195 protein-coding genes, 2 tRNA genes and 1 riboswitch (2 of these 198 running past the window's edge) are annotated in these 230,686 nt (G+C 67.5%); of the genes, 74 read left to right on the forward strand and 123 right to left on the reverse strand.

Annotated features, from left to right (window positions below):
• A protein-coding gene (bioD, locus tag AC6CH2_RS15445; protein WP_498269979.1) for a dethiobiotin synthase crosses the window boundary here: on the reverse strand, positions 1-657 show its 5' portion. The gene continues 27 nt to the left of window position 1, outside the view; only the first 657 of its 684 coding nucleotides appear in the window; it begins with the start codon at positions 655-657; the stop codon falls past the left edge of the window.
• Between the two features lie 124 nt (positions 658-781).
• On the opposite strand from bioD, the gene AC6CH2_RS15450 reads away from it, so the two are divergent.
• The 3 genes from AC6CH2_RS15450 (at position 782) to btuB (ending at position 4,012) form a co-directional block, all read left to right on the forward strand.
• Entirely contained in the window at positions 782-1,264 is a 483-nt protein-coding gene (locus AC6CH2_RS15450; RefSeq protein WP_498269980.1) for a GAF domain-containing protein, read from the forward strand.
• Positions 1,261-1,698, forward strand: a complete 438-nt coding sequence (locus AC6CH2_RS15455) for a TfoX/Sxy family protein (protein ID WP_498269981.1) — start codon at positions 1,261-1,263, stop codon at positions 1,696-1,698. Before AC6CH2_RS15450 ends, AC6CH2_RS15455 begins: the two co-directional genes overlap by 4 nt.
• Before the next feature lie 69 nt (positions 1,699-1,767).
• Positions 1,768-2,011, forward strand: a riboswitch (cobalamin riboswitch).
• Positions 2,012-2,131: 120 nt separating this feature from the next.
• Entirely contained in the window at positions 2,132-4,012 is a 1,881-nt protein-coding gene (gene btuB, locus AC6CH2_RS15460; protein ID WP_498269982.1) for a TonB-dependent vitamin B12 receptor, read from the forward strand.
• Positions 4,013-4,102: 90 nt separating this feature from the next.
• Here btuB and AC6CH2_RS15465 read toward each other — a convergent pair whose 3' ends face one another.
• From AC6CH2_RS15465 to AC6CH2_RS15500, 8 genes are all read right to left on the reverse strand, one after another.
• Positions 4,103-5,068, reverse strand: coding sequence for a hypothetical protein (locus AC6CH2_RS15465; RefSeq protein ID WP_498269983.1), 966 nt, complete (start codon positions 5,066-5,068; stop codon positions 4,103-4,105).
• Between the two features lies 1 nt (position 5,069).
• Positions 5,070-8,201: a hypothetical protein gene (locus AC6CH2_RS15470; protein ID WP_498269984.1), complete on the reverse strand. Its 3,132-nt coding sequence runs from the start codon at positions 8,199-8,201 to the stop codon at positions 5,070-5,072.
• A gap of 260 nt (positions 8,202-8,461) precedes the next feature.
• Positions 8,462-10,741 carry a hypothetical protein gene (locus tag AC6CH2_RS15475; RefSeq protein WP_498269985.1) on the reverse strand — a complete coding sequence of 760 codons (2,280 nt, stop codon included), beginning with the start codon at positions 10,739-10,741 and terminating at the stop codon, positions 8,462-8,464.
• A gap of 94 nt (positions 10,742-10,835) precedes the next feature.
• A complete protein-coding gene (locus AC6CH2_RS15480; protein WP_498269986.1) occupies positions 10,836-12,992 on the reverse strand; it encodes a hypothetical protein in 2,157 nt (718 codons plus the stop codon).
• A 458-nt stretch (positions 12,993-13,450) separates the two neighbouring features.
• On the reverse strand, positions 13,451-14,134 hold the full coding sequence (locus tag AC6CH2_RS15485) for a hypothetical protein (RefSeq protein ID WP_498269987.1): 684 nt from the start codon (positions 14,132-14,134) through the stop codon (positions 13,451-13,453).
• Entirely contained in the window at positions 14,131-15,915 is a 1,785-nt protein-coding gene (locus AC6CH2_RS15490) for a hypothetical protein (RefSeq protein WP_498269988.1), read from the reverse strand. The genes AC6CH2_RS15485 and AC6CH2_RS15490 overlap by 4 nt, the downstream gene beginning before the upstream one ends.
• A 33-nt stretch (positions 15,916-15,948) precedes the next feature.
• Positions 15,949-18,387 carry a hypothetical protein gene (locus tag AC6CH2_RS15495; RefSeq protein ID WP_498269989.1) on the reverse strand — a complete coding sequence of 813 codons (2,439 nt, stop codon included), beginning with the start codon at positions 18,385-18,387 and terminating at the stop codon, positions 15,949-15,951.
• Positions 18,388-18,803: 416 nt separating this feature from the next.
• The gene (locus tag AC6CH2_RS15500; protein ID WP_498269990.1) at positions 18,804-20,003 is read right to left on the reverse strand and encodes a S1 family peptidase; all 1,200 of its coding nucleotides are present in this window, start codon (positions 20,001-20,003) and stop codon (positions 18,804-18,806) included.
• A gap of 711 nt (positions 20,004-20,714) precedes the next feature.
• Here AC6CH2_RS15500 and AC6CH2_RS15505 point away from each other — a divergent pair.
• The gene (locus tag AC6CH2_RS15505) at positions 20,715-22,025 is read left to right on the forward strand and encodes an iron-containing redox enzyme family protein (RefSeq protein WP_498269991.1); all 1,311 of its coding nucleotides are present in this window, start codon (positions 20,715-20,717) and stop codon (positions 22,023-22,025) included.
• A gap of 141 nt (positions 22,026-22,166) precedes the next feature.
• On the opposite strand, the gene AC6CH2_RS15510 is transcribed toward AC6CH2_RS15505, so the two are convergent.
• On the reverse strand, positions 22,167-23,561 hold the full coding sequence (locus AC6CH2_RS15510) for an aspartate aminotransferase family protein (protein ID WP_498269992.1): 1,395 nt from the start codon (positions 23,559-23,561) through the stop codon (positions 22,167-22,169).
• Between the two features lie 249 nt (positions 23,562-23,810).
• Positions 23,811-25,643, reverse strand: a complete 1,833-nt coding sequence (gene glmS / locus AC6CH2_RS15515; RefSeq protein ID WP_498269993.1) for a glutamine--fructose-6-phosphate transaminase (isomerizing) — start codon at positions 25,641-25,643, stop codon at positions 23,811-23,813.
• 188 nt (positions 25,644-25,831) lie between these two features.
• Between glmS and AC6CH2_RS15520 the strand changes: the two genes are divergently transcribed.
• From AC6CH2_RS15520 to AC6CH2_RS15560, 9 genes are all read left to right on the forward strand, one after another.
• A complete protein-coding gene (locus AC6CH2_RS15520) occupies positions 25,832-27,115 on the forward strand; it encodes an efflux RND transporter periplasmic adaptor subunit (protein ID WP_498269994.1) in 1,284 nt (427 codons plus the stop codon).
• Positions 27,116-27,117: 2 nt separating this feature from the next.
• Positions 27,118-27,339 carry a hypothetical protein gene (locus tag AC6CH2_RS15525; RefSeq protein ID WP_498269995.1) on the forward strand — a complete coding sequence of 74 codons (222 nt, stop codon included), beginning with the start codon at positions 27,118-27,120 and terminating at the stop codon, positions 27,337-27,339.
• A 25-nt stretch (positions 27,340-27,364) separates the two neighbouring features.
• The gene (locus tag AC6CH2_RS15530; RefSeq protein ID WP_498269996.1) at positions 27,365-28,099 is read left to right on the forward strand and encodes an ABC transporter ATP-binding protein; all 735 of its coding nucleotides are present in this window, start codon (positions 27,365-27,367) and stop codon (positions 28,097-28,099) included.
• A 9-nt stretch (positions 28,100-28,108) separates the two neighbouring features.
• Positions 28,109-29,437, forward strand: coding sequence for an ABC transporter permease (locus tag AC6CH2_RS15535; protein ID WP_498269997.1), 1,329 nt, complete (start codon positions 28,109-28,111; stop codon positions 29,435-29,437).
• 23 nt (positions 29,438-29,460) lie between these two features.
• Entirely contained in the window at positions 29,461-30,687 is a 1,227-nt protein-coding gene (locus AC6CH2_RS15540) for an ABC transporter permease (RefSeq protein WP_498269998.1), read from the forward strand.
• Positions 30,688-30,831: 144 nt separating this feature from the next.
• Positions 30,832-32,709, forward strand: a complete 1,878-nt coding sequence (locus tag AC6CH2_RS15545; RefSeq protein WP_498269999.1) for a DUF885 domain-containing protein — start codon at positions 30,832-30,834, stop codon at positions 32,707-32,709.
• 266 nt (positions 32,710-32,975) lie between these two features.
• Positions 32,976-34,331: a sigma-54-dependent transcriptional regulator gene (locus tag AC6CH2_RS15550; protein ID WP_498270000.1), complete on the forward strand. Its 1,356-nt coding sequence runs from the start codon at positions 32,976-32,978 to the stop codon at positions 34,329-34,331.
• Between the two features lie 9 nt (positions 34,332-34,340).
• Positions 34,341-35,648: a sensor histidine kinase gene (locus AC6CH2_RS15555; RefSeq protein ID WP_498270001.1), complete on the forward strand. Its 1,308-nt coding sequence runs from the start codon at positions 34,341-34,343 to the stop codon at positions 35,646-35,648.
• 481 nt (positions 35,649-36,129) lie between these two features.
• A complete protein-coding gene (locus AC6CH2_RS15560) occupies positions 36,130-36,891 on the forward strand; it encodes a glycoside hydrolase family 18 protein (RefSeq protein WP_498270002.1) in 762 nt (253 codons plus the stop codon).
• Positions 36,892-37,028: 137 nt separating this feature from the next.
• Here the strand turns inward: AC6CH2_RS15560 and glmU are convergent, their stop codons facing one another.
• Positions 37,029-38,393 (reverse strand): bifunctional UDP-N-acetylglucosamine diphosphorylase/glucosamine-1-phosphate N-acetyltransferase GlmU, encoded by a 1,365-nt coding sequence (gene glmU / locus AC6CH2_RS15565; protein ID WP_498270176.1) that lies wholly within the window; start codon positions 38,391-38,393, stop codon positions 37,029-37,031.
• Positions 38,394-38,480: 87 nt separating this feature from the next.
• Here glmU and AC6CH2_RS15570 point away from each other — a divergent pair, with 87 nt between their 5' ends.
• Complete coding sequence (locus AC6CH2_RS15570) at positions 38,481-40,082, forward strand: hypothetical protein (RefSeq protein WP_498270003.1); 1,602 nt, start codon at positions 38,481-38,483, stop codon at positions 40,080-40,082.
• On the opposite strand, the gene AC6CH2_RS15575 is transcribed toward AC6CH2_RS15570, so the two are convergent.
• Complete coding sequence (locus AC6CH2_RS15575; protein ID WP_498270004.1) at positions 40,048-40,971, reverse strand: glycosyltransferase; 924 nt, start codon at positions 40,969-40,971, stop codon at positions 40,048-40,050. The two genes, AC6CH2_RS15570 and AC6CH2_RS15575, sit on opposite strands and share 35 nt — an antisense overlap.
• 176 nt (positions 40,972-41,147) lie before the next feature.
• On the opposite strand from AC6CH2_RS15575, the gene AC6CH2_RS15580 reads away from it, so the two are divergent.
• Positions 41,148-41,531, forward strand: a complete 384-nt coding sequence (locus AC6CH2_RS15580) for a GtrA family protein (protein ID WP_435396148.1) — start codon at positions 41,148-41,150, stop codon at positions 41,529-41,531.
• 188 nt (positions 41,532-41,719) lie between these two features.
• Here the strand turns inward: AC6CH2_RS15580 and AC6CH2_RS15585 are convergent, their stop codons facing one another.
• The 9 genes from AC6CH2_RS15585 to AC6CH2_RS15625 all read right to left on the reverse strand — a co-directional run bounded on the left by AC6CH2_RS15585 (position 41,720) and on the right by AC6CH2_RS15625 (position 49,155).
• The gene (locus AC6CH2_RS15585) at positions 41,720-42,145 is read right to left on the reverse strand and encodes a F0F1 ATP synthase subunit epsilon (protein ID WP_435396149.1); all 426 of its coding nucleotides are present in this window, start codon (positions 42,143-42,145) and stop codon (positions 41,720-41,722) included.
• 131 nt (positions 42,146-42,276) lie between these two features.
• Positions 42,277-43,707, reverse strand: coding sequence for a F0F1 ATP synthase subunit beta (atpD, locus tag AC6CH2_RS15590; protein ID WP_031371123.1), 1,431 nt, complete (start codon positions 43,705-43,707; stop codon positions 42,277-42,279).
• A 68-nt stretch (positions 43,708-43,775) separates the two neighbouring features.
• Positions 43,776-44,639 carry a F0F1 ATP synthase subunit gamma gene (gene atpG / locus AC6CH2_RS15595; protein ID WP_435396151.1) on the reverse strand — a complete coding sequence of 288 codons (864 nt, stop codon included), beginning with the start codon at positions 44,637-44,639 and terminating at the stop codon, positions 43,776-43,778.
• Between the two features lie 147 nt (positions 44,640-44,786).
• Entirely contained in the window at positions 44,787-46,337 is a 1,551-nt protein-coding gene (gene atpA / locus AC6CH2_RS15600) for a F0F1 ATP synthase subunit alpha (protein WP_435396152.1), read from the reverse strand.
• Between the two features lie 139 nt (positions 46,338-46,476).
• Positions 46,477-47,004, reverse strand: a complete 528-nt coding sequence (locus AC6CH2_RS15605) for a F0F1 ATP synthase subunit delta (protein ID WP_498270005.1) — start codon at positions 47,002-47,004, stop codon at positions 46,477-46,479.
• Between the two features lie 17 nt (positions 47,005-47,021).
• Entirely contained in the window at positions 47,022-47,492 is a 471-nt protein-coding gene (locus AC6CH2_RS15610) for a F0F1 ATP synthase subunit B (protein ID WP_057919212.1), read from the reverse strand.
• Between the two features lie 89 nt (positions 47,493-47,581).
• On the reverse strand, positions 47,582-47,863 hold the full coding sequence (gene atpE, locus AC6CH2_RS15615) for a F0F1 ATP synthase subunit C (protein ID WP_031371118.1): 282 nt from the start codon (positions 47,861-47,863) through the stop codon (positions 47,582-47,584).
• 76 nt (positions 47,864-47,939) lie between these two features.
• The gene (atpB, locus tag AC6CH2_RS15620; RefSeq protein WP_498270006.1) at positions 47,940-48,776 is read right to left on the reverse strand and encodes a F0F1 ATP synthase subunit A; all 837 of its coding nucleotides are present in this window, start codon (positions 48,774-48,776) and stop codon (positions 47,940-47,942) included.
• 10 nt (positions 48,777-48,786) lie between these two features.
• The gene (locus AC6CH2_RS15625) at positions 48,787-49,155 is read right to left on the reverse strand and encodes a hypothetical protein (RefSeq protein WP_031371116.1); all 369 of its coding nucleotides are present in this window, start codon (positions 49,153-49,155) and stop codon (positions 48,787-48,789) included.
• Positions 49,156-49,476: 321 nt separating this feature from the next.
• Here AC6CH2_RS15625 and AC6CH2_RS15630 point away from each other — a divergent pair, with 321 nt between their 5' ends.
• Entirely contained in the window at positions 49,477-49,683 is a 207-nt protein-coding gene (locus AC6CH2_RS15630; RefSeq protein ID WP_435396156.1) for a DUF2061 domain-containing protein, read from the forward strand.
• A 292-nt stretch (positions 49,684-49,975) separates the two neighbouring features.
• Positions 49,976-50,782 (forward strand): hypothetical protein, encoded by an 807-nt coding sequence (locus AC6CH2_RS15635; RefSeq protein ID WP_498270007.1) that lies wholly within the window; start codon positions 49,976-49,978, stop codon positions 50,780-50,782.
• A 167-nt stretch (positions 50,783-50,949) separates the two neighbouring features.
• On the opposite strand, the gene lpdA is transcribed toward AC6CH2_RS15635, so the two are convergent.
• From lpdA to AC6CH2_RS15660, 5 genes are all read right to left on the reverse strand, one after another.
• Positions 50,950-52,776 (reverse strand): dihydrolipoyl dehydrogenase, encoded by a 1,827-nt coding sequence (gene lpdA / locus AC6CH2_RS15640; protein WP_498270008.1) that lies wholly within the window; start codon positions 52,774-52,776, stop codon positions 50,950-50,952.
• Between the two features lie 109 nt (positions 52,777-52,885).
• A complete protein-coding gene (locus AC6CH2_RS15645; RefSeq protein WP_498270009.1) occupies positions 52,886-53,569 on the reverse strand; it encodes a hypothetical protein in 684 nt (227 codons plus the stop codon).
• A 178-nt stretch (positions 53,570-53,747) separates the two neighbouring features.
• Positions 53,748-55,181, reverse strand: a complete 1,434-nt coding sequence (locus AC6CH2_RS15650) for a dihydrolipoyllysine-residue acetyltransferase (protein ID WP_498270010.1) — start codon at positions 55,179-55,181, stop codon at positions 53,748-53,750.
• Positions 55,182-55,405: 224 nt separating this feature from the next.
• The gene (locus AC6CH2_RS15655; protein ID WP_498270011.1) at positions 55,406-56,185 is read right to left on the reverse strand and encodes a DUF2884 family protein; all 780 of its coding nucleotides are present in this window, start codon (positions 56,183-56,185) and stop codon (positions 55,406-55,408) included.
• A gap of 217 nt (positions 56,186-56,402) precedes the next feature.
• Positions 56,403-56,642 (reverse strand): hypothetical protein, encoded by a 240-nt coding sequence (locus AC6CH2_RS15660; protein ID WP_498270012.1) that lies wholly within the window; start codon positions 56,640-56,642, stop codon positions 56,403-56,405.
• Between the two features lie 178 nt (positions 56,643-56,820).
• Between AC6CH2_RS15660 and AC6CH2_RS15665 the strand changes: the two genes are divergently transcribed.
• Positions 56,821-57,450, forward strand: coding sequence for an OmpW/AlkL family protein (locus AC6CH2_RS15665; RefSeq protein WP_498270013.1), 630 nt, complete (start codon positions 56,821-56,823; stop codon positions 57,448-57,450).
• 143 nt (positions 57,451-57,593) lie between these two features.
• On the opposite strand, the gene AC6CH2_RS15670 is transcribed toward AC6CH2_RS15665, so the two are convergent.
• The 4 genes from AC6CH2_RS15670 to AC6CH2_RS15685 all read right to left on the reverse strand — a co-directional run bounded on the left by AC6CH2_RS15670 (position 57,594) and on the right by AC6CH2_RS15685 (position 61,579).
• Positions 57,594-58,394: a VOC family protein gene (locus AC6CH2_RS15670; RefSeq protein WP_498270014.1), complete on the reverse strand. Its 801-nt coding sequence runs from the start codon at positions 58,392-58,394 to the stop codon at positions 57,594-57,596.
• 136 nt (positions 58,395-58,530) lie between these two features.
• Positions 58,531-59,415 carry a DMT family transporter gene (locus AC6CH2_RS15675; protein ID WP_498270015.1) on the reverse strand — a complete coding sequence of 295 codons (885 nt, stop codon included), beginning with the start codon at positions 59,413-59,415 and terminating at the stop codon, positions 58,531-58,533.
• Positions 59,416-59,660: 245 nt separating this feature from the next.
• Positions 59,661-60,182, reverse strand: a complete 522-nt coding sequence (locus AC6CH2_RS15680) for a CcdC protein domain-containing protein (RefSeq protein ID WP_498270016.1) — start codon at positions 60,180-60,182, stop codon at positions 59,661-59,663.
• Between the two features lie 341 nt (positions 60,183-60,523).
• Positions 60,524-61,579: an NAD(P)-dependent alcohol dehydrogenase gene (locus tag AC6CH2_RS15685; protein WP_498270017.1), complete on the reverse strand. Its 1,056-nt coding sequence runs from the start codon at positions 61,577-61,579 to the stop codon at positions 60,524-60,526.
• 133 nt (positions 61,580-61,712) lie between these two features.
• Here AC6CH2_RS15685 and AC6CH2_RS15690 point away from each other — a divergent pair, with 133 nt between their 5' ends.
• Positions 61,713-62,195 carry a YajQ family cyclic di-GMP-binding protein gene (locus AC6CH2_RS15690; RefSeq protein WP_435396628.1) on the forward strand — a complete coding sequence of 161 codons (483 nt, stop codon included), beginning with the start codon at positions 61,713-61,715 and terminating at the stop codon, positions 62,193-62,195.
• A 1-nt stretch (position 62,196) separates the two neighbouring features.
• Complete coding sequence (locus AC6CH2_RS15695; RefSeq protein WP_498270018.1) at positions 62,197-62,751, forward strand: DUF1415 domain-containing protein; 555 nt, start codon at positions 62,197-62,199, stop codon at positions 62,749-62,751.
• A gap of 254 nt (positions 62,752-63,005) precedes the next feature.
• On the opposite strand, the gene AC6CH2_RS15700 is transcribed toward AC6CH2_RS15695, so the two are convergent.
• The 3 genes from AC6CH2_RS15700 to AC6CH2_RS15710 are packed head-to-tail and all read right to left on the reverse strand — an operon-like array spanning position 63,006 to position 65,477.
• Positions 63,006-63,707: an HAD family hydrolase gene (locus AC6CH2_RS15700; protein ID WP_498270019.1), complete on the reverse strand. Its 702-nt coding sequence runs from the start codon at positions 63,705-63,707 to the stop codon at positions 63,006-63,008.
• Positions 63,700-64,401, reverse strand: coding sequence for a pseudouridine synthase (locus tag AC6CH2_RS15705; protein ID WP_498270020.1), 702 nt, complete (start codon positions 64,399-64,401; stop codon positions 63,700-63,702). The genes AC6CH2_RS15700 and AC6CH2_RS15705 overlap by 8 nt, the downstream gene beginning before the upstream one ends.
• Positions 64,398-65,477, reverse strand: a complete 1,080-nt coding sequence (locus AC6CH2_RS15710; protein ID WP_498270021.1) for a class I SAM-dependent methyltransferase — start codon at positions 65,475-65,477, stop codon at positions 64,398-64,400. Before AC6CH2_RS15710 ends, AC6CH2_RS15705 begins: the two co-directional genes overlap by 4 nt.
• An 89-nt stretch (positions 65,478-65,566) precedes the next feature.
• Here AC6CH2_RS15710 and AC6CH2_RS15715 point away from each other — a divergent pair, with 89 nt between their 5' ends.
• Positions 65,567-66,343: a TspO-related membrane protein gene (locus AC6CH2_RS15715; protein ID WP_498270022.1), complete on the forward strand. Its 777-nt coding sequence runs from the start codon at positions 65,567-65,569 to the stop codon at positions 66,341-66,343.
• Positions 66,344-66,453: 110 nt separating this feature from the next.
• Positions 66,454-66,711 carry a hypothetical protein gene (locus AC6CH2_RS15720; protein WP_435396634.1) on the forward strand — a complete coding sequence of 86 codons (258 nt, stop codon included), beginning with the start codon at positions 66,454-66,456 and terminating at the stop codon, positions 66,709-66,711.
• 140 nt (positions 66,712-66,851) lie between these two features.
• On the opposite strand, the gene AC6CH2_RS15725 is transcribed toward AC6CH2_RS15720, so the two are convergent.
• Together AC6CH2_RS15725 and AC6CH2_RS15730 are read right to left on the reverse strand one after the other, a co-directional pair.
• On the reverse strand, positions 66,852-69,356 hold the full coding sequence (locus tag AC6CH2_RS15725; RefSeq protein ID WP_498270023.1) for an ABC transporter permease: 2,505 nt from the start codon (positions 69,354-69,356) through the stop codon (positions 66,852-66,854).
• 5 nt (positions 69,357-69,361) lie between these two features.
• Positions 69,362-70,129: an ABC transporter ATP-binding protein gene (locus tag AC6CH2_RS15730; protein WP_498270024.1), complete on the reverse strand. Its 768-nt coding sequence runs from the start codon at positions 70,127-70,129 to the stop codon at positions 69,362-69,364.
• A gap of 48 nt (positions 70,130-70,177) precedes the next feature.
• Between AC6CH2_RS15730 and AC6CH2_RS15735 the strand changes: the two genes are divergently transcribed.
• Positions 70,178-71,020: an arylesterase gene (locus AC6CH2_RS15735; RefSeq protein ID WP_498270025.1), complete on the forward strand. Its 843-nt coding sequence runs from the start codon at positions 70,178-70,180 to the stop codon at positions 71,018-71,020.
• 28 nt (positions 71,021-71,048) lie between these two features.
• Here the strand turns inward: AC6CH2_RS15735 and AC6CH2_RS15740 are convergent, their stop codons facing one another.
• From AC6CH2_RS15740 to AC6CH2_RS15770, 7 genes are all read right to left on the reverse strand, one after another.
• A complete protein-coding gene (locus tag AC6CH2_RS15740) occupies positions 71,049-71,822 on the reverse strand; it encodes a Crp/Fnr family transcriptional regulator (RefSeq protein ID WP_435397255.1) in 774 nt (257 codons plus the stop codon).
• 267 nt (positions 71,823-72,089) lie between these two features.
• Positions 72,090-72,425 carry a RebB family R body protein gene (locus AC6CH2_RS15745; protein ID WP_435397254.1) on the reverse strand — a complete coding sequence of 112 codons (336 nt, stop codon included), beginning with the start codon at positions 72,423-72,425 and terminating at the stop codon, positions 72,090-72,092.
• A gap of 134 nt (positions 72,426-72,559) precedes the next feature.
• Complete coding sequence (locus tag AC6CH2_RS15750) at positions 72,560-72,883, reverse strand: RebB family R body protein (RefSeq protein WP_031371092.1); 324 nt, start codon at positions 72,881-72,883, stop codon at positions 72,560-72,562.
• 125 nt (positions 72,884-73,008) lie between these two features.
• The gene (locus AC6CH2_RS15755; protein WP_498270026.1) at positions 73,009-73,704 is read right to left on the reverse strand and encodes a hypothetical protein; all 696 of its coding nucleotides are present in this window, start codon (positions 73,702-73,704) and stop codon (positions 73,009-73,011) included.
• Entirely contained in the window at positions 73,704-74,075 is a 372-nt protein-coding gene (locus tag AC6CH2_RS15760) for a hypothetical protein (protein WP_498270027.1), read from the reverse strand. The genes AC6CH2_RS15755 and AC6CH2_RS15760 overlap by 1 nt, the downstream gene beginning before the upstream one ends.
• 48 nt (positions 74,076-74,123) lie before the next feature.
• On the reverse strand, positions 74,124-76,382 hold the full coding sequence (locus AC6CH2_RS15765; RefSeq protein WP_498270028.1) for a hypothetical protein: 2,259 nt from the start codon (positions 76,380-76,382) through the stop codon (positions 74,124-74,126).
• 82 nt (positions 76,383-76,464) lie between these two features.
• Entirely contained in the window at positions 76,465-76,914 is a 450-nt protein-coding gene (locus AC6CH2_RS15770; RefSeq protein ID WP_498270029.1) for a hypothetical protein, read from the reverse strand.
• On the opposite strand from AC6CH2_RS15770, the gene AC6CH2_RS15775 reads away from it, so the two are divergent.
• Positions 76,862-77,608, forward strand: coding sequence for a hypothetical protein (locus AC6CH2_RS15775; protein ID WP_498270030.1), 747 nt, complete (start codon positions 76,862-76,864; stop codon positions 77,606-77,608). The two genes, AC6CH2_RS15770 and AC6CH2_RS15775, sit on opposite strands and share 53 nt — an antisense overlap.
• Before the next feature lie 135 nt (positions 77,609-77,743).
• Here the strand turns inward: AC6CH2_RS15775 and AC6CH2_RS15780 are convergent, their stop codons facing one another.
• The 4 genes from AC6CH2_RS15780 to AC6CH2_RS15795 all read right to left on the reverse strand — a co-directional run bounded on the left by AC6CH2_RS15780 (position 77,744) and on the right by AC6CH2_RS15795 (position 80,292).
• A complete protein-coding gene (locus AC6CH2_RS15780) occupies positions 77,744-77,980 on the reverse strand; it encodes a RebB family R body protein (protein WP_031371088.1) in 237 nt (78 codons plus the stop codon).
• 181 nt (positions 77,981-78,161) lie between these two features.
• A complete protein-coding gene (locus tag AC6CH2_RS15785) occupies positions 78,162-78,719 on the reverse strand; it encodes an RNA polymerase sigma factor (RefSeq protein ID WP_498270031.1) in 558 nt (185 codons plus the stop codon).
• Positions 78,720-79,222: 503 nt separating this feature from the next.
• Positions 79,223-79,714 (reverse strand): hypothetical protein, encoded by a 492-nt coding sequence (locus tag AC6CH2_RS15790; protein ID WP_498270032.1) that lies wholly within the window; start codon positions 79,712-79,714, stop codon positions 79,223-79,225.
• The gene (locus AC6CH2_RS15795; RefSeq protein ID WP_498270033.1) at positions 79,711-80,292 is read right to left on the reverse strand and encodes an RNA polymerase sigma factor; all 582 of its coding nucleotides are present in this window, start codon (positions 80,290-80,292) and stop codon (positions 79,711-79,713) included. Before AC6CH2_RS15795 ends, AC6CH2_RS15790 begins: the two co-directional genes overlap by 4 nt.
• 200 nt (positions 80,293-80,492) lie before the next feature.
• On the opposite strand from AC6CH2_RS15795, the gene AC6CH2_RS15800 reads away from it, so the two are divergent.
• Together AC6CH2_RS15800 and AC6CH2_RS15805 are read left to right on the forward strand one after the other, a co-directional pair.
• Positions 80,493-80,819 carry a hypothetical protein gene (locus tag AC6CH2_RS15800; RefSeq protein ID WP_435395245.1) on the forward strand — a complete coding sequence of 109 codons (327 nt, stop codon included), beginning with the start codon at positions 80,493-80,495 and terminating at the stop codon, positions 80,817-80,819.
• Positions 80,820-80,917: 98 nt separating this feature from the next.
• A complete protein-coding gene (locus AC6CH2_RS15805; RefSeq protein WP_498270034.1) occupies positions 80,918-81,946 on the forward strand; it encodes a polysaccharide deacetylase family protein in 1,029 nt (342 codons plus the stop codon).
• Positions 81,947-82,037: 91 nt separating this feature from the next.
• Here the strand turns inward: AC6CH2_RS15805 and AC6CH2_RS15810 are convergent, their stop codons facing one another.
• Positions 82,038-82,472 carry an Lrp/AsnC family transcriptional regulator gene (locus tag AC6CH2_RS15810; protein ID WP_498270035.1) on the reverse strand — a complete coding sequence of 145 codons (435 nt, stop codon included), beginning with the start codon at positions 82,470-82,472 and terminating at the stop codon, positions 82,038-82,040.
• A gap of 123 nt (positions 82,473-82,595) precedes the next feature.
• Between AC6CH2_RS15810 and AC6CH2_RS15815 the strand changes: the two genes are divergently transcribed.
• From AC6CH2_RS15815 to AC6CH2_RS15850, 8 genes are all read left to right on the forward strand, one after another.
• Positions 82,596-82,976 (forward strand): antibiotic biosynthesis monooxygenase family protein, encoded by a 381-nt coding sequence (locus AC6CH2_RS15815; protein WP_498270036.1) that lies wholly within the window; start codon positions 82,596-82,598, stop codon positions 82,974-82,976.
• A complete protein-coding gene (locus AC6CH2_RS15820) occupies positions 82,973-83,539 on the forward strand; it encodes a cysteine hydrolase family protein (protein WP_498270037.1) in 567 nt (188 codons plus the stop codon). The genes AC6CH2_RS15815 and AC6CH2_RS15820 overlap by 4 nt, the downstream gene beginning before the upstream one ends.
• Positions 83,540-84,315: 776 nt before the next feature.
• Positions 84,316-84,385: transfer RNA gene (locus AC6CH2_RS15825), tRNA-Thr, on the forward strand.
• A 2-nt stretch (positions 84,386-84,387) separates the two neighbouring features.
• A tRNA-Arg gene (locus tag AC6CH2_RS15830) sits at positions 84,388-84,461 on the forward strand.
• A 367-nt stretch (positions 84,462-84,828) separates the two neighbouring features.
• Positions 84,829-85,959: a slipin family protein gene (locus AC6CH2_RS15835; protein WP_498270038.1), complete on the forward strand. Its 1,131-nt coding sequence runs from the start codon at positions 84,829-84,831 to the stop codon at positions 85,957-85,959.
• A 131-nt stretch (positions 85,960-86,090) separates the two neighbouring features.
• Positions 86,091-86,960 (forward strand): hypothetical protein, encoded by an 870-nt coding sequence (locus tag AC6CH2_RS15840; RefSeq protein ID WP_498270039.1) that lies wholly within the window; start codon positions 86,091-86,093, stop codon positions 86,958-86,960.
• Position 86,961: 1 nt separating this feature from the next.
• Positions 86,962-88,182, forward strand: coding sequence for an RtcB family protein (locus AC6CH2_RS15845; protein ID WP_498270040.1), 1,221 nt, complete (start codon positions 86,962-86,964; stop codon positions 88,180-88,182).
• Between the two features lie 296 nt (positions 88,183-88,478).
• Positions 88,479-88,760 carry a hypothetical protein gene (locus AC6CH2_RS15850; RefSeq protein WP_498270041.1) on the forward strand — a complete coding sequence of 94 codons (282 nt, stop codon included), beginning with the start codon at positions 88,479-88,481 and terminating at the stop codon, positions 88,758-88,760.
• 270 nt (positions 88,761-89,030) lie between these two features.
• Here AC6CH2_RS15850 and AC6CH2_RS15855 read toward each other — a convergent pair whose 3' ends face one another.
• Positions 89,031-89,936, reverse strand: coding sequence for a DMT family transporter (locus tag AC6CH2_RS15855; RefSeq protein ID WP_498270042.1), 906 nt, complete (start codon positions 89,934-89,936; stop codon positions 89,031-89,033).
• Between the two features lie 166 nt (positions 89,937-90,102).
• On the opposite strand from AC6CH2_RS15855, the gene AC6CH2_RS15860 reads away from it, so the two are divergent.
• Positions 90,103-91,524 (forward strand): aminotransferase-like domain-containing protein, encoded by a 1,422-nt coding sequence (locus AC6CH2_RS15860; protein ID WP_498270043.1) that lies wholly within the window; start codon positions 90,103-90,105, stop codon positions 91,522-91,524.
• 206 nt (positions 91,525-91,730) lie between these two features.
• Here the strand turns inward: AC6CH2_RS15860 and AC6CH2_RS15865 are convergent, their stop codons facing one another.
• The 9 genes from AC6CH2_RS15865 to AC6CH2_RS15905 all read right to left on the reverse strand — a co-directional run bounded on the left by AC6CH2_RS15865 (position 91,731) and on the right by AC6CH2_RS15905 (position 111,870).
• On the reverse strand, positions 91,731-92,345 hold the full coding sequence (locus tag AC6CH2_RS15865; RefSeq protein ID WP_498270044.1) for a TetR/AcrR family transcriptional regulator: 615 nt from the start codon (positions 92,343-92,345) through the stop codon (positions 91,731-91,733).
• Positions 92,342-93,799, reverse strand: coding sequence for an efflux transporter outer membrane subunit (locus AC6CH2_RS15870; protein ID WP_498270045.1), 1,458 nt, complete (start codon positions 93,797-93,799; stop codon positions 92,342-92,344). The genes AC6CH2_RS15865 and AC6CH2_RS15870 overlap by 4 nt, the downstream gene beginning before the upstream one ends.
• Positions 93,792-97,007, reverse strand: a complete 3,216-nt coding sequence (locus AC6CH2_RS15875) for an efflux RND transporter permease subunit (RefSeq protein ID WP_498270046.1) — start codon at positions 97,005-97,007, stop codon at positions 93,792-93,794. The genes AC6CH2_RS15870 and AC6CH2_RS15875 overlap by 8 nt, the downstream gene beginning before the upstream one ends.
• 12 nt (positions 97,008-97,019) lie before the next feature.
• The gene (locus AC6CH2_RS15880; RefSeq protein WP_498270047.1) at positions 97,020-98,195 is read right to left on the reverse strand and encodes an efflux RND transporter periplasmic adaptor subunit; all 1,176 of its coding nucleotides are present in this window, start codon (positions 98,193-98,195) and stop codon (positions 97,020-97,022) included.
• Positions 98,196-98,487: 292 nt separating this feature from the next.
• A complete protein-coding gene (locus AC6CH2_RS15885) occupies positions 98,488-98,958 on the reverse strand; it encodes a hypothetical protein (protein WP_498270048.1) in 471 nt (156 codons plus the stop codon).
• Entirely contained in the window at positions 98,955-103,499 is a 4,545-nt protein-coding gene (locus AC6CH2_RS15890) for an RHS repeat-associated core domain-containing protein (protein ID WP_498270049.1), read from the reverse strand. The genes AC6CH2_RS15885 and AC6CH2_RS15890 overlap by 4 nt, the downstream gene beginning before the upstream one ends.
• Before the next feature lie 762 nt (positions 103,500-104,261).
• Complete coding sequence (locus AC6CH2_RS15895) at positions 104,262-104,945, reverse strand: DsbA family oxidoreductase (RefSeq protein ID WP_498270050.1); 684 nt, start codon at positions 104,943-104,945, stop codon at positions 104,262-104,264.
• A gap of 107 nt (positions 104,946-105,052) precedes the next feature.
• Positions 105,053-110,620: an AAA domain-containing protein gene (locus AC6CH2_RS15900; RefSeq protein WP_498270051.1), complete on the reverse strand. Its 5,568-nt coding sequence runs from the start codon at positions 110,618-110,620 to the stop codon at positions 105,053-105,055.
• Complete coding sequence (locus AC6CH2_RS15905) at positions 110,617-111,870, reverse strand: M48 family metalloprotease (RefSeq protein WP_498270052.1); 1,254 nt, start codon at positions 111,868-111,870, stop codon at positions 110,617-110,619. The genes AC6CH2_RS15900 and AC6CH2_RS15905 overlap by 4 nt, the downstream gene beginning before the upstream one ends.
• Before the next feature lie 331 nt (positions 111,871-112,201).
• Here AC6CH2_RS15905 and AC6CH2_RS15910 point away from each other — a divergent pair, with 331 nt between their 5' ends.
• From AC6CH2_RS15910 to AC6CH2_RS15935, 6 genes are all read left to right on the forward strand, one after another.
• Positions 112,202-113,527, forward strand: a complete 1,326-nt coding sequence (locus AC6CH2_RS15910; RefSeq protein ID WP_498270053.1) for an MFS transporter — start codon at positions 112,202-112,204, stop codon at positions 113,525-113,527.
• A gap of 172 nt (positions 113,528-113,699) precedes the next feature.
• Positions 113,700-114,185 carry a pyridoxamine 5'-phosphate oxidase family protein gene (locus tag AC6CH2_RS15915; RefSeq protein WP_498270054.1) on the forward strand — a complete coding sequence of 162 codons (486 nt, stop codon included), beginning with the start codon at positions 113,700-113,702 and terminating at the stop codon, positions 114,183-114,185.
• Between the two features lie 25 nt (positions 114,186-114,210).
• Positions 114,211-114,528: a hypothetical protein gene (locus AC6CH2_RS15920; protein ID WP_498270055.1), complete on the forward strand. Its 318-nt coding sequence runs from the start codon at positions 114,211-114,213 to the stop codon at positions 114,526-114,528.
• A 449-nt stretch (positions 114,529-114,977) separates the two neighbouring features.
• The gene (locus tag AC6CH2_RS15925; protein ID WP_498270056.1) at positions 114,978-116,600 is read left to right on the forward strand and encodes an N-acetylmuramoyl-L-alanine amidase; all 1,623 of its coding nucleotides are present in this window, start codon (positions 114,978-114,980) and stop codon (positions 116,598-116,600) included.
• Positions 116,601-116,770: 170 nt separating this feature from the next.
• Entirely contained in the window at positions 116,771-118,096 is a 1,326-nt protein-coding gene (locus AC6CH2_RS15930) for a condensation domain-containing protein (RefSeq protein WP_498270057.1), read from the forward strand.
• Positions 118,093-119,106, forward strand: a complete 1,014-nt coding sequence (locus AC6CH2_RS15935) for a glycosyltransferase (protein ID WP_498270058.1) — start codon at positions 118,093-118,095, stop codon at positions 119,104-119,106. Before AC6CH2_RS15930 ends, AC6CH2_RS15935 begins: the two co-directional genes overlap by 4 nt.
• A gap of 121 nt (positions 119,107-119,227) precedes the next feature.
• Here the strand turns inward: AC6CH2_RS15935 and AC6CH2_RS15940 are convergent, their stop codons facing one another.
• From AC6CH2_RS15940 to AC6CH2_RS15970, 7 genes are all read right to left on the reverse strand, one after another.
• A complete protein-coding gene (locus AC6CH2_RS15940) occupies positions 119,228-119,779 on the reverse strand; it encodes a DUF6630 family protein (RefSeq protein ID WP_498270059.1) in 552 nt (183 codons plus the stop codon).
• A 248-nt stretch (positions 119,780-120,027) separates the two neighbouring features.
• Positions 120,028-120,237, reverse strand: a complete 210-nt coding sequence (locus AC6CH2_RS15945; protein WP_031371060.1) for a cold-shock protein — start codon at positions 120,235-120,237, stop codon at positions 120,028-120,030.
• Positions 120,238-120,757: 520 nt separating this feature from the next.
• The gene (locus tag AC6CH2_RS15950) at positions 120,758-121,678 is read right to left on the reverse strand and encodes a HEAT repeat domain-containing protein (protein ID WP_498270060.1); all 921 of its coding nucleotides are present in this window, start codon (positions 121,676-121,678) and stop codon (positions 120,758-120,760) included.
• 153 nt (positions 121,679-121,831) lie between these two features.
• Complete coding sequence (locus AC6CH2_RS15955) at positions 121,832-122,620, reverse strand: M23 family metallopeptidase (RefSeq protein ID WP_498270061.1); 789 nt, start codon at positions 122,618-122,620, stop codon at positions 121,832-121,834.
• Between the two features lie 62 nt (positions 122,621-122,682).
• Entirely contained in the window at positions 122,683-124,845 is a 2,163-nt protein-coding gene (locus tag AC6CH2_RS15960) for a SpoIID/LytB domain-containing protein (RefSeq protein ID WP_498270062.1), read from the reverse strand.
• A 186-nt stretch (positions 124,846-125,031) separates the two neighbouring features.
• The gene (locus AC6CH2_RS15965; protein ID WP_498270063.1) at positions 125,032-126,936 is read right to left on the reverse strand and encodes an N-acetylmuramoyl-L-alanine amidase; all 1,905 of its coding nucleotides are present in this window, start codon (positions 126,934-126,936) and stop codon (positions 125,032-125,034) included.
• Positions 126,937-127,304: 368 nt separating this feature from the next.
• Positions 127,305-128,480, reverse strand: coding sequence for a lactonase family protein (locus tag AC6CH2_RS15970; protein WP_498270064.1), 1,176 nt, complete (start codon positions 128,478-128,480; stop codon positions 127,305-127,307).
• Between the two features lie 344 nt (positions 128,481-128,824).
• On the opposite strand from AC6CH2_RS15970, the gene AC6CH2_RS15975 reads away from it, so the two are divergent.
• Positions 128,825-129,079 carry a DUF3297 family protein gene (locus tag AC6CH2_RS15975; RefSeq protein WP_435394872.1) on the forward strand — a complete coding sequence of 85 codons (255 nt, stop codon included), beginning with the start codon at positions 128,825-128,827 and terminating at the stop codon, positions 129,077-129,079.
• Between the two features lie 175 nt (positions 129,080-129,254).
• On the forward strand, positions 129,255-129,737 hold the full coding sequence (locus AC6CH2_RS15980; protein WP_498270065.1) for a DUF2165 family protein: 483 nt from the start codon (positions 129,255-129,257) through the stop codon (positions 129,735-129,737).
• A 16-nt stretch (positions 129,738-129,753) separates the two neighbouring features.
• Here AC6CH2_RS15980 and AC6CH2_RS15985 read toward each other — a convergent pair whose 3' ends face one another.
• The 6 genes from AC6CH2_RS15985 to tsaA form a co-directional block, all read right to left on the reverse strand.
• Positions 129,754-130,239: a tetratricopeptide repeat protein gene (locus tag AC6CH2_RS15985; RefSeq protein ID WP_435394874.1), complete on the reverse strand. Its 486-nt coding sequence runs from the start codon at positions 130,237-130,239 to the stop codon at positions 129,754-129,756.
• A 355-nt stretch (positions 130,240-130,594) separates the two neighbouring features.
• Positions 130,595-131,977, reverse strand: coding sequence for an amino acid permease (locus AC6CH2_RS15990; protein ID WP_498270066.1), 1,383 nt, complete (start codon positions 131,975-131,977; stop codon positions 130,595-130,597).
• A 397-nt stretch (positions 131,978-132,374) separates the two neighbouring features.
• Positions 132,375-133,136, reverse strand: a complete 762-nt coding sequence (locus tag AC6CH2_RS15995) for an ABC transporter permease (RefSeq protein ID WP_435394876.1) — start codon at positions 133,134-133,136, stop codon at positions 132,375-132,377.
• Positions 133,133-134,134 (reverse strand): ABC transporter ATP-binding protein, encoded by a 1,002-nt coding sequence (locus AC6CH2_RS16000; protein ID WP_498270067.1) that lies wholly within the window; start codon positions 134,132-134,134, stop codon positions 133,133-133,135. The genes AC6CH2_RS15995 and AC6CH2_RS16000 overlap by 4 nt, the downstream gene beginning before the upstream one ends.
• Positions 134,135-134,260: 126 nt before the next feature.
• A complete protein-coding gene (locus tag AC6CH2_RS16005; protein WP_498270068.1) occupies positions 134,261-134,773 on the reverse strand; it encodes an SRPBCC domain-containing protein in 513 nt (170 codons plus the stop codon).
• Between the two features lie 162 nt (positions 134,774-134,935).
• On the reverse strand, positions 134,936-135,472 hold the full coding sequence (gene tsaA / locus AC6CH2_RS16010; RefSeq protein ID WP_498270069.1) for a tRNA (N6-threonylcarbamoyladenosine(37)-N6)-methyltransferase TrmO: 537 nt from the start codon (positions 135,470-135,472) through the stop codon (positions 134,936-134,938).
• A 325-nt stretch (positions 135,473-135,797) separates the two neighbouring features.
• On the opposite strand from tsaA, the gene AC6CH2_RS16015 reads away from it, so the two are divergent.
• From AC6CH2_RS16015 to AC6CH2_RS16025, 3 genes are all read left to right on the forward strand, one after another.
• Positions 135,798-136,172, forward strand: coding sequence for a YciI family protein (locus AC6CH2_RS16015; protein WP_498270070.1), 375 nt, complete (start codon positions 135,798-135,800; stop codon positions 136,170-136,172).
• 468 nt (positions 136,173-136,640) lie between these two features.
• Positions 136,641-136,997, forward strand: coding sequence for an excalibur calcium-binding domain-containing protein (locus tag AC6CH2_RS16020; protein WP_498270071.1), 357 nt, complete (start codon positions 136,641-136,643; stop codon positions 136,995-136,997).
• A 140-nt stretch (positions 136,998-137,137) separates the two neighbouring features.
• On the forward strand, positions 137,138-137,698 hold the full coding sequence (locus AC6CH2_RS16025; protein ID WP_498270072.1) for a DUF3016 domain-containing protein: 561 nt from the start codon (positions 137,138-137,140) through the stop codon (positions 137,696-137,698).
• 285 nt (positions 137,699-137,983) lie between these two features.
• Here AC6CH2_RS16025 and AC6CH2_RS16030 read toward each other — a convergent pair whose 3' ends face one another.
• The 12 genes from AC6CH2_RS16030 to AC6CH2_RS16085 form a co-directional block, all read right to left on the reverse strand.
• Entirely contained in the window at positions 137,984-138,409 is a 426-nt protein-coding gene (locus tag AC6CH2_RS16030; RefSeq protein WP_435394883.1) for a VOC family protein, read from the reverse strand.
• Between the two features lie 894 nt (positions 138,410-139,303).
• Positions 139,304-139,735, reverse strand: a complete 432-nt coding sequence (locus AC6CH2_RS16035) for a PepSY domain-containing protein (RefSeq protein WP_498270073.1) — start codon at positions 139,733-139,735, stop codon at positions 139,304-139,306.
• 255 nt (positions 139,736-139,990) lie between these two features.
• Positions 139,991-140,722, reverse strand: a complete 732-nt coding sequence (locus AC6CH2_RS16040) for a class I SAM-dependent methyltransferase (RefSeq protein ID WP_498270074.1) — start codon at positions 140,720-140,722, stop codon at positions 139,991-139,993.
• A gap of 154 nt (positions 140,723-140,876) precedes the next feature.
• The gene (locus AC6CH2_RS16045; RefSeq protein WP_498270075.1) at positions 140,877-141,710 is read right to left on the reverse strand and encodes an arylamine N-acetyltransferase family protein; all 834 of its coding nucleotides are present in this window, start codon (positions 141,708-141,710) and stop codon (positions 140,877-140,879) included.
• A gap of 214 nt (positions 141,711-141,924) precedes the next feature.
• Positions 141,925-142,530, reverse strand: a complete 606-nt coding sequence (locus tag AC6CH2_RS16050) for a glutathione S-transferase family protein (RefSeq protein ID WP_498270076.1) — start codon at positions 142,528-142,530, stop codon at positions 141,925-141,927.
• A 263-nt stretch (positions 142,531-142,793) separates the two neighbouring features.
• Positions 142,794-143,366 (reverse strand): relaxation protein, encoded by a 573-nt coding sequence (locus tag AC6CH2_RS16055; protein ID WP_435394888.1) that lies wholly within the window; start codon positions 143,364-143,366, stop codon positions 142,794-142,796.
• 89 nt (positions 143,367-143,455) lie between these two features.
• Positions 143,456-144,757 (reverse strand): Tle-like phospholipase domain-containing protein, encoded by a 1,302-nt coding sequence (locus tag AC6CH2_RS16060; protein ID WP_498270077.1) that lies wholly within the window; start codon positions 144,755-144,757, stop codon positions 143,456-143,458.
• Complete coding sequence (locus AC6CH2_RS16065; protein WP_498270078.1) at positions 144,754-145,335, reverse strand: hypothetical protein; 582 nt, start codon at positions 145,333-145,335, stop codon at positions 144,754-144,756. Before AC6CH2_RS16065 ends, AC6CH2_RS16060 begins: the two co-directional genes overlap by 4 nt.
• 274 nt (positions 145,336-145,609) lie before the next feature.
• The gene (locus AC6CH2_RS16070) at positions 145,610-146,239 is read right to left on the reverse strand and encodes a hypothetical protein (RefSeq protein ID WP_498270079.1); all 630 of its coding nucleotides are present in this window, start codon (positions 146,237-146,239) and stop codon (positions 145,610-145,612) included.
• A gap of 207 nt (positions 146,240-146,446) precedes the next feature.
• Positions 146,447-146,719: a hypothetical protein gene (locus AC6CH2_RS16075; RefSeq protein WP_498270080.1), complete on the reverse strand. Its 273-nt coding sequence runs from the start codon at positions 146,717-146,719 to the stop codon at positions 146,447-146,449.
• A gap of 73 nt (positions 146,720-146,792) precedes the next feature.
• Entirely contained in the window at positions 146,793-147,332 is a 540-nt protein-coding gene (locus AC6CH2_RS16080; RefSeq protein WP_498270081.1) for a DUF2058 domain-containing protein, read from the reverse strand.
• Positions 147,333-147,440: 108 nt separating this feature from the next.
• Positions 147,441-147,950, reverse strand: coding sequence for a DUF1697 domain-containing protein (locus AC6CH2_RS16085; RefSeq protein ID WP_498270082.1), 510 nt, complete (start codon positions 147,948-147,950; stop codon positions 147,441-147,443).
• 388 nt (positions 147,951-148,338) lie between these two features.
• Here AC6CH2_RS16085 and AC6CH2_RS16090 point away from each other — a divergent pair, with 388 nt between their 5' ends.
• On the forward strand, positions 148,339-150,057 hold the full coding sequence (locus tag AC6CH2_RS16090; protein ID WP_498270083.1) for a M91 family zinc metallopeptidase: 1,719 nt from the start codon (positions 148,339-148,341) through the stop codon (positions 150,055-150,057).
• Between the two features lie 206 nt (positions 150,058-150,263).
• Positions 150,264-150,833, forward strand: coding sequence for a hypothetical protein (locus tag AC6CH2_RS16095; RefSeq protein ID WP_498270084.1), 570 nt, complete (start codon positions 150,264-150,266; stop codon positions 150,831-150,833).
• 79 nt (positions 150,834-150,912) lie between these two features.
• On the opposite strand, the gene AC6CH2_RS16100 is transcribed toward AC6CH2_RS16095, so the two are convergent.
• The 4 genes from AC6CH2_RS16100 to AC6CH2_RS16115 all read right to left on the reverse strand — a co-directional run bounded on the left by AC6CH2_RS16100 (position 150,913) and on the right by AC6CH2_RS16115 (position 154,785).
• Positions 150,913-151,560, reverse strand: a complete 648-nt coding sequence (locus AC6CH2_RS16100; RefSeq protein ID WP_498270085.1) for a hypothetical protein — start codon at positions 151,558-151,560, stop codon at positions 150,913-150,915.
• A 128-nt stretch (positions 151,561-151,688) separates the two neighbouring features.
• Positions 151,689-153,494: an XVIPCD domain-containing protein gene (locus AC6CH2_RS16105; RefSeq protein WP_498270086.1), complete on the reverse strand. Its 1,806-nt coding sequence runs from the start codon at positions 153,492-153,494 to the stop codon at positions 151,689-151,691.
• A 3-nt stretch (positions 153,495-153,497) separates the two neighbouring features.
• Positions 153,498-154,010, reverse strand: a complete 513-nt coding sequence (locus AC6CH2_RS16110; protein WP_498270087.1) for a hypothetical protein — start codon at positions 154,008-154,010, stop codon at positions 153,498-153,500.
• 148 nt (positions 154,011-154,158) lie between these two features.
• Positions 154,159-154,785, reverse strand: coding sequence for a hypothetical protein (locus AC6CH2_RS16115; protein WP_498270088.1), 627 nt, complete (start codon positions 154,783-154,785; stop codon positions 154,159-154,161).
• Between the two features lie 518 nt (positions 154,786-155,303).
• On the opposite strand from AC6CH2_RS16115, the gene AC6CH2_RS16120 reads away from it, so the two are divergent.
• Positions 155,304-156,200 carry a nuclease-related domain-containing protein gene (locus AC6CH2_RS16120; RefSeq protein WP_498270089.1) on the forward strand — a complete coding sequence of 299 codons (897 nt, stop codon included), beginning with the start codon at positions 155,304-155,306 and terminating at the stop codon, positions 156,198-156,200.
• A gap of 87 nt (positions 156,201-156,287) precedes the next feature.
• Here AC6CH2_RS16120 and AC6CH2_RS16125 read toward each other — a convergent pair whose 3' ends face one another.
• On the reverse strand, positions 156,288-157,451 hold the full coding sequence (locus AC6CH2_RS16125; RefSeq protein WP_498270090.1) for an XVIPCD domain-containing protein: 1,164 nt from the start codon (positions 157,449-157,451) through the stop codon (positions 156,288-156,290).
• Between the two features lie 64 nt (positions 157,452-157,515).
• Between AC6CH2_RS16125 and AC6CH2_RS16130 the strand changes: the two genes are divergently transcribed.
• Positions 157,516-158,052, forward strand: coding sequence for a hypothetical protein (locus AC6CH2_RS16130; RefSeq protein WP_498270091.1), 537 nt, complete (start codon positions 157,516-157,518; stop codon positions 158,050-158,052).
• Positions 158,053-158,349: 297 nt separating this feature from the next.
• Here AC6CH2_RS16130 and AC6CH2_RS16135 read toward each other — a convergent pair whose 3' ends face one another.
• Complete coding sequence (locus AC6CH2_RS16135; RefSeq protein ID WP_498270092.1) at positions 158,350-158,733, reverse strand: hypothetical protein; 384 nt, start codon at positions 158,731-158,733, stop codon at positions 158,350-158,352.
• A 428-nt stretch (positions 158,734-159,161) separates the two neighbouring features.
• On the opposite strand from AC6CH2_RS16135, the gene AC6CH2_RS16140 reads away from it, so the two are divergent.
• Together AC6CH2_RS16140 and AC6CH2_RS16145 are read left to right on the forward strand one after the other, a co-directional pair.
• Positions 159,162-159,521 (forward strand): helix-turn-helix domain-containing protein, encoded by a 360-nt coding sequence (locus AC6CH2_RS16140; RefSeq protein WP_057971619.1) that lies wholly within the window; start codon positions 159,162-159,164, stop codon positions 159,519-159,521.
• A 44-nt stretch (positions 159,522-159,565) separates the two neighbouring features.
• Positions 159,566-160,507: an HNH endonuclease gene (locus AC6CH2_RS16145; protein ID WP_498270093.1), complete on the forward strand. Its 942-nt coding sequence runs from the start codon at positions 159,566-159,568 to the stop codon at positions 160,505-160,507.
• Positions 160,508-160,518: 11 nt separating this feature from the next.
• Here AC6CH2_RS16145 and AC6CH2_RS16150 read toward each other — a convergent pair whose 3' ends face one another.
• The 13 genes from AC6CH2_RS16150 to AC6CH2_RS16210 form a co-directional block, all read right to left on the reverse strand.
• Positions 160,519-160,815 (reverse strand): hypothetical protein, encoded by a 297-nt coding sequence (locus tag AC6CH2_RS16150; protein ID WP_498270094.1) that lies wholly within the window; start codon positions 160,813-160,815, stop codon positions 160,519-160,521.
• A gap of 102 nt (positions 160,816-160,917) precedes the next feature.
• Positions 160,918-161,163 carry a helix-turn-helix domain-containing protein gene (locus tag AC6CH2_RS16155; RefSeq protein ID WP_498270095.1) on the reverse strand — a complete coding sequence of 82 codons (246 nt, stop codon included), beginning with the start codon at positions 161,161-161,163 and terminating at the stop codon, positions 160,918-160,920.
• Between the two features lie 152 nt (positions 161,164-161,315).
• Positions 161,316-161,738, reverse strand: coding sequence for a holo-ACP synthase (acpS, locus tag AC6CH2_RS16160; RefSeq protein ID WP_498270096.1), 423 nt, complete (start codon positions 161,736-161,738; stop codon positions 161,316-161,318).
• Between the two features lie 15 nt (positions 161,739-161,753).
• Entirely contained in the window at positions 161,754-162,647 is an 894-nt protein-coding gene (locus AC6CH2_RS16165) for a nucleoside triphosphate pyrophosphohydrolase family protein (protein ID WP_498270097.1), read from the reverse strand.
• Positions 162,648-162,681: 34 nt separating this feature from the next.
• Positions 162,682-163,701, reverse strand: a complete 1,020-nt coding sequence (locus AC6CH2_RS16170) for a nucleotide kinase domain-containing protein (RefSeq protein WP_498270098.1) — start codon at positions 163,699-163,701, stop codon at positions 162,682-162,684.
• A 43-nt stretch (positions 163,702-163,744) separates the two neighbouring features.
• The gene (locus tag AC6CH2_RS16175) at positions 163,745-164,542 is read right to left on the reverse strand and encodes a thymidylate synthase family protein (RefSeq protein WP_498270099.1); all 798 of its coding nucleotides are present in this window, start codon (positions 164,540-164,542) and stop codon (positions 163,745-163,747) included.
• Positions 164,529-165,428, reverse strand: coding sequence for an ImmA/IrrE family metallo-endopeptidase (locus tag AC6CH2_RS16180; protein WP_498270100.1), 900 nt, complete (start codon positions 165,426-165,428; stop codon positions 164,529-164,531). The genes AC6CH2_RS16175 and AC6CH2_RS16180 overlap by 14 nt, the downstream gene beginning before the upstream one ends.
• Positions 165,425-165,796, reverse strand: coding sequence for a helix-turn-helix domain-containing protein (locus AC6CH2_RS16185; RefSeq protein ID WP_498270101.1), 372 nt, complete (start codon positions 165,794-165,796; stop codon positions 165,425-165,427). Before AC6CH2_RS16185 ends, AC6CH2_RS16180 begins: the two co-directional genes overlap by 4 nt.
• Complete coding sequence (locus AC6CH2_RS16190) at positions 165,793-166,104, reverse strand: hypothetical protein (protein WP_498270102.1); 312 nt, start codon at positions 166,102-166,104, stop codon at positions 165,793-165,795. The genes AC6CH2_RS16185 and AC6CH2_RS16190 overlap by 4 nt, the downstream gene beginning before the upstream one ends.
• Before the next feature lie 138 nt (positions 166,105-166,242).
• Positions 166,243-168,948: a pyruvate dehydrogenase (acetyl-transferring), homodimeric type gene (aceE, locus tag AC6CH2_RS16195; RefSeq protein ID WP_498270103.1), complete on the reverse strand. Its 2,706-nt coding sequence runs from the start codon at positions 168,946-168,948 to the stop codon at positions 166,243-166,245.
• 1,097 nt (positions 168,949-170,045) lie between these two features.
• Complete coding sequence (locus AC6CH2_RS16200) at positions 170,046-170,594, reverse strand: REP-associated tyrosine transposase (RefSeq protein ID WP_498270104.1); 549 nt, start codon at positions 170,592-170,594, stop codon at positions 170,046-170,048.
• A 124-nt stretch (positions 170,595-170,718) separates the two neighbouring features.
• Positions 170,719-171,063, reverse strand: a complete 345-nt coding sequence (locus AC6CH2_RS16205) for a DMT family transporter (protein WP_498270105.1) — start codon at positions 171,061-171,063, stop codon at positions 170,719-170,721.
• On the reverse strand, positions 171,060-171,674 hold the full coding sequence (locus tag AC6CH2_RS16210) for a glutathione binding-like protein (RefSeq protein ID WP_498270106.1): 615 nt from the start codon (positions 171,672-171,674) through the stop codon (positions 171,060-171,062). The genes AC6CH2_RS16205 and AC6CH2_RS16210 overlap by 4 nt, the downstream gene beginning before the upstream one ends.
• Positions 171,675-171,757: 83 nt before the next feature.
• On the opposite strand from AC6CH2_RS16210, the gene AC6CH2_RS16215 reads away from it, so the two are divergent.
• Complete coding sequence (locus AC6CH2_RS16215; protein WP_498270107.1) at positions 171,758-172,651, forward strand: LysR family transcriptional regulator; 894 nt, start codon at positions 171,758-171,760, stop codon at positions 172,649-172,651.
• 675 nt (positions 172,652-173,326) lie between these two features.
• Here AC6CH2_RS16215 and AC6CH2_RS16220 read toward each other — a convergent pair.
• The 3 genes from AC6CH2_RS16220 to rsgA form a co-directional block, all read right to left on the reverse strand.
• Positions 173,327-175,639: an NADP-dependent malic enzyme gene (locus tag AC6CH2_RS16220; RefSeq protein ID WP_498270108.1), complete on the reverse strand. Its 2,313-nt coding sequence runs from the start codon at positions 175,637-175,639 to the stop codon at positions 173,327-173,329.
• A 479-nt stretch (positions 175,640-176,118) separates the two neighbouring features.
• The gene (locus AC6CH2_RS16225; RefSeq protein ID WP_498270109.1) at positions 176,119-177,393 is read right to left on the reverse strand and encodes a flavohemoglobin expression-modulating QEGLA motif protein; all 1,275 of its coding nucleotides are present in this window, start codon (positions 177,391-177,393) and stop codon (positions 176,119-176,121) included.
• Between the two features lie 111 nt (positions 177,394-177,504).
• Positions 177,505-178,641 (reverse strand): ribosome small subunit-dependent GTPase A, encoded by a 1,137-nt coding sequence (rsgA, locus tag AC6CH2_RS16230; protein ID WP_498270110.1) that lies wholly within the window; start codon positions 178,639-178,641, stop codon positions 177,505-177,507.
• Between the two features lie 248 nt (positions 178,642-178,889).
• On the opposite strand from rsgA, the gene AC6CH2_RS16235 reads away from it, so the two are divergent.
• The 3 genes from AC6CH2_RS16235 (at position 178,890) to AC6CH2_RS16245 (ending at position 181,645) form a co-directional block, all read left to right on the forward strand.
• On the forward strand, positions 178,890-180,149 hold the full coding sequence (locus tag AC6CH2_RS16235; protein ID WP_498270111.1) for a pyridoxal phosphate-dependent aminotransferase: 1,260 nt from the start codon (positions 178,890-178,892) through the stop codon (positions 180,147-180,149).
• A gap of 7 nt (positions 180,150-180,156) precedes the next feature.
• Positions 180,157-180,777, forward strand: coding sequence for an SGNH/GDSL hydrolase family protein (locus AC6CH2_RS16240; RefSeq protein ID WP_498270112.1), 621 nt, complete (start codon positions 180,157-180,159; stop codon positions 180,775-180,777).
• 193 nt (positions 180,778-180,970) lie between these two features.
• On the forward strand, positions 180,971-181,645 hold the full coding sequence (locus tag AC6CH2_RS16245) for a methyltransferase domain-containing protein (protein ID WP_498270177.1): 675 nt from the start codon (positions 180,971-180,973) through the stop codon (positions 181,643-181,645).
• A 152-nt stretch (positions 181,646-181,797) separates the two neighbouring features.
• Here AC6CH2_RS16245 and AC6CH2_RS16250 read toward each other — a convergent pair whose 3' ends face one another.
• Positions 181,798-182,583: a polysaccharide deacetylase family protein gene (locus AC6CH2_RS16250; RefSeq protein ID WP_498270113.1), complete on the reverse strand. Its 786-nt coding sequence runs from the start codon at positions 182,581-182,583 to the stop codon at positions 181,798-181,800.
• Positions 182,584-182,711: 128 nt separating this feature from the next.
• Between AC6CH2_RS16250 and grxD the strand changes: the two genes are divergently transcribed.
• Positions 182,712-183,638 carry a Grx4 family monothiol glutaredoxin gene (gene grxD, locus AC6CH2_RS16255; RefSeq protein WP_498270114.1) on the forward strand — a complete coding sequence of 309 codons (927 nt, stop codon included), beginning with the start codon at positions 182,712-182,714 and terminating at the stop codon, positions 183,636-183,638.
• Between the two features lie 1,012 nt (positions 183,639-184,650).
• Entirely contained in the window at positions 184,651-185,100 is a 450-nt protein-coding gene (locus tag AC6CH2_RS16260; RefSeq protein ID WP_435395536.1) for an NIPSNAP family protein, read from the forward strand.
• A gap of 480 nt (positions 185,101-185,580) precedes the next feature.
• Here AC6CH2_RS16260 and AC6CH2_RS16265 read toward each other — a convergent pair whose 3' ends face one another.
• From AC6CH2_RS16265 to AC6CH2_RS16275, 3 genes are all read right to left on the reverse strand, one after another.
• Positions 185,581-186,138 carry a DUF924 family protein gene (locus tag AC6CH2_RS16265; protein WP_498270115.1) on the reverse strand — a complete coding sequence of 186 codons (558 nt, stop codon included), beginning with the start codon at positions 186,136-186,138 and terminating at the stop codon, positions 185,581-185,583.
• A gap of 226 nt (positions 186,139-186,364) precedes the next feature.
• Complete coding sequence (locus AC6CH2_RS16270) at positions 186,365-186,934, reverse strand: lysozyme inhibitor LprI family protein (protein WP_435395538.1); 570 nt, start codon at positions 186,932-186,934, stop codon at positions 186,365-186,367.
• A 288-nt stretch (positions 186,935-187,222) separates the two neighbouring features.
• On the reverse strand, positions 187,223-187,999 hold the full coding sequence (locus AC6CH2_RS16275; RefSeq protein ID WP_435395539.1) for an AMP nucleosidase: 777 nt from the start codon (positions 187,997-187,999) through the stop codon (positions 187,223-187,225).
• Between the two features lie 131 nt (positions 188,000-188,130).
• Here AC6CH2_RS16275 and AC6CH2_RS16280 point away from each other — a divergent pair, with 131 nt between their 5' ends.
• The 6 genes from AC6CH2_RS16280 (at position 188,131) to AC6CH2_RS16305 (ending at position 197,060) form a co-directional block, all read left to right on the forward strand.
• Entirely contained in the window at positions 188,131-189,582 is a 1,452-nt protein-coding gene (locus AC6CH2_RS16280) for an amidohydrolase (RefSeq protein ID WP_498270116.1), read from the forward strand.
• Between the two features lie 20 nt (positions 189,583-189,602).
• Positions 189,603-190,925, forward strand: a complete 1,323-nt coding sequence (locus AC6CH2_RS16285) for an amidohydrolase family protein (RefSeq protein ID WP_498270117.1) — start codon at positions 189,603-189,605, stop codon at positions 190,923-190,925.
• Between the two features lie 223 nt (positions 190,926-191,148).
• Positions 191,149-191,553, forward strand: a complete 405-nt coding sequence (locus AC6CH2_RS16290) for a DUF1761 domain-containing protein (RefSeq protein ID WP_498270118.1) — start codon at positions 191,149-191,151, stop codon at positions 191,551-191,553.
• Between the two features lie 11 nt (positions 191,554-191,564).
• Entirely contained in the window at positions 191,565-192,191 is a 627-nt protein-coding gene (locus AC6CH2_RS16295) for a 2-hydroxychromene-2-carboxylate isomerase (RefSeq protein ID WP_498270119.1), read from the forward strand.
• A 99-nt stretch (positions 192,192-192,290) separates the two neighbouring features.
• A complete protein-coding gene (locus AC6CH2_RS16300) occupies positions 192,291-193,235 on the forward strand; it encodes a DegV family protein (protein ID WP_498270120.1) in 945 nt (314 codons plus the stop codon).
• Positions 193,236-193,595: 360 nt separating this feature from the next.
• Positions 193,596-197,060, forward strand: a complete 3,465-nt coding sequence (locus AC6CH2_RS16305) for an amidohydrolase family protein (protein ID WP_498270121.1) — start codon at positions 193,596-193,598, stop codon at positions 197,058-197,060.
• A gap of 81 nt (positions 197,061-197,141) precedes the next feature.
• Here the strand turns inward: AC6CH2_RS16305 and AC6CH2_RS16310 are convergent, their stop codons facing one another.
• Entirely contained in the window at positions 197,142-198,059 is a 918-nt protein-coding gene (locus AC6CH2_RS16310; protein WP_498270122.1) for a class I SAM-dependent methyltransferase, read from the reverse strand.
• 5 nt (positions 198,060-198,064) lie between these two features.
• Positions 198,065-199,498, reverse strand: a complete 1,434-nt coding sequence (locus AC6CH2_RS16315; RefSeq protein WP_498270123.1) for an FAD-binding oxidoreductase — start codon at positions 199,496-199,498, stop codon at positions 198,065-198,067.
• A 121-nt stretch (positions 199,499-199,619) separates the two neighbouring features.
• Here AC6CH2_RS16315 and AC6CH2_RS16320 point away from each other — a divergent pair, with 121 nt between their 5' ends.
• Both AC6CH2_RS16320 and AC6CH2_RS16325 read left to right on the forward strand, forming a co-directional pair.
• Positions 199,620-200,420, forward strand: a complete 801-nt coding sequence (locus AC6CH2_RS16320) for a helix-turn-helix domain-containing protein (RefSeq protein WP_498270124.1) — start codon at positions 199,620-199,622, stop codon at positions 200,418-200,420.
• 91 nt (positions 200,421-200,511) lie between these two features.
• Positions 200,512-200,856 (forward strand): hypothetical protein, encoded by a 345-nt coding sequence (locus AC6CH2_RS16325; protein ID WP_498270125.1) that lies wholly within the window; start codon positions 200,512-200,514, stop codon positions 200,854-200,856.
• Between the two features lie 63 nt (positions 200,857-200,919).
• On the opposite strand, the gene fghA is transcribed toward AC6CH2_RS16325, so the two are convergent.
• The 6 genes from fghA to AC6CH2_RS16355 form a co-directional block, all read right to left on the reverse strand.
• Positions 200,920-201,750, reverse strand: a complete 831-nt coding sequence (fghA, locus tag AC6CH2_RS16330) for an S-formylglutathione hydrolase (RefSeq protein WP_498270126.1) — start codon at positions 201,748-201,750, stop codon at positions 200,920-200,922.
• Positions 201,751-201,867: 117 nt separating this feature from the next.
• Complete coding sequence (locus AC6CH2_RS16335) at positions 201,868-202,977, reverse strand: S-(hydroxymethyl)glutathione dehydrogenase/class III alcohol dehydrogenase (RefSeq protein ID WP_498270127.1); 1,110 nt, start codon at positions 202,975-202,977, stop codon at positions 201,868-201,870.
• A gap of 85 nt (positions 202,978-203,062) precedes the next feature.
• On the reverse strand, positions 203,063-203,338 hold the full coding sequence (gene frmR, locus AC6CH2_RS16340; RefSeq protein ID WP_498270128.1) for a formaldehyde-responsive transcriptional repressor FrmR: 276 nt from the start codon (positions 203,336-203,338) through the stop codon (positions 203,063-203,065).
• A 1,638-nt stretch (positions 203,339-204,976) separates the two neighbouring features.
• Positions 204,977-207,724, reverse strand: a complete 2,748-nt coding sequence (ppc, locus tag AC6CH2_RS16345; RefSeq protein WP_498270129.1) for a phosphoenolpyruvate carboxylase — start codon at positions 207,722-207,724, stop codon at positions 204,977-204,979.
• A gap of 284 nt (positions 207,725-208,008) precedes the next feature.
• Positions 208,009-208,764, reverse strand: coding sequence for a tetratricopeptide repeat protein (locus tag AC6CH2_RS16350; RefSeq protein WP_498270130.1), 756 nt, complete (start codon positions 208,762-208,764; stop codon positions 208,009-208,011).
• Between the two features lie 28 nt (positions 208,765-208,792).
• The gene (locus tag AC6CH2_RS16355) at positions 208,793-209,797 is read right to left on the reverse strand and encodes a LysR family transcriptional regulator (RefSeq protein ID WP_498270131.1); all 1,005 of its coding nucleotides are present in this window, start codon (positions 209,795-209,797) and stop codon (positions 208,793-208,795) included.
• A 66-nt stretch (positions 209,798-209,863) separates the two neighbouring features.
• Here AC6CH2_RS16355 and AC6CH2_RS16360 point away from each other — a divergent pair, with 66 nt between their 5' ends.
• The gene (locus tag AC6CH2_RS16360) at positions 209,864-210,790 is read left to right on the forward strand and encodes a DMT family transporter (protein WP_498270132.1); all 927 of its coding nucleotides are present in this window, start codon (positions 209,864-209,866) and stop codon (positions 210,788-210,790) included.
• A gap of 1,274 nt (positions 210,791-212,064) precedes the next feature.
• On the opposite strand, the gene AC6CH2_RS16365 is transcribed toward AC6CH2_RS16360, so the two are convergent.
• Positions 212,065-213,444 (reverse strand): glutamate--cysteine ligase, encoded by a 1,380-nt coding sequence (locus AC6CH2_RS16365; protein WP_498270133.1) that lies wholly within the window; start codon positions 213,442-213,444, stop codon positions 212,065-212,067.
• 254 nt (positions 213,445-213,698) lie between these two features.
• Between AC6CH2_RS16365 and AC6CH2_RS16370 the strand changes: the two genes are divergently transcribed.
• The 4 genes from AC6CH2_RS16370 to AC6CH2_RS16385 all read left to right on the forward strand — a co-directional run bounded on the left by AC6CH2_RS16370 (position 213,699) and on the right by AC6CH2_RS16385 (position 218,178).
• Positions 213,699-215,360 (forward strand): peptide ABC transporter substrate-binding protein, encoded by a 1,662-nt coding sequence (locus AC6CH2_RS16370; protein ID WP_498270134.1) that lies wholly within the window; start codon positions 213,699-213,701, stop codon positions 215,358-215,360.
• Entirely contained in the window at positions 215,357-216,085 is a 729-nt protein-coding gene (locus tag AC6CH2_RS16375) for a VIT1/CCC1 transporter family protein (RefSeq protein WP_498270135.1), read from the forward strand. Before AC6CH2_RS16370 ends, AC6CH2_RS16375 begins: the two co-directional genes overlap by 4 nt.
• Entirely contained in the window at positions 216,085-217,026 is a 942-nt protein-coding gene (locus tag AC6CH2_RS16380) for an ABC transporter permease subunit (RefSeq protein WP_498270136.1), read from the forward strand. Before AC6CH2_RS16375 ends, AC6CH2_RS16380 begins: the two co-directional genes overlap by 1 nt.
• A 120-nt stretch (positions 217,027-217,146) precedes the next feature.
• Entirely contained in the window at positions 217,147-218,178 is a 1,032-nt protein-coding gene (locus AC6CH2_RS16385; protein ID WP_498270137.1) for a LacI family DNA-binding transcriptional regulator, read from the forward strand.
• Positions 218,179-218,757: 579 nt separating this feature from the next.
• Here the strand turns inward: AC6CH2_RS16385 and AC6CH2_RS16390 are convergent.
• From AC6CH2_RS16390 to AC6CH2_RS16400, 3 genes are all read right to left on the reverse strand, one after another.
• Positions 218,758-220,443: an alpha-amylase family glycosyl hydrolase gene (locus tag AC6CH2_RS16390; RefSeq protein WP_498270138.1), complete on the reverse strand. Its 1,686-nt coding sequence runs from the start codon at positions 220,441-220,443 to the stop codon at positions 218,758-218,760.
• On the reverse strand, positions 220,440-221,948 hold the full coding sequence (locus AC6CH2_RS16395; RefSeq protein ID WP_498270139.1) for an MFS transporter: 1,509 nt from the start codon (positions 221,946-221,948) through the stop codon (positions 220,440-220,442). The genes AC6CH2_RS16390 and AC6CH2_RS16395 overlap by 4 nt, the downstream gene beginning before the upstream one ends.
• Before the next feature lie 318 nt (positions 221,949-222,266).
• Complete coding sequence (locus AC6CH2_RS16400) at positions 222,267-225,074, reverse strand: TonB-dependent receptor (RefSeq protein ID WP_498270140.1); 2,808 nt, start codon at positions 225,072-225,074, stop codon at positions 222,267-222,269.
• Positions 225,075-225,360: 286 nt separating this feature from the next.
• Between AC6CH2_RS16400 and AC6CH2_RS16405 the strand changes: the two genes are divergently transcribed.
• Positions 225,361-227,013, forward strand: a complete 1,653-nt coding sequence (locus tag AC6CH2_RS16405) for an alpha-glucosidase (RefSeq protein WP_498270141.1) — start codon at positions 225,361-225,363, stop codon at positions 227,011-227,013.
• Positions 227,014-227,086: 73 nt separating this feature from the next.
• Positions 227,087-227,986 (forward strand): putative signal transducing protein, encoded by a 900-nt coding sequence (locus AC6CH2_RS16410; protein WP_498270142.1) that lies wholly within the window; start codon positions 227,087-227,089, stop codon positions 227,984-227,986.
• A gap of 45 nt (positions 227,987-228,031) precedes the next feature.
• Here the strand turns inward: AC6CH2_RS16410 and AC6CH2_RS16415 are convergent, their stop codons facing one another.
• A complete protein-coding gene (locus AC6CH2_RS16415; RefSeq protein ID WP_498270143.1) occupies positions 228,032-228,922 on the reverse strand; it encodes a hypothetical protein in 891 nt (296 codons plus the stop codon).
• A gap of 138 nt (positions 228,923-229,060) precedes the next feature.
• Positions 229,061-229,711, reverse strand: a complete 651-nt coding sequence (yihA, locus tag AC6CH2_RS16420) for a ribosome biogenesis GTP-binding protein YihA/YsxC (protein WP_498270144.1) — start codon at positions 229,709-229,711, stop codon at positions 229,061-229,063.
• Positions 229,712-229,890: 179 nt separating this feature from the next.
• On the opposite strand from yihA, the gene AC6CH2_RS16425 reads away from it, so the two are divergent.
• On the forward strand, positions 229,891-230,686 hold the 5' portion of the coding sequence (locus tag AC6CH2_RS16425; RefSeq protein ID WP_498270145.1) for a c-type cytochrome. It continues 89 nt past the right edge of the window; only the first 796 of its 885 coding nucleotides appear in the window; its start codon is at positions 229,891-229,893; the stop codon falls past the right edge of the window.

Consider the following 230,686-nt stretch of genomic DNA (forward strand, 5'->3'; position numbering starts at 1 on the left):
CAGGGCCTGCGGATCGGGAGAGGCGACATACGGCAGGCGCCCCCAGCACGGCACCGGCAAACGCCGGCACAGGATCTCGAAGTTCTCGTCGGCGCACGCCATCCGCGGGTCGATGTCGTTGGCGATCCAGCCGACCAGGCGCGCGCCGTCGGCCTGGATCGCGCGCGCGCTCAGCCGCGCGTGGTTGATCGCCCCCAGGCGCAGGCCGACCACCAGCACCACCGGCAGGTCCAGCGCGCGCACCAGATCGATCTGGTCGAGCGTGGCGCTGACCGGCGCGGCCCAACCGCCGACGCCTTCGACCACCACCGTGTCCGATTGCGCCGACAAGCGCGTATGCGCGGCGAGGATGGCCGCCAGCGCGATCTCGACGCCGGCCTGCGCGGCGGCGAGTTCCGGCGCCAGCGGCTGCGGCAGGGCGTAGGGATTGACGTCGTCGTAAGGCGGCATCGGCGCGCTGGCCGCCTGCAGCAGCAGGGCGTCCTCGTTGCGCCAGCCTTCCGGCGTGCGTTCGCAACCGCTCGCCACCGGCTTCATGCCGACCGCGCGCAGGCCGCGCGCGCGCAAGGCGTGCAGCAGGCTCGCGCTGGCCACCGACTTGCCGATGCCGGTGTCGGTGCCGGTGACGAATACGCCGCGAGCGAACCGCGCGGGCACGGTTGCGTCCGTTGGTCGGGAGGCGGCCTGCACCGGGGGCTGGGTGTGACTCATCTCGCGCTTTTTCCTGGGGCCTGGAGTCCGCCATGGTAGTGGCGGCGGACGCCGCTGTTACACTCCGATGATGTTCACAACCTCCGCACTTTCGGGCGACAAGCCCGAGCAATACGCGCAGCTGGTCGCCCAGGCGCGCGGCCTGCTCGACGGCGAACGCGACCGCATCGCCAACGCCGCCAATCTGTCGGCGCTGGTCAGCCATGCCCTGCCGGACCTCAACTGGGTCGGCTTCTATTTCTACGACGGCGAAGAACTCGTGGTCGGCCCGTTCCAGGGCCTGCCGGCCTGCGTGCGCATTCCGCTCGACAAGGGCGTGTGCGGCGCGGCCGCCTCGAGCCGCCAGACCCAGCGCGTCGCCGACGTGCACGCCTTCCCCGGCCACATCGCCTGCGATGCGGCCTCGCGTTCGGAAGTGGTGGTGCCGCTGGTGCATGGCGATGCCCTGATCGGCGTGTTCGATCTCGACAGCCCGGTTCCGGACCGTTTCGATGCCGACGACCAGGCCGGCCTGGAAGCGCTGGCGCGCGTGTACGTGGAGGCGCTGGCATGACCGCGGCCAAGATGCGCAACATCGGTCCCAAGAGCGCGGCCTGGCTGCGCCAGGTGGGCCTGCGCACCCACGAGGACATCTCGGCGATCGGCACGGTCGAGGCCTTCATGCGGGTCAAGCGCGCCGGCTTCAAGCCGACCCTCAACCTGTTGTACGCGATCGAAGGCGCGTTGCTCGACTGCCATTGGCAGGAGATCAGCGATGCGCGCCGGCAGGAGCTGATCCAGGCCGCCGAAGCGGCGACCGCGCTGCTGCCGCCGCCGCGCAACAAGCCGGCCGCCGCGCCGGTGCACACCACGATGCATGTCGAAGAACGCCACGACCCGTTCGAAGGCGGCGCCCGCCTCGGCGATGGCGACGACCGCGACAGCCGGGACAACGAAGGCGACGACGACCGCCCCGGCGGCCGCGACGAAGACGACGGGCGCGACTGAACCCGTCGCCGCCGCTCGCGGGCGCCCCGCCCGCCCCGGCGTTTTGGCTCCGGGCGCCGGCTTCGCGTAGACTGCGCACCGCTTCGAGGTGACCCGTCGGCTGGCTTGATCGACGGGTTGAAACGGGAAGCCGGTGACGCGCCCTCTCCTGCGGGAGGATCGGCGCCAGTCCGGCACTGCCCCCGCAACGGTAAGCAAGACAGATCGCGGCCACCGCCACTGTGCTCGGCACGGGAAGGCGCCGCCATCGGGAGTCCGGCCCTGCGCCGCTCCGCTTGCGAGTCCGGAGACCGGCCTCGAGGCGCCACAGGTTGCGATGCGGAGGGCGTCGCGGCGGCTGCTATCCGGCTGTCTCCACGGCCCGCTGCCTCCTCGCAACCGCCTTCCGCCGTCGTCGTCGCGCGCCCCTGGCGCGCGCGCTGGAGCTGTCCCCATGTCCGCCCGCACCCCCCATGTCCTGTACGCCACGCGCGCACTGAAGCTGTCCTTCGCCATCGCCGCTGCGCTCTCGCTGTCCCCCGCCGCGCTCGCCGCTCCGGCCGGCGCAGCCACCGACCTCGACGAAGTGATCGTCACCGCCAACCGCACCGCGGTCAGCGTCAACGACGCCTTGACCCCGGTCGAAGTGCTCGACCGCGAGACCATCGAACGCAGCCAGGCGCGCGACCTCAACGACCTGCTGCGCGGCCGCGCCGGCATCACCCTGTCCAACCAGGGCGGCGCCGGCAAGCTCACCACCCTGTTCCTGCGCGGCAGCGAGTCCGACCACGTGCTCGTGCTGGTCGACGGCATCCGCGTCGGCTCGCCGACCTCGGGCCTGACCGCGCTGCAGGACTTGCCGCTGGAATTGATCGACCGGATCGAAATCGTACGCGGCCCGCGCTCGAGCCTGTACGGCGCCGACGCCATCGGCGGCGTGATCCAGGTGTTCACCCGCCGCGAGAAGCAGGGCTTCGCGCCGCGCGTGCGCTTCGGCGGCGGCAGCAACGACAGCCTCGAATTCGGCACCGGCTTCGGCGGCCGCAGCGACCGCGGCTGGTTCGGCGCCGACTACAGTTTCCGCAAGACCCAGGGCATCAATGCCTGCCGCGGCGCCGGCTTCCCGGTGTTCGCCGGCTGCTTCACCGACGAGCCCGACCGCGACGGCTACGAAAGCCACGCCCTGTCCTTGCGCGGCGGCCTCGAGTTCAACGAGCGCTGGAGCCTGGAAGGCCAGGCGCTGCGCGCCGAGGGCGAGAACGATTACGACGGCAGCTTCGTCAACCGCTCCGAGACCGTGCAGCAGGTGATCGGCGGCAAGCTGCAGTGGCGCCCGTCGGAAACGGTCCACCTGCAGTTGCTGGCCGGCCGCAACCTCGACAGCTCGGATAATTTCCTCGGCGAGGTGCCGATGGGGTTCTTCAAGACCGACCGCGACAGCGCCAGCCTGCAAGTCGATTTCAATCTCTTCGACGGCCACGTGCTGACCGCCGGTTTCGATTGGCTGCGCGACCGCGTCGACAGCGACACCGTGTACGACGAAAGCGAGCGCGACAACAAGGCCGGCTTCGTCCAGTACCAGGGCCGCTTCGGCGCGCAGTCGTTCGAGGCCAGCCTGCGCCGCGACGACAACGAGCAGTTCGGCGGCCACACGACCGGCGGCGCGGCCTGGGGCCTGAGCTTCGCCGAGCGCTGGCGCGTCACCGTCGGCTACGGCACCGCGTTCAAGGCGCCGACCTTCAACGAGCTGTATTACCCGTTCTTCGGCAACGCGGGCCTGCGTCCGGAAGAGTCCAAGACCTGGGAACTCGGCCTGGCCTACCGCGGCGAGCGTTTCAACGCCCGCATCGACGGCTTCGACACCCGCGCCGACGACCTGATCACCTACGACTCGTCGATCAACCTGCCCAACAACATCGACCGCGCGCGCATGCGCGGCGCCGAACTCGGCATCGACACCGCCTTCGCCCAGTGGACCCTGGCGGCGAGCGCGAGCTTCCTCGACACCGAGAACCGGGTCGGCTTCTACCGGGGCAACGACCTGCCGCGCCGCGCCAGGCACAGCGCGCGCATCGACCTGGATCGCAGCTTCGGCAAGTTCCGTCTCGGCGCGACCGCGGTCGGTTCGGGCTCGCGCTACGACGACGTGGCCAACAGCACCCGCCTGGGCGGCTACGGCACCCTCGACCTGCGCGCGGAGTACGCGATCACCCCGGCCCTGAGCCTGCAGGCGCGCGTGGCCAACGTGTTCGACCGCGAGTACGAAACCTCGTCGTACTTCAACCAGCCCGGCCGCGAGTGGTTCCTGACCCTGCGCTACGCACCGGTCGACTGATCGCCCGACCGGTCTTCGGACCGGCCAGCGTCGATGCGAAGCCCGGCCTCGCCGGGCTTTGCTTTTCTGGGCAACAACAACGGCGCGGGTTCAGGTCGGCCGCAGCCCGCATTGCACCCAACTGCGGCCGGCGATGTCGGCGACCACGCCGATCATGCCGTGGCGCCAGCGCCCGTCGTCCGGCCCCGAGGCCAGAGCTTCGTAAAGCCGCGCCGGCACGCCGTCGGCGAGGCTGCGCAACCTCGCCGCGACCTCGTCGTCGTGGTGGAACAAGCTCTTGGCCACGACGAAGCAACTCAACGCGCGCGGCCGGCCGTCCGCCGACAGGGCGATGCTGATGCCGACATGACGCGGCAAGGCGCCATGGCCCGCCACCGTTTCGAGCGTCTCCATCAACGGCCCCGCATCGCCGAGCACCGCGCGCGCCATCGCCGCGAGCGCCGGCCGGTCCAGCTCATGGCCGAGCGCATAGAACTCGACGCTGCCGTCGGGGTTCACCCCGCTCATTCGCCAGGTCAGCAGGTTCGAGCGCAGCAGGAAATAGCGGTCCCGCCAGATCGCCGGCAACCGCCCGGCATGCAAATCGACATACAGCTTGGTGGCGCGCTCCTCGCCATGGCGCGCCGAGGCCCAGGCGCCGAACACCAACGGATCGTCGCGCTGAAGTTCCAGCCACGGCGCGAGCTCGTCCCGCCAATCCAAGGCCCGCGCGGCCAGCAGCAGCCGCTCGCGGTCGGCCACTTCCGGCGCGGCGACCTCGGCGGTCCAGCGCACCGTCGCCTCGCGCGAACTCCAGGAAAACTCGACCGGCATGCCGGTATTGGTCAGGCGGCTGAAACTGCCGGCCACTTCCGGCCAGACCGAACCGCCGAGCGGCGCGAGCACGCCGCCCAGCAGGTCCGCGGCGGCGGCGGCCTGCGCCGGCAGCACCGCGCCGAGCCGCCGCAAGGTGGCGGCGACCGGGCCGGCGATGTCGGCGCCGAGGCGGTGCCGCATCGGCGCGAGCCAGCTCATGCCGGCATCGTCGCGCATGTCGATGACGGTATCGCCGCGCATGTCACTGCACCGCCACCAGCTCTTCGGTGTCGGCGATCCACGCGCGCTGGTCGAACTGTCCCTGCATGCCGACGAAGGTGAAACGCCGGCGGAAGTTGCGCAGGTCCTTGTTCTTCAGGGCGATGCGCAGCTTGACCGGATCGGTCTGGCCGCCGGCCATCTCGATGCGTTCGTTGCGCTTGTAGGCGCCGTCCTCGTACTTCACGTCGATGTAGACGCGCTTGACCATGGCCGGGTCGAACACCGGGATGAACTCGAGCTGCAGGGCGTCTTCGAAACTGTCGTGGACGATCAACTGCGGCACGTCGAGCTCGACCGGCGGCGTCGCCGGGTCCGGATTGGCCACGCCCTTGCGCCGCTGCACCAGCTGATACGTCACGCCGCGATGGGCCGGGCCGGGCTTGGCGCCGCGCAGGCGCCAGGTCTTGGGGCCGGACTCCTTGGTCAACTTCAAGGTGGTCTTCGGCTCGGGTTGCGAATAGCCGCGCGCCTGGAGCCTGACCTCGATCGAGTCGACCACGTCCCAGTCGATGTCGCCCGGGATCGCTTCGATGCGGCGGAACTCGACGTGCTCGTACGGGTTCACGAACATGGTCCGGTCTTCGGTCGAGGCGGCCGGGATCGTGTACGAGGTGCGGTCGGCGGCCCAGTCGGACTGCGGGTCGAAGTGATACTGGTACGAAGCGTCGTAGTCGATGTCGCGGGTGGCGTTCATGAACACCTCGAAGCGCTTGGTCCCGGTGTCGCCCGGCGTGAACACGAAATCGGCGTGCTTGTGGTCGCGCGGCTTGCTCTTGTCGCCGTAGTCCAGCGCCACCTGCGCGGACATCAGGTCGATCGGCTCGAACGCGATCGGCATGCTGGCCTCCACCGCGAACTGGCGGAAGAACGGGTCGTCGAGATCGATTTCCTTGAAGTACCTCGACTTGTCGCTGAGGTCGCCGAGCATCAGCCCGAAGAAGCCCTGCGGCGCATAGGTGCGGCGCGTGGCCTCGGCGCGGTTGTAGCGCAGGGTCAGCTTCTTGCGTTCTTCCTGGCGCACGAACTTGAGCTTGAACGACAGGCTCATCGCGGTCGGCGGTGTCGGTACCGTCGGCTGCGGCTGCGGCTGCGGCTGAGGTTGAGGTTGAGGTTGGGGTTGGGGTTGCGGCTGAGGTTGGGGCTGCGGCTGCGGCGCGACCGAAGCCGGACGACGCAGGCGCCCGCGCCAGCGGCTCGGCGTAGTGCCGGCGACACGGCCGATGACATGGACGACGCGATTGTCCGGGTCGCCGCCCATCGCCGAATGCGAACCCGGACGTCCGCTGGCCGGGCTGTCGCCATGTGCGTTGGCCGGAGTGATGGTGAAATTGCCGCCGGCGCGGCGCACCACCGCCGCGGCGACGTCCAGCCGCCGCTGCGACAGCGCCTGGTTATGCGCATTGCGCTGGGTTTCGTTAGCGCCGCTGACGTGCTCGTGGCTGGCGTACGCTTCCAGACGCACGTTGCGCGGCGCGGGCAGGCTGCGCACCCAGGCTTCCAGGCGCGCGGCGCCACGCTCGGGCCCGCTCCAGTTGCCGTCCCCCTCGATACGCAAGGTGCCGGACGCATCTCGGTAGCGCGGATCGGTCGTCGTGTTTTCGACATAGGCGCGATAGTGCTGCGACGGCGGATTGAGCCGCCAGCCGGCCGCGGCCGGCTTGTCGAAGTCGAAGAACAGGCCGAAGGTCTGCTCCTGCGTCGCCGCCGGCCATTCGACTTCGATGAGTTTGTTGGAGTCGGGATTGACGGTGACGGTGATGCGTCCTTGCGCATCCGGCGTCACCACTTGGTTCTCGACCTTCACCACCGCACCGGCGCCGGTCACGGTGATGGTCTCGGCCAGACCGTTCGCGGCCGGCGTGTGAGTGACCGACTGCCCCGCAGGCAAGGGCGTGGGCTCCTGCAGTTCGACCACGAGCGCGGCCGGCTGGATCTGCGGCGCGCTCGGCGCGGTGCCGCCGCCGGGGCCGGTGCCGCTGGTGCCGTTGAAGCCGCCGCCCGGCGCGTTGCCGCCGCCCGTACCTCCACCGCTACCGCCGGTGCCGCCACCGGTTCCGCCGGTACCTCCTGTACCGCCGCCAGTGCCTCCACCCGTGCCGCCGGTGCCACCACCGGTTCCGCCCGTACCACCGGTACCTCCTCCGCCGGTGCCCCCGCCCGTGCCGCCGGCGCCACCACCGGTTCCGCCGGTACCTCCCGTACCGCCGCCGGTGCCGCCAGTACCGCCGGTTCCACCGGTACCGCCACCGGTGCCCGTACCGGGCCCGGCGCGCGCCGCATCGGTCGCGAGCTGCCCCGGGGTCAGGGTCGGCTCGAACCACTTGCTCAGCAGATCGTCCTTGAAGAAGTCCAGCGCCCACTTTTCCTGGTCGCGGCGGTCTTCGGCGTCGGTGAATGCCTCGACCTGAATGTCGATCACGCCGTTCTGCACCAGCGACTCGAACGCAGCGTCGATGCCGGCCTTGAACCAGGCGTACTGGCCTTCGAGGCTGGCGCTGAAGTGGTTGAAGATGCGCTCGAAGTCGGCGGTGATGGTGACCCGCAAGGCCGGTCGCATCGCCAGGTACTTGAGATCGTAGATCACCCCGATCGGGGTCATGCCTTCGCTGAGCGCCTGCTCGAGTATCGTCGCGCCCTCGGCCGACAGGCTGAGGCTGAAGGCGGCGCGGTTGGCCGCGTCCATCGACGGCACCGAGGCGCCGAGGATATGTTCGACCGCATTGAAGGTCCCGGGCGCCGCGGGCTGCGCCGAGGTGCCGCCGCCTCCCTGCACGTTCAAGGCGATGCACTGCACCGAACCTTCCTCGAAGGTCGCAGTGGTCAGGCGCACCGGGGGCGACACGCCGGGCTCGGAATTGAGCCGGCTCATGATCTTGGATTCCATCTGCTGCGACAGCTGCAGGGTGGTCACGAACATCGCGAAACCGCCGCCCTTGTCGGCCGCGGCGGCGTCGGCGACGCGGTACTTGAGGAAACTGAATTCCTTGCGCTTGTCCGCCGCGCGCACGGCCAGCTGCGGCGGACCCGGCAGGACCCAGAACTGGTTCTTGTCGGCGTGGTCGCGGAACACGGTGATGCCGTCGACGGTGATCGGCTTTTCGAGGCTGAGCATGACGAACTCCAGAATGCGAGAGTTCCTCGCGGCGGCGTGCGCGCGGCGGAACGATCCTTGTACGTGCGGACCGCGCCGCCACGGGACGAAACCCGCGGCGGTGCGGCGACCTGGCGCGTTCGCTGCGCGCCGCAGCCCGGAACCGCGGAATCGCGGCCGACCCGTGCGCACCGCAGAGCGGACATGCGCACGGGTCGACCCCTGCGACCTGCGGCCACCGGATCCCCGCCTCCGCGGGGGCGGACAACCACCGGCGAACCTCAAGGCATCTTCAGCACCAGGTCGGTCGCATCGGTCGCGGTCCAGTTGGTGCTCTTGTTGGTGCCGTTCTCGAGCAGGTAACTGGCCTTGTACTCGTAGCGCATGCGCGCCGGGTCGAGGTAGTCGTACTCGAACTCGCCGGTGGCCTGGGCGCTGTCGAACTCGAAGTCCTCGGCGAACGACAGGCCGCCGGCGAAGTCCTCGAAGCGCAGCGAAACCTTGGTGCGGCGCATCTTGCGCTTGGCGAAATCGAGCGGCGGCTTGACCGTGACGATGCGCCGGCCCTTCATGCCCGACTTCAGCATCACCCGGTTGCCGTTGGTCACCGACTCGGGGATCTCCTCGATGTCGCGGCCGTCCTTGTAGAGGATGCTGACGCTGTAGAACACGCCCTTGACCTCGGGGTTGCGCAGGTCAACGGCGAAGGTCTGCGCCGAGCTGCCTTCCTGGAACGACATCTGCATTTCCTGCTGCAGGTTGTTGGCGCGGTCGACGTAGCGCAGGTCGACGAACGCCTCCTGCACCTCGTTCCAGTTGAAGTTCGGCACCACCTGCACGACCCGCCGGGTCGGGAACGGGTTGCGCACCGTAACCTGCGGTTCGTCCAGGGTGGTCCAGTCGCGCACCACGTCGCCGCCGCTGATCGCGTGGAATACGGTGCGCACCTCGTAGTTGACCTTGGCCGGGTCGAGCATGAACATCTTCCAACTGCCGCCCGGGGCATCCTTGGTCAGGCGCACCATGTCGTTCTGGTTGATCTTGTTGGCCGGGTCGCGATAGCGCAGGAACACCTCGACCGAGCTGTAGCGCTCCCACGGGAAGTTCTCGGCCAGCACCGGCACGGTATTGATCGTGTACAGATCGCGCGGAATGATCTCGATGTTCTCGACGTCGTAGATCTGCGGCTTGGACTTGAGCTTGGTCGGCCGCTCGGCCGCGTCCACGCCCTTGAAGCTGACCTCGTACTCGACCTGCACCTCGCGCTTCATCGTCCCGCGGTCGAGCTGGCTCAGCCATTCGAAATTCGCCTCGCCGGCATTCGCGCCCAACAGCGCGTTCATCGGCTTGTCGCCGTAGCGCACGCGCACGTTGATGCTGCCGATGTCGTCGGCGGCCAGGTCGGCGCGCGAGATCACCTTGACCCGGCGCTTCTTGAAGAAGTCGTTGTCCAGGCTGATCTGCTTGACCAGGCGCTCGCGCGGCACGCTGCCTTCGCGGATGGTCTTGAACAAGGCCGCCAGATGGCCCTGCGGGTAGATCGAACGCTTGATCGCCACGCGCTCGGAGAAGTTGACGTTGAGCTTCTTCTTGTCGACGCGCTTGTAGTCCATGCGCTTGTAGCTGAAGCTCGGCATCAGCGCGCCGATCGGCCCGCCCGCGGCCTGGGCCGAGGACTGCGCGGCGAACTTGCCGATCGCGTCCAGGCCGCGCTCGAAGTCGGACTTCTTTTCCGGCGTCCACGGCGGCAGGCTGACCTGGAAGAAGGCGTCGGTGATCATGTTGCGCACCTGCGCCAGGGCGGCGTCGCGGCGGTCGATGATGCCGCGGGTGTCGTCGCCCTCGGCGACGAAGGTGTCGGCCTCCAGCACGATCGCGCGGTTGTCGACCAGTTCGTCCACCGCCTTGCCGATCTCGGTCGAGAAGAACATGTTGCCGCCGGAGAAGCTTTCGTCCATGTGCTTCTGGACGCGCTCCCAGTCGACCTTGAGGCTGATGTTGTAGGCCGGGCGCAGGCCGAGGAAGTCCAGCGAATAGATCACCGCCACCGGCAGGATCTCGCCTTCCAGGCATTGCTCCATCACCGTATAGCCGTCCTGGTCCAGGCGCACCGAAAACGCCGCCTGGTTCGAGCCGTACAGCGCCGGCTTGGCCGACTGGTCGATCTTGAGCACGAACTGCGGTCCGGCGCCGGGCGTGGGCGCGACATCGCCGCTGGCCTTGCCGAGCATCAGCAGCTTCACCGAGCCGTCTTCCAGCGGCACCGGCGCGATGCGCGGCTTGTTGCGCAGGTTTTCGCTGTTGGCGATCTCGCGCGCGAGATCGTCGAGCTGCTTTTGGCTGGCGCCGATGTTGCAGTCGAAGTTAAGGAACCCGCCGGTGCCCGCGTCGCCGCGGAAACCGATCAGGAGGAACTGCGGCACGTCCATGCCGAGGCTGTTGTCGCGCACCGTGGTCAGGTGCGGCGTGGTCGGCATGTAATACCACTGCTCGGGATCGGCATGGTCCGGGAAGACCGAGATGCCGTTGATCTCGCGAGTGCGGCTGTCGAGGAGAAGCATGATCGGACTCCTTCCGAGTCAAGCGTGATGGAACGTTCGGATGAGGCGCCCGCCCGTCGCCGGGCCCGGCCGGCGAGCGGCCGGGCCCGTGCGGTCAGGCGGCCGGCAGCTCGAGGAAGACCGTCAGGTCGGTCTTGGTCTCCGGGCCCACCACCTTGCGCTTGCCGTCGGTGAGGAAATAGGTGACGGTGGCCTTGTACTCGGGCGCGTCGCCGTCGTTGAGCGGCAGCTTCCAGCTCTTCTCCTCGTCGCCCGGCTTGAAGCGCAGGTCGATGCGCTTGGGGCCGTGCGACAAGGCCACGCTGACCATCTTCAGCTCGTCCCAGTTGAGCAGGTCCGGCACCACCGCCACTTCCAGCGCCTCGAGCTTCTTGCCGACCAGGATGGTCGAACGCGTGGCGACCTTCTCGGTCTCTTCCTTGCTGGTGCCGTCGGCGAACAGGGTCGTGACCGAGTACTTGACCTCGCCGAGGGTTTCGTCGACGACCGGGAAGGTCCAGTCGAACGAGGTCATCTCGCTGGACAGGGTGACGATGCTCTTCTGCGAGTACTTGTTGGCGGTGTCGGTGTAACTGGCGTCGACCGTGATCGAGGCGATCTCGGAGGTCAGGTCGCCGGCGGCGCGGAAGCTGACGGTCTTCGAGGCCGAGAACGGGTCGTCGACATACAGCTCCTTGGCCTGCTGCTTCGCCGTCTTCTTGACCTGGCGGCCGTCGGCGAGCGTATACAGGAACTCCAGGTCGATGTCGTTGGTGCGCGGCGAGCCGATGATCTTGCGCAGCTGGAAGGTCGGCGTGTCCTTGGTCATGTTGAACTTGGCTTCGACCGGCTGCTTGCCGCCCTTGTAACGCACCGTGACCTGGGTGCGCGGCACCTGGGCGAAGTCGATGTCGCCGGGGCCGATGTCGAGCGCCAGCACGCCCAGGTCGTCGACGTTGATGGTCAGGTTGGTATCGTCGGTCTTGATCTCTTCCGATACCTGCTTGAACGTCGCGCCCTTGTAGTTGACCGTCACCTGGTAGGTGAAATCGCGCTTGCCCTCGTGCACGAAGGCCTCGAACTTGGCCACGTCGTCGGGCTTGGTGAAGACGAACTCCTGGACCTTCTTGTTCGGGCCGTAGGGGTAGCGGATCTTGACCTCGACGCTGTGGATCGGCAGGTTGGCGAAATCGGCGTTGACCCGCATCACCACCTGCACGGTCTTGAGGAACTCGTCCAGGTTGATCTTGGAGTAGTAGTCCTCCCACTTCAGCGGCTTGTTCTTGTCGTCCTTGAGCGAGGTGATCGTCGGCAACATGCCTTGCGGGTTGCGGTTGACGATGACCGCCTTGGCCTCGCTCCACTCCACCCGCACGTTGGCGATCTGGGTCTTGCTGATGCTGCGGCGGATGTTCTCGATGTCCTGGCCTTCCTGCAGCTCCTTGACGTTCGGGTCGACCTCGGCGATTTCCTTGAGCAGGTTGCGCTGCACCGCGGCTTCGAGCTGCTTGTTGATGATCGCGCGGATGTCGGCCTCGAGCTTGGCGTTGTCCTCGGGGCTGAGGTTCGGCGCCTGCACGAACTCGAAGTGGCTCTTGGTGATGTCGTTCTTCCAGCGGCTCGAATTGACCGATTCGCTGTAGCTGTCGGCGCCCCAGAACTTGTCCTCGGTCTTGACCTCCTGGACGAAGCGGTAGAACTCCGAGGCGTTCCAGGTGCCCCAGGCCTTCATTTCCGGCAGGCGCATGTAGCAGTTCATCTTGTAGACGACCTGCACCGCCGAAGCCGAGCCGGTGCTCAGGGTTTCCTTGAAGATCGCCGTGCCCAGTTCGCTCAGCTCGACCATGAACGAGGCCACGTTCTTGCCATAGATCGACGGCTTGCCGGCGCCGCGGATCTTCTCGACCAGGGCGCCGCCCTCGGTCAGCAGCAGCTCGACGGTACCGTCGGTCCAGGTCACCGGCGCGATCGCCACCTTCGGCGGCGTCTTGCCCTTGTACTTCTCGGCGAGCTTCTTCTGCAGGTCGGCGGCGATCTTGGCCTGAACGTCGGCGGGGACCGACAGCTCGGTGTCGAAGGCGATGAAGCCGCCGAATTTCTTGCCGCCGTCCTCGCGGATCTGGCCGTACTCGACGAAGCGCAGCGCAAGTCCGCCGCTGGCCATCTTCGCGAAGTTCGGCGTGTTCGGCATGATGTAGTAGGTGAAGTCGTTGGCGTCGTCGCCATAGACCACGTGGTCGTGAAGCGTATCTACGTTGTCGATCTTAAGCATGGACCTGCTCCTTATCCGATGTCTGAATTGCGCGCGTTCCTGTTGCGCGCCTGCCTGTTCCGCGACTGTCTTGCGTGCTTCATCCGTGCGTTGCCGCCAACGTGCTTCGCGACGCAACGTAGTTCGGTACGAATGATTCAAACGCCTTCGACGCTTCGCACCGGACAACGGTCACAGTTTTATTTCCAGCTGTTTTTCAGTCGATTTCGAGCGCGCACGCCCCCATCGATGCGCGCTTGCGGACGCGAACCGGTGTATCGAAGGCGAAGGGCATCGACGCGATTGGTCGTCGCGCGCGGCTCTCGTCGTTTGTCCCAAGCGGCATCGCCGCCGACGCAATGCGCGTCTTTCAGCGGACCCGAACCGCACCGCGAACGGCGCGATTGAGCGCGTTCGCGGCCGCGGGCCGATCCCAACCCGGGCCGGCCGCCGCGCACGACGGCGACCGGCCCGCAAACCTAGCTGCGCGGCAGGCCCCAGTCGGCGGCGTCGGCCGTGTACTGCTGCGCATCGCCGGCCTCGCCGGCGTCTTCGCTTTCGACCCGGCTTTGCCGATATCGGCCGGCGCTGATCGCTTCGTCTCTCTGGTCCGAGCGCAGCGACAGATCGACCTCGGCCGATTCGCTCTGGTAGCTCGAGGCACTGCGCCGCATCGGCGCCGCATCGGCGACGGTGTAGCGCACCGCCATCCAGCCGTGTTCGCCTTGCAAGGCCTTGCGCACCTTCGCCGCCTGCTCGCCGTCGAGCATGAGGTTGAACGCGGCGTGGTACGGCGGCACGCCCGAGGACTCGCTGTAGGCCAGCGCGACGTACGCGCCATGGCCGTCGCCGAGCAGCAGGCTGGCGCCCTCGACCGTCACCGGCGCCTGGCGCAGCGTCACCCGCTCCAGCGGCAATTGCGCCCGCGCGGCCAGTTCGACCCGGATCGCATCCAAGGTCGCCGCCGGCACGCCCCAGGCGCTGGTCAGCGCCAGCATCACCACACTGCCGGCGCTCATCAGGGTGAACTGCGGCCGCCCGTCGGGCCCGCTGGCCAAGCCCGGCGAACGCGCCCGGTAATGCCAGCTCGCCGCTTCGTCGGCCGGCGCCACCCACACGCCGAGAATGTCTTCGTACTGATAGCTGCTGTCGCCGGCACTCATGTGCGTTCTCCGATCGTCGTCCTTGGGGCGTCGCTGCTGTGCAAGCGCAGCGGCGTGTCGGGTTGCAGCACCTCGGACCAGGGCGCTTGCGCCGACCAGCGCCAGCGATAGCCGGAACGGAACGGCGACAGCGACAGCCAGGTCCACTGCGCCTGCGGCGCGCTGCGGGTGAATCTCACCTGCCTGCGTCGCGCAGGCTGGTCGACGGCGTCTTCGGGGGCGATCTCGATCACCCGCTGCGGCGCGCCGTCGTCGAATTCGCAATGCAGGGCCAGCTCGCGCGAGCCGCTGCCCTCGAAGCTGAAGGCGTCCAGGCGCAGCGGCTCGGCCTCGACCGGCGCCATCGCCCGCAGGGTGCCGTCGCTGCGCGCGCGCGCAACGGCGCGGATGGTCGCCTGCTCGACGTCGGCCGGAATGGCGAAGGCGAAGCTGGCCGAGGCGCGGTCCAGGTTGGCGCGCGCCGACCACGGCTTGCCCTTGCGCAGGCCCTGGCACTCGACCTCGATGTCGGCCTGCTCGACGAACACCGGCTCGGCTTCGACCGGCACGAACCGCAGGCCGAAATCGTCCGCCGCGACCAACAGATGCTCGCGCGTCGAATGGCGCAGCGGGCCCTTGATGGTTTCGGCGCGTCCGTCCGACAGCATCAACGCCGTGGCCTGCCAGGCGTAGTTGAGTTCTTCCTTAGGCGACAGGCGCAGGTCCAGGGTGGTCGGGCGATCCGCGGCGGCGAGCCGGGCCGAGGCCTTGATCGTGAACATGCGCGCCGGCGGCTTGGCCGGCACCTGCACGTCGACCTGGGCCTGGACGATGCCGATGCGCCGCTCCGGCAGGTTCGGCCGCACCGTGAGCGCGCGCCAACCACTGCTCAGGCTGCGCACATCGTGACGGCGCACCACCGTGTCGTGCAGGCTCGCCGCCGGCATGGAGCGCAGCGGGCCGAGCGGGTCGGCCTCGACCGCGAACAAGCGCGGCGCGAGCACCGGTTCGGACAGGTTCCACCGCACTGAACCGCTGGTCATCGCCGCGGCGTCGAAGACCGCGCGCACGCCGGTGGCGGCGTCGGCCGGCGACGGCAGCAACGTGGCGTAACGGGTCACAATCCGGTCGATCAGCGCATCGGCGAGCGGCTCCTTGAGCAGATCGCCGGAGCTCGCGGCCAGACCCAGGCCCATGCTCTGCGGCGCTTCGATCAATCGGCGGCGCAGCAGGTCCAGATCCACGCTGGCAGCGCCGCCGCCGAGGCCCCTGATCGCCGCCAACAACGCGGCCGGATCGAAATCCAGTGTCAGCGGCAGGCGATCGGCCACGCCGCGCACGCGCAGCCAGGCCTGGCCGTTGACCGCGAGCAGGCCGCGCTGCAGGGCGGCGACGAACAGATCGGTCGCGGCACTGTCCAGTCGCACCGCCAGCCCCATCGAGCCGAGACTGGCGCTGTCGAGCGGCAATAGCTCGCCGAGCGAGGGCGGCAGATCCAGCGCTTCGACCGCGCTCAGGCGCAGCCAGCCGCCTTCGTTCGGCAGCGCCGACAAGACCAGGTGCTGGCCGGCGTCGAACGCGGCGCCGCGCGCCTGCTCCAGGCCGAAGTCGGCGGCGAAGGCGATCGACAGGATCGAGAAGCGCTCCAGCCCGGCTTGGCCGCGGTCCTGCTGGAAGATGTCGAGCCGCAGCGGCGGCTCGCCGCCGGCGCCCTGCGCGGCGAGCGCCACCGGCGGCAACTGGAACGCGCCGGGGCGTTCGTAGGCGGCGAACGCGATGCGTTCGCCGACCTGCATCGGCATGCGCCAATCGGGGCGACCGGAGAGCGACATCGCTCAAGCCCCCGCGATCAGCACGGCGGGTTCGTCGGTGCGGCACCACGGCGTGCTCGGCAGGCGCTGGCCCGACTTGTACACCACCGTCTGCCGGTATTCGTAGAAGCCTTCGCTGTCGCGGCGCAACAGGATGTCCATCAGCGGCACCGGCACGTCGACGTCGACGGCGAGGTTGGCCGCGTCTAGCACGGCGCGTTTGTTGCCGCGGAACTCGACGATGATGCTGGCGATCTCGCCCGCGGCCTGGCCGGCGTTGAGCAGGATTTCCGGCGTGGTCATCAAGCGCACCGGGCGCACCGTCTCCTGGTCGATGGTCTCGTCCAGGGTGTATTTCATGATCGCCTCGCCGTCGGGAATGCTGCGCACCGAGGCGGTGTTGAAGATCGCATCGGCCGGCGCGCTGCCGCTGAGCGCGGCGGTCGGCTGGACCACGAAATCGATGCCCTGCTCGGGTGCGATCTCGACCGGCTGGCTCAGGTCCAGACCCTCGATGCGGCCTTCGACCAGGCCTTCGCCGCGGGTGATCCAGGTCGGCAGGCGGGCGATGCGCAGCTTGCTCTCGGTGGCGTTGAGCAGGCGCACCGCCACCGCGCCGGTGTTCGGATCGGGGGTTTCGATCGACTGAAACAGTTCGCCTTCCATGTCGGCGAAGTTGAGCTTGACCGGCACCATCACGTTTTCGTTGATGCCGGTCGACACCACCACGCTGCCTTGCAGCAGGTTGGAGTTCGACAACGACATCAGCACCGCGAAGATTTCCTGGAAGTCGTCGAAGGCGAAACGCTCGTTGACGGTGAAACCGTTGTCCCAGTCGATCGTCGCCGGCACCGTCTCGGAGCGGATCGCGCCATCGCGCATCAGCGCCAGTTGCAGGGTCGAGCTGGCGCGCAGCAGGCGCAGATCGAACTCGCGCTGCGGGTTGTCGGCGCTGGCCGGCACCTTGCTCGCCAGTTCGCGGCGCGCGGCGAGCAGGCGCTCGCCGTCGGTGACCGGACGCACCTCGCAGGTCAGGTCGACCTTGGCGTCTTCGGCGTCGGTGCCCTGGTCGATCCGGAACGCCAGCGACGGCGCATGCGGCGCCTCGCTGCGGCGCGCGAGCTTGAACGCATCGGGCAGGTAATAGATCCGCGAAGGATCGCTCATGTCCTGGAAGTAAGCGTGGCTGCGGCCGCCGCTAGCCGGATAGCGCAGCGAATGCACCACCCAGCGCGGCGCCGCCGGCCCGGGCTGGGCACCGGACGGGTACAGATAGGGATGCAGCACCGGATCGAAGAACAGCGCGATCGCCCAGTCCTGCGATTGGTTGGACACCTCGTAGCGCGGTTCCGGCGCTGGCTGCGGTTCGGGCTGGGGTTCGGGCCGCGGCTCCGGCTCGGGCTGGACGATGATCGGCTCGCCGTCGAAACCGCGGCGCTTGATGTGCATGCGCATGCCCGGCATCGCCGCGCCGCGCGCGATCAGCGCCGGATGCATCATCGCCGGCCTGGCAGACTTGGCCGTCGGCGCCGGCGCCACCCGCAGGCTCGCCGCCGGCATGCGCGACAGGGCCGCCGCCGACACGCTGGCCTGCGGCGCGCGCGACAGCAGCATCTGGCCCTTGATCATCATCAGCTGGCGTTTCGGCGCATCCGGCGCCGGGCTGGGCGGCAGCGGCACCGCCACGGTGTAGCCGCGCGAGACCAGCAACCGCGCCTGCGACTCGCTCGACATGAAGGCGCGCAACAAGGCGTCGCGTTCGGCCAGGCTCAGGCGCAACATGGCCACGCAGCCGCCGCGCGGGTCGTCGATCAACTCGCCGACCGGCAAGCGTTGCTCGATCGCGGTGCCGGCGGCGCGGTAGCTGATCACCGCGCTGCGCGCGATCGGCAACATCTGCGCGCTGCGCGCGGCATCGGCGATCTCGACAGCGGGATAGGTTTCCACCGCCACGCTGACCGCCCACAGGCCGTCCTGGGCCTGTGCGACCTTGATCTCGTAGCGGCCGCCCTCGTTGCGCACCCGATAACGCGGCAGCCAGTAACGCTGCTGCGGGTTGTGCGGGTCCTCGAACAGGCAGCGGTCGTCGGGCGCGGCGCTCGGGCTGATCGGATGCGGCGATTGCGAGCGCACGAAACCGGCGTCGGCCTTGATCGGAAACAGCCCCGGGCGCAGATCGTTCAAGCGCGGCCGCACCGTGCGGCCCTCGAGCTGGGCGATGATCGCCGGTTGCGCACGCAACAGTGCCGGGTTGATCCGCATCGCCGGCATCACCGCGGGGCGTGCGACGACTTCGGCGGCTACCGTGGGCGCCACGACCGCGGGCGCGACGACAGCAGGCGCTGCCACCGCAGGCGCGGCGATCGGCGCGGCGATCTTGATCGGCCTGGCGGGAGCGACCGCGACAGCCGGGCGCACCCCGGCGACGATTTGGTTGAGGTTGAGCAGACGGCCCGGCGGCATGCGGTTCTCCTTGAAGTCAGCGTCGGGACGCTGTCCGGCGAGCGGTCCTGCCTCGCCGGGTCCTGGGTATCGGTTGAGTGCGCCCATGGCGCCCATCACCTGCAATACAACGCGGCGTCTGCGCGGCGCAGGACGTTGCATGGATGAAACGGATTCGCCGTCTCGCGCATCCGGCGAGGCGACCGGCGAGGAGAGACCACGGCCCCATCGGGCCGCGATCCGGATGCGGGCGAAAAAAACGGGAACGCCAGGCGCTTCCGTTTTTTGGCGACGCGACGACCTGCGATGACGTCGCAGCGCAGAACCGCGCTGCGGGCAACCGCGAGCGCTCATTAGACCGCCACCGGTCGGCCGGCGACGCGGCTGATCGAGGACGCTGCCGCGCGCGGCATGCGGCGGCGGATCGCGAATACCGCTTACAGCGTGACCAGGCTGAGCCCGTACTGCTCGAGGATCGGATTCACCGGCTGGAACCAGGTCGCCGCCAGGAACTGGCCGCAATTGTGCTCCGCGCCGGGAAGGATGTTGGCGGCGGAGGTCACTCCCTGCGCGTGCTCGTACACGTCGATCCAGCCGCCGCCGGAATCTCCGAAGCCGGCGCAGGCATTGGTCTGGGTGAGGCCATAGACGATGCCGCCGCCCGCGCTGCCCACGACGTTCACGCTGACGTTCTTGGCGATGACGAGGCCGCAGTGATAGCCGGTCTTCCACCCTGAGCGACAGACGATCGCGTTGTAGTGGGCCTCGTTACTGCCCCGCACGTAAAAATACGCGCCGGCGTAAATGCTCACCCACGGCAGCACGTCGTGCTGAGCGCCGAGGGCCACCCAGGCCCGGTCGGCCACCGGAAATTCGGACGCCGCGATGTAGCCGGCAGGCGCGCCGTCGAGCCAGATCGATTCGCCCACCGTCCCGCAATGGCCGGCGGTGACGAAGCCCTTGGTCGCGCCTTGCCGTACCGAGAAACCGACCGAGCACGACGGCGCGCCGTTCTTCTGGTAAGCGCGACCTGTATAGACCGACGCAGTCGCTTGCGGCGCGCCCTCCATGGCGGTGAAGCGCAGCAGACCGCTGGGGGCGCCGCTGACGGCGGCGAAGTCGATCGCACGCTCCATCCGATCCGGCGCGACGCTGATCAGCACCGAGTTGCTGGCCGGGTCGACATGCCAGGCGTGCACACCGTCGAGCGGCCGGCTGATGCCGGGCACTCGCGCCTGCGCGCTGCGGTCCAGTCGCGCTTTCGCCGCTTCCAGCTCGGCCAGGCTGTAACGCACCGGGCGCACTTGCGCGCCCTCAAGCATGAGCCGGGAGCGCGGATCGGACGTCGCGACGACCAATCGCACTTCATCCTTGTCCCCGCGTTCGATCCAGGTGCCCGCGTAATGCGCGCCGAGGCGCCGCTGCGCCAGCGCCGCCGTCGCCGGCGCCCGGTCCTGCAGTTGCAGCCAGCGGGCGGCCTGGATCGCGGACAAGCCCAGATCGCGCTTGGCGGCGCTGAGCATCTCCGCATTGGCCTTCATCTCCGAAGCGCCCGCGCTGAACGCCGCGCAGCAAAGCAAGGTCGACACCACAACGCCGGCACCGGTCCGGTCCAGCCAGTCTCGAACGATCGACATACCATCTCCTTTGGTTTGAGAACATCCAGCCGCGCGCTCTGCCGCGGTCGCGGTCCGTCGCGAATGTCGTCGGACGAGTGCATTCGACGGACGCGCCCAGCTAACCGCATCCGCGCGGGCGATGCAGTTGCGCGAGTCACAGCGGCATCCGCCACCGCATCACAAACCGGCAAGCGCCGGCTACGCAGCACCGGCTGTAGAAGCAAACCCCGCATCGCGCTGCGCGCGCTCGTCCGAAGGCTCCGCGTGGCGCAACGATCGCATCTTCGCTGCGACAGGCGCGGCCCGGCCGGGCCGAAACGCTGCGTCGAACGCTCCCCTGTTCAGCTCACCCGATCGAGGACCGCGTCGCCAGTCGCGGCGGCTGCGACGAGCCGACGTTTCGATAAACGACGAGCCCGGTGCGTGCGAATTTCGCACCGCAGCGGTTCAACCGACGCTGCGTTCTCGCCGAACGCTCCCGGCGTCGCAGAACGTGCTGCGATGCCTTGATAACGTGACTTGCCGCGCATCCGCTCCGGCCCATCGTGTGACCTTCATCGCGATCACGAACGGCCTTTTGTCGCAGGCGAAGGCTATCGAAGCAAAACGGGTGCACGGCGGCCCCACGCCGCAGGCACCCGATCGAGCGGGCCACGGCGAGCACGGGGATCGGCCGCGGCCCGGGCAATCCAAGTCATCCACTGTTGCCATTACAGGACGGACCAAAAGATGAAGACTGTTTCGCCACCACAGCCGTGTTCCACCAAAGTCGTCGACATCGATCAATTCTGGAAACTCGCCGACGATCTGCAGGATACGACCGTCGAACAAGCCAAGGACATGTTCTCCTTCGTCGAAACCGCCAGCCCGGATCGCCTGTTCTCGCTGCTGGTGCAGTACCGCTACTTCACCGTCTACTACATCGCCGACATCGCGCTGCTGATCGCCAGATTGCAGCCCGGCCGCATGCGCAGTTTCCTCGCCGACATTCTCCTCGACGAACTGGGCGAAGGCGACCACACCCAAGCGCATCCGGAGTTGTACGACGAGTTCCTGAGCAGCCTCGGGATCGCCCACCCGCCGCTCGACGGCATGGCGCTGGCCGGCAACATCGCATTGTTGGACCAGGCCCGTTCCAACCTGATGGACCCCGGCTACAGCACGGCCTACGGCATCGGCTTGCGCGGCATGGGCGGCGAGTGCGTCTGCCAGATCTATCTCGCCCGGCTGTACGAGCATTTGCTGCGCAACCCCTACATCCAACAGCGCAAGGACACGATCGCCTGGAAGTTCTGGGAACTGCATGTCGGCGAGCACGACATCGCCCATCGCGAGAACCTGCGCAAGCTCATCAGCGACGAGATCGCGTCCATGGACAGCGGCAGCGTCGAAGCGCTGCAGGACGGTTTCTGCGACAGCATGACCGCCTGGACCGCGTTCTGGCAGAACATCCAGGACGCTGCGACGATGCCTGAAGGCCACGACGCCGCCGAACGCGCCGCGGTCGGCGAAATCGTCCTGAAGCCGGCCGGCGACCACGGCGGCGGGGCCATCCGTCAGTTCCATCTGGCCATCGGCGTGCACGACCTGGAACAAGCCCGCCAGTTCTATTGCGACGTGCTCGGCGCGAAACAGGGCCGGTCGACCAGGAACTTGATCGACCTAGACTTCTACGGTCATCACTTGGTCATCCACCAGACACCCGGCGGCAGCGAGGGCGCCGACACCTCCTTCGGGTCCGCGTTCTACGGCGAGACCGTGCGGGTGCCGCACTTCGGAGTGAACCTCGACTGGAAGGATTGGAGCTCGCTGGCCGACCGCATCAAGTCGCGGGGGCATGCGTTCATCGATCCGCCGCACGTACGCATGCGCGACCTGCCCGGCGAACACGCGACCATGTTCCTGAGCGACCCGAGCGGCAACTCGCTCGAGTTCAAGGCCTTCCGCAACCATGACGAAGTGTTCTCGGTGATCTTCTCCAACAGCACCCGCGACATCTTCGGCCTCGATGCGCTGGTGGAGAAAGCCGCCACCGCCTGATGCGGCGTGGAAGGAAGCCCGGTATCCGCGGGCTTCCTTCTTCTGCGGCAGGACGTCTCTGGTTCGTGCGCTGCACGGAGCGCGGATGGAGCTCGGCCAAAGACTCGCCTATTACTCGGCCAGCGCTCGGCCGACGCCCGGCTACTGGGCCAGATAACGGTCGGCCACGTTCAAGGCTTCGTCGACGATGTCCAACCCCGTAAGCAGATCGGCTTCGCTGATGTTGAGCGGCGGCGCGATGTGGACTCGGTTGAAATGGACGAACGGCCACAGCCCCCGGTCCTTGCACGCCGCCGCGAACTCGGCCATGGGCCGGTTGTCGGCGCCGGTCGCGTTGTACGGAACCAGCGGTTCGCGGCTGGCCGGATCGCGCACCAGTTCCAAGGCCCAGAACATGCCGAGGCCGCGCACCTCGCCGATCGACGGATGCCGGCTCTTGAGCTGTTCCAGCGCGGGCCGCACCAGCTCCTCGCCGAGGCGGCGAACGCGCTCGATGAGGCCTTCCTCCCGGTACACGTTGAGGCAGGCGACGGCGGCCGCACAGGCCAGGGGATGGCCCGAATAGGTCAGGCCTCCCGGGAATACGCGGTGAGCGAAGGTCTGGGCGATGCGCTCGCTGATGATCACCCCGCCCAGCGGGACATAACCGCAGTTGACGCCCTTGGCGAAGGTGATCAGGTCCGGCACCACGCCCCAGCGATCGATCGCGAACCACTCGCCGCAGCGCCCGAATCCCACCATGACCTCGTCGGCCACCATGACGATGCCGTGCCGGTCGCACAGTTCGCGCACGCCGCGCAGGTAGCCGTCCGGCGGAACCAGGACGCCGTTGCCGCCGACCACCGACTCCAGTACGACCGCCGCCACGGTGTGCGGGCCCTCGACCATGAGCACGTCGGCCAGGTGCGCCAGCGCCCGCTCGCATTCCTGCGCCTCGGAATCGGAATGGAAGGCCGAGCGATACGCATACGGCCCCCAGAACTTGACCGTCCCGGGCATGCCGGGTTCGGCGCCCCATCGGCGCGGATCGCCGGTCAGCGATATCGCCCCGGCGGTCGCGCCGTGATAGCTGCGATACGCCGACAGGACCTTGACGCGACCGGTGTGATGCCGGGCGATGCGTACCGCGTTCTCCACCGCTTCGGCGCCGCCGCTGGTGAAGAACACCTTGTTCAGATCGCCGGGCGCCGCTTGCGCGATCAGCCGCGCCGCTTCGGCCGTGGCTTCGTTCGCGTGATAGGGCGCGAGCGTGCACAGGCGCTCGGCCTGCGCCTGGATCGCGGCGACCAGCTTGGGGTGCTGATGGCCGAGATTGACGTTGACCAACTGGCTGGAGAAATCCAGCCAGGTGCGGCCGCTCTCGTCCCAGAAGCGGGAACCGCTGCCGCCGGCGACGACCACCGGGTCCAGCGAGGCTTGCGCCGACCACGAATGCACGACATGGGCGCGGTCGTTCCGGTAGGCCGCAGATGTTCCAGCGGCAGACGTCGCCGCGGCAGCCGCCGTCTGTTCGGTCTGGGTCTCGGTATCGGTCATCCTGGTATCGGCTCCGATGAAGCGGGGACAGGGCCCGGCGAGGTTCGCATCGCCCGGCGACGACTATCGTGCGCCGGCGCACGGCTCGACCGGTGCAGCGCGGTGCGTCGCTACTTCAACAGTTTCCCGCCGCCTGGGAAAGCCTCCTCCGGTTGCCCGTGATACCGGGATGGGGATGCCGCCACGGGCCCGGACCGCAACGCGGCGCAGCGCCCGGGCGGCCCCGGGCGCTGCGCCGTGACGATGCGCTTACTCGACCGTGACCGCCTTGGCCAGGTTGCGCGGCTTGTCGACGTCGGTGCCGCGCGCGAGCGCGGCGTGGTAGGCGAGCAACTGCACCGGAATCGCGTGCACCACCGGCGACAGCACGCCGACGTGGCGCGGGGTGCGGATCACGTGCACCGCCTCGGACTCGCCGAAGTGGCTGTCGAGGTCGGCGAACACGAACATCTCGCCGCCACGCGCGCGCACTTCCTGGATGTTGGACTTCACCTTCTCCAGCAGGCTGTCCTTGGGTGCGATCACCACCACCGGCATGTCGGCGTCGACCAGGGCCAGCGGGCCGTGCTTGAGCTCGCCGGCCGGGTAAGCTTCGGCGTGGATGTAGGAGATTTCCTTGAGCTTGAGCGCGCCTTCCAGGGCGATCGGGTAATGCACGCCGCGGCCGAGGAACAGCGCGTGCTGCTTCGGCGCGAAGCGGTCGGCCCAGGCGGTGATCTGCGGTTCCAGGTTGAGCGCGTGCTGGATGCTGCCCGGCAGGTGGCGCAGCGCATCGATGAACTCGGCTTCCTGCTCGGCCGAGAGCCTGCCGTGCTGCTTGGCCAGGGTCGCGGTGAGGATGAACAGGGCCACCAACTGGGTGGTGAAGGCCTTGGTCGAGGCCACGCCGATCTCGGCGCCGGCGCGGGTGTAGTACACCAGCTGGCTCGCCCGCGGGATCGCGCTTTCCGGCACGTTGCAGATCGACAGGGTCTTGTCGTGGCCGAGCGATTTGGCGTACTTCAACGCTTCCATCGTGTCGAGGGTTTCGCCGGACTGCGAAATCGTCACGATGAGTTGCTTGGGATTGGCGACCGCGGCGCGGTAGCGGTATTCGCTGGCGATCTCGACCTGGCACGGCAGCCCGGCGATGGCTTCGATCCAGTAGCGCGCGGTCATGCCGGCGTAATAGCTGGTGCCGCAGGCGAGAATCTGCACGCCCTCGACGCCGGCGAACACCGATTCGGCCTGGGCGCCGAACAACTCCGGCGAGAACTTGCCGTCGTCCATCACCGCCTCGATGGTGTCGGCGATGGCGCGCGGCTGTTCGTGGATTTCCTTCTGCATGAAGTGGCGGTACGGGCCGAGTTCCAGCGAGGCCAGCGACACGTCGGAAACGTGCACCTCGCGCTCGATCGCCGCGCCGTTGCCGTCGAACACGCGCACCTGGGCGCGGGTGATGTCGGCGGTGTCGCCTTCTTCGAGGAAGATCACCCGGCGCGTGGCCTGCAGGATCGCCGAGACGTCGCTGGCGACGAAGTTCTCGCCCTCGCCCAGGCCGATCAGCAGCGGGCAGCCCATGCGCGCGGCGATCATGCGGTCGGGTTCGCGCTTGCTGACCACGGCGATGGCATAGGCGCCGACCAGCTCGCGCACCGCCGCCTGCACCGCCGCCAACAAGTCGCCCCCCTGCGACTGGTGGAAGTGGATCAGATGGGCGATGACTTCGGTATCGGTCTGCGACTCGAAGCTGTAGCCGGCCGCGCGCAAACGCTCGCGCTGCTCGTCGTGGTTTTCGATGATGCCGTTATGGACCACGGCCAGTTCGCCGAAGCTGATGTGCGGATGCGCATTGGCTTCGGTGACGCCGCCGTGGGTCGCCCAACGGGTGTGACCGATGCCCACCGAGGCGTTGAAGCCTTCGGCCTGGGCGGCCGCTTCCATTTCGCCGACGCGACCGGTCCGGCGCACGCGGCGCAGGTCGGCGCCGTCGAACACGGCGATGCCGGCCGAGTCATAGCCACGGTATTCCAGTCGCTTCAAGCCATCGATCAAAACCGGTACCACGTCACGATCTGCGATCGCACCTACGATTCCGCACATGCTGGGGCAACTCCTTGGGGGATGTCCGCATTCTATCCGCGCCCCGTGGCGGACACGTCCGGCGGACGCACTGTCCGTCCGGCCGGACACCCGGACGGCGGTGTCCGCCTTTTAAAAATCAAAGACTTGCAGTTGGCACGCGTTGTGCTTGGGTTATGGATAAACCGCCAAGCCCGAGTCCCACCGAAATGAGCATCCGCGACACTTCTGCGCAGGACCACCGCGTCGCCACCGCCACCGTGCAGGGCCGGCATCGCCGCCGCTGGCTGCTCGGCGCCGGCGCTGGCGTGCTCGCGCTGGGCGCGGGTGCGTGGCTGCTGTCGGGCTGGAGCGCGGGCGGCCGCTCGGTCGACGCCACGCGCCTGCGCATCGCCGAGGTCGAGCGCGGCGAACTGGTCCGCGACATCGCCGCCGACGGCCGGGTGATCGCCGCCAACAGCCCGATCCTGTATGCGATCGCCGGCGGTTCGGTCGACCTCAAGGTCGTCGCCGGCGATGTGGTCCGCAAGGGCCAGGTGCTGGCCGAGATCGACAGCCCGGAGCTGCGCAGCAAGCTCGCCCAGGAACAGGCCACCCTGGCCAGCCTGGAAGCCGAGGCCAGCCGCGCCGAACTCGACGCCGAGCTGGCGCGTTCGACCGCGCGCAAGGAACTCGACCAGGCCCGGATCGCCCGCGTCGCCGCCTTGCGCGACCTGGAGCGCTACCAGCGCGCCTTCGAAGGCGGCGCGGTCGCCAAGGTCGACGTGGCCAAGGCCCAGGACGATCTGAAGAAGTCCGACATCGGCCTGAGCCACGCCCAGGGCGACCTCGGCCGCCAGGGCCGCAGCGCCGCCCTGGACACCCGCAACAAGCGGCTGCTCGCCGATCGCCAGCGCGCGATCGTGGTCGAGGCGCAGCGCCAGGTCGAAGCCCTGACCCTGCGCGCGCCGTTCGACGGCCAGGTCGGCCAGGTCCAGGTCGCCCAGCGCGCCAACGTCGCGATCAACGACCCGGTGTTGAGCGTGGTCGACCTGAGCGTGTTCGAGGTCGAGATCAAGGTGCCGGAAAGTTTCGCCCGCGACCTGGCGATCGGCATTCCGGCCCAGGTCACCAGCGGCAACGGCCAGCCGTTCGCGGCGCAGATCTCCGCGGTCTCGCCCGAGGTCGTCGGCGGCGAGGTGGTCAGCCGCCTGCGCTTCACCGGCAAGCAGCCGCCGGGACTGCGCCAGAGCCAGCGCCTGAGCGCGCGCATCGTCCTGGACACCCGCCGCGACGCCCTGATGGTCGAGCGCGGCCCGTTCCTGGAGCAGGCCGGCGGCAACAGCGCCTATGTCGTCGCCAACGGCGTCGCCACCCGCCGTCCCATCCGCACCGGCGTGAGCAGCCTCAACGCCGTGGAAATCCTCGAAGGTCTGCAACCGGGCGAGCGTGTCGTCGTCTCCGGCAGCGACCAGTTCGAAAACGCCGAAACCGTCCGCATCAGTGGAGAATGATCATGCATACCCAACACCAAGCCGCCGACTTCCCGTTCGCCCCGCTGTGGAGCTCGCAGGAGCTGACCGACGCGGTGCCGCTGCGCCTGCATCAGCTGATCGATTTCGATCAGGCCCGCGATGCCGGCGACGCGCGCAGCGCCAACCAAGCCGCACCGCGCCGCCCGGCGCGCATGCATCGTTACCTGGCCGCGTGCGCGCTGCCGATGTTCGCGATCCGCTGAAGCCCAACGCCAAAGGAAACACGTCATGCTCGACATGCGCCAGGTCACCAAGGTCTACCGCACCGAACTCGTCGAAACCCACGCCCTGCGCTCGCTGGACCTGCACGTGCGCGACGGCGAATTCGTCGCGGTGACCGGCCCCTCGGGCTCGGGCAAGACCACCTTCCTCAACATCGCCGGCCTGCTGGAGACCTTCAGCGGCGGCGAGTACCTGCTCGACGGCGAGGACGTGCGCGGCCTGTCCGACGATGCGCGTTCGCGCCTGCGCAACCAGAAGATCGGTTTCATCTTCCAGAGCTTCAACCTGATTCCCGATCTCAACCTGTTCGACAACTGCGACGTGCCGCTGCGCTATCGGCGCATGCCGGCCGCCGAGCGCCGGCAGCGCATCGAGCAGGCGCTGACCCAGGTCGGCCTGGGCTCGCGCATGAAGCACTACCCGGCCGAGTTGTCCGGCGGCCAGCAACAGCGCGCGGCGATCGCCCGCGCCCTGGCCGGCTCGCCGCGCCTGCTGCTCGCCGACGAACCCACCGGCAACCTCGACTCGCAGATGGCGCGCGGGGTGATGGAACTGCTGGAAGAGATCAACGGCCAGGGCACCACCATCATCATGGTCACCCACGACCCCGAGCTCGCCGCGCGCGCGCAACGCAACGTCCACATCGTCGACGGCATGGCCACCGACCTGAAGGCCGAGCCGGCGCTGATCCGCGCCCCGATGCCGACGGCCTCCGTCGATGCCGACGCCACCCTCGCCTGAGACGTCGCCATGACCGGAAACAGCCAGTTCGGCTATTACCTCCAGCTCGCCTTGCGCAGCTTCAAGCGCAACCGGGTGCTGACCGCGCTGATGGTGGTCGCCATCGCGCTCGGCATCGGCGCGGCGATGACCACCCTGACCGTGTTCTACGTGCTCTCCGGCGATCCGCTGCCGGGCCGCAGCGAGCACTTGTTCCGCCCGCGCATCGAGCCGCGCCCGATGTCCGGCTACACGCCCGGCGCCGAGCCGCACGAGGAGATGACCCGCCTCGACGCCGAGACGCTGTTGCGCGAGAAGCGCGGCGACCGCCAGGCGCTGATGAGCGCGGGCGATGTCGCCATCGAGCCGCGCCGCGACGGCCTGCCGCCGTTCCGCCAGAACTCGCGCTACACCTCGGCCGACTTCTTCCCGATGTTCGCCGTGCCGTTCGAGTACGGCGGGCCGTGGAGCGGCGAGGACGACGCGCGCCGCGCCCGCGTCGCGGTGATCGGCGCCGAGCTCAACCGCAAACTGTTCGGCGGCGGCAACAGCGTCGGCAAGTCTCTGTGGGCCGACCAGACCGAGCTGCGCATCGTCGGGGTGATCCGCGACTGGAACCCGCAGCCGAAGTTCTACGACCTGGCCGACCGCAACGGCTTCGGCGAGCCCGAGACCCTGTTCCTGCCGTTCTCGACCAGCCGCGATCTGCGCATGAGCTCGCAGGGCAACATCGATTGCTGGGGCGACAACAACGTGGACGCCGAGGGCAACCGCAGCATCAACGCCAAGTGCGCCTGGGTGAACTACTGGGTCGAGCTGGGCACGCCGGAAAAGGTCGCGGCCTATCGCCAGTATCTGCAGAACTACGTCGCTCAGCAACGCAGCGCCGGACGCTTCGAGCGCCCCACCGCGCCGGCGCTCGACGGCCTCATGCAGTGGCTGGACTTCAAGCGCGTGGTGCCGGCCGACGTGCGCCTGCAGACCTGGCTCGCGCTCGGCTTCCTGCTGGTCTGCCTGCTCAATACGGTCGGTTTGCTGCTGGCCAAGTTCCTGCGCCGCTCCAGCGAAATCGGCGTGCGCCGCGCGCTCGGCGCGACCCGCAAGGCGATCTTCGCCCAATGCCTGGTCGAAGCCGGCAGCGTCGGCCTGGCCGGCGGCCTGCTCGGCCTGGTGCTGGCGCAGGTGGGCCTGTGGGCGGTGCGCCAGCAACCGGTCAGCTATGCCGCCCTGGCCCGCCTCGACCCGACCATGTTGCTCGCCACGTTTCTCCTGGCCATCGCCGCCAGCGTGCTCGCCGGCCTGCTGCCGGCCTGGCGCGCCTGCCAGGTGACGCCGGCCATCCAGCTCAAGAGTCAGTGATCCATCTTCCGCCGAGGCTCGTCATGGATATCCGCCCCATCCTGTCCACCCTGCGCCGGCACAAGACCGCCGCCGCGCTGATCGTGTTCGAAGTCGCCCTGACCTGCGCGATCATCTGCAACGCGGTGTTCCTGATCGAAAACCGCATCGCCCGCATGCAGCGTCCGAGCGGCATGATCGAGAACGAGCTGATCCGTTTCTCGATCGGCGGCATCAACGAGAAGGGCGATGCCGACGCCTTGACCCAGTCGGACTTGGCCGTGTTGCGCTCGCTGCCCGGAGTCAAGGCCGCCACGGTGACCAACCAGGTGCGTTACGGCCAGTCGTCGTGGAACTCGGGCCTGGAACTCAAGCCAGACCAGCCCTTGCCGACGACCAACGCCACCACCTATCTCGGCGACGAGCAATTCATCAAGACGATGGGACTCAAGCTGGTCGCCGGCCGCGACTTCAGCGCCGATGAGGTATTCAGCTACCGCAAGATCCGCGAGCCCGGCTTGGACTACCCGATCCCCTCGGCGATCATCACCCGTTCGCTGGCGCAGATGCTGTATCCCGGCCAGGACCCGATCGGCAAGGTGTTCTACGGTTGGGGCGAGGCGCCGACCCAGGTCGTCGGCGTGGTCGAGCACCTGCTGCGCCCGAACGAACACTTCGGCGCGTCCAGCGCCGATTACTCGGTGATCTTCCCGATCCAGATGGACTACAACAGCGCCATCTACCTGATCCGCACCGATCCGGCGCGGCGCCAGGAAGTGCTCGCCAGCGCCGCCGCCGCGCTGAGCAAGAACGGCCCCTTGCGCATCCTCGACGAGGACAACGACACCATCGAGAACATGAGCGACAAGTTCCACCAGACCGATCGTTCGATGGTCTGGCTGCTCGCGTCGGTCTGCGTCGCCCTGCTGATCGTGACCGCGCTCGGCATCGTCGGCCTGGCCAGCTTCTGGGTGCAGCAGCGGACCAAGCAGATCGGCGTGCGCCGCGCGCTCGGCGCCACCCGCGGCCAGATCCTGCGCTATTTCCAGACCGAGAATTTCCTGCTGACCAGCATCGGCATCGGTCTGGGCATGGCCCTGGCGTTCGCGATCAACCTGGCGCTGATGCGCTATTACGAACTGCCGCGCCTGCCCGGGCTCTACTTGCCGCTCGGCGCGCTGTGCCTGTGGCTGCTCGGGCAACTCGCGGTGTACGGCCCGGCCCGGCGCGCGGCGCTGGTGCCGCCGGCGCTGGCGACGCGATCGGCCTGAGCGCAAGCGTCCCAAGGCCTCCACCGCCGCATTCACTCGTTGCACCCGCTACCCAATCGACGCGATCCCAAGCCCGTCCGCACGCCGGTCGGGAGCGGGGTCCCGCGCCCCGCCTCATCGCCGCACGCCACCACGGAGCCCCGCATGACTCTCGCCTCCCCGCACCGTCCCACCCGCAGCGCTTTGCGCATCGCCGCGTTGTCGGCCGCGCTCGCCGGCGCGCTCTGCCTGCCCGCCGCACACGCCGCCGCCGCGGACACCGGCATACGCGCCGCCGCGCCGGCCTCGGCCCAGGCGGACGACGTCGCCGCACGCACGCGCCAGTTCAACGCCCTGATCGATGAGCACTGGGAAGGGCTGATGCGCGAGCTACCGGAGCAGGCCAGCTTCTTCGGCGACTACCGCTACAACGCCGCCTGGAGCGATTTCTCCCTGGCCGGCGCGCAGCGCCGCAACCAGGCGACCCGCGCCCTGCTCAAGCGGCTGCAGGCCGTCGACACCCGCGGCTTCGCCGACAGCGACCTGCTCAATCACCGCCTGCTGGTGCGCTGGCTCGAGAACGACATCGAGGGCTACGAGCTCAAGACCCACCAGATGCCGCTCGACCAGTTCAACGGTACCCATCTGTTCCTGACCATCGTGGTCAAGGCCTTCCCGTTCAACGACACCCGGCAGTACGACGATTACCTGGCCCGCCTGCGCGCGATTCCGCGCATTCTCGACCAGGTCACCGAGGTCGCCCGCGCGGGCGCCAAAAACGGCCTGATGCAGCCGCGTTATCTGCTCGACAAGGTCGCCGCGCAGTGCAACGGCATCGCCGACGTCGCCGGCGAGGACAGCGTGTTCGCCGCGGCGCTGAAGAAATTCCCCGACAGCGTGCCGGCGGCCGAACGCGAACGGCTGCGCAAGCAGATCCTCGAAGTCGTCGACCAGCAGGTGCACCCGGCCTATCGCCGCCTCGGCGAGTTCGTGGCCAAGGAATACGCGCCGCAGGGCCGCGAGCAGTACGGCATCTGGTCGGTGCCGAACGGCGAGGCCCTGTACCGGTATGCGATCGAGCAGTTCACCTCGTCGTCGATGACGCCCGAGGCGATCCATCGCCTCGGCCTGAGCGAGGTCGAGCGCATCGAACGCGCGCAGACCGAAATCGCCCGGCGCCTGGGCTACGCCGACCTCAAGAGCGCGCGCAAGGCGATGGCGGCCGACCCCGCCCGCCATGCCAAGTCGCGCGAACAGATCCTCGAGCTGTACCGCGAGTACATCGCAGCGATGGAGAAACGCCTCCCCGATCTGTTCGGCACCCTGCCGACCACCGCGGTGCAGGTGCAGGCGGTGGAAACCTGGCGCGAGAAGGAGGCCTCGTCCGCGCAGTACATGGCGGGCACGCCCGACGGCAAGCGCCCCGGCCTGATCACGGTCAACACCGGCGAGCCCGACAAACGCCTGCTGACCACGGTCGAGGCCATCGCCTACCACGAAGGCGTGCCCGGCCATCATCTGCAGTTGTCGGTCGCGCGCGGCCTGCCGGCCTTGCCGAAGTTCCGCACCCTGACCGGCCAGCTCGCCTACATCGAAGGCTGGGGCCTGTACTCGGAAGACCTCGGCAAGGAAGTCGGTTTCTATCAGGACCCGTACAGCGATTTCGGCCGGCTCTCGCAGGAACTGATCCGCGCCAACCGGCTCGTCCTCGACACCGGCGTACATCACGAACGCTGGAGCCGCGAACAGATGGTGCAATGGATGCGCGACCACTCCGACATGGAGGAGCCGAACATCCAGGCCGAGGCCGACCGCTACATCGCCTGGCCGGGACAGGCCCTGGCCTACAAGATGGGCCAGTTGAAGATCCGCGAACTGCGTGCCCGCGCGGAATCGCAACTCGGCCCGCGCTTCGACATCCGCGACTTCCACGACCAGATTCTCGGCGGCGGCGCCCTGCCGCTGCGCGAACTGGAAACGCGGATCGATCGCTGGATCGCCTCGGTGCCGGCGGACGCACCGCCGGCCAAGGTCGCGAAGTAGACCTCCACGAAGCAAGTCCCGCCCGACGAACCTGGTCCGGGCCGGATACGGCCAGGTTCCGCTCCTCTCGCAGCTCGTGCGAGAGGAGCCAGGCCGGCCCGCGGCCCGCACTGCCGCTTCGCGCAGGCCGGTGGCAAAGGCGCTGCGCCGCACGCCTCGCACGATGCCCGGCCGGGCCGGCCTGCAGCGCCGGGCCCGCGCCGTATACTGCGGCGATTACGAGCCGCCGCGATGCGGCGCCCGCTCCCGAACCACACGGATTCCTGATGCGCACGGTCCTGGTCATCGACGACAACCCGGCGGTCGGCACCGCGCTCGACCTGCTGTTCGGCCTGCGCGAAATCCGCGTGGTCACCGCGCAGTCGCCGGACGAAGGCTTGGAGCTGCTGGCCCGCGACGACATCGGCCTGGTCCTGCAGGACATGAACTTCAGCGCCGACACTACCTCCGGCGAGGAAGGCGTGGCGCTGTTCCGCGCGATCCGCGCGCGCCATCCCGACCTGCCGATCATCCTGCTGACCGCGTGGACGCATCTGGACATCGCCGTCGACCTGGCCAAGGCCGGCGCCGCCGATTACCTGGCCAAGCCCTGGGACGACCAGAAACTGCTCGCCAGCGTCGAGAACCTGCTCGAACTCGGCGCCAGCGCCCGCGAAATCTCGCGCCTGCACGAGCAGCGACGCAAGCTGCAGCGCGACCTGGAAGCGCGCTACGACCTGCGCGGCCTGGTGTTCGGCTCCGAGCCGCTGGCGCGGGTGATCGAACTGGCCGGACAGGTCGCGCGCGCCGACGTGCCGGTGCTCATCACCGGACCCAACGGCGCCGGCAAGGAAAAGATCGCCGAGATCATCCAGGCCAATTCCTCGGTCAAGTCCGGCCCGTTCGTGACCCTGAACTGCGGCGCGTTGCCGACCGAGCTGATCGAAGCGGAACTGTTCGGCGCCGATGCCGGCGCCTACACCGGCGCCAACAAGATGCGCGAGGGCAAATTCGAGGCCGCCGACGGCGGCACCTTGTTCCTCGACGAGATCGGCAACCTGCCGCTGGCCGGGCAGATGAAGTTGCTGCGCGTGCTCGAGACCGGCCGCTTCGAGCGGCTGGGCTCGAATCGCGAGCGCCAGGTCAAGGTGCGGGTGATCAGCGCCACCAACGCCGACCTGCCGACGATGATCCGCGACGGCCGCTTCCGCGAAGACCTGTACTACCGCCTCAACACCATCCAGATCGATATTCCGCCGCTGGCCGAGCGCCGCGACGACGTGCTGCCGTTGGCGCGGCATTTCCTGCGCGACAACGCGCTCGCCAACGGCAAGCGCCTGAGCGAGGAAGCCGAGCGCGCGCTGTACGCGCACGCCTGGCCCGGCAACGTGCGCGAGCTGCGCAACACCCTGCAGCGCGCCGCCCTGCTCGCGCGCGGCGACAGCATCGGCCCGGCCGACCTCGGCCTGCCGGTCGCGCCGTCGCCGAGCGTCGGCAACGGCGGCGAAGAGCCCGACCGCGCCGCCATCGAGGCCGCGCTCGAACGCGCCGGCGGCGTGCTCGCGCAGGCCGCCGGCGAGCTGGGCTTGTCGCGGCAGGCCTTGTACCGCCGCCTCGAACGGCTCGGCATCAAGCGCGACTGAGGCCCGACCATGCGCCGCCTTCCCCTGAGTCTGGTGTTCAGCGTCATCGCCCTGGCCTACCTGACGGGCGGCGCCGCGCTGACCTTGTGGCTGTCGGACTACTTCGCCGAGCGCTGGCTCGCCCTCGCCGTGGTGGTCGCGGTGCTGGCGCCGCTGCTGATCTATCACGTCCGGCGCGCGTTCGCGCCGATGAACTCGCTGTTCCGCGCCCTGGCCGGCTCGGTCGCGAGCTATCGCGATGGCGATTACTCGATCAGCTTCCATTGGACCGGCGGCGGCGATCTCGGCGAACTGGTCGCCAGCCACAACCGGCTAGGCGACGCCTTGCGCGAACAACGCCTGAGCCTGGTGCAGCGCGAGCTGCTGCTCGACACCATGATCCAGAACACGCCGGTGGCGATGATGCTGGTCGACCCGACCCGGCGCATCGTTCACGGCAACCTCGCCGCGCGCAAGATGCTCGGCGAAGGCCGGCGCCTGGAGGGCCAGAGCTTCGCCGAGCTGCTCGCGCGCGCGCCGACGCCGATGCAGGACGCCTTCGAGCGCGGCGGCGACGGCATGTTCTCGGTCGGCGACATCGAGAACGAAGAGATCTACCACCTTTCGCGGCGCATCTTCCGTCTCAACGGCCGCGCCCACGAGCTGGTGCTGCTGCGCCAGCTGACCGCCGAGCTGCGCCGCCAGGAAGTGCAGACCTGGAAGAAGGTGATCCGGGTAATCAGCCACGAACTCAACAATTCGCTGGCGCCGATCGCCTCGCTCGCCCACTCCGGCGCCGAGCTGTTGCGCCGCGGCCAGTACGAACGCCTGCCGACCGCGCTGACCACGATCGAGGAACGCGCGCGCCATCTCGAAGGTTTCATCCGCGACTACGCGCGCTTCGCCAAGCTGCCTTCGCCGCGGCTGCAACCGATCGAGTGGTCGCGCTTCGTCGAGCAACTGCGCAGCCAGGTCGATTTCGTCTACGACGGCGTACAAGGCGAGGCGATCGCGCGCGTCGACGCCGCCCAGCTCGAGCAGAGCCTGATCAACCTGCTCAAGAACGCCCACGAATCCGGCTCCAAGCCCGAAGACGTACGGCTGCAGTTGCGCCGCGTACAGGACGCCTGGCGCATCGACGTGCTCGACCGCGGCAGCGGCATGAACGACGCGGTGTTGTCCAACGCCTTGTTGCCGTTCTATTCGACCAAGCGCAACGGCACCGGCCTGGGGCTCGCGCTCGCACGCGAGATCGCCGAAGCCCATGGCGGCCGCATCGCCCTGCTCAATCGCGAAGGCGGCGGACTGTGCGTGTCGATGGTGCTGCCGGATGCCTGAGCCGCACGGCTCGAGCGCCGATAGGTAAGCGCGTGGCGACGGAACCCGTACCCATCGAAGAGGCGTGATGGAGTTCCTCGCGGCATCGACGACGCTGTCGCAACACCCCAGGCGTGACCGCCTCAACATAATGCGCCGGCCGGGCGTCCAGACATCCCCGTCGAGCGCATCGCTGCGCAAGTCCGCCGGCCGGGAGAAGCGCGCGCGAGCTTTCGCTCAGCGTTCGCGTTCGGGCCATGCATGAGATCGATGTAGGGGTGTAACCCCCGCTTTCGTTTCTAGACAGGTCGCCCCCGAAACACGAACGCCGGACGACGTGCGCATCGCAAAAAAAGCCGCAGGATTTCCAAACAACCGAACAGGAGATTCGCCCATGTTTCGCAAATCTACGCTTCTGGCTGCCGGTCTCATCGCATTTCTCGCAAGTTTCGCTGCTTGCGCACGCAACGTCGTATTCCTGAATAATCCCTCGCCTCAGGACGTGAAGGACATCGCTCACTACCGGGTCAAGAGCACCGGCCAGCCTTTCTTTTCCGATCTCGTGCTGTTCGCCGCCAACATCAACGGCAGCACGCCCAACACGCCGGTGCTGCACTACAACACGGAGATGAGCGCGATCCTCAAGGACAACATCGACGCCGTCCGCCAATTGCAGAACGCCGGGATCAAGGTCCAGATCTCCTACCTAGGCAACCATCAGAACGCGGGCTGGTCGTGCAACATGACCTCCAGGACCGCGACCCGGCTCGGCAACGCGATGGTGGCCGAGGTGGTGAAGTACGGCCTCGACGGCATCAACGTCGACGACGAATACTCCACCTGCTCGGGCAGCGCGAGCTCGTTCTACGCGGTGCTCAAGGCGATCCGCAGCAATCCCTATTTCTCCGGCAAGACCCTGAGCAAGGCACTGTGGTCCGACTCGCAGTACTTCCGCTCGCCCAACAACGCCGCCAGCCAACTGACCGAAGGTTATGAGATGACCTATGCCGGCAGCGTCGGCTATCTGACCCCTTACGTCGGCTACGGCATGAGCAAGTCCAGCCTGTTCCTCGGCATCTCGCCGGAATTCAGCTCGGCCTCGCAAGCGCGCACGATCGCCCAGAACGTCGCCGGCGGCGGCTACCAGGGCGTGATGATCTGGGCGCCGAACGCGTTCCTCGACCGGACCGCCGCGGCGCAGTACTACACCGAGATCGCCAGGGGGCAGAGCGGCGCCACCGAAGCGGTGGAGTACGTTCCCTGATCGAAGTCGCAGCGGCGTGGCAGGGCGCTGAAGTCTCTGGTTTCATTCAGCAGCTCTGTGCAGCTTCTGCAGCCGCTTTCGTGCAGCAGGCGGCATCGCGGCGTCCCACAGGGCGCGCCGCGATGCACCGCGACCGCTTACTTCTTCTTGGCCGGCCGCTTCCAGCCTTCCACCGTCGACTGGCGCGCGCGCGCCACGGTCAGCTCTCCCGGCGGCGCCAGGCGAGTGATCACCGATCCTGCCGCGATCGTCGCGTCCTTGCCGATGGTGACCGGCGCGACCAGCGAGGAGTTGGAACCGATGAAGGCGCCGTCCTCGATCGTGGTCGTCGATTTGTTGACCCCGTCGTAGTTGCAGGTGATGGTGCCGGCGCCGACGTTGACCCCCGCGCCGATCACCGCATCGCCAAGATAGGTCAGGTGATTGGCCTTGCTGCCGACGCCGAGGCTGAGGTTCTTGGTTTCGACGAAGTTGCCGACGTGGGCGCCGTCGGCGAGCACGGTACCCGGGCGCAGACGCGCATACGGACCGATCTGCGCCGCGCCTTCCACGACCACGCCGTCGAGGTCGCAATGCGCGCGCACCAGAGTGCCGGCGCCGAGCCTGACGTCCTTGAGCCGGCAGAACGGCCCGATGCGCACGCCGTCGCCGAGTTCGACCTTGCCTTCCAGGATCACGTCGATGTCGATCTCGACGTCCTGGCCGACCTGCACTTCGCCGCGCAGATCGAAGCGCGAGGGATCGGCCAGGCGCGCGCCCTGCAGGCAGACCGCGCGCGCCGCGCGCCACTGGTAGGCGCGTTCGAGCTGGGCGAGCTGCCAGGCATCGTTGGCGCCCTCGACCTCGATCGGCTCGGCGACGTGGACCATCTCGGCCGGGGTGTATTCCGCGGCCGCGGCGGCGAACACGTCGGTGAGGTAGTACTCGCCCTGCGCGTTGTCGTTGCCGAGGCGGTCAAGCCAGCGCCGCAGCGGCTCGCCGTCGGCGACCAGGATGCCGGTGTTGACGGTGCGGATCTCGCGCAGTTCCTCGTCGGCGTCCTTGTGCTCGACGATGCGGCCGACCCGGCCTTCGGGATCGCGGACGATGCGGCCATAGCCGGTCGGGTCGTCCAGGTCGGCGACCAGCACCGCGATGCGGCCCGGCGCGTCGAGCAGACGCTGCAGGGTCTCGGGGGTGATCAGGGCGACGTCGCCGTACAGCACCAGCACCCGCGCATCCTGCGGCACGCCCGGCATCGCCTGCTGCACCGCGTGACCGGTGCCGAGGCGCTGCTGCTGCTCGGCCCAGTGCAGGTCGTCCTGGCCTTCGAAGGCCGCACGCACCTGTTCGCCGCCATGGCCGTAGACCACGTGGATGCCGGCCGGGCGCAGCGCCCGGGCGGTCTCGATCACGTGGGCCAGCATCGGCCGGCCGGCGATCTTCTGCAGCACTTTCGCGGTGGCCGACTTCATCCGCTTGCCCTCGCCCGCGGCGAGGATGACGATATGCAATTGATTCATCGAATCGTGAGCCATGGATTTCGGGTTCCTCGACGCGCACTCCGCGTCCGGGCGGAATCTTAGCAACTGCCTTGACGAGGATTCTGCATGCCCGCTGAGCGCGTTTCCTGGCGACCGACTGCGGTGGTCGCCCTGTTCTTCACCTTGCTCGCGGCGCTGGTCCAACGCCAGGACGCAAACTGGGACCTGCGTAACTATCATTTGTACACGCCGCTGGCCTGGCTCGACGGACGCCTGGACTACGACATCGCCGCGGCGCAGATGCAGACCTGGCACAACCCGATCGCCGACCTGCCGTTCGCCCTGCTGGTGCAGGCCGGCGCGAGCGGCTGGCTGGTCACCCTGTGGCTGGCCCTGCCGAGCTTCATCGCTTTGTGGTTCGGCCTGCGACTGCTCGATGCGCTGATGCCGGCGCAGCGCAGCCGGCTGCGCACCTGGATGGCCGGCCTGGTCGCAATCACCGGCGCGGCGGTGTATCCCGGCACCGCGGCGACCTTCAACGACCACATTGTCGGCGCCTTCGTGCTGGCGGCCCTGTGGTGGGCGGTCGATTCGTTCCGCCGCCGCGGCGCCTGGGCGACCTGGCTGCCGGTCGGCCTGCTCGCCGGCACCGCCGCCGGCCTCAAGCTCACCGCGGTCATGTACTGCCTGGGTTTCATCGCCATGGCGCTGTGCGCCGGACCGCTGAAGCAGCTGCCGGTGCGCCTGATCGCCCTGGCGATCGGCGGCGCGGTCGGCGCGGCCTTGAGCTGGGGCCCATGGGGCTGGTACCTGTGGGAACACCACGGCAATCCGCTGTTCCCCTATTTCAATCACTGGTTCCACTCGCCCGATGCGCTGTTCAGCGAGCGCCGCGACCTGCGCTTCCTGCCCACGACCGCGCTCGATGCGCTCAACGTGCCGCTGCGCCTGCTGCGCAAAAGCAACGATTTCTCCGAAGCCTCGCTGGCCGACGCGCGCGTGTTGCTCGGCCTGTGCGCGCTCGCCGCCTGGTGGTGGCTGCGGCGCAAGCGCGAGGTCGCAGCAGTCGGCGAATCGACCATCGCGGAGAACGCCTCCGACCCGCGCGGCCTGGCCGCGCCGTACGGGCCGCTGCTGGCCTTCGTCCTGGTCGCTTATGCGTTCTGGCTGCACGTCTACAGCATCTACCGCTATTTGTATCCGCTCGAACTGCTGTTCTCGGTGTTGATCGTCGGCGTGATCTCGGTCGCATTCGCGCGGCGCGGGTCGCGCACCGCGCTCGTGGTCGGCGCATTGCTGGCGATCGCGCCGACCAAGCATCCGGGCTGGGGGCGCGATCCGTTCCGCAGCCCGATGATCTCGGTGCAATTCCCCGCGCTGCCAGCCGACAGCCTGGTGGTGACCAGCACCGAGACGCCGATCGGCCATGCCGTCGCGTTCCTGCCGCGCGGCGTCGCGGCGCTGGCGATACGCAACAACTTCATGGACCCGCAGCAATGCACGCGGCTGCAGGCGCGGGTGGAAAGCCGGATCGCCGGCCACAAGGGACCGCTATGGTTGCTGCGCCCGGTCGCGGTCGACGCGGTCGCGGCCGAGCGCATGAGTCTGTACGGACTGCGCGTCGATGGCGCCTGCATGCGGGTCGCCGACAGCCTGGCCGAGATCGAACTGTGCCCGCTCGCGCGGACCGCGTTCACTCCGATCTGTAGCGCACCACCTGGTCGGTGATCAGGCGCAGGATCTCGTTCGAACGCCGGTTGACGGTGTCGAGGATCAACCCGGTCGCGAGCAGGATGAAGGCGGTCAGGGCCAGGGCCGCGGCGAGCACCGCGGTCGAGGGATGGGTGACCGCGCCGCTGAGGGTGAATTCGTGGACCACGAAGGCGCCGAAGCCCAGGCTCGCCAAACCCGCGGCCAGGGCGGCGACGCCGAAGAACAGCAGCGGCCGCAGGTCCTTGAACAGGAATCCGATCGTGCGCAACACGCGGAAACCGTCGCGGAAGGTGTTGAGCTTGGACTCGCTGCCTTCCGGGCGCACGCCATAGGGCACGGTGCGTTCGCTGAGCACGAAGGCGTGGGCCATCGCGAACACGGTCATCTCGGTTTCGATCTCGAAACCGCGCGACAGCACCGGCATCGATTTGACGAAACGGCGCGAGAACGCGCGATAACCCGACAGCACGTCGCGCACCGGCTGCCCGAACAAACGGCCGATGCTCCAGCGCACCAGGCGATTGCCGAAGCCGTGGAAGCGCCGGAACGAACCGCTGTCGTGGCTTTCCAGGCGGGTGCCGACGACCATGTCGGCGCGGCCCTCGAGGATGTCCTCGATCAGCATCGCGGCGTGATCGGCCGGATAGGTGTCGTCGCCGTCGACCATCAGATAGACATCGGCCTCGACCTCGCGGAACATCGCCCGCACCACGTTGCCCTTGCCCTTGGCCGGCACGCGATGGACCCGGGCGCCGGCGGCGCGCGCGATCGCCGCGGTGTCGTCGGTGCTGGCGTTGTCGAACACCCAGACCTCGGCCTCGGGCAGGACGCGACGGAAGTCGGCGACGACCTTGGCCACCGTGCGGGCTTCGTTGTAGCAGGGGATCAGTACTGCGCTGCGCAAACCGCCGCTCCCGTCGTGCCGGCTGGTGATGGGCGCGATGGTACAGGGTCGTCTGGCTAGAATGCGCGCATGACCGCCGCCCCGACCGCTCCTGCCAGGCTCGCATCCGCCGAGTTCGCGCTTGCCGACTTCGCGCTCTCGGAGCCCGGCCGCGTCGGCGCGACCGGGGCCGGCGCATGAGCCTGACCCGGCAGGGCCGCAATTACCTGATCTTCGGTGCGCTGCAGTACCTGATCGACTGGGGCGTGATGGTCGGCCTGAGCCACCTCGGCATGCCGGTCGAGGCCGCCAATCTCGCCGGCCGCATCAGCGGCGCGCTGATCGGCTTCTGGCTCAATGGCCGCTTCACTTTCGCCAGCGAAGACACCCGGGTCGGCCGACGCCAGTTCGGGCGCTTCGTCATGCTCTGGATCGGCACCACCATCGTCAGCACCTGGGCGGTCAGCACCGTCGACAGCCACGCCGGCCTGCAATGGACCTGGCTGGCCAAGCCGGTGATCGAAGTCGTCCTGGGCGGGGTCGGCTTCCTGGTCTCGCGCCACTGGGTGTATCGCCGCTGAGGCGACGGCGCACCGCCACTCTTCTACGGTCGTCCCGCAAAGACGGGCTTCGCCTTATTACGGCGGAGCCGACCATCCAGCGCTCCATCGCGACAGCAGCCGAAGTCTCGTCCCGAAACGAAAAACGCCGGCGCAAGGCCGGCGTCTTCGTAGCGGCGATGACCCGCCGCGATGTCGCGCAGCGCGACTCAGTGCTTGATGTTCTTGCGCAGACGCTCCAGCGCCTGCAGCTGCGCCATCGCTTCGGCGAGCTTGGCCTGCGCTTCGGCGACGTCCATCTGCGGGCCGCGGTTGGCGAGCATGCGCTCGGCTTCTTCCTTGGCGGCGCGCACGGCGGCCTCGTCGATGTCCTGGGCGCGGATCGCGGTGTCGGCCAGCACGGTCACGACCTGCGGCTGCACTTCCAGGATGCCGCCGGAGACGGCGAAATCCAGCTGTTCGCCGCTCGGCAGGGTCACCACGACCTTGCCCGGCTTCAGCCGCGTGATCAGCGGCGCGTGGCGCGGTGCGATGCCGAGTTCGCCGATCTCGCCGGTGGCGACGAGCAGCGTCGCCTCGCCGTGGAAGATCTCTTCCTCGGCGCTGACGATGTCGCAACGGAACGTAGTGGCCATAGTCTTTCTCGCTTCGCTCGATGGGATTCGATATTCGGGATTCGGGATTGGCAAAACCCGGCCAATCGCCTCGTACCGCCTTACGAATCCTTAATCTCTAATCCCTAATCCCGAGACGCCCGGAGGGCGTCTTAGCCCACGCCCATCTTCTTGGCCTTCTCGACCGCTTCCTCGATGCCGCCGACCATGTAGAACGCCTGCTCCGGCAGGTGGTCGTACTCGCCTTCGACGATGCCCTTGAAGCCGCGGATCGTGTCCTTCAGCGACACGTACTTGCCCGGCGCGCCGGTGAACACTTCGGCGACGTGGAACGGCTGCGAGAAGAAACGCTCGATCTTGCGCGCGCGCGACACGGCCTGCTTGTCTTCTTCCGACAGCTCGTCCATGCCGAGGATCGCGATGATGTCCTTGAGCTCCTTGTACTTCTGCAAGGTGGCCTGGACGCGACGCGCGGTGTCGTAGTGCTCGGCGCCGATCACGTTCGGGTCGAGCTGACGCGAGGTGGAGTCGAGCGGGTCGACCGCCGGGTAGATACCCAGCGACGCGATGTTACGGCTCAACACGACGGTGGCGTCGAGGTGGGCGAAGGTGGTGGCCGGCGACGGGTCGGTCAGGTCGTCCGCAGGCACGTACACGGCCTGGATCGAGGTGATCGAACCGGTCTTGGTCGAGGTGATGCGTTCCTGCAGGACGCCCATTTCCTCGGCCAGGGTCGGCTGGTAACCCACCGCCGACGGCATGCGGCCGAGCAGCGCCGACACTTCGGTACCGGCCAGCGTGTAGCGGTAGATGTTGTCGACGAAGAACAGGACGTCGCGGCCCTTGCCGTTCTCGTCCTTCTCGTCGCGGAAGTACTCGGCCATGGTCAGGCCGGTCAGGGCGACGCGCAGACGGTTGCCCGGCGGCTCGTTCATCTGGCCGTACACCATCGCGACCTTCGAGTCCTTCAGGCTCTCGAGCTGGATGACGCCGGCTTCGGCCATCTCGTGGTAGAAGTCGTTGCCTTCGCGGGTACGCTCGCCGACGCCTGCGAACACCGACAGGCCCGAGTGCTCGGTGGCGATGTTGTTGATCAGCTCAAGCATGTTGACCGTCTTGCCCACGCCGGCGCCGCCGAACAGGCCGACCTTGCCGCCCTTGGCGAACGGGCACATCAGGTCGATGACCTTGATGCCGGTTTCCAGCAGCTCGTTGCCCGAGGACTGGTCGGCGTAATCGGGAGCCGCGCGGTGGATTTCCCAATGCTCGGTCGCTTCGACCGGGCCGGCTTCGTCGATCGGCTCGCCGAGCACGTTCATGATGCGGCCGAGGGTGCCCACGCCGACCGGCACCGAGACGCCCTTGCCGGTGTTGATGGCGATCAGGTTGCGCTTGAGGCCGTCGGTGGAACCGAGCGCGATCGCGCGCACGATGCCGTCGCCGAGCTGCTGCTGCACTTCGAGGGTGATGGCGGTGTTCTCGACCTTCAACGCGTCGTACACGCGCGGCACCGACTCGCGTGCGAACTCGACGTCGACGACCGCACCGATGATCTGAACGATCTTGCCCTGGCTGCTGCTCATCTTTGATTCCTCAGTAACTTTCAAATGCTGCTCGTGGTCGCTGGCCTAGGCCGCGCCCACCGGATGGTTTAGACCGCCGCGGCGCCGCCGACGATTTCGGAGATTTCCTGGGTGATCGCGGCCTGGCGGGCCTTGTTGTAGACCAGGTTCAGGGTGCCGATCAGCTTGCTGGCGTTGTCGCTCGCCGACTTCATCGCGACCATGCGCGCGGCATGCTCGGAAGCTACGTTCTCCAGCACCGCCTGGTACACCAGCGACTCGATGTAGCGGGTCAGCACGTGATCGAGCACGGTCTGCGCATCGGGTTCGTAGATGTAGTCCCAGTCGTGCTTGGCGACCTGCGTTTCCGGCTCCGGCAGCGGCAGCAGCTGATCGAACGCCGCGCGCTGGGTCATCGTGTTGACGAAGTCGTTGTAGCTCAGGAACACGCGGTCGAGGTTGCCGGCGCTATAGGCATCGAGCATGACCTTGATCACGCCGACCAGCTGCTCCAGGTGCGGCTTGTCGCCCAGGTGGGTGACCGAGGCCAGCATGTTGACCTTGATGCGGCGGAAGAATACCGACGCCTTCTGGCCGATGGTGACCACGTCGACCTCGACGCCCTGCTCCTGCCACTTGCGGATTTCGCCGAGCAGCTTGCGGAACAGATTGTTGTTGAGGCCGCCGGCCAGACCGCGGTCGGACGACACGATCACATAGCCGACGCGCTTGGGATCCTTGCGCTCGACCATGTACGGATGCTGGTAATCGGTATTGGCCTGGGCCAGGTGACCGATCACCTGCTTGATCACGCGCGCATACGGGCGCGAGGTCTTCATCCGATCCTGCGCCTTGCGGATCTTGGAAGCCGAGACCATTTCGAGCGCGCGCGTCACCTTGCGGGTGTTCTGCACGCTCTTGATCTTGGTTTTGATTTCGCGTCCGCCTGCCATCTTTTTATCCGGGACTTGGGACTCGGGACTCGGGACTCGAAGGAGGCCCTGCCAGAATCGTTACTGCTAGCCCGGGACACTGGATCCGGCACCGCGGAACCCGCTTTCGCGAGTCCCGGGTTCCGAGCCCCGAGTCCCGGCTCCTGGTTACCAGCTACCGGTACGCTTGAACTCTTCGATGCCCTTCTTGAAGGCGCCTTCGATCTCGTCGTTCCAATCGCCGCTGTCGTTGATCTTCTTGACCAGCTCGCCGGCTGTGTTGGTGAAGTGCGCGTGCAGCGCCTCTTCGAACGCGCCGATCTTGGCCACCGGCACGTCGTCCATGTGGCCCTTGTCGACCGCGTAGATCGACAGCGACTGCAGGGCGATCGACATCGGCGCGTACTGCTTCTGCTTCATCAGCTCGGTGACGCGCTGACCGCGCTCGAGCTGCTTGCGGGTGGCCTCGTCGAGGTCGGAAGCGAACTGCGCGAACGCAGCCAGCTCGCGGTACTGGGCCAGGGCGATACGAATGCCGCCGGACAGCTTCTTGACGATCTTGGTCTGGGCGGCGCCGCCGACGCGCGACACCGAGATACCGGCGTTCACGGCCGGGCGGATGCCGGCGTTGAACAGATCGGTTTCCAGGAAGATCTGGCCGTCGGTGATCGAGATCACGTTGGTCGGAACGAACGCCGAGACGTCGCCGGCCTGGGTTTCGATGATCGGCAGCGCGGTCAGCGAACCGGTCTTGCCCTTCACTTCGCCGTTGGTGAACTTCTCGACGTAGTCGGAAGACACGCGCGCGGCGCGCTCGAGCAGGCGGCTGTGCAGGTAGAACACGTCGCCCGGGTAGGCTTCGCGGCCCGGCGGACGCTTCAGCAGCAGCGAGATCTGGCGGTAGGCGACGGCCTGCTTGGACAGATCGTCGTACACGATCAGCGCGTCTTCGCCGCGGTCGAGGAAGTACTCGCCCATGGTGCAGCCCGAGTAGGCGCTGATGTACTGCATCGCGGCCGATTCGGACGCGGTCGCGGCGACCACGATGGTGTGGGCGAGCGCGCCGTTCTCTTCGAGCTTGCGCACGACGTTGGCGACCGAGCTGGCCTTCTGGCCGATCGCGACGTACACGCACTTAATGCCGGTGCCCTTCTGGTTGATGATCGCGTCGATCGCCAGGGCGGTCTTGCCGGTCTGGCGGTCGCCGATGATCAGCTCGCGCTGGCCGCGGCCGATCGGGATCATCGCGTCGACGGTCTTGTAGCCGGTCTGCACCGGCTGGTCGACCGACTTGCGCCAGATCACGCCCGGGGCCACGCGCTCTACCGGAGCGGTCATGGTCGCGGCGATCGGGCCCTTGCCGTCGATCGGCTCGCCGAGGGCGTTGACCACGCGGCCGAGCAGTTCGCGGCCGACCGGCACTTCCAGGATGCGTGCGGTGGTCTTGGCGATGTCGCCTTCGCGCAGGTGTTCGTAGTCGCCCAGCACCACGGCGCCGACCGAGTCGCGCTCCAGGTTCAACGCCAGGGCGAAGGTGTTGTTCGGCAGTTCGATCATTTCGCCCTGCATCACGTCGGCCAGGCCGTGGATGCGCACGATGCCGTCGGACACCGAGGTGACCGTGCCTTCATTGCGCGCTTCGGCGGCCAGCTTGACCTTCTCGATGCGGGTCTTGATCAGTTCGCTGATTTCGGACGGGTTGAGCTGGGTGCTTGCCATTGTCGTTTCCTTGGTCCTGCATCGCGATGGGGCGACGCGCGGGTGCTTTCTTTTGGTTCGGGATCTGGGATCGGTGATTTGGGATTCGCCGGAGCCTTGGCCGCTACGAATCCCGCATCCCTAATCCCGAATCGCTGCTTTAACCGGCCAGCGCCGTCTGCAGGCGCGCGAGCTTGCCCTTGAGCGAGCCGTCGATCACGACATCGCCGGCGTCGATCACCGCGCCGCCGATCAGCGACGCGTCGACGGCCGTCTCGACTTCGACCTTGCGGCCGAAGCGCTTGACCAGCGCGGCCTTGATCGATTCGAGTTCGGCCGCGGGCAGATCGCTGGCGGAGGTGACCTTGGCCTTGACCACGCGGTCGGCTTCGGCGCGCAGTTCCTCGAACTGGCCGGAGATTTCCGGCAGCAGCGCGAGACGGCGGTTGTCGGCCAGCAGCGCGAGGAAGCGCTGGAAGGCTTCGTCCGCGCCGTCGATCGCGACCAGGCCGACGGCGTCGGCGTGGGTCAGCTGCGGATGACCGAGCAGCCCCTGCACCTGCGGATCGCCGGCGACGCGCGCCGCGAAGGCGAGCGCCCGGGACCATTCGGCGGAGCGGCCGGCGTCGTTCGCGGCCGCGAAAGCGGCGCGGGCGTACGGTCGTGCGAGGGTGAGGTTCTGGCTCATCGCGTTGGGCTATCCGATCAGATTTCTGCGGCCAGCTCGTCGAGCAGCGCCTTGTGGGCGTTGGCGTCGATTTCGCGCTTGAGCAGCTTTTCGGCGCCGGTCACCGCCAGCGTGGACACCTGCTTGCGCAGATCCTCGCGAGCGCGATCGGTGGCCGCGGCGATTTCGGCGTCGGCCAGCGCTTTCAGGCGCGTGCCTTCGACGACGGCGTCGGTCTTGGCCTGGTCGATGATCTGATTGGCGCGCTGATGCGCCTGGTCGATGATCTCGTTGGCCTTGGTACGGGCTTCACGCAGCGCCGCGTCGACGCTTTCCTGCGCCTGCGCAAGGTCTTTCTGGCTGCGTTCGGCAGCCGCCAGACCTTCGGCGATTTTCTTCTGGCGCTCTTCGATCGCTGCGTTCAGCGGCGGCCAAATGAACTTCATCGTGAACCATACGAGGATCGCGAAGGAGAGCATCTGACCGAAGAAAGTCATGTTGGGATTCATGACGGGTCCTCGACGTTGCTTACGTTGGGCCGGCTAGTACCGGCCCGGATTGCCGAATCGTGCCCCGCTCGGGGCACGGTTCTGCCTGATCAGCCAGCGGCGCCAGCGAGCTTGACGGCTTCGATCAGCGGGTTGGCGAACGCGAAGAACAGGGCGACGGCGAGGCCGATGATGAACGCGGCGTCGATCAGGCCGGCCAGCAGGAACATGCGGCCCTGCAGCATCGGGACCAGCTCCGGCTGACGCGCGGCGGATTCGAGGAACTTCGAACCCATGATCGCGATGCCCAGGCAAGCGCCGAGCGCGCCGAGGCCGATGATGATGCCGATCGCGATGGCGGTCAGACCCTGAACGTTGGCGATGAACTCCATGGTGCTTCTCCTGGTAGAGGTAGTGCTAAACGGTGAAGGGAAAACGAATGAGGGGTGGTGCGCGTCGAGCGATGGATCAATGACTTTCGCGGGCGCCGGCGATGTAGACGACCGTGAGGATCATGAAGATGAAGGCCTGCAACAGGATGATCAGGATGTGGAAGATCGCCCAGGCCGCGTTGGCGAGCACGCCGGGCACGAAGGTGTAGATGCTTCCCATCAGACCGGCGATGAGCATGAACACCAGCTCGCCGCCGTACATGTTGCCGAACAGTCGCATCGCGAGCGAAACCGGCTTGACCAGCCACTCGATGATGTTCATGACGAGGTTGACCGGCACCAGCACGAGCTTCATCGGGCCGTGCGCGTGGAACGGCGCGGTGACCAGTTCCTTGCCGAAGCCGCCGACGCCCTTGGCCGAAACCGCGTGGCCGATCAGGATGAAGAACACCGAGGCCGAGATCGCGAACGTCGTATTCAGGTCGGCGGTCGGCACGGCGCGGAAATAGGTGTGGTGCGCCGCTTCCGGACCGGCGGTGACGTGGACCAGCCAGCCGAACAGGTCGAGCGGCAGCAGGTCCATCGTGTTCATGAACACGACCCACATGAAGATGGTCAGCGCGAGCGGGGTCACCGAACGGCGATCGCCGTGGAAGGTGTCCTTCACCTGGCCGTCGATGAATTCGAGAATGATCTCGACGAAAGCCTGGCCCTTGCTCGGAACGCCCGCGGTGGCCTTGCGTGCCGCCAGACCGAACCACAGGATGAAGAGCAGGCCGAGCACCAAAGCGACGATCCACGAGTCGAAATTGAACTTCGACAACGCATCACTGCCAAAGACCTCACTGGTGTTGTGGGTCAAATGGTGCTTGATGTATTCGTTCAGGCCGCCCGAACCGGTCTGTTCACTCACGAAAGACACCTTATCGTTTCAAAAGATTGGCCAGTACGAACGCCAGCGTCGCCGCCAGCAGCCCCACCAGCATTGGAAGCGGAGGTAGACGCCACCAGGCCATTCCGAGCCCGAGCACCGCCAGTACCACCACCCATTTGAATATGACTCCGGCCAACAACCGACCCACTACCATCCCGGCCGGTTGCACGCCTCCCCCCAATGCCATCCTGGCGGCCACGAGGCTGCCAGCGACCGTCGCGCCGCCGCCGACCGCCGCCGCCAGCGCGTGAGACGCACCGAAGGGGTAGAAGGCCAGCGCAGCCAGCGCCATCGCGCCGAATTGCCAGGCAATCGCGCGCGACGCCAACCGGCGACCTGCGGACAAAGGATCGTGCACGCGGGACTCGTCGGTATGGGATTGGCGCAAAGCGCCCGGTAGAGCCGCAAAAGTATAGAACGCGGGCGCTGTTGCGGCAACCGGCGTCGGTCGCGACTGTGCGCAACGCCCGGCAGTACACGGCATCCATGGGAGCGGCGGGGGCTTCATGGCTGCGACTATGGCCCGCGGCGCGCCGCGGTTGAATTACCCGGCAGGTAAAGCGCGCGCCGCGAGCCGGCACGTTGATAGTCCGGATCTATCGAATCGAACATAAAGGTCGATTTGATTTTCGAACCCAGAGGCGTATTGTTGAGAACAATTCTCATTCAGACCGCTCCTATGAGCAAGACCCTCAGCTTCGCCTGCGTGCATTTCTCGGTCGCCTTCCTGGTCGGCTATCTGATGACCGGCAGCGTCTGGGTCGGCGGCGCGCTGGCCCTGGTCGAACCGGCCTGCAACACGGTGGCCTTCCACTTCCACGAGAAGATCTGGAAGCGGATCGAACGCCGCCGCGCCGCGGCTTCGTCGGGCGCGCTGGCGACTTGATCGAAATCTTTGACGAAGTTCGGAACCTTTCGCGAAAGCACCGGTCAGTATCTGTGAACGCCCGCCGCCTCTCTCTCCTCGTCAATGGCAAAGCAGCGGCGGGCTCCCCCGAAGCCCCGGCATGACCCGCCGGGGCTTCGCCTTTTTGCGGCAGCGGTCACCGTTTGAGGCATTCCGACTTTGCCGCAACGGTCGATCCGGTTCTTCTTCACCGCCACTCCACTTATTGCGCGGCATTCATGTACGGGCCAGTACACAAACGGTACTGCTTCCCCCGCAACGGAGTGATCCTGTGAACCCGAAACTTTTGCCACTGACGCTCGCGTTGGCCGCGACGAGCGCCCTGTTCGCGCAATCCGCGCATGCCGAAGACGATCGCTTCACCGTACGCCTGGGCGCCATGTCGGTCGAAGGCAGCGGCGAGCTCAGCGCCGGCACCACCTTCCGCGGCGAACCCTACCGATTCAGCCAGGACTTCGATTTCGGCAGCCGCGAAACCGTGCCGCGCGTCGAAGGCGTGTTCCGCTTCAGCGAGCGCAACCGCCTGCTGTTCAACTACTTCGGCTACGACAAGAGCAAGCGCGCCACCTTGCGCGAGGCGATTTCCTACGACGACACCACCATTCCGGCCGGCAGTTTCGCCGAGGCCAAGGCCAAGTTCGAACTGGCCAGCGTGATGTACGACTACGCCGTGGTCGAGACCGAGACGGTGAGCTGGGGCCTGCAGATCGGCGTGGAGTACGCCAAGCTCGAAGGCAAGCTGCGCGCCGAGGCCGGCGCCGACAACTACCGCACCAGTTCCAGCGAGGACGGCTACGCGCCGGTGGTCGGCACGCGCCTGACCCTGTCGCCGAACGACAAGTGGCGTTTCGTCCTGCAGGGCCAGTACCTCGACGCCGACTGGGGCGACTTCGGCGATTACGAAGGCGACGTCAGCCGCGCCAATGCGCTGGTCGAGTACCGCTTCACCCCGGCGATCGGCGCCTTCGTCGGCTACGACTGGTTCAAGATCGACGCCCGGCGCGAGGGTCGCGACGGCGTGCTCGGCCTGGACCAGCGCTTCAAGGGGCCGATGGCGGGCGTGACCTTCTCGTTCTGAGGCCGGCCGCATGAGTGCGGCGCGGCCGCGAAGTGCGGCGGCCGGTGTGCGGCCGGGCAGGAGGAGCGGTGCGAGCCGCGACTCCATGATGGACGCGCCGGTCACCGCCGGTTCGCGGTCGCGGCCTGCGCTGCCCCTACCCTGGACTGCCGGGGGTCGAGGGCCGGTTAGCCCTTCTTCTTCGGGATATACAGATCGGTGATGGTGCCGTCGAATACTTCGGCGGCCATGCCGACCGATTCGCTCAGGGTCGGGTGCGGGTGGATGGTGTGGCCGATGTCGGCGACCTCGCAGCCCATCTCGATCGCCAGGCCGATCTCGGCGATCAGGTCGCCGGCGTGCACGCCGACGATGCCGCCGCCGACGATGCGGTGGGTGGCTTCGTCGAAGATCAGCTTGGTGAAACCCTCGGTGCGGCCGATGCCGATCGCGCGGCCGCTGGCGGCCCACGGGAACTTGCCGACGCCGACCTTGAGGCCCTTGGCCTTGGCTTCGCTCTCGGTGACGCCGACCCAGGCGATTTCCGGATCGGTGTACGCCACCGACGGGATCACCCGCGCCACCCACTCCTTCTTCTCGCCGGCGGCCACTTCGGCGGCGAGCTTGCCTTCGTGGGTGGCCTTGTGCGCGAGCATCGGGTTACCGACCAGGTCGCCGATGGCGAAGATGTGCGGCACGTTGGTGCGCATCTGCCGGTCGGCGGGGATGAAACCGCGTTCGCTGACGTTGACGCCGGCCTTGTCGGCGCCGATCTTGGCGCCGTTCGGCGCGCGGCCCACCGCGACCAGCACGCGGTCGTAGACCGTGGCCTCGAGCGCGGCGGCCTGGCCGGCCTCGGCGCTTTCGAAGGACACCTTGATGCCTTCCTTCAACGCCTCGGTGGCCGCCGCCTTGGTCTTGAGATGCACGACCACGCCCTGTTTCTTCAAGCGATCGGCGAGCGGCTTGACCAGGTCGGGGTCGGCGCCCGGCATCAGTTGGTCCAGGAACTCGACCACGGTCACTTCGCTGCCGAGCGCGCGGTACACCGTGGCCATTTCCAGGCCGATGATGCCGCCGCCGACGACCAGCAGTTTCCGCGGAATCTCGGCCAGTTCCAGCGCGTCGGTGGAATCCATCACGCGCTTGTCGTCCCACGGGAAATTGCCGAGCTTCACCGCCTGCGAGCCGGCGGCGATGATGCATTGCTCGAAGCGGATCAACTGACTGCCGCCCTCGCCCGTCACTTCCAGCTCGTTGGGCGAGATGAAGCTGCCGGTGCCGGCGACCACGCGCACCTTGCGCTGCTTGGCCATGCCGGCCAGACCCTTGGTCAGCTGGCCGACCACTTTGTCCTTGTACTTGCGCAGCGCGTCGAGGTCGATGCTCGGCTTGCCGAAGCTGACGCCGTAGTCGCCGGCGTGCGCGGCCTCGTCGATGACCGCGGCCGCGTGCAGCAGCGCCTTGGACGGAATGCAGCCGACATTGAGGCAGACGCCGCCGAGGCTGGCGTAGCGCTCGACCAGCACGGTGTCGAGGCCGAGATCGGCGGCGCGGAACGCGGCGGTGTAGCCGCCGGGGCCGGAGCCGAGCACGAGCATGCGGCATTCGACGTCGGCCTTGCGGCCGCTGGCTGCGGCGGTGTTGGGCGCGGGTGCGCCGCTGGCCGTTGCAGGCGCCGTTGCCGCCGCGGCGGGCTTCGGCGCTTCGGCTGGCGCCGGCGCGCTGCCTGCCGCAGCCGGCTTCGGCGCCTCGCCGGCGCCCTCGCTCTGACCCTCGCTCTCGAGAATCGCGATCACCGCGCCCTCGGAAACCTTGTCGCCGATCTTGACGCTGATCGACTTGACCACGCCGTCGGCCGACGAGGGCACTTCCATCGTCGCCTTGTCCGACTCCAGCGTGACCAGGCCCTGGTCCTTCTTCACCGTGTCGCCGACCGCGACCAGCAATTCGATCACCGGTACGTCGTCGTAGCCGCCGATGTCGGGAACCTTCACTTCGATGTTGTTGGCCATGACGCTGCGTCCTCTGGTTCTGTCTCGGGCCGACGGCGCTCGAAGCGTCCGTCGCGGGGGCGGCCTGTCGCGACGCGACGGCCTGGCGTGGGGGTAGCGGCTGGCGGGCTCAGTTCGCCGGCGCCGAGGCGGCCTCGGCCAGGCGCTGGTCGAGCTCGTCCAGCGATTCTTCCAGCGCGCGCCAGCGGCGTTCGCGCTTGGACTCGCTTTCGTTGGCGGCCTCGGTCATCAGGCCGACCTGCTCCATGATCGATTCGCCCGGACCGCAATCGGGACGCACGCCGCTGACGCGCAGGCCGTCGACGACGAAGATCAACTGGTCCTGCTCGTGGAATTCGGCCGGCTTGCCCTCCGGCGCCAGGGCCGACAGCGCGCGCTTCCAGCTCGCGACGATCCGCTGGGCCAGCGCCGCCGGCATCGGCGCCTCTTCGTTGTCGACTTCCTGGTCGACCCGAAGTTCCAGCGCCGAACTGCGGCGCGAAGAGTTCCAGGCCGCCACCCGCTCGCTGGCGGTGGCATGGCGCAGGGTCCAGTCGCCCTCGCCCGGAATCAGCATCACCCCGCTTTCGGCGCCGCGCGCCGGCAGGTAGGTCAGGCGCAGGCCCGGCTCGGCCTTGGCCGCGAGCAACTGCTCGACCGCCGAACCGTGGTTTTCGGTGGCCGGAGGCCAACCGCGGCCGAGCGAGATCCGGCATTCATCGGCGGCGTGAGCCAACGGAGCGGCCAGCAGCAAGGCGATCAGGCCGAGTCGGCCAAGACGGCGTGGAGCGAAGACGTTCGGTGTGCGGCTCATTACGGCGATCGATCCTATGGAGAACTACGGGCGTCTGGAATGGAGCGGGCGAGGTCGGCGCGACCGGTACGCATCACGGCGTCGTCGCTGGCGCCGAATGAAGCCGCCGCGGCGGCGTGCGCTGCGCGGTCGCGGTCGCCAATGGCGGCCGCGGCGCGGTGCGCAATGCCGGCCGCGCTTACAACAGCACGCGGCGCAGATCGGCCAGCAACTGCGCCAGGTAGGCGGTGAAACGCGCGGCGGCGGCGCCGTCGATGACCCGGTGGTCGTAGGACAGCGACAGCGGCAGCAGCAGGCGCGGCACGAACTGCTTGCCGTCCCAGACCGGCTTGGTCGCCGACTTGGACACGCCGAGGATGGCGACTTCCGGCGCGTTGACGATCGGCGTGAACGAGGTGCCGCCGATGCCGCCGAGCGAGCTGATCGAGAAGCAGCCGCCGCTCATGTCGGCCGGGCCGAGCTTGCCTTCGCGCGCCTTGGCGGCGAGTTCGCCGGTTTCCTTGGCGATCTGCAGCACGCCCTTCTTGTCGCAGTCGCGCACCACCGGCACGACCAGACCGTTCGGGGTGTCGGCGGCGAAGCCGATGTGGAAATACTTCTTGAGGGTCAGGTTTTCGCCGGAGGCATCGAGCGAGGCGTTGAAGTCGGGGTACTTCTTCAACGCGGCGACGCTGGCCTTCATCAGGAACGCGAGCATGGTCAGCTTCATGCCCGACTTCTCGTTTTCCTTGTTGAGCGCGACGCGCAGCGCCTCGAGCTCGGTGATGTCGGCATCGTCGTGCTGGGTGACGTGCGGGATCATCGCCCAGTTGCGCGCGAGGTTGGCGCCGGAGAGCTTCTTGATCCGCGACAGCGCGACCGTCTCGGTCTCGCCGAACTTGCTGAAGTCGACCTTCGGCCACGGCAGCAGGTTGAGGCCGCCGCCGGACGCCGCGGCACCGCCGGTCGCGGCGACCGCGCCGCCGCCCTGCATGACGCCCTTGACGAAGGACTGCACGTCTTCCTTGCTGATCCGGCCGCCGCGCGCGCTGCCGCTGACGCGGCTCAGGTCGACGCCGAGCTCGCGTGCGAACAGGCGCACCGCCGGGCTCGCGTACGGCACCTTGTCGGGCATCAGCTCGTCGGCGGTGAACGCCACCGGCGGGGTGCGCGGCGGCATCGCTTCGGGATCGGTCCCCGCGTTGGCGCCGGGGATCGCTGCGGCGGTTGCGGCCGGAGCTTCGGTTTTGGCGGGGGCGGGAGCTTCGGCCTTGGCCGGAGCCGATGCGACCGGAGCCGATGCGGCCGGAGCTGCGGGCGCGGCCGAAGCTGCGGGCGCGGCGGGTTTGGCGGGTTCTTGGGACTGCGTCGGCGCTGTTTTCGCTGCCTCTTCGGTCGGCTCGATCAGCGCGACCACGCTGCCTTCGGCCAACTGGTCGCCGATCTTGACCTTGAGCTCGCGCACCACGCCGGCGAACGGCGCCGGCACTTCCATCGTGGCCTTGTCCGATTCCAGCGTCACCAGTCCCTGGTCCTGGGTGACCGTGTCGCCGACCGCGACCAGCAGTTCGATGACGGGTACGCCGTCGTAGTCGCCGATGTCGGGGACGCGTGCTTCCTTCAGCTCAGCCATTTCGTGGGGCTCCGCAATGCGCGAAAACCCTATTGTGGCGGTTGCAGGCGGTCACGCCAACCGCGTTGCGGGCCGATACCCACTAAAGGCCTAAGCGACGGCGGAACCCGCACAAGCAAGGCCAGCGTACGCCCCAGTACTGCCGCGCATCGGCTGCGTTTCGGCCTGGCGCTTGGCTGTGCCTTGGTCTAGGGCTTGGTCCAGGGCCTGGTCTAGTGCTTGGTCTAGGGCTTGGTCGATTTGGCGGACTTGTCCGGCAAATCGACCTGCAGCAACTCCAGGCGCTGGCCCTGGTGGCGGTACGCCAAGGCCCCTTCGAGTACGTCGAGGGCGCGCATCTGCCGGCACAGGCCTTCGGCGCGGCGACCGAGCGCGTCGGCGCGCGGCTGCACCGCGGCCTCGATCCTGGCGTCCAGGTCGTCGAGCTTCTGCAGACGGCCGACATCGCCGCTGAAGGCCGCGGTGACCGCGCCGCCGACGACCTCGCCGATCACCGTCGGCAACGTATCGCCGAGCGCATCGGCGATGCCGTCGCCGAGCGCCTTGCCGCTGAAATGGGTCGGGGTGATGACCCGGCTCAGGCGGACATCGAGCTGCTGGCGCGCTTTCTCGACCTGGGCGCGGGTGCGCTCGGGATGGTTGCCGAGCGCGGCGGCCACTTCGCCGAGCGCGGTGAAGGCGATGCCCGCGGCCTCGCGGCCGATCTGCTGCGCTTCGGGCATGGCCGCGCGGACGCCGCGCTCGAACTCGGTCACGCGGCGCGCGTCGGCGGCATCGAGCGCGACCCAACGGTCGTCGACGAACAAACGGCCCTGACGCATCACGATCGCCTTCGGCTCGCCCTGCTCGCGGGTCAGGATCAGGCTGCGCTCGTTGAGGGTCAGGTGGTAATCGCTGTCGATCTCGCAGTTGGCGTCGACATGAATGTTGGAGGCGAAGCTCGAACCGCAGGCCAGCATCAGTGCGGCCAGGGCGGTCAATCGGAAGGTGTGGGTCGGGCGCATCGTCGGTCCTCGACGCTGAAGTGGGTCCAGGATGCCGCAGCGCCGCCGCCGCGGCCCGTGCCGATCGGCGGCGTGACCTTCGTCATGGCCGTTGGCGGTGCCGGCTTTGGCGGTTGGCGCACGACGAGCGGCCGCGCCGGGACCAGCGCAACCGCCGAGTCCGCGCAATCGCGCCGCTGGATGTGTGAAATGCGTTCCCGGCATGGAACGCAGCGGTTCAACGACCGCGCATGCAGCGACGTAGACGCGGCATGACGGCATTGCGTTTCGCGCAAACGCGTTCATCGCTTAGCCGCGCGAAGGCCAAGCCATCATCGCGGAACGAGATCGTTCGTCGATCGCGATGCCGCGTAGAAGCCTTGCTGCGCTTGCGATTCCTGCGCCGAAACGCGTGCATCGATCGATCCGCGACATCGCAGCCCGTCGTCTGCGCATCTTCGGATGAACGCAGGTTCATGCAAGTCGCACTCGGTTCATTTCGTTCATTTACCCCTTGAAAACAAGGGTCTAACACGATGCGCGCGTGAAAGTTCCTTCACCCGCGTTCGCGCGGCAAGTTCGGTTCATGCATGCATGGCTATCTTGCGCCTCGCCTCCCCCAAGGCATCGACAACACAACAACAGGAGATATCTCCATGATGCGCATTCGTCATTTGACCCTTGCCCTGATGGGCGCCATGGCCTTTGCCCCGGCCGCCTTCGCTCAGGATGCCGCCACCGACACCGCGAGCGGCAAGCGCTTCGCCGTCGTCGGCGGTTACGCGCTCTCGCAGCCGACCAAGAACCCGCTGATCGGCGGCGTACGCACCGATCTCGACGGCGAGGGCGCGGCCACGCTCAGCGCCAGCTACTACATCACCGACAACATCGCCGTCGAGGCGTGGGGTTCGGCCGACAAGTTCGGCCACCGCGTCAACGCCGGCGGCGGCAAGATCGGCAGCGTCGATTCGCAGCCGATCGCGCTGAGCGGCCAGTACCATTTCCGCACCGCCGACAGCACCGTGCGTCCGTTCCTGGGCCTGGGCTACTACGAAGCCAACTACAGCAACGAGACGCCGATCGCCGGCCAGCGCCTGGGCGTCGAGAACGCCAAGGGCGCGATGGCGACCGCCGGCGTCGACCTCAACATCACCCCGACCTGGTTCGCCCGCGCCGACGTGCGCTACATGCAGGGCAAGTCGGATGTGAAGCTGAACGGCTTCAAGGTCGGCGAAGCCGAGCTCAACCCGGTGACCGTCGGTATCGGCGTCGGCGCGCGCTTCTGATCGCCTGACCGGCTGCTCCAACACGCAACACCGCAACAGCGCACCGCTTCAACGGGCTCCTTCGGGAGCCCGTTGTCGTTTGTGCGGTGGTTCGTTCGCACGCGGCGGCCGGGTGCGCCGTCGTTGCCCGCGTCGTCGTGAATTCAGGCGAACGCGCCCGGCGCGGCGACCCTAATCAGATAGAACGCCGCTCCGCTCGGGTCGCTCAGGCGCGCGATGCGGTCGGCGCCGGCGTCGAACGGCGGCAACACGATGCGGCCGCCCAGCGCGACCGCGCGCGCGGCGCTGGCGTCCACGTCGGGCACCTGCAGATAGATCGACCAGTGCGGCGCCATGTCGCCCCACTGCGGCCCCATCTGCATCAGCCCGCCGAGCCTGCGCCGGTCGTCGGAGAACACCCGGTAACCGCTCGCCGCGGCCGGCTGCGCCTGCATGCGCCAACCGAACAAGCGCCGGTAATAAGCTTCGGCGCGGTCGAGGTCGCGCGTCGCCAGTTCGGCCCAGCACACCGCATTGTCGACGCCGAGACGGTCGACGCCGGGGTGCGCGCGCTGTTGGGCGAGCAGGAAGGCGACGCCTTCGGGATCGCTGCACACCGCCATGCGCACATGTTCCATGAGTTCGAACGGCGTGCCGGCCAGGCGCCCGCCCAGGGCGACCGCCCGCGCGGCCATGGCATCGCAGTCGGCGGCGCGGAAGTACACGTCCCAATGCGGCGCATGGCTGCCGTCCGGCCCCGGCCAGGCGCCGGGCACCAGGCTGTAGGCGCCGGCGACGTCGTGGCCGTCGAGCTTGAAGATCGTGTACGCGCTGGCGTCCGGCATCGGCGTGCGCTCGATCGTCCAGCCGAACAGGGCGCAGTAGAAGGCCTCGGCCGCGCCCTGGTCGTCGGTCGCCAACTCGAACCAACACGGCGCTCCCTGCGCGTGGACCAACGCGGTCATCGCGGCTCTCCCCCTGACTACCCCTCGACACTACGCCGCGGCGAAGAAATCGTCATGGCGCGCTGCGGCGAAACGCCGCGCCGCGGTGCGCCGGCGTGGGGCAGCGAGAGTTTCGGTGAGCGCGGCGGCGCCGCAGTCAGGGATGTTCGGCCTCGACGTGGACGCGTTCGCGGCGCAGCAGGTACAGGCCGCTGGCGACGATGATGGCCGCGCCGATCCAGGTCGTCGAATCGGGCAACACGCCCCACAGGCTCAGGTCGAGCAGCACACCCCAGATCAGGGCCGTGTATTCCAGCGGCGCGATCAGCGAGGCTTCGCCGAGGCGGAAGGCTTCGGTGACCGCGTACTGCCCGATCGAACCGGCGACGCCGAGCCCGGCGATCAGCCACAGGTCCTCGCCGCGGATTGGCGTCCAGGCCGGCAAGGCCAGGGCGCCGGCACCGACGGTCAACATCACCATCAGCCAGACCATCATTGCCTGGGTGCTGTCGGTGCGCGACAGCAGGCGCACGGTGATCGCGCTGATCGCATAGCCGAGCGCCGCGGCCAACACCGCCAGCGCGGCCAGGCTCAGCATGCCCTCGCCGCTCGGCCGCAGCAGCACCAGCACGCCGATCAGGCCGATGCCGATCGCGACCCAGCGCCGCGGCCCGACCCGTTCGCCGAGGATCGGCCCGGACAGCGCGGTGATCAGCAGGGGCGCGATGAAGAAGATCGAATACGCCGTCGACAACGGCAGCCGGTGCACGCCGTAGACGAAGGTCGCCATCATGCCGATGCCGAGCACGCCGCGCAGCAGATGCAGCGACCAGCGCACCCGCAGCAACGGCTTGAGGCCGCCGCTGGCCAAGGCCCAGGTCAGCACGAACGGAAGCGAGGATGCGCCGCGCAGCGCGGCGACCTGGAACGGCTGGTAATGCGCCGACAGCAGCTTCAGCAGCGCGTCCATGATCGAGAACATCACCACCGCGACCAGCATGGTCGCCATCGCGCGGCGGCGGTGCGGATGCGCCGCGCTCATGAAGTGCGCGGGCCGGCGGCGCAGCGGGCCTGAGGCATGAAACGTTGGGATGACGGAGCGGGCATGGCGGCCGGTCGAAGCGGGATCGTCTATCTTGCCCGGCGCGCCTGCGCGCGTCATCCGGCCGAAGGCCGACGCGATCTAGAACGCGCCGGTGCCGGCTGAGTCGGTGCCGGCTGAGTCGGTGTCGGCCGGGTTGATGTCGACCGGGCGACGTCGACGAAGCCGGCAATCACGAAGCAGGATCAACCGCGCCGGCGCAGGCGGCGTGCGAGGCCGACGCTATAGGCCTGGTAGTAACCCAACAACAGACCGCCGACCGCGAGCAGGCTGCCTTGGCGCGGCAACCAGCCGGCCTGGTCGCTCCAGCCGTGCGCGGCCTGCCACAGGCCGAACCCGATCCGCGCCGCGACCACCAGAGTCAGGCCCAGGATCAGCCAACGGTTCGGCGTGTAGTACAGGCCCTTGGCCTCGTACTCGAAGCGAGTGAGGCCAATGCCGAGCATGCCGAGCAGCAGGCCGGCGCCCCAACCGAGCGCCGCGTACAGTGGCGCATCGGCGATCCAGTAGCCGGCCAGCCAGGCGCTGGCGAAGAAGACCAGAAACGACAGCAGCGACAAGGCCGCGGCCAGGCGCACCGCCCACGGCAGCGCCCGGCGCCGGGCTTTGCCGTAGCGATAGCGCTGGATCAGCCCGAGCGGCAGCAACAGCGCCCACAGCATCAGCAGGAGCAGCAGGGCCAGCGGAATCAGCAGCAACAAAGGCATGACCGCAGCTTAGCGGCTGGCAGTGCAGGCGTCGCGCGAAGGCGGAGGCTGGGGGGGCAATGACGGCGGTCCTAGAGGCCTCGCGTTCGCGGCCTGGAGTGGCTGCTTCCAGCTCGGGCCCACGCCTTTGCCTACGCTCGTCATTCCTGCGAAAGCGGAGTGAGCGGACGGACCTGCGAGCCGCCGGCTTGCCAGGTCCGTGAACGCCAGGGCGCTGTGCACTCTGGCCGGGCCGCAAAGGCTTCGACGTTCGACCTGGACAAGCCCTGGATCCCCGCCTGCGCGGGGAGGACCGAATCGAGGGGACGGCCTCCGCGGCGCCGCCGGTTGGCCGGAGCCCCTCAGGCCGCCGCGCCCAGACTGGCGATATCGATCACGAAGCGATAGCGCACGTCGCCCTTGATCATGCGCTCGTAAGCCTCGTTGATCCGGGCGATGTCGATCAGCTCGATGTCCGAAGCCACGCCGTGCTCGGCGCAGAAATCCAGCATTTCCTGGGTCTCGCGGATGCCGCCGATCAGCGAGCCGCCGAGCTTGCGCCGCTGCATGATCAACGCGCCCGCGGCGACCGTCGACGGGGTTTCCGGAATGCCCAGCAGGACCATGGTGCCGTCGAACTTCAGCAGGCCCAGGTAGGCGTTGTAGTCGTGGTCGCCCGAGACCGAGTCGATGATGAAGTCGAACGAGCGCGACAGCGTCTTGAAGGTGGCCTTGTCGCGGGTTGCGGCGAAAGCGTGCGCGCCCAGGGCCAGTGCGGCCTCGCGCTTGGACTCGGAGGTGCTCAGCACGGTCACGCGCGCGCCCATGGCCACCGCGATCTTGACCGCCATATGGCCCAGGCCGCCGAGGCCGACCACCGCGACCTCGTCGCCGGCCTTGACCCCGTAATGCTTCAACGGCGAATAAGTGGTGATGCCGGCGCACAGCAGCGGCGCGGCGCGGTCGAGCGGGATCGACTCGGGGATGCGCAGCACGTAGTCCTGGTCGACGGTGATGCGGGTCGAATAGCCGCCGTAGGTCGGCGCGCCGGTGCCGCGTTCGCGCGAGTTGTAGGTCCCGGTCATGCCCTGGTCGCAATACTGCTCCTCGCCGGCCCGGCACTGCGGGCATTCGCGGCAGGAATCGACGAAACAGCCCACGCCGACCGCGTCGCCGAGCCGGAAGCTCTTGACGTTGGCGCCGAGCCGGGCGACCCGGCCGACGATCTCGTGGCCCGGCACCATCGGGAAGGCCGAACCGCCCCACTCGTCGCGCGCCTGGTGGATGTCGGAATGGCAGACGCCGCAATACAGGATGTCGATCAGGACCTCGTTCGGGCCCGGCTCGCGGCGCTCGATCGAGAACGGGGCCAGCGGCGTGCGCGCATCGACGGCGGCGTAGGCGGCGGTTTTATGCATGGGATCGGCTCCTGGAATCGTTCGGGGCAGTGTATCGGCGGCCGCATCGCGGGGGCGCCGGCTCGCCGCAACAGTGCATATCGCCCCCGCGCTTGCGTTACCCTTTCCCGGTTCTCCCCCCAGCGAGTGTGCCATGCCCTCTTTCGATGTCGTTTCCGAAGTCGACACCCACGAACTCACCAACGCGGTCGACCAGGCCAACCGCGAACTCGGCACCCGTTTCGACTTCAAGGGCGTCGACGCCGAATTCGTCCTCGACGACAAGAGCATCACTCAGTCGGCGCCGAGCGAATTCCAGCTCGAGCAGATGACCCAGATCCTGCGCGCGCGCCTGGTCGCGCGCAACATCGACGCCCGCTGCCTGGAATTCGGCGACGTCGAGACCAACCTGGCCCGCGCGCGCCAGAAGATCACCGTCCAGCAGGGCATCGAGCAGAAGCTGGCGAAGAAGATCGCCGCGACCATCAAGGACGCCAAGCTCAAGGTCGAGACCCAGATCAACGGCGACAAGCTGCGCGTCACCGGCAAGAAGCGCGACGACTTGCAAGCGGTGATGGCCTTGCTCAAGGGCGGCGATTTCGAGCGTCCGCTGCAGTTCGACAACTTCCGCGACTGAAATGAGCGCGACTGCCGTCCCCGGCGAGGACCCGATCGCGGCGACCCGGCGCTGGCTGGAGCGCGCGGTGATCGGCCTGAACCTGTGCCCCTTCGCCAAGGCGGTGCTGGCGAAAGGCCAGGTGCGTTTCGTCCTCAGCGAAGCGGCGACCCCCGAGGCCTTGCTTGAAGAACTGGCCTCGGAGCTGGTGCTGCTGGAGCAGAGCGACCCGGAACGGATCGACACCACGGTGCTGATCCATCCGCGGGTGTTGAACGAGTTCCTCGACTTCAACGATTTCCTGGAACTGGCCGATGGGGTCGTCGCGGCCCTGGACCTGGAAGGCGAGATCCAGATCGCGAGCTTCCACCCGGACTATCAGTTCGCCGACGCCGCCTACGACGAAGTCGGCAACTGCACCAGCCGCTCGCCCTACCCGACCCTGCACCTGCTGCGCGAAGCCAGTGTGGCGCGCGCGGTCGCGGCCTTTCCCGATCCGGACGTGATCGTCGAACGTAATCTGGCGACTCTGGAAAAGCTGGGCCTGGAAGGCTGGCGCAAGCTGATGGCGGGTTGATTCGCCACTCGCTTTGGCGGATGTGACGGCGGCGGGCGGTGAAGCAAATCCCGCTGCCCCTCCTTCGCCGGGGAACCGCCCTGCCGGCTCGGTGTCGTTCGCCGGAAGGTCGACGGTTCGCGACCGCCAAGGCGTTCGCGGGCCACGGCCAGACGCGATGACGTAGCCCCCGAAGCGCTTCCCCTTTGGAAAAGGGCCAGGGGATTGCCTTTGCTCTGCTTTACTTCTGCGGCCCCAGCCCTCGCGAACCCCGATCAGCTCGCCGAAGCCCGCCGACCCAAAGCGGTGTCCAGCAAGGCGCGCGCCTGCAACAGCGAATCGGCGATGCGGTGGCCCAGGCCGCGCAATTCGGCGTGCGGCGGGACCAGGTCGGGGACCTGGATCGGGGTCGCGCCTGCGGCGAGCGCGGCGCGCACGCCGGGTTCGGAATCCTCGAGCACCAGACAACGGCGCGGGTCGACGCCGAGCCGCGAGGCGGCCAGCAGATAGATGTCCGGCGCCGGCTTGGGATACTCGACGTCGCTGCCGGTGACGATCACGCCGAAGCGCTCGATCAGGCCGCTCGAGGTCAGCTTCGCCAGCGCGCGCTCGCGCCGGGTCGAGGTCGCGATCGCCTTCGGAATGCGGTGCGCGTCGAGCAGGTCCAGCAGTTCGAGCAGGCCGCGCTTGAGCGGCAGGCCGGCGGCGACGCGCGCATCGTACAGGCGGTCGCCGGCATCGCGCAGGCGCAGGGCGGCCTCGTCGCCGAGACGCTCGGCGAGCATCGCGTAGCTGGCGCGGTCGTGCATGCCGACCATGCTCAGCCACAGCGCGTCGTCGGCCTCGACCGATTGCTCCAGCGCGGCGGCGCGCCAGGTTTCCAGCATCGCGCGCTCGCTGTCGAGCATCAGGCCGTCCATGTCGAACAACACCGCGTCGGGGACGAAATCGATCGCGGGCAGTTGCGGCTCAGCCACGGAACAAAGTCTCGAGATCGGAAGCGTCGAGCGTGCGCCATTGCCCGCTCGGCAGGTCGCCCAGGGACAGGCCGCCGATGCGGCTGCGATGCAGCGTTTCGACATGGTTGCCGACCGCGGCGAACATGCGCCGTACCTGGTGATACCGGCCTTCGGTCAGGGTCAGGCGGGCCCGGCGCGGGGCGAGGACTTCGAGCGCGGCCGGCGCCAGCGGCGTCTGCTCCGACTCCAGCATCAGCTCGCCGCTAGCGAAGATCGCGGCCTCGTCGCCGCGCAGATCCGCGGCCAGGCTGGCCTCGTAGACCTTGGCCAGTTGCGCCTTCGGCGACACGATCCGGTGCAGCAGGCCGCCGTCGTCGGTGAACAACAGCAGGCCGCTGGTCTCGCGGTCGAGCCGCCCGACCGAGGACAGCAACGGCGAACGCGCGCGAAACCGCGGCGGCAGCAATTCGTAGACGATGCGCCCGGGGTCCTTGGTCGAGCAGGTGTAGCCGACCGGCTTGTGCAGCAACAAAGTCAGCCCCGCCGGCGGATCGAGCGGCTCGCCGTCGAGGCGGATCGCCTCGTGCGCGACCTTGTCGTCGGCGTACAACACCTCGCCCTGCGCATCGGTGATGCGGCCGGAGCGGAACATCGCGGTGACCTCCTTGCGGCTGCCATAGCCCAGGTTGGCGATCAGCTTGACCAGTTTCATGCGCGCGCCTTGGCCGAGGCCTTGGTGTGCTTGATCGCTTCGACGACCTTGAAACCGCCGCGCTGGGCGACGATACGGACCTGGCCGAAGCGCTCGTCGAGCACCGATTCGTAGGGCAGATGGCGGTTCGCGACCAGCCACAGCCGGCCGCCGGGGTTCAGCGCCTCGGCGGCGACCGCGATGAAGCGACGGCCGAGGTCGGGGCGCTCGTCGCGGCCCTGGCCGTGGAACGGCGGGTTGCTGACGATCACGTCATAGCCGCGGTCCAGGCCGGCGGTGACGTCGTGCCAGTGGAATTCGAGCTCGGCGCTCGTCGCCACCCGCGCGAGGTTGGTCCGCGCCAATTCCAGCGCGCGCGCCTGCGCCTCGTACAGGTCGACCGCGACGATGCCGGGGCAACGCGTCAACAATTCGGCCGAAAGATAGCCGTAGCCGGCGCCGAGATCGGCCGCGCGGCCGCGCAGGTCGCTCGGCAGATGCGCCGCGAGCAGGGCCGACGCGGCGTCGATGCGGTCCCAGGCGAACACGCCGGGGCGGCTGACGAAGCGGCCGCCGAGGATCTCGCGCGGTTGGTCGAACGCGGCCCAGGCCGCGGCCTGGGCCGGGTCGGCCGGGCCGTCGAGCGGCGCGGTCCAGAACGCGCGGCATTTGCGTTTGGACAGACTGCCGACCGGGCCGGCGATGCGCCCCAGGTCGGTCTCGCCGGAGCGTGCGCCTTCGTCGTTGCGCATGCAGGCGAGCACGCGGCCGCCGGGCGCGGTGCGCGCGATCGCCTGGGCGAACAGCGCGCGCGCCTCGTCGCGCTGGCGCGGCGGCAGTACCAACACCAGCGGGAACCGCCGGGCCGGATCGAGCGTGTCCAGGTCGACCGTGTCCAGGCCGGCGCGGTGCAAGGCGTCGACTTCGGGCTTGAAGCCCTGTTCGCAGACCAGGCCCGGGCGCGGCCGCTGGCGCAGGCCGATGCCGTCGCGCGCGTGCAGGAACAGCGCGCCGCCGTGTTCGGGCCAGCGCAGCAGGCCGTCGGCGAGCGGCTGGAAGAGGGTGTCGAGCGCGTCGTCGGAGCGGTCAACGCGCATGCGGGAATTTCTGAATGGCGGTCATCGCACGGATTTTACGCGCGACCGCGCTAGGGTGTCGGCATCGCATCCAACCGAATGCACGCCTCATGCGCCTGCCCGTCCTGATTGCAGCTCTGTTGATGCCCGCGGTGGCCTGGTTTTCCCAACAGGGCGTGTTCGGCCCCGACAACGGCACGATCTCCGACCGCTACCCCACTCTGCTGGTCGCGGCCGGTTACGCCTTCGCGATCTGGGGGCCGATCTTCCTCGGCGACCTGGTGTTCGCCTTCTGGCAGCTGCGTGGGCGCTATCGCGACGCCGACGGCCTGCGCCGGCTGCGCCCGGCCGCGGCGGCCGGCTTCACTTTGACCGCGCTGTGGATGCCGATCTTCTCCCAGCAGTGGTTCTGGCTGGCCCTGGCGGTGATCTGGCTGGCCCTGGCCTGCCTGGCCCGCTGCGCGGTGTTGCTGTCGCGCGACGGCCATCCCCTGCCCGGGCAGGCCGCCTGGGCCAGGTTCCCGATCTCGCTGCATGCCGGCTGGTTGAGCCTGGCCGCGTTCCTGAACACCGCCCAGGTGATCGTCGCCTATCGGCTGCTGCCGACCGACGACATGCTGGGCTGGAGCCTGGCGCTGCTGGCCGCCGCGGCCGCGCTGCTGTTGCTGTTGAACGCGCGCATGCGCGGCAACGCCGGCTACACGATCGCCGCGCTGTGGGGCCTGGCCGGGGTCTACGTGAAGCAGTCCGAGTCGGCCTTGCACGGCGCGCAGATCGCCGCCTGGGGCGCGCTCGCGATCGCCGCACTGCTGCTGGCGCAAACCTTGTGGCTGCGCCTGCATCCGCGCCATCGGGTGTTTTCCGGGCATCTTTCGCCGGGCGAATGATCTTCGGCCTGCGCACCGGCGCATTGCGACTCCGCAACAGCGGCTTCATCGCCACGCAACGCCGCGGCCGCGAGGATGGACCATCGTCCAGCCCACAGGAGCGACCCACGATGCGAGCCCTTTTCATCGGCGGCACCGTCGACAACAGCGAACTCGATCTCGACGAAGGCCAGCCGCCGCGCCATTACCCGCCCAATACCGGCAGCGGCCAGGCGCGTTACCGCCTGCACCACGTCGGTCTGCGCGAGAACGACCCGGTCTATGCGGTTTACGCGGCCCCGGACCTCGCCGACGGCGAGGTCGAGCGGGTCGCCGAGGAACGCGGCTACGCGCGGCGCTTTCAGGCGGAGCCGCAAATCAGCGAGTGAGTCGCTGGCGAGCGAAACCTCGACGAGTAACGGCCGGCCAATGAGCTGCCGGCGAGCGAGCCGCAGCGATTGCCGAGCTGCGCGGCCCTCACCCAGCCTCTCTCCCGCGGGAGAGGGCTCGCTGCAGAGGCGGTCCGCGCTCAGCCCTGCAATTCTCGCAAGGTCACCGACGGCGGCGCGTCCAGCACCCGGCGGGTGGCGAACATGCCCGCGGCGAGCGCCGCCAGCACGCCGGCGGCCGCGCCGAACGCGGCCATGCGCGCATCGAACTCCCAGGGCAGATCGAACACCTGCACCGCGACCACACCGGCCAGCACCGAGGCGGCGATCGCCGCGGTCAGGCCCGAGAGCAGGCCGATCGCGGCGAATTCCGAAGCCTGGGCCAGGCGCAACTGGCGCCGGCTTCCGCCGAGCACGCGCATCACCCCGCCTTCGAGCAGGCGTTCGTCCTGGCTCGCGCTGACCGCGGCCATCAACACCAGCACGCCGGCGACCAGGGAGAAATAGAACACCACCTCGACCACGGTCGAGACTTGATCGGCGGTGCTGCGCACCTGCTTGAGCACCTGATCGATGTCGATCACCGACAGGTTCGGAAAGCGCTCGACCAATTGCGAGGTGAAACGGGTGCGTTCGGCCGGCACGTTCATCGCGGTGATGTAGCTCGCGGCGTAGCCGTCGAGCGAACCCGGCGAAGCGATCACGAAGAAGTTCGGACGGAAGCTTTCCCAATCGACCTTGCGCAGGCTGGTGACGGTGGCCTGGAAGTTCTGTCCGGCGATGTCGAACCCCACCCGGTCGCCGAGCTTCCAGCCGAGTTCCTCGGCGAACCCTTCCTCGACCGAGACCTCGGGCCGGGCCAGCTTGCGTGCGGCCCAGAACTTGCCGTCGACGATCTTGTTGTCCGAACGCAGGCTGTCGGCGACCGACAGATTGAACTCGCGTTCGGCCAACTGCTTGGCGCGTTCGCCGCGCTCGGCATAGTCGGCGCCGGTGACGGCCTTGCCGTTGTGCGCGACCAGGCGGCCGCGGATCATCGGGAACAGGGTCGGCGCCGGCAGGCCTTGCTCGCCGATGAAACGGCGCACGTCGGCGACCTGGTCCTGCTGCACGTTGATGATGAAACGGTTCGGCGCATCGGCCGACAGCGACATCTGCCAGCGATCGAGCAGGTCGGTGCGCACGAAGGTCAACAGCAGCAAGGCCATCAGGCCCAGGCCGAGCGCCGAGATCTGGGCGATGCTGGTGCCGGCGCGGCGGCTGACGTTGGCCAGGCCGTAGCGCAGGCTGCCGCGCAAGCGCGAACGCAGGCGCCGCACCGCCAGGATCAGGCCCCAGGCCAGCAGCGCGAGCACCGCCAGGGTCGCGGCGATGCCGCCGAGCATGGCCGCGCCGAGCGCGACCGAACCGGCCTTCCACCACAGCAGCGCACCGAGCCCGAGCAGGCCGACGATCGCGACCACCCAGGCGCTGGGCTCGGTCGGGTCGAGGTCGCGGCGCAGCACGCGCAGCGCCGGCACGCGCCGCAGCGCGAGCACCGGCGGCGCGCCGAAGGCGAGCAGCACCACCATGCCCACCCCGAAGCCTTGCACCGCCGGCAACCAGCCCGCGCCGGGGATCGACATCTTCAAGGCCTGTTCCAGCCATCCGCCGATCAGCCATTGCAGGCCGAAGGCGAGCGCGACGCCGATCGCGCTGGCGATCAGGCCGAGCAGCACCATCTCGCCGACGTGGATGCCGACCAGGGTGCGCTGGCTGGCGCCGAGGCAACGCATCACCGCGGTGCCGGACAGGTGCCGCTCGCTGTGGCGGCGCGCGGCCATCGCCACCGCGACCGCGGCCAGCACCACCGAGACCAGCGCGGCCAGGCCGAGGAAACGCCCGGCGCGGTCGAGCGCCGAACGCACTTCCGGGCGCGCATCGGCGATGGTTTCCAGGCGTTGGCCGCGTTGCAGCGCGGGCTTGGCCGCGGCGACGAAACCCTCGACCGCGCCGGGCGCGCCGGCGACGACCAGGCGATAACGAATGCGGCTGCCGGGCTGGACCAGCCCGGTCGCGGGCAGATCGCCGGCGTTGAGGAACACCTTCGGCGCGATGTTGAAGTAATCCAGGGAAGCGTCCGGCTCCTGCACCACCAAGGCGGCCAGGCGCAGGCTGGAATCGCCGAGCGCGATACTCTGGCCGATCTGCGCGCCGAGGGTGTCGGCGCCGGCGCGGCTCATCCACACCGTGCCGGGCGCGGGCACCCCCTGCGCGTCGCGCTCGGCGCCGCCGACGCGGTCGACGATGCGGAAACTGCCGCGCAGCGGAAAGCCCTCGCCGAGCGCGCGCAGATCGCCGAGTTGCAGGCGTTCACCGACCCGGATCATGGTCTGCAGTTCGGTGGCCTCGGCGCGGCGCAGCGCCGGCAACGACGCGGCACGGCGCAGCGCGCCGTCGATCGGGTGATCGGAGCGGATCACCGCGTCGCCGCCGAGCAGCCGGTTGGCCTCGATGGCCAGCGCGCGTTCGGCGCGATCGGTGACGAAGCCGACCGCGGTCACCGCCAGCACGGCCAAGACCAGCGCCGCGAGCAGGATGCGCACGTCGCCGGCCTTGAGGTCGCGGCGCAGTTGTCGCCATGCCAGCGACACGGTGCGTGGCATGCCGCTCACCCCTGCACCAGGCGGCCGCTGTCGAGGCGGATGCGGCGGTGGCAACGTTCGGCCAGGTGTTCGTCGTGGGTCACCAGCACCAGGGTGGTGCCGGCATCGGCGTTGAGCTCGAACAGCAGCTCGATGATCGCCTGGCCGGTATGGGTGTCGAGATTGCCGGTGGGCTCGTCGGCGAACAGTAACGCAGGCCGGGTCACGAAGGCGCGCGCGAGCGCGACGCGCTGCTGCTCGCCGCCGGACAGCTGGCGCGGGTAGTGGTCCAGGCGCTGGCCCAGGCCGACCTTGGCCAGGATCGCCTGCGCCGGCGCGAACGCATCGCGGTCGCCGCGCAGTTCCAGCGGCAGCATCACGTTTTCCAATGCGGTCAGCGAGGGCAGCAGCTGGAAGCTCTGGAACACGAAGCCGACCTTCTCGCTGCGCACGCGCGCGCGACCGTCCTCGTCGAGCGAGGACATCGGCTCGCCGTCGAGGGTGACCGTGCCGCTGCTCGGCGAATCCAGGCCCGCCATCAACGACAGCAAGGTGCTCTTGCCCGAGCCGGAGGCGCCGACGATCGCGACCGTGTCGCCCTTGGCGATCGAAAATCCGACCCCATCGAGGATGGTGAGTTCGCCCGACGGCAAGGCCACCCGCTTGCCGAGCCCGACGACCTCGAGCGTCGGCGCCTGGGCCGGCGCGCGCGCCACCGCTTCAGCGTGGGTCTCGTCGCGGCCCTTCACGATGGAATCGGCCGTGATCGAATCGGCCAGGTTGGAAGCTGCCATGATCGTCCTGTCTGTTTGCCTCGCCGTATCTTCGGGAGACGTTATTAAATGAGTTTTAAGAACTGCAACCGCGATCGCCTCGAGTTCGGGCGCCGCGACGACGCGAGCGCCGCCAGCGCCGGCCTGGACCTCGGCCGCGCGCCCACCGGCGACCTCGCGGCCCGGAAACAACGATATGCGGCATCGCCGGGCCGCGTTCAATGGGCCATCGGTCGTGGCGCCCGCGCCGCGCTGCTGGCCACGGCCGTGCTGCTGAGCGCCTGGGCGCCGCTGCAGGCCCAGCCCGCGGCGGCGGCGAAAACCCCAACCAGACCCGCGGCCGCGGCACCGGCGGCCAAGGCCGCGCGCACCGTGCTGTTCATGGGCGACTCGCTGTCGGCCGGCTACGGCCTGGCCGCCTCGCAGGGCTGGGTGGCGCTGACCGCCGAGCGCATCGCCAAGACCAAGCCGGGCTGGAAGGTCGTCAACGCCAGCATCAGCGGCGAAACCACCGCCGGCGGCGCCTCGCGCATCGCCGGGGAACTGCAGCGCAACCGCCCGGCCGTGGTGGTGATCGAACTCGGCGCCAACGACGGCCTGCGCGGTCTGCAACTGGCCCAGAGCCGGGCCAATCTCGAACGCATGATCGTGGCGGCCAAGGCGGCGAAGGCGCAGGTACTGCTGATCGGCATGCGCATGCCGCCGAACCTCGGCAAGGAATACACCTTGGGCTTCGAACGCAACTTCCGCGAACTGGCCAGCCGGCACGGCACCGCTCTGCTGCCGTTCCTGCTCGAACCGATCGCGCTCGACCGCGCCGCCTTCCAGGCCGACAACCTGCACCCGATCGCGAGCGCGCAGCCGAAGCTGCGCGATCACGTGTGGACCCGGCTCGGGCCGATGCTGAAGTAGGCAGAAAGCGGACGCCGGCGCGTCCGCCTCAGGCGTTGTGGCGCGCCGCGGTCGAACGCGCCCGCGCGTGCGGCCGCTCGGCATCGCGGCCGAGATAGGCCTTGCAGCGGAACTGGTCGATGTCGTTGATGCGCAGGATGTTGCGCTTGCGGCTGACCAGGCCGCTGCGGTGCCAGGTCTGCAACTGCGCGTTCAACTTCGGCCGGCTCGCATTGACCATCGCCGCCAGGATGCTCTGGGTCGGCGGCAGGGCCACCTCGAAACTGTCCTCGCGCGGACGCGTCTGCGAGCGCATCAGCGACAACAGATACCTCGCCAGGCGCGATTCGAGCCGGTGCAGGCACATCGTCTCCAGGCTTTCCACCGCCTGCCGCAAGCGCTGGCACAACGAGGCATGGGCGCGCTCGATCACCGCCGGGTCCGAGGTCAGGCTGGGAAAGTGGCGGCGCGACAGCAACAGCACCCGGGTCGGACTGTAGGCCACCGCGGTGAAGGTATGCGAATGATTGTCGAGCAGTGGGGTTTCGTCGACCGTCTCGCCGCTTTCGATGGTGTCGACGATGAGCTCCTGGCCATCGGGACCGTACAGCAGTTTGTAGATCCGCCCGTGGATGACGAAGGCGAGAAAATCGCTGGGATCGTTCTTGAAGAACAGCGCATCGCCTTCCTCGAGATTGAGTTCGGTGGCATGGCGGGCGATGTGTTCCAGCAGCGTCGCCGGCAGACCGCGCAGGAGATTGCAGCGGTCCAGGCCCCAGCGACGCCGGCGCACGGCGATGTTGTCTTCGAGTGTCACGCACATACGGGCGGCCGCGTGCCCGAACTGGCGGTTGCGTAAGTCCGGGCGGCGACGGGGCCGCGATGAAGATGGCCGCGCATGCGGCCGATGGCACGTTGCATAACGCCCCCTGTGGATCGTCTGCGTTCTGAGCCTGCGGCGAGCGACGGGATCCGCCGATCGAGCTGCGTCGCGGATGCGGCGCCGTTGCGGCGTCGCCAGTGCGAACCCGGCCCGCAGGAGCCGGTACGATGCCGGCGCCAAGCGGCCCGGCATCGTGTCCTTTGCCGATTACGCGTACGGCGTCGACTTGAACGAGCTGAGCACGGTCAACAGGCTGGTCAGGTTGTCCGACACGCCGGTCTGGGCGACCTTCTCGGTGGCGCCGGCGGCGGCGGTCGTGTCGACGCTGTAGATCTGCATCACGCCCTGGTTGGCGGCGGCCAGCGACAGCGAATTCTGCTGCTGCTGCGAGGACACCGAGTTCTCGAACAGGATGCCGGTGGAGTGCGCGGCGGCCTGGAAGATCGAGCCCATGGCGAAGGCCGGCGCCTCGCCGATGACCTTGACGTTGGACTGGGTGACGGCGTCGGTGATCTGGTTGTTGACTGCGGTGGGAAAGGCCATGAAGAAATCCTCGATTGCGCATTAGGAAAAAGCGGATGAACCCGGATGCCGGCCCGGCGCGCTGCGAGCGCGGACCGGCATCTGCGGCCCGACCGTCGCGGCCGGGCCGAAGCGGCTATGGCGATCGCGGCCGATTACGGCTTGAACGCGCGCAGCACGGTCAGCAGGCTGGTGAGGTTGTCGGACACGCCGGTCTGGGCGATCTTTTCGGTCGCGCCGGCGGCGGCGGTGGTGTCGAGGCTGTAGATCTGCATCACGCCCTGGTTGGCCGCCGCCTGCGCCAGCGTGTTCTGCTGCTGCTGCGCGGACACGGCGTTCTCGAACAGGATGCCGGTCGAGTGGGCCATCGACTGGTAGATCGAGCCCATCGCGAAGGCAGGCGCCTCGCCGATGACCTTGACGTTGGACTGGGTGACGGCATCGGTGATTTGATCGTTGACGGCGGTAGGGAAAGCCATGTTGAACTCCTTGGAGGGATGAAGTACGGCCGATGCCGTACGTGTTGGAAGAACGAGTCATCTATCGCGTTGTGAAGCCCGTTCCCGGCGCCTTTCGGCCTGTTTTGATGGTTGTCCGGGTCGGGTTAGGCAGCGGGTTTTCCGCTGTTTTCCGCATCGGCGCGCGACTCGTCCGATGACGCGGAATTGGGGGTCTTCGGGATCAGGCCGTTGTCCTTGGCGGCGTCGATCACGCTTTGCAGTTGTTTGGCGAGCGGCCCGAACTGCTGGTCGAAGCGAGCTTCGACTTCGAGCCGCACCAAGTGCGCGAGTTGGTCGGCGATCTGCGCGATCATCGGCCGCTCGGCGGCGGCGCCGGCGCCCGGCTGCGGCCTGGGCGGGCGCAGGTCGTCGAGCGAGGTCGCGCGTTCGACCGCGCCGAGCACCGCCGCCTCGGCTTCGCGTTCGGCGCGCGCGTCCTTGCGCACCGTCGCATGAGTGCGGCGCAGGCTTTGCTCGATCACCTCCTCGATGCGCTGGCGCCCGGATTCGATCAGGTTGCCGGCCTGCGAACGGCCGAGCTGGCCGACCGTCGGCCCGCCCGCCGGCGCCGCCGCGCGCGCCTTCGAGTCGGCGTCGATCGCATCCAGCGCCGCGCCGACCTGCGCGCGTTCGTCGTCGCTGAGTTCGCGCCCGAGCACGCGCAAGGCCAACAGGCCGACGTGATGATCGAGTTCGCTGCGCACCGGATCGGCCGCGCGGCGCGGCGGCGCGCCATTGCTCGCTGCGCCATTGCTCGCAGCGCCGTTCACGGCGGCGCCGTCGGGAGTCGCGGCCGACATCAGCGCGCTCCCAGCTGTTTCACCAGCGCGCCCAGCACTTGCTGCGGCTGCACGCCGACCAGCTTGGCCAAGGCGGCCAGGACCTGCTCGGGAGAGACCCCGGCCAGTCTGGTCAAGGCCTCGAGCACATCGGGGCGCAGGAAGCGTTCGATCAGCTCGTCGCCGTCCGCGGCCGGCTCGGCCGGCGGCACCGGATCTGCCGCCGGCTCCGCCGCGGGCGCGGGCGTCATCGCCTCGCCCGATGCCGCTTGCGCTGCCGACACCGCCCGCTCCACCGCCTGTTGCGATGCCGCTTGCGCAGTCTTGGCCGCCGGCTGATCGAACAGGCCTTCCAGCTCCTCGTGCAGCAGGTAATGCAGATTCTCGTCCATTGCGAACTCCGGTCTTACAAGGGATGCGATACGCAATGCGGTCGCCGATCAGGCCGGACCGGGCTTGCGCGTGACGGTGACGACGGACGCCGGCGCCTTGTATCCGGCGATCGCCGCGGTGATCTGGCGCGTGCCGGCAAGGCCCGCGAGCGGGCCGACCGTGGCCTGCCAGTACACGGCCGAGACGCTGGCCACCAGTTGCTGCAATTGCGCGCCGAGGCTCGCCTGGGCCGGCGCGGAAGCGTCGAAAGGCACCAGCTCGTAGGCCAGCAGCACGACCGTGCGCAGGAATTCGTCCTGGATGTCGCTATGTTCGACACCCGGCGCATTCGACCCGAGCAAGTAGGAACGCCAATTGATGAACAGGTTCAGGACTCTGCTCAAGGCGGCGAACCAGACGCTGCGCAAGGGGCTGTCGCCAACCAGAGCCTCGACCAGCGCCTGGAACGCGGCGTAGGCGCGGTCGAGGTTGGCGACGCTGGCGATCAAGGCGGTCGCCGCGCTCAGTTGTTCCTGGAGCACCGGCCTGCCGCCGACGAACAAGTCGGCCAGCGTCGCGGCATCGCGCACCAGCTTCATGAGCTGGCCGATCTGGGTGGCGCTCAGCGCCTGCGCGCCGGCGTACATCCAGCGCTCGCTCGCCGCACGCAGGCGGTCGGTGTCGATGTAGCCATCGAGCCGCGAGTCCCCGGCCGAGGCGAACCGGTCCGCCGCCGCGACGATCGCGTTGCCGTCCGGGCGGGTGTCGAACGCGACGAACGGGTACTTGGCGGCGATGAAGCTGCGGTAGTGGCCGGCCTGACCGAGCCGGAACCCCAGCAGGCTGGTATTCGCGGTCAATGATTCGTAGTAACTCGGCCCCTGCGCCGAAGCGGGCCGGTCGAACGCTGCGCACAGGGCCATCGCGCTGCGCTGGCCGGCGGCGTCGACCCGCGCGCGCGTGCGCGCGCCGGCGAGGTCGTAGCGACGCAAGATCAGGCCGTCGCAGGTGAGTCTGTCGTTGCCGAACATCTCGTCGAGTAAGCCCGACACGTCGCGGCTGCGATGCGGCGGCGCGCCGGAGGCGCCGGGCGCGTCCTCGGCCTGGCGTCCTTGGGCTGCGGCGAGGCAGGCGAATACATAGTCCGAATAAGCGCGATAGAACCCGGTTCCGGGCAGCCGCAGCGAGTACGCCATGGCGTAGCCGATCATCGAACGGTTGTCGGAGGCCACGCCCGTGCCTGGGCCGCAGTCGATGCGCTGGGTCAGCTGCAAGGCCCGCGCGCCGGCGCCAGCGCCGAAGAAACGGGTCAGCTCCGGGCCCGGCTCGACCTGCAGCTGCGCGCTGAGGAAGGCCAACGACTCGGCGTAGCGGCCGGCCTCGTGCTCGCCGCCGGGCAGGTCGATGCCGATCACCTCGCCCAGGGTCGGGTCCTCGAACAGCGGCAGGATCCTGGCACTGAGTTCGCGTCCGAGCGCCTGCGCATCGGCGCCGTCCGCCGACGTCTGCGCCAGCAGTTTGTACTGGGTCTGGCGGGCCTGGTTGTAGCTCGCCGCGACCGCGTTGGCGGCGCGGATGTCGTCCTCGCCGATGGCCGCCTGCACGTGCGCGACGCCCTGCAGTTCGAGATAGCGCAAGCTCATCGCCATCCACTGCAGATAACGCGCTTCGCCATCGGGTTCGGCGCGCAGCTTGCCGATCGCGAACCGGCGGGCGCGGTAGACATCGTCGCGCGGCGTGTAGCGGCTGGCGCCGTAGACTCTGCGGTTGAAGTAACGCAGCGCCGGCATCAACTGGTCGAGCGTCGTCGAGGTGGCCGGCTTGACGCCCTTGGCCAGACCTTCGAGCGCGCCGCGCACGCTCTTGTACAGCACCGGGTCGGTGGCGGCGATGCCGCGGCGCAGGTTCAGGCCGAGCCAGCGGCTCAGGCAGACGCAGGCGATGTAGAGGTCTTCGGCGACGCACTCGCCGCACTCGTAGCGCACCCGGTGACCGCGCGCGGCCAGACCGGCAAGCGGGTTGCCTTCCTCCATCCACGCCAGCGCCTTGAGGAACAGCGACACCGCGCCGCGACCGGGCTGGGCGTCGTCGGCCTCGCCGCCGCCGAACAGGGCGGCCAGCGACAACTGCTGTCCCTGGGCGATGGCGACGGTGGCCTGCACCTCGAACGCGCCGTCGCGGCCCTGTCGCTTGTACGCCACCGGCAGCTGCAGCGCGTCGCCGGCCACCGACGCCGGATCTTCGACCGGCAGGATGCCGGCGAAGGGGCTGTCGTAGTCGAAGCGATAGCTCGGCAATGTCAGCGACGGCAGGGCGAAATAAGCCATGACCCGGGTCCTGTGGGTGCGGTGCGGCGACGGCGGTCCGGCGCGGGCGTGGGGTCACGCCCGCGCGGGGACGGCACGGCGATCAACTGCCCTTGCGGTTCTGCAGCAGCGAGGAGTACTTGGCGATGCTCGAGTCGATACGGTCGATGGCGAAGCTCGCCGACTCGGCTTCCATCGCGCCGGCGGCCGCGGCGACCGCGGCGGCCGCGCCCATGAGGATGTCGGTGGCGAGAATGCCCAGCGCGTCCTCGGCGGCTTTCTCGAGCTGGTTGTCGACCAGATCCTGGGTCATCTGCCGCATCAGGATGCCTTGGCTCGCCAAGGCGATCTTGCTGACCCCGTCGAAGTACGCCGCGGCCGATTGCGCGACCAGGCCCGCGGCCTGGCTGATCATCATGTCCGGGCCGGTCGCGATCTGCGACGGCGCATACGAGGCGGTCTCGGCGTTGGTGAACTGCACCGCCTGCACGATCTGCTGATTGAGCGCGTCGGTCGGCGGCGGCGGCGGCGGCGGGTCTACGCTTTTGGCCATCGCGAGGCTGCGCGCCGCGGCCAGCGGCGACGGCGGCGGCGTGGCGGGCGTCGACGGCGCGCTTGGGGCGCCGGCCGAGGCCGGCGCCGCGGCGGCGTTCGGCGGCGTCGCCGCGGCATCGCTCGACGCTGCGCCGGCAGCGGCCGGTGCGGGCGCCGGTGTCGATGGCGCAGCGGCGGCGGCAGCGGAAGTTGCCGCCGCTGCCGACGCGCTCGGATCGGCCGCTGCGGTCGGCGCAGCGGAGGCCGCCGGAGTCGCGTTGGCGCTCGCGTCGGTCGACGTACTTGCGGGCGCAGTGGCGGCTGGCCCGGTTGCCGGCGACACGTCGGCCGGCGCGGCCGCAGCGGCGGGTGCCGCATTCGTTGCCGGCGTATTCGCCGGCTCGGCCGGGGCCGCCGGCGCATCGGGTGCGGTTACGGCTGGTGCGGGCGTCGCGGCGGGCGTCGCGGCGACCGGCTCGGCGGCAGCCGGCGTGGGAACCGCGGTCGCGCTGGCTGCGGCGGCATCGGCGGCGGGCGGGTCGATCAGTGCGGGCGGCGGGGTGGCGTTGATGGTCATGGCGGCGGATATCGCTATAGGCGGCGTGACAGCGGATGCCGCGACCGGTGGCGCGAGGCCGACGGTGGCGGTGGAAGGTGTCGGCGCGGGCGATGCGATCGCCGCCGACGGTGTTGGCGCAGCGTTCGCGCCGTGAGCCGATCGCTTGCCCGACGCGTTGTTGCGCTTGCCGGGCCTCGGCTTCATCGCCCGGCGCTCCCGCGGCGAGGCGTGCGATCGCGATCGGATTCATGGCCTCGCCTCGCCGGCGCCGACGCAAGTGCAAGCGGCGTCATGGTTTCTCCCCGATCGCCATGATCAGGGCGACCGCCTTGGACACCACTGCGCTCGAGATCTGGTTGAGCACCTGCTGGCTGTGTACGGCGTTCTGCAGCGACAGGCCGGCCGAATGGCTGGACACCTGATACAGGGATGCGATCGCTTGCGCGGGCGCTTCGGCGACTACCTTGACGTTGGTCTGGGTGACAGCGTCGGTGATCTGCGAATTGACGGAGGTCTCGTCGGCCATGAGCCTGTCCTTGAATGATGCGGTTTGAAGGGGTCGGCATGACCGGCGCCGGGATCGCGCTGTGCATTCCGTTATTCGTCGTGAGTCTGATTGGGAGGAACGCCCGGCCAATGCCGTTGTGAAACGAGAATCGAACGATGCGCTCGCGAACCGCGTACCCGGCTTTGCCCGGCCGGCGCGCTCAGTCGCGCGCCATCGCGGTCTTGATCCGGTTGCGCAGCAGCTCCACGCGCTTGCGCGCGAGCGGTTGGTTGATCTGGAATTTCTGCGCGATCACCGGGTACGGCAGATCGTCGATGAAGCGGTAGGCGAACAGGCGGCGCTGTTCGCGGCTCAGGCGCGAGACCGCGGCGACCACCCGGTCGAGCTGCTGGTCGAGTTCGAGCTTCTGCAGCGCCGACAGACCCTCGTGGGCGAAGCCGCTGGCCTCGCTGTCGATCTCGCGGTTGCGATCGAACATCTCGCGGTCGCGGCTGCGCCGGCGCACGCTGTCGAGAAATACGTGACGCAGCACCACGAACAGGAAGCCGCAGGGATCGGTCACCGTCTGCGGCGCGCGACGCATGAACAGCAGGGCCTTGATCGCGGTATTGGCCAGCAGTTCCTCGGCCTGATCGCGCTGGCCGTCGGCGAAGCGGCGCGCACGCGCCTCCAGTTCGGGCAGACACAGCCGCCAGGCGTTGGCGAACATTTCGTCGGCGACCTTGAGGTCGTCGCGCTCAGTCTTGGGACGTTCCATCTCTCGCTTCTCCTGTGTCGAGCACCTGAGAGCGAGTCTGGTTAGGGGGTCTGGCGATGGCTGTTACTTGGGTGACACGCGCCCGCTGCTGGGCGCGATGAACTGCGCACCCCGTCGCGATACGCGATTTCCGTGTCGGTTTTCGTCGACGTATCGCACGCTTGTCGCCGTCGCCGATGTCCGCACTGCCGGTCGGATGCCGTTGCGCGCGCGAGGCGGCCAGGCCGCGGGCGTCACGAAAGATGCGTGCGCGACCGCACGCCGGCGCGGCGTTCGAACGCGGTTCGATGCCTGCGCGGACGGCCGCAGGTGCATCGCCTATCGTCCGCTGCGCACTCGATCGACCTACCGGAGCCGCGACTGCGTCACAGATCGGCGGCGCCCACGCATCGCGGACCTCGGTCCGCATGCAGCAGTCGCGGCGTCGCGGTCGTGCTGCGGCGGCCCGCCTGCGCGAACGCGCGGGCTTGCTTGTGCGGACGCGGCCTCGCGCGAACGCCGGTTTAGGCGGCGCGCCCTTGCGCGGCGCCGTCCAGGCCCAGACCGCGCAGCGCGCCGTCCCAGCCCCAGGTCAGCGCGCAGCAGGCCGCCACGACCAGGCCCCAGGACAGGCTGCCCTGCGGAAGCGCCTGCAACGGCGCCTGCAACGCCGGCAACCAGTTCGCGCTGGTCGCCGTCATCATGCCGATACCGACTACCAGCAGCAGGCCCAGCAAACCGCCTTGCAGCAGGCGTTCGAGGCGATCGCCCGCGTTCGCCGCTGACTCCGCCCGGCGCGCGACCTGCGCGGCGAAACCGTAGGGAATCGGCTCCATCACCGGCGCACGCAGCGCCCGGCTGAGCAGGCGGTATTGGGCCAGGCGGGGGTCGCCGACGCTCATCGGCATGCCGGCGCGCTCTTCCTGCAGCGCGCGCTCCTGCAGCCGCCACTCGCGTGCGATGCGTTCGTCGTCGAAATGCGGTTCGCGATCGGATGGAACGCCGTTGCGGTTCATGCGAATTCTCCCAACCGGGCTTCGAGGCGCTGGCGCAGGCGGGCGCGAGTCCGGAACAGATGGCTCTTGATCGTACCCTCGGCCAGGCCGGTGATGCCGGCGATTTCGCCGATGGGCACTTCTTCGAGGTGATACAGGGTCAACAAAGTGCGTTGCAGCGGCGGCAGCGCCTCGATCTCGGCGTGCAGCCCGGCGGCGATTTCCTCGTCGGCGCAGGCCGCCTCCAGGTCGAAGCCGTCGCTGACCAGGTCCAGCGGCGACAGGGCGTCCTCGTCGTCGGCGACCTCCAGGATCGGGATGCGCTTGCGTTCGAGATGGCGCTTGGCGACCGAGTAGGCGACCTGGCCGATCCACGACTTCAGGGGACTCTCGTGGCGGTATTGGTGCAGGCACTGGTGCACGCGCAGGAACGCCTCCTGGCACAGCTCGCGGGTGTCGTCCGGGTGTCGCACCATGCGCTGGATGATGTGCCAGCACAGCCCCTGGTAGTCCCGCACCAGGCGCTCGAAGGCGCCCGGCGCCTGGGCCAGGACGGCAGCGACCAGGCTGCGGTCGTCGTTGATGGAGAGGCCGGTCATCGCACTCAAGATGCAGTCGGGGCGCAATCGGTTGCAGTGATCAGGATAGCCATCGCGATATGACAAGGGTCAACTTTCGACCGGCCGCGCGCTCCGGGCGCCGCCTCCGGCCTCCCGGACGACGCGCCGCCCGGCCTGCAACCGATCGCCAGGTACCCGTATCCATTACCTCGTGACCCGAACCCGAGGAGACCGCCCACATGCAATTCGAACTGTTGATCCCGATTACCCTGTTCATCAGCATCGTCTTCGCGATCAAGATCGTCGTCGAAGCGCGCTTCCGCAACAAACTGCTGTCGACCGGCGGCGCCGAAGAGCTGTTGCGCTCGATGGCTCGCGACGAAGACATCCGCCGCCGCCACGGCGCCTTGCGCTGGGGCATCGTCATGGTCCTGCTGGCCTTCGCCTTCGGCATCATCGAAGCCGCCGGCTGGCGCGAGGCCACCCCGGGCATGGTCGCGGTGCTGCTCGGCGCCTGCGGGCTGGGCAATCTGGCCTACTACTTCATTTCGCGCAAGCTCGATTGACCGAAGTCGCTGGCCGGCTGGCGCCGGCTTAGGCCGAAAGGCGGTTCCTTGCGGGTGCGGACGCAGCGATGATCGCTGCGTCCGCCCCGGAGCCCCGCATGCGTCCGTTCAAATCGCTGCCTCTGATCGTTGCCTGCCTGCTAGCCGCCGGCCTGCTCGCCGTTGCCGGCGCTTGGCCATCGCCCGCCGCCGCGGCCGAGGCCTCCGGCCAGCCCGCGCCCGACCGCCGCATCGTCATGACCGTCGACGACCTGCCCTGGGTGCAGTTGCCGGCGGTGCCGGATGCCGAAGTGATCGACGGCCACCGGCGCCTGGTCGCGGCGATCGGGCGCGCCGGCGTCCCGGCGATCGGCTTCGTCAACGAGGGCAAGCTCGAACATGAGGGCCGGGTCCGGCCCGAACGCCTGGCGATGCTGCGCGACTGGCTCGATGCCGGCGCCGAACTCGGCAACCACGGCCACGGCCATCTCGACCTGCACGAAGTCGGCCTGGCGGCCTATCAGGCCGACATCCTGCGCGGCGAACGGCAGCTGCGGCCGCTGCTGGAACGCGCCGGCCGCGAACCGCCGCGCTGGTTCCGCCACCCGTACCTGCGCGCCGGCCGCAGCGCGCAGGACAAGGCCGGCCTGCAACGCTTCCTGGCCGAACACGGTTATCGCATCGCCCCGGTCACCGCCGACAACACCGACTGGATCTGGGCCACCGCCTATCTGCGCGCCGGCGAAGCGCCGGACATCTCGCGGCGCGAGGCGCGCAGGCTCAAGGCGAAACTGCGTCGCGACTACGTCGAGCACATGGGCCGCAAACTCGACTACTACGAACGCCAGTCGATCGCCCTGCTCGGTTACGCCCTGCCGCAGATCTGGCTGATCCACGCCAACCTGCTCAACGCCGACAGCTACGGCGAACTGGTCGCGATGATGCGCAAGCGGGGCTACCGCTTCGTCGGCCTCGACGAGGCCATGCGCGACCCGGCCTATCAACGCGCCGACGCCTATCTCGGGCCGGTCGGGCCGAGTTGGCTGCACCGCTGGGCGATCGGCGAGCAGCGTCCGCCGGGCTTCTTCGCCGGCGAACCGCGGACGCCGGCCTGGGTGATGAAGCTGGCCGAGGTCGAATCCGAATGAACCCTGTCCATACAGGAGCGGCTCGAGCCGCGGCCGGCGCCGGCGCCGGCACGTCCCCGCTTACGGCGCGCCTAGCCGGCGCCGTGCGCGATCACAAGCGATCCAGGGCGGTGCGCAACACCGGCACCGTAGTGACGTCGTCGACGCCCTTGAGCGCGGCGACGCGCTCGCGCAGGTCGGCCAGCTCGCTCGGCGAACCGGTCTCCACCAACACCATCAGGTCGATCTCGCCGGCGACGCTGTGGATCAGGCGCACCTGCGGCAACTCCGCCAGCGGCGGCACCACGTCGTCGCAACTGAAACCCTCGCCATAACGCAGCAGCAGCCAGGCCCGCAAAGGATCGCCGCCGCTGCCCAGGCGCACCGTGTACTGGGCGATGACGCCGGCCGCTTCCAGCCGTTGCAGGCGCTCCTGAACGGTGCTGCGCGACAGGCCCACCGCCCTGGCCAGCGCGACCGTCGACGAACGCGCGTTGTCCTGCAGCAGCGCGATCAGCTTGCGGTCGGTTTCGTCGAGCGTCTTCATCGCGAGGGCATCCATCCGCCGGGAGCGCGGGCGCCGGCCTGACCGGCATTTTGCCGGGTTGAGACCGGCGCAGGCGAATGCCCACGATAGGCCATCGCCTCGCCACCGCCCGGAACCGCCGCCTTGGCCGCCTCCAGCTTCGCCGACCTGCCCGCCCCGCCCTATTACGCGGTGATCTTTTCCTCGCAACGCAGCGATGCGGACGCCGAAGGCTACGACCGCACCGCCGCGCGCATGGCCGAACTGGTGCGCGACCAACCGGGCTTCCTCGGCTTCGAATCCGCCCGCGGCGCCGACGGCTTCGGCATCACGGTGGCCTACTTCGACAGCGAACGGTCGATCCGCGCCTGGCGCGAACACGCCGAGCACGCGGCCGCCCGCGACCTCGGCCACCGCCGCTGGTACCAGCGCTTCGAGCAGCGCATCGCCCTCGTCCAACGCGCCTACGGCGGCCCGCGCCAGCCCGCAGAACCGACCTCTCCCCAGGAACCGACTCGCCCATGACCGAACCGAACCGCATCGCCCTGATCCCGATCGACGTGCAACAGGGCTTCGACTACCCGCCCTGGGGGCCACGCAACAACCCCGCCATGGAAGCCAACGGCCAGCGCCTGCTCGCGGCGTGGCGCGCACGCGGATGGCCGCTGATCCATGTCCGCCACGATTCGGTCCATGCCGGCTCCACCCTGCATCCCTCGCATCCCGGCAACGCCTTCCGCCAGGGCTTCGAGCCGCGGCCGGGCGAAGCCGTCGTCGCCAAGTCGGTCAACGCCGCCTTCATCGGCACCGACCTCGACCTGCGCCTGCGCCGGCTCGGCGTCGACACCGTCGCCCTGTTCGGCGTCAGCACCGACATGTGCGTATCGACCACCGCGCGGGTCGCCAGCAACCTGGGTTACCGCACCCTCGTCGTCGCCGACGCCTGTTTCTGCTTCGACCTCGTCGATGCCGACGGCGGCACGATCACGGCCGAAACCATCAGCCGCGCACACCTGGCCACCCTGCGCGCCGAGTTCGCCGAAGTGATCGACAGCGTGGCACTGATCGCGCGGATCGCTAGCGAGTAGCGAAGAGCCCACCGCCGCGACGGAGCTATCGGCTCCTCTCCCGCGCGCGGGAGAGGTCGGGGTGAGGGCCCATGCATTCAGATCGCCTTCGACCAGCGCAAACCCTTTCATCGGAATGAATCGACTGACGAGCCATCGTCTCCGAAACAAAACCGTTCTTCCTTCGCTCGCCTGTGCCGCTCGCGCGGCGACGAACGGTCTTGCATCTGTTTTTTCGCGGGCGTATCGTTCGCGGCCTTCGTCCTAGCGACGCATTCGACCGACCTCCTTCCGTGCATTTCACACTCGACATCGCCAAACAGAACGCACCGCGGCCCTCGTGCCACGGCCTGTTCGATCGCGCGTCGACGAAGCGCGGTCGCCTCGACGTTCTGCCCACGCCGGACTGACTCCCACGCCAGGGAGATCGGTCGCCCCGATCTCCCGAGGAACGCGAACGCCCTCGGTTCACCACCGGGGGCGTTTCGTTTTCAGCGTCCGCAAAGGGAAAATCCGCACCGAATCACGCGAGTCCATACGCCCCGAAGCATCCGAGAGGAAAGGGGATGAGCCGTCGAGGCGCCGGCAACGGCGCTGTGCCCCGATGCTTCGGCACGGGCGGCCGGTATGGATCCGCAATGCATGGGCGCTTGCGCCCCCACCCATTGCCGATTGGCGACAGTCGGCGATACGAAGCATCCGAAGAAACGCATGACCGCGGTGCGGGTTCGCAGCCCGTCCGGTGCGCGCGGCGCTGCCGTGGCGTATGCCGACGTGCGTGGATGGATGTTTCTCAACTGACGGTAGCTCAGCGGTTAGAGCGGCGACTTTGTGCGCAGGTCGTCGGTTCGATTCCGACCCGTCAGTCTTTGGATATAGCTCAGTCGGTTAGAGCAACAGCTTTCGATGCTGTCTGTCGCGGGTTCGACTCCCGCTATCCCAACTGCCTTCCCGGCGGTTAATCAGGAACGAAAGTTCCGACTCGGGAAACGCCCCGTGCGGCGTTTCGGCAGACGCCGCGTTCGCGCGGCGCGCGACGGAACGACGCAGCGGCTCCATCGCCGGACCCGCGCCCTCGTGGCGCGCAACGGTGCGGCGCCGCCGTCGCGACAGGGAACGTCGCGGCGGCGGGCGGCATCGCCTCCCGCCGGCAGCGCGCGGGTTTCGCGATGGCGACGCCAGGGGCGTTTCCTACCTATTCCTTTCGCCGGCGCCCCGCGTCCGGCGGATCACCGCGCCCTTGCGACGACCGATTCGGTCGCAACGGCCACCACCACGGATCGGACCACCGGAACCACAAGGAGAACAGCATGTTCTGGATGAAGAAGGTCGTGGTCGGCGATGCCGAGCGCGCCCTGGTATACCGCAACCGCCGGATCGAGCGCGTGCTCGGCCCCGGCGTACACCGGCTCGGCAACTGGAAGCGCCAGCGCGAGGTGACGCTGCACTCGATCGTCGACGCCCAGTACAACGGACGCGACGCCGATGCGCTGATCGCCGGGCTGGGCGCGCACCTGGACGAACACTTCGTGCTCGCCAACCTCGGCATGCAGGAGATCGGCCTGGTGCTGCGCAACGACCGGATCGACGAAGTCCTCGCACCAGGCACCCGCCAGCTGTACTGGAAGGGCCTGGCCGAGATCGAAGTGCGCAGCATCGCCCTCACCGACGGCCTGGCGATCGAACCGGACGTCGCCAACCGTTTGCGTCAGCTCGCTTACCTCGACCGCATCGCGGTCGCGGGCGCGGTGCCGACCGAGTCGGCCGGCCTGTTGTTCGTCGACGGCAAGTTCGTGCGCCGTCTCGAGCCGGGCGCGTACGCGTTCTGGAACTTCCGCAAGAACGTCAGCGTCGAGGTGGTCGAGCTGCGCATGCAGGCGATGGAAGTGTCGGGTCAGGAGTTGCTGACCCGCGACAAGGTCTCGCTGCGCGTGAACCTGGCGGCGAGCGTGCGCGTGACCGACCCGGTCGCCGCGCGCACCCGGGTCGCCAAGCACGCCGAGCACGTCTATCGCGAGCTGCAGTACGGCCTGCGCAAGGCGGTCTCGTCGAAAACCCTCGACGAGTTGCTCGGCGACAAGGCTTCGCTCGACGCCGACATCTTCGCCTACGTGCGCGGCCAGGTCGCCGGCATCGGCGTCGAGGTGCTCGGGGTCGGCGTCAAGGACGTGATCCTGCCGGGCGAGATGAAGGAGATCCTCAACGGCGTGGTGCAGGCGGAAAAGACCGCGCAAGCCAACGTGATCCGCCGCCGCGAGGAAGCCAACGCCACGCGCAGCCTGCTCAACACCGCGAAGTTGATCGAGGACAGCCCGGTGCTGATGCGCCTGAAGGAACTCGAGGCTTTGGAAAAGATCACCGAGAAGATCGACAAGTTGACCGTGTTCGGCGGTCTGGAGGGTGTCATGACGCAGTTGGTAAGCCTCAAGGGCAAGGGCTGAGCGCAGGGCCGGACGGCCATTCCGTCCGGGTTCCGATAGCGCGTAGGCCTGCAGGAAACGCGAACGCCGCTCCACCGGAGCGGCCATCCGATCGTGCCGGAAGGCGCGATCGACTATCGGACAAAATCTTCATGCGACACGATATGTACAAAGTGATCGTCGAACGGCCGCGGCGGGGAGGTTTCCACGCTTCGCGTCCGCCGCGCGATCCGGACGACGAGCGCCGACGCGAAAGCCTCAAGTTCCGCCATCGCCATGATCCGAAGTGGCTCAACGAAAACCTGAAACCGCTGCAACGCTACCTGGAACGGCAGCTCGGGCGGCGCTGGGATTTCGTCTACTCGGAGCTGTGCAGGCAGGTCGACCGGCGCAACACCGTGCAGCAACACATTCACCAACATCTCGAGGATTTCGTGGCGATGCAGGTGCATCGGATCGACGGCGAGCTGCAGGTCCTGAGCCGTTACGGCGGCTTCAAGCCTCTGGCCGAGGCCTGGCACGATCTGTACGTGTGCCCGGACAGCGGTTGCCTGATGCGCAACGAAGCGGCGATCCGCTTGCGGGTCGAGCGGCGGCGCGCGCATGCGCGGGACCTGCGGCATCGCCGGCTAGGGCTGGAACCGGAGGTGCGCAAGCTCGGGCCGACCGCCCAGCTGCGCCGGATCGATGGCATCTGGTATGCGATCGAGTTGGCGCCCATGCCCGCGTCCTGGCAACGCCAGCCGCGTCACGGTGCGCTCGGTACGGTTCGCGCCTTCGCCCACGACGCGGTCCTCGGCCGACCGGCCGGCGACTGCGCCGGCCGGCGCGAACGCCTGTACGGCAACGCCGGCCTCTATGCGCGGCGCAAGCGCCAGCTCGGCCATGCGGAATTACTCGAATACGGACTCCACAACGACGACCAACCGGACGCATACGACGCGCCGCTGCCGCGGCCCCGACGGTGCCATGGCAAGTACCGCGGACCGATCCGTGCCGGCGGTCGCCATCAGGAACATTGACATGACTACATCAAGCTACGAACTGCTGCACGCCGACGAAGGCGCGGTGCCGGTCAAGGCCTGGGTGCGCGGCGTGCCGGTCGACGAAGGCGCGCGGCGACAGCTGCGTAACATCGCCGCCCTGCCCCACGCCGGCCCTTGGGTCGCGGTGATGCCGGACGTGCACCTCGGCAAGGGCGCCACCGTCGGCTCGGTGGTGCCCACGCGCGGCGCGATCATTCCGGCCGCGGTCGGCGTCGACATCGGCTGCGGCATGGCCGCGGTGCGCACCACGCTGCGGGCCAAGGACCTGCCCGACAGCCTGGCCAAGCTGCGCTCGGCCATCGAGCACTGCGTCCCGGTCGGCAACGGCCGCGGCGGCGAGCACCGCCGCCTGCCCGACAGCCACGCCACGCGCCTGGCCAAGTCGGGTCTGGCGTCGCGGCTGGACGTCATCCACGGCAAGCACCGCAAGCTGCGCACCGACAAGTTCGACAAGCAGATCGGCACGCTCGGCGGCGGCAACCACTTCATCGAAGTCTGTCTCGATGAGGCCGGCGCGGTATGGGTGATGCTGCACTCGGGCTCGCGCGGCACCGGCAACCTGATCGGCAGTTACTTCATCGAGCTGGCGCGGCTGAAGCTGGAACGGCGCGTGCTGGGCTTCCATCTGCCGGACAAGGACCTGGCCTTCCTGCTCGAAGGCGAGCCCCTGTTCGACGATTACATCGAGGCGGTGTCGTGGGCGCAGGATTACGCCCGCCACAACCGCGAGGCGATGATGGACCGGGTCCTGCATGCGATGCGGACCCAACTGCCGAAGTTCCAGTTGGAGAAGACCGCGGTCAACTGCCATCACAACTACGTGCAGCGCGAGCGGCACTTTGGCGAAGACCTGTGGGTGACCCGCAAGGGTGCGGTCAGCGCCCGCGAGGGCGAGCTCGGCATCATCCCCGGCAGCATGGGCGCGCGCAGTTTCATCGTGCGCGGCAAGGGCGAGGCCGACAGCTTCCACAGCTGCAGCCACGGGGCCGGCCGGGTCATGAGCCGCAGCGAGGCCCGCCAGAAGATCACCCTGAAAGACCACCGCGAGGCCACGGCCCACGTGGAATGCCGCAAGGACGCGGCGGTCATCGACGAATCGCCGGCGGCCTACAAGCCGATCGAGGCGGTGATGGCTGCGCAGTCCGATCTGGTCGAGGTGGTCCACACCTTGCGCCAGGTGGTCTGCATCAAAGGTTGAAGCGCCGATTTGCGCTTGCGACGCCGCCCCTCGCGGGCGGCGTCTTCTTGCCCGTGCGAAGCGACGACGACACGCTGTCGTCCGGCCATCGCATTCAGGGCGCGACGCACTCGTGGTTCAGCTTTCTCTGCGCTTTTTACGTTTTTTCTGAACGCCGCGCGCTGGTCTGAACATCCTGTACGCATGTTTGCGACTGTGCTCGCGTTTCGTCTGTGCGCTCGCGACTTTTCCGCGCCCACGATGCCTCGAAAACCGATATCGTCCCGATGCAAGGGGAATGCCAACGGATTGAGCTTATGACGCATCGCACTGCCGACCGGCTGTCCCTCTCCCACTCCGGCCAGGAGTGCGAACTAACCCCGACAGCCGCGTCCGCGGCGGCGCTGTCCCACGAAACCCGCGAACTCGCGATCACCTACGGTATCGGCGCCCGCCTGCATCACGGCGAACGCCATTGGTTCGACATCCGCGACGATCTGGCCCGAGGCTGGGAACGCCTGTGCGGCCGCAATTGCGTGCCGTGGACCCAGGTCGAGGGCGATGTCGAAGGCGCTTGGCGTCTCGTTCTGGCCGAATGACCCGATCCGACTGATTCGGCGAGGCCGGCACCGCCGGCCGATCGGGTATTTGCCGGCACCGCCGGCCGATCGTTATGTACCGGCACCGCCGGCACCGCCGGCCACCCGGTATGCGCCGGCGACATGACCGGCCGACAGGCACGCATCGGCATCGGACCCACCGACAAATTCCCCGCCGGCGCCTCCGTGTGCCGGGCGAGTGGGCGATGCACCCACTGAGCCGCGGTGCGTGCGCGGCCCGGGTCGAGAAAACGACAGGCTTCGATTCGCTCAGGCGCGCGCCGGCTGCACCCGGCGCCACTGCCACTTCAGGTTCACCCCGAGCGTGCCGATCACGATCAGCACCACCCCGAGGCTCTGCACCGGCACCAGGCTGTGGCCGTAGACCAGATAGTCGAGCAGCAGCGCGATCACCGGGTAGATGAAGGCCAGCACCGCGATCGTCGCCACCGGCAGGCGCGGGTACGAGGTGTAGAACAGCACGTAGCAGACGCCGCTGTGGATCAGCCCGAGGCCGGCGAGCCAGAACCAGTGGTCGCCCGGCACCCCCACCGCGGCGTAGTCGGCGAACGGCGCCAGCATGACGACGCCGACCAGGCACTGGATCAGCACCACCGCGAACGGCCGCTCGCGGCTGATCCGCCGCGACAGCAGCAGCGAGGCGCCGCACAGGACCGCGGCGACGAAGGTCAGGCCGACACCGATCAGATAGCCGCTGCCGGCGCTGTTCCACAGCTTGAACGGGTCGGCCGAGCACAGCACCCCGACGAAGGCGATCGCGGTCCAGCCCAGGTCGGCGCGGCGCGTGCGTTCGCCGTAGAACATCGCCGCCATGCCCACGACCACGAACGGGAAGAAGTGGTAGACCATGGTCGCCACGCCGATCGACGAACGCGCCATGCCGGCGAACAGCGCGACCCAGTTCAGCACCAGCAGCACGCCGCTGACGATCGCCGAACGGATCAGCGCGCGCTCGCCGAGCAGGCCGCGGAACAGGCCGCGGGCGCCGCCCCAGGCGATCAGGAAGGCGCTGCCGAACAGGCAGCGGAACAGCACCGCGGTGATGGCGTCCTGGCCGCTTTCGTGCACGAACACGCCGACCGAACCGATCAGCAACTCGGCGACCAGCAACTGGATCAGGGCGTTACGCGACTCGCTCGGGGTGACGGCGTTCATGGCGGCGACGGCAGGGGGAAGGACAGCCTAGGCCGGTGCGGACCACCAATACAGATTCAGTTAGGATCGGATTCGACCAGTACAGATCCTCGCTACCGTGCTTCGCCGGCGCGCGAGCGCGGCGGCCGTCTTCGCCCCAACAGTCCCGTCCCGAGAGAGTCCCCGCATGGCCCAGGACCTGCTCTACGAACGCCTTGCCGACCGCATGCGCCGCCAGATCCACCGCGGCGTATTGCGCGCCGGCGAACGCCTGCCGTCGTTGCGCCGGCTGGGCCGCGACCAGCGCATCAGCCTGGCTACCGCGGTCGAGGCCTATCAGCAGCTCGAACGCGAAGGCCTGATCGAAGCGCGTCCGCGCTCGGGCTATTACGTGCGCGCCGCGCCGATGCAGGCGCCGCGCAGTCCGCGCGCCCGGCACCTGTCGCGCGCGCCGATGCCGGTGCGCAACCCGGCCCTGCTCGGCGTGCTCGACGTGCAATCGCGCCGCGACCTGGTGCCGCTGCATGCGGCGACGCCGGCCGCGTCCCTGCTGCCGAGCGCGGCGCTGGCCGCCTCGATCACCCGGGCGATGCGGCGCGACCCTGACACCGCGCTCGGCTACACCGTGCCGCAGGGCCTGCCGGAACTGCGCGAACGCATCGCCCAACGCTACGCTCAATGCGGAGTCGAGATCGACCCCGACGAAATCGTCGTCACCGCCGGGGCGATGGAGGCGATCAGTCTGACCCTGCGCACGGTGACTCGGCCGGGCGACATCGTGATCCTGGAAACGCCGACCTATCACGGCCTGCTGCAGGCGGTCGCGGCGCAAGGCCTGCGTGTGCTCGAAGTACCCAACCGCCCCGGCCGCGGCATCGACGCGGCCCTGGTCGGCGAGCTGCTCGAACGCCACGCCGTGCGTGCTGCCCTGCTGGTGCCCAACTTCAACAACCCGCTCGGCAGCCTCACCAGCGACGCCGACAAGCGCGCGCTGGTCGCCGCCTGCGCCGCGCACGGCACGGTGCTCATCGAAGACGATCTGTACGGCGAACTGGCCTACTCCGGCGAACGTCCCTCGCCGCTGCGCCGTTACGACGACGGCGAGCACGTAGTCACCTGCGGCTCGTACTCGAAGATGCTCGCGCCGGGCCTGCGCGTGGGCTGGATGCTCGGCGGGCGGCGCACGCCCGAGCTGCTGCGCACCAAGAGTTTCTCCACCGTCGCCACCGCGACTCTGCCGCAAATGGCGCTGATCGAGCACTTCGCCCGCCACGACGTGGAGCGCGGCCTGCGCCGCCTGCGCCGCGCCCTCGCCGACAACGCACGGGCCTACCGGCAGGCCTTGCTCGATCACTGGCCCGACGGCACCTGCGTGGCCGAACCGGCCGGCGGCATGACCCTGTGGATCGAACTGCCCGAAGACATCGACGGCCAAGTCTTGTTCGAGGCCGCCTTGGAACACGGCATCGGCACCCTGCCCGGGCATCTGTTCTCGAACCGCGGCGATTACAGCCATCATCTGCGCCTGAGCTGCGGGCAGCCCTGGGACGGCAAGATCGAAGCCGCGCTGCGCACGGTGGGGGAATTGGCGAAGAGGCTGCAGGGTTGATGCGCAGCAGGGTGGTTGGTCCGTAGTCGCGGCTCGCGCCGCTCCTACCAAAAGCTGCGCAGCCAAGGGGCAGGAGCGGCGCAAGCCGCGACCGCGCCACCTCGATAACGGCGCTACATCGCCTGCGCGGCAAACAAAAAGGCCGCCCGAAGGCGGCCTCTCTCGCACCGTCGCCAACGACACGACGACTTACGGTGCCGCTCGACTCACGCCGTCAGCAGATTCGGCAAGAACTCGTTCAGCGCCGTCTTCACCTGCTCCACGTCGAGGTCGGGTTGCGAAATCGCCCGCATCGCCAGGCCTTCGATCAGGCATTGCAGGATCAACACGCGCGTATCGACGGCGGCCTTCGGAATGCCGAGGCCGCCGTCCTGGGCGCTGCGCGCGAACCAGGCCGCCAGATCGGAGCGGAACACCCGGTCCGATGCATGGGTCGCGGCGGCGATCTCCTCGTCGCGGGTCGCCTCGGCGGTCAGCTCCAGGAACAAGGCCGCGCTGGTGATGTTCGGATCGTTCGCCTGCCATTGCTGGAAGACTTCGGCGATGCCCGAGACCAGGTCGCTGGTCGCGTGCAGCTTGGCGATATCGGCCCGCGCTTCTTCGAGCTGACGTTCGATGATCGCCAGGATGATGTCGTTCTTGCCTTTGAAATACCGGTAGATCAGGCCGGCGCTCATGCCGGCCGTATCGGCGATATTGGCCATGCTCGCGGCATGGAAGCCATGCACGACGAAGCATTTCTGGGCCGCGGTCAGAATGCGCTCGCGCTGAGCCAGCGCGCGCGCTTCGGCCTTGGCGGTGGGCTTGCCCGTCGTGCTCATTGGCTGCGCTCGTTCCAGCCACCTCCAAGGACTTTATAGAGCGTGACGCGATTGGCCTGCTCGGCCAGGCGCGTCGACACCAGGCCCTGCTGCGCGGCGTACAGGGTGCGCTGCGCATCGAGCTGGTTGAGGTAGCTGTCGCGGCCGGCTTTGTAGCGCGCGGTCGACAACTGGTCGGCGCGGGCCGCCGCTTCGACCAGGGCTTCCTGCGCCTGGCGCTGTTCGGCCAGGGTCGCGGTCAGCGCGAGCGCATCGGCGACATCGCGGAAACCCGACTGGATCGCCTTCTCGTACTGGGCCAGGGCGATGCCCTGATCGGCCTTCGCCGAACCCAGTCCGGCGCGCAGCTTGCCTCCCTGGAAGATCGGGATGTTGACCACCGGGTTCACCGTCCACACGCGCGTGTTCGAGTCGAACAGGCCCGACAGCTCGTTGCTGGAGCTGCCGAGCAGGCCGGTCAGGCTGATCGACGGGAAGAACGCGGCGCGCGCGGCGCCGATGTTGGCGTTGGCCGCGCGCAGCAGATGCTCGGCCTGTTGCACGTCGGGGCGGCGCAGCAACACCTCCGAAGGCAGGCCGGCCGGCAAGGCGCCGATGCCGGTGGTGCCGTCGGTCAGGCGCTGCGGCAACAGCGCCGCATCGACCGGCTCGCCGACCAGCAGGTTGAGCGCGTTGATGTCCTGCGCGACCTGGCCGGCGTAGCGCGCCGCATCGGCGCGCGCGGTCTCGACCTGGGTGCGGGCCTGGCTGACTTCCAGCCCGGACACCGCGCCGAGCTCGCGACGCTTCTCGGTCAGGTCGTAGGCGGCCTGCTGGTTCTTCAAGGTCGCTTCCGACACCGACAACAGCTCGCGGTCGGCGGCCAGGGTCAGGTAGGCATTGGCGACTTCGGCGATCAGGCTGAGCTGGGCGCTGCGGCGGTTTTCCTCTTCGGCGAAGTAACGCTGCAACGCGGCCTGGCTCAGGCTGCGCACGCGGCCGAACAGGTCGAGCTCGAAGTTGGCGATGCCGACCCCGGCGGTGTAGACGTCGGTGACCTGGCGGTTGTCGCCGCCGGTGCGCTGCAACTCGGCGCTGACGCCGACCGCGGGCAGGCGGTCGGCGCGCTGGATGCGGTACTGCGCCCGCGCCTTCTCGACGTTGAGCACGGCCACGCGCAGATCGCGGTTGTTGTCGAGGGCGCGGCCGATCAGGTCTTCCAGGTTCTGGTCGACGAAGAAATCGCGCCAGCCGATGTCGGCCCCCGCGACGGCTGAAGCCGTCGCGGGGTCGGCCGATGTCGTCGACCCGGCGGCCGCCGGCGCGGTGCCGGCGAACGCCTGGGTGGTCGGCGGCAACGGCCACTCGCCCGGGATCGCCGCATCGGCGGCGGGCAACTTCGGCGCCAGGCTGACGCAGCCGGTCATGGCGAACGTCACCGCGAGCGCCAGGGCATGGATGGCGAACTTATTCATGGCTCTGCGCTCCTTCCGCGGCCGGCTGCGAGGGCGCAGGGGTGTCCTTGGCCGCATGTTTCTTCTTTCTCACGAATAGCTTCTCGACCACGACGAAGAACAGCGGCACGAAGAAGATACCCAGGAAGGTGCCCACGACCATGCCGCCGAGCACGCCGGTGCCGATCGCGCGCTGCGCGCCGGAACCTGCGCCGCTCGCCAACGCCAGCGGCAACACGCCGAGACCGAACGCCAACGAGGTCATGATGATCGGGCGCAGACGGTCGCCCACGGCGGCCAGGGTCGCCTGGATCAGGTCCATGCCCTTCTCGAGGTTTTCCTTGGCGAACTCGACGATCAGGATCGCGTTCTTGCTCGATAGACCCACGGTAGTGAGCATCGCCACCTGGAAGTAGACGTCGCGCTCCATGCCGCGCATCCAGGTCGCCAGCACGGTGCCGAGGATGCCCATCGGCGCGATCAGCAGCACCGAGGTCGGGATCGCCCAGCTTTCGTACATCGCGGCCAGACACAGGAACACGATCAACAGCGACAACGTGTACAGCAGCGGCGTCTGCGCGCCGGCCTGGCGCTCCTGGAACGACAGACCGGTCCATTCCAGACCGATGCCCGCCGGCAGTTGCGCGACCAGCTTCTCGACTTCGGCCATCGCCTCGCCCGAGCTCACGCCCGGCTTGGCTTCGCCGTTGATTTCCAGTGCCGAGACGCCGTTGTAGCGTTCCAGGCGCGGCGAACCGAACTCCCAGCGGGTGGTGGCGAAGGCCGAGAACGGCACCATCTCGCCCTTGTCGTTGCGCACGTACCAACGATTGAAGTCGGACGGCGCCATGCGGAACGGCGCATCGGCCTGGATGTAGACGCGCTTGACGCGGCCGCGGTCGACGAAGTCGTCGATGTACTGGCCGCCCCAGGCCGCCTGCAGGGTCGAGTTGATGTCGGCGATGTTCAGGCCGAGGGCCGAAGCCTTCTGGTTGTCGACGTCGACGCGGAACTGCGGCGTGTCTTCCATGCCGTTCGGACGCACGTTCTGCAGCAGCGCGCTTTGACCGGCCGCGCCGAGGAACTGATTGCGCGCGGCGACCAGCGCATCGTGGCCGAGCGCGCCGTTGTCCTTGAGGTAGAACACGAAGCCGTTGGAGTTGCCGAGTTCGAACACCGCCGGCGGCGCCAGGGCGAACACGAACGCATCCTTGATCTGCATGAAGCTGCCCATGGCGCGGCCGACCACGGCGTTGACGCTGTTGTCCGGCATCGGCGTCTTGCCGAAGCTGGTCAGCCAACGCCAGCGGTCGCCCCAGGTGCTTTCGCGCTCTTCCCACGGCTTGAGCTGCGAGAAGGCCATGCCGGCGTTCTGGCCGTTGCCGGCGAAGCTGAAGCCCTGCACGGTGAACAGCGAGTCGACCGCCTCGTCGCCGAGGAACTGCTCTTCGACCTTCTTGAGCACTTCGCCGGTGCGTTCCTGAGTAGCGCCGACCGGCGCCTGCACGATGGTGAACAGGAAACCCTGGTCTTCCTGCGGCAGGAACGAGGACGGCAGGCGGAAGAACAGCACCGCCATCAGCGCCGCCATCGCCGCGAACACCATCATGAAGCGGCCGGTGCGGGTGACGATGCCGTGCACCGCGCTCTGGTACTTCTTGTTGCCGCGGTCGAACTTGTCGTTGAACCAGCCGAAGAAGCCCTTGTCGGACGCGTGATGGCCCTTCTGGATCGGCTTGAGCATGGTCGCGCACAGCGCCGGGGTCAGCACGATCGCGACCAGCACCGACAAGGCCATCGCCGAAACGATGGTGACCGAGAACTGGCGGTAGATCACGCCGGTGGCGCCGCCCAGGAAGGCCATCGGCACGAACACCGCCGACAGCACCAGGCCGATGCCGACCAGGGCGCCGGTGATCTGGTCCATCGACTTGCGCGTGGCTTCGATCGGCGACAGCCCTTCCTCGCTCATCACGCGTTCGACGTTCTCGACCACGACGATGGCGTCGTCGACCAGCAGGCCGATCGCCAGCACCACCGCGAACATGGTCAGCATGTTGACCGAGTAGCCGAACAGCGCGAGCAGGCCGAACGTGCCCAGCAACACCACCGGCACCGCGATCGTCGGGATCAGGGTGGCGCGGAAGTTCTGCAGGAACAGGTACATGACCAGGAACACCAGCAGGATCGCTTCGAGCAGGGTCTTGATCACTTCCTCGATCGCCACGCGCACGAACGGCGTGGTGTCGAACGGCGTGACCGCCTTGAGGCCCTTCGGGAACGAAGGCTTGAGCTGCTCGAGCTCGGCCTGGATGGCCTGCGCGGTGGCCAGCGCGTTGGCGCCGGTCGCCAGCGAGATGGCGATACCGGTGGCCGGCTTGCCGTTGAAGCGGGCGATGGTGCTGTAGTCCTCCTGGCCCAGTTCGACCCGGGCCACGTCGGACAGCTTCAGCACCGCGCCGCTGCTGTTGGCGCGCACCACGATGTTCTGGAACTGCTCGGCGGTCTGCAGGCGGTCCTGCGCGGTGATGGTCGCGTTGAGCTGCTGGCCCTTCACCGACGGCGTGCCGCCGAGCTGGCCGACCGCGACCTGGGCGTTCTGCGCGCGCAGCGCGGTGATCACGTCGGCCGGAGTCAGCTTGTAGGTGTTGAGCTTGTCCGGGTCGAGCCAGATGCGCATCGCGTACTTGGTGCCGAACAGCTGGGTGCTGCCGACGCCGTCGACGCGGGCGAGCGGATCGACCAGGTTGGCGGCGACGTAGTCGGCGATGTCGGCGCCGCTCATGCTGCCGTCCTCGGACACGAAGCCGATCACCAACAGGAAGGCCGAGTTCGCCTTCGACACGCTTACGCCCTGCTGCTGCACGATCTGCGGCAGCAACGGCGTCGCCAGCTGCAGCTTGTTCTGCACCTGGACCTGGGCGATGTCGGGGTCGGTGCCACTCTCGAAGGTCAGCGTGACGCCGGACTGGCCGTCGGACGAACTCGTCGCCGACATGTACATCAGGCCGTCGATGCCCTTCATGTTCTGCTCGATGATCTGGGTCACCGAGTTTTCGACGGCTTTGGCCGAGGCGCCGGGGTAGGAGGCGTTCACCGATACGGTCGGCGGCGCGATGGTGGGGTACTGCGAGATCGGCAGCTGGGTGATCGCGATCGCGCCACCGAGCATGATGATGATCGCCAGGACCCAGGCAAAGATCGGGCGATCGATAAAGAACCGTGCCATGAATTTCTCCGATTACTGCTTCGGCGCGGCGGGGGCCGCGGCCGGCTTGGCCGGCGCAGCGCCCTTTTCGGTCGCGTCGACCGGCATGCCGGGGCCGATCTTCTGCAGGCCCTCGACGATGACCTTGTCGCCGGCCTTCAGACCGCCTTCGACCAGCCACTTGTCGCCGATGGCCTGGCTGACCTGCACCTCGCGCGGCTCGACCTGCCCCTTCGCGTTGACCACCATCGCGGTCGCGGCGCCCTTGGGATCGCGCGAGATGCCCTGCTGCGGCACCAGCAACGCGTTCTGGCGCACGCCGGTACCGATCAGGGCGCGCACGTACATGCCGGGCATCAGGATGTTGTCGGGATTCGGCACCACCACGCGCAGCAGGAAGCTGCCGGTGCCTTCGTCGACGGTGACCTCGGAGAACGCGAGCTTGCCTTTCAGCGGGTACTTGCTGCCGTCCTCGAGCACGATCGTCACCGGCGTGGTGGCCTCGGTCAGGGTGCCGGCGGCGATCTGCTTGCGCAGGGCGAGCAGTTCGGCGCTCGACTGGCTGATGTCGACGTGGACCGGGTCGAGTTGCTGCACCACCGCGAGCGGTTCGGCCTGATTGGCCGTGACCAGCGCGCCCTGGGTGACCGCCGACTTGCCGATGCGGCCGCTGATCGGCGAGGTGATGCGCGCACGGCCGAGGATCACGCTGGCGCTCTGCACCGCCGCGCGCCCGGCCGAGACGTCGGCCTGGCTCTGCTTGAGCGTGGCGATCGCGGTCTCGTCGTCCTGCTTGCTGACCGCGTCGATCTTGACCAGGTCGCTGGATCGGCGCGCGTTGAGCCGCGCCGAGTTCAACGCCGCTTCGCCGCGCGCCAGGGTGGCCCGTGCGGTTTCCAGGTCGGCGGCATAGGTCTTGTCGTCGAGTTGATACAGCGGCTGCCCGGCGCGGACCAGACCGCCTTCGGTGAACAGACGCCTCTCGACGATGCCGTTGACCTGCGGCCGGACCTCGGCGATCAGCGAAGCGCTGGTGCGCCCCGGCAGCTCGCGGGTCAGGGTGACGGTCTCGGGCTTGAGGGTGACCACGGTGACCTGGCCCTTCTGGCCGCCGGGGCCGCCGGGACCGCCCTGCTGATCGCCTCCCTTGCCGCAGGCGGCGAGCGCCAGAGCGAGCACGGAGACGGTGAGAATTGCCTTATAGGACATGGACTTGCGCGACGGCATGGGGGAGCCTCAGGACGTTGTGGCGGTCGGACGGACCGCGGCCACTTCAAAGAATGAACGATCATTCTCTTTTTTAAGCCGCCCCAGGTCAAGTGTCAGGTGGCTGCCACCACAGGAAATGATCCTTAGCGTTACCCCAGAACGGGATAGATAGCCGTGGTGATGTAAAGCGAGCCACGTCCGATGCCGTCAATCACCGGCGAAGCGTCCTCAGTATCCGGCCGCACGAATAGGCCAGCTGCCTTAACAGCTCGAATAAGTTCGCATAACGAACTTAAACGAGCGTATTTTCTTCGACCACTATTGAAGAGCAAATTACATAAATACTGAGTCCATCATCGAAGTCGATTACATGTTCAACATGCCCTTCCGGACTCAAACGTAATTCATGGGCCATCAAATCCTGCCTGCCCGGCCTGCGCCTGACGGCATTATGCTTCAAATCAAAACCACGAACGCCTGAGTAGACCACTTCAAATTTTCTGTCGTGATAAGGGCCTAGCAAAACAATCCGAATGGAAAAATCCTCATTACGCCCAACACCAGCTTGCGCGACCTGAATTATGTCCAACCACGCGTCGTGCAAGGAGTCCGAGGAGGCGCACGAATATCTATCAACATTTGAAAAAAAAGCATAGGTTGACTCAGGCAAAACCCCTTCAATGCTTTTCAAATAGTCAAAATACCGATCAAAACGAATGAACCCATTCTTATCTTCATATATATATTTAAATTTACTATTCACAAGATTTGGCACTCTTGAGATTCTTCACCATATACTCCGCAAGCTCGCTCTGGGCTTGGCGTAGCTGCCTCAATGAAAACTGCTATACCCGGCAGATGCGCCAAAAACTTCTTCCACTTGCCTCGCCTTATATCTACCGTTCCTTTCGCCGGAATTAAGCCCATCTTCCGTCCCATGCGAATCGCATGCCTGTTACATGCTTGGTCAACGAATTCGGGAAGCTCAGCAGGCCTGCCTTTGAACCCATGCTTATTAAACCATCCCTTTGGCCCATACAAGCCAATTTCGTCCCCAGATGGCTTAAATACATGTATCTCGAAAGAACTGACACCACCGGTTGTAACAAAAGTATCAATCCGACCTGCATACCCGTTGCCCAGGCTAATATATTCAGCCAGGCCGGAAGGATCCGATAAATTGAGGGGATTACCTCCAACATATGCATATGTAGCGGTCCCGGCCAGCAATCCGATAGGATCACTTTGCACATAACGGCCGGTAGCCGCATCGTGGTCCCGGAAATAGTTGTAGTTAAGCCCCGTAGCTACATCAAAGCGCTGCCCCGGGAACCGCATATCGAACACGAACGCGGTGCCGTCCTGATCCGGATCTTGGTTCGGCAAGTTGTTGCCGAAGGCCTCGCCCTTTGCATCCCAAGTCCAGACCGCGACGTTGCGGCTCGGGTCGATGACGGCACGCGGGGTGCCGAGATGATCGGGTTGCACGTAGTGGAGGGCCTGCGTTGCGCCTGCGCCGATCACCAGGCCAACCGGTGCATCGCCTAACCAGACGGCTTGTTGCTTAACCGCACCGCTGGCATCGTAGTCACCGATCCAATGCCCCTCCTCATCGTACAGAGTGAAGATATTGACCGGGCCAGTACCGTTGCTCGTAGCCGCGACACGTTCGCCGTTGGCGTTATAGCGGTATCCCATCACCACTGAACCGGCCTGCTTGGCCTGGCTCATGCGGTCGTTGGGGTTGTAGACGAACTCCCTGGCCGTGCCTCCGATGCTGGTCGTGTTGCCGACCGCGTCGTAGCCACGACTGACGCCGCCGACGTTGCTCAGGCGATGGCTGGTGCTCGGGTAGGTGTAGTTGGTCGTGATGCCTGCATGCAGCAGACTGGTGCGGTTACCGGTGGCGTCGTAGCCGTAGGTCTCCAGCGGCGTGCCGGTCGGGCCGTCGCGGGTGATCTTGAGGCGACCCAAGGTGTCGTAGTCGTACTGGGCCAGGGCGGCGCTTTGCAGGCCGTCCTTGAGCTGGGTCAGCTGGCCGACCTCGTTGTAACCGTACGACAGCGACAGGCCACCGGCGGCGCTGTCGAGAATCGTCTTGGCGCGGTAGTCCTGGTCGTAGGTGCGCGCTAGGCTGCGGCCGTTGCCGTAGGTCCACCCCGAAACCGGACCAAACGGCTCGTAGGTCGCGTTGCTTAGCAGCACAGTCCGGACACCACCAGCCGGCGTCACGCCGATAGCGCTAACGCGACCTTGACTGTCACGCACGTAATCGGCGACGGCGCCGTCCGGATAGGTCACAGCCTGCAGCTGGCCAGCCAAGGTATAGGCGTAACGCAAAGTAAAACTCTGACCGTCGATCGACTGCACCTTTCGCACGACCTGACCGAAACGGTCGTAGCAGTACTTGAGTTCGGTGCCTTCGGTGCGCATGGCGGTGACCCGCCCGATGGCGAAGGTCTCGCCGGCGGTGCACGCCGAATTGACGGTGTCGTAGTCGTACTCGACATCGGCGCTGCCGCTGCCATAGGAAACGGTCTTAGTCCGCCCCAAGGCGTCGTAGGTATAGGTATGCGGTTGGGCGTCGTTCGCGTCCTGCTTGCTGGCCATTTGGCCGGCCGCGTTATACCCGTAAGTCGTCACGCCGGTGTCGGGGCTCGACAACTGAATCTGATCGCCGAATCCGTTGTAGCTGTAAGTCGTGCTCAACCCCTTCGGGTCGACAACCTTGATGGCCTGATCGAACGCGTTGTATTCGAACTTGGTTTCGACCGCGAGGCCGTTGATGTCCTGCAGCGTGCGGCTCAGGCGATTCAGCGGATCCAGGTTCTGATCGGTGATCCGACCCAACGCATCGGTGGTTTGATCGAGATTCCCGCCAGCGTCGTAGCTGAAGGAAGTCGCATTCTGCGACGCATCCTTTACCGCCTGCAGTTGCCCGAGAACGTTATAGACCCGCGACAAGGTCCGCTTGATCGTACCGTTCGCCGTTTTGGTGTCTTCCCGTTTCCGGTTTCCCGCATCGTCGAGCGTGTAATGAATGCTGTTTCCGGCATCGTCGACGATATCGGCCAGGCGCTTGGCCGCATCGTAGACATAGCTGGTGGAAGATCCATCCGGCAGCACCACCCTCTTGACTGTGCCGGCCGGCCAGTACTCGATGCGGGTAATACGGTCGTCTGTTTCTACGCTGTCGTTGGCACCGCGCACCTTGGTCGCAGTGAGCCAGCCACGCGGCGAATATTCATAATCGCTGATAACGCCATTACGATCTTTGCTTGAAATGACTCGACCAATCGCGTCGTAACGCAAGACTTCGATAGCCCGACCCAGTGCATCGACCCTCCTCCAAAGGTCGCCCTTTCTGTAGGCGCAACTCGCGCCGGACGTAGAGCAGCCCGCTGCGTCGCTCATGTAATACGAGTATGTCGTCTTATCTACGACTTCCGTCCGCGGCCCATCCTGACTCAGCGGAAGCCCCACCAGCGGGCACTGCCCCGCAGCGACATCGGCTGGTTCGCAATAGGTCGTTGTTGAACTGCGGGACGCCCCAGAAATCGGGTCTATCTGCGACGAGACCACCACTTGGCCGCGATCGTTATGACTCCACTGAGCTTTCTGGACCGCAGCACCCGTCGAATCTTTGATCAGTCGCTCGGTAGGCGTCCTAAAAATCGAATGCCACGCCGTTTCGGTCGTGCGCTTAGTGGCCGCGTGATTAGCAGACTCGACCCTTCTTACTTCCAAGCCTCGGACGTTGTGGTCGAAATCTGTGGCCACACCCGCTAAGTCGGTAGAAAAATCGATAAAGCCATTCGCGTCGAGCGTGATCGTCCGTGAACCGGAACCACCCGGACAGGCGGGACAGGGTTCCTGAATCGAAGTCAGCTTGAAAACATCATGCTTCTTCGTAAACGCAAAGGTTCGAATCGCACCGAGCGCGTCGGTGACCGTCGCCGTATTGTTTGTTCCATAAGCCACACTGACCTTCTCGACGCCACCGGCATGTTCCGTCGAGATCGCCCTACCCTGCGCGTCGTACTTGAAAGTGGCGTAGCGCTGGCCATCCTCGGCAACGATTCCGGTGAGCGCGTAAGGCAGACTTTGTGAACCACGATGTTCGGGCTCGTTATAGACATAAGTACGCACAAGACCGTCTTGCGTCTTGCGTGAGGTCAGATTTCCGCCCGCGTCGTATCCGTACTCGATCTTGCTTCCGCCCGGGTCCACGACAGTGGACAGGCGATTGCGACCATCATAAGTGAACTGAAGTCGCCGGCCCCAGGAATCTTGAACGGCGATCAGCAACCCCGGATAAGCGGCCACCGAGTGGTGCGTCGATGCATCGCTGTAAATCAGAAGATGAGAGAAGCCATTCCTGTCGGTGATGGAAAGCAACTTTCCATTCACATCGTACTGCTCGATCTTATCGTCCGCAGCGGTGTATTCCCAGCCAACGGCATTCCCGGACGCGTCGACCTTCCGTAGCAGGCGATCGGGGACATCCGGGTCGCCGATTCCAACGTCGCCGTTCATCGTGAAGAAGAACGCCTTTCCGTCGGGCCGAGCGACGATCACTTGGGCAGAACCTATCGCCCTCACTACGGCACGATCGTAAGTGCCGCTCCATCGCCCCCCAAAGCTGGAGACATAGGGGCTGTATAGGCTGTTATAGATTCGCTTGAAATCAAGCGGAAGGAGGCCTGCACCGACTAGATCCGTCTCGTGCTGCACCTTGTTGCCGATTCCGGTGTTGATCGGATTGCCTTGCATCCGACCCAAGTCATCGCCAGTGCAGCATCCGAGGTTTTTCGGACTGATAACCGGCCGGGCGCGCGCGCATACATTCCCTCCCGTGCCGCCACTTTGAAAACTGAATCCCGGCGGACAGTAGGGACTACGACTACCGCCATTGGCAGAGTGGTTGACCGTGGTCGCGCCACTCGCGCTGACCATCGTGTAGTCCCATTTTTGATGCCGCTGTATGGGCTCCGCCCAAACACCTTGGTCGCTGAATGTCTCAGGCGCAGCGGGGGCGGCGGTCCCGCTGACATATCCTCCGCAGGCCTTGAATACCTCAATCGACCAGGCGGTGTCGTCGGCATAAGTCCGAAAACCATAATGATTGGACTCGGGACATGTCGCGGTTGGTGAGCCAAGACCGCAGCCGCCACCTCGGACATGACACCATGCCGTGTATCGAACAGGCACGCACTCCGACCCCGATGGGCAGGTCTGCTGTGCCCAGGCACTTGTGGAAACCAACATACCCAACCACAAGGCCAACACCATCAATGCGCGCATGCTCATCCCCGACATAACCGCCCCGACCCTTACAACCTAACGAATCTGCGGATTAGAACTTTACGAAGCGGGATAAGCAACTCTTCGCGCTTCATTACCGGACATGACCAATTGAAGTCAGCCTGGATTTGCGCCAGTGATGAAAATCACATTAAGGGGCTGTGCGGCCAAAACTTGCCACTAGCAGCGAATGGCGCTCACCTGCCCAAAGCGCCAGCCACTGCATTCGACGATTTGTGTTGCAGAAATCGTCAGACGGATAGATAGCCGGGGCTTAGCGCCAGCCTGGAAGCGGCCATCAATTTTCGCTATCGCTACTCGCCAACACCGCCGAGATATAAGCGAACGAGCATCAGAGGCTAGTTCGGTCTTGACCGCCGCAATTGCGCAGCTTCGATCGCCGCTGCGGCTCAAAAAAGAAGCCGGCAGGCGCGGAGCCGTGGCTGGCAAAGAGGGGATGCGACCGTGTTGATCGCGAGGCGCATGCTACGGATCGGACGGGATCAAGACAAGGCTTGATGGCATACACCCTCGCCACGAGCCGACGGTGCTTCGATGACCGGTGCGACCTTGGCAGACTCGCTCAACCCGGCGCATCCCACCCCAGGAATCGGGATGGAGCTTGAATCAACGATGCTGGCGGTAATGGCGATAACGACAACGCGATCCCCGATAGCGAACGGGGTGGCGCTGCCGGAGGATTCAACGAACCACAACGAACAAGAACGCCATCGCGCCCGTGTCCGCCGATAATGCTGGCGATCAGGCCTTACCGGACGCCGGCAAACCCGCGATCTGCCGCAACGCGGCTTCGAACTGTTCGACCGGCTGGCCGCCCTGGATCAGGTGGCGGTCGTTGATGATCACCGAGGGCACTGCGCGGATGCCCTGGCTTTGATAGAAGCGCTCCTGCTCGCGGACTGCGTCGGCGTATTCGTCGGAGGCCAGCACGGCGCGTGCGCGGGCTCCGTCGAGACCGGCTTCGGCGGCGGCGCGGGCGAGAATGTCGTGGGCGGACACGTCCTGGCTGTCGGTGAAATAAGCCTTGAGCAGGGCGTTCTTGAGCGCGTGCTCCTGAGCGGCGCCTTCGGTCGAGGCCCAGTGCAGCAGGCGGTGGGCGTCGAAGGTGTTGTAGATGCGGTCGCGCGCGTTGAACTCGAAGCCGACCGCGGCGCCGCGCTGGCGCAGGGCGTCGCGGTTCTGGGCGAGTTGCTGCGGGCTCAGACCGTACTTGTGCGCCAGGTGCTCGTCGATGCTCTCGCCTTCCGGCGCCATCTGCGGGTTGAGTTCGAAGGGCTGGAAATGCAGTTCGACTTCGACCTCGTCGCCGATCCGGGCGATGGCCTGTTCGAGCGACTTCAGGCCGACCGCGCACCAGGGGCAGACCACGTCGGAAACGAAGTCGATCTTGACGCGTGGCGTCGGGTTGGAGGCGGTCTGGGTCATGGGGGGCGGCGCACGAGGCGGTTGGAATGAACCCTCACGATGCGGCCGGAACCGCGGGGGTTCAACCGGCTCCACGCCGCACCAGCGGATCGGAGCGTTCCACCGGCTCAGTCCGCCTTGGCCTCGATGTAGCCCTTGCGCAGCTTTTCCTCGACCAGCTTGATGACTTCGCGTTCGGCGCGTTCGGGGGTGTCGAACTGCTTGATCAGGGTTTGCCCGCGAGTGCCGACGCGGCCGAACACCACGGTCATCTCGCCGCCGTGCTGGCCGATCCGCCAGAACTTGTTCGAGCTGCCCTGTTGCAGCAAGAACTCGCGCAGGGTCGGCGCGGCGGTCGGCGGCGCGGTCGCATCCGGTGCCGTCGCGTCGATCGGCAAGGAGAGGGTTTCGGCCTCGCCCACGGCATCGGCGGCCGTCGTCTCCACCACAGCCGCTTGCTCGGCCTCGCCAGGATCCGCTTCCATGCCGTCCTTCAGGCTGGCCTCGATGCGCTCCAACATCGCCTGCGGGTTGCGCAGCCATTCGCTCGAGGGCAGGTCGATCACCCGCCAGCCGAAGGCGCGCAGGATGCCGGGGCGAAACACGTAGCGTTCGCGCACGTCCACCGGAGCCGTCTCGCCGTCGGCATCGGGCGCATCGAGCAGAATCGCGAGCGCATAGCCGTCTGCGTTCGGGTCGACGATGCCGAGGTCGCAGCGGAACTGCGAACGCCCGACATGTTCGTGGACGACATGGCCGCGTTCGCGCAAGGCTCGCATCAGGGCGCTGCGGAAAGCGTCGCGCTTCGGCGCGCTGGCGAAGGCGCGCTCGGCGCCGGGGTTGAGCGCGCCGAGCACGCTCTGCGAGCGTTCCGACTCGCCGCGCGCGCTGGCCTCGGCGAACTGCAGGAAGGCGCGCAAGGCGGCGGCACCGTCGTTGTGGGTGTTGGTGATCGCGTCGGCGCGGATCGTGCTGACCACCGCCATGCGGTGCTTGGCGCGGCTGAAGATGACGTTGAGGCGCTTCTCGCCGCCGCGCTGGTTGATCGGGCCGAAGTTCATCAGCATGCGGCCGTCGGCGCCGGGCGCGTAGCAGATGCTCAGCAGGATCAGGTCGCGCTCGTCGCCCTGCACGTTCTCCAGGTTCTTGACGAACAGACCGCAGAACTGGTCGTCGTCCTCGCGCAGGTATTCGCGTTCCAGGCGCATCGCGAAGTCGGCGTCCTCGGCGGCCAGGGCCTCCAGCGCCGATTCGATTTCGCCCTGCTGCGCTTCGGAAAAAGCCACCACGCCCAGGCTCAGGCCGGTCTCTCGGCGCAACAGCTCGCGCACCAATGCGGCGATGTAGCGCGCCTCGGCCAGGTTGCAGCGGTTGGCGTAAACGCCGTCTTCGACCCGGTGATGACTGATCGGCCGCGCCAGCAAAGCATCGACGCCGGCCACCGCGGCCTGCGCCTCGGCGGCCCGCACGCTCAGCGACTCGTCCACCCGCGCATCGAGCCGGCGGTCCGGAATCGTGATCAGGCGGCCGTCGTAGAAGGCGGCGTTGGAGAAGCTGATCAGGGCCTCGTGCCGGCTGCGGTAATGCCAGGCCAACAACGTGGCAGGCAAATTGCGCGCGGCCTGGTTGAGCAGGCTGTCGGCGTCGAGGTTGATCGCGATGCGCTCGCCGTCTTCTTCGGCGACCACCTGCATGTCGTCCTCGTCGCCCGCGGCGGAGAAGAAGCTGGTCGGCGGCAGCTGCATTTCGTCGCCGACCACCACCGCCTGGCGGGCGCGGCTCAGCGCCGGCACCGCTTCTTCGGTCGGGATCTGGCTGGCCTCGTCGAAGATCACCACGTCGAACAGGTCGGCGGCGAGCGGCAAGGTGTCGGAGACCGACAACGGGCTCATCAGCCAGATCGGCTTGAGGTCGTTGACCACCAGACCGGTGTCGCCGCCGGCGAGCTCGCGGATCGAGCGGTAACGCATGCTCTTGCCGAACTCGTGTTCGAGTTCGCGCCGGCCGGTGGCGTAGCGCTTCTTGAACAGCTTGCCGTCGCTGTCGAGCTGGCTGGCCGAGAGCGAGGACTGGCGCACGCGCTCGAGGAAACTGCGGTGCAGGGTCGCCCGCACCACCGCCGCGTTGCGTTCGAGCAGCTGACGCTCGGCGCGGGCGACGCGCTGCGCCGCCTCGGCCAGGACTCGGCCGTCGAAGCGCGCGAGTTCGGGTTGCTCGCGGTACAGACGCACCAGCGCCTCGTCGGCGATCAGCGCTTCGAGTTGCGGCGCCGGCAGATCGATCCGCTGCAGGGCGTGCGCGTAGGCCGGGCCGGCCTGATGGATCGCGCGCAGCGACGGCAGGAAGTCCGGCAGGTCGTCGAGGCTCTCGCGCAGGTCGCGGGTCCATTCGGCGAGTTCGCCGAGGCTGACGTCGGCGGGCATGTCGAGACGGCCGTCGACGAGCTCCTGCAGACGGCGCAGGGCATCGGCGTACTCGGCTTCGCGCGCGGCATGGGCGAGCGGGTCGGGCGCCGCACGCAGGCGGTCGCGCAACTCGTGCAGCACCGGCGAAGACGCCGATGCGGCCGTCCACTGATCGAGCGTGGCCAGGCAGGATGCTGCCGCCGGCGTGTCCAGGCTCGCGCGCAACCGCTCCTCCGCCTGCCGGTAAGCCGCGTCCGCCTGATGATGGGCGGCCTTGGCCTGCAGCACCTGGGTATAGCTCGGGCGCACCGCGTGCTGGGCGAAATCGTAGCTGCGCGACAGCACGCCGCGCAGGCGCCACCACGACGGCTTGAGCCAGCGCAACAGCGAACTTTCCTCGCCACGCGCGATTACCAGGGCGGCCTCGGTGTCCTGCGGCGAAAACGCCACACGCCAATGCACGGTGCCCTGCCCGGCCTCGGCGCGGCGCCGGTCCAGGGCATCGAGTTCGTCGCGCTCGCGCCGCAGTTGCGCGCTCGCGGCCGAACCGGCGTCGAGCAGGTCCGGATGCGCCGCCAGACGCGCATCGCGCAGTTGCCGGGCCATCGACGTCGCCTGCACCGCATCGGCCAGACTGCGCTGGGGATCGAGCAGGCTGCTCTCGTCCTCGAACGCCGCATCGAGGCGGTCGAGCAGCGGTTCGCACTCGTCGAGGCAGGCCACGGTCTCGGCATAGGCGCGCTCGTCGCCGAGCAATCGCGCCGACAGCCGCGCGAACGGATGGCCGGCGAGGCGGTCGAGGCCGAAGCGCTCCTGCAGCAAGGCGCGCAGCCGCTCGCCGGTCTCCCGATGGCGCTCCCATACCGCGTAATCGGGCAGCCGCTCGCGCGTCGCTGCGCCGAACGTGCCGGCATCCGCGGCGGCGAACGGCGGCAATTCGATCGAGCGCCGCAGCAACGCGCGCACGCTGCAGGCCAGGCGCTCCGGCACCTGCGCCATGCCGCGCTCGAACGCATCGATCCGGCCGAGTTGCGCGGCCAGTTCGTCCAGGGTCGAGGCGCGCAACTGGCTCAGGCGCTCGTGCTGGTGCGGCTGGGCGACCCAGCGCTCGTAGCCTTCGCGCAGGTTCTGCACGAAGGCCTTCTTGTCGGTCTGCGAGTCGTGGATCAGGCAGCACAGCTCGTCCAGCCCGGCCTGCTTGAGCCGGTGGAACACCACGTCCAGCGCCGCGCGCTTCTCGCACACGAACAGCACGCGCCGGCCGCGGCCGGCGTAATCGGCGATCAGGTTGGTGATGGTCTGCGATTTGCCGGTGCCGGGCGGCCCCTGGATGATGAAACTGCGGCCGCCGCGTGCCAGGGCCACCGCGGCGGTCTGGGTCGCATCGCTGGCGATCACGTTCCACTGCTCGGCCGGCGCGATCGGCGGCGGCGCGGCGATGTCGACCTCGCGCGGCTCGATCGAGAACACCTTATCGAAGGCCGGGTTGACGGCGCCCTCTTCGATCAGCTGGGCGTAATCGCGCACCAGCGACATCTTGCGGTAGTTGAAGTTGGCCAGGGTGACCTGGGTCAGGTCGAAGTCCCAGGCATAGGCATGGCCGTTGTCGTCCTGCAGGGCGTAGGTCGTGTGCTCGATCTCCTCGGCGCTCGCGCTCATGTGCAGCGGAGTCGGCGTCGGCGCGGCGCCGACCGCGCCGCGCAACGGCAGAGGGCTCGGCTGGACGCGCTGGCGGAACAAGGCCAGGCCGAGCGGCCGGTAGTCGTCGCGTTCGTAGCTGAAGTCCGGGCGTTGACCGTCGCTGCGCACGCGGCCGCCGCTGCGGCGCTGGTACTGCTGCAGGCGTTGCACCGCCTTGCGGCGGATCAACTCGATCGCCGGCTTGCGTTGCAGGCGCAGTTCGACCCCGGGCTCGGAGGCGCGGATCTGCGCGGCGAGGTCGGCGTGGATCGACTCCAGCGAGACCTTCTGCAGGTCGACGGTCTCGGGCAGGCGGATGTCGTAAAGCTGGCGCAGGTAATGGCGCAGCGCCGGGTTGAACTCGGCCTCGCCGTCTTCGCACTGGATCACGTATTGATCGCGCACGCCCTTCTTGCGCACCAGCTCGACCGGCAGCCACAGCAGCGGCGAAACCAGGCGCTGCTCGGGGTCTTCCTTGAGGTTGTGCCAGCGCAGGAACGCGACCACCAGCCGCAGATGGCTGAAGCCGTACTCGGCGCGGTCGCGCCGGGTTTCCTGGGCGATGCGGTCGAGCGCGCCCGGCAGATACGGCTGGTCCTCGAAGCGCAGCCAGCGATGCAGGCTGACCGCCTTGCCGGCGATCACCTCGTCGGCGAACTCGCCGCCCCAGGTGCACAGTTGCTCGGGGCGGATGCTGCCGAGCTGCAGCACGATCGGCACGCTGGCGATGGTCAGGTTGACGCTGGCCTGGGTCGGGCGGAACTGCAGCAGGCGATTGCGCCGCGACAGGTCGAACAAACGGTCGCGCAGATGCGACAGCACCGCGACCCGGCGCGAGACCTCGCCCCGGGTGCCCGACAGCACGCGTTCGACGTCCAGGCTCACCGGCTGATCGCGATAGGTCTCCAGGCGGCGCACGATCGAGGCCAGGTCGGTGGCGCGCTCGTGGCGGTTCAGGGCAGTCATCTCGACCACGATCGCGGCGAGCACCGGGTTCAGGCGCGGATTGATCCGGAACAGGTTCTGCCGCTGCGCGGCGAACAGGTCGAGGTCGTCGCCGTCGTCGAAATCGAGCCCGCAAGCCAGGCTGGCGAGTACTTGGCCGAGCTGGAAGATATCGCCGATCTCGTCGTGATGGCCGAGGGCGAGCTCCCACGAGGTATAGCCCGGCAGGTACACCGGATGCTCGATCGGTTGCGACGCGTCGTGCTGGGTCTGCAGGTTCTCGACCCGTGCGCCGTGTCCGGCGTCCTGGGTGACGCGCAGTTCGCCGACGATGTTGAGGGTCGAGCCCGGCGGCGGTTGCAGGCGCCGGATCGCATCCAGTTCGAGCCGCGGCAGGCGCCCATCGGGCGCGCGCAGGCTCAGGCCCTGGCCGGCGGTCTGGACGATGTCGTCGGCGCCGAGCGCGGCGACGCGCCCGTGCGCATGCAACTGCGCCACCGCGCGAAACAGCGGCAAGGCCAGGAACAAGACGTCATCGGTGGCCAACCCGGCGCCGCGCTGGGCCTCGACCACGGCGCGCAGGCTGCTGGCCTCGGTCGGCATGGCCGGGCTGATCGTCGGCTCGTTCGCCGGCGGCTGGGTCGATTCGTTCGCCGGCTCGTTCATGCGCGCGCCTCCTGGTCGAGACGGCGCGCAAGCTTGTCGAGCTCGCGCTTGCCGAAGCCGGCGTCGCGCTTGAGCGCCGCCATGAATTCGTTGTGGCCGCCCAAGCTGTGCGCCAGCCGCGCGGCCTCGAACACCGCCGCGTCGCGCTGCGCCTCGTCGATCAGGGCGAAGTCCAGCATCACGCAGTGCAGGTAACGGCGCACGCTGTCGTCGATGCGCTCGGCAGTGAGCTCGTCGTCGCCGGCGGCCGCTTCGTCGGCGCTCCAGTCGGGGAAATAGGCGCGCGCCTGTTGCTGCGCCAGCTCGCCGCCGAGCGCTTCGATCCGCAGCAGGCGGGCGATGAAACGGCGGGTCAGGGTGCTCAGCGCCAGCTGGTCGAGCAGGTCGAGGCGGTCGGCCGACAGCGGCCCTTGCAGGCGCGCGCGCAGCCAGGCATCGGTATCGGCGGCGCCGCGCCACCAACGCTCCACCGCCTGCGCGCGCAGATAACTTTCCGGGTGCGAATGGCCTTCGGAGCGGCGCCCGTCGGCCGATTCGAGTTCCTCGGCCTGGCGCAGGTATGCCGCCGGATCGACGCTGCCCAAGCCGGTATGCACCTTGACCAGGATCGCGATCGCCGGAATCGGCGACTGCGCGCCGATCGCCGCGCCGCGATCGGCATAGATCTCGGTGTAGAGGCTGTACAGGCGCGCGCTCTCGGCATGGCTCGCGGCGGCCTGCGGGTCGGCCATGCAATGGTCGAGGATGCGCTGCGCGGTGTGGTAGTCGCCGCGGTCGAGCGCCCACAGTTTGTAATGCGCCAGTTCGTGCCCGAGCAAGGCGCTCAGTTCGGTTTCGCCGAGACGTTCGAGCACCGGCCCGTGCAGGACCACGTGCGCTTCGCCGGGCAGGTACCACAGGCTCGCGCCCATCGCGCCGTCGCTGGCCTGGTACAGGGTCGCCGCGGCCTCGATGCCGAGCCGCTGCATCACCGTCGCGCAGATCGCATGGGCCTGCGGATGCGAGTCCGGGGTCAGCCGGTAGGTCTTGCGCAGCAATTCGGCGCGCAGTTCCTGCGCATGCTGGGCCTGTACGCCGAGCGAGGACGCCCAGGCCCAGACCTCGGCTTCGGCGCGCTTGAGATGCGCGACCAGGGCCGCGTGATACGGCAGCGGCGACAGCTCGGGCGGTGCCGAAGCCGCCGTCGCGCTGAGGGTAATGCCGCCGTCGGCCGGGCCGATGCCGTCCTGGACCTCGTTGCTTGCCACCACGCTCCCCGCTCCCTCGAATTCGTCCGAGACCTGCCGTCCGGCCCTCGCCGTCGGCGGCTAGATACAACACCGCCACGATACCGCGCCGCGCCGCGGGAATGTCGCCGGAGCGCAACGCGCGTGACGCCGCCGCGAAGGCGGCGCGACTTTGCCGCAACTGACCGTTGCCGCGCAGGTGCTGGCGCCGGCCGGAGCGACTGGCCACACTGTCCGCTCACCATCGCCTGCCCGCGGCCGCGGGCGCGTCGCCCACGGCGGCGCCGACGATTCCAGCTTCCGAGCGGGCCGCGTGCAGCGCACGCCGGCGCGCGCTTTACCGACGACCCCTGCCATGAGCGCCACCCTCGCCGTCCCCGCCCCGATCGCACGCCCGCTGTGGCAGGGACGCGCCTGGGTCCTGATCGGCATCGTCCTGTCGGCGTTCACCCTGCGCACCGCGGTCACCTCGCTGACCCCGTTGCTCGACGCGCTCGGGCGCGAGTTCGGCTTCGGCTCGACCATGACCGGCCTGTTCGGCATGGTGCCGACCGCCGCGTTCGCGCTGTTCGGCGTGGCCACCCCGGCCCTGGCCCACCGCATCGGTCTGGAACGCGCCGCCTTGCTGGCGATGGCGATGGCCGCGCTCGGCCTGCTCGCGCGCGCCTTCGTCGGCGGTACCGGACAATTGCTGATGGCCTCGGCGCTGGCGCTGGCCGGCATGGGCATCGGCAACGTGGTGTTGCCGCCGCTGGTCAAACGCTATTTCGCCGACCGCGTCGGCACGGTCAGCACCGCCTACATCACCGTGCTGCAGCTCGGTACGATCCTGCCGGCGCTGGCGGCGGTGCCGCTGGCCCACGCCGCCGGCTGGCGCACCTCGCTGGGCTCTTGGTCTCTGGTCGCGGTGGCCGCGGCGCTGCCGTGGATCATGGTGTTGTGGATGGAGGCGCGCGGCCGCTCGGCGCAGGCGCGCGGCCGCTCGGCGCAGGCGCGCGGCCGCTCGGCGCAGGCGCGCGCGCTCGCCCGGGCTCACGACGATGCGGTCTGCCTCGGCGACGAAGCGCCCGAACTGAGCGCGCCCGCGGCCGCCGCCGCGCCGGGCCGGGTCTGGCGCTCGCCGGTCGCCTGGGGCATGGCGCTGATGTTCGGCATGACTTCGCTGGTCACCTATTCGATGTTCACCTGGCTGCCGAAACTGCTGATCGAAGCCGGCGGCAGCCCCGCGCTCGGCGGCAGCATGGTCGCGCTGTTCTCGACCCTCGGCATGATCAGCGCGCTGTGCATGCCGGCGCTCGCGGTGCGCATCGCCAACCCGTTCCCGATCGTGATCGCCTGCGTGCTGGCCTATCTCGGCGGCTTCGCCGGCCTGCTGCTCGCGCCGATGGAGTTGACCTTTCTGTGGGTCGCGCTGATCGGCCTGGGCCCGAGCACCTTCCCGTTGTCGTTGACCCTGATCAACCTGCGCACGCGCACGCCGGCCGGCTCGGCCGCGTTGTCGGGCTTCATGCAAGGACTCGGCTACACCCTCAGCTGCCTCGGTCCCCTGTTGTTCGGTTGGTTGCACGATCTCAGCCACGGTTGGCTGTGGCCGTTCGCGATGCTCGGCGCCTGCCTCGTCGTGCTGATCGTCGGCGCCTACCTGGCGTGCAAGCCGCGCATGCTCGAAGACAGCTGGTAAGACCGGCGCGCGCACGTCGAGAGCAGGTGAACGCGCGGTCGCAGCGCCGAATCGGACTGCGGGAGGCCAGCGCGTCCGCGCACTCACATGCGTTTCACCGTCGGCTTACATCGCCCGACCTAGGTTGGAAGCCTGCTTCGATCGCAGCACTTCCCCACCTCGGAGGACCACCATGCACACCGATCAGGAACTCGCCGCCAAATTCTGGAAGGCGCTGAAATCCGACCGCACCGTGATGCTCGGGCTGGACGGCGTCGACGACAGCCACACTCGGCCGATGACCGCGCAGTTCGAGGACGATCGCAGCCCGCTGTGGTTCTTCACCTCGACCGACAACGCCCTCGCCCAGCAGCTCACCTCGAGCCACCGCGCGATCGCCGCGTTCTCGGCCAAGGACCACGACCTGTTCGCGAGCATCTCCGGCAGCTTGAGCGTCGATCGCGACCGCGCCGTCATCGACCGCCTGTGGAACCCGTTCGTGGCCGCCTGGTTCGAAGGCGGCAAGGACGATCCCAAACTGACCCTGCTGCGCCTGGATGCCGAGCGCGCCGAGATCTGGCTCAACGAAAACAACCTGCTCGCCGGGGTGAAACTGTTGCTCGGCGTCGACCCGAAGAAGGACTACCAGGACAAGGTCGCCGAGGTCAGCCTGCGCTGAGCCGCGCCCCGGCGGACCTGACTCGATGGGCTCGACAGCCACACCCCGGCGGACGCCGGACGGCCGATATCTGGTGGTCAACGAACGGCTTTGGCGTGCGACCAATCCGCACCTGTCGCCCGAGCAGCGCGAGACGCTGGTGCAGGAACTGATGGCCGCGCGCCGCGCCGTGCGCGCGGCCATCGACGACGACGCGTTGCGCGCGGCCCGCGCACGCGTCCATGCCGCCAAAGTCGCGCTCGGCGAACGCGGCTCGGTCTGGTGGCAGGACGGCTCGCCCGACCTGAACCGGCGGCTGGTGAAGAACACGCCCTACGCGGCCTGGTACTACGGCTCTTCCTGACCCGACTTCGCATGCATCGACTTGCGGGCCCCGGCGCGGCGCGCATCCACGCTGCGCGTAGCTACTTGGCGCACGCCATGCGCGCACTTCCGAGCCTCTGAACGGCTAGGCAACACCGGCCTCGCGCCAAGCGCATCGGCCGCCCCACTCTACTGCAACGATGCCGGTCGTCGAACGCGGCCCGGCTCGATGAGACTGCGAGTACGCCGCCCGAGCGGGGCGGCAATCGGCGCCCGTCCGTACGCCGCAGCGATGCATTCATCGAACTGAAATATCCGGCGTCGCGCGCCTTACAGCGCCGGACTGGAAGCGCCGGCACAGAACGGCGCGTCGCAACGCGCCGGTTTCCGGCAACGGGTCACGTAAACCCTGCGGTTGCTCACGACAATGAACGAACGGGATCCATACGCGGCTTTCCACGGACTACATACTCCGAAGGAGATCGTTCGATGCATGTGCACTCACTCGCCGCAGCCCTGGGCTGTTCGCTGCTGCTGACCTCGGCGCTCGCCGGCGCCGCCGGCCGTCCCGACCTAGACCAACTGCGTTTCGAATTCGACAAGACCCAGGCGCAGGTGTTGGCGCAAGCCCGCCGCGCGTCGTACCCCGAGTATTTCCGACGCGCCTACGCGCGCTATCCGAACCTGCCGGCCGGTTCGCTGGAAGCCATCGCATACGCCGAAACCGGCTGGAACCACGTCGCCCCCGAGGCGCAGAACCCGCGCGACGTGCACATGCCGCGTTCCTACGGCGTTATGGGCCTGTACCACGGCGGCGGTTTCGCCGATCAGGTCGGCGAAGGCGCGCGCCTGATCGGGCGCAGCGCGCAGCAGGTCATCGACGACCCGCAAAGCAATATCCTCGCCGGCGCCGCCCTGCTCGACCGGGCGCTCGCCGCCAGCCAGGGCGAGCGGCGCAGCCGCGCCCTCGCCGGGCCCGAGGCGCTGGCGCCGGTGCTGGCGCGCTACGCGGGCTACGGCGCTTCCAGCGGCGGCATCGCCGACTACGCGCGCCAAAGCTTCGCCTACGGCGTGCTGCAGACCCTCGAACGCGGCGTCAGCGCGCAGGGCGTCGAAATCCCGGCGCAACCGCTGCAGCTCGAACACGCCTTCGACGCCGAACAATTGCAGAAGCTGCGCGCGCCGGCCCTGCTGCTCGACGCCGGCGCCGACCGCGTGCGGGTCGACCGCGCGCTCGCCGATCAACTCGCCGGGCAACACGGCGGTCGGCCGGCGCGGCCGGCTACCGAGGTCGGCGCCAAGGCGGTCGACTTCGGCGAGGCGGTCTGGAACCCGGCCAGTCCGAGCAACTACAGCACCGCCTCCAACGCGATGAGCGCGGTGATCCTGCACACCATGGAAGGCTCCTACGCCGGTTCGATCGCCTGGTTCCAGAACCCGAGCGCGCAGGTGTCGGCGCATTACCTGATTCGCAAGTCCGACGGCCAGATCACCCAGATGGTGGCGGAGAATCGCCAGGCCTGGCACGCGAAATACCACAACTACTACACCGTCGGCATCGAGCACGACGGCCGCGCCGCCGATGCCGGCAACTGGTCGGCGGCGATGCTCAATGCCTCCGCGCGCCTGACCAAGAGCCTGTGCGCGCGCCGCGGCATCGATTGCCGCACGGCCTGGAACGGCCCCGGCTACGACAGCTGGCATCTGGTGCCCGACAGCGTGCGGATCAAAGGCCACGGCATGCTGACCCAGAACGAAAACCGCTACGACCCCGGCAAGTATTTTCCGTGGTCGAGCTACTACAGCCTGATCAACGGCGGCGGCACGCCGAACCCGCCGGGCAAGTACTGGGTCGACACTTTCGCCAACGCCACCGGGTACAAATGGCCATCGACCCTGACTCCGGTCGGCACCCTTTACCAGGGCACGAACTACGTCTATTGCAAGGCCTGGGGTCAGGAAGTGCGCGTCGGCACCAGCTACAACCACTACTGGCTCAAGACCGATCTCGACGTCGGCCCGGCCGGCGCCTGGGTGTCGGCGTATTACCTGAGCCGCTGGGGCAACGACGAGGCGCGCGACAACAACGGCGCGGTGATTCCTGACTGTTGACCGCGACCGTTGATCGCGGCCGCCGGGCTCGCCGGCGGGCGCGTCGCCGCGGCTCCCTCGTCCCGTTCGGGCGAGGGAGCCGCACCGCGCAGCGGCTGACGGCCGCACCGAGTTCCCCTGGCCAGCCGCGCTCGAGGGCCCGGCTGGCGTCACCCGATCTCGAGAACACGATGAAACGAAAGATGATGCTGTGCGAGCGGATCATGTACGTCGACCGCGAAACCCCGTTCACCCTGGTCCAGGCCGCGCGCATCCGCGGCCGCCTCGACCCGGCGCAACTGCGCCACGCGCTGGACCGCATCCAGCTCAAGCACCCGATGCTGCGCTGCGCCGTGCTCGACGGCGACGCGCCGCAGATCGTGCTTGAGGACGATCCCGCACCGATTCCGTTGCGCCTGGTCGTGCGCGACAGCGACCAGGACTGGCAGCGCGAAGCGCATGTCGAACGCGAGACCGCCTTCGCCAGCGAACGCGCGCCGCTGATGCGCGCGGTCTGGGTCTACGACCAGGACGGCGGCGAGCTGTTGCTGACCTGTCATCACTGCATCTGCGACGGCCTGTCGATGGTGACCCTGCTGCGCGAAACCCTGGCCCTGTGCGACTGCCCCGACCTCGACATCGGCCGCCACAGCAGCGTCAACGGCATGGAGGATCTGTTGCCCGCGCAGGTGCTCAACGATCGCCGCGCCCAGCGCAATGCGCGCTGGAAGGCGATGGCGTTCCGCCTGTTCTTCGCGGTGCGGCGCAAGCGCGCGCCGGTGCCGCAAGGCGAGTTTTACGTACTGCGCTGGAAGCTGCCGCGCGAAGCCAGCCAGGCCCTGGCCGAGCGCGCGCGCGCCGAAGGGGTAACCGTGTTCGCCGCGATCGCAGTCGCGTTCTCGCTGGCGTTCCGCACCATCCGCGGCGACCGCGCCAACGGCAAGGTGTTCGTGCCGGTCGACATCCGCAAGTTCCTGCCGCGGCTCAGCGCCGACAGCCTGTTCGCGTCCGCGCCCGGCGCCATCGTCGCCCTCGACAACCGCACCCCGCCGGACCAAATCGACGAAGCCGGCTACTGGAACCAGGCGCGCGCGTTCAAGGCCCGCCTCAATCAGCGCATCGAACGCCTGGCCCGCAACGTCTACGAGTTCTTCATCGGCCTGGAGCTGCTGCACTCGGTGTTCGACCAGTTCATCGCCGAACGCCGCTCGGACCTCGATGCCTATGACGTGACCCTGTCCAACGTCGGCCGCATCGAGATGCCGCGCGACTACCACGGCTTCCACCTGGAAACCGTGTACAGCCCGAGCCTGCACCTGCCCTGGCGCACCACCACCTCGGTGCTGATGTCGGGCTTCGCCGGCGAACTGGATTTCAGCTTCATGTCCGACGAGCACTCGTTGCCGCGCGAGCAGGCCGAAGCGATCCGCGACCAGGTCATCGCCTCGCTGTGGGAGCGCGGCCGCACCGCCAAGCCGGCCGAGACCGACATCCTGTCGGTGCGGGAAGCCGCATGAAGGTGGATCGCGACCTCGACGCGGACGCGCCGTATGGGCCGCCGCCCGGCGACCGCGCGGTCGAGCCGGCTCAGGCCGAGCGTGCGATCGATCCTCGTGCCTTTGGCGTGGTGTTCGTGCTGTGGCATCCGGACGCCTCGCACTTGATTCATCTCGACCATGCGCATGCGGCCTGCCGTCACGTCGTCGCGGTCGACAACTCGCCCGAGGCCGACACCGACTTGCACGAACGCCTGCGCGGCGCCGGCATCGAGGTGCTGTTCAACCGCAACGCCGGCGGCATCTCCGGCGCCTACAACCGCGGCGTCGAGGCCTTGCTCGCGCGCGGCTGCCAGGTGGTGTTCCTGCTCGACCAGGACTCGCAGCTGGGACCGGAGTTCTTCGCCGAGATGATGCAGGCCTGCGCCCGGGTCGACAGCCAGGCCTTCGTGCTCGGGCCGAAAGTGTTCGAGGCCAACCTCGGCCGCTATCTGCCGGTGTTCTCGCCGGCCGGGCGGATGCCGCGGCCGGAACGGATCGACGAGCGCCGCGAAGGCCTGATCCCGACCCTGTTCGTGATTTCCTCCGGCTCGGCGATCTCGGCCGCGGCCTATCGCGAACTCGGCGCGTTCCGCGAGGATTACTTCATCGAGTACGTCGACATCGAGTACGGCCTGCGCGCGACCCGCCAGGGCATCCCGGTCTACGTCAACGCCGCGGTCGAGATGCGCCAGCAGGTCGGGCGCTTCGTCAAGCGCGGGATATTTTCCACCAGCAACCACGTCGCCTGGCGCCGCTACTACGCCTCGCGCAACGCCGTGCACGCGCTGCGCTCGAACGCTTCGCGCTGGTCGGTGCACTGGCTGATCGAGTTGCTGACCCTGCACCAGGTGCTGTGCGTGCTGGTGTGCGAGGAACATAAGCTGCGCAAGATCGTCGCCATCGCGGTCGGCTATTTCGACGGCGTGTTCGGCCGGCTCGGGGCGTTCGAGGAACGCCACCCGCGATTGGCGGCGTTCTGCCGGCATTGAGGAATACGCCCGACGCGTAAGCGGTTGAAGCAGGCGCGGGCTCTTGCGAGGTCGTGGTCGCGGCTCGCGCCGCTCCTGCCCCGAAGCACAGCGGTAGGAACGGTTTGCCGCGACCCGCGGATCAGTAGGCGTCGCTGCCCAGGCGGATGTCGATGCCGAGCGCGGCGGCCACCGCTTCCATGTTCTCGTCGTCGCGGCGCAGGGTGATCCAGCCGGCGTACATGTCGGCGCCGGTGTCGCGGTTCCACAAGGTGTAGCCGTGTTCGCGCAGGCGCACGAAGGCCTTGGCCATCAGCTCGGGCACGTCGGTGGCGTCGAGGAACTCCTCGTCGGTCGGGTCTTCCACTCCCCAGTCCACGCGCAGGTTCCAGCGCGAGGCCAGTTGCGCGATCGCATCGACGAACGAGCCGGTGTCCTTCCAGTCGACGCGATAGCCCGAGGTCCAGTCGATCACCTCCTGGATGGTCTCGGCCGGCTCGGCGTCGGCATCGTCCTCGCAGGCTTCGCGGTAGCGCGCGAACTGCTGCAGCGCGGTGTCCTCGTCGCCGGGGTTGATCAGCAACAGCAGTTGCCAGACCAGAGCCTCTTCGTCGAGCTCCTCGTCGCTGTCGCCGCCGGCGAACTCGAGCGGTTCGTCGCCTTCGTAGTCGGAGTCGTTATCGGGTGCGCTCATGGCTTTGGGTCGCTGTGGGGTAGGAAATGGTGCGACCTGGCGGCCGGATTGGAAAGCCGGAGCGAGGGACGGATGCGGCCAGGCCCGGCACCGCAGGCCTTGGAACCCAGAGGCGCGACCTGCTCGGCCTCGGAATGAACAGACCCGGCACGGCCGGGCCCAAAAACGAAGAAGCCCGGCTTGCGCCGGGCTTCCCGATGCCGCCCGGCCTTGCGGCGGGCAGCGAGGTCAGCGTTGAACCCGAGGGTTCAGACCGCCTGCACCTGGTCGGCTTGCAGGCCCTTCTGGCCCTGCGTCACGACGAAGGAGACCTTCTGGCCTTCCTGCAGGCTCTTGAAGCCCTGGCCCTGGATCGCGCGGAAATGCACGAACACGTCATCGCCGCTCTCGCGGCTGATGAAACCAAAACCCTTGGCGTCGTTGAACCACTTGACAGTACCGATCTCACGATCCGACATGTTGCTTACTCCTTGAAACGTTGTGTTGGAATGCCGCTTTCGCGGCGTTGGGGCTGGTTGCAAGGAGGAAGCGAGGTGGAACGATGGAGTGGATCAGCGATCTACGGCATCGGGTCACGACCTACGGTGACCCTTGACGAACTCAGCTCGTACACCGTAGTGGCGTCGAGAGGGAAAATCAATTGGAGAAACGTATCCGCGTTCATTCGATTAGGCGATCCAGCGCACGGTTTGGAACATGCCTTCGGCCGCCGGGCGGCGCAGAACCGCCCCGACAGACTGGCGGCGCACCTTCATCCTATTGATTTATATCGATTTTACAATTTTATTTCTGGCGATTGGACGCGTTGGCACCGGATAAACGAAATCCGCTCGCTGCATCCAACCTGAACGACGTTCATATTCGCTGATGCCATACGGCCGCCAAAGCGGAGGCGAACCCGCCCCCTGACGGCCCCTGGAACCCCGATTCGCGCCAAACCACCCGCAGCGCACCCCGGCCGACACCCCGCCAAAGGCCTCACCGCCCTTCGCCGCCGTCCTCGTCGGCCTGCGCCTGGGCACGGCGCCAGATCCCGTACTCGGCGCGGTTGAGGCGGAACTGTTGCAGGGCGAAGGTCGCCGCGCCGCGGTCGGCCGCGCTGCTGGCCGGGTCGGCGGCGATGGCGAGCAGGGCCTCCTTGAGGCGATCGCTGCGGATGCCCGACCCCTGCACGCCGGCGATCGCCTTCGCACGCACTTCCGCCGAGCTGTCGAGGATCGCGCGGTGCAACAGGTCCTCGACCTGCTCGCCGTCGTCCCATTGGGCGAGCTGCAGCACCGCCTGCGCACGCAGGTTCGGGTCGGGGTGGCGGGCCAGCGCCGCCAATTCGGCGACCACCGGCGCGGCGTCCTCGCTCGGCATCGTCGCCGGGGTCAGCATCGCCACCAGTTCGCCCATGCGCTGCGGGTCGCCGCCGCGTTCGAGCTTGGCCAACAGGGTCCGGCGGACCTCCGGCCGGTCCATCGAGTAGCCGCGCAACAGCTCCAGGCCGTCGCGCTCGTCCTCGGGCCGGGTGCTGGCGGCCAGCGACAGGGCGAAGCGCAACACCTCCTCGCCCGACACCGCATTGAGCAGGGCCAGCAGTTCGCCGCGGGCGGCCAGGTCGCGTTCGTTGCGGTAGCGCTGCAGCAGACTGTGCAGGAAGGCCGGATCGCGGCTGGCGCGTTGCCGCAGCGATTCGAAACTGATCCGTTCGTTGCCGAGCACCAGGTAGTCCGGGCCCGTCGCCGCATCGATCCTGGCCGGCCGGTGCGTCGCCGGTACCGGTGCCGGTGCCGGAGACGATGGTGCAGCCGCGGCCGGCGCGGCCGCCCCCTCCCGGCGCGCCAGATGGGCGCCGAGCGCGCCGCCCAGAGCGGCCGAGACGAGGGCGATCATCAGCACCTGGCTGGGTCTCATATGCATTTCAAACCGGCAGAACCTCGTCGCAGGATAACGCGGCGGCCGTTGCGCCCCGGGGCGGCCCATCCGCCGACTCGCGCGCAACACGACCCCTCTCCGTTGGCGGGAGAGGGGTCGCCGAGGGCAGCCGGACTAGCGCCGCCGCATCGGTCAACAAGGCGGTGCGACGCGCCCGTCCGAGCCGGTGTAGGTGTAGGCATCGGGAATGAAGCGGCCGCTGCCGATCCGGTTCCAGATGTTGCTGGTGCCGTAGGTACCGGTCACCGAGGTGCCGGTGGTCTGGCACTGGATCGTCACCGCGGTGCCGTCGGCGAGGCTGCCGACGATCGAGTACGAGGTGCCGGGGCCGGAACGCACGTTGAGCGGCGTGCCGTTGGTGTTGACCGTGCCCGAACCGGTTCCGCCGCTGCAGCTGTTGCGGCTGGTGTAGTTGGTGCTGTTGCCGCTTTCGTCGAAGTACTTGATCAATGCGCCGTTGAAGCGGATGCGCTGGGCGGTGCCGTTCAGGCGCTCTTCGAAGTGCAGGTGGGCGCCGAACGAGCCGCCGGTGTTGCCCACGGTGCCGATCGCCCGGCCGGCGGCGACGTTCTGGCCGACCGAGACCGAGTACGAATTCAGGTGCGCGTACAGCGTGCTCCAGCCGCCGCCGTGGTCGATCACCACGTACTTGCCGTAGCTGGTGTCGCCGAGGTTGCGCACCACGCTGACCGTGCCGCCGACCGAGGCGACCACGGTGTCGCCTTCGTCGTTGGCGCGATTGAAGTCGACCGCGTTCTGCGGGCGATGGTTGGAGCGGGTCTGGCCGGCCCAGGTCTGGCCGCAGGGGAACGGCATCTGGAAGTTCGGAGCGGCTTCGGCGGCGGTGGCGAACAAGGCGGCGAAGGCGAACAGCGCGGACAGGCCGCGAAGTCGTAAGCGTTTTGCGGTGACTGCGTTCATGGCGGAGGTACTCCATCGGTGAAGGCCGCGCCGTTGCCGACGGCGCGACGCGGTTGAAGAGTTCAGTGCACGATCTGGACGTCGTCCAGGTAGAGATTCACGTCGTAGCTGGTCTGATCGCGCAGGAACCAGACCGCATCCAGGCGCACGCTGGCGGCGTCGATCGCGCCGTTGCTGGCGCCGGCCCAGGCGTTCCACTGCGCGGCGTCGCCGAGCGACCATTCCAGCCAGGTCCACTGCCCGCTCGGGATCGCGCGGCCGACCGCGCGCTCGGTGCCGTCGCTGTCGTCGATGCTCAGGCTCGCGCTGAGCCCGCTGGCGCCGGTGTAGACCCAGAAGCCGACCTTGCCGCCGCTGCGCACCAGCTCGACGTTGTTGGCCGGCGTGCCGCCGCCCGACAGCAGGCGCACCGCCCAGGCGGTGGCCACGGCGGGATCGTCCTTGAGCAGTACGCGCAGCGAGCAACTGCCGTTCTTGCGCGTGCCGCAGTCCTGCTGCGCCAGCGATGCGGTCGATACGCCGGCGGTGCTGCCCGAGGCGGTCGGCGCGCTGGCGAAATGGCCGACGCCGCTCTCGAAGCCGTCGAGCACGAGCGCGCCGCCGCCGGGAGCGCCGCCCTCGTTGGCGAGGAAGGCGTTGCGCATGCCGCCGGGGCTGTTGTTGTTATTGAAGTAATGGTTGGCGATCCAGCGCCAGTCGCGGCCGTGGTTCGCGGCCCAGCGCTGAGTGCCCCATTGGCTCATGCCGCGGCCGTGGCCGAAGCAGCCGCGATTGCGCCCGACCTCGTCGGACAGGCACGGCCAGTTGTTGCGCGGGGAACCGTTGCGGCCGTTGCCGCAGCTCAGGTCGTTGTTGACGCAGGACAGCCCGTCGCCGGGGTCTTCCCAGGCGTTGTTCTCCGAGGAGTACTCGCTGAAGGCTGCGGTCCTGCCGTCGCGGGTCAGCAGCACGCCGCGCGTGGCCGCCGCGGCCGCGACCGTCGCCGACACGCTGTCGCCGTTGAAGGCCTGGCACGAGGTGCTGTTGCAGATGTCGTAGCGGCTGTTGACCGGATGGGCGACGTAATAGGCGGCATAGCTGCGGTAGGCGACGGCGCCGGCGGCGAGCGAATCGGCGTCCCAGGACGGAATCCATTCTTCGTCGAGGCCGCGGCCGACATAGTCTTCGAAGCCGTACACCGATACGCCGGTGCAGGAACGGCCCGAACAATTGGTGCCGACCCGGATGCTCGACGGCACCGGCACGCTGGCCGCCTGCGCCGCGAGGCGTTGCGCGGTCGCGAGCGAAGCCGGGTTCGCCGGATCCAGCCCCGCGTCCTGCTCGGCGGCGACCTCGGCTTCGGCCTGCAAGGCATCGGCGGCCGAACGCGGCCGCTGCTGGTCTTCGCGCTGGCGCGCACGCACTTGCACGTGGCTGCGGTCGACGACTACTTCCGATCCGGCGCCGGCGTCGAGGTCGACGATCAGATGGCGGCTGTCGTTGAGCAGCGGCAGGCCGGTCAGGCGCTGGTTGCGATAGCCCCGGGCGCTGACGCTGAGCTCGATGGTCGCCGGCAAAGCCTCGCTGTCGCGCGCCAGGGCGCGCGGCAGCTGCGCGGGCAACTCGAAATAGCCGTCGCCGTCGGCGCTCGTACGTGCGCCCTGGCTGCTGCGCACCTGCGCGCCGGCGAGCGGCCGACCGCTGCGGTCGTAGACGTGGCCGCTGAACACTGCGCACTGCGCGCAGGCCGCGGCCTTCAGCGCCAGCAGGTCCAGCGCCTCGGACGGCATCGACGGCGGCAGCCACACGGTCAGCGGCAGCACCGGCGCGGTATCGATTTCGACCCCGGTGCTGAGGCTGTCGTAACCCGGCGCACTGACGATCAGCTCATAGCGGCCTTCGCTCAGGTCGGCGACGCGGCCGCCACGGGTGGTGATGCCGAGGTCGTGCACGCGCGCCGCGGCGCCGCGCGCGATCACCACCAGGTGCGATTCGAGCGCGCGGCCGCTGACGCTGTCGCGTACGCGGATCTCCAGCGCGCGGCTGGCGGTGGCGTTATGGGCCGTCGGCGCGGCCGGGCCGGTGCCGATCGTGCGCTGGCTCGCAGCGGGCGCGCGCAACCATTGCGCGAACACCGCGCCGGCCAGCAACACGGCCAGGACCGCGAGCCAGGTCGGCACACGGTGCGACGGGCGCGGCGGATGCGGCGGGCTCGCCGCGGCGGGCGCTTGCGAGTGCTCGGACATGGACGATCCCCTGTGGAAGACGAGCCGGCCGCAGGCGCTGCATGCCGCCGGGCGGTGGAACGGGTGCGCGTGCGGCCGCGAAGATCCGAGGCGCGCAGGCCGGTTGCGGGAGGCCGGCCTGCGCGCGGTGGGATCGGCGATGGAACTCTCGGATCGGGACCCGATCAGTACTCGATCGATACCTGATCAGTACTTGACCTGGACGTCGTCGAGATAAAGGTTGACGTCGTAGCTGGTCTGGTCGCGGTACAGCCAGATCGCATCGAGCTTGACCGTGCTGGCGGTGATCGCGCCGTTGGCGTTGCCGACCCAGGCGTCCCACTGCGCGGCGTCGTCCAGGCGCCACTCCAGGTAAGTCCAGGTGCCGGCCGGGATCGCGCGGCTGACCGAACGCTCGGTGCCGTCGCTGTCGTCGATGCCGAGCGCGGCGCTCATGCCGGTCGCGCCGGTGTAGACCCAGAACCCGACCTTGCCGTTGGCGCGGGTCAGCGCGGCGTTGCTGGCCGGCGTGCCGCTGGCCGACAACAGCCGCACCGCCCAGTCGCTGGCGCTGGCGGTGTCGTCCTTGAGCAGCACGCGCAGCGAGCATTCGCCGTTCTTGCGGGTCGCGCAGTTGCGCTCGCCGAGCGAGGTCGCGGCGATGCCGGTGGTGCTGCCCGAGTACGCCGGGCCGGTGTCGAAATGGCCGACCGTGCTCTCGAAGCTGTCGATCACCGTGCCGGTGCCGCTGCCGGGATTGAGCAGGTTGTAGTAGCGCGCCCAATCCCAGTTGATGCCGGGATCGGTGTGGGTCTGGCTGCTGTAGTGCTGGTGGCCCTTGACCTTGACGCTGGTCGGCAGGACGTTGATGCCGGTGCCGGCCGGGCCGCGGAAGGCGCTGGCGCAACTGATCGCGCTGTAGCGCGCGCAGAAGTGCCGGGTCAGCGCCGCCGAGGCGTTGTACATCGCGCTGGTGTACCAGCTGGCGTTGTTGATGAAGCCTTCGTGCTCGATGCCCAAGGTGGTCCGGTTGTGCACGCCGACGTGATGGGCGGCGCGGTCTTCGCGCACCATCTGGGTGATCTGGCCGTCCGAGCTGCGGATCAGGTAATGCGCGCTGACGCTGTTGGGGTTGTTCTGGAACCAGGAGATGCTGCCGGCGTAATAGCCCTGCATCGTGTGGATGGTGACCGAGTCGTAGGAATTGCGGGTGGAGTGGTAGGGCGAGGCCACCCACAGCGCCGGGCCGTAGTCGGTGCTCTTGGTGTCGGCGCTGTCGAGGCTCGGCGCGGTCAGGGTTTCGCTGAGCGGGTCGATCGCGTAGTCGCCGCGTTTCAGGCCTTGCGCCTCGACCCGGTCGCGGGCCAGGTCCAGGCGCACGAACGGTGCGCGCAACTGCACGAGCTTGCGCGCGTCGAAGGCGCGTTCCCAGGCGACGGCACGTTCGGGCACGACGATGCCGCGGTCGTTGACGCCCTTGTCCTGGGCCAGCAGCACGTCGAACGCGAAGCTCGAACGCGCGTGGTCCTGGATGGCGCTGCGTGCGACGCCACCGCGGGCGAAGCCGGCGTAACGCTCCAGCGCCGCGCGCGTGGCCTCCGGTGCAGCCTTCGCGCCGACGCCGTCGGCGCGCAACTCGCGATCGAGCAAGGCGGCGGCGGCGAGGATGTTGCTCAAGGGATCGCGTTGCACCCGCGCCGCGGGCACGCCGAGCAGCTTGGCGCCCTCGCCGACCTGGTCGGCGAAACCTTCGCCACGGTACAGGCCCATGACGCCGTAAGAGCGCGGCATGTGCTGGTGCTGGTCGCCGTACTGGGCCGCGCCGGGCTGCAGGTGCTGCCACCGGCTCATCACGTAGGCGACCGCTTCGAGCGTGCCCGCCGGGATCGCCGGATAGCGCGCATAGGCCTGGCGGAAGTAGTCGGCGTAGACGGCGCGGTCGACCCGCGCCAGCGATTCCTCGATCTGCAGGCGCTGGGCCAGGGCCCGGTCTTCGGGCGCCGGTGCGGCGATGGCGAGCCAGGGTGCGGCGAGGGCCAACAGGCCGGCCACGGCGAGCGACAACGACGACGGCAGGCAGGTAGCGAACCGGCGTTCGGAATATTTGTTCATTTTTGTTTCCCCATGAGAATTAAAAATTCCCCGCGGGGTCCTTGTACTGCATTTGCCTGACTGGCAAGTGCTGTTCGAGGCGGTTTCGCCCGGCAATATCGCGATCCGCGACCCCCGTCACCCCTGAACTGCGCCGGCCGGCGCGCGGTCTCACGGGCGCCGATCCGTCGTGTGCAGGCGCGGAACGCGCGCTGCGCTGCACCGCGTCATCTTCCTCCGGCGGCCGCCGGCCTTCATCCTCGGGCTGACCCCAGTGCGGCCGAACCGCTGTGTTGCGCGCCGAACGCACAAGGCCCGGACAAGCCGGGCCTTGGGAGAACGCAATGGTGGTTGTGGTCGTGCCGCGCCGTTCGCGGCACGGCGACCGGTCAGTCCGCCGGCGCGAACTTGACGTCCGACGGCGAGGCTATCTCCAGCGTCTGCACGGTCTTGCCGAGCCGGCCGTCGGCGGGGTCGCGCTCGATCACCACCAGGTTGCCGCTGTGTTGGTTGGCGACGACCAGGTGTTGGCCATCGGGCGAGAGCGCGAATTCGCGCGGCCCGCGGCCTTCGCTGCTGCGCCGCTGCAAGGCCGACAAACGCCCGCTGGCCGCATCGACCGCATACACCGCGATGTGGTTGTCCTCGCCGCGATTGCTCGCATACAGAAAGCGTCCGTCGGCGGACAGGTGCAGGGCCGCGGCGGCATTGCCGCTGCTGCGGCCCGGATCCATCGCTACGGTTTGCACCGCCTGCAAACGGCCGTCGTCGTGGTCGAGCACCACCACCTCGCCGCTCATTTCCAAGGTGAGGTAGGCATGGCGGCCGGACGCGTCGAACAGCAGATGGCGCGGGCCGCTGCCGGGCGGCAGCTCGAGGAACGGCGTCGCCGCCGCGCGCAGCGGGCGTTCGCCGCTGCGCGCCGGATCGTAGCGATAGGCATAGACCTTGTCGGCGCCGAGGTCGACCGCGAACACGTGCTTACCGTCCGGCGACGGCACCGCGGCATGCACATGGGTCGATAACTGGCGTTCGCGATCGGCCTGGCTGGCGCGATGGGTCAGCACCTGCACCGCCGATTGCAGCCGGCCGTCGCCGTCGACCGGCATCACCGCGAGCGTGCCGCCGGGCGCAGCGTTGACCGAGTAGTTGGCGACGAACAGATAGCGCCCGTCGCGGCTCGGCGCCGCGTGCGCGGGCTCGTCGCCGAGGCTGTTGGCTTGCGACAGCGGCGTCGAGCGCGCGTTGCCGCGCGCGAGGGCGAAGCTACTGGCGCGGCCGACCGGGTCGGCCGAGTCGGGGCCGTTTTCGTTGACCGCGAACAGGCGCCGGCCGTCGGCGGAAAAGGTCAGCCAGGAGGGGTTGTCGGTCTCGATCACTTCCAGCGGCTGCGGTTCGATCCGTCCCTGCGCCGGGTCGAAACGATAGCGGCCGATGCCCTTGCAGACCGCGCCGGTGTAGCAACCGACCAGCAACTCGGGCTGCGCGCGGGGTTCGGCAGCGACGGGTGCGGCAACAAGCGTCATCGACAGGCTCCAGGCAAGCAAGGGGGATCGCAGGATCATCGGGGTCTCCAGCGCCGGCGGCGCGAGGCCCGATCCTGCACCAGCGCGCGACAATGGCCAAGCCTGGGCGCTCGCGGCGATGCGCGGCCCGCGCGGCGCGGTTTCGCCACGGCCGGCGTGACCGGCGGCGGGGCGGTTTCGCCCGCGGTTTTCCCGTGTTTAGCCGCGGCGCCGGATTTTCGCGGCGATCGGTCCGCACCGGGCCGGGCCATGAGCTTGGCCACGAGCACGGACTGGGCCGGGCGCGGCGGTGCGCGTATCCTGGCCGCCGAATCTCCAACGCCCGGCTGCCCTACGCCGGGCGCCCACGCACCACGTCAGTTCACTACCGAAAGAGCGCCACCATGACCGACACCCCGCCCGACCGCCTCTCCAACGACGCCCGCAGCCCCTATTACGACCCGGCCGTGCTCGAACGCGGAATCGGCCTGCGCTTCAACGGCGTGGAGAAGAACAACGTCGAGGAATACTGCGTCAGCGAAGGCTGGGTACGCCTGCCGGTCGGCAAGTCGCTCGACCGCCGCGGCAACCCGATGACGATGAAGGTCAAGGGCCAGGTCGAGCCCTATTACCTGACCGAAGCACCGCAGGCCGACTGAGCCCGCCTGCCCGCGCCGCGCCGTTGCCCATCGGGCACGGCACGGCGCGATGTTTCTGCGGATGCTTTTTTCGCGGGTGATGTCTTAAACCTGCCTCCTGGATCGTCGATACAGCAACAGCCCCGAATGCCGCGCCCGCGGTGGGGCGCACCGCCTCGACCTTCCGGAGATCCGCATGTCCCTCGCTGCCAGCCTGTTGTTGTTCAAGCTCGTCTTCATCGCCGGCCTGGCGCTGTGGCTCAGCGTGGTCGCATTCAACAATCTCATCGCCTTCCGCAACGGCGTGTTCGCGCTCGCCTCGATCATGCGCATGGCGCCGTTCGAGCAGGCCCCGGCGATCCAGACCCCGCTGCTGTCGCGTCGTGTCGAGCAGGCATCCTGGCACCGCGCCGCGTTCTGCGTCGTGCTCGGCGCCGAACTGGTCGCGGCCGTGCTGCTCTGGGCGACGGTCGCCGCCTTGGCCGGACTCGCCACCTCTGCCGATGCCACGATCCTGGCCAACCTCGCGCTGACCGCGCTGGTGGCGACCAGCTTCCTGATGGCGGTCGGCGGCAGTTGGTTCGCGTATTACGTCCGCCAGGACAACCTGCAACTGACCCACTTCGTGCTGGTCGCGGTGTCGGTGCTCGGCCTGCTCGCGGTCAATCTGCGCGCCTGAGCATCGGCCCGCGCGGTCAAGCGATGACGGCCTCGCGCCACTGCCCGCACAGCCGGCGCATGTCCTCGGCCAGCACCGGTATCGGCTGCGGCAGGCGCAACGCCGCTTCGAGCAGGGCGCAGGCGCGGTCGAGCTCGCCCTCGGCCGCCGCCGACAGGCCGCGCGCATAGGCGCCGAGCGGGTCGGCCTGGTCCAGCACCGGCGCCAGCCACTCGCGCGCGTCCTTGGCGGTGCCGCGCATCAGCAGCAACTGCGCCAGCTGGAAACGCGCGACGACGAATTCCGGCAGCACCGCCAACACCGCGCGCAGGCGTTCCTCGGCGCGATCGAACAGGCCGAGCTGGGCGTGCTGGATCGCCAGCAGGTATTGCACGTGCAGATTGCCCGGCTCGCGTTCGAGCACGCGCTGCAGCAGACGCACGGCCTCGACGTCGCGCGCCTGCTGGATGGCGTCGAGCGCGAGCCGCAGCAGGTCTGCGGTGGCGAGCCGGTCGTGGGTCATCGGGGCCTGGCGCCTCCCCGGCGCCGGCATGGATCGTGAACGCAGATTGTGGCCGAAGCCGGGTCGGCGGAAAACGACCGCCGTCATAACGAAAAGCGAAGGCCGCTTGCCTGGTATGGCCTTCGCCGTCGCCTCGACCCCATCGCGCGCCGGTCGACGTTCTCAAGTCGCTCAACCCGCGGCGAGTTTCTCCCGCTGGCGGAACGGCGCGCGGGCTGAAGCCCTCGGCAGCGCCGACGCGCGGTGCGGCGGTCGGCGGGGAACAAACGCGAGCATTCCCTCTCCCGCACGCGGGAGGGGGGCTTCGAACGATGCAGTTTCTCCGCACGCGAGCGCGGAGCGACCGACGCCGCGATCAGGCGCCCTGCGCCACCGCGCTGTCGCGCTTGTGGAAGCCGACCGCGTAGTACAGCACCACCAGCAGGATCAGGAAGGCCGGGCCGACGTACAGCGCCACGCGGGTATCCGGGAAGTAGGCCATCAGGCCGACCACCAGCACCAGGAAGGCCAGCGCAACCCACGAAGCCACCGGATACATCGGCATCTTGAAGGCCAGTCGCGCGCGTTCCTCGGCGCTGAGCGCCTTGCGGAAGCGCATGTGCGAGACCAGGATCACCGCCCAGGTCCAGATCGCGCCGAAGGTGGAGATCGAGGTCACCCAGACGAACACTTCCTTCGGCGCCAGGTAGTTCAGCAGCACGCCGAACAGCAGCGCCACCACCGACACCAGGATCGCCGCACGCGGCACGCCGCCGGGCGAGGTGTTGGCGAAGAACGCCGGCGCCTGCTTCTGCTGGGCCAGGTTGTAGAGCATGCGGCCGGTGCTGAAGATGCCGCCGTTGCACGAGGACAGCGCCGCGGTCAGGACCACGAAGTTGATGATGCCGGCGGCCTCGCGGATGCCCAGGCGCTCGAAGGTCATCACGAACGGGCTGCCGGTGGTGCCGAGTTCGTTCCAGGGGTACAGCGACAGGATCACGAACAGCGCGCCGATGTAGAAGATCACGATGCGCCAGAACACCGAGTTGATCGCATCGGGAATCGACTTGCCCGGGTTGGCGGCCTCGCCTGCGGTCAGTCCGATCATTTCCACGCCGAGGTAGGCGAACATCACCATCTGCAGCGACATCAACACGCCCTGCGCGCCGTTCGGGAAGAACCCGCCGTGGGCCCACAGGTTGCTGATGCCGATGGCCACACCGTCGTTGCCGAAGCCGAACACGATCATCGCCAGGCCGGCGAGGATCATCGCCACGATGGTCACCACCTTGATCATCGCGAACCAGAACTCGAACTCGCCGTAGGCCTTGACCGTGATCAGATTGACCGAGCCCATCGCGATCAGCGCCGCCAGCGCCCAGATCCATTGCGGCGTGTCCGGGAACCAGACCTGCATGTAGATGCCGACCGCGGTGATCTCGGCCACGCAGGTCACCAGCCACAGGAACCAGTAGTTCCAGCCGGTCAGATAACCGGCGAGCGGGCCGAGGTAGTCGCGGGCGTAGCGACTGAAGGAACCGGCGACCGGGTTGTGCACGGCCATCTCGCCGAGCGCGCGCATGATGATGAAGATCGCCGCGCCGCCGAGCAGATAGGCCAGCAGGATGCCGGGGCCGGCCAGCTTGATGGCGTTGGCCGAGCCCAGGAACAGGCCGACGCCGATCGCGGCGCCGAGCGCCATCAGGCGGATATGGCGTTCGCTCAGACCGCGATGAAGTTCCTGCTGGTTCGTCTGCATCCGCGAGGCTCCCGGAATCGGTCCGGCGCGACGCCCGCGCTGCGTTCAACGCGGCCGGACCGGAGTCGGCGAAGCATACTCCGGGTGAGGTGGGTGAGCAGCTGGCGGTCACAGCGCGGCCCGCTCGAACCAGGGGCCGCCCGCTCTCCAGCGTGTTGCCCCCTCCGCTCGTTAGCCCCTCTCGTTACGGGAGGGTTGGGCTGAGGGCATGCACTCGCGAGGCGAGCGATACGCGCCCTAGCCCCTCGCCCTCATCCGGCCCTTGGCCCCCTTCTCCCGCTTGCGGGAGAAGTAAATAAGAGCAATCTCCCGCTTGCGGGAGAAGTAATAAGAGCAATCTCCCCCTTGCGGGAGAAGGATGGGAACAACCTCCCGCTTGCCGGAGAAGGACGCCTGCTCAACTCTTCAACTTGTACCCCGTCCGGAAGATCCACCACACCGCGGCCAGGCACAGCAGCATGAAGCCGGTGGTCATGCCGATGCTGAGGACGATGTCGACGTCGGACTTGCCGTAGAAGCTCCAGCGGAAGCCGTTGACCAGGTAGACCACCGGGTTGAACAGCGAAACGCTGCGCCAGAACGGCGGCAGCATGTCGATCGAGTAGAAGCTGCCGCCGAGGAAGGTCAGCGGCATCACGATCATCATCGGGATCATCTGCAGCTTCTCGAAGCCGTCGGCCCACACGCCGATGATGAAGCCGAACAGGCTGAAGGTGACCGCGGTCAACACCAGGAACACCGCCATCCAGACCGGATGCACGATCTCGAAGTCGACGAAGAAGCGCGCGGTGATCAGCATCAGGATGCCCAGCATCACCGACTTGGTCGCCGCCGCGCCGACGTAGCCGGCGATCACCTCCAGGAAAGACACCGGCGCCGACAGCAGTTCGTAGATCGTGCCCGACCATTTCGGCAGGTAGATGCCGAACGAGGCATTGGAGATGCTCTCGGTCAGCAAGGCCATCATGATCAGGCCCGGGACGATGAAGGCGCCGTAGCTGACCCCGCCGATCTCGACCATGCGCGATCCGATCGCCGAGCCGAACACGATGAAATACAGCGAAGTCGACAGCACCGGCGTGGCGATGGACTGCATCAGGGTGCGGAAGGTGCGGTGCATCTCGAAGAAATAGATCGCCTTGATCGCGTGCCGGTTCATGCGCGCCCCTCCGCGCCGGACTGACGCGGCGACTTGACCAGGTTGACGAAGATTTCCTCCAGCGAGCTCTGGCTGGTATGCAGGTCCTTGAAGTCGATGCCGTGCTCGCCCAGGCGCCGCAGCAAAGCGGCGATGCCGGTCTCCTCGGATTGCGCATCGAAGGTATAGACCAGCTCGTGGCCGTCGTCCGACAGGCTCAGCGCATCGCTAGCCAGGGCCTCGGGCAGGGCCGACAAGGCGGTCTGCAGTTGCAGGGTCAGCTGTTTCTTGCCCAGCTTGCGCATCAGCGCGCGCTTTTCCTCGACCAGGACGATCTCACCGTGGTTGATCACTCCGACCCGATCGGCCATTTCCTCGGCCTCGTCGATGTAGTGGGTGGTCAGGATGATGGTGACGCCGCTGTCGCGCAGTTGCGACACCATCGCCCACATCTCGCGGCGCAGCTCGACGTCGACGCCGGCGGTCGGCTCATCCAGGAACAGAATCGTCGGCTCATGCGACAGCGCCTTGGCGATCAGTACCCGCCGCTTCATGCCGCCGGACAAGGCCATGATCTTCTCGCCGCGCTTTTCCCACAACGACAAGTCGCGCAGGACCTTCTCCAGGTAGGCGGCATTCGGCGCCCGGCCGTAGAGGCCCCGGCTGAACTTGACCGTGTCCCACACGGTCTCGAAGGCATCGGTATGCAGTTCCTGCGGCACCAGGCCGATCGCCGAGCGCGCGGCGCGGTAGTCGCGGACGATGTCGTGACCATCGGCGAGCACCTGCCCAGCGCTCGGGTTGACGATGCCGCAGACGATGCTGATCAGGGTGGTCTTGCCGGCGCCGTTGGGCCCGAGCAAGGCGAAGATCTCGCCGCGGCGGATCTCGAGGTCGACACTCTTGAGCGCCTGGAAACCGCCGGCATAGGTCTTGGTCAGGCCCTTGATCGAGACGATCGCGGGCGCATCGCTGCGCGCTTGCACGGACGGCGGTGAGGATTCGGAAACGGACGGCATGGACACTCCGCGGAGGCGATGACGCGGACGGCGCGAGACTCGCGCCGGGCGCGTGCGGTCGCCCAGTGTACGGCCGTCGCGCGCCGCGGTGCAGGCCGGCGCGCGACCGCGTGCACGCTTCGTACCTCAGTGCGCGGACAGCAGCGTGTCCAGGCGTTCGAAGCACTCGCCCCACCCCGGGATCACCTGCTGCGATTCGGCCTCGGCGCGTTCGGCGACCGAGTCGAAGCGCATCTCCAGGGTCAGCAAGGTCTTGCCGGCGCCGTGCTCGGCGAAATTCACGGTGACGCGCGACTGTTGCGAAGGCTTGCTGTCGTCGTCCCAATCGTCGACGTAAACCAGGCGCTCGGGCGCGACGATCTCCTGATAGGTGCCCTTGATCGGGTACTCGGCGCCGTCGGCGGCGACCATGCAGATGCGGAACATGCGGCCGACCGCGACGTCCATCTGCCGCACTTCGCTGTTGAAGCCGTGCGGGCCCCACCACTTCGCCACTTGCACGGGGTCGGTCCAGGCCGCGAACACCAGTTCGCGCGGGGCGTTGAGGATGCGTCGCAGGGTGATGCGGTGGTCTTCGACCTGATGAGTGGTGCGGTCGGAGGACGCGGTGTCGGCTGTGCCGGGGCCATCGAAGGTCATGGTGAGTTCCTCGAACGAAAGGGAGGCCGCGCGCCGATCCGGCGTCGGGCCTTATGGGGGCTGCATCTAAACCAACTAGCTAATTAACCCAAACGGAAACTACAACCCCAAGACGGGCCGGTCAAGCCCCTCGGTCCGGAATGAGTTCGAAGCCGCGCAGCCTCAGCCGCCCTGGCCGCCCGGGGGTTTGCGCGGGCGCTTGGGCCCCGGCGCCGACTGCCGGCCCTGCGCGGCGTCGATCTCGTCGATCCAGCCGGCGCGCGCGCCGGCGAAGGCATCGGCGTAGGGCACGTAGGGTTTGACGTCGAGCACCGGCGTGCCGTCGAGCAGGTCGACGCCGCGCAGGATCAGCGCACCGGGTTCCACCGCGACCAGTTCCACCGCCGACAGCCCGAGCGGATTCGGCCGGTGCGGCGAGCGCGTCGCCAGCACGCCGCGCTTGGGCCCGCCGCGTGGCGGTTTCACCTGCGCCTTCCAGCCCTGGCTGCGGTGAAACACGAAGATCAGCCAGATGCGCTCGAACCCGGCCAGGTCGGCGTAGGCCTCCGGCGCCAGATCGTCGACGAACTCCAGCCGGGCCTCGACCACCTCGCCGCTTTGCGTGCCCTGCACCACCGTCGACTGGTGCGGCGCGTCGATGCGCTGCGCATACGGTGAGCGCAGATACGCGATGGGGCGGCAGGGGAAGACATCGGACATCGGGCGTCGCCAAGCATTACGGAACGCCGGCATTGTCGCCGCAGCCCTCCTCGCGCGTCGATCAGCGAACCGTCGCGGCCGGGCCCGACGATCGGCCCTGCGGCCGGATCGCAGCCACTGCGACTGCGGCACTGCAAATTGCCGCATCGCAGCGCCGGACCGCGCGTTCATCCGGCCGGCACCGCGGCCGGCATTCCGGCCGGAATGCGGTGCATGAGTTTCGTCACTGCTGCGGCGCGCAGCGCCGGCGTTATGCTCGGCGCCGCGGACAACGCGACGCGCCGCCGGCTCCATCGACGCCCCCTCCCGCCTTCCAGAGAACACCATGAAATATCTGGTCATGATCTACAACGACGACAGCCTGATCGAAGCCCTGCCCGAGGGCGAGTTCGGCACGATGATGCGCGGCTGCATCGCCCATGCCGACGCCATGCGCGATGCCGGCGTGCTGCTGGATTCGCAGATGCTCGCACCGCCGAAGCAGGCGACCTCGCTGCGCACCCGCAACGGGCGCACCACCTTCATGGACGGCCCCTTCGCCGAAGCCAAGGAATATCTGGGCGGCTTCAACCTGATCGAAGCGGCCGACATGGACGCAGCCGTGCGCATCGCCGAATCCTTCCCCTGGAGCCGCACCGGCCGGGTCGAAGTGCGTCCGGTCGTGGATTTCGACGACGTGCGGCGCGAGTTTGCGTCCTGAGGGCGAGCTCAGCCGTCTTTCGTGTCGCGACCCGGGTTTCGGTGATCCGCGGATACGGATCGCGGCGGTGATGGCGATATCGCCCAGGCCGCTCGCGCTGCGAACTGCGACCCCGCGGTCGCGGCTTGCGCCGCTCCTATCCCGGAGCGGCGGCACCCAAGGGTAGGAGCGACGCGAGTCGCGACCAAGGGACAGGTAAACATGCACCGCCGTCGTCGCTGGTCGAAGCCGCGAACTGTCTCGGGGTAGGAGCGACGCGAGCCGCGTCCGCGTCGCCTCAATCCCGCTGCGCCATCGGCTGGAGGCGCGACCACGCAGCATCCGCCTCGCCCCACAGCCATCCACTGCCGCGCATAAGGCGTAAGGCGACCGCCTGCGTCCGTTGGCGTTGAGTAACGCCGGTCGCCGGTTCAAGAGCTGGCCGCTTTCCCCGTGCCGCCCCGTTGGGTTGGGCACGGGGGAATCCAGATGCGCATCCACACCATCGCTCTCGGCGCCGCCCTGGCGCTGAGCGCCGCCTCGCCCGCCTGGGCGCACGGCGGCGGCCTCAATGCCGAGGGCTGCCACAACGATCGCAAGAACGGCGGGTATCACTGCCATCGCGGCCCTGCCGCGGGCGGCGGCAATCTGCGCCCGGCGGCGCCGCGTACGCCCAACCACGGTTCGTCCTGGGCCGCCGACGGGACCGACTCGACGGCCGACGGCGGTGGCGCTTACGCCAATTGCAGCGCCGCGCGCGCCGCCGGTGCCGCGCCGGTGCGGCGTGGCGATCCCGGCTATGGCCGCCACCTGGATCGCGACGGCGACGGGGTCGGCTGCGAATAAGACCTTGATGAGCGCACCGCCGATCGTGAATTGGGGACAACAGCTTGCGCCGCCTACGCGGGATTAACGCCTTATCGCTGGCGGCGATACGGCGGCAGGCGGAGAATCGGGGACGTCCCCTGACCGCATCGGAGCCCGTCATGAACCTGCGCATCGCATTCGCCGTCCTGCTCTCGGCCGCCGCGCTGATGGCCGGGGACGTCGGCGCGAAGTCCCGCAACGTCACCGATCCCGACGCGCCGCGCGCCCTGCCCGAACAGGGCCCGGTTGCGGTGCGCTGGGAAGACCCGGCGAAATTCACCGAAATCCGCTACAGCCGCAATCGCTTCGAAGCCGAACGCGGCAACTGGGTCGAACAGCTCGCGCAACACCTGCGTACGCGCGCGCAGAAGCGGTTGCCGGACGGGCAGCGGCTGGAAGTCGACATCGCCGACATCAAGCGCGCCGGCGACTTCGAACCCTGGCACGGTCCGCAGTACGACGACACCCGGTTCATCCGCGAAATCTATCCGCCGCGCATCGTCCTGAACTTCAAGCGCCTGGACGCCAGCGGCCAGGTGGTCGAGGAAGGCGAGCGCACCTTGCGCGACCTGAGCTTCATGATGGGCGCGCGCAGCGTCAGCGACAGCGATCCGCTGCGTTACGAGAAGCGCCTGATCGACGACTGGCTGTCGCGGGAGCTGAAGGCGCCGGGCGCCTGAGCGTTCGCGCCCCGAGCGCGTCTCGTTTCCCTGTCCGCTCCGGGCTCGTGTAGGAGCGACGTGAGTCGCGACCCAAGATCGCCCCGCGCCCCGCGCCTCGCACCCGCGACGCTATTGCGGATGCGGTCGCGACTTACGTCGCTCCTACAGTGAAACGACCATCGCCCCGGATGCCTGGCGTCCGGGGCGATGTTTTTGGCCAGGCGACTGGCGCCGCCCGACGCCGGACCCGGAGGCGGCGGTCGAGTGGCAGCAACCGACCATGGCGCGGCCTGTCTGCGGGATTTACTGCTGAGGCGCAGCGTCCATGTCCGCATTCGGATCCATGTAGAAGATTTCCCAGGTATGGCCGTCGAGGTCTTCGTAGCTGCGCTGGTACATGAAACCGTAATCCATCGGGTCCTTCGGGGTCACCGCGCCGGCGGCGACGGCCTTTTCGACCAGCTCGTCGACCTTCTCGCGGCTCTCCGCCGACAGGCCGAGCAGGGCCTCCACGCTCTTGGAGGTGTCGCAGATCGACTTCTTGGTGAAACTCTGGAAGAACGGCTCGACCAGCAGCATCACGTAGATGTTCTCGCCGACGATCATGCAGGTGGCGTTTTCGTCGGTGAACTTGGCGTCGAAGGTGTAGCCCAGTTGGGTATAGAAGGCGACCGCGCGGTCGAGGCTCTTGACGGCGAGGTTGACGAAGATCTTGGGGTGCTCGGACATGGCGGTTCCTTTATCGGGACGAAGGGAGATTGGCTTGGCGGGCAGGTCGGGGAGGATCTCTTTACTGCCTGCTCCTTTCAACGACGAACCGGGGAGGGAGCAATCGACACGGCCGCGAATTATTTTTCGCTGGCCGCCCGGTCGGGTCCTTACCGCTCCCCTCGCCGGCGCTTGCCGCGGACGCGGTTGCTTCTGGGTAGGAGCGACGCGAGTCGCGACCGCGCCGATCAGCCTCGCTGCGCCATCGGCGGGGTCTCTGTAGGAGCGGCGTGAGCCGCGACCAAGGGGCGCGCACGGGCCGCACCGCCGAGGCCACTGGTCGAAGCCGTCAACTCTCGCGGGGTAGGAGCGACGCAAGTCGCGACCGCATTGCATTGATCTCGCGACGTTGCTTGCCGAAGCCTCTGTAGGAGCGACGTGAGTCGCGACCGCGCAGGTGCCGATTGTTGCGTCCCTGGCCGCAGATCGTTAAAGCAACATCAAGGTCTAAAGCTTCCGTCCGCTGACGCGGCCGGGTTACTTTCTTTTGTCATAAGCAACAAAAGAAAGGTAACCAAAGAAAAATGCCTTTCTTTGAATCAAAAGCCCGCGCGATCGGTGCCGACGCAGGGATGCTCCAGACAGGCCATCCATGGCCTGCTTGCGCACGGCCCGCATCCCTGCGGGCCGCCCTACGGGTCTTCAATTGCCCGGCAAAGCGACAAAGCGGCAAAGCAGGTCAAAACACGCCAACGGTGATGTGGCGTCGCGGCTGCTTTTGGGTAGGAGCGGCGCAAGCCGCGACCGCGCGGCTTCGGTCTCGCGACGAAGCGCGCATGGGCGTACGCATCGCGCCGCCCCACAGCAAAGCGGCCGCCCCAGATAGGAGCGGCCGCATCGTCGCATCAGATGGCATCAATCCTTTTCGGCACCGATCACCTTGCCGGTGTTCGGGTCGATCTTGACCTCCACGTCCTTGCCGTTCGGGCTGTCGGCTTCGGCGTTCCAGATGCCGTCCTCGTAGTCGACATCGTGGACATTGGTGTATCCGGCCGCGGCGAGGGCGGCACGCACGTCGCGTTCGCTCATACGGGCGACCTGCTCGTTCGGGTATACGGTGCCGGTGCGCGGGTCGAGGCGGACTTGCACGCGATTGCCGTCGCCGCTGCGTGCGTCGGCATGCCAGACGCCATCGCCGAACTTGAGATCGTTGACCTTGGTATAGCCCTGTTCGGCCAGACGCGTGCGGATCTGGTGTTCGGTCAGGGCTTCGCTGCCTTGCGGCGATTGCGCGACGGCGGCGGGGATGCAAACCGCCAAGGCGAGCGCGAGCATGAGCGGCTTCATGGCGTACTCCTGTGCGTGGGGAGTCTCGATTTTCGACAGGCCACGAAAACGAGGCATGAACATCCACGCATTCATGCAGGAACCGGCGATGCGAGGCTCGGCACCGGTGTATCGACGATACGCCGCGCACGCGATTCGAGCCGCGCTCACCAAGTTCTCACCCGGCCCTAACAATATCTTCAGCGGTACGAAACGATTTCGATTCCACACCGCTTACCAGTCCCGCACCACGAACATCGCCAGGCGGCATGGGGCTCAGTCGCGCTGCGCCGCCACCAGCAACAACATCGGCCGTTCGCGCTCTTCTTCCAGCGCCGGGATCTGCGCGACCTGGGCATCGCTCGGGCCCCATTCCTCGACATGGACGATACGCAACCCGGCGGCGATCAGGCCATTGAGATAGGTGCCGAGGGTGCGATGCACTTTGCGCACGTCCGGCGCGAACCAACGGGTGATGCGCGGCCCTTCGGCCTGGTAGCCGTTGATCGGCCAGGTTTTGCGGCCGTCGGCGTCGCTCGACCATCCCGGATGCGCGGGCGCGGTATAGATCGGGTGCTCGACCGAGAACAGCAAACGCCCGCCCGGAACCAACGCGCGGTGGACTCTTGCCCACAGGCCGGGCAGATCGTCGAGGTAATGCAAGGTCAGCGAGCTGTAGACCAGATCGAATGCGGCCGGATCGGGCTCGTATTCGTCCAGGTCGGCGCGGACGTACGCGATCCCGACATCCTGGGTGGTGGCCCGTGCGCGTTCGAGCATCTTCTCGGATACATCGACGCCGAGCACGCGCTCGGCGCCCTGCAGGCGCGCGTAGCGACAGAACCAACCATAGCCGCAGCCCAGGTCGATCACCCGGCGCCCGCGCAGCTCCGGCAACTGCGCCTGCAGCGCCGGCCATTCCGGTGCGCCGACCAAGCCTTCGATCGAGCGCCGCAGTTGCGAATAGCCCTCGAAGAAGGCCGGGTCGTCGTAGATGTTCTGGGCCATGGCCGTCCGCTCCGATGCCGCCGCAGTATCGCGCAAGCCCTGTCTATAAAACGTTGCCGGCAAGGGACATGAGCGGATCGCGCTGCGACCCGACGCAGCAGCGTTTTCGCCCGGCTATGGCGGAAGGACGACCACCGTGCGGACTGCGCCCCATTCACGCCGCCGCCGACCTCGCCAACAGACGTTCGAGCGCTGCATGCAACTGCGGATGCTCGGGCACGCGGATACCGAACTCGGAACGCAGCACCTCGATTACGGCCCCGGCATCGGCCAGTTGGCGGCGCACGCTGTCTTCGCCCAGCCGGTGCACGGCGAAGCTGCCGTTGTTGAAGGTCTTGCGCAGGCCGGGGCCGGTGCGGGCGACGAACAACTGGCCGAGGAAAGGCGATTCGGGATGGGTCGAGACGTACCAGTTGCCGACCTCGTAATCGACCTCGACCTGGGGCTGCAGGTCGAACACGTACATGGCCCGCCACTCGCCGGCGACCTGGGCGCGCAGGAGGTAGTGCCCATCGCGCGGCTCGATGCGGTAGGGCTCGTGCGGCGTGGCCTGCGCGTCCTCGTCGTCCAGGCGCAGCGGCGCGGTCGGCACCATGCCGCCGAAACCGACGTCGGCGATATGGCGCACGCCATCGATGGTCACCAGCACCAGCAGATGGGTGCGCGCCGGCAGCGCGTCCTCGGGGCCGCCCATCAGCACCCGGCCGGTGATGCCGCGCGCGTCGTAGCCCAGTTGCTGCAGCAGGGCCAGGAACATCCGGTTGAGCTCGTAGCAATAGCCGCCGCGCCCCTCGTGCAACAGCTTGCGCTCCAGCGAGGCCAGGTCGATCGGCACCGGCATGCGCAACAAGGTCGCCAGGGTCTCGAACGGAAACTCGGCGGTGTGCCGCAGCTGCAGTTCGCGCAGGCTGTCCAAGGTCGGCGGCGGCGCGCGCTCGTAGCCGAGGCGTTGCAGGTAGAGGTCGATGTCTTGCAGGCGTGACGTCATCGCCGGGCCCTCGATCGTGTTGACGAGCGGCCACGGTAAAGCCTCAAGTGCGATTGAGGTCAAGCGTGGTTTGCGCATTCGATCAGCGCCTTTGGGCGAACGCAGCGTTTCGGCGAGCGACGCCGACCTCAGCGGACCGGCCCCCGCGTAGCAAGCGACCCTGCCCAACCTTGCGCATCGGCGGCGATGCGCAGGGCCGGCCGGACACCGCGGGCTAGGCCGCCAGCGCGGCGTCGTACTCGGCCGCGAACCGCACCGACGGGCGCTCGCCGCAGCGCTTGATCCAGTCCTGCACTGCCGGGTCCGACGGCGCGCTGTCGGGGAACCAGGCGAACGGCGACTGCAGCAGCAGGTCGGCGGCGGTGTAGTGGTCGCCCATCAGATACGGCTGGTCGGCCAGCGCCTTGATCAGGCGCGCGTGCACCTCCCGCGGGCCGCGGAACGTGGCGGTGGCGTAGGGATGGCTGATCCCGGCCGCTTCCAGCAGCAGCACCGGCTCGATCACGCCGCCGTACCAGCTCAGCCACGACAGATAACGGCCGCGATCCTTGTCGCCGACCGCTGGGCCGAGCTTGCGGTGGGCGTACAAGTCGGTGAGGTAAAGGATGATCGCCGGGCTCTCCCAGATCTCGACGCCATCGTGGATCAACAACGGCACCTTGCCTTCCGGGTGCGGGTTGCGCGCATCGCCGTCGAAGGCCTGGCCGGATCGTTGGATATCGACGTGGCGGACGTCGACGTCGGCCAAGGCGTCGAGTTCCTTGAGCAGGCTGATGATGCGCGTCGAGCGGGAGTGCGGTGCGTGGATCAGAGTGAGCATGGGGGGCCTCGGAGTGATGGTTACCGGTCTTGCGCGGCAGGACCAAGGTAACCGCCATCGAGGACACAATCGGTCCTCAATTGATTCCGGCCCGGATAATTCTTGCGGCCGGGCCGGGCCGACAGGAACCGCAACGCGGCCGTCCCCGCGACTCGCGGCAACGCGGCGCCCGCCGCGGACGGCCGGCGTAGTCGGATGGTCGAAGTCTTCGGAAACGAAGGCCGGCCGCGGCTACCGCGACCAGCGAGGCGCACGTGCGCCGATCAGGGCCGGGCTTGCACCGGCCGGTACTGCTTGTTGTCGCCGTAGGTCTTGCCCTTGGTATCGACATTGGCGCACAGCCGGCCGTCGCACAGGGTCACGTCGGCCTGGTTGTACGCACGCAGCAGGTCGGCGGTGACCCGGTTCTCGTTGATGTCGGCGCGGTACTGCCACAGCAGCCAACCGCCGCCGGCCAGCAACAGCAGCACGCTGCCGAGGGCCGCCCCGACCACTTTCCAGATCAGCTGCTTGTGCAGCCACTCCATGCGCTTGAGCTGGGCGGCGAGCGACTGCGAGCCTTCCTGCAGCAGGCCGCCGGCATCCTGCAGACGGCGCTCGTAGGCGCCGACCGGCTGCGACAGCCCGCTTTCCAGCTTGCCCATCACCGCGCCGGGCAGATTACGCAGGCTCTCGTCGGCCGACTGCCGCACCACCCCGGGCACTTGCTGCGCGAGCTGCAGCAGTTGCTGGTAGACCGCACGTTGATGTTGTTCGATCTCTTCGCAGCGACGTTCGAACTGCTCCATCAAGGCCGCGGTCTTGCTGACCAGGCCCATCAACTCGTCCTGTTGCATCCAACCGCTCCTCGGTGCGATCTCAAACCGTGCCTGTATCTCTCGTGTCTGTTTCTTTAAGGTGCCGCTGCTTCATACCGGAAGCGCCGTCACGCCATGCGCGGCCCGCTGCGCGCCGGCGACGCCTGCTCGGCCGTCTGCGCCTGCTGCTGCGCCGCCTGTTGGGCGAGCGCCTGCTCCTGCCGGTCCACCGTCGCCGCCGCTTCCTCGCGCAGCGCGCGCCCCGGTGGCGCCGACGCGGCATCCTGGGTCATCTGACGAAAGGTATCGCGGTCGCCGTTCTGCGACGCCGCCAGCATGCGGTCGAGGAAGGTCGAGGGGTCGCCGCTGATCGAGGTGGTGGCGTTGCGGAACGGGATGCCGGGACCGGTCGGCTGCTCCCTGCCCGGATGGAGGTAGTCGGGAATGCTCTTGCCGGGCGCATAGGGATCGAGGTGCAGCGGCGACGAATGCCGTTGCGGCAGGGCCGGCGCATGGCGCTCTTCCCTGCGTCCCGGCTCGCCGGCCTTGACCGGGCCGCGAATGTCGTCGATCGCATCGCCGATCCGTTCGAGCGGATTGCGCGAAACATGGGTGACGCCCCGGCGGGTGGTTTCGACGTCGCCGCGGTACTTGTCGATCATCGGGTCGTACTGCTGCGCCAGGCGCTGCGTCTGAGGATCGGCGAGCACCGAGCGGTCGGGCTTGCCCTTGGCGTCCTCATTGAGGAAGTTGTGCATGCTGTGCGAGGTACCGACCATGTCCTTGACCGCGCCGGCCATATTGCGCGCGTCGAACATACTGCGGGTGTTCTCGTAGCCGCGGTCCTTCATGCTCGCGATTTCCTGCGGCGTCGCGTAGACCTTGACCTTGCCGTAGTGGTCGCTGGCCGCGCTGACCGGGTCGCCCGCCATCACATGGTTGGTGACGCGGTTGCCGCCTTCCGGGATGCGATAGCCCAGGCTGACCGCGCCATAGGCATTGAAGGTCTCTCCGCGCAGGTCGTAGTGGTGCGCGGTGATCTGCGCCAGGGTGCCGCCGAGGGAGTGGCCGGTGACAGTGACTTCGGGCTTGCGACCCGTATCGCGGCCTTGCTCCGCAGCCATTTCAAGCGCGCGCCGAGTCAAGGCGATCGCATCGTTGGCTTGGGCATTGGTACGGTTGGTCGCCATGCGTGCATCGGCCAAGCCATCCTTGACCATCTCGCGGTCGAACTCGGTGCCGCGATGGGCGACGACGATCTCGCCGGTATCCTTGCGCTGATAAATAGTGCCTTGATAACCGGACTTGGTGTCGGAATGCCCGAGAATCTCGTAAGGCACGCCGCCGATCACCACATCCTTCTTGCCCTTCGTGGGGTCTCGATAAGAGTCGCTCGCCAAATCGGCGTATTGCTGGCTTCCAATGCTCATGGCGTCATCGCCTTCGACAATAGAGTCATGGTGAACAATTCATCGCGAATCTCGGACCGGAAGACATTCCGATCTTCCTTGCCCATGTCCGGATAATCCGTAACTTCGCTGCGCGGGTACCGCTCTTTCCAGTAGTACTTCGTCACCGCTCGCTGCGCCGCCACATCCTCATTCATCATGCTGACGATGAAGTTCGTCTCAGGTTCGGCGCCGGTCGCCTTGAGCTGCGCATTCAACGAGGTCAGTTGCCAGTGGCAGACGCCCTCGCCCAGATAGTCCTCATCAAGCATCGCGTCGGTATAGACGGTGCCCGTGTACGTCGTTTCGTCCGCGCGTTGCAGCTCCATTTCGAAGCCATGCGACGGCGTCATCGGCACGCCCGCGATCGGGTCCGGAATGTATTTGCAATCCGGAGCTTCGAAATTGACGTAACCCTTCACCGACCCGAACGGCCCCGGAGCACCGGCCAGCTTCAGCGTGATCTGGTAGCCCTGCTTCGGCGCCGGGTTGCGTTTGTACTTGGCTTCCAGCTCAGCCGTCGAGGGAGCGGAATCGGGCGAGGATTTGTCGGAAGTCATTGCAGTCTCGGGAGCGCTACAGGCGGAAGTACTCAACGCCAGCAGAAGACAAAGGGTGCGAAGCTCACCGCGCATCGATGCCTCCATGGCAAGAGATGATTAAGGACGGGCCGGCGGCAGCACCGCCATGGACCCGCCCGGGTCAAGGCCGGGCCTACGAGGCCGAGCCTACGTCAGGTGGGAGATCGCCGCAACGGCAACCGAAAGTTGCGCCGACCTTGCCAGCGGCCAGCGTATGGCGACCGCCCGAGGGCATACCCCGGCATCGCCGAGCTCACGGCGTCGCCACCTTCGGCGTCAGGGTGATGGTGAACAACTGATCCTGGAGCTCAGGCTTGTACCGGCTGCGGTCGACCGCGCCGAAGTCTGACCACGCTTCCGGATCGCTGCCTGGGTAGTCGTATTTGACGTAGTAGTTGGTGCGCGCCTTTTGTCCGCGCACCTCGTCGCCCATCAGGTTTGCGACATAGCTGGTATCGGTCTTCGCGCCGGTGGCCCTAAGCGACGTATTCACGCTCACAAGCTCCCAATGGCATATACCCTTGCCGAAATAATCCTCGTCGAGCATCGCGTCGGCCTGGATCATAGCGACGTAAGAAGTCTCGTCGACCTTGGAGTAGCTCATCGGCAGGTCGACCGACGGCGTCAGGAAGAAGCCCGCGATCCGGTCCGGCATGTAGTCGCAATCGCGCGCCTCATAGTAGACAGAGCCGTCTATCTTGGCGAACGGCCCCGGCACATCGGCCAGGGTCAGGATGATCTGGTAGGGCTGCTTCGGGGCCGGATTGCGCGTGTACTTGGCTTGCAACTCCGCGGTCATCCGATCCACGCGGGGCGTGTGCTCGCCGCAGGCGGAAGCTCCAAGCGTCACGGCCAGCGAGAAGATCCAGAACTCGGTGCGCATCGATGCCTCCATGGCTGAACGTAGCGGACCAAACGCAGACGCCGACAGCGCTGCGGTCTCGATCGTTCTTATGCCTCAAAGCCTACGTCAACCGCACCCGCGCAACAACGGCAACTGAAAGTATCGCTAACGGCGTCGGCGCGGCTCTTTCGAGCGACAAGTATTACGACTCGTGGAAGGCACATCGAACTTGATGGCACACAAAGGTCAGCGATCTACAGGCTGAAGCCCGATTTCGCCGAGCCGCACCAGCAACCGCGCGTGCGCCGACTCCGGCAGCGGCTCTATCGTTACGACCAGGGCATGAAACCAAGGGTTGGCATGCGCGCTGTCGAAGTCGAAATCGACGGCGCAGCGCTCGGCCCAGTCGTAGACATCGCGCAAAGCCTCCACGATCGCGTCGCCGGCATCGTCGAAATTTCCGGCCCCGAAGCGCTCTTCGATCGAACGCAAGCCGAAGCGGTAAGTGCGCGCGGTCACCGGGGGTGGCGGAGGCATGGCGTGAGTGTCAGGCCAACGATGCGTGTCGCTGCGATGAGCGAACCGCCGGTGGTTACCAGATCAGGTCGTCCGGCACCTGGAACCGGGCGTAGTACTCGTCGTCCTCGCTGGCCGGCGCGTCGGGTTTTGCGGCGGCGTGATCGAGCGCGATCATCGACGGGTCGCGGGCATACACTTTTTCCGCGGCGGCGCGCGGCAGCAACTCGTAGCCCTGGTCGTGGCGCGCGATCACCAGGGCGCCGCTCGCCAGTTGCGTGCGCAACGCGGTGTTGATCAACACGTTCTTGATCTTGCCCTCGTCGGTAAAACCGTACGCGATCTCGCCCTCGCGCTTGACCTTGTTCGTCTCGACGATCTGGCGGACCTGGGCGCGCAGCTCGTGCGCCTTCGCCTGCGCGTTGCGTTCGGCCGACAGCGCGCGGTCGCGCTCGGCGCGTTCGGCACGCAGCCGCTCGCTCTCGATCTGTTCGGCGGTCGGCGCCGGCGGCGCTTTGCCCTGGCGCTGCTTGGCCTGCTCGCGCGCGACCTGGGCCACCTGGGCCTTCTTGACCAGGCCGGCCTTGAGCAATTGATCTTGCAGTGGATTTCGCATGGGACGCAGTTTAGTACGGCGGGCCGGGCGGCCGGAAGGCGAGCGCCATGCGCGCCGGACGCAGGCATGCCCGGCTCAGGATGGCCGGTGCGACCGCTCCGGCGCCCCTCAACCGCCCGCCATCTCGATCAACTTCGCCACCGTGTTCAAATTGCGCACGGTGCCGGCCTTCGCCGCGGGGATGACGAGCTTGGAATCGGCCATGCCGTCGCCGTAGTGCACGTAAATCTCGCGCTCGCCCAAAGCGATTTCCTCGCCGTTGCGGTGCTTGACCGTGTCCAGCGCATCGGCCGGCGGCGGCGCGTCCAGGAAAATCAGCACCGCCCGGTTCGGCGCGGCGCCCGCGAAGGGCTGTGCGGCCAGCGCGCGCGCCATCTCCGCGGCGGTGCGCAGGATCACCCCGACCGGCTTGCCCGCATACGCGGCCAGGCGCTGCTCCAGGGCGGCCTGCGCGCGCTTGGCGGTCATGGCGGTGCGGAACACCACGTTGCCGCTGGCGATGTAGGTGCGTACGTCCTCGAAGCCGGCGTCCTCGCACATCGCGCGCAGTTCGGCCATCGGCAGTTTTCCGGTGCCGCCGACATTCACGGCGCGCAGCAAGGCGATATAGGTGGGCATGGGCGGCAGGATACGGCAAGGCCCGCGCCTGTTCAGCCGATGGGAGCCGCACGCAATGCGGCCTCCGCGCCACCGCCCGGGTCACGGGCGACGACCGGCCGATGCCCTGAACAAGCTCGGTGCCCCGACTTGCCATGCAACCGGCGTGGCCGGATCGCCGGGCCCACCGCGTTTCTTGTGACTGCGCTCCCACTTCCAGGCCCTCCGCCCGATTGGGACACGGCCCCGCCTGTCCAGGCAGTGCCGTTGGTCGCGCCGGCCGGCCGCCCCGAGTTCCTTCGGGCCGGCAGTCCACCTATAGTCGTCGAACTGAGGTCGCCCGGCAGGAATACGGCTGCGCCGGGCGGCTTACCCATCCGTCAGCCTTACAACGCCAAGGAGAATCTCTATGGCAGGCCCCGCTCCCACCGTCATCAACGGCGGCACCGTCCCGCCCGGCAGTCCGCCGCCCGACCTGTCGCGCAGCACGCCCGACGGCAAGGGCATCGTCTCGCAGGAACTGTTCCGCCAGGGCGACATCGTCATCAGCCGCGAGCAAGTGACCGGCGGCGACCAGTTCAGCGATCTGCTCGTCATCAACGGCGGCGCCGGCGACGACAACGTGCAGGTCAGCCAGCGCGCCAACGGCGTGCTCGACGTGCAGATCAACGGCCAGCCGTACGAGATCACCCTCGCCGCCCAGCAGCAGCTCGGCGTGCGCGGCGGCGACGGCAACGACATCATCCACGCCGGCCCCAACGTGCGCGTCAACATGGACGTGCAGGGCGGCAACGGCAACGACACCATCACCACCGGCCGCGGGCGCGATCGCGTCGACGGCGGCGACGGCAACGACACCATCAGCACCGGCCTGGGCCGCGACGACGTGTTCGGCAACACCGGCAACGACACGATCGACGCCGGCGGCGGCAACGACGTGGTCTACGGCGGCGACGGCGAAGACATTCTGCGCGGCGGCCAGGGCCGCGACTACCTCGAAGGCGGGCGCGGCAACGACACCCTCGAAGGCGGCCAGGGCAACGATATTCTGTCCGGCGGCCAGGACGCCGACATCCTGCGCGGCGGCAAGGGCAACGACCGCGTCTACACCGGCGCCGGCGCCGACACCGTCGACAACCGCGGCGGCCGCGACACCGTGTATGGCCAGGGCAGCGAGGACACCATCACCGCCGCCCGCGGCGCGCGCAACAACCAGATCGAAGTGGACATGACCGCCAACGTCGGCGCCAGCGTCAGCATCGCCGCTGGCTCGTCGGATGCGTTCCGCCAGCGCGTCGAAGCCGACCTCGACATGTTTCGCTCCTCGCCGAACGGCCGCGAAATGCTCGGCGAACTCGACCGCATCGCCGACCCCACCACCGGCACCGGCCACAAGGTCAGCATCACCGAACTCGCCAACGAGATGAACGGCTATGCCGGCCCCGGGCTGACCGCCGACGCCTTCCTGCGCACCGACGCCACCACCGGCGTCACCACCGCCGGCCCGGGCATGGACTCGGTGATCAGCTACAACCCCTCGTTCCACAGCGAATTCTTCGAAAGCCCGACCGTGGTGCTGCAGCACGAGGGCTCGCACGCCTACAACATCACCAGCGGCACCCTGCAGCAGGGCGTGTACAGCGGCACCGGCCCGGACTCGGGCAACGTGCGCAACTTCGAGCGCCAGGCGGTGGGCCTGGACAACAGCGGCGTCGCCTTCGACTTCGACCGCAACCCGGCCACCCCGGACACCAAGACCAACCCGCGCAACCTGACCGAAAACGGCATGCGCGACGAGATGGGCCTGCCGCGCCGTCCGGACTACAGCGTCGACGCCAAGACCGCGTTCTCCGCCCCGGGCAACCCCAGCGCGACCGGCGCCGGCCCCAACGGCGGGCACAACCACAGCCACGCCCACCTGGACGCGCTGTTGCAGGCGATGGAATCCGGCGACCGCAGCGCCGCCCGCGATGCCACCCGCGCCCTCGCCGAGCAGGCGCCTGGCCAGTCCATGCGCCACGAAGCCATCCATGCCGTCGACCGCCAGGAACAACAAGCCCAGGCGCAGGCCCAGGCGCAGCAGCAACAAGCCGAACCGGCCCAGAGCGCCGGCGGCATGCGCCGATGAGCGACCGCCGCACGCAGGCACCCGGCCTGCGCGGCGCGACCCCACCCACCTGCGAACCACCGATCCATGCCGAGGCCCGCCCGATGACAGCGAACCACACGACCGCCGCCCGCCCGCGATACGCGCTCAAGGCCTCCGCCGTGTTCGCCGCCTCGCTGGCCGCCGCCTGCGCGCATGGCCTACCGCATCCTGCAGAAGAATCCCGAATGAACGCCCAGCCCGACACCACCACCGCCACCGCCGACACCCGCCTGCGCGTGCAGGACGGCCAGGAAGCGAGCCTGCATACCGAGTTCCACTACAGCGCCGACGCCAACACCGTGCTGGTGCGCTACCGCCTGCGCAACGGCAGCGCCGACCGCGCCCTGGCCGTGTTCGACCGCGGCGTGTACGGCGACCGCGCCGGCGCCGCCTTCAACCCCGGCCCGGTCGGCGCACCGCGCGTCGAACAACAGGCCGACGGCACCGTGCTGCTGCACGGCCCCGGCCCCGCCCCGGCCACCGCTGCGATGGACCCGCTGGGCGCCGCCCCGCTCGCCGTGGAACTCAAGCCCGGCGGCGAACTGGCCGACCAGTTCGTCCACCGCTTCACCGACGGCACGCCCAAGCGCCTGCGCTGGTGCGTCGCGGTGGCCGCGTTCGACGAAAAGCAGTTCCGCAACCCGGTCAAGACCAACCACGGCCCCATCTGGACCGCCACCGGCGACACCAGCGCCGGCCGCCAGCTGCTGTGCACCCCGTGGTACGACGTGGGGACGGCGCGGTTTGTTGAGTGATTCGATCGAACGCTCAGGCATAGAAAACGGGCCGCCATAAGCGGCCCGTTTTTTGTTCGCTCCGACGCGCTGTACTTTGCTAAGCGAGACCAATCGAGCCCTGGCCCGAATCGTCCTGTACCGCATCAGTTCCCACCTTTGGGTCGAGCCTCGGGCGGTACGCGGCGCGCCGGCAGATATGTTCCGACACCACCGGCCACGTTACGTCCGCCGACTCCAGCACTACCGCGTCCTCGGCATCGGGCCTCAGCACAATCTCGGCAGCGATGCCCTGCGCGTGCAACAACGTTTGCGCAGCGGCCAGTGCACGACGCGTTCCCGTCAGCCAACCCCCACGCGCTGATGAAAGCAGATACCTGGCATCCACCAGCGAGCATGCCAGACGTTGATGTAGGCGAATCGTCTCGCGCCTGTCGTCTTGGTCGCCGGTCGGGATCAACAAGTAAAACCGGCCAGCCGCCACTTCAAGATCATGGGCGTCATCGACCACATCCTCCCAACGGTGCGCGCTGCCTACCACGGTGACGCCGCCGGTATCGACGTGCACCAGATACGCATTGACACCGAGCAGCATGGCCTCGAGCTTGCCGTGCAACACGTAATCCTCAGTGTTGGCCACGATGGCCCAAAAGTCGCCGCGCTCGGAGAGCTCACAGCTCATGATGGCCAGCGGCGTGCCTTTACCAGCTGCCAGGACCAGTTGCCGGGCCTGTCCTTCGGTCACCATGGATCGCGTTGCCTCTAAGGTTGATCTGGCCTGGCTGCGTCGAAGTACCCGGCGCCCGCTTCACTCGACGATGTGTATGCAACGCGGGCATTCACTTACACGTCCAAACCTGGCCCCGATATTGCAGATTAACGCCCGAAGCCCCGAGACGGCTCTTCCTGTATCTGCTGCGCCTGCGAAGCGGGTGCCTGTTGGGCAGCGCGTTCGTTGATCGCCTCGACCTTTTGGAACGACACGGCTTCCGGAGTCTGCGCCGCCGCCTCGGTCTTCATATGCGCGCGCACGTGAGCAGGATCGTCCAATCGCCCTTGCACGATGAAGACGTTCTCCCCGGCCGCCACCTGGTCGGTCTTCTGACTAAAGACCACGTGGTCGACGCGGGTGAGGCCGCTGTCCTTCGCCAGCGATAACAGGCTGGCGCTCAACCGCTCGCTGACCTGATCCCAGCTGCGACCGTTCACGCGATCCTGTTCCTTCACTTGCGCGGCGATCTGCGAGTACAGCGTGTGGTCGGGGTGACCGGGCTGGGCTGGCGTCGGTCGGGTTTCCGTTCTGGCCAATGGCTCGTCGGCTAGGATCGCCGGGTCGATCGGCACGTGCTCGTTCAAGCTCGGGCCGGTCCTGGTATGGTCGAAATGTCGCAGCAAAGGAGGCGACTGACTGGTGTCGTGATAAGGCTGCCGCTCTTGAGGGCGGGGATCTATCTCAAGTCCAAGCCGCTCGATTAGACGTTCGTCCAACCGAAGTTGCGCCATGTTGATATGCATTTCCGGCCCAACTCCATCCACTTCGTGGGCATGCTTACGATCGATCGTGATCACCCGCTCGATCGCGTTGCGTCCGTAATAGTTTGCGTAATCCGCCTCCTTATGTGTCCCGAGGCTCGCCGTCCTTCCCTCGGGCAAGCCGGGAGAGCCCAACGGCGGTTTGTCCACGTAGTGCCTGCCCATGGCCTCGATATTCGCCGGGGTCGGGGCGAGGCTCAGGTCTTCGTTGAACTGGATTCCGGCTCTCGGGACGACGCGCTCGTCGGGCCCGGTGACGCGTTCGAGGAAATCCTCCATCTGCCAGGTCTTGAGCGAGGCCATATCTTCGATGGTCACGTTTCCATCGAGATGCTGGACGCGGCTATGGACCGCATTCCAGCCTGCTATTTCCGCCAGAGCCTCGTCCTTGCGCCCTGCCTGCATGATGCTGGCGATGGGAGCGGTGTAGTCGTTCACAGGATTCTTGTCACGGGCGATCTGGCGGACCGACCGATCGAACGACGCATAAGCGTCTAGTTTGTCCTGGTGGTTGAAGCCATGTTGCGTTTCGTGAGCGAGCGTAAACGTCAGGCCCTCCGGGTTGAAGCCCGCAAGATTTCCCGGCCCCTTCGCCTGCAATCGTCCAGCAGGCAAGTTCATGGTCTTGGAGTGCCCGTCGTACGTACCACCCGCCCCGAAGGCCGGATCCAAGATCGCGAAGTTTTCGAGGTGGGCGCGAGGTTCGACACTAACCGCCGATCTCAGTTGCTCCGCGAGCTTTGGAGAGTCGTTGATGGTCTGCTGCAGATTATCGATCATCTCCTGCGATACCGCCTTTTGGCTCCCGGCAGCGTCGCGATAAGGTGTTTGAGCAAACCGTATGCTCATATCCTGCAGCTTCAGGTTAGCCACCAGATCGTCCCGACGACCAGCCTCTGTCAAAAGCGAGGCCGGGATGCCAACGACACCTGTTTCAATGCCGTATTTCCCGATCGAATGATCGGGCACGTTCGGCAGTACAGCAAACGCGGCGAGCCGCCCCTGTTCCGCGGCTTCGTTGAGGTTCCTCAGCAGTTTCCGGTCGGCACGAATGGCCCGGGTCAATTCGTCGACTTGAGCGGGGTCGACGTTGGGATAGTCCCGCAGTCGGCCGACAGCGCTCGCCAATTGCTCGTTGAGTGCGGCCATACGTCAGTCCGCCCGATGCACCGACACGTAGCTCAGGCAGCTTCTACCCTCTACCGCGGTAGGCCACTCGCCGACCAGGACGTCTACCTGTCCCTTGCGATAACTGTATGCCTCGACTTGGCCGATCTCCCCGCGTTCCGGGCCGCCGTAGTAGCCTGCGGCCTCGAGTCCGGCGATGAACTCACCGAGTGGAAGCCCACACACCGGTGCAGGATCGCGACCGGCCTCCTTGTTCAAGAAGTCGAAGCGCAGGACTTTTCGCTTAGCGCCGAGCGTAGGGTCGCGATAAGCGACGCCGTACGACCAGCCCGATTCGGGCAACTCGATCCGAAACGAGTAGAAGTTTCGCGATGGCGTCAGTACCACCGGAACCCCAAGGTCCCGGGTCAAGCTTTCCGCGGAAAGCTCATCGACTGAGTTGAGCGTCGCCAGCAACTTGATGACGCGCATGGATAGCTCTTCGGGCGTTACCTCCGGATGCTCGGAGGGCTTATAGGCTCGATAAGTAGACGTCATGTCGGAAGGCTCCTTGGCAGATGAATTCTCTATCGCGCCAACCGACGTGGCATGGGCGCAAGCAGCTAACAGGGTGCTACCGGTACTCAGTAGCAGCAACGAGACCACTGAGGAATTGATTAGGATCTTCATATGCTTCCGCTCGACCTCAATCCGCTTTAGTAATCATCAACTGCGATACGCATAAGCGATACGTTCCAGTCTCGTTGTTAGTAACGCTTGCGCCCGGCACCACCCGAACCCTAAGTGGCGAACGCTTGAAGTAGTAGGCCAAGGCCTGCCCTAACTCGTCCACGTCGATCCATAGGGAGAAGCCATCCTTCTTGAATTTCTTTGCTAAGTCGTCGACCGTCATAGCGCATAAGGGTGCTCTAGGCGCGCTGTCCTCAGGGTACGAGTACTCCAGCTCGATCATCTTGGCTTCGCGTTCGTCGCGATAGGTCACGCCGTAGTACCAAGGCGAGTCAGGCATCTGAATCGTAAACGCGTAGACCTTTCCCTTGGGTGCGTACTTCAGGGGCAGACCCGTTCTGAGGACCACCTGTTCGGTCGTCAGCTCATCCATGGAACCCAGCCCGTCAAGTAGCCGCAACATTCGGCGGCCGACTTCCTCAGGGGTCAGGTCCGGGTGCTCGGAGAGTGCGCTAATGCGATAGGTATCGGTGGGCGTCGTGTCGGGCAGCCCCTTGGCAGGAGCTGAGCCTGACAAGGGAGTTGGCGGCGCAGAAGCGAAACAGGGCGAGGCGAGGAAGGCTGCGGACAGTGCACCTGGCACGAGCCATGCCCACCGTGGTGGTCGCGTCATGCGCAAGTTTCGCGGCCCGTCCATGTCGCCTATGCCTGTAACTTCGGAATCAGGCCGAGGGTACGCCAGCCCTGCCCGTGGAAACAATGCGTATTTCGATGAACCGCATCGTTCACGCGTTTTGTCTACAAGCAATCGTGAACTAGGCACACTTGTGCGGCCGCAGTATGCGCGACGCCATTCGCCAGGCGGCAGCGCTATCGCAACTCCAGGTTGCGCCAAGGCTCCTAAACGTATCAAACGCATGAGCGCCATGGCCGCTGCATCTCTGCCGGCCCTCGACACACCGAATGGAGTGCCCCGAGTATTTAGGCCTCCGCCGGCCTCAGACCCGGGCGAGGCCGAAGGGCAAGGCGGTCCATGCGCGTGCTAGGGCTTCGGGCGCCGCCGAGCGGCTCACCTGCTCAATCTGAGCGCCCTGTCTCTTGTCATCCGTCGTTCCATATAAGAGCCTGCGCTGGTAGATACGACACAGATAGGGACATCTGATGGACTCGATCCTTCTCGTTCTTGCCGTAGCCGCCTCCATCTTCATTCCTACGCTAATCGCGATAGGAGCACTCTGGGGCTACAAGCTGTGGCGCGACCGCCAGGGCCGCCGATCCCCGCTTGCGGATCGGCGTATCCACGGGGCCGGGGAACAGTTACGAAAGCGGATCGAAGACCACACCGACTCGATGCTGGGCGGCTTGATCGCCCTGTTCTTTCTGGGCCCCTACTTTCTCGCGGCATGGGCGCTGCCAAAAGTCGATTGGAGCAGCGCTAAGTTCGGCACGAGCGAAGTCCTGCTTCTGACCGCCTTCCTGGTCATGGCAGCGTTCTCCCTGCGTCGCGTCGTCGTCAGCGGCAATGCACGTCGGCGCGGGATGGACGGCTTGAAAGCCGAGATGTTCGTCGCGCAGGAGTTGAATCGGTTGATCGGGATGGGCTTGACGGTCTTGCATGACGTCCCATGCGAATCCTTCAATCTCGACCACGTTGTGATCGGCCGCCAGGCCGTTTTCGTGATCGAAACCAAATCGGTGCGCAAGCCGCCCAAGACCGGCAGCAAAGATCACTTCAAAGTGGCCTACGACGGCGAGCGCCTGCGCTTTCCCGACCATGTCAACGCAAAGGCCATCGCGCAGGCACGGCAGCAAGCCGGCTGGCTAGCCGCCTATCTGCGCCAGATGAATATTGCGGTCTCGGTGAAAGCCGCGGTCGCGCTGCCGGGTTGGTGGATCGATAGCCCGCGGCTGCCAGACGATGGCGTCCGGGTGTTTAACCCTGCGGGCCGAGGCGCCCATTTCATGGCGGATGCACGCCCAGGCGCGGCACCACTTAGTCCTACTCAGGCTGGGGTTATCACCCAGGCACTGATCATGCGCTACCCGGTCGAGGCCTAGACTTCCTGGGGCCCGAAGCTTGATCCGACCAATCGCCGCTCTTCTTGCACCATCACAACTACGATCGACGGGACACTTTCAACCGGGCTATCGCCCGCGCACCACATCCTCCGGTGCCTGCGTCTGCGCCAAGGTTGTGGCCTGTGTAGCCATGCGCTCGTTCAGTGCCTCTGCCCTGGCAAATGAAGCACTTTCCGGCGTTCGCGTGGCCTCTTCGGTCTTCATGTGAGCGCGGAGGTGAGCGGGGTCGTCCAGCCGCCCCTGCACCACGAAGACGTTTTCGCCGGCAGCCACTTGGCTGGTTCGCATGCTGAAAACCACGTGGTCGACCTGGGTCAGTCCGGCTTCCTTGGATAGAGCCAGTAAGCTCGCAGTGAGGCGTTCGCTCGACTGGTCCCATTGGCGGCCGTGCTGTCGGTCTTGCTCACGCACATGACCGGCTATTTGGGAATAGAGACCGTGATCCGGATGCCCCTTGCTTGAGGGCTCCATCGGAGCCGACTGGGGTAGATCACCGCCCCGCCCTCTTGCATCTACCTCTCCCTGGTTCGGCGTGTGCCTGATCAGAGCTTGGTAATCGCGCAGGTAGGCGTCGCGCTGTGTCAGCACGCCATCGGCGTTCTGATCGAGCAGCGGTTCGCCGCGCGTGTAGGGGAAGTTGGGGATCGGCGCGGCAAGCTGGGCGACGGCTTGATCGTCGGTCAATCGCCCTTTGCTCCACTCCAGGTGGACGGCGGCCGTTCCCAGGCCACCTCCCTGCCCATAGCCCAGTTGGCTCCATCGGGGTTGGAATTCCCCATGCCCCTTCAGATCATTGAAGATCGGAAACGCGTTGAAGACCGCACCAGCCTCGAGCCGGGCGCGATACTGGACGTACTCTTCGGCAGAACCCCCGCGGAACGGCATGGCGCCGGGATTGAACTTATCGTGGCCAATTTCATGAGCCAGCGTCGTGAACATCGCCAACTCGGCTTCGATGCTCTGTTTGGCGGCGGGGCCGCACAGCGTATCGAGCGCATCTTTGTCCACCACGATTCGCGGCGGCTCGGTCGCGTGGTAATAGGGCAGCCCGACGCGGTCTTTAGGTTCAACGAACCCGCCCTTCTCGAAGAACCGAGCGAAATCTTCGGCGGCATGAGGAGAATGAAGAATCCATCCCTGCATCCTCGCCGGCAAGCCCTGGAATCCGGCATGCGCCCTCAGATACTCTGCATCGCGCGTATCGATAATGTTGTCGCTTCTGTCGTCCATATCACCACCTGCCAGGCTTCCATGCCGTGGATGCTAATCTGATCGCCCCGTCAAGGAGAAGACGATGAAGATGTCCGGGTGCCGTCGAGTAATGTGCTTCTTGCCATTGCTATTGGTTGCTTGCGCTACCGCGCGCGGCGGATCGGAGCCGCCTCAAACTCGCGCCGGCGACCGCATCGAGGATTTCTTTACCCTGCCCTTGTCCGAGGGCCCCAGTGGATTCGATCGGCTTGCACGGGCACTGGAGCAGCAGTTCCCGATGTCCGCCCATACTTCGGCCATTGAGCGTACGGCGCAGCAAGCGCCCGTAACGCTACGGGATGGATATATCGTGCAGCGCTATCTCCGACTGGAGGATGGACGCCACCTGATGGCCGAGTTCACCAAGACGCCCTGCATGCCGGTGCAACTTGCGGTATCGCTGACGCGGCCCGATCCGGCTCAGCTCGACTATTACCGGCGCACCGGGGTCTATCTCGCAACCGGCAACGGCATGTCGGTGACCTTCTCCGTGGACACGGTCAGCACCCAGTGCGTGACGTCGGTCGAGATTGCCGAGACGCCGACCCTGCGCGCCGACGGTCAGCCGCCCCGAAACTGAGACCCATCGTCGGCGGCGACGATGCCCTCGCCTGCGCATTGCGTGCAGGGCTCGAAGGCGGCCCAGCGGCTGGAGCTGTCGGAATACTCCACGCAGATCTCCCCACGGCCGCGGCACGGCTGGCACCAGCGCAAACCATGCAGGACGGTGCCGTCTCTCTGGCGGGCCGCCGAGAGAAATAGCCGCTTGCGGATCTCTCGTTTATGCTTAATCCGATTCGGTCATGTCGCTTCCCTGGTTTGTATCCAGCCATAGTCAATCCGTTTATTCAGCGCCCGCCGGAATGCTTTCTCGCGACTACGTCTTCTCAACCTTGCCCCATGCGCCATTCTCGAAGCGCCAGAGAGAATCCAACTGCCCACAATTCGTGTACAGCTTGAATTCGCCGGTAGGCATACCGTCGATGAAGGCACCCTCCCACTCGGCGCAGTCCTTCGGCTGCTTGTCACCGAAGAAAGTTTCGTAGGCATCACCCGTATAGGGCTTTCCGTCCTTCGTCGAAGCGCGAGACGGCAGAATGTTGTGGGCATCTGTTTGAATGGTGAGGTCGCTGGCGTGCAATGACCGCTTGTTTGCCTCGGTAGAGCAACCGGCGAAAGCCAGCGCCGCCACGATGATGAGAGACATCAGGACGCAGCAATTCGCCATGAAACCTACGATGGCCGCACTCTTAGATGTCATCTTTGATGTCCTTATCTCAGCGATGCCCGCAATCTTAGCGGTGCGACTTAGACGGTGGGAATATGTGCCGCTTGATCTGCGCCAAGGCCCTACGCTGCTGCCTTTCTGATAGCAGCCCAAAGGCGAGCACCATTTGCGCGAGCAAGTCCGAGTCTGCAAACAGGTAGGCGATTGGCACTCGCAGTTCGTCTGCGATGCGCTGTAGAACTGCTAGCTCGGGCTCGTCGCCCGGCCTCAAGTACCGAACAAATCGGGCGTTTGCGAGACGGGCATTCAGGGCAGCATCCATGCGTCCACTCCTCAGTAGGCTGGCAACTAGGGCCGGCTGACATGTCCAGATCGGACACATCACAACTTTCCAATATGGAATCAAGGAAGTCAACCGTTTTGGAAAGGAAAGTCCTTGCCGATTTGGTCAGACTCCGGCCATGGATACTTTCGGTTCTAGGTTGCGTGGCCTACGCGAAGCTCGCGGCTGGTCCCAGGAGAAGCTGGGCTTCGAACTCGAGGTCACGGGGGCCACTGTCTCCAAGTGGGAGACCGGGCGGGCCGAGCCCAATCTGGGGCACCTTGAGCTGTTCTTACAGGTGTTCGCCCAGGACAACGTGACGCTGGATTGGCTGATCACCGGTAAGAAGTCTGGCTCGGCAAAGACCGATAAGGCCCGCAAAGCCAGTGAGCCGTCCCCTCGGGCGGCAGACAGTCAGGACGAGCAGGCATTGCTAGCCCGCTACCGTCGGCTGCCCGCCAAGAAGCAAAAGATGTTGCTCGGCCTGTTAGAAGACTAAGCACCTCTCCGCCCCGCATCGGACGCAATCATGGCGAAGCCCCAGTGATCGACCTTCCTTTTGAAGTTGGCGCGCTCTACCACCGTGGCAACGAAATACACGGATTACTCGGCGGCCAGGGGCAAGGCGGGATCTCTACGCCGAAAGACAAGCCCTTCATCATCGCCTTCACTGGCGAGGCGGGTAAGTCGCACGGCTATGAGGACTTCTGGGATGACGAACGTGTCTTCCATTACTTTGGCGAAGGCCAAAACGGGCACATGCGGTACGCACGCGGCAACCGGGCTATAGAGAACCATGTAACAGACGGCAAGAGGCTGCTGCTATTTCAGATGATGGGGCCCAGCAAGCCTTATCGTTACCTCGGCGAGTTCGTCAAACAATCGTCCTACCTGAGGCCCAATACGCCGGACACTAGCGGCTCTTTGCGGACCGCGATCGTCTTTCGCCTAATCCCAGTAGAAGACGGCGCCTTCTTTGCTGGCAACAAGGTCGCAGAACCCCAGGCCCCGTATCAGACGCTCGACAGCACCGTCTCTTCGCGATTAGTCGAAGTTCGCAACAAACAGTCCTTGTTCCGCAGGCGCCTGCTCGGCGTCGAGAAGCAGTGTCGGCTGACGGGCATTCAAGATCTGCGCTTTCTTCGAGCCAGCCACATCAAGCCGTGGGCCGCTTGCACAAATGGAGACGAGCGCACCGATGCCCACAACGGCATGTTGCTAACACCCCAAGCCGATCTGTTGTTTGATCGCGGCTGGATCACCTTCGAAGGCAAAGGCAGCCTCATCGTCACCGGCGACCTGCCGGCTGACGTGATAGAGCGGCTTGGCCTGGACCTGCGCCAAGGACGGAACTGCGGCTTGTTCAGCCAGAAGCAGGCGACCTACCTGGATTACCACCGCACGCAAGTGTTTGAGCGGCGCTACAAGAAGAGCCTTGATCCGATCGACGATCTTATGGGTGACCTAGTCGGCTCAGTAACTTAAGGCCAGGCGGCTCAATCGCCGCCATCACCTCCGCCGCCACAGCCACAGATCGATGGGGCATCGTCCAAGTAGGCACCGTCGCTCGGGTACTCATGAGGATCGTGTTGCGAAAGCGCCAAGCCGGCTTCGCGTGCATCGGTCTTCGCCAGTTGCACACACACCACGGCCCCGATCAGCGGCACCAACCAGATCAGGGCGAGTTGCCATCGTCGCTGAGCGGGGGAGAATCCGCCGTAGCGTAATACCCGTCTCGTTGCTGCCAGGTTGAGCATCACCAGGACACCCAGCACCACTGCTTGCCATCCCATAGCGTCACCTCGATCCGACAGTTCCGATGTACGCACTCTCGGTGCCGGCCGGGCGGCCGTCTATAGCCCGAACGTATTGCCTTGCCCGCTCGACCGCTGGGGTCAGGCCCTGCTGCGGGTGGCGACCGACTCGGTCAGGCGGGCCTTGAGGTCGGCCACGGCCTTGCGCTGCTCGGGTTTGGACAACAGGCCCAAGGTCAGGATGGCCTCGGCCAGCACCTCGGTGTCGGCGTAGAGGAAGGCGAGCGGGACGCCCAGCGACTGCGCGATGCGGCGCGCGGTGGCCAGATCAGCGTCGTGGACGGCCTTTTCGTAGCGGTTGATGCGCGCAGTTGACGGCCTCTGCATATCAAAACTCCTTTGCTATTGCGCGAGAAGGTCAGCACCGAGGTCGCGAATAACAAAGAGAATTACCAAGATAGAGCGATCCGTCAATTACGATAATCGTAATTACGATTATCGTAACTTTCTACTTTCGAGCTACCACCACACAGACCGAGCTACCGCCCAGGTGAACTCGAAAGCGCCAAAGCACCTGCAACTGCAATACCCGCAGAATGACTAATACTCACCGCCCACAAATCAATCCCCAATGCCGCCTGATACTCAGACAGCCGCCGATAAACTCTGACTACCGGCGATCCAAGCCCCCCACTTATAATCTCGACGTCAGTGAATGCAACGCCATCTCCAAGGCCAATAGCGACACTTTTCATGACTGCCTCTTTAGCGGCAAATCTTCCGGCCAAACGCTCAATCCTGTTTACACTGTCGCTTACATCGGCCAGCTCCGCCATCGTGAAATACCGAGAGATATGCTTGGCAGCTAGCCCATCGATGAGCTTGGAAAACTCGCCAACATCGACTATATCGATCCCAAAACCGATTACAGCTCGACCCCGAAGCTCCACATTAATCTCCACCCTATTATTCAGCGATCAAGCATCAGGCTTCGCTGGACCAAGGTAGCTAATTTGCCTGGCATCTAAGTCAACGAAAATTCTTCCGCCGTTATTGTCGCGAACCTTCCGCCATACAGCAAAGCCAGCAAGAATGGCCTGCTGCCAGTCCCCTAGCGAACACGCCTTCACCTCAAGAATTGAAGTTATATCTCTTATTTTCCTAAGGAGCAAAAAATCCAGATCGTGAATATTATCCAACCAGTTATGCTTACTAGCATAATCGAAGGCAAGGGCAGCAACTGCCTCATCTAGAACCTGAGCCCGCCCGCCATCCTGATTCTCATCTACTTTTGGATCATCCTTTCTTTTGCGCTTCATTAATTTCCGAATAACCGGCGACCAGCCAAGTACGGCCACATACGCAAGATGAAAGACATCATGAAAACGGTAGCCGTCTGGATCATCAGCATTATCTGTGAGGTCGTCGCCAGTTTTTATTCCATCAATAGTCAGTCGGATTTTTTTCTTCCCATCTACGACCACCTCGACGAGTTCAGCTTCGAACTGGCGCGGGAAGCGCTGCGCCTCTTTAAATCCAGCATCGAAACTAGCTAGAGGAGCTTCTTCTCGAAGCCAACGATCTTGAGTCTTCTCCAAGTTTTGCTGCGCTATATCCGAAAGCTTAAGATTAAACTTGGTCGCTACATTAGCTACATACCAAAGTAAATCTCCCAACTCCTCGGCTAGGCGAATCTCAAAGAATCTATGTGAACTACCATCCCGTAGAAATTTCTTATATTCACTAAGAAGCTCGCCGGCTTCGCCCGCCAGACCCAATAGCGGAACTATGACCTCTCTTCCAGCGCCACCCTCAAGACCAGGAACGCGATCAGTCCTCTGTGCTTCGCCTTGATAAAAATCCAAATCCATTTCGAATCCTCCAGACGGTCATCTAGATTGAGCTCTACACAATTAGCGACTCCGCAATTTTCTCATTGACCCCCCACTTTGGCGGATACCATGGAGAAATTAAGGGGCCTAAAGGCGAAAATTTCTGCTTAATCTTCGTCCTCCCTGAGACCCCGGCAACTGAGGGATGACGAACTCGCGCATACTTATCAACTTCGCAAAATATATTCTGGCAATCAATTAACTGTAAGCGGCGCCCCCAAAGCGAGCAAAAATCTAACCCCAATCGTTCAAATTCCAGCTCCTGGTTATCCACCATCAATCTAATCAGCTCCGCCTCATTAAGATTCGCGCGATCGCTGAAACATTTTTTTATTCCGTCTCTAGCGCCCGGCCCCGGAACTACAAACTCCATCTCAGAAAAATCTGTGATCTCGCTATAATTAATGTCGGTTACAAACTGATATGCCAGAAAGTCGCCAATCGTGGGATAACTTAATAAGAGACTGAAGGCGTCCTGCATGCGTCGCGCCACGGCGATTTTTCTTGGAAGTCCTTCAGACATCATCATTTCAATCAGCTTCAGATGATTTTGATGTTTAGCCGAGTGCCCGAATGCAGTACCACCAGGAGGCATAATATACGCGGCAGAGTATATTCGTCCTCCAGCCTTCATCGCGCGAGAAAAAACTTGATCGTACCTTTCGAAAGAGTACTCCTTCCAAGTAACCTCGCCAAACGTATGTTCAAGAAGCTCCCACGTCTCAATCTTATTAAATAGCTTAAATACCATTATTCGAAAAAAAACTTCTTCCACGCTATTCGGCAGGTCATCTCTATAAATGACGTGCCGAATAAGATACTGACTTACTCTGTCTGAAGCTCTGTACGCATTGGTGAACTTGTGTACAGATATCACTGGATCTTGCGACCATGGACCAGGCTCTCCCCGAACTCGCTTGAAATAGACCTGCTGTCTCTCCGCGGCAAAGCTCCAGTAGCTATCGTAGACCTCTGTAACTTGGATAGGTGCCAGGTGGCTTCTAGCAGGCAATCTTTTATTTTCGTGCTTCAAGCGAAATGCCCCATATGGCATCAAAGCGCAATATTTTACCCACTTAAGCTGCCTTAGCTATCAAGTCTCGGGCAATATTAAGCAAGGGTAGTAAGCCTGGGTCGGCTTTACTAATTCTCTCAAACTTGGCAACCCCAACGATTACGTTCACTCTCACCATCGCTAGGCCCATCTCCCCCGCCATGAATGCCGCCAACTGAGAAATGCCAAGATAATTCCCATATGCCTTCACGAAGAGCTGCTGCGTTGCATAAAACGCGTTAACCACTAGCCCTTCGCTCGTTGGCTCGAAGCTCATATGCTGCATGCACGGGAATTGCAGTTGCGCGTCATTAACATGGTCACGTTCGGGGTCAAAGACGCTAGCCTGAAACATAGAACGACGCACGCCCGGCCTACCCGTATATTGGGAGATAATCCACTCAAGCTGGTTGCCTTCGCACGGCCCACGTCCATAGCTCGTCAGTCGCTCGAAGTATAGCCCTCTGCGATTGTCCCTCGGATTCATGGCTTGGTAACGAGGGAACGCGTCTTTATACAGCGCGAAGAGCTTGCTTCTATCTCCCTGCGCAACTCTCCAAATCCGCTCAGGAAAAATAGTGAAGGCCACATCATCGACACTGCGCAACTTCTTCATTTCAAGAAGTGTGTCCAGGGCCGAACGAAGTTGAGCATCTTCAATGGGAGCGCCATTTTTATCGAATTTCGTCACACTCAGTATCAAGGGAGATACTTCACTCCCAGAGTGATCGATAACTTGCAAGACCGCTTTAGCCCAAGCCTCGGAAACGCTCCCCTCAACGAGAATAGGGGTAAGCTGAGGTGGATTACGCTTCGTCATCGCTATCTTCCTCGAGATGCCTGTATCGCGCCAACCCCACATATTTCAGCGGCGCTATTCGCACGAATGTTGCCCAACTCGTTCCCGGAATCGCTACCCGCGTGATCCCAGTTCTAGTCGCCCTAAAAACGCGACCCCGTTGCACCTCTCCCTCTGGCATTAGGTAAGTCGCATCCACGACAACTCCCTTTGGCAGCAAGAGTAATGATGTCTTCTCTATATCCAGGTGTGGCGAGTTCCAATACTCATCTGCGAAAACCAATTGCTCGGGCACGACCCGCCCTAACAACTGCGTCCTAATCATCTTTGGAGTTATTCTCCCAAGAGTATCTCGCCGTTCGTGCGTCATCATCGACACACCATAAGCCAAGTGATTAACCAGAGTTGCTTGCCCAACCCCAAAATTGCAAGCAATAGAGTAGATGTCTTCGGCACTAGCGTTGCCGGGCTGAAGTCTGCGAACCGAAAATGCTTCGCGCAATCCAAGTGTTGGCAGAAGAGTAAATGCAGCAAATGAATCCGCAAGCACCTCCTCAGGCGGCCTGGAGGCGGCGCGAAGATGATCCTCTCTCATTTCGTCGATGGATGATCCGTGCCCAAAGACATGGTGGCCTAACTCATGAGCACAGGTAAACGCTCGGCGGGGCAGTGGCCTCAAGGCTGAGATATGAATTCTGGGCCGAGGCGCTTTGTCATACATACCCTCCATGTTTATATCGTTGAAACGAACAATTACATCCTTTGCTTCGCACATGGCGTAAATGCATATCGGAGACCGCATGTCTACGCCCGCACCCTTGCGCGCAGCCAACGACGCCTGCATTCCCTTTTCGACGAGTTTTTTTCGTGTTTGAACAGACGAGGCCGCTACGCGATTCACACTCATTTATTGGAAGCCCCCTCTCCCGAGTCTAGGTCACGCATTGAAGCAAGCAGCCTAAGCAGCCTATCCAAATCGTCAGACTTGAGCTTACTAAGCTCACGGGCCGCTAACTGGAGTCGCGGATCGTTTTCATCCATTTTTTCCGCAACTTCACCCAGCAGCCATGAGCTTGTTACATCATATATTTCAGCGAGCTTTGCCAATTCCTCGGCAGAAACCCTACGATTTCCAGCCTCGATTTCTGAAATAGCAGGCCGGTGCAAGCTAAGAATTTTTGCGACATGCCCTTGTGACAAACCCGCATGCTTTCTTGCCTCTCGTAAGCGATTCGCTACAAGCAGCCGCCTCGAGTCCTGGCCATCCGTACTCATGAGTTGGCCGCTTCGCCTGCGGCCTGCGCCTTGGCATTAATAATGTTCATCACCATCGACACGGCGTCACTAATCGACAGACTGACGTTCTCCTTTTCTTTTTTGAAGAGATTTACATCATCGGATATTTCTATTCCGAGTTCCGATGCGAGCATCCCTGTCGCCACCGGCCACATCTTGCTATCGAAGCTCGGCAGTGCCTCCGCTGGCTTGGTCTCGCCACTTATTGGTGGGCATTCCAGGCCACTGGTTGCCTGAATTACCTGCAGAACCTCAACAAGTTTCCGTTCAACTTGCTTGGCGTCCACGAACCACCCTCCTTACATGATGTAAGAATATCTTACACAACCAGGAGCAGGACGCAAGCCTGAGCAGCGCGCCTCTAAGCCTAGAACGAAAAAGGCGACCCGGAGGTCGCCTTTTCTTCTTATTCCAATCGATGAGAGTCAAACCCGAAGCGGATTCGGCTTCTCCACATCGATCTTGTACTGCTTGATCGCCCGGGCCACGTCCTTGCCGGTCATCTTCCCTTCCGCCGCCAGCGCCGCGATGGCGGCGTGGGCGATGTAGTAGCGGTCGACTTCGAAGTGGCGGCGCAGGTTGGCGCGGGTGTCGCTGCGGCCGAAGCCGTCGGTGCCCAGCACGGTGTAGCGCATCGGCACGAAGGCGCGGACTTGTTCCGGGTACATGCGGATGTAGTCGGTCGCGGCGATCGCCGGGCCTTGGCGGCCTTCCAGCAGCTCGGTGATGTAGGGCTTGCGCGGGGCCTTGGCTTCCGGGTTCAGGCGGTTGTAGCGTTCGGCGTCGGTGGCGTCGCGGGCGAGTTCGTTGAAGCTCGGGCAGGACCAGATGTCGGCGGTGACGCCGAAGTCCTTGTCGAGCAGTTCGGCCGCGGCGATGGCTTCGCGCAGGATGGTGCCGCTGCCGAGCAGCTGCACGCGCAGCTCGCCCTTCTTCGGCTTGCCGACGTCCTTCAGCAGGTACATGCCCTTGATGATCCCCTCGGCGCTGCCCTCGGGCATGTCCGGGTGGGTGTAGTTCTCGTTCATCAGGGTGAGGTACCAGTACTCGTCGCGCTGCTCGGTCAGCATGCGCTGCATGCCGTGCTGGAGCAGGGTCACCACTTCGTAGCTGAAGGTCGGGTCGTAGCTGCGGCAGTTCGGGATCAACCCGGCCTGGACCATGCTGTGGCCGTCTTCGTGCTGCAGGCCTTCGCCGTTGAGGGTGGTGCGGCCGGCGGTGGCGCCCAGCAGGAAGCCGCGCGCGCGCATGTCCGCTGCCTGCCAGGCGCTGTCGCCGATGCGCTGGAAGCCGAACATCGAGTAATAGATGTAGAACGGCAGCATCTGCAGGTCGTTGGTGCTGTAGCTGGTGGCTGCAGCAAGCCACGAGGAGAACGCGCCGGCTTCGGTGATGCCTTCTTCCAGCACCTGGCCGGTGGTGTCTTCGCGGTAGTACATCAGCTGGTCGCGGTCGACCGGCTTGTACTTCTGGCCGTGCGGGGCGTAGATGCCGAGCTGGCGGAACAGGCCTTCCATGCCGAAGGTGCGGGCTTCGTCGGCCACGATGGGCACGATGCGCGGGCCGACCTGCTTGTCGCGCAGGGCGATGTTGAGCGCCTGCACGAACGACATGGTGGTGCTGATTTCGCGCTCGCCGGTGCTCTTGAGCAGGCGGTCATAGGTTTCGAGCGGCGGCACGGCGAGCGAGGTGCTGGCCTTGCGGCGGCGCTGCGGCAGGAAGCCGCCGAGGGCCTTGCGGCGCTCGAGCATGTATTCGACTTCCGGCGACTTCTCGCCGGGGTGGAAGAACGGCACGGCGCCGTCTTTCAGCTGCTCGTCGCTGACCGGGATGTTGAAGCGGTCGCGGAACAGGCGGACGGCTTCATCGTCCATCTTCTTGGTGCCGTGGGTCGGGTTGAGCGATTCGCCCGACGCGCCCATGCCGTAGCCCTTGACCGTCTTGGCCAGGATCACGGTGGGCATGCCCTTGGTGTTCACCGCCTCGTGGTAGGCGGCGTAGACCTTGTGCGGGTCGTGGCCGCCGCGGTTGAGGCGCCAGATGTCGTCGTCGGACAGATTGGCGACCAGCGCGGCGGTTTCCGGGTATTTGCCGAAGAAGTTGTCGCGGGTGTATTTGCCGCCGAAGGCCTTGCAGTTCTGGTATTCGCCGTCGACGGTTTCCATCATCAGCTGGCGCAGCTTGCCGGTGGTGTCGCGCGCGAGCAGCGGGTCCCAGTAGCTGCCCCAGATGGTCTTGATGACGTTCCAGCCGGCGCCGCGGAACTGGCCTTCCAGCTCCTGGATGATCTTGCCGTTGCCGCGCACCGGGCCGTCGAGGCGCTGCAGGTTGCAGTTGATGACGAAGACCAGGTTGTCGAGGCCTTCGCGGCCGGCCACCGAGATGGCGCCGAGCGATTCGGGTTCGTCCGTCTCGCCGTCGCCGAGGAAGGCCCAGACCTTGCGGTCGGACTTCGGCATCAGGCCGCGGCCTTCGAGGTACTTCCAGTTGCGCGCCTGGTAGATGGCGCTGATCGGGCCCAGGCCCATCGACACCGTCGGCACCTGCCAGTAGTCCGGCATCAGCCAGGGGTGCGGGTAGGAGCTGACGCCGCGGCCGTCGACCTCCATGCGGAAGTTGTCGAGCTGCGATTCGGTCAGGCGGCCTTCGAGGAAGGAGCGCGCGTAGATGCCGGGCGAGCTGTGGCCCTGGATGCCGATGAGGTCGCCGGGGTGGTCGCCTTCGGGGCCGCGCCAGAAATGGTTGAAGCCGACGTCGTACAGGGTGGCCGCCGAGGCGAAGCTGGCGATGTGGCCGCCGAGGTCGCCGGGCTTGCGGTTGGCGCGCACGACCATGGCCATGGCGTTCCAGCGGATCAGCGAGCGGATCCGCCATTCCATCGCGGCGTCGCCGGGGCTCTTGGCCTCCAGGTGCGGCGGGATGGTGTTGATGTATTCGGTGGTGGGCTGGAACGGCAGGTGCGCGCCGGCGCGGCGGGTGACTTCGACCATGCCTTCGAGCAGCTGATGCGCGCGCTCGGCACCGTCGCGGGCGATGACGGCCTGTACGGACTCGACCCACTCCTGGGTTTCGGTCGGATCGGGGTCGTTCTGGAGCAGGTCGTGCAAAGAGCTGGCAAGCGGCTGATTCATCGATCTCGCGGCCCCGTGGCCGCGCCTCAAAGGTGGGGGACGGATTAGAGCACCGAGTCTAACAAACGGTGACCGGGTTACGGCTTGCGGTGGCGGCTGTAAAGGGTGGAATAGTCCGTTTTGGCTAGGGGTGTGCTTGGGGTGGCGGGTCGGTTTGGGCGGATTGGCGGGTCGTGGATGGGGTGGCGCTGGGATACGCGGGCGTGTGGTTGGGGGTGGGGGTCCGGCCAGACGTTGCATGCGGGGCCTGGGCCGGTCAGTTGGAGGGGCGCGGGTGTCCGAAGTCGCGCGGTCGCGGCTCACGCCGCTCCTACAGGGTTGCGCGCCGCTTTTGTAGGAGCGCGTGAGCCGCGACCGGCGAAGCGGGGTTGTGGCGGGCGGTTCGGGATATCGGGACCTAAGACGCCACGGCTGGCGACGGCGTGCGGTGCCGGTGCGCAGCGGCTGGTATCGCGGCTTACGTCGCTCCTACAGGGGTAGCGCCGCTTTTGTAGGAGCGGCGTGAGCCGCGACCGGCGAAGCGGGGTTGCGGCGGGCGGTTCGGGATATCGGGACCTAAGACGCCATGGCTGGCGACGGCGTGCGGTGCAGGTGCGCGGCGGCTTGGGTCGCGGCTTACGCCGCTCCTACAGGGGTAGCGCCATCGTTTTTGTAGGAGCGCGTGAGCCGCGACCGGCGAAGCGGGGTTGCGGCGGGCGGTTCGGGATATCGGGACCTAAAACGCCATGGCTGGCGACGGCGTGCGGTGCCGGTGCGCAGCGGCTGGGGTCGCGGCTTAGGCCGCTCCTGCAGGGGTAGCGCCATCGTTTTTGTAGGAGCGGCGTAAGCCGCGACCGGCGAAGCGGGGTTGTGGCGGGCGGTTCGGGATATCGGGACCTAAGACGCCATGGCTGGCGACGGCGTGCGGTGCAGGTGCGCTGCGGCTTGGGTCGCGGCTTACGCCGCTCCTACAGGGGTAGCGCCATCGTTTTTGTAGGAGCGGCGTGAGCCGCGACCGGCGAAGCGGGGTTGTGGCGGGCGGTTCGGGATATCGGGACCTAAGACGCCATGGCTGGCGACGGCGTGCGGTGCAGGCTCGCAGCGGCTGGGGTCGCGGCTTACGCCGCTCCTACACAGGGGGTAGGTCGATAAAGGGTATGCGGCGGCGCGGCGCGCGCCGTTGGCGGGACGCCTTCGGTCCACAGGGCGCCCCAGTGGGGATAGTCGCCGACACGACGGACCAAGCCGGCACGCAGCGGGTTGGCGACCAGATAGCGGGCCGCCGTAAGCAGGCAGTCGTCGTGCCGCAAGGCGCGGTCGTGATAGGCCGGGGCCCAAACGTTGCACGCGAGCGGCAGGACGTAGCGCACCTGGCGCGCGGTGTTCGATTTAAGACGGCGCATCAGGTCCGGCAGGGTTTCCCACGCGCCGAGTTCGACCAGACCGTGCCAGTGGTCGGGCATCAACACCCATGCCAGCAAACGCGAGCGTGGCCATAAGCGCAGATCGAGCAGTGCCTCGGTTGCCGCAGCGGCGAGGAGTGGATCGGCAAACAAAGCCCGCCGGCCCTCGGTCACCGACGTAACCAGGTAAATGCCCTGCGTTTCGGAGCATCGCCCGCGGCGCAGTGCGGCGTGTCCTGGAGGATGCGGCGGAGACGGGGTCATGCGATACAGCGTGGCCGTCGATCACCGCACCGGGCATCGGATGCGGCGTTGGTGGGAGGTCGGGATTTGCCGCGACTTGGGGTCGCGGCTTACGCCGCTCCTACAGGGGAGACTCCGCCGCGCATCAACCCGGCGCGCTACGCAACACCACGATGCCGGCGACGATCAGGGCCACGCCGCCCAGGCGCAACGGGGTGATCGCTTCGCCGAACAGGATCGAGCCGAGCAGGACGGTGCCGGCGGCGCCGATGCCGGTCCATACGGCGTAAGCGCTGCCGACCGGCAAGGCGGTCAGGGCGCGGCCGAGCAGCCAGACGAAGGCGATCAGGGCGATCACCGAGGCCGCGGTCCAGCCGGGCTTGGTGTAGCCCTGCGACAGCTTCATGGTCAGCGCCCAGGCCACGTCGATCAGGCCGGCGGCGATCAGCATGGTCCAGGCCATGGAGGGTTTGATGGCTTCGCCGATCATGGCGCTTTCTCGCGGCGCAAGGCTTCGGCGACGCTGTCGCGGGCGCGCACGCGCTCGAGGTAAGCGGCCAGGGCCGGATACGGGTCGAGCGCGATCTTCAGCGGGCGCACCCAGTCGACGATGGTGAACAGATACGCATCGGCGATGCTGAAACGCTCGCCGAGCAGGTAGTCGCGGTCGGCCAGGTGGCCTTCGACCACGGCCAGACGCTTGGCCAGGCGTTCGCGTGCGACGTCGGCGGCCTGCTGGCCGTACTCGGGGTGGAACAGCCAGGGGCTGAAGGTCTTGTGCAGTTCGGAGCTGATGAAGATCAGCCAGCGGTGCAGTTCGTCGCGTTCGGCGGTGCCGACGGCAGGGGCGAGGCCCGCTTCGGGTTTCAGCTCGGCCAGATGCAGCAGCATCGCCGCGCCCTCGGTCAGCACGCGGCCGTCGTCGAGTTCGAGCAGCGGCACGTAGCCGAGCGGGTTGAGTTCGCGGAAGTCGCGGCCTTCGGCGACGACCAGGGGTTCGGCGCCGAGGCGCACGCGGCGCAGTTCGGCGTCGAGGCCGAGTTCGCGCAGGACGATGTGCGGGGCGAACGAGCAGGTGCCGGGGGCGTAGTAGAGCTTCATGGCGTACTCCAGTCGGGAAGCCGATACTTTCCGCGCACCCCGACGCCGCGCCAACACGGCGAACCGACAAGGATTGCTTGCAGATGCGACACGAACGACTGAGCCTGGACGACCTGGAGCTGGTGCGCGCGATCGGTGCGCACGGCAGCCTGACCGGTGCGGCCAAGGCCTTGGGACTGGACCATTCGAGTGCGTTCCGGCGCCTCGCCGCGGTCGAGGCGCGGGTCGGCGCAGCGCTGTTCCGCCGCAGCCGGCGCGGTTATACGCCGACCGACGCCGGCGAGCTGACCATCGCCAGCGCGCAGCGCGTGCTGGTCGAAACCGAGCGCCTGCAACGCGAGCTCGCCGGGCGCGATGCGCGCACCGAGGGGCGGATTCGCATCACCTTGCCGGATACGCTGGCACCGGTCGCGGCGCGGATGTGCGCGGCGTTTCGTGTCGAACAGCCGGGGCTGCGTTGCGATCTGGTCGTGGCCAATGCGTTCTTGACCCTGCAGCAGCAGGACGCCGATGTGGCGCTGCGGGCGAGCGTGTTGCCGCCGGAAGGGCTGTCGTCGCGCAAGGTCGCGACGATTTCGATCGCGGCCTATGAGTCGGCCGGACGCGGCGGACGGGTCAAGGCGGCGCTGGACGAGGCGGCGTTGGCGCAGGGCGGTTGGGTCGCGCTGGACGAAAGCCTGGCGCATCTGTCGTCGGCGCAGTGGTTGAGCGACCGGGTGCCGGCCGAACGCATCGCGATGCGGGTCAATACCTTGCCGGCGGCGTTGGCGGCCTGCGAGGCCGGATTGGGGCGGGCGCTGTTGCCGTGTTATCTGGCCGATGCGTCGCCGGGTGTGCGGCGGATTTCTGCGCCGTTGCCGCAGGTGCGCGCGGACCTGTGGTTCGCGACCCATCCGGATCTGCGGCGGTCGGCGAAGGTGAAGCTGTTGCGGGAGTTCGCGTTGAAGTGGTTGCCGGGTGAGGTGGCGTTGGGGTGAGGCGGTTTATCGGCGCTCGGCCCTCACCTGTCTTCCGTTCACGGGAGAAGGGCTTTGATGCGCGGTGATCGGGGTTGGTGCGGGCGCAGGTGTTGTCGTGGGGCTACGCGGGCATCGAATATTGCGACGCGAGCGTTCGGCATCGTGGTCGCGGCTCGCGCCGCTCCTACCCCTTTGCTGGCGCAGCTTTGGGGTAGGAGCGGCGCAAGCCGCGACTGCGCAAATCAATCGCTGACGCAAACGGAGCACCGAAGCAAATCCCCCCTGCCCCCCTTTTCCAAAGGGGGGAACGGCATGGGGTTAGCAGGGAAATGCGGCGACGTTGCGCCCCCTGTAGGAGCGACGTGAGTCGCGACCACGAATCTGCGCTTCTTGGCTAGGAGCGGCGCGAGCCGCGACCGCGCAAATCAATCGGCGACGCAAACGGAGCACCGAAGCAAATCCCCCCTGCCCCCCTTTTCCAAAGGGGGGAACGGCACGGGGTTAGCAGGGAAATGCGGCGACGCTGCGCTCCCCTGTAGGAGCGACGTAAGTCGCGACCGCGAATCTGCGGCTACGGTGCACGCCGCGGCATCTAGGTGTCGCGACCGCGACCTTGCAATGGCGACGCAAACTGCGACGCCGCGACACCGGCTGCGTCATCGACGCAGCCGGCTATTGCTGTGAATCAGCGGCTCAGGTGCCGCCGACTTCGCCCAGGCCCTTGCGCTCGGATTCGCGCGAGGCGCGGATCTGGGCGTCGACTGCGGCGATCGCGGTCATGTTGACGACGCGGCGCGGGGTCGAGGCGGGGGTCAGGATGTGCGCCGGCTTGTCCAGGCCCATCAGGATCGGGCCGATGGCCACGCCGTCGGTCATCACCCGCACCATGTTGTAGGTGATGTTGGCGGCGTCGAGGTTCGGCAGCACGAACAGGTTGGCGCGGCCGTGCAGGGTCGCGTTCGGGAAGATGCGCTGGCGCAGTGCGTCGTCCCAGGCGGTGTCGGCCTGCATTTCGCCGTCCATCTCGAGCTTGGGCTGGCGCTGCTTGATGATCTGGCGGACCTTGCGCATCTTCGCCGCCGACGGGTTGTCGTGGCTGCCGTAGTTGGAATGCGACAGCAACGCGACCTTCGGCTCGATGCCGAACAGCTTCAGGCGATAGGTCGCCTGCAGGGTCGCTTCGGCGATCTGCTCGGCGGTCGGGTCGACCTGCACATGGGTGTCGAGGAAGAACCAGGCGCCCTGGTCGTTGATCACGCCGGTCATCGCCGAGGTGCCCGAAACGCCGGGGTCGAAGTCGAAGATGCTGCGCATGTAGCCGAGCTTCTTGTGGAAGCGGCCGACCAGCCCGGAGATCATCGCGTCGGCTTCGCCGCGCTCGACCATGAGGGCAGCGATCAAGGTGGGGCGCGAACGCAGCAGGTTCTTCGCCGCCGCCGGGGTCACGCCGCGGCGTTCGGTCAGGGCGTGGTACTGCTGCCAGTAGTCGTTGAAGCGCGGATCGTCGTTGATGTTGGTCAACTCGAAGTCCACGCCTTCGCGCATGCGCAGGCCGAGGCGCTGGATGCGGGTCTCGATGACGTCGGGGCGGCCGATCAGGATCGGGTGCGCCAGTTCTTCGTCGATCACCGTCTGCACCGCGCGCAGCACGGTTTCTTCCTCGCCTTCGGCATAGACCACGCGCTTGCGGTCGGCGCGGGCGCGGTCGTACACCGGTTTCATCAGCAGGCCGGTGCGGTAGATGTACTGGCTGAGCTTTTCCTCGTACGCGTCCATGTCGACGATCGGACGCGCGGCGACGCCGGAATCCATGGCCGCCTTGGCCACCGCCGGGGCCAGCATCACCAGCAGGCGCGGGTCGAACGGGCGCGGGATCAGGTACTCGGCGCCGAAGGTCGGCACTTCGCCGCCGTAGGCGCTGCCGAGGTCGGAGGACTCCATGCGCGCCAGCTGGGCGATCGCGCGCACGCAAGCCAGCTTCATTTCTTCGTTGATGACGGTCGCGCCGACATCGAGCGCACCGCGGAAGATGTACGGGAAGCACAGCGCGTTGTTGACCTGGTTCGGGTAATCCGAACGGCCGGTCGCGATGATGCAGTCCGGACGCACGGCCTTGGCGTCTTCGGGCAGGATTTCCGGGTAGGGATTGGCCAGCGCCAGGATGATCGGCTTGGCGGCCATGGTCGCGACCATCTCGGGCTTGAGCACGCCGCCGGCCGACAGGCCGAGGAACACGTCGGCGCCGGCGACGATGTCGGCCAGGGTGCGCTTGTCGGTGTCGCGGGCGTAGCGGGCCTTGTCCGGGTCGAGGTTGGGACGGCCGGTGTAGAGCACGCCGTCGCGATCGACCGCGAGGATGTTCTCCGGCTTCATGCCCAGGGCAACCAGCATGTCGAGGCAGGCGATGCCGGCCGCGCCAGCGCCGCTGGTGGCGAGCTTGACGTCCTCGATCTTCTTGCCGACCACTTCCAAAGCGTTGAACACCGCGGCGCCGACGATGATCGCGGTGCCGTGCTGGTCGTCGTGGAACACCGGGATCTTCATGCGCTCGCGCAGCTTGCGCTCGACGATGAAGCACTCCGGGGCCTTGATGTCTTCGAGGTTGATGCCGCCGAAGGTCGGCTCCAGCGAGGCGATGATGTCGACCAGCTTGTCGGGGTCGCGCTCGTCGATCTCGATGTCGAACACGTCGATGCCGGCGAACTTCTGGAACAGCACGCCCTTGCCTTCCATGACCGGCTTGCCGGCCAGCGGGCCGATGTCGCCCAGGCCGAGCACGGCGGTGCCGTTGCTGATCACCGCGACGAGGTTGCCGCGGGCGGTGAGCTCGCTGGCGGCGTTGGGGTCTTCGACGATGGCCTCGCAGGCGTAGGCCACGCCCGGCGAGTAGGCCAGGGCGAGGTCGCGCTGGGTGACCATCGGCTTGGTCGCTGTGACCTTGATCTTGCCCGGCGGGCTGAGGCGGTGGTAGTCGAGCGCGGCGGTTTTCAGATCGTTGTCGGACATCAGGGAATGGCTGCCGTGGCAAGGGCGCGAGGAAAGGTGGACTTGCAGTCTAAAGGATCGCCGAGGCGGATTCGCGCGACCGCGGTGGCGAAAGCCTTAGTACTTTGGAGTTGTACCCGCCGCCGGGCGCGGGCGCTTTGCCGAAGCCGGCGCAGGCCCGGGCCGGCGGCGCGGCCGGGCGCCGAACCGACGCCGGCGTATGGGCGGGCCGGGCTGGACGGTACTGCGGCGGGCCTGGAGCCACTGGCGGCGCCTGAGCGCGTCCAGGTACACCAGCGGGCCCCGCCCCGAGCGGGATCGGCCGCAGCGCGCGCACCCGCGCGCGTCGACGGTGAGCTGCCTATGGTTTGAAGCCAGAAGTGAGTGGACAGTAGTGAGTAGGCGCAGAAACCCTGGTCCCATTCCACCCTCTCTGCCTTACCCGGCCAAGCGGCAAGGCTCCGCTCACTCCTCACTCCTCCCCCACTCACTCCTCGCCTTCACCCGATCTCACTGAAATCCCCCTCCGCCATCTGGTCCAGGCGGATGCGGTTGGCGAACAGCGAGAACGCCAGCATCCCGGCCAGGCCGTTGGCGCGGGTGATCCACGGCGGCATCCAGCGCGGCGGCGCCAGCACGCCGCTGTCGAACAGCGGCTCGAACCGCTGCACGTCGCCGAGGGTCATCTTGCCGGCGAACAACCAGCGGCACAGGTGCAGCTTCTGTTGCCGCAAGGCCCAGCGGAAGAAGGTGTGCACGCCGACCAGGCCGCGCAGATAGACCGCGTCCTTGGTGAAGGCCGAACCGCCGTTGGTGGGCACGCCGCGGAACACGCGCTGGGCCGAGGCGAAGCTGTCGGCCGGGGTTTGGCCGGCATCGATGAAATAACGGAACACCTGGATGAAGTCGGCGCCGTCGAGCGCCATCGCCACCGCGTCGATCCGCAGGCTCAGGCGCTTCATGCGGCCGATGTCGATGCTGCCGGTGATCTGCTCGGCGAACGTCGCCAGGCCCTCTTGCGTCGCGGTAGTGCGCGGCGACGACAGCGCCAGGCTCGGCAGCACCGGCTGTTCGCGGCCGTTGAGCGCGGTCAGCGAATGCACGAAGGCTTCGTGCTGGAGCAGCTGATGGCGGTCGTAGTCGCTGAACGCCGCGCCGCTGCGCAGGCGGATCCGGGTCGCGCCGGCCGCGGCCTTGGCGATCAGGTCCGGGTCGAGCACCACCTCGATCACGCGCGCGTCGAAGTAGTCGTCGAGGTCGCGCTGCAGTTGCAGCCTCAGCGCGGTCGCCGAGATCTCGACGGTTTCGGCCGGCGACATCAGCTCGCGGTCGAGCTCGTTGGCGATCGAGATGAAATGGTTGGCGGCCTCGCGCGTGCTGGGCCCCTGGCCGGGCAGCGCCGCATCGGGCTTGCCGAACAACTGCACCGAGTAGGCGGTGACCTCGGTCGAGCCCAGCGATTCGACCAATTGCGCGGCCACTCCCCAGGAGTGCGCCGACTCGATCAGGTACTCGCCGAGCGGATGATCGGGGTCGGCCCCCGCGGCGACCGCTTCGAGTTCGCGCCGCGCATCGCTGAAGTCGTACTTCGGGTACTCGATGACCGGCAATTGCGCGACGCCGCGCGCGTAGTCTTCGAGAAACTGTACTTCCAGGCCGGCCGGCCAGCTCGCCATGGTCAGCAACTTGATCCCGCGCGCGACCCGGACCATGCGCGCATCGAGCGCGGCGTGATGCTGGATCTCGCTGTGCAGGCTGGGGCTGAGCAGGCTCATGCGGCGGGACTTCGGTGGCTGGTCGCGACGGGCTGTTGTTGCTCCGGCTCCGGCTCCGGCGCCAACGCAAGCGATCCGCGCGCGCCGCGCCCTGCGGGGAAACGAAGGCGCTCAGCGGCGCCCATGCTTGTCGTCCGGCCGCTTGTTGGGCGCCTTGCCGGCCGGCTTCACGTCGGCCTTCTGCGCGCGCCGGTTGGCCAGCTTGTTGGCCGCGCCGGCGACTTCGTCGCGCAGTTTCAGGTAGCTGGCGAAACGCTGCGGGTCGAGGCGGCCGGCTTCGATGGCGTCGCGCACCGCGCAGCCGGGCTCGCGGTCGTGCGAGCAATCGCGGAACTTGCACTGCTCGGCCAGGGCCTCGACATCGCTGAAATTCTCGGCGACGTCTTCCTCGCCGGTCGGCTTGAGCTCGCGCATGCCCGGGGTGTCGATCAGGCAGGCGCCCGACGGCAGCGGAATCAACGCGCGGTGGGTGGTGGTGTGACGGCCGCGCGCATCGCTTTCGCGGACCGCACCGGTCTTCATCCGCTCGATGCCGAGCAGGCTGTTGGTCAGGGTCGACTTGCCGGCGCCGGAGGAGCCCACCAGCACCACGGTGCGGCCCGGCTGCAGCCACGGCGCCATCGCCGCGACGCTGCCGTCGCGGTCGCGGGCGTTGACCGCGCGGATCGCCACGCCCTGGGCCAGCTCGATCAGGGCGCCGGTGGCCTCGGCGACCGCATTTTCGTCGGCGGCGGTGGCTTCGTCGGCCTTGGTCAGCACGACCACCGGCTCGGCGCCGCCGCGGACCAGCAGCAGATAGCGTTCGATCCGGCGCGGATTGAAGTCGGCGTCCAGCCCACAGACGATGAACACGGTGTCGATGTTGGCCGCGATCAGCTGTTGCTTGTAGTGCTCGCCGGCGGCGCCGCGCTTGATCGCGCTGTAGCGCGGCAGCAGGGCCGCGACCTTGGCGCGTGCTTCACCGCCTTCGATCAGCAGCCAGTCGCCGACCCCGGGGCGCTGCTCGGGCGCGACCGCGCCTTTCTTGTAGCTCGCCGGGCGTTGCCATTCGGGCAGGGATTCGACCCGATAGCCGCTGTCGGGCCCTTCGGACACGACATAGCCGCTGCGGTGCTGTTCGATCACCCGCGCCGGGCGGGCTCGGGGGTGGTCGAGCAGCAACTGGCGCCAGACGGGGTCGGCCGGCAACGGGTCGGCGGCCGAGATCGGCCATCCGATCGCCTGCAAGGCGGCGAGTTCAGGAGTCAAAGGCGCGGGGAACGATGGGCATGGCGCGATTCTACATAGGCCGGGCGCGGGTTTTGCCGTCGCCGGCCGGCAGCGGAACGGCGAGGGCCCGGCGCCAGGCCGGCAGCGGGCCCGGGAGCGGAGCCGCCCGCCCGGCCAATCCGTGCGCGCCGGCGCAGATCGCGCCGGCCTGGAATCGCCGTCCCGGCTGATTCGCCGGACCGATTCAGCTAGTCTGGGGGTCTCTCTTTCGACCCAGCCCTGCCCCGATGTCACTGCCGCCCCTGAAAACCCGCGAACGCCTGTCCGAAGTCCGTTACGAAATCCGCGGTGAACTGGCCCGGCGAGCCCGCGAGCTGGAGGCCCAGGGACGCAAGCAGATCAAGCTCAACATCGGCAACCCCGGCGCCTTCGGTTTCCGCGCGCCCGAACACCTGCAGCGCGCGATCGCCGACCACATCGCCAACACCGATCCCTACACCCACCAGCAAGGCCTGCCGGCCGCGCGCGAGGCCATCGCCGCCTTCCACAAGCGCCGCGGCACGCCCAACGCCTCGCCCGAGCGGGTGTTCGTCGGCAACGGCGTCAGCGAGCTGATCGACCTGTCGCTGCGCGCCCTGCTCAACCCCGGCGACGAAGTGCTGCTGCCCTCGCCCGACTACCCGCTGTGGTCGGCCGCGACCATCCTCAACGACGGCCGCCCGGTGTATTACCGCTGCCAGCCCGAGAACGGCTTCCTGCCCGACCCGGACGAGATCGAGCAACTGATCTCCAGCCGCACCCGCGCGATCGTGCTGATCAACCCGAACAACCCGACCGGCGCGGCCTATCCGCGCGAGCTGATCGAGCGCATCGTCGCGATCGCCGCGCGTCACAAGCTGCTGCTGATGTGCGACGAGATCTACGATTCGATCCTGTACGACGATGCCCAGTTCACCCCGGTCGCGCCGATCGCCGGCGAGCTGCCCTGCCTGAGCTTCGGCGGCCTGTCCAAGGTGCACCGCGCCTGCGGCTGGCGCGTGGGCTGGGCGGTGCTGTCGGGCGATCCGGTCGCCAGCGGCGATTTCCACCACGCCATGGACCTGCTCGGCGCGCTGCGCCTGTGCGCCAACGTGCCGGGCCAGTTCGCCATCGAGGCCGCGCTCAACGGCGAAGACACCATCACCCCGCTGTGCCAACCGGGCGGACGCCTGTACGAAGCGCGCCGCGCGGTGATCGAGTCGGTCGAAGCCAGCCGCCACCTGCAGCTGGTCGCCCCCGCCGGCGCTCTGTACGCGTTCCCGGCCGTGGTCGGCGCCGCCGCGCAGGGCTTCGACGACCACCGCTTCGCGCTGGAACTGCTGGAATCCGAAGACGTGCTGGTGGTGCCGGGCTCGAGCTTCAACGTGCCGTATCGCAACCACTTCCGCGTGACCCTGCTGCCGCAGCCGGCCGAGGTGCGCGAGGTGTTCCAGCGCATCGAGCGCGTGCTCGACCGCTACGCCGACCGCGGCGCGCAGGTCGAGGCGCAGCGCGCCGCGGTGGCCTGAGACGGCGATGGCGCTGACTTATCTCGCGCTGGGCGACAGCTACACCATCGGCGAGGCCGTGCCCGAAGCCGGGCGCTGGCCGCTGCAGATGGCCGCGGCGCTGCGCGAGCGCGGCGTCGGCCTGGACGACCCGCGCATCGTCGCGACCACCGGCTGGACCACCGACGAGCTCGCGCTCGCGCTGGACCTGGCCGAGCCATTGGGGCAGTGGGACTTCGTCAGCCTGCTGATCGGCGTCAACAACCAGTACCGCGGCCGCAGCGCGGTGCAGTACGGCGGCGAGTTCCGCGAATTGCTCGAACGCGCGATCCGCTACGCGCATGGCCGCGCCGACCGGGTGCTGGTGTTGTCGATCCCCGACTGGGGCGCGACTCCGTTCGGCGCCAGCGACAAGCGCGGCGCGGCCACCATCGGCGCCGAACTCGACGTATTCAACCAGACCGCGCGCGAGATCTGCGCGCGCCACGGCGTGGCCTTCGTCGACATCACTCCGGTCTCGCGCGCACGCGGCAACGAGCCGGCGATGGTCGCCGAAGACGGCCTGCATCCGTCGGCGGCGATGTACGCGCAGTGGGCCGAACTCGCCGTGCCGGTGGCGCAGCGGCTGTTGCAGGCACAGGCCGGCTGACGCGGCGCAGGTCGAAGCGGCGCAGGTCGAAGCGGCGCAGCTCGAAACGCGGGCCGCACGCGCCTGCCGCGATGCGCTTTGTGACGTCATGCCGCCGCAGCCGAGCGCCGACCGCGCCGGGATGCCACACTGCCGCCGGCGGCACGGCCGCGAACGGAGCCCGGACCCAGCAATGAACCAAGCGGTACAAGCCATGGCCCACGGACAGGCGGACCGCATCGCGCGCGCCTATCTGCCCGAGCATCCGCTCGGCAACCGCTGGGACTATTACTACAGCCGCGCCAAGCTCGGCAGCGACCCGCTCTACCCGGGCGTCAGCGCGGCCTTGCGCGGCACCCGCGCGCCGCTGCTGGACCTGGGTTGCGGCCTCGGCCTGCTCGCCCACACCTTGCTGGCCGACGGCATCCGCCTGCCCTACCGCGGCGTCGACAGCGATGCAGCCAAGATCCGCCGCGCCACCCGCGCCGCCGCGCGGGTCGGCCTGGACCACGCGGTGTTCGAGACGGTCGACCTGTCCCAGCGCGTGCCCGAGCACCGCGGCAGCGTGGTGATCCTCGACGTGCTGCAGTTCATTCCCTACCCGGCGCAGGCGCGCGCCATCGACGCGATGATCGCGATGCTGACCCCGGGCGCCCGCCTGGTGATCCGCACCGGCCTCGACGACGGCACCGGCCGCGCGCGCATTACCCGCGCGGTCGACCTGTTCTCGCGCGCCCTGGGCTGGATGAACGCGATGCCGCGCTATTACCCCGACGGCGAAGCCCTGCGCGCGCGTCTGCGCGAGGCCGGGCTCGAGGTCGAGTTCACCCCGCTGTTCGGGCGCACGCCGTTCAACAACTGGCGGATCGTGGCGGCGCGTGCGGAGTGAGGCTTGCGCGACCGCGCGATAGATCGCGGTCGCATCGCTTCGCCGGTCGCGGCTCACGCCGCTCCTGCACTTGGTACGCGGCTTTGGGGTAGCAGCGGCGCAAGCCGCGACCGCGCCCCCCCCGATCTAAACGGCTCCCGGGCAATCCGCGCTCATTCGACCGACGGCACCACGCAGCGGTAGTCCAACTCGCGCAGCCGCCGCAACAACGCCGCCATGGTCTCGACATTGCGGCCGTGGCGCGCGCCCTCGTGCATCAGCACGATCGCGCCCGGCGCGAGATCTTTTTCGATCCGCGCCACCACCGTGGCCGGGTCGGCCGCGACCGCATCGAAGCCGCGTGCGCTCCAGGCCACCCGGATCAGGCCCAGCGCGGCGATCGGTCGCGCGGTGAACGGATTGGCCATGCCGACCACCGCGCGGAACCAGCGCAGGCGCAGCCCCGGCACCAGCGCCTGCAAGCGCGCCTGGGCGCCGCCGATCTCGGCGGCCATCGCCGCCGGCCCGAGCATCCAGAACCGCCCCGAAGGATGGCTGTCGCTGTGGTTGCCGAGGTCGTGGCCGCGCCGGACGATCTCGCGCAGCAGGTCGGCGCGCTGCTCGGCGCGCTGCGCGACCACGAAGAAGGTGGCCTTGGCCTGGTGCGCATCGAGCAGGTCGAGCAGGGCCAGGGTGTCGTCGGAGGGGCCGTCGTCGATGGTCAGCCAGACCACGCGCTGGTCGGTCGGCAGCCGCGACAGCACAGGGCTGAACAGACCCGAGCGCGGCCACAGGGTGCCCCAGACCATCGCCCCGTGGCTCAGCAACAAGGCCGGCAGGCCGATCGTCCAGCCGTAGCGCGCCCACAAGGCGACCATCAGCAGCTGCGAGCCGAGAAACAGCCACAACCAGGCGCCGGGACGGCGCGGCGGACGGTGGGCGACGACGATGGTGTTCATGCGCGGCGGGCGGTTCCAACGGTCGGAGGGGGCCGCGGCAGCCCGGCTCGCCGGCGGATGGCGCATCCTACCTTGCGGCGTAGACTGCCCGCCCCCATCTTGCCTTTATTCCCGCCCGGCCGACCTCCATGTCCCTCGATCCTGCCCTGCGTTCGCGCATCGAAACCCTGCTCCAGTCCAACCGCGTCGTGCTGTTCATGAAGGGCGCCCCCAACGCGCCGCAGTGCGGCTTCTCGGCCAAGGCCTCGGGCGCGCTCAACGCATTGCTGCCGCAGGGCTATGCCCACGTCGACGTGCTCGCCGATGCCGAGATCCGCGAAGGCATCAAGCAATACGGCGAGTGGCCGACGATCCCGCAGCTCTACATCGACGCGCAACTGGTCGGCGGCAGCGACATCGTCGAGCAGATGGCCGCCAGCGGCGAACTGCACGAACTGCTAGGCCTGCCGACCCCGGACCGTAGCCCGCCGAAGCTCACCATCACCCCGGCCGCCGCGCAGATGCTGCGCGACGCCGTCGCCAACGCCGGCGACAACTACGCGGTGCAGCTCGAGGTCGACGCGCGCCACAACGTGCGCCTGCAATTGGCGCCGGTCGATGCCAACGCCATCGCGGTCGAAGCCGAAGGCGTGCGCGTGCAGACCGACTGGATCAACGCCCGTCGCGCCGACGGCGTGAGCATCGACTGGGCCGACGACGAGCGCGGCCGCGGCCTGGTCATCACCAACCCCAACGCGCCGCCGGCGGTGAAGCCGATCGCGCCCGAGCAGGCGCTCGCGCGCGCCGGCGAAGGCTCGCTGCGCGTGGTCGACGTGCGCCCCGCCGACGAGCGCGCGATCGCCCGCGTCGGCATCGCCTTCGACACCTTCGACGGCGGCACCGATGCGCTCGAAGGCCTGCCCAAAGACACCCCGCTGGCGTTCCTGTGCCACCACGGCGGCCGCAGCGCCCAGGCCGCCGAGCACTTCCGCCAGCTCGGTTTCCGCGAGGTCTACAACATCGAAGGCGGCATCGATGCCTGGGCCGACCTGGACGGGTCGATTCCCAAGTACTGATCTGACGGCGAGTCCGTGAGAACGGCCGCGGCGCCTTGCGTCGCGGCCGTTTTCGTTTCCAGGGTCCGGATGCGCCCGGAAGCGGCCGACGGGCGTCGTCGCCGCTCCTGCAGGTGCGGCGTGAGCCGCGATCGCGGGCCGACGGGTCGCGGCGCCGGTTCGGGTGGGCGGTCGCGACTTACGTCGCTCCTACACAAGCCGGGGCACTGCTTTCCTGTAGGAGCGGCGTGAGCCGCGACCGCGGGCTGGCGGATCGCGGCGCCGGTTCGGGTGGGCGGTCGCGACTTGCGTCGCTCCTACCCAAGCCGGGGCGCTGCTTTCCTGTAGGAGCGGCGCGAGCCGCGACCGCGGGCCGACGGGTCGCGGCGCCGGTTGGGGTGGGCGCGCGGTCGCGACTTGCGTCGCTCCTACCCAAGCCGGGGCACTGCATTCCTGTAGGAGCGGCGCGAGCCGCGACCGGGCCGACGGGTCGCGGCGCCGGTTCGGTGGGCGGTCGCGACTTGCGTCGCTCCTACACAAGCCGGGGCGTTGCTTTCCTGTAGGAGCGGCGCGAGCCGCGATCGCGGGCTGACGGGTCGCGGCGCCGGTTCGGGTGGGCGCGGTCGCGACTTGCGTCGCTCCTACACAAGCCGGGGCACTGCTTTCCTGTAGGAGCGGCGTGAGCCGCGACCGCGGGCTGGCGGATCGCGGCGCCGGTTCGGGTGGGCGGTCGCGACTTACGTCGCTCCTACACAAGCCGGGGCACTGCTTTCCTGTAGGAGCGGCGCGAGCCGCGACCGCGGGCCGACGGGTCGCGGCGCCGGTTCGGGTGGGGGCGCGGTCGCGACTTGCGTCGCTCCTACCCCGAAGCGCCGGAGACGCGGCGAACGTCGCCCCGGCATCCCCGCAATAACGACTTCTGGCCGATGGACGGGGCGAGGCCATCGCCTAAGCTCGGCGGCGGCCACCCAGCCGCCGTCCGCCTGCACCACCATCGCCACGGATCGGCGCTTTCCGACCCGGAGTCTTCCCTGTGAACGCTACCGCCGTGCCCGCCTTTCGCTGTGCGCTCGTCCTGCTTCTGTCCCTGTGCTGCGCCGCCTCGCTTGCCCATGCCGCCGACACTCCGACTGCTACGGCCGTCGGCCCTGTGCAGCAACTGCGCATCTACGAAATCTTCGAAGACACCAAACCGCATTTCCACGCCCGCTTCCGCGATCACGCCCTGCGCATCATGCGTCGCTACGATTTCCGCATCGTCGCCATGTGGGAAACCAAGACTGCGCAACGCACCGAGTTCGCCTACCTGCTCGAATGGCCCGACGAAACGACGATGAAGGACCGCTGGAGCAAGTTCATGGCCGACGAGGAATGGACCGAGATCAAGCGCCAGACCCGCGTTCACGGCCGCATGGTCGGCGAAATCCAGGATCGCACCTTGCGCGTCGTCCCGTATTCCCCGCAACAACGGTTGCTGGACTGAAGCGTCGCAACCGCTTCAAGCGTAGGAGCGGCGCGAGCCGCGACCGCGCGCTGGCGGATCGCTGCGCAGGCTCGGTTGATGGCACTGTTGCGACTTGAGTCGCTCCTACCCAAGAGCGATTGCGTCGCTTCCTGTAGGAGCGGCGTGAGCCGCGACCGCGCGCTGGCGGGTCGCTGCGCAGGCTCGGTTGATGGCACTGTTGCGACTTGAGTCGCTCCTACCCAGGAGCGATTGCGTCGCTTCCTGTAGGAGCGGCGTGAGCCGCGACCGCGCGCTTGCGGGTCGCTGCGCCGGTTCCGGTAGAGGCGCGGTCGCGACTTGCGTCGCTCCTACCCAAGAGCCATTGCGTCGCTTCCTATAGGAGCGGCGCGAGCCGCGACCGCGGGCCGACGAGTCGTGGCGCAGGCTCGGGTGGTGGCGAGGTCGCGACTGACCTCGCTCCTACAGGGGGCTGCGATGCGAGGGAACCCGCGCCGCGGCTCAGCCCTTGAACCCGCCGCCATCGAGATAGGCCTGTTCCTCGGCGGTGCTGTCGCGGCCCAGCGCGGCGTTGCGGTGCGGGAAGCGGCCGAAGCGTTCGATGATTTCGAGATGGGTGACGGCCCACTGCGCGGCATCGCTGCCGTCCGGGTTCGGCGGCAGGCCGCGGTGCAGTTCGACCGAGCGGCGCTGGTCTTCGAGCTGCTCGGAATGCTCGAACGGCAGATAGAAGAAGGCGCGCAGCGCCGGTTCGATGCTCAGGTCGTGCCCGAGTTCCAGCGCGCGCCGGGCGTAATGCCGGGCGAGCGGGTCGGTCGCGTAGGAATGCGCGCTGCCGCGGAATACGTTGCGCGGGATCTGGTCGAGCAGGATCAATAAGGCCAGCGCGGATTCGGCGTCGCGTTCGATCCAATCGTCGTGTTCGCGCCGCGCCGCGGCGTGGTGAGCGTCGAGAAAGCCGGCGCGGCACTGATGGTCGAAGCTGTCGTCGCGATCGAACCAGCGGGCCGGGCCGGCATTGCGCCAGAAATCGACGACGTCTTTCGCGGTGACGGACATACGCGTTCTCGCTGAGGATCAGGGGCGAACCCTAGCAAACCGCACGCGAAGCTGTCGCGTTTCCCCGGCATCGGCGGCCTGCGTCGCCGCAGGGCCAACACCGTCGAACCATTCATGCCTGCAACGGACGCCGTGTCGCGATGGGCCCGATGCAACGACCCGCCGGGCAATCGATCCGACGGGGTCGCAAGCGACCCCAGGCCATCGGATGCCGCCCCGATGCGCCTCAAGCCGCCTGATCCTCGCCGAGCTGCGTTTCCAGCTCGTTGATCCAGGCCACGGTGATGCTCTCCATCGTCACCGCGTGGATCAGCGGCCGGATCGGGCCGGCCGAGTACGACTGCGAGACGAAACGCGCGTGGCATTCGCGAAAGGTCAGCCAGGCCTCGTGCGCCCGTTCGAACGCGGCCAGATCCTCGCCGCCGAGTTGCTTGCGCAGGTGCGCGACCAGGCCTTGCAGCCGCACCTCCTCGCGGCTGAGTTCGGCGATCGCGTGCTGGCTCATGTCGGCCTCGCTGACCCGCGCGTCCTCGTTGTCGCGAGCGACCGCGGCGGCCTTGCTGAAATAACTGTCGGCGATGCGCGCCGCGGTTTCGGCCTTGCCGACCAGCCGGCTTTCGAAACGGCGCAGTTCCTCGACGCTGGTGTGCGCGCCGTCGAGCTCCTGCTTGAGCGCGAGCAACTGCTTGCCGCGCTCGATCGCGTCGACCGTGCCGCGACGTTCGGCGAAACGCTGGATGAAGTAGAACGCCCAGGTAAGCAAGGCGCCGATGATGGTGAAGATGAGCTGTTCCATGACCTGTCCTCCGGCCTCGGAATACAGTGTCGGCGCGGGGGGTCTCAGGCCATGCGATGTCGTGTGCTTGGCGTCGCAGAACCCCTATAAAAACAGGGTTATCCGCTCGTTCATCGATAAACGGTTCAGGGCCGCAGGACGGATTTGCGATGGCGGGCACGGCTCGTGCGCAGAGCTGCTGTCGCCCTCATCCCAACCCCTCTCCCGCGTGCGGGAGAGGGGCTCTGTGCGTCGGCGCCTGTAGATCAAGGCTTGCGATCGTTGCGGCGCGAAGCGGCGCCGCAGCGATCACTCGTCGAACCGCAGATGCCGCACCGACTTGCCGTGGCGGCGGATCAGTTTCAGCGCTTCGATGCCGACGCTGATGTGGGTGTCGACGAAGCTCGCGCTGACCTTGGCGTCGGAGGCCTCGGTCTTGACGCCTTCGGGGATCATCGGCTGGTCCGACACCAGCAGCAGCGCGCCGCAGGGGATGCGGTTGGCGAAGCCGGCGGCGAACACGGTCGCGGTCTCCATGTCGATGGCCATGCAGCGCATCTGGCGCAGGCGTTCCTTGAAGGCGTCGTCGTGTTCCCAGACGCGGCGGTTGGTGGTGTAGACCGAACCCGTCCAGTAGTCGTGGCCGAGGTCGCGGATGGTGGTCGAGACCGCGCGCTGCAGGGCGAAGGCCGGCAGGGCCGGCACTTCCGGCAGCAGGTAATCGTTGGAGGTGCCTTCGCCGCGGATCGCCGCGATCGGCAGCACCAGGTCGCCGAGCTGGTTCTTGCGCTTGAGGCCGCCGCATTTGCCGAGGAACAACACCGCCTTGGGCATGATCGCCGACAGCAGGTCCATCATGGTCGCCGCGTTCGGGCTGCCCATGCCGAAGTTGATCATGGTGATGCCGTCGAAGGTCGCGCTCGGCATCGGCCGGTCCAGGCCGACCACTTGCGCGCCGGTCAGGCGCGCGAAGGTATGCAGGTAGCCGCCGAAATTGGTCAGCAGGATGTGCTCGCCGAACTGGTCCAGGGGCACGCCGGTGTAGCGCGGCAGCCAGTTTTCGACGATCTGTTCTTTCTCTTTCATGGTCGGTGCCTGTTCTTGTTGTTGTCCGGCCATTGTCGCACCGCCCATGACGATAGTCAGGGTTGGCAGGGGCTCAGGCGGCCGTTACGGTTCCAAAGTTGTCCGTCGCTCGCTCTGTCCTGGGGGAATCCATGTTTCGACCGTTACTGGCCGGCTGCGGCCTGGCGCTGCTCGCCGGCGCCGTGCAGGCCGCCACACCCGCGCCGGCCTCCCGCTACACCCAGGACCCCTACCCGAGCACCTACAAGGCGCTCGCCGCCGGCCCGGTGCTGTTGCAGCACGCGACCGTGCTGACCGGCGCCGGCCAGCGCCTCGACGACGCCGACGTGCTGCTGCGCGACGGCAAAGTCGTCGCGGTCGGCCGCGCCCTCGACGCGCCCGGCGACGCCACCCGCGTCGACGCGACCGGCAAGTGGATCACCCCGGGCCTCATCGATGTCCACTCGCATCTCGGCGTCTATCCGAGCCCCGGGGTCGGCGCGCACAGCGACGGCAACGAGATGACCGGCCCGGTCACGCCGAACGTCTGGGCCGAGCATTCGGTATGGCCGCAGGACCCCGGCTTCGCCGCCGCGCTCGCCGGCGGCGTCACCTCGCTGCAGATCCTGCCCGGCTCGGCCAACCTGATCGGCGGGCGCGGAGTGACGCTGAAGAACGTCCCGGCCACCAGCTACCAGGCGATGAAGTTCCCGGCCGCGCCGTGGGGCCTGAAGATGGCCTGCGGCGAGAACCCCAAGCGCGTCTACGGCAGCCGCAACACCCCGCCGGGCACGCGCATGGGCAACGTCGCCGGCTACCGCGCCGCCTTCATCGACGCCAGCGAATACCTGCGCAAGACCAGTCCGAAGGCCGCCGCGCCGGCGAAGAAGCGCTGGTGGCAGAGCAGCGCCAAGCCCGGCAACGGCAACGGCGCCGACAGCGAGAAGGACACCGGCGGCAAGCGCGACCTCAAGCTCGACACCCTGGCCGGCGCGATCAAGGGCGACATCCTGGTTCACATCCACTGCTATCGCGCCGACGAGATGACCACCATGCTCGACCTGGCCAAGGAGTTCGGCTTCAAGGTCAGCGCCTTCCACCACGGCGTGGAGGCCTACAAGATCGCCGACCGCCTGGCCGCCGAAGGCGTCTGCGGCGCGCTGTGGGCCGACTGGTGGGGCTTCAAGATGGAAGCCTTCGACGGCATCCAGGAAAACATCGCCATCGTCGACCGCCCGGCCAACAGCTGCGCGATCGTGCATTCGGATTCGGAGGAAGGCATCCAGCGCCTCAACCAGGAAGCGGCCAAGGTGATCGCGCACGCACGACTGGCCGGCATCGAGATCGCGCCGGAGCGGGCGATCCGCTGGTTGACCCAGAATCCGGCCAAGGCGCTCGGCATCGGCGAACGCACCGGCACCCTCGAGCCCGGCAAGATGGGCGACGTGGTGGTGTGGAACGGCAACCCCTTCAGCGTCTACGCCAAGGCCGAGCAGGTCTACGTCGACGGCGCGCGCGTCTACGACCGCGCCGACCCGTCGCGGCAGCCCAGGTCGGACTTCCTGCTCGGGCAACCGGCGACCCAGACCGGAGGCGTGCGATGAACCGGCCCGGGATCGAATCCATGTCCGGCGCCGTCGCAGCGAGCGCGGCCGGCCGCGGGCTGCGCCGCAGCGCCCTGTTGCTGGCCCTGGCCTGCGCCTGTGCGAGTTTCGGCGCGGCGGCGCAGAACGTGCTGATCCGCAACGCCACCGTGCATACCGCGACCGCGCAGGGCTCGCTCGAACAGACCGACGTGCTGGTCGGCAACGGTGTGGTGCGCGCAATCGGCAAGGGCTTGTCCGCGCCGGCCGGCGCCCAGGTGGTCGAGGCCGCAGGCCGGCCGCTGACCCCGACCCTGTTCGGCGGCATCACCGAGCTCGGCCTGGAGGAAGTCTCCGGCGAAAAATCCACGGTCGACCAGACCGTCGCGCTCGGCGCCGACACCAAGGAAATGACGGTGCGGCCGGAGTTCGACGTGACCCTGGCCTATAACCCCGACTCGGTGTTGATCCCGGTCGCGCGCATCGAAGGCATCGGCTGGACCCTGCTCGGCGTCGGCACCGCCCCCGGCGGCTCGATCGTCGCCGGCCAGGGCGGCGTCGAACGCCTCGACGGCGGCCCCGACCCGATCGGCCCGCGCGTGCTGTTCGTACGCCTGGGCAAGGACGGCCTGGGCCTGAGCGGCAGTTCGCGCGCGGCGCAGTGGATGATCCTCGACCAGCTCATCGACGAGGCGCGCGGCCGCATCGCCCCGGGCCACCATGCCGCGCTGCTGACGCCGGCGGGGCGTTCGACCCTGCTCAAGTACCTCGACGGCGGCGGCCGCATCGTGTTCGGCGTCGACCGCGCCGCCGACATCCGCCAGTTGCTGCGCTGGTCGGCGCGGCACCGGCTGCGCATCGCCATCGCCGGCGGCGGCGAAGCCTGGCGGCTCGCGCCGCAGCTCGCCGCGGCCAAGGTGCCGGTGTTCGTCAATCCGCTGTCCAACCTGCCGAGCGATTTCGACCAGGTCGGCGCCAGCATGGAAAACGCCGCGCGCCTGCGCGCGGCCGGGGTCGCGGTCGGCTTCAGCGAAAGCGGCGCCTCGCACAATGCGCGCAAGGTGCGCCAGCTCGCCGGCAACGCGGTCGCCGCGGGGCTGCCCTGGGCCGACGGCCTGGCCGGCCTGACCCGGGTGCCGGCCGAAGCCTTCGGCGTCGCCGGCCAGGTCGGCGCCATCGCCCCGGGCCAGCGCGCCGACCTGGTGCTGTGGAGCGGCGACCCGCTCGATGTCGCTCACGTCGCCCTGCAGGTGTGGATGGACGGCCGCGCGATCGAGATGCGCAGCCGCCAGACCGAGTTGCGCGACCGTTACCTGCGCAGCGACACCGGCCTGCCGCGCGCGTATCCGGCGACGGCGCGCTGAGGGCTCGCGATCGGGGCAGGAGCGGCGCGAGCCGCGACTGCGCAACGGCAACGGCGACGCGGGGGCGGGTGCGGGTGCGGGTGCAAGGTCGCGTCTGCAAGGTTCGTAGTCGACCGGGTCGACGACGCGGCGAGACCACGCGGCCGCGGCTCGCGCCGCTCCCGGCGCCCCAGCGGCGGCCCCAGGCGTATCCTGTCGCTTGCCGACGACAGGAGACCGCGCGATGACTCTGCCCACCCTCGAACTCAATTGGCTGGCGATCCTCGCGGCGACCGCCTCGTCTTTCCTGCTCGGCGGGCTGTGGTACGGGCCCTTGTTCAAGACGCGCTGGTGCCGCGAGGCCGGCGTCGACCCCGACGCCAAGCCCGGCCATCCCGGCCGCGTGTTCGCCACCGCCATCGCCTGCAGCTTCCTGGCCGCGCTGATGTTCGCCGTGTTCCTGCCGCCCAACGCCAATGCCGCCGACGGTTTCGGGGTGGGCTTCGTGGTCGGGCTGTTCTTCGTCTCGATGAGCTTCGGCATCAACTACGCCTTCGCCCAGCGCAGCCTGATGCTGTGGATGATCGACAGCGGCTACCACATCCTCCAGTTCGCCCTGTACGGGCTGATCCTCGGCGCCTGGAAATAAGAGACCCGACCATGCCCACGCTGCGCTGGTACTTCGATTTCATCTCGCCGTTCTCCTACCTGCAATGGCAGAAGCTCAAGCCGATGCTCGGGGAGCGCCGGGTCGAGCTGGTGCCGGTGGCGTTCGGCGCAGTGCTCGAGGCGCGCGGCCAGAAGGGCCCGGCCGAGATCGTCGGCAAACGCGAATTCACCTACCGCCACGTGCTGTGGCAGGCGCGGCGCGAAGGCGTGAGCCTGCGCTTCCCGCCGGCGCATCCGTTCAACCCGCTGGCCGCGCTGCGGCTGTGCCTGGTCGCCGGCGCCACGCCGGAAGCGGTCGATGCGATCTTCGACTGGATCTGGCGGCGCGGCGAAGCCGGCGACAGCGTCGAGGCGCTGGCGCCGGTGATCGACGCGCTCGGAGTCGAGGCGCAGGCGCTCGGCACCGACGCGATCAAGGCGGCGCTGCGCGAGAACACCGAGGCCGCGCTGGTGGCCGGGGTGTTCGGTGTTCCTACGTTGAGCATTGGAGATGAGTTGTTCTGGGGCAACGACGCCCACGACTTCGCTCTTGACGCACTGCAGCATCCCGGACTGCTGGACGAGCCGGAAATGCAGCGTTTGAAGCAACTGCCGGTGGGGATACGTCGCCGCGCCTGAACGACGCAAGCCCCGGAGCGCGCTCACGCGTGACTCATGTCTCAAAAAGGTATGCTGCGGTCCTATCCGATCACCACGCGCCCTACCCGGGGGGGGAACATGCGCATTGGAATCGTCGTCGACTCCGCTTGCGATCTGCCGCTGGACTACCTGGAACGGCACGACATCCATCTGTTGCCGATCACCGTGCGCATCGGCCAGGCGGTACTGGCCGACCATCGCAACGAACAGGCCACCCTGCAGTTCCTGCATACGCACTTGGCCGAGCGCGGTTTCGAGGCCGAGACCACGCCGTTCACCGTGCAGCAGGTGCGCGACCTGTTCGTCAGCCAGCTCGTGATCGACTACGACTACGTGTTCTGCATGACGATCACCAAGACCCGCAGCCCGGTGTACGAGAACGCCAACCAGGCCAGCTTCGCGATCCTCAACGACTACAAGCCGGTGCGCTCGGCGGCCGGTATCAACACGCCGTTCGCGCTGCGGGTGATCGACACCCTCAACCTGTTCGCCGCCCAGGGCATCACCGCAGTCGAAGCGGTGCGGCTACGCGCCGCCGGAGAAGGCGCGCCGAAGATCCGCGCGCGCCTGGAGCACCTGGCCCTGCACACCCACGGCTATCTGATCCCACGCGACCTCAACTACCTGCGCGCGCGCACCCGCGTGCGCGGCGACCGCAGCGTCAGTTTTCTCAGCGCGACCCTCGGCACCGCGCTCGACATCAAGCCGGTACTGCACTGCAACCGCGGCGAGACCGGCCCGGTCGCCAAGATCAAGGGCTACGAGAATGCCGCCCAGAAATTGTTCGAGTTCACCGCGCACAAGGCCGAGAGCGGGTTGCTGACCCCGACCGTATGCGTCAGCTACGGCGGCGAGCTCGCCGAGTTGCGCGCCCTGCCCGGCTTCGAGCGCCTGCGCGAGGCTTGTCGCAACAGTAACGTCGAGCTGTTCGAAAGCGTCATGAGCCTGACCGGCATGGTCAACGTCGGCAAGGGCGCGGTGGTGGTCGGTTTCGCCGCCGAGCAGGCCGACTTCAAGGGCTGAGCGGGCGCGTCCAGCGGCTGCAGCGTCGACGCGGATGCGGCGTCGACAAGGCAGTCTCGCCAACCCCTCTTGGCCGAACAGGGGAGTGGATTCGCCGCCTTGGGAAAGACCACCTCGGCTTCGGGGCTCTGGCACTCGCGGACTCTCGCTCTCGCGTCGGGGGCGCTGCGACTGCGAAGCAGCTCGCCCTGGCAACGCAAGCGTTCCCTTCTTTGCAGAGAAGGTTGGGGATCGGTTTTGCTCGACTCGGCGACAGCGATCGACACCTCGCCATACCCCACCGAACACGACTTCTAGCCCAGGCCCCGGGCGGCGGTGCGGGTTAGGCTCGGTCCATCGTCAGTCCCAGGTAACCGCTCGATGCCCAGTCACCGCCTGCTCGCCCTTGCGCTCGCCAGCGCGCTCGCCCTGCCCGCGTACGCGCAGAACCCGCCGCAACCCGCACCGCAGGACAAGAAACAAGGCGAGAAACAAGGCGATGCGCCCGCCGCCCAGTTGGAACAGGACGCACTGAAGCCGGCCGGCACCGATCCGGCGCGCGCGTCGGCGCAGACCGCCAAGGGCGCCAGCAAGCCCGGCGACAAGGACGAGAAGAAGTGGGACGTCTCGGCGCCGCACGGCCCGACCAAGACGGTGCGCTTCGAGACCGACGAAGGCACCTGGATGGACCTGGACGTCTCGCCCGACGGCCGCGAGATCGTGTTCTCGCTGCTCGGCGATCTGTACCGCCTGCCGATCGGCGGCGGCCAGGCCAGGCGCATCACCAGCGGCCCGGCCTGGGACGTGCAACCGCGTTGGTCGCCCGACGGCCACGAGCTCGCCTTCACCTCCGACCGCGGCGGCGGCAACAACCTGTGGCGGGTCAAGGCCGACGGCAGCAATCCGGTCGCGGTGACCAAGGAAGATTTCCGCCTGCTCAACAACCCGGCGTGGACGCCGGACGGCCAGTTCCTGATCGGACGCAAGCATTTCACCGGCGAGCGTTCGCTCGGCGCCGGCGAGTTGTGGATCTACCATGCCGCGGGCGGCGGCGGTGGCCTGCAGCTGACCAAGCAAAAGAACGATCAGCAAGACCTCGGCGAACCGGCGGTCTCGCCGGACGGCCGCTACGTCTATTACTCCGAGGACGTCAGCGCCGGCCCGGCCTTCCAGTACAACAAGAACGTCCACGACACGGTTTATGCGATCAAGCGCTTCGACCGCGAAACCGGCAAGAGCGAGACGGTGATCGGCACGCCCGGCGGCGCGGTGCGGCCGCAGCCCTCGCCGGACGGCAAGTCGCTGGCCTTCGTCAAGCGCATCCGCGACAAGTCGGTGCTGCACGTGCTCGACCTGGCCAGCGGCGCAAGCCGGCCGGTCTGGGACGGGCTGTCGCACGACATGCAGGAGGCCTGGGCGATCTTCGGGCCGTACGCGAATTTCTCCTGGACGCCGGACTCCAAGTCGGTGGTGATCTGGGCGCAGGGCAAGCTGTGGCGCGTCGCCATGGCCAGCGGCAAGCCCGAGCCGATCGCGTTCCAGGCCTCGATCGAACAGACCGTGACCGAGGCGCTGCGCTTCGAGCACAAGCTCGACGAAGGCCGCTTCGCGCCGAAGATGATCCGCGACGTCGCCACCAGCGCCGACGGCAAGACCCTGGTCTTCCACGCGGTCGGCCAGCTGTGGCGCAAGCGCCTGCCCGACGGCAAGCCCGAACGCCTCACCGGCAACGACAATCTCTACGAATACCAGCCCAGCTTCAGCGCCGACGGCGGCAAGCTGCTGTACACGACTTGGTCCGACGAGGCGCTCAGCGCGATCTACGTCGCCAGCGCCGGCGGTGGCGGCGGCAAGCGCCTGACCCAGGACAAGGGCTTCTACTACGGCCCGCGCTTCTCGCCCGACGGCAAGCGCATCGTCTACGCCAAGGCCGGCGGCGGCGGCCTCACCGGCAGCCTGTGGTCGGCCGACCGCGGCATCTACGTGATGTCGGCCGACGGCGGCAAGCCGACCCGCGTCGCCGACAGCGGCGAGGCGCCGCAGTTCAGCGCCGACGGCAGCCGCGTGTACTACCTCACCGGCGGCGGCCTGAAGAAGAAGCTGATGTCGGTCGGCCTGCACGGCGAGGAGCCGCGCGAGGTCTACAACCTCAAGTACGTCGACTCGGTCAGCATCAGCCCGGACGGCAAGTGGGTCGCCTTCACCGAGTTGTTCAACGCCTATGTCGCGCCGCTGATGACCACCGGCAGCTCGGTCGAACTGAGCAAGGACAGCAAGGCGATGCCGGTGACGCCGGTCAGCGCCGACGTCGGCAGCTACCTGCACTGGGCGGCCGATTCGAAGTCGCTGCACTGGATGGTCGGCGACCGCTATTACTCGCGCCCGCTCAACCAGGCCTTCGCCTTCCTGCCGGGCGCGCCGGCGACGCCGGCGAAACCCTCGGCCGACGAAACCGGCGTGCGCGTCGGCCTCGACCTGCCGGTGTACGCGGCGCGCGACACCGTCGCCTTCACCCATGCGCGCGTGGTGACCATGCGCGATGCCGAGACTACGCAGGAAGTGATCGAGGACGGCACCGTGGTGGTGCGCGGCGACAAGATCGAAGCGGTCGGCGCCAGCGGCGCAGTCGCGGTGCCGGCCGGCGCGCGCGTCATCGACGCCCGCGGCAAGACCATCCTGCCGGGCTATATCGACGTGCACGCGCACGCCGCGCATTTCGGCCAAGGGGTCGTCCCGCAGCAGAACTGGGCCTACTACACCAACCTCGCCTTCGGCATCACCACCATGCACGACCCCTCGGCGACCACCGAGTTCGTGTTCTCCGAAGCCGAGTTGCTGAAGGCCGGCAAGATGGTCGGGCCGCGCGTGTTCTCCACCGGCACGATCCTGTACGGCGCCGACGGCGACTTCAAGGCGGTGATCAACTCGATCGACGACGCCCGCAGCCACCTGCGCCGGATGAAGGCCAACGGCGCGTTCTCGGTCAAGAGCTACAACCAGCCGCGCCGCGAACAGCACCAGCAGATCAACCAGGCCGCGCGCGAGCTCGGCATGCTGGTGGTCGAGGAAGGCGGTTCGACCTTCAACCACAACATGCCGATGATCCTCGACGGCGCCACCGGCATCGAGCACAACATCCCGGTCGCGCCGTTGTACAAGGACGTGGTCGAACTGTGGCGGCAGACCAACGTGCGCAACACGCCGACCCTGGTGGTGAGCTACGGCGGCCTGTCCGGCGAGTACTGGTGGTATGCGCGCGACAACGTCTGGGAAGACAAGAAGCTCAACCGCTTCTTCCCGCGCGAGACCCTCGATGCGCGCTCGATCCGCCGCGAGACCGCGCCGGACTGGGATTACTGGCATGTGCAGGTCGCCAAGTCGGTGAAGAAGCTGCGCGACGCCGGGGTCAAGATCCAGGTCGGCGGCCACGGCCAGTTGCAGGGCCTGTCGGCGAACTGGGAAATCTGGATGCTGCCGCAGGGCGGTTTCAGCAACTTCGAGGCGCTGCGCGCGGCCACCATCGACGGCGCCGACTATCTCGGCCTGTCCGGGCAGCTCGGCTCGCTCGAAGCCGGCAAGAAGGCCGACCTGGTGGTGCTCAACAGCAATCCGCTGGAGAACATTCGCTCGACCATCGACACCCGCTACGTGATGGTCGACGGGCGGCTGTTCGACGTCGACGCCGACATGGCCGAGCTCGGCAACCGGGGCGAGAAGGCACCGAACTTCTACTGGCAGCGCCACCGCGACGGCCAGACCTTCGGCATCGAGTTCGGCCCGACCTCGGTCTGCCATTGCCCGAAGGGCCACGGCCCGCACGAAGCGCACGGGCACGACGAAGACTGAGACCGACCGGCGCGGCGGCGGCCTCGTCGCCGCGCAGTCGGTCGGCGCGGGGGCACCGCTGCCGCGCGCACTCGGTTCGTATCAGCGCGGCGGCGATGCCGCCGCGCTTTGCGCCAGCAACAACCATTCGCCGGGGCTCGGGTCGGGATCGTCCGGGTCGCCCGGCTCGGCCAACGCGCGCAGGCGCCAGCCGCACGCCGCCAGCCATTCGCCCAGCGCATCGCGCTCGCAGCCCCAGCGGAACGGTTCGCCGCGCCGCTGCAGCCAGCCGCGTACCCATGGCCGTTCGCGACGGAACCGCGGTCGCCCGTCCCGCAATTCCATCGCCGTGGCGACCAGGACCGGCGACGACAGCTGCTGCGCCAAGGCGCGCAGCAGTCGCTGTGCCCGCGTCGACGACAGATACATCAGCACGCCTTCGGCCACGCACAGGGTGGGCAGCGCCGGGTCGAAGCCAGGGTCGGAAAGCAAAGCGTCCAGCGCATCGTCGCGCTGCAGATCGATTGCGATCGAATGCAGGTGCGATGCATCCGCTCGCAACTGCCGCAGCGCCTTGCGCTTGAGCGCTACGGTGCCGGCGCGGTCGAGCTCGAACACCCGCAACGCCGGCTGCCGCTGCGTCAGTTGCCATCCGAGCCCGTCGTAGCCGCTGCCGAACAGCACCGTCTGCGCCGCGCCGTCCGCGCAGGCGCGGTCGGCCCATCGCGCGATGCACCGCTTGCGCCAAGCGTAATGCCTGCGCAAGCCCGGCAGGGCCAGTGCTTCCAGCGCGCTCAGGCAGGCGCGCCCCAGGGCATGGTCGACCAGCCACAGCAGCCTGCGTCCGCCCGCTCCGCAGCGCTCCAGACAGGCTCGGGCGAGCTGCGCCTGCTGCGCCAGTTCGGCATGTCCGTGCGCCTGCTGCACGGTTGCCGCCGCGACCAGCATCGCGGTGGACACGTTCTCCGGTTGCGGGCTGACCGAGGCCGGGCGGATCGAAGACTGATCGGTCGGGGACATCCCGCTCATGCGCCGGCCCGCGCAAACAAGGCTTCGTGGTGGCGGAACCAGTCGCTGTCCCAGCGCCGGTCCGGGTCAAGTTCGCGCTTGCGCTGCAGGAAGGCGCGGAACTGCGGGTAGGCCGCCTCGACCTGATCGCGGGTGGCATGGCGATGATAGGTGAGGTAGTAGCTGCCGCCGCAGGCCAGCGCCTCGTCGATCAGGGCGCGGAACGCGGCCGCGGCGGCGCGGCGGCCGGCCGGAACGTGGCGCACATGCAGATTGAACACGATGCAGGCCCAGTCCTCGCGTGCCCAGGCCAGCATGCTGCTGCGCTCGGCGCAGACCAGCCGTACCGTACCGTAGATCGGTTGCGCGCGATGACGGCGCAGGCAGGCGGCGGCCGCGGCCATGAATTCGGCCAGTCGCGCCCGCGGCACGTACAGCTCGGTGATCATCTCCGAGCCGCAATGGCCCAGCATCGCATCGACGCCGGCGTGGTAACCGTCCAGGTAGACGCCGGTCTGCTGGCTGTCGGAGGCATAGTGCTGGCCGTGGGTGGCCAGGTAGAACGCGGCGTATTCGGCGAAGGCGCGGCTCGGCTCGGTATGCGCCAGGCCCAGCAGACGGGCGAAGTCTTCGCCGCCCAGATGCCGCGGCGCGGGGTCGGGCGCGGCGTGGGCGAGCGGCCGGTAGCAGGAGGCGATGCCGAGGTCGAGGAAGTCGTCGCTGGCCGGGTCGATCGCGAACTGGAAATCGCCGTAGCTGCAACCGTCGGCGATCGCCGTCTGCAAATGCGGCATCAACTCGCCTACCCGCAGCAGCGCGACCTCGCGCCGCAGCACCGTGCGCGGCACCAGCCGCAAAGTCAGTCGCGCGACCAGGCCGAACAGGCCGTAGCCGCCGGCGGCGAGCGCGAACCACTCGGCATTGCGCTCGCGGTCGGCGATGCGCGCGTCGCCGCGATGGTCGATCAACACGATCGACTCGACATCCTCGACGAAAGGCGCGAAGACCAGGCCGCGGCCGTGGATATTCGATGCGAAGGCACCGCCCAGGCTGAAGCCGTCGGCGCCGGTCTGCTTTTGGCGGATGGTCCAGCCGCGAGCGTTGTCCGGATGCCGCGCCAGCCAGTCCAGCAAGGCCGGCCACTGCACGCCGGCCTCGACCGTGACCAGGCCACGCTCGGGATCGAATTCGACGATACGGTCCAGGCCCGAGCTGTCCAGCAGCCACCCGCCGGACAGGAATTGCTGACCGCCCATGGCGTGGCGCGCGCCCACCGCGATGGTCGAACGGCCCAGGCGCGCGCAGTCGCGCACCGCGGCGCAGGCCTGGTCGAGGCTGCGCGGCTGCAGCAGGCCGGCGATCGCGGTGCGGTTGAGGCCGGAGTGGACATCGTTGAGGTGCAGGGTCGCTGCAGGAAACGGTGCAGCAGGCGGTGCGATGGCGGCGGACATGGCGGATACCGTGGCGGCGAGGCCGTTCCACCTTGGCCGGCCGGTATCGGAAACCGCAACTCCGTCAGATCGGGTATCGGATTATGATCCCCGGCATCCCGACTGCAGGCACCTTGCCGCCATGGCCGAACGCGAACGCCTCCTCGCCGCGCTCAAGACCGTGCTCAAGGAGCGCGGCTGGCGCTATGCCGACCTCGCCCACGCGCTGGACCTGTCGGAGCCCACCGTCAAGCGCCTGCTGTCGAACGGACGGATCGACCTGGAGCGGCTCGAACGCATCTGCACGGTGTTGGACCTGGACTTCTTCGAGCTCGCCCGCCGCGCCCGCGGCGCGCGCGACGAGCCCCGTCACCTGAGCCCGAAACAGGAAGCGGAACTGGCGCGCTCGCCGCGGCTGATGACCGTGTTCCACCTGCTCTGCCAGGGCTGGCGCACCGATGCGATACGCGCCGGCTTCGAGCTGAGCGCGCCGGAACTGACCCGCCTGCTGGCGCGCCTGGACCGATTGGCCCTGGCGGAACTGCTGCCCGGCGACAAGGTGCGCCTGCGCGTGCCGCGCGATTTTTCCTGGCGCGACGACGGCCCGGTGCGCGCGCGCTACCTGGGCGCGGCCAGCCGCGAGTTCCTGCTCGACGGATTCCGATCGTCCGAGGCCCTGCTGGCCCTGGACATCCGCGAACTGGGGGCCGCTTCGCTGGCGGTGCTGCGGCGCAAGCTCGAACGCCTGCAGACGGAGTTCAAGGAAGCCGCGGAACTGGATCTCAGTCTGCCGCCGTCGAAACGGCGCAGCGTCGGCTTGTTGCTGGCCACGCGGCCGTGGGTCTATTCGTTGATCGAGACATTGCGCAGCGAGTCCGCGGACGAGCGCGATGGGCCGGCGCAGGGCGGAGGCGGACGGCGCCCGCGTGTCCCGGCGCGCTGAGCGAGCGCCGTCAAGCGCTCGAATTCGCGCGTTCACAAACCAACAATGTTGGCCGGCATAGGCTAACGACAACTTCGCACGAGGCGCCACGATGGCCACCCGTTACTACATCACGCTGCCGGATGCCGAACGCGCTCGCGGCAGCGACGCTGCGTTGTCGTTTCGCGCGGTCAGCGCGGAAGGCTTCGCCGAGGAACTGCAGGCGGCCCTGCGCCACGACGGCCTGTTCGAACGTTGGCGGGCCAAGCAGCCGGAGCCGGACGAGGTCGACCCCAGCCTCGGCGCGACCGACCCGGACGCCAGCGTGCACGGCGAACAGCGCGACCTGCGCCAGGACCTGGTGGTCGTCACTTCATTGTCGGGGAACGTCATCAAGCATCGCCTGCGCCTGCTCGCCGGCAGCGGTTGGGAGCTGCGCGACGTGACCGCGGCCTGATCGCGAGCTTGCGAATCTAGGCGCCGTCGCGGCAAGCGGCGGCGCCGCAGGGTCGCGCCCGGATCAGCCGTGCAGGGCGCGTGCGTGGTGGGCGATGTGCTCGCCGATGTAGCTGGCGATGAAGTAATAGCTGTGGTCGTAGCCCGGGCGGATGCGCAGTTGGAGCGGATGCCGGGCGACTTCGCAGGCCACCCGCAGCAGCTCGGGTTTGAGCTGCGGCACCAGGAATTCGTCGTCGCCGCCCTGGTCGATCAACAGCGGCAGCTTCTCGCGCGCGCCGGCGACCAGCGCAGTCGCGTCCCAGGCCTTCCAGGCCTCGCGATCCTCGCCGAGATAGGCGGTGAACGCCTTCTCGCCCCAGGGCGACTGCGAAGGCGCGGCGATCGGCGAGAACGCCGACACGCTGCGATAGCGGCCCGGGTTCTTCAACGCGATCATCAGGGCGCCGTGGCCGCCCATCGAGTGGCCGCTGATCGCCCGCGCGCTGGTGGTCGGGAAATGCGCGTCGACCAATGCCGGCAACTCGTCGACCACGTAGTCGTACATGCGGAAATTCGCCGCCCACTTCGGCCGTGTCGCATTCAGATAGAAGCCGGCGCCCTGGCCCAGGTCGTAGCCCTCGGCATCGGGCACGCCCTCGCCGCGCGGACTGGTGTCGGCTGCGACCAGGATCAGCCCGTGCTCGGCCGCGTACTGCTGCGCCCCGGCCTTGGTGATGAAATTCTGCTCGGTGCAGGTCAGGCCCGACAGCCAGTACAGCACCGGGCAGTCGTCCCGCTCGGCCTGCGGCGGCAGGTATACGCCGAAGCGCATCGGGCAGCCCAGGGTGGTCGCGGTGTGGCTCCAGACTTCCTGACGTCCGCCGAAGCAGGCGTGGGATTCGATTTTCTGCATGACGACCTCGGTGGTGGTGTGGCCCGCATTCGCCACTGCGAAAACGTCCGCGCTGTTTCCCTCCAGCTCCCTCTCCCGCTCGCAGGAGAGGGTGGGCTGAGTGAGGGCCGCGATTACTCAGTAGTGAATCACGGTCCGGATCGACTTGCCCGCATGCATCAGGTCGAAAGCCTCGTTGATGCGCTCCAGCGGCAAGGTATGGGTGATGAAGGGGTCGAGGTCGATCTCGCCCTTCATCGCCTGCTCGACCATGCCCGGCAACTGGGTGCGGCCCTTGACCCCGCCGAAGGCGGAGCCGCGCCAGACCCGGCCGGTGACCAACTGGAACGGGCGCGTGCTGATCTCCTGGCCGGCGCCGGCGACGCCGATGATGACCGACTCGCCCCAGCCCTTGTGGCAGCACTCCAGCGCCGCACGCATCACGTTGACGTTGCCGATGCACTCGAAGCTGAAATCGACGCCGCCGTCGGTCATTTCGACCAGCACGTCCTGGATCGGCCGGTCATGGTCCTTCGGGTTGACGCAGTCGGTCGCGCCCATCGACTTGGCCAGCTCGAACTTGCCCGGGTTGGTGTCGACGCCGATGATCCGCCCGGCCTTGGCCTGCACGGCGCCTTGGATCACCGCCAGGCCGATGCCGCCGAGGCCGAACACCGCGACCGTGTCGCCGGGCTGGACCTTGGCGGTATTGTGGACCGCGCCGATGCCGGTGGTGACGCCGCAGCCGAGCAGGCAGACCTTTTCCAGCGGCGCTTGCGGGTTGACCACCGCGAGCGAGACTTCGGCGACCACCGTGTACTCGCTGAAGGTGCTGCAGCCCATGTAGTGATGGATCGGCTGGCCGTTGTAGCTGAAGCGGCTGCTGCCGTCCGGCATCACGCCCTTGCCCTGGGTCGCGCGCACCGCCTGGCAGAGGTTGGTCTTGCCCGACAGGCAGAACTTGCACTTGCGGCATTCGGCCGTGTACAGCGGGATCACATGATCGCCGGGCTTGACGCTGGTCACGCCTTCGCCGACTTCGACCACGACACCGCCGCCTTCGTGGCCGAGCACGGCCGGGAACAGGCCTTCGGGATCGTCGCCGCTGAGGGTGAAGGCATCGGTGTGGCAGACCCCGGTCGCGGTGATGCGCACCAGCACTTCGCCGGCGCGCGGCGGCTCGACGTCGATCTCGACGATCTGCAGGGGTTGTCCGGCGGCGAAGGCGACGGCGGCGCGGCTTTTCATGGTGCTCTCCAATGACGTCCCGGTGGCGGGAGGGATGCGGTGCGCGCGTCGCGATCGGGCGACGCGGCGGGATTCGATGGATGCCCTACTTCAGGTACGAGCGCACCAGCGCGGCGACTTCGTCGATGCTGGCGCTGCGGTGCTTCTGCGACGACGCGGCCTGGCCGAGTTCCTCGCGGATATGGCTTTCCAGCACCTCCGACATCAGCCCGTTGATCGCGCCGCGGATCGCCGCGATCTGCTGCAGCACCGCCGCGCACTCGCTGCCCTGCTCCAGCGCGCGTTCCAGCGCCTCGGTCTGGCCCTTGATGCGGCGCACCCGGGCCAGGACGCGTTTCTTCTCGGCGGGCGAATGCGGCATGCGGCACCTCGGCGGCCAGGGCTGGCCGGTTACCATACTGGGGGATAGTATCACGGGACGCGTAGATCCGGTCCGGACCGACGCCCTCCATCGGAGCGGCGAGCTTTCCTCCGGGTAGGAGCGGCGCAAGCCACGATCGCCTTGCTCCGGTCTCGCGTCGGCTTGGGAAGGCCTCTGCAGGAGCGACGTAAGTCTCGACCGCGGGGGGCGCCGAGACAACCAGGCCGATGCCGCCCAATCGGAGCGGGGTGCTTCCGCCGGGAGTAGGAGCGGCGCAAGCCGCGCCATCGTTGCTGCGGTCTTGCGACGCACGCTTCAAGAAAGATCAAGATCAAGATCAAGATCAAACCCAAAGCTTCCGCCACTAAAGCGGCGGGTTACTTTCTTTTGTCTGAAGCAACAAAAGAAAGGTAACCAAAGAAAAATGCTTTGTTTTAAATCACAGGCCCGCACGATCGGTGCTTGCGCAGGGATTTTTCATACGGGACATCCTTGTCCCGATGAAAAACGGCCTGCATCCCTGCGGGCCGCCCTCCGGGTCGTCATTAGCCTTCGCTATGCGCGGCGACGCACAGCCAAAGCCAAAGCCAAAGCCAACAACATGGAATCGGAGCACGTCGAACCATCTCTGTAGGAGCGGCCTAAGCCGCGACCAAGGGGCGCGAGAAGGCAACAACGCCGATGTCATCCATCGAGGCGATGTGTTTCCGCGAGAGTAGGAGCGGCGCAAGCCGCGACCGCGTCGTTACGGTCTTGCGGCGCCTCTTTCGTCTAATCGATCAAGATCAAGATCAAGATCAAACCCAAAGCTTCCGCCACTAAAGCGGCGGGTTACTTTCTTTTGTCTGAAGCAACAAAAGAAAGGTAACCAAAGAAAAATGCTTTGTTTTAAATCACAGGCCCGCACGATCGGTGCTTGCGCAGGGACTTTTTCATACGGGACATCCTTGTCCCGATGAAAAACGGCCCGCATCCCTGCGGGCCGCCCTCCGGATCGTCATTAGCCTTCGCTAGTGCGCGGCGACGCACAGCCAAAGCCAAAGCCAAAGCCAAAGCCAACAACATGGAATCGGAGCACGTCGACCATCTCTGTAGGAGCGGCGTAAGCCGCGACCAAGGGACGCGAGAAGGCAACAACGCCGATGTCATCCATCGAGGCGAAGTGTTTTCGCGAGGGTAGGAGCCGTTGCCGTTGCCGTTGCCGTTGCCGTTGCCGTTGCCGTTGCCGTGATTTTGATTCGCTTTACCGCTTTGCCGGTCAAAAGCTGACCCATAGGGCGGCCCGCAGGGATGCGGGCCGTGCGCAAGCAGGCCAGGGATGGCCTGTCTGGAGCATCCCGGCGTCGGCTTCGATCGCGCGGGCTGGTGCCCTTGCAGGGAAGGCCTTTTCTTTGGTTACCTTTCTTTTGGGCCAGCAAAAGAAAGTAACCCGGCCGCGTCAGCGGACGGAAGCTTTAGATCTTGATGTGGCTTTACCGCTCTGCGGTAAAACGCCGCAACCGGATACGGCGCGGTCGCGACTTGTGTCGCGCCTACCCTGGGAGCACGACTCGACCGAACCCGAATGCCGAACCCGAGTCCCGAGTCCCGAGTCCCGAGTCCCGAATCACCGAATCACCGAATCACCGAATCACCGAATCACCCGGTATTCTGCACCCCCGCCGCAATCCCGTTGACGGTCGCGACCAGCGCCTGCAGCAAGGCATCGTCCGGACGGCCGGCGGCACGCCAGCGCGCGAGCAGGTCGACCTGCAACAGGCTGATCGGGTCGACGTAGGGATTGCGCAACCGGATCGACTGGCGCAGGCGGTGATCGCCGGCCAGCAATTCGTCGCTGCCCTTGATCGCCAGCACCGCGCGACGGGTGCGTTCGAACTCTTCGGCGATGCCAGGGTGGAAGCGCGCGTGCAGGTCGCCTTCGGGCAAATCCTGGGCGAGCATGGAATAGCGTTCGAAGATCGCCGGGTCGGACTTGGCCAGCACCATTTCGAGGTCGTCGATCAGGGTGCCGAAGAACATCCAGTCGCGCGACATCTCGTTCAAGGCCTCGCGACCGTGGCGCGCCAGGGCTTGTTCGAGCGCGGTGCCGACGCCGTACCAGGCGGTCAGCCCGGCGCGGTTCTGCGACCAGGCGAACACCCAGGGAATCGCGCGTAGGGAGCCGATGTCGCCGATACCGGCGCGTTTGGCCGGGCGCGAGCCGATGCGCAACCGCTCGATTACGTCGATCGGCGTGGCGGCGCGGAAATATGCCGGGAACGTTTCGTCCTCATGCACCAGCGCGCGGTAATGGGCGCGCGCGTCGGCGGCCAGCTCGGCGGCCATCGCGCGCCAGCCGTCGCCGCGCGGCTCCGGCGGGCGCGGCCGCAGGGTCGCGCGCAGCACCGCACCGGTGGTCTGTTCGAGATTGCGCAGGGCAAGCGCGCGAATGCCGTACTTGCGGTGAATGACTTCGCCCTGCTCGGTCAGGCGCAGATAGCCGTCGACCGAACCGCGCGGCGCGGCGATCACCGCGCGCTCGGTCTTGCCGCCGCCGCGGCTGATCGAACCGCCGCGGCCATGGAAGAAGGCGATGCGCACGCCGCTGTCGGCGGCGAGCGTGGTCAGCGCGCTTTGGGTGCGGTGCAGAGCCCAGCGCGAGGCGACCATGCCGCCGTCCTTGGCGCTGTCGGAATAGCCGAGCATCACCACCTGGCGGTTGCCGCGCGCACGCAGATGGGCGCGGTACATCGGATCGGCGAACAGCGCGCGCAAGGTGTCGGCGGCGGCGTCGAGGTCGTCGACGGTTTCGAACAGGGGCGCGACGTCGAGCGGCACGCGGCCGTCGCGGTCGACGCAGCCGGCGATCTTGGCCAGCGCCAGCACCGCCAGCGCATCGGCGGCGCTGCGGCTCATGCTGACGATGTAGGGGCCGAACGCGCGTTCGCCGTAGCGCGGGCGCAGGCGGGCGACGGCACGGAACACGTCGAGCGTGGGCTGGGCCGGCGCGGCCGCGGCGCGCGCCGGCGGCGCGTCGCCGTCGAGCAAGGTGTGCAGGCGCGCGGCGCGGGTGGCGACGTCGAGGCTCGCCCACTCCGGCAGGTCGAGCAGGGCAGCCAGCGCGGCATCGTGGGTGCCCGAATCCTGGCGCAGGTCGAGGCTGGCGAGGTGGAAGCCGAAACACTCGGCGCGGCGGCGCAGGCGGCGCACCGCGAAGCTGCCGGCATGCGCGCCCTGGTTCGTCGCCAGGCTGCGTTCGATCAGGGCGATGTCGGCCAGGAAGTTCGCGGCATCGGGATAGCCGTGCACGCTTTCCTCGACCGTGGCCTGTAGCCGCGCCGCCATCAGGCTGAGCAGGTTGCGATAAGGCATGTCGGCATGGCGCGGCCTGAGCAGCGAGGCGGCCTTCGGCAACTGGTAGCGATAGTCCTCGACCCGGGCGAGCACGGCGTCGTCGATGCGCACGCGGGTGACCGACTGGCTCAGCAACTCGGCCAGGCTGCCCAGCTCGCGCCGGTAGGCATTGAGCACCAACGCGCGCTGGCCGGCCAGGGTCGCGGCGATGGTGTCGGCGCCGACGTTGGGATTGCCGTCCATGTCGCCGCCGACCCAGGTGCCGAAGCCGAGCACGTCCGGCAGCGGCGCGAACGGCCCGTAGGTTTCGCGCAGCGCCTCTTCGAACATTTCGTAGTACACCGGCAGCACGCGATAGAGCACGTCGGACAGATAGAAACCGACGTGCTCGAACTCATCGGCGACGCTCGGCTTGGCCGCCGGCGCCTCGGCGGTCTGCCAACTCGCGGTCAGGGCCACGCGGATCCGCTCGCGGTCGGCGCGGCGTTCGGCCGGGGTGCGGCCGCGGTCGATGTCGTCGACCAGGCAGCCGACGATCTGGCGCTCCTTTTCGAGCAAGGCGCGCCGCACCGCCTCGGTCGGGTGGGCGGTGAACACCGGTTCGATGCGCAAGCGCGGCAACAAGGCGGCGACTTCTTCGGCGCTGACGCCCTGGCGCGAGAGCACCCCGAGCGCATCGCGCAAGCCGCCGGGCTGGGCGCCGGCGCCGCTGCGTTCGTAGTCGCGGCGGCGGCGGATGCGGTGCACCCGCTCGGCCAGGTTGACCGCCTGGAAATAGGTCGCGAACGCACGCACCAGGTCGCTGGCCTGCTCCAGGTCGGTATCGGCCAGTGCGTCGGCGAGCGCGCCGATCGGCGCCTGCGCTTCGCGGCGGCGGATGGCGGCGCGGCGCAGGCGCTCGACTTCGTCGAGAAACTCCGGTCCGCGCTGTTCGGCGAGGATTTCGCCGACCAGCGCGCCGAGCATTTTGACGTCGTCGCGCAGCAGCGCGTCGGTCGAGGCGAAGTCTACGGCGCGCAAGGGTTCGTCGCTGGTATCGAGGAGGACATTCATCCGACAAGGCTACAACACCGGCGCGGCGGCTGCGTTGCCGCAGCCTCGGGCGCGACGCGCGCGGCGATCGTCGATCGTCTCGTCCGCACCGGCTCGCGTCACGCGCCTGGGAGGCCTGCGCAAGCGGCTTTTTCACGCGAGCCGGCATCGATCCGCCGGCACCGCCGAGACCATCGCCTCAGGCTGGCCCGCGCCCCGGTTCTAGCGATATGCGTATCGGTTCTAGCGGCAATCGCTTACAAACGAAACGATTTCACCGGAAACAATGGCCGGCAATCCCGGCCTCACGGCGCGGAGGCTTGCTTCTCGAGCGCCTTGAGACGGTCCAGCGCCGGCTTGTTCATGCGCCGCGCATAGGCCGGCAAACGCTTGGCCCGCGTCTGCGCCTGCACGCACAGCTCGCGCACACGGCCGAGTTCACCCCAGCCGACCAGGGTTTCGGCATAACGCACGTGCGGTTCGAAACCGCTGCTGTAACCGAGCAGGGTCTCGAACTCGTCGCGCGCCTTGGCGCGGTCGCCCTGCGCGGCGATCGCACGCGCATAGATCAGATGCCCTTCGGGCGAGCGGAAGTCGGGACGCCGCGCGATCAGTTCGTCGAGCAAGGCCTGCGCCTGCGCGGCCTCGCCGTTTTCGAGCAGCGCGTGGGCGAGCTTGACCTGGATCCCCGGGTCGTCGCGGTGGATGCCGCTGAGCGAAGCGCGATACAACGGCACCGCATCGGCCGGACGCTGCTTGGCCAACAGGGCGTCGGCGAGGCGCAGGCGATTGTCGGTGGTGGCCGCGGTCTCGAATGCCTCCTGGGCTTCGCGCAGTTCGCGATCGGGATCGAGCAGGCGCCGCACGTTGCCGACCAGGGCGCGGCCGTGCCGGCTGTGGCGCTGTTCCGGCAGCCAGATCGCGAAGCCGTAGACCACGCTGCCGAGCAGCGGGAACATGAAGAGGATCATCAGCCAATACCGATCCTGCCCGCTGCGCACCACGTGCACGGCGAAACACAGCGCGACGATGACGTGCAACCCCAAGCCCAGATACGGCATGACGCGGTCCTTGCGAGATATTCGGGCGCTAGTGTGGTGATTCGGCCGGCGCCGCGCCAGAGGGGGTGGCCGCGGGCGTCGGCGCGGCTTCGGCGCACTGGGCCGTCGCGCGTTCGCCATCGTCATCGGCGCGCAACAGACCGGCCAGCCAGTCGCGCAGATGCCCCAGCCGCGCGCTGCCCTGCGCTTGCGGCAACCAGGCCAGATAGACGCGCTTGACCGGCGCCGCCTGCGGCAGCGGCAGGGGCAGCAGCTCGCCGCTGGCCAGGCGCTCGGCGATCAGGCGCGGATACATCAGGGCGATGCCCTGCCCGGCCAGCGCCGCGCTGAGCGCCGGCATCGGCGAAGACAGGCGCAGATGCGGCAGCGGCCAGACGGCGGGGTCGTCGCCGAACCAGCTCGGCCAGTCCTGACGCCACCCTTCGCTGACGACGTGCAGCAAGCGCGCGCCGGGCAGCGGGTCCTGCCACCAGCGCTCGCGGTCGAGCCGCGCGTGCAGTTCCGGCGCCGCCACCGGCAGCATCGCCTGTTCGAACAGCAGCTCGCCTTGCAGGCCGTCGGCCTGCGGTTCGCGGTGCAGCAAGGCGGCGTGGATGCGGCCCTGCGCCAGGTCCTGCGCGGTCGCCGGGCAGAACAACTGCAGGTCGAGCCCGGCATAGGCCGGAAACTCCTCGATGCGCGGCAACAGCAGGCTCACGCCGAGGCTGGTCGGCGCGCCCAGGATCAAGCGCCGTCCTTCGTCGCCGCGCATGCGCAGGCGGGCGGTGGCGGCCTCGATCTGCTCGAACCCGGCGATCAGGGCTTCGCCGTACTCGCGTCCCAGCGGCGTCGGCCGGGCGCGGCCGCCGCTGCGGTCCAGCAGCCTCAGGCCGAAGGCTTCCTCCAGGTGCTGGATGTGCTGGCTCAGGGCCGCATGGCTCAGGTGCATGCGGTCGGCGGCGCGGCGCATGCCGTCGTATCGGACCACCGCGGCGAAGGCCTGCAGGGCGCGCAGGGGCGGGAGACGTCGCGACGGCGGATCCGAAGTGGTCATTTTTACTTACCGCTGCTCTTGATTTTCTCGATATATACGGACCGAGAGGCCCTATAGATTTACCACATGACCGCAACCTCCTTGCCCGCCGTCGCCGTGTCGGCCGCGACCCGTCCCTTGGCCCTGCGCGCCGGCCTGATGGCCAGCGCCTCGATCTGCCTGGCCTTGCTTGCCTTGCTGAGCCGCTACACCCGTGGTCTGCCGCCGGAACTGGTGACCTGGCTGCGCTTCATGGTCCCGGGCCTGTGCCTGGTCGCCCTGGCCCGCCGCGACGACTGGCGCGCGGTCTGGTCCGGCGCCGACCGGCCCGGCTGGGTGCGGGCGGTATGCGTGGTGATCTCGCAAGGCTGCTTCGTGCTCGCGGCGATGCGCGGCGATCTGCTGCACGCGGTGCTGCTGTATAACACCGGGCCCTTGTTCATCCCGCTGATCGCGCGCGTCTGGCTGGGCGAACGCCTGCATCCGGCGGCGCTGTGCGGCCTGGCGATCGGTTTCGCCGGCGTGCTGGTGGTGCTGCAGCCCGCGTTGCGCGGCCTGCAGAGCACCGCCGCGATCTCGCTGTTCGGCGGTTTCGCCATGGCCGCCTCGCAAGTGCTGTTCTACCGCAGCGCCCAACACCAGCCGCCGTTCCGCAACCAGTTCAAGCTCTACATGCAGGCCTCGCTGGTCGGCCTGCCGCTCGCCGTCTTCGGCCTCGGCCATCTGCCGCCGCAACCGCTCAGCACCGAATCGACCACGGTGCTGGTGCTGGCCCTGCTCGGCATGTCGCTGTGCAGCCTCGGCAGCCAATCCCTGCGCGACCTCGCCTATCGAGGCATGGACAACGCCTCCACCCTCGCCCCGCTGATGTACGTCGCGGTCCCGGTGAGCGCTGCCCTCGACTGGCTGCTGTTCGCCCACCCCGCCCGCCCGTCGACCTTGGCCGGCGCGGCGCTGATCGTGATCGGGGCGATTGCGGCGTTGCGCAGTGGCGCGCGTGGGGGGCGGGGTTGAGTTTGATGGGGGACACCGCGGTCACGCGCGGCGGCGGCGCGGGTAGGAACGGCGCGAGCCGCGACCGCAGGACGCGCAGAGATGACGAGGCCGTCGCCGCTCGTCGAAGCGGTGTGCTCTCGCGGGGTAGGAGCGGCGCAAGCCGCGACCGCGCTGATACGGTCTCGCGGCGGCTCTTTCGTCTAATCGATCAAGATCCAGATCAAACCCAAAGCCTCCGCCACTAAAGCGGCGGGTTACTTTCTTTTGTCTATAGCAACAAAACAAAGGTAACCAAAGAAGTGCTTCTCTTTGAATCACAAGCCCGCACGAGCGGTGCAAGCGCAGGGATCCACATACGCGACATCCCTGTCCCGATGAAAAACGGCCCGTATCCCTGCGGGCCGTCCTCCGGGTCTTCGATGGCCTTCGCTAGTGCGAGGCGGCGCACAGCCAAAGCAAAGGCGCAGTCGCAAACGACTGGCGCGTGCGACGTCGCCATCCCTGTAGGAGCGACGTGAGTCGCGACCGCGGAACGCGCAGAGACATCAAAGCCTATGCCATCCATCGAAGTGGTGCGCTATCGCCGGGGTAGGAGCGGCGCAAGCCGCGACCGCGAATCTGCGGCAGGCGGCGCGGGCATTCGGAGTTTCGTGGTCGCCGCTTGCGCCGCGCCTACCCAAGAGCAGACGCGAAGCGTCTGCCGTTGCGCTGCGCTGCGAGATTTTTATTTCCGCTCTGCCGGTCAAATGAAGACCCGCAGGGCGGCCCGCAGGGAGGCGGGCCGTGCGCAAGCAGGCCAGGGATGGCCTGTCTGGAGCATCCCTGCGCCGGCTGCGATCGCGCGGGCTGGTGCCCTTGCAGGAAGAAGCACTTTTCTTTGGTGACTTTCTTTTGTTGCTTTGGACGAGAAAGTTACCCGCACCCTTTAGGGGCGAAAGCTTTGTTCTTGATTCGGCTTCACCGCCCTGTCGCAAGAAGCGCGGCAATCGGAGACAACGCGGTCGCGACTTGCGTCGCTCCTACCCTGGCGATAACACGCCGCTTCGGCGAATGATGATGGCCTTGGCACCACCTCCGCGCGTCCCTGGGTCGCGGCTCACGCCGTTCCTACAAGGGGCTACGGCCAGTGACGCCGCGAGGTCGTGGCGGCGCGGTCGCGACTTGCGTCGCTCCTACTCTGGCCTCCAGGCAGCCGCGCCGCGAAAATGCGGCAGTGCGATCGCCGCTCACGCCGCTCCTACAAGGGTTGCGTAGGCGCGCCACTAGATCGAAACATCGCGCCCCATCCGACCTCAGTACGCAAACTCCTTGAACACCGCATCCACATTTCCACCCCATGCCCCATGGAACAACTCGAGCTTGCGCTCGGCCGGGCTCTTGCCCAACGCGACGAATTCCATCAGCGGTTCCAGATAGATCGACTCGTCGGCGCCGTGGCCGTTCAGGCGCGCGCGGCGCTTCAGCCCGTGCGCGGAAATCTCCAGCGCGCGGCGCGACAGTTCGAGCACGTTGCTGTCGCGGAACGGCAGCTGGAAACCGTGCTTCGGCACGCCGTCGCGCAGGGCGTGGCGTTCGGCCGGGGTGACGTCGAGCACGAGGTCCCAGGCCGCATCGAGCGCTTCGGCGTCGTACAGCAGGCCGACCCAGAACGCCGACAGGGCGCAGATGCGGTTCCAGGGGCCGGAATCGGCGCCGCGCATCTCCAGGTACTTCTTCAGGCGCACTTCCGGAAACGCGGTCGTGGTGTGATCGGCCCAGTCCTTCAGGGTCGGGCGCTGGTTCGGATAGGCCGGCAGCTTGGCGTCGAGGTAATCGCGGAACGACTGGCCGCTGGCGTCGATGTACTCGCCGTCGCGGTAGACGAAGTACATCGGCACGTCGAGCAGATAGTCGACATAACGCTCGTAACCGAAGCCGTCCTCGAACACGAAATCGAGCAAGCCGGTGCGGTCGCGGTCGGTGTCGGTCCAGATGTGCGAGCGGTAGGACAGATAGCCGTTCGGCTGGCCCTCGGTGAACGGCGAGTCGGCGAACAACGCGGTCGCGATCGGCTGCAAGGCCAGCGAGACGCGGAACTTGCGCACCATGTCGGCCTCGTCGCGCACGTCGAGGTTGACCTGCACAGTACTGGTGCGGGTCATCATGTCCAGGCCGAGCGAGCCGACCTTGGGCATGTACTCGCGCATGATCTTGTAGCGGCCCTTCGGCATCCACGGCATCTCGTCGCGGCGCCACTTGGGCTGGAAACCCATGCCGAGAAAGCCCAGGCCCATCGGTTCGGCGACGGTGCGCACCTCGCGCAGGTGGGTCGCGGCCTCGACGCAGGTGTCGTGCAGAGTCGCCAGCGGCGCGCCCGACAGTTCCAGTTGGCCGGCCGGCTCCAGCGACACCGAGGCCTCGTCGCGGGTCAGGGCGATCACCCGGCCCTTTTCTTCGACCGGCGTCCAGCCGAACTGCACCAGCCCCTTCAGCAGGGCTTCGATGCCGCGCTCGCCGTCGAAGGTCGGCGGCCGCAGGTCGTCGGTGCGGAAACCGAACTTCTCGTGCTCGGTGCCGATCTTCCAGTCCGAATCCGGGCACGCGCCCGAAGCCAGGTATTCGACGAGCATGGCGCGACCGCCGCCCTTGATATCGGGAATCTCAATATCTTTGACTTGGCTGGGACCGGACACATCCACCTCGCTGGCAAAACCTGCTGCAAGGCGGGATGCCCTGCTCGCGCCCCCGGGGCGCGGAGAGCCGCCGGCCGTCGCGAAACGGTCCAGCGGCCACGGCCGGCGCCTCGCTGTGCGAAGGCCGGCCGCTTGCCACATTGTCTGAATCAAGGTCTGGATATGCGGGACGTCGCCTACAATCGCAAGACCCCGGCAGTGTAGACCCAGCCTTGCATCGAACAACGCCCGCCTTGCAACGCTATGGTGCAGCCGTGTCGCCGGCCGATCTGCTAGGGGGGCGGCCGGCGGGAGGATTTCTGTCGGCCCTGCTGCTGGGAGTGCTGCTGTTGGCCGCACTCTGCGCGCCTGCGGCGCTCGCCCAGCCGACGCCGTCGCAACTGGAACGCGGCAACGGTCCCGAACCGAGCACCCTGGACGCCCACCGTTGTCAGGAAGTGGCCTGCGGCAACGTCCTGCGCGACCTGTACGAAGGCCTGGTGACCGAGGACGCGCGCGGCCGGCTGGTGCCGGGCATGGCCGAACGCTGGTCGGTGTCGGCCGACGGCCGCAGTTGGACCTTCGTCCTGCGCGAGAATTTGCGCTGGAGCAACGGCGAGCCGATCGACGCCGGGCAGGTCGTCGCGAGTTTCCGCCGCGCCTTTGCGCCGGCCACCGCGGCGCCGTTCGGCGAATTGTTCGACGCGCTCGACAACGCCCAGGCGGTGCAGGCCGGCACGCTGCCTCCGGACCGGCTCGGCGTGTCGGCACCGGACCCACGCAGCGTGCGCTTCCAACTCAACCGCAGCGCCTCGCTGCCGGCCTTGCTGACCCTGCCGATCGCGTTTCCGGTGTATCTGCCCGCGCTCGAGCGGCACGGCGCGCAGCACACTCGGCCCGGGCAGTTGGTGTCCAACGGCGCCTACCGGCTCAGCGCGTGGACGCCGCAGGCGAATCTGTTGCTGGAAAAGAACCCGCGCTTCCACGACGCCGCGGCGGTCGCGATCGAACGCGTGCGCTTCCAGGTCACCGAGGACGCCGCCGCCGAGTTGCAACGCTTCGCCGCCGGCGACCTGCACCTCACCGAGGTGGTGCCGCCGCAGCCGCTGGCCTCGCTGCGCGCGCGCTTCGGTTCGCAACTGCGCCTGTCGCCTTACCTCGGCGCGTTCTGGCTGGGCCTCAACGTCACTCGCCCGCCGTTCCGCAGCGAGGTCTGCGCCCGGCCGGACTGCGACGACCGCGCTGCGGCCTTGCGCCGCGCGCTGTCGATGGCGATCGATCGCGACAAGCTCACCCGCTACGTCACCGGCCTGGGCGAAACCCCGGCCTACGGCATCGTGCCGCCGGGGATCGCCGGCTATACGCCGGCGGCAACGACCTGGGCAACGCTGCCGCAAGCGCAGCGCGAAGCGCAGGCGCGCGCGCTGTATCGCCACGCCGGCTATTCCAGCGAGCGGCCGCTGGTGATCGAGCTGCGCTACAACACCTCGACCCCGCACCGCCGCCTCGCCCTCGCGGTCGCGGCGATGTGGCGGCAGACCCTCGGCGCGCAGGTGCGCCTGCGCAACGAAGAATGGAAAGTGTTCGTGCAGAACCGCAAGCAGCGCACCATCACCCAGGTGTTTCGCGGCGGCTGGATCGGCGATCTCGCCGATGCGCGCAATTTCCTGGCCGCGTTCGGCAGCGATGGCCCGCTGAACTGGATGGGCTACGACGACCCCGGTTATCGCGAGCGCCTGGCCAAGGCCGATACGGCGAAGTCGGAAGCCGCGCGCAATGCCTGGCTGCGCGCGGCCGAGCAGCGCCTGCTCAACGACGATGCGGCGATTCCCTTGTACTTCTACAGCTCCAAGCATCTGGTGTCGCGGCGCGTGCGCGGCTTCGAGCCGAACGCGCTGGACCGGCATGCGAGCCGCTGGCTGAGCCTGACGCCATGACCCCACGCGCCCCGTCCGCCCAAGCGCACTCGCGCGCCCGCCATCTCGAGTCGCACCGCTCCGACCGCGTCGGCTGGCTGCGCGCAGCGGTGCTCGGCGCCAACGACGGCATCGTCTCGGTGGCCGGGCTGGTGGTCGGCGTGGCCGCCAGCGGCGCGGCGCCTTCGGCCATCCTCGCCAGCGGCATCGCCGGCACCGTCGCCGGGGCGATGTCGATGGCCGCCGGCGAGTACGTCTCGGTGCGTTCGCAAGCCGACACCGAGCGCGCCGACCTCGCGATGGAACGGCGCGAGCTGCGCGAGGCCCCCGAGAGCGAACTGGCCGAACTCGCGCATATCTACGTCCAGCGCGGGTTGACGCCCGAGCTGGCGCAAGAGGTCGCACGCCAGCTGACCGCACACGACGCGCTCGGCAGCCATGCCCGCGACGAGCTCGGCATCACCGACACCTTGCGCGCGCGGCCGTTGCAGGCCGCGCTCGCCTCGTCGCTGGCTTTCGTCAGCGGCGCGGCCTTGCCGATCGCCGCGGTGCTGGCGGCGCCGGCCGGGCGCCTGGAGACGGTCGCGATCCCGACCACTCTGGTGGCGCTGTCGATCTCCGGCGCGCTCGCGGCCTGGGCCGGCGGCGCGCCGGTCCTGCGCGGCGCCGTGCGGGTGGCGTTCTGGGGCGCGCTGGCGATGGCCGCGGCGAGCCTGGTCGGCCGCCTGTTCGACGTGACCGTCTGATGGTCACCCCGGGCGGCAGCCGCCATCCCGTCGCCGCCCGTTTCGGTGCGCGCCTGCTCGAGGCGGCGATCACTCTGTGGTTGCTGGCGACCCTGTGCTTCGTGCTGCTGCGCGCCGCCCCGGGCGGGCCGTTCGACACCGAGAAGGTCGCGCCGCCGGAAGTGCAGGCCGCGCTCGACGCGCAGTACCGGCTCGACCAGTCGCTGCCGATGCAATACCTGGCCTGGCTCGGCGACGCGGTGCGCGGCGATCTCGGGCCCTCGTTCCAGTACCCCGACTACACCGTCAACCAATTGATCGCCAACGCCTTGCCGGTGTCGGCGCTCAACGGCGGGCTGGCCTTGCTGCTGGCGCTTTGGCTCGGCGTGACCCTGGGCGTGTGGGCGGCAGTGCGTGCCGGCGGCTGGACCGACCGCGCCCTGATGCTGCTGGCCGGGCTCGGCCTGGCGATCCCGAAGTTCGTGGTCGCGCCGCTGTTGGTGCTGTCGTTCGCGGTGACCCTGCATTGGCTGCCGGCCGGCGGCTGGGGCGAATGGGACAACGTGGTGCTGCCGGTGATCGCCCTGGCCCTGCCCAACATCGCCTACTGCGCGCGCCTGACCCGCGCCTCGATGCTCGATGTGTTGTCGGCCGACTACCTGCGTGCGGCGCGCGCACGCGGCCTGTCGGAAACCCGCCTGCTGTTCGCGCACGCGCTGAAACCGGCGCTGCTGCCGGTGGTGGCCTGGCTGTCGCCGGCGCTGATCAACGTCGTCACCGGCTCGGCCGTGGTCGAACAGGTGTTCGGCATTCCCGGCATGGGCCGCTACTTCGTCCAGGGCGCGCTCAACCGCGACTACACCCTGGTCCTGGGCGTGGTGCTGGTGATCGGCGCGCTGATCGTGGCGATCAATACCGCCGTCGACGCTTTGCGCGGGTGGATGGATCCGCGGCTGGACTAAAAGCCGGGACTCGGGACTCGGGACTCGGGACTCGAAGAGCCTAGTCCCCTCCGCGAACCCGCCTCCGCTCCAACCGAGCCCCGGGTCCCGAAACCCGAGTCCCGGCTTTACACTCGACCCATGCGCAAGAAGTCCAAGGCGACCTCGGTCGACATCGCCCACCTCGCCGGCGTTTCGCAGGCCACGGTCTCGCGCGTGCTCAGCGGCAGCCCGCTGGTCAACGCCGATACCCGCAAGCGGGTCGAAGCGGTGGTGCGCGAACTCAACTACAAGGTCGACCGCCACGCCTCCAGCCTGCGCCGGCAGCGTTCCGGCACCCTGGCGATGCTGCTGTTCGAGGACCCGACCCCGGACGAGTCGCACATCAACCCGTTCTTCCTGTCCATGCTCGGCTCGATCACCCGCGCCTGCGCGCGCCACGGGCAGGACCTGCTGATCTCGTTCCAGCAACTGTCCGACGACTGGGCCGCCGACTACGAAGACAGCATGAAGGCCGACGGCCTGATCCTGCTCGGCTACGGCGACTACCTGGCCTATCAGGGCAAGTTGCAGAAGCTGGTCGAACAGGGCACCCGCTTCGTCCGTTGGGGCGCGGTGCTGCCCGACCAGCCCGGGCTGTCGATCGGTTGCGAGAACATCGGCGGCGGCCACCAGGCCGGCGCGCACCTGATCTCGCTGGGCCGGCGCCGGGTCGCGTTTCTCGGCGACGCCTCCAGCCACTACCCCGAATTCCTCGACCGCTTCCTCGGCTGCGAGCAAGCCCTCAACGACGCAGGCTTGCCGCTGGACCGCGCCCTGCAGGTCGACGCCGAAAGCTCCGAAGACGCCGGCCACGCCGCCGCGCGCGAACTGCTCGCCCGCGGCCTGCCGTTCGACGCCGTATTCGCTGCCAGCGATCTGATCGCACTGGGCGCCATGCGCGCCCTGACCGAACACGGCCTGCGCGTGCCCGAAGACGTCTCGGTGATCGGCTTCGACGACATCCCCATGGCCCGCTTCGCCCATCCCCCGCTGACCACGATCTTCCAGGACACCAAGCAGGCCGGCGAACTGCTCGTCGACACGCTGATGAAACTCGTCCGCGACGAAGAAGCGCACAGCATCCGCCTGCCGACGACCCTGGTGGTGCGCAAGTCGTGCGGGGCGGAGTGAGTTTCGCTGTGGATTGAGCGGAGCAAAAGCAAATCCCCCCTGCCCATCTACGAAGGGGAGAATCCTTCGGAGGGAATGGGCGCCGTTGCCGTTGCCGTGCGTAGCTTCGCCCTAGCGAAGGCAACAGAAGACCCGGAGGGCGGCCTGCATGGATGCAGGCCGTTTTTCATCGGGACAGGGAGGTCCCGTATGAAAAATCCCTGCGTATACAACGATCGCGCGGGCACTTGATTCAAAACAAAGCATTTTTCTTTGGTTACCTTTCTTTTGTTGCTTCAGACAAAAGAAAGTAACCCGCCGCTTTAGTGGCGGAAGCTTTGGATTTGATCTTGATCCTGATCTTTGAAAGACGCGCCGCAAGACCATGACGGCTCGGTCGCGGCTCACGCCGCTCCTACAAAGGAATCGTCGACTGCGCCGCGAGTTGGAAATAGCGACGTCGCGGCTCGCGCCGCTCCTACCCTGCGACGGCAGGCCGCTTTCGATGAACTGCATCGGCGTTGTTGCTTCTGCGCGTCCCGCGGCCGCGGCTCACGCCGCCCTGCAGGAAAGGACTCGCGACACATCCCAGGTCACCAATCAACGCCTGCGCGCATGCGCCATCGCCTCGTCCAGGGCCGCCGCCAGATCGGCCCGCCGCACCGGCGCATCGAGCAGATATACCTCGACCCCGTGCGCCGGCACCTCAGCCTCAAGCGAATCGTCCTCGCCGACTTCGATCGAGCCGCCGCCCAGCGCCGCGCGCCAAAGCCCGGCCTGCAGGTAGTCGCGAATCCAGAATGTGGTCGACGAATCGCCCTTGTTGAGCAACACCAAGGCGATCTGCGATTCGCCCGCATGCTGATAGACACGATAGAACGCAGCGCGGTCTCCCTGCAGCAGCAGATTCAACTGCAGGCCGCGCTGCAGGGCCGGCGAGGCCTCGCGCACTTTGGCGATGCGCTTGAGCGCGGCATGGATCGGGTGCGCCTTGGCGGCGTCGACACGCTCCTGGCCGAAGTAGTTGCGGTTGCCGGCATGCTCGGCGCGGCCGCGCATGAAGCCGGTCTCGGAGCCGTAATAGATCACCGGGATGCCGCGCGCGGTGAACAACCAGTTGTTCGCGTCGATGAAGCCTTCATCGCTCGCGCCCAGGCGCGGCATGTCGTGGTTGTCGTAGAAGGTCATCAGCTCGTACGGGTTCGCGTACGGGCCGTCGCGCAGGTACAGGCGGTCCGACAAGGCCTCGTAGCCGCGGCTGCCGGCGCCGAACACCTGCGCCAGGCCTTCCTTGAGCGGGAAATCGAGCACGCTGATGCCGCCGTTTTCGGCCCAGGTGAACGGCGCGATGTTCTCCGCCTTGTAATCGAAGGCTTCGCCGAACATGAACAAACCCGGGCGCTTGGCGCGGATACGCTCGGCGAAGGCCTTCCAGAATGCATGCGGCATGTGCCGGATGGTGTCGATGCGGAAGGCGTCGGCGCCCTGGTCGATCCATTGCGAGTAGGCGCCGACGAAGTAGTCGAGCACCGCGGGACTGGTGTCGTCGAGGTTCGACAACTGCACCAGATCCTTCTGCGCATGGAAGAAACGATGCAACGGGTTTCGCGCCGGCTCGAGCTGCTCGGGCGGCAGGTTCTGGTGGTCGGCGACGAGCACGCCGTCGCGGTAGATCTCGCCGTACTTGGGCTGGTCCACCGGCATGGTGAACGAGGGCGAGCCGTGATTGGCGACGATGTCGAGCACGGTCTTGAGGCCGTGCCGCTTCAGCCCCTGGGTCAGAGCGGCGAAGTCGAGCCCGGGGCTCGGCAGGTGCTCGTCGAGACGATAGAAATCGACGCCCCAGTAGCCGTGATAGCCGGTCTTGCCGCGATCCTGGAAGGCGCCGCCCCAGGTCACCGCGTCGCCGCCGGTGAAGGCCTGGTCGGGGTTGTCGACGATCGGCGTCAGCCAGACCGCGCCGAAGCCGAGGTCGCGGATGTAGCCGGCATTGTCGAGCAGGCCTTTGAAGTCGCCGCCGAGGTAGCCGATGTTGTCGCTTTCGTCCGGCGGCGCGCCCGGCACCGGGCGGTCGAAGCTGCGCGTGCGCGGGTCCGGCCCGCCCTGCCCGCGCTGGTCGTTGGACCGGTCGCCATTGACGAAGCGATCGGTGACGACGAAGTACACCGCGTCGCTCGCCATCGGTTCCAAGGTGCCGTAGTACTCGCGCGCCGGCGGCGTTTCGCGCGCGCCGTGCGCGCAGCCGGCCAGGGCGAGACCCAACGCGATCGACGCCAGCGCCCTCATGCCGCAGCCTCCACGCCGGGCTCGCGCACCCACAGCACGCACAGGCCCGAGACGAACAGGCTCGCGCCGCCGATCGCCAGAGCCCAGACCGGCTCGCCATGGAAGAAGGTCTTGAGCAGGAAGCCGAGCAGACTGGCCGCGACCAGTTGCGGAATCACGATGAAGAAATTGAAGATGCCCATGTACACGCCCATCTTGGTCGCCGGCACGCTGTCGGACAGCAGTGCGTACGGCAGCGACAGGATCGAAGCCCAGGCGAAACCGACCCCGAGCATCGACAGCAGCAGCCACTGCGGATCGCGGATCAGGGCGATCGAGATCAGACCCAGGCCGCCGAGAGCGACGTTGCACAGATGGCTCCAGCGCAAGCCCCAGCGCCGCACCATCCACGGAATCGCGATCGCCGCCAATGCGGCGAAGCCGTTGTAGGCCGCGAACAGCACGCCGACCCAGTTGGCGCCTTCGTTATAGGCGGCCGAGGTGGTGTCGCTGCTGTGGAAGTGCAGTTGGGTCACCGCCGGCGTGGTGTAGATCCACATCGCGAACAGGGCGAACCAGGAGAAGAACTGCACCACCGCCAACCGCACCATGGTCGGCGGCATCGAATGCAGGTCGTCCATGACCGTGGCGAAGCCGCCGCCGGCGCCGATCATGCCGCGCACCAACAGCGCCAGACCGAACGCGCCGATCATCCCGGCCAGAACGTACAACTGGCGGTCGAGCCCGTACATCGAAATGGTCGTGGCGACCAGCGCGCCGACCACGAGCCAGGACGCGCCGAACAGCGCGCAACGCACGCGGTCGCGACCGGGCCGCGGCGGCTCGGGCAAGGCGTCGTCGAAGGACTGCAAGGCCTCGGGCGGGTATTCGCGGGTGCGCAGCACGGTCCAGCCGACCGAGAGCAGCAGCACCGCGCCGCCGAAGTAGAAGGCGTAACGCACCGTGTCCGGCACCTCGCCGGGGCCGGCGGTGTTGCCCACGCCGAGGTGGGCGAGCGCGTACGGCAGCACGCTGGCGACCACCGAGCCCACGCCGATGAAGAAGCTCTGCATCGCGTAGCCGCTCGGGCGCTGCGAGGTCGGCAGTTGGTCGCCGACGAAGGCGCGGAACGGTTCCATCGAAATATTGATGGAGGCGTCGAGCACCCACAGCAGGCCGGCGGCGATCCACAGGGTCGGCGAGTTCGGCATCGCCAGCAGCGCCAGCGTGGCGAGCACCGCGCCGACCAGGAAATACGGGCGCCTGCGGCCGAGGCCGGTCCAGGTGTGGTCCGACAGATAGCCGACGATGGGTTGCACGATCAGCCCGGTCAGCGGCGCGGCGATCCACAACATCGGGATGTCGTCGATCGGCGCGCCGAGGCTTTGGAAGATCCGGCTGACGTTGGCGTTCTGCAGGGCGAAGCCGAACTGGATGCCGAGAAAGCCGAAGCACATGTTCCAGATCTGCCAGAACGACAGCTGCGGCTTGCGGGACGTGGCGCTGCGCTCAATGCGTTCGGTCATGGCTCGATACTGGCATGAAGCGCCGGGCGGCGACGCGGTAATGGGAAGAGCGCGTCCCCCTCGCCCCCGCTTCGTCGGAGCGGTGCGAAATGCCGCGGGACCGCATCGATATTGGCACGGGGCGTCGCGCGGCGATGTGGCGGGAACAGCGAAAAGCGAATCCCCTTCTTGTCCCCCTTTGTCAAAGGGGGAGGACCAGCGCAGCGCTGCCGCCTGGAACCGGATCGCTTCACCCGAGGTTGCGTTCTGCTCCCCCCGTTGTAGGGCGGGGGGTTAGGAGGACTTGCTCGAGCTCCTGGATTCGCTCTCGCTTGTGCTTCAAAACTGCGACGAGAACCGGATCCCGTACATCCGCGGGGTGTTGAGGTAGCGGATGTTGGTCGCGTTGTTGACGAAGCCCTTGCCCGAGTACACCTCGTCGGTGAGGTTCGAGACGAAGCCGTCGATGCGGAACTGGTTGTCCTCGCCGAAGTTCAGGCCGGCCGAGACGTTGACGGTGGTGAAGCCGCCGACGTCGTCGCGCATCGCCATGCCGTTGGCCGGGCCGCCGCCGGCGGCCGGGTTGGAGCCGTTGTTGAACGGCATGTCGGCCAACGGGATCTCGATCACGTTGCCGGCGGCGTCCAGCCCGAAGCCGCGGCTGTTGAACGCGGTCAGGTAGTAGTCGGAGCGGTAGGTCAGGTTGATCGTCCAGTCGAACGAGTTCAGGGCGCCGCGGCCGATGTCGATCGTCTGCGACAGGCTGAGGTTGGCGTTGTACTTGGAGGTGTTCGGCAGGCGGTTGCCGTCGAGCGGCACGATCAGGCCCAGGCCGCCGGAGCGCGTATCGAGCACCTTGGAGTCGTCGAAGGTCGCGTCGAGGTAGGTGAAGTTGTAGCCCAGGTCGAAGCCGTGCGGCAGCCCGACCCGGCCTTCGAGCTCCAGGCCCAGCACGCTGGCGTTGGCGGCGTTGTCGTTGAACACCTGGCGGCTGGTCGCGTTCGGGTTGGTCGGCGTCGGCGCCGGCACGTCGATCAGGTTCTGCAGCACCTTGTTCTGGTAGTCGTAGTAGAACACCGAGGCGTTCAGGCGCAGCGGTGTTTCGCCCCACAGGTAGTCGCCCTTGATGCCGGCTTCGTACGAGGTCAGTTCTTCCGGCTCGAAGGTCGGCGCCAGCGCGCTGCCGTCGTTGAGCAGCAAGGGACGGTTGATGCCGCCCGAACGCGTGCCGGTCGAGACCGTGCCGTACAGCATCACTTGCGGGTTGAGGTCGTACTCGAAGCCCACGCGCCAGTCGACGTAGCTGTCCTCGTAGACGTCCACGCTCTTGCCGCCGGGGAAATCCGAACGCGCGATCACGTCGATCTGGTCGCGGTTGCGGGTGAGGAACTGGGCCCAGTTGTCCTGCGCGCCGAAGTTCTGGATGCCGCCGAGGAAGTAGTCGAGCGAATCGGCGCCCGGGCCGCAACGCAGCTCGGCCGGCGTCCAGCCGGTGCACACGCTCGGGTCGCCGCCGCCGCGACGGCCGGGAGGCGCCAGCTGGAAGCCGGGCGAACCCAGCACCAGGCCGGTGGTGTAGGGATTGGTCGTGGTGTCGATCGGCTGCCCGGTGAACTGCTGGAACAGCTCCTCGGGGATCACGAACTGGTATTTGATGTTGGATTCGCGCGCGGTCTTCTTGTCGCGGGTGTAGCGCACGCCGCCGATCAGGCGCAGCGAATCGGTCGCGGCGAAGCTGAAGTCGGCGTAGACCGCGTTCGACTCGACCTTGGAGTCGTCGCCGCGGTTCTCGCCGCCCAGGCCGTCCTGCCAACCGCAGACGGTGCCGGGGCGCCACCAGTCGCAGTCGCCGAAGTAACCGTTGCCGACGTCCCAGGAGGTGTAGTCGTACTTCTCTTCGTAGTTGAACAGGCCGGCCGACCAGATCAGCTTGCCGGTGTCGCCGAAGAAGCGCAGCTCGTTGATGGTCGAGCTGGACTTGTCGGACTGATAGAAGGTGTCGTACCAGGCCAGGCGTTCGGGGTTGTGATAGGCCTCGCGCTCGGACCCTGGATAGACCGGGCCGAGCTGCCATTCGCGCGAGGCGTTGCGGTTGTCGAACTCGTACTTGCGGTAGGAGGTGTTGAACTCCACCGACACCGCGTCGTTGAAGGCATAGGTGAAGGTGCCGGCGACGCCTTCGATGTCGTTGCTGGTCTTGCCCGCGGTGCGGAAGTACTGGCGGAACGGGTCGGACAGGTCGTCGATATCGTAGCCCGCGGCCAGGCCGCGCTCGGCGAACAGGCCCGGGTCGCCGGTGCCGCGCTCGCTGACCTTGTCGAGCATCACGTAAGCCGAGAACTTGTCGTTGGGCTCCCACAGCATCGACAGGCGCGCGGCCTGGTTGTCGAGCGCGCTCGGGCCTTCGGCCGCGAACAGCGAGCTGGGGTAGCCGTTCTTGATGTAGGACGAACGCTCTTCGTCGAACAGCGCCGCGCGCAGGGCGAAGGTGTCGCCGATCGGCAGGTTCAACACGCCTTCGGCGGTGGTGAAGTCGTGGTTGCCGGCGCCGACCTTGAGGCCGCCGCTGGTCACGCCGAGTTCGGGGCGCTTGGAGATCACGTTGATCGAGCCGCCGGTCGCGTTGCGGCCGCGCACCGTGCCCTGCGGGCCCTTGTTGACCTCGATGCGGTCGACGTCGAAGAACATCGGCCCGATCGAACGCGGACGCGGCAGGTAGATGCCGTTGTAGTAAGTGGCCACCGACGGGTCGGAGGAGAAGTCGGAATCGGCCGCGCCGATGCCGCGCAGGAAGATTTCGTACTTTCCTTCCTGGCGGGTGATCTGCAGGCCGGGCACCACCGCCTGCAGGTTGCGGAAATCGGTGTTGATGCCGAGCTTGGTCAGGTCCTCGCCGCTGAACGACTGGATCGTGCCGGCGTATTTCTGGATCGACTGCACGCGGCGGTTGCCGGTCACCTGGACCGCGTCGAGTTCGTGCGCGGCGCTCGCCGGGGGCGCTTCGGCGCTGGCCGCGGCCGGGGCCTCCTGCGCGGCGGGCGCATCGGCGGCCCACACCGTCCACGAGTGGCACAGGCCGAGCGAGGCCAGGGCCATGGTCAGCAGGTGGCGTTGTTGGTTCTTTGAAGCCCGGTTCGTTCTCGACATGCTCCCCTCCAGTAGCTGTGTGCCGTCCGCGCGCGCACTGCGGCGCGCTGCGGTTGCCTGGGCGTCGTGCGCCTTCGGTCTGAGGCGCATGTTAGGCAAGCGATCGCGCCCGCTGCGGTTTATGCATACGTATTCATGACCGGCAGTCGCATTCATGTCGCACTTCATCGGTCGTTTGGCCATGAATACGTATGCAGGCCGGCGAGCCGCGAATGCGCCCGGCGGTAAGCTGGCGCGCATCGCGGCAGTGCAGCACGAAGACCGCATACGCCATCAGGGGCGCCTCTTGTCAGCCGTCAATCTTCCGACCCCCGCCGCAGCGCAGGAACACGCCTGGTGGCGCGGCGCGGTCATCTACCAGATCTACCCGCGCAGCTTCCGCGATCTCGACGGCGACGGCGTCGGCGACCTGCCCGGCATCATCGACAAGCTAGGCTACGTCGCCGATCTCGGCGTCGACGCGATCTGGGTCTCGCCGTTCTTCAAGTCGCCGATGATCGATTTCGGCTACGACATCGCCGACTACCGCGCGGTCGACCCCCTGTTCGGCGACCTCGGGGACTTCGACCGCTTGCTGGCCAAGGCGCATGCGCTGGGCCTGCGGGTGATGATCGACCAGGTCCTCAGCCATACCTCCGACCAGCACGAGTGGTTCAAGCGCAGCCGCGAGAGCCGCGACAACGAATACGCCGACTGGTACGTGTGGGCCGACGCCCGCCCCGACGGCACCGCGCCGAACAACTGGATGTCCCTGTTCGGCGGGGTCGCCTGGCAGTGGGAGCCGCGCCGCCAACAGTATTACCTGCACAACTTCCTGGCCTCGCAGCCGGATCTGAACTTCCACAACCCGGCGGTGCGCGCGGCGGTGCTCGACAACGTGCGCTTCTGGCTCGACCGCGGGGTCGACGGCCTGCGCCTGGACGCGATCAACTTCTGCTTCCACGACGCGCAACTGCGCGACAACCCGCCGAAAGCGCGGGAACTGCGGGTCGGGCGCGGCTTCAGCCCCGACAACCCCTACGCTTTCCAGTACCACTACTACAACAACAACCAGCCCGAGAACCTCGATTTCCTGGCCGAGCTGCGGGCCCTGCTCGACCGCTATCCGGGCGCGGTGTCGCTCGGCGAGATTTCCTCGGAAGACTCGCTGGCGACCATGGACGAGTACACCCGCGACGGCCGCTTGCACATGGGCTACAGCTTCGAGCTGTTGACCGAGGACTACAGCGTCGCGCACATCCGCGGCACCGCCCAGACCCTGGAAGAGCGCATGCTCGAAGGCTGGCCGTGCTGGGCGATTTCCAATCACGACGTGCAGCGGGTGGTCTCGCGCTGGGGCCAGGGCGACAAGCCGGCGCACTTCGCCACCATGCTCAGCGCGCTGATGTGCTCGCTGCGCGGCTCGGTCTGCGTCTACCAGGGCGAAGAACTGGGCCTGCCGGAGGCCGAGCTGCCGTTCGAGGCGCTGCGCGACCCCTTCAGCATCGCCTTCTGGCCGACCTTCAAGGGCCGCGACGGCTGCCGCACGCCGATGCCGTGGGACGGCACGCCGCAGGCCGGTTTCACTACCGGCACGCCGTGGCTGCCGATCGCCGAGGAGCATCGCGGCCTCGACGTCGCCCGCCAGCAGCACGACCCCGACTCGCCCTTGAACCGCTTCCGCCGGTTCCTGTCGTGGCGCAAGACCCGCCCGGCGCTGCTCGACGGCGCGATCCGTTTCCTCGCCAGCGACGAACCGGTGATCGCCTTCGTCCGCGGCAGCGGTGCCGACGCGGTGCTGATGGCGTTCAACCTCGGCGGCGCCGAGGCGGAGCTGGCGCTGTCGGAGGCCGGCAGTTGGCAGGTCGATCGCGGCCACGGCCTGCCCTCGGGCGAGCGCAGCGGCGACCGCCTGCGCCTGCCGCCTTACGGTGTGTTCGCGGCGCGCGCGGCCGGCTGAGCTCGCGACACACTTCGATCAGGCGGCATACTCCGGCTTCGCGGCGAAACGGTCCACGAACAGAAGCATCCGGATGCAGATCGTGTACCACGCCGCCCATTCGGCGGACGCGCAGCTCGTGCGCGGCTTGTTGGCGGAGGAAGGCATCCGCTCGTTCGTGTTCGGCGGCGCGCTGGAAGGCGGTGCCGGCCTGCTGCCGGTCGGCGGCGCGGTCCGCGTCGAGGTCGCCGACGAAGACGCCGAACGCGCGCGCGCCGTCATTCAGGCCTGGCAAGACGCCGCGTTGCCGCTCGACGAAGATGAGGCCGGCGACGAGGCCGACCGCGACTACGGCGACGACGCCACGCCCGAGCACGTCGAGAGCGGCAACCTCTACCGCCCCTTGAATCAGCGCCTGCCCTCGCGCCACACCGGCGCCGGCCTGGGCGGGATCGTGTTCGCCCTGATCGCCGGCGCGCTCGGCGGCGCCATCGCCACCGGCATCGCGATGCAACCGCGCAGCAGCCAGCAGCCGGTCGACTACGACGGCGATGGCCGGCCCGACGAGGCTTTGTTCTACGAGGGCGAGCGCCTGCGACGGGCCGAGGCCGACCGCAACGGCGATGGCGAAGCCGACCAGCGCACTCATTACGACGATCGCGGCCTGGCGGCCGAGATCGAGGAAGACCAGGATTTCGACGGCGTGCGCGAGACCGCGAGCCGCTACGAAAACGGCCAACTCGCCGGTCGCAGCGCCGATTACGACGGCGACGGCCAGGTCGACCGGCAGCAGACCTTCAAGCGCGGCGTGTTGCAGAGCGAACAGTGGTTCGACCGGGGCGGCCAACTGGTCAAGCGCATCGACTACGTCGACGAACGCCCGGTCAGCGGCGAGTTCGACAGCGACGGCGACGGCGTGCGCGACACCGCGCGCGACTACGATCCGCGCGGCGAGATCAGCGCCAGCCGGCCGTTGTCCGCGCCGACGCCCTAGACCGCCGGCGCAGCGGCCGCCGGCCAGGCGATCCGCCGCTCGGCCTCAACCGCGCGCCGGTAATCGGGCCGTGTGCGCTTCGCGCCGCAGGGACTCGCGCTGCAGCGCCGGGCGCGGCGTCGGTGTGGGCGTCGAGCCCGGCGCAGGAATCGGCACGGGCCGTATGCGCAGCTCCCTCGGCGGCAAGGCCAGCGTGTCGAGACGCTTTTTTGCGCCCTCGTTGCCGAGCGCGGCGGCTTTGCCCAGCACGAGTTGGGCTTCGGCGATCCGGCCCTGGCCGACGTATATCTCGCCGAGCCCGCTCAGCGCGGTGGCGCGGCTCTTGGGATCGCTGGCCGGGGTGTCCTTGACCGCCTGCACCAGGGTCTGCTGCGCGCTGTCGAGCTGGCCCTCCGACAGCAGCTTCCAGCCGCACAGGGTCGGATCGCCGCCGCTGCAGGCGTCGACGCCATCGCTCTTGGCCGCCGCGATCTCCTCGGCCAGCTCGGCCGGCTGGTTGGCGAGCGCCGCGCTGCCGACCGCGTTCTGCAGGTCGCGGTTGTTCCGCTGCAGGCCCTCGACCTTCTTGATGATCGAATCGACCGAGATGTTGATGCTGCTGTTGTTGTCGGCCACCTCGATGGCGGCGTTCGGCGCGAAGGCCTGACCGCGATAGATGATCTCCGGGTCGGGCAGGTCGATCGCCGAGAACCGCGGCGAGAAGGTCAGGTAGACGTTCGGCACCACGCGTTCGCCGGCGCGCCAGCTCTTGAGGGTGTCGAAGCCGATCATCGCCACCACCACCGCCGCGCCGATGCCGAGGTACCAGCGCACGTTCTTGTTCTGTTCGGCGTTGCGGGTCTTGAGCAGCGCGTAGGCGCCGTAGGCGAAGAACAGCAGCGCGGTGCCGTAGGCGCCCGCCGCCAGGATGGTCTGAGGGTCGGTGATCGTGTCCATCTCGTTCCTTGAGCCGAAGATCGCCCTCCGCGCAGACCGCGCGGAAGTTCTTCTACCCAGGAAGTAACGCAGTCGGCGCGGGCCGAGCGGCCAGCCGGGTTTGCAACAAAACCAGCCGGCCGGGCGCGGACCGCCGGCTCAGGCCGCCGGCGGCGGGACCAGTTCGAGCCAGCGCGAGACCACCGCGCAGGCCTCTTCCACGCCCTGCTTGGACTCGCCGGAGAAGGTCTGCACGCTGACCGTGTCGCCGAACGCCGAGCTCAGCTCCTTGCGCACCATCATCAGCTGCTGCTGTTGCTGGCCGCGGCCGAACTTGTCGGCCTTGGTCAGCAACGCATGCGCCGGCAGGCCGCGCTGGACCGCGTAACCGAGCATCTGCCGGTCGTAATCCTTGAGCGGGTGGCGGATGTCCATCACCACGACCAGCCCGCGCAGGGCCTCGCGGGTGCCGAAGTAGCGGTCCAGGAAGGCCTGCCAGTGCGCCTGCAGGTTCTGCGGGACCTTGGCGTAGCCGTAGCCGGGCAGGTCGACCAGGAAGCGGTCGGGCTCCGGGGCCGGCTCGGGGCCGCGATACAGGGGACTGACGTCGAAAAACACCAGCTGCTGGGTCCGGCCCGGGGTCTTGGACACCCGCGCCAGGGCGTTCTGCTGGCACATGGCGTTGAGGGCGCTGGACTTGCCGGCATTGGAGCGGCCGGCGAAGGCGACCTCGTAGCCGCCGTCGGGCGGGAGCTGCTTTACGTTGTGCGCCGACAGCAGGTAACGGGCACGGGCGAGGGGATTGTTCATGTCATTAGGATCGCACGCCCACCCCTCCGGCGTGCCGCAGACTGAATCCGCGTTGACCCGGTCGGGGCCGGCGAAGATAATTCCGAGGTTCCGGTGGCGGCAGCTCGCGCACAGTCCGGTCCCCAGTACGCCCTTTTCAGCCTGCCACCCAGCAAGCCAGTAGTTCGGAGCCCAGCTACATGAGCCAAGCCCGCGTTCTAGGCCTCGTCGGCCTCGCCGCCCTCGCGGCCGCCGCCGTTGCGTACGCCCAAGCCACGGTCACGCCGATCCCCGACAAGGAGCCGGTCCAGACCGCGCCGCTGAACGCCGCGGCGAAGGCCTCCTGGGGCGACGTCAAGGCCGGTGCGACCAAGGCCGGCACCTGCGCGGCCTGCCACGGCCTCGACGGCAACCCGACCGATCCGCAGTACCCGCGCCTGGCCGGCCAGAGCGAGCGCTACATCGCCCACCAGATCGCCCTGTTCAAGAGCGGCGAGCGCAATACCGGCATGGCTGCGGCGATGAAGCCCTTCGCCGACGCCCTCAGCGAGCAGGACGCGCGCGACCTGGGCGCTTACTTCGCCACCCAGAAGTCCGGCGCCGGCGTCGCCGACGACACCGTGATCGCCTCGGGCGTCAACCAGGGCAAGAAGTTCTACGAAGTCGGCGAGCAGCTGTTCCGCAACGGCGACAAGGCCCGCGGCATCCCGGCCTGCATGGCCTGCCACGGCCCGAATGGCGCCGGCAACCCCGGCCCGGCCTACCCGCACATCGCCGGCCAGCAGGCCGCCTACTCGCAGCGTCGCCTGGAGGAATACCGCGCCGGCACGACTACGCAGAAGGACCCGCACCTGTTCAACATCATGGCCACCGTCGCCAAGCAGCTCAGCGACGAGGAAATCGGCTCGCTGTCGAGCTACCTGCAGGGCCTGCACGACCGCGCCGACGACGTCGCCGCCGCCGATGCGCCGGCGCCCGCAGCCGCTCCGGCCTCGA

This window comes from Lysobacter sp. GQ73 (genome assembly GCF_059758755.1).

Coding starts and splice junctions, on each gene's coding strand:
- AC6CH2_RS15665 (WP_498270013.1), top strand. CDS start 56,821: ATGATGCGCATTCGTCATTTGACCCTTGCCCTGATGGGCGCCATGGCC.
- AC6CH2_RS15995 (WP_435394876.1), bottom strand. CDS start 133,136: ATGAACCGGCACGCGATCAAGGCGATCTATTTCTTCGAGATGCACCGC.
- AC6CH2_RS16245 (WP_498270177.1), top strand. CDS start 180,971: ATGGCCCACGGACAGGCGGACCGCATCGCGCGCGCCTATCTGCCCGAG.
- AC6CH2_RS15945 (WP_031371060.1), bottom strand. CDS start 120,237: ATGTCGGATCGTGAGATCGGTACTGTCAAGTGGTTCAACGACGCCAAG.
- AC6CH2_RS16250 (WP_498270113.1), bottom strand. CDS start 182,583: ATGAACACCATCGTCGTCGCCCACCGTCCGCCGCGCCGTCCCGGCGCC.
- AC6CH2_RS15715 (WP_498270022.1), top strand. CDS start 65,567: ATGCGCCTGCCCGTCCTGATTGCAGCTCTGTTGATGCCCGCGGTGGCC.
- AC6CH2_RS16335 (WP_498270127.1), bottom strand. CDS start 202,977: ATGAAAAGCCGCGCCGCCGTCGCCTTCGCCGCCGGACAACCCCTGCAG.
- AC6CH2_RS15950 (WP_498270060.1), bottom strand. CDS start 121,678: ATGAGACCCAGCCAGGTGCTGATGATCGCCCTCGTCTCGGCCGCTCTG.
- AC6CH2_RS15685 (WP_498270017.1), bottom strand. CDS start 61,579: ATGCATAAAACCGCCGCCTACGCCGCCGTCGATGCGCGCACGCCGCTG.
- AC6CH2_RS15865 (WP_498270044.1), bottom strand. CDS start 92,345: ATGAGCACGACGGGCAAGCCCACCGCCAAGGCCGAAGCGCGCGCGCTG.
- AC6CH2_RS16395 (WP_498270139.1), bottom strand. CDS start 221,948: ATGACCGAACGCATTGAGCGCAGCGCCACGTCCCGCAAGCCGCAGCTG.
- AC6CH2_RS15570 (WP_498270003.1), top strand. CDS start 38,481: ATGCCCGCTGAGCGCGTTTCCTGGCGACCGACTGCGGTGGTCGCCCTG.
- AC6CH2_RS15450 (WP_498269980.1), top strand. CDS start 782: ATGTTCACAACCTCCGCACTTTCGGGCGACAAGCCCGAGCAATACGCG.
- AC6CH2_RS15790 (WP_498270032.1), bottom strand. CDS start 79,714: ATGAACCGCAACGGCGTTCCATCCGATCGCGAACCGCATTTCGACGAC.
- AC6CH2_RS15845 (WP_498270040.1), top strand. CDS start 86,962: ATGACTACATCAAGCTACGAACTGCTGCACGCCGACGAAGGCGCGGTG.
- AC6CH2_RS15915 (WP_498270054.1), top strand. CDS start 113,700: ATGCACACCGATCAGGAACTCGCCGCCAAATTCTGGAAGGCGCTGAAA.
- AC6CH2_RS16350 (WP_498270130.1), bottom strand. CDS start 208,764: ATGCCGTATCTGGGCTTGGGGTTGCACGTCATCGTCGCGCTGTGTTTC.
- AC6CH2_RS15750 (WP_031371092.1), bottom strand. CDS start 72,883: ATGGCTTTCCCTACCGCCGTCAACGATCAAATCACCGATGCCGTCACC.
- AC6CH2_RS15690 (WP_435396628.1), top strand. CDS start 61,713: ATGCCCTCTTTCGATGTCGTTTCCGAAGTCGACACCCACGAACTCACC.
- AC6CH2_RS15925 (WP_498270056.1), top strand. CDS start 114,978: ATGCATGTGCACTCACTCGCCGCAGCCCTGGGCTGTTCGCTGCTGCTG.
- AC6CH2_RS15710 (WP_498270021.1), bottom strand. CDS start 65,477: ATGCGCGTTGACCGCTCCGACGACGCGCTCGACACCCTCTTCCAGCCG.
- AC6CH2_RS15985 (WP_435394874.1), bottom strand. CDS start 130,239: ATGACCCACGACCGGCTCGCCACCGCAGACCTGCTGCGGCTCGCGCTC.
- AC6CH2_RS16355 (WP_498270131.1), bottom strand. CDS start 209,797: ATGACCACTTCGGATCCGCCGTCGCGACGTCTCCCGCCCCTGCGCGCC.
- grxD (WP_498270114.1), top strand. CDS start 182,712: ATGTCCCTCGATCCTGCCCTGCGTTCGCGCATCGAAACCCTGCTCCAG.
- AC6CH2_RS15755 (WP_498270026.1), bottom strand. CDS start 73,704: ATGTCGGCCGCGACTCCCGACGGCGCCGCCGTGAACGGCGCTGCGAGC.
- AC6CH2_RS16015 (WP_498270070.1), top strand. CDS start 135,798: ATGAAATATCTGGTCATGATCTACAACGACGACAGCCTGATCGAAGCC.
- AC6CH2_RS16150 (WP_498270094.1), bottom strand. CDS start 160,815: ATGGGATGGCAAGCAGTGGTGCTGGGTGTCCTGGTGATGCTCAACCTG.
- AC6CH2_RS15955 (WP_498270061.1), bottom strand. CDS start 122,620: ATGAACGCAGTCACCGCAAAACGCTTACGACTTCGCGGCCTGTCCGCG.
- AC6CH2_RS15965 (WP_498270063.1), bottom strand. CDS start 126,936: ATGAACAAATATTCCGAACGCCGGTTCGCTACCTGCCTGCCGTCGTCG.
- AC6CH2_RS16180 (WP_498270100.1), bottom strand. CDS start 165,428: ATGAGTGTGAATCGCGTAGCGGCCTCGTCTGTTCAAACACGAAAAAAA.
- AC6CH2_RS16375 (WP_498270135.1), top strand. CDS start 215,357: ATGACCCCACGCGCCCCGTCCGCCCAAGCGCACTCGCGCGCCCGCCAT.
- AC6CH2_RS16110 (WP_498270087.1), bottom strand. CDS start 154,010: ATGACGTCTACTTATCGAGCCTATAAGCCCTCCGAGCATCCGGAGGTA.
- AC6CH2_RS15455 (WP_498269981.1), top strand. CDS start 1,261: ATGACCGCGGCCAAGATGCGCAACATCGGTCCCAAGAGCGCGGCCTGG.
- atpE (WP_031371118.1), bottom strand. CDS start 47,863: ATGGAGTTCATCGCCAACGTTCAGGGTCTGACCGCCATCGCGATCGGC.
- AC6CH2_RS15910 (WP_498270053.1), top strand. CDS start 112,202: ATGAGCGCCACCCTCGCCGTCCCCGCCCCGATCGCACGCCCGCTGTGG.
- AC6CH2_RS15920 (WP_498270055.1), top strand. CDS start 114,211: ATGGGCTCGACAGCCACACCCCGGCGGACGCCGGACGGCCGATATCTG.
- AC6CH2_RS16105 (WP_498270086.1), bottom strand. CDS start 153,494: ATGGCCGCACTCAACGAGCAATTGGCGAGCGCTGTCGGCCGACTGCGG.
- AC6CH2_RS16400 (WP_498270140.1), bottom strand. CDS start 225,074: ATGTCGAGAACGAACCGGGCTTCAAAGAACCAACAACGCCACCTGCTG.
- AC6CH2_RS16165 (WP_498270097.1), bottom strand. CDS start 162,647: ATGGATTTGGATTTTTATCAAGGCGAAGCACAGAGGACTGATCGCGTT.
- AC6CH2_RS15970 (WP_498270064.1), bottom strand. CDS start 128,480: ATGATCCTGCGATCCCCCTTGCTTGCCTGGAGCCTGTCGATGACGCTT.
- AC6CH2_RS15705 (WP_498270020.1), bottom strand. CDS start 64,401: ATGAAACTGGTCAAGCTGATCGCCAACCTGGGCTATGGCAGCCGCAAG.
- AC6CH2_RS16040 (WP_498270074.1), bottom strand. CDS start 140,722: ATGGCCCAGAACATCTACGACGACCCGGCCTTCTTCGAGGGCTATTCG.
- AC6CH2_RS15650 (WP_498270010.1), bottom strand. CDS start 55,181: ATGGCTGAGCTGAAGGAAGCACGCGTCCCCGACATCGGCGACTACGAC.
- AC6CH2_RS15980 (WP_498270065.1), top strand. CDS start 129,255: ATGTCCCTCGCTGCCAGCCTGTTGTTGTTCAAGCTCGTCTTCATCGCC.
- AC6CH2_RS15795 (WP_498270033.1), bottom strand. CDS start 80,292: ATGACCGGCCTCTCCATCAACGACGACCGCAGCCTGGTCGCTGCCGTC.
- AC6CH2_RS16300 (WP_498270120.1), top strand. CDS start 192,291: ATGCGCATTGGAATCGTCGTCGACTCCGCTTGCGATCTGCCGCTGGAC.
- AC6CH2_RS16000 (WP_498270067.1), bottom strand. CDS start 134,134: ATGCCGTCCGTTTCCGAATCCTCACCGCCGTCCGTGCAAGCGCGCAGC.
- AC6CH2_RS16275 (WP_435395539.1), bottom strand. CDS start 187,999: ATGAAAGAGAAAGAACAGATCGTCGAAAACTGGCTGCCGCGCTACACC.
- AC6CH2_RS16090 (WP_498270083.1), top strand. CDS start 148,339: ATGGCAGGCCCCGCTCCCACCGTCATCAACGGCGGCACCGTCCCGCCC.
- AC6CH2_RS16240 (WP_498270112.1), top strand. CDS start 180,157: ATGGCGCTGACTTATCTCGCGCTGGGCGACAGCTACACCATCGGCGAG.
- AC6CH2_RS15585 (WP_435396149.1), bottom strand. CDS start 42,145: ATGGCCACTACGTTCCGTTGCGACATCGTCAGCGCCGAGGAAGAGATC.
- frmR (WP_498270128.1), bottom strand. CDS start 203,338: ATGCCGCATTCGCCCGCCGAGAAGAAACGCGTCCTGGCCCGGGTGCGC.
- AC6CH2_RS15760 (WP_498270027.1), bottom strand. CDS start 74,075: ATGGACGAGAATCTGCATTACCTGCTGCACGAGGAGCTGGAAGGCCTG.
- glmU (WP_498270176.1), bottom strand. CDS start 38,393: ATGAATCAATTGCATATCGTCATCCTCGCCGCGGGCGAGGGCAAGCGG.
- AC6CH2_RS15500 (WP_498269990.1), bottom strand. CDS start 20,003: ATGTCGATCGTTCGAGACTGGCTGGACCGGACCGGTGCCGGCGTTGTG.
- AC6CH2_RS16320 (WP_498270124.1), top strand. CDS start 199,620: ATGGCCGAACGCGAACGCCTCCTCGCCGCGCTCAAGACCGTGCTCAAG.
- AC6CH2_RS15605 (WP_498270005.1), bottom strand. CDS start 47,004: ATGAGCCAGAACCTCACCCTCGCACGACCGTACGCCCGCGCCGCTTTC.
- AC6CH2_RS15660 (WP_498270012.1), bottom strand. CDS start 56,642: ATGAACCTGCGTTCATCCGAAGATGCGCAGACGACGGGCTGCGATGTC.
- AC6CH2_RS16410 (WP_498270142.1), top strand. CDS start 227,087: ATGCAGATCGTGTACCACGCCGCCCATTCGGCGGACGCGCAGCTCGTG.
- AC6CH2_RS16225 (WP_498270109.1), bottom strand. CDS start 177,393: ATGAGCCTGCTCAGCCCCAGCCTGCACAGCGAGATCCAGCATCACGCC.
- AC6CH2_RS15900 (WP_498270051.1), bottom strand. CDS start 110,620: ATGAACGAGCCGGCGAACGAATCGACCCAGCCGCCGGCGAACGAGCCG.
- AC6CH2_RS15990 (WP_498270066.1), bottom strand. CDS start 131,977: ATGCAGACGAACCAGCAGGAACTTCATCGCGGTCTGAGCGAACGCCAT.
- AC6CH2_RS15505 (WP_498269991.1), top strand. CDS start 20,715: ATGAAGACTGTTTCGCCACCACAGCCGTGTTCCACCAAAGTCGTCGAC.
- AC6CH2_RS15850 (WP_498270041.1), top strand. CDS start 88,479: ATGACGCATCGCACTGCCGACCGGCTGTCCCTCTCCCACTCCGGCCAG.
- btuB (WP_498269982.1), top strand. CDS start 2,132: ATGTCCGCCCGCACCCCCCATGTCCTGTACGCCACGCGCGCACTGAAG.
- AC6CH2_RS16005 (WP_498270068.1), bottom strand. CDS start 134,773: ATGACCTTCGATGGCCCCGGCACAGCCGACACCGCGTCCTCCGACCGC.
- AC6CH2_RS15540 (WP_498269998.1), top strand. CDS start 29,461: ATGGATATCCGCCCCATCCTGTCCACCCTGCGCCGGCACAAGACCGCC.
- AC6CH2_RS16175 (WP_498270099.1), bottom strand. CDS start 164,542: ATGACGAAGCGTAATCCACCTCAGCTTACCCCTATTCTCGTTGAGGGG.
- AC6CH2_RS15535 (WP_498269997.1), top strand. CDS start 28,109: ATGACCGGAAACAGCCAGTTCGGCTATTACCTCCAGCTCGCCTTGCGC.
- AC6CH2_RS16270 (WP_435395538.1), bottom strand. CDS start 186,934: ATGGAACAGCTCATCTTCACCATCATCGGCGCCTTGCTTACCTGGGCG.
- AC6CH2_RS16135 (WP_498270092.1), bottom strand. CDS start 158,733: ATGACATCTAAGAGTGCGGCCATCGTAGGTTTCATGGCGAATTGCTGC.
- AC6CH2_RS15470 (WP_498269984.1), bottom strand. CDS start 8,201: ATGCTCAGCCTCGAAAAGCCGATCACCGTCGACGGCATCACCGTGTTC.
- aceE (WP_498270103.1), bottom strand. CDS start 168,948: ATGAATCAGCCGCTTGCCAGCTCTTTGCACGACCTGCTCCAGAACGAC.
- AC6CH2_RS15780 (WP_031371088.1), bottom strand. CDS start 77,980: ATGGCCGACGAGACCTCCGTCAATTCGCAGATCACCGACGCTGTCACC.
- AC6CH2_RS15855 (WP_498270042.1), bottom strand. CDS start 89,936: ATGAACGCCGTCACCCCGAGCGAGTCGCGTAACGCCCTGATCCAGTTG.
- AC6CH2_RS15490 (WP_498269988.1), bottom strand. CDS start 15,915: ATGCCGATGCAGGTCGGCGAACGCATCGCGTTCGCCGCCTACGAACGC.
- AC6CH2_RS16235 (WP_498270111.1), top strand. CDS start 178,890: ATGTCACTGCCGCCCCTGAAAACCCGCGAACGCCTGTCCGAAGTCCGT.
- AC6CH2_RS15875 (WP_498270046.1), bottom strand. CDS start 97,007: ATGGCACGGTTCTTTATCGATCGCCCGATCTTTGCCTGGGTCCTGGCG.
- AC6CH2_RS15695 (WP_498270018.1), top strand. CDS start 62,197: ATGAGCGCGACTGCCGTCCCCGGCGAGGACCCGATCGCGGCGACCCGG.
- fghA (WP_498270126.1), bottom strand. CDS start 201,750: ATGCAGAAAATCGAATCCCACGCCTGCTTCGGCGGACGTCAGGAAGTC.
- AC6CH2_RS15680 (WP_498270016.1), bottom strand. CDS start 60,182: ATGCCTTTGTTGCTGCTGATTCCGCTGGCCCTGCTGCTCCTGCTGATG.
- AC6CH2_RS15800 (WP_435395245.1), top strand. CDS start 80,493: ATGCAATTCGAACTGTTGATCCCGATTACCCTGTTCATCAGCATCGTC.
- AC6CH2_RS15740 (WP_435397255.1), bottom strand. CDS start 71,822: ATGTGCGTGACACTCGAAGACAACATCGCCGTGCGCCGGCGTCGCTGG.
- AC6CH2_RS15890 (WP_498270049.1), bottom strand. CDS start 103,499: ATGCGCGCATTGATGGTGTTGGCCTTGTGGTTGGGTATGTTGGTTTCC.
- AC6CH2_RS15840 (WP_498270039.1), top strand. CDS start 86,091: ATGCGACACGATATGTACAAAGTGATCGTCGAACGGCCGCGGCGGGGA.
- AC6CH2_RS15895 (WP_498270050.1), bottom strand. CDS start 104,945: ATGACCCAGACCGCCTCCAACCCGACGCCACGCGTCAAGATCGACTTC.
- AC6CH2_RS16205 (WP_498270105.1), bottom strand. CDS start 171,063: ATGATCGGCGAAGCCATCAAACCCTCCATGGCCTGGACCATGCTGATC.
- AC6CH2_RS15645 (WP_498270009.1), bottom strand. CDS start 53,569: ATGAGCCGCACACCGAACGTCTTCGCTCCACGCCGTCTTGGCCGACTC.
- AC6CH2_RS16130 (WP_498270091.1), top strand. CDS start 157,516: ATGAAGATGTCCGGGTGCCGTCGAGTAATGTGCTTCTTGCCATTGCTA.
- AC6CH2_RS16285 (WP_498270117.1), top strand. CDS start 189,603: ATGTCCGGCGCCGTCGCAGCGAGCGCGGCCGGCCGCGGGCTGCGCCGC.
- AC6CH2_RS16095 (WP_498270084.1), top strand. CDS start 150,264: ATGAACGCCCAGCCCGACACCACCACCGCCACCGCCGACACCCGCCTG.
- AC6CH2_RS16290 (WP_498270118.1), top strand. CDS start 191,149: ATGACTCTGCCCACCCTCGAACTCAATTGGCTGGCGATCCTCGCGGCG.
- AC6CH2_RS15765 (WP_498270028.1), bottom strand. CDS start 76,382: ATGGCTTATTTCGCCCTGCCGTCGCTGACATTGCCGAGCTATCGCTTC.
- AC6CH2_RS16380 (WP_498270136.1), top strand. CDS start 216,085: ATGGTCACCCCGGGCGGCAGCCGCCATCCCGTCGCCGCCCGTTTCGGT.
- AC6CH2_RS16025 (WP_498270072.1), top strand. CDS start 137,138: ATGAACCTGCGCATCGCATTCGCCGTCCTGCTCTCGGCCGCCGCGCTG.
- AC6CH2_RS16265 (WP_498270115.1), bottom strand. CDS start 186,138: ATGTCCGTCACCGCGAAAGACGTCGTCGATTTCTGGCGCAATGCCGGC.
- AC6CH2_RS16155 (WP_498270095.1), bottom strand. CDS start 161,163: ATGCAGAGGCCGTCAACTGCGCGCATCAACCGCTACGAAAAGGCCGTC.
- AC6CH2_RS16215 (WP_498270107.1), top strand. CDS start 171,758: ATGCGACACGAACGACTGAGCCTGGACGACCTGGAGCTGGTGCGCGCG.
- AC6CH2_RS15935 (WP_498270058.1), top strand. CDS start 118,093: ATGAAGGTGGATCGCGACCTCGACGCGGACGCGCCGTATGGGCCGCCG.
- AC6CH2_RS16120 (WP_498270089.1), top strand. CDS start 155,304: ATGGACTCGATCCTTCTCGTTCTTGCCGTAGCCGCCTCCATCTTCATT.
- AC6CH2_RS15880 (WP_498270047.1), bottom strand. CDS start 98,195: ATGTCCTATAAGGCAATTCTCACCGTCTCCGTGCTCGCTCTGGCGCTC.
- glmS (WP_498269993.1), bottom strand. CDS start 25,643: ATGTGCGGAATCGTAGGTGCGATCGCAGATCGTGACGTGGTACCGGTT.
- atpG (WP_435396151.1), bottom strand. CDS start 44,639: ATGGCAGGCGGACGCGAAATCAAAACCAAGATCAAGAGCGTGCAGAAC.
- AC6CH2_RS15805 (WP_498270034.1), top strand. CDS start 80,918: ATGCGTCCGTTCAAATCGCTGCCTCTGATCGTTGCCTGCCTGCTAGCC.
- AC6CH2_RS15525 (WP_498269995.1), top strand. CDS start 27,118: ATGCATACCCAACACCAAGCCGCCGACTTCCCGTTCGCCCCGCTGTGG.
- AC6CH2_RS16280 (WP_498270116.1), top strand. CDS start 188,131: ATGTTTCGACCGTTACTGGCCGGCTGCGGCCTGGCGCTGCTCGCCGGC.
- AC6CH2_RS16035 (WP_498270073.1), bottom strand. CDS start 139,735: ATGAAGCCGCTCATGCTCGCGCTCGCCTTGGCGGTTTGCATCCCCGCC.
- AC6CH2_RS15655 (WP_498270011.1), bottom strand. CDS start 56,185: ATGCGCCCGACCCACACCTTCCGATTGACCGCCCTGGCCGCACTGATG.
- AC6CH2_RS16360 (WP_498270132.1), top strand. CDS start 209,864: ATGACCGCAACCTCCTTGCCCGCCGTCGCCGTGTCGGCCGCGACCCGT.
- AC6CH2_RS15940 (WP_498270059.1), bottom strand. CDS start 119,779: ATGAGCGCACCCGATAACGACTCCGACTACGAAGGCGACGAACCGCTC.
- AC6CH2_RS16325 (WP_498270125.1), top strand. CDS start 200,512: ATGGCCACCCGTTACTACATCACGCTGCCGGATGCCGAACGCGCTCGC.
- AC6CH2_RS15730 (WP_498270024.1), bottom strand. CDS start 70,129: ATGGCAGCTTCCAACCTGGCCGATTCGATCACGGCCGATTCCATCGTG.
- yihA (WP_498270144.1), bottom strand. CDS start 229,711: ATGAACAATCCCCTCGCCCGTGCCCGTTACCTGCTGTCGGCGCACAAC.
- AC6CH2_RS16310 (WP_498270122.1), bottom strand. CDS start 198,059: ATGTCCCCGACCGATCAGTCTTCGATCCGCCCGGCCTCGGTCAGCCCG.
- lpdA (WP_498270008.1), bottom strand. CDS start 52,776: ATGGCCAACAACATCGAAGTGAAGGTTCCCGACATCGGCGGCTACGAC.
- AC6CH2_RS15545 (WP_498269999.1), top strand. CDS start 30,832: ATGACTCTCGCCTCCCCGCACCGTCCCACCCGCAGCGCTTTGCGCATC.
- AC6CH2_RS16385 (WP_498270137.1), top strand. CDS start 217,147: ATGCGCAAGAAGTCCAAGGCGACCTCGGTCGACATCGCCCACCTCGCC.
- AC6CH2_RS15520 (WP_498269994.1), top strand. CDS start 25,832: ATGAGCATCCGCGACACTTCTGCGCAGGACCACCGCGTCGCCACCGCC.
- AC6CH2_RS15550 (WP_498270000.1), top strand. CDS start 32,976: ATGCGCACGGTCCTGGTCATCGACGACAACCCGGCGGTCGGCACCGCG.
- AC6CH2_RS15930 (WP_498270057.1), top strand. CDS start 116,771: ATGAAACGAAAGATGATGCTGTGCGAGCGGATCATGTACGTCGACCGC.
- AC6CH2_RS16050 (WP_498270076.1), bottom strand. CDS start 142,530: ATGCTCACTCTGATCCACGCACCGCACTCCCGCTCGACGCGCATCATC.
- AC6CH2_RS16415 (WP_498270143.1), bottom strand. CDS start 228,922: ATGGACACGATCACCGACCCTCAGACCATCCTGGCGGCGGGCGCCTAC.
- AC6CH2_RS15785 (WP_498270031.1), bottom strand. CDS start 78,719: ATGGAACGTCCCAAGACTGAGCGCGACGACCTCAAGGTCGCCGACGAA.
- AC6CH2_RS15555 (WP_498270001.1), top strand. CDS start 34,341: ATGCGCCGCCTTCCCCTGAGTCTGGTGTTCAGCGTCATCGCCCTGGCC.
- AC6CH2_RS15495 (WP_498269989.1), bottom strand. CDS start 18,387: ATGCCGCCGGGCCGTCTGCTCAACCTCAACCAAATCGTCGCCGGGGTG.
- AC6CH2_RS15530 (WP_498269996.1), top strand. CDS start 27,365: ATGCTCGACATGCGCCAGGTCACCAAGGTCTACCGCACCGAACTCGTC.
- atpA (WP_435396152.1), bottom strand. CDS start 46,337: ATGGCAAGCACCCAGCTCAACCCGTCCGAAATCAGCGAACTGATCAAG.
- AC6CH2_RS16210 (WP_498270106.1), bottom strand. CDS start 171,674: ATGAAGCTCTACTACGCCCCCGGCACCTGCTCGTTCGCCCCGCACATC.
- AC6CH2_RS15480 (WP_498269986.1), bottom strand. CDS start 12,992: ATGCTTAAGATCGACAACGTAGATACGCTTCACGACCACGTGGTCTAT.
- AC6CH2_RS15675 (WP_498270015.1), bottom strand. CDS start 59,415: ATGAGCGCGGCGCATCCGCACCGCCGCCGCGCGATGGCGACCATGCTG.
- AC6CH2_RS15975 (WP_435394872.1), top strand. CDS start 128,825: ATGACCGACACCCCGCCCGACCGCCTCTCCAACGACGCCCGCAGCCCC.
- AC6CH2_RS15725 (WP_498270023.1), bottom strand. CDS start 69,356: ATGCCACGCACCGTGTCGCTGGCATGGCGACAACTGCGCCGCGACCTC.
- AC6CH2_RS16070 (WP_498270079.1), bottom strand. CDS start 146,239: ATGCGCACCGAGTTCTGGATCTTCTCGCTGGCCGTGACGCTTGGAGCT.
- AC6CH2_RS15735 (WP_498270025.1), top strand. CDS start 70,178: ATGAGTTTTAAGAACTGCAACCGCGATCGCCTCGAGTTCGGGCGCCGC.
- AC6CH2_RS16140 (WP_057971619.1), top strand. CDS start 159,162: ATGGATACTTTCGGTTCTAGGTTGCGTGGCCTACGCGAAGCTCGCGGC.
- AC6CH2_RS16185 (WP_498270101.1), bottom strand. CDS start 165,796: ATGAGTACGGATGGCCAGGACTCGAGGCGGCTGCTTGTAGCGAATCGC.
- AC6CH2_RS15580 (WP_435396148.1), top strand. CDS start 41,148: ATGAGCCTGACCCGGCAGGGCCGCAATTACCTGATCTTCGGTGCGCTG.
- AC6CH2_RS15610 (WP_057919212.1), bottom strand. CDS start 47,492: ATGAATCCCAACATGACTTTCTTCGGTCAGATGCTCTCCTTCGCGATC.
- AC6CH2_RS15745 (WP_435397254.1), bottom strand. CDS start 72,425: ATGGCCTTTCCCACCGCAGTCAACAACCAGATCACCGACGCCGTCACC.
- AC6CH2_RS15720 (WP_435396634.1), top strand. CDS start 66,454: ATGCGAGCCCTTTTCATCGGCGGCACCGTCGACAACAGCGAACTCGAT.
- AC6CH2_RS15510 (WP_498269992.1), bottom strand. CDS start 23,561: ATGACCGATACCGAGACCCAGACCGAACAGACGGCGGCTGCCGCGGCG.
- AC6CH2_RS16020 (WP_498270071.1), top strand. CDS start 136,641: ATGCGCATCCACACCATCGCTCTCGGCGCCGCCCTGGCGCTGAGCGCC.
- AC6CH2_RS16030 (WP_435394883.1), bottom strand. CDS start 138,409: ATGTCCGAGCACCCCAAGATCTTCGTCAACCTCGCCGTCAAGAGCCTC.
- AC6CH2_RS16295 (WP_498270119.1), top strand. CDS start 191,565: ATGCCCACGCTGCGCTGGTACTTCGATTTCATCTCGCCGTTCTCCTAC.
- atpD (WP_031371123.1), bottom strand. CDS start 43,707: ATGAGCAGCAGCCAGGGCAAGATCGTTCAGATCATCGGTGCGGTCGTC.
- AC6CH2_RS15820 (WP_498270037.1), top strand. CDS start 82,973: ATGACCGAACCGAACCGCATCGCCCTGATCCCGATCGACGTGCAACAG.
- AC6CH2_RS15960 (WP_498270062.1), bottom strand. CDS start 124,845: ATGTCCGAGCACTCGCAAGCGCCCGCCGCGGCGAGCCCGCCGCATCCG.
- AC6CH2_RS16125 (WP_498270090.1), bottom strand. CDS start 157,451: ATGGACGACAGAAGCGACAACATTATCGATACGCGCGATGCAGAGTAT.
- AC6CH2_RS15860 (WP_498270043.1), top strand. CDS start 90,103: ATGGCCCAGGACCTGCTCTACGAACGCCTTGCCGACCGCATGCGCCGC.
- AC6CH2_RS15810 (WP_498270035.1), bottom strand. CDS start 82,472: ATGAAGACGCTCGACGAAACCGACCGCAAGCTGATCGCGCTGCTGCAG.
- AC6CH2_RS15870 (WP_498270045.1), bottom strand. CDS start 93,799: ATGAATAAGTTCGCCATCCATGCCCTGGCGCTCGCGGTGACGTTCGCC.
- AC6CH2_RS16100 (WP_498270085.1), bottom strand. CDS start 151,560: ATGGTGACCGAAGGACAGGCCCGGCAACTGGTCCTGGCAGCTGGTAAA.
- AC6CH2_RS15670 (WP_498270014.1), bottom strand. CDS start 58,394: ATGACCGCGTTGGTCCACGCGCAGGGAGCGCCGTGTTGGTTCGAGTTG.
- AC6CH2_RS15630 (WP_435396156.1), top strand. CDS start 49,477: ATGAGCAAGACCCTCAGCTTCGCCTGCGTGCATTTCTCGGTCGCCTTC.
- AC6CH2_RS15475 (WP_498269985.1), bottom strand. CDS start 10,741: ATGCTTCTCCTCGACAGCCGCACTCGCGAGATCAACGGCATCTCGGTC.
- AC6CH2_RS16220 (WP_498270108.1), bottom strand. CDS start 175,639: ATGTCCGACAACGATCTGAAAACCGCCGCGCTCGACTACCACCGCCTC.
- AC6CH2_RS16305 (WP_498270121.1), top strand. CDS start 193,596: ATGCCCAGTCACCGCCTGCTCGCCCTTGCGCTCGCCAGCGCGCTCGCC.
- tsaA (WP_498270069.1), bottom strand. CDS start 135,472: ATGTCCGATGTCTTCCCCTGCCGCCCCATCGCGTATCTGCGCTCACCG.
- AC6CH2_RS15465 (WP_498269983.1), bottom strand. CDS start 5,068: ATGCGCGGCGATACCGTCATCGACATGCGCGACGATGCCGGCATGAGC.
- AC6CH2_RS15770 (WP_498270029.1), bottom strand. CDS start 76,914: ATGGCCAAAAGCGTAGACCCGCCGCCGCCGCCGCCGCCGACCGACGCG.
- AC6CH2_RS15835 (WP_498270038.1), top strand. CDS start 84,829: ATGTTCTGGATGAAGAAGGTCGTGGTCGGCGATGCCGAGCGCGCCCTG.
- AC6CH2_RS16085 (WP_498270082.1), bottom strand. CDS start 147,950: ATGCCCACCTATATCGCCTTGCTGCGCGCCGTGAATGTCGGCGGCACC.
- AC6CH2_RS16055 (WP_435394888.1), bottom strand. CDS start 143,366: ATGCAACAGGACGAGTTGATGGGCCTGGTCAGCAAGACCGCGGCCTTG.
- AC6CH2_RS16060 (WP_498270077.1), bottom strand. CDS start 144,757: ATGAGCATTGGAAGCCAGCAATACGCCGATTTGGCGAGCGACTCTTAT.
- AC6CH2_RS15485 (WP_498269987.1), bottom strand. CDS start 14,134: ATGAGTGCCGGCGACAGCAGCTATCAGTACGAAGACATTCTCGGCGTG.
- AC6CH2_RS16390 (WP_498270138.1), bottom strand. CDS start 220,443: ATGAGGGCGCTGGCGTCGATCGCGTTGGGTCTCGCCCTGGCCGGCTGC.
- AC6CH2_RS16065 (WP_498270078.1), bottom strand. CDS start 145,335: ATGACTTCCGACAAATCCTCGCCCGATTCCGCTCCCTCGACGGCTGAG.
- AC6CH2_RS16045 (WP_498270075.1), bottom strand. CDS start 141,710: ATGACGTCACGCCTGCAAGACATCGACCTCTACCTGCAACGCCTCGGC.
- AC6CH2_RS16315 (WP_498270123.1), bottom strand. CDS start 199,498: ATGTCCGCCGCCATCGCACCGCCTGCTGCACCGTTTCCTGCAGCGACC.
- AC6CH2_RS16080 (WP_498270081.1), bottom strand. CDS start 147,332: ATGCGAAATCCACTGCAAGATCAATTGCTCAAGGCCGGCCTGGTCAAG.
- AC6CH2_RS16200 (WP_498270104.1), bottom strand. CDS start 170,594: ATGACCCCGTCTCCGCCGCATCCTCCAGGACACGCCGCACTGCGCCGC.
- ppc (WP_498270129.1), bottom strand. CDS start 207,724: ATGAATGTCCTCCTCGATACCAGCGACGAACCCTTGCGCGCCGTAGAC.